Consider the following 230,686-nt stretch of genomic DNA (forward strand, 5'->3'; position numbering starts at 1 on the left):
GATACGTTTAATATTATAATAAAGCATATAACATAAATAGCAATAAAAATTATATAGCTACCTGCAGCTCCAAATAGTGTATGCAATGGTACATCAATTGAATAACTAATAATCCCACCATGTAATACACTTTCTGAATTATATATCTTATTTACTCCGAGCAAAAAATCTCCTTTAGTGTAATACTTATTTAAAGATAACATTTGTATAAATAATAGTGTATTTATTATAAAAAGTATTATTCCACAAAACTTCTTACTAAAATTTATCTTACCTTTCTTAACAATTTTGCAAATGCCAATAAATACTATAAGGAACGGCGAAAGATATGCACCTACTCCTAAAATTGCAAAAAGCATGTGATTAATTAGATTACCTATCGTACCTGATATGGAATTAGAATTAGAACCCCTAGTTGAGAAAATACTTAATAAAATTAATATACCTATTGTTATTAAAATAATTCCATAAATCTCACTATTAGCATCTACATTACTTGCAACTTTAGATTTAGTTTTAGTTTTTTTTCTAGTCAAAGTATCACCTCTATCCTTATTATTTCTACAAAATTTAGAAATCTCCTCTAACTTTCAATATATTTATATATCAATTTTAAACTAGTTATATAAAAAAATTATTAGATTATATTCGTCATAGTAACAAATCATTAAAAATAGACATAAATAGGCCATTTTAACCTGTTTATATCTAATTTATTTTTAACCTATCATTTCGTTTAATTTTGATAATGCCTCACTAATGCCACCAACCTCATCTATTAATCCATTATCAACTGCTTGTTTTCCTATAAGTATAGTACCCATATCATTTAAAAGCTCATCAGTTTGAAGCATTAATCTATTTACCGTTTCCTTATCAATCTTAGAGGTTCTAATAATAAATTCTGTTATTCTTTCTTGCATTTTATTGAAGTATTCAAAAGTTTGAGGCACCCCTATTATTAGACCATTCATTCTTATAGGATGAATTATCATAGTTGCAGATGGGGAAATGAATGAATACTTAGCTGCTGTTGCCAGTGGTATACCTATTGAATGCCCTCCACCTACTACAAGTGATACAGTTGGTTTGCTAAGACTTCTAATCATCTCTGCTATTGCAAGCCCCGCTTCCACGTCTCCTCCTACAGTATTTAAAACTATAAGAATACCTTTTACTTTATCATCCCTCTCCATAGCAATTAGCTCTGGAATAACATGTTCATACTTAGTAGTTTTTGTTTGAGGTGACAACATCATATGTCCTTCTACTTGACCTATAATAGACAAAACTTGAATTTTAGCATCCTGAGTTGGGATATTAGTTGTACCCAGTTCTTTAATATTTTCAACCTGTTCATTTACATTTTTTTCAATGGTTTCTTTGTTTTTTTCACTTTTCAACATTTTCATTCCTCCTAATCCATTTTATTTTGTGCATTAAGAGAAACTATATACATTTATTATCCTAATTTAAATTCCCTGTGTAAAGCATTAATTGCTTTTTCAATATATCCCGTTTCTACAAGGCACCATATAGTCATATTAGAATCTGCTGTTTGCAGTACTTCAACATTTTCTCTAGTTAACGCCTTAAGTATTCTCGCCATAACGCCAGGCATACCTCTCATTTTTGAACCTATAATTGAAAGTTTACTACAATCCTTCACAAATGAATAGGACATATTAAGATCTCTTATTAAATCAGCAAATTTAGTAAAGTCTTTTTCATCAATAGTAAATATTTTTTCCTTAGGAAAAACATTTATAAGATCTATACTTATAAGATTCTCAGCTAAAATATCAAATATATCATCATAACTAGAACCTGAATTTTCACATATTTTTATTTGAATTCTATTATTCATATGCGTAATACCTGTAATTATATTTTCATAACCTTCATTTCCCAAATTACTAATTACTGTTCCATCACAATCATTCATAGTATTTTTTATTACTAATGGTATATTATACCTTCTACATATTTCAACTGCCCTTGGGTGTATAACATTTGCTCCTTGATCTGCAAATTGAAAGATTTCATCATAACTTATTTTTTTTATTAAAGTCGCTTCAGAAACTATTCTTGGATCCGCTGTCATAATTCCATCTACATCAGTGTATATTTGAGTCTGAGAGGCCTTAAGCGCTGCCCCTAGTATTGCAGCAGTAACGTCACTGCCACCTCTCCCAATAGTCGTGACATAGCCCTTTTCATCCATACCTTGAAATCCTGCTACTACTGGTGTTTTCCCTTTTTGTAAAATATCCAATATTTTTTTTGTCTCCACATTAAGTATTGCTGCATTGTTATAATTGGAATCTGTGATTATACCTGCTTGTCCACCAGTTAAAGGCACTGCATCAATTCCACAATTATTTAGTTCACCACACATTATTACAGTGCTTATAGTTTCACCACAACTCATTAGCAAATCTATTGCTAATGGATTAGCTACTTTGAAATTATCATCTACCAAAGATAACAATGTGTCTGTAGCGTAAGGCTCACCTTTTCTTCCCATTGCAGATACTACTACCACAGGAAAATATCCTTGAACCTTTGCATTTAAAACCTTGTTTACTACAAGCTTCCGTTTTTCCTCTGTTGAAACAGATGTACCTCCAAACTTTTGCACTAATATCTTCATTTCTGTCCTCCAAAATTATATATGAGATTTTTTTAAAAATTCATTATCAACATCAATTATTATAGTTCTGGAACCAATTTTTTTAACATACTCCCAAGGCACTTCGATAATATCGTTATTTTTTAAAAAACTAAATTTAGAACTTCCTTCATTTATAATTAAAAATTTTAAAAGCCCATTCTCATCAATAACTACATCATTATTACCTAGATTGCTATATTTGTCACCATCATTGATATTAATAATTTCATATCTTTCCATTTCACTATACAGTTTTATATTATCTTCCATATTATCATCTCCTTAACAACTCTCATAAAATACTATGAAATCTGTTAAGGATTTATGCATAATTTCTATATTTTTATAGATAAATCTACTTATTGATAGAAATAATATTACCTTTAAAAACTTTTTTAAGCATCTCTTTTTCTTTTCCTACATATGCAGAATTTATTATACCTTTTTCAAAAGTTTTTTCCATGACAGAATTTACCCTTTCCATATCTATTTCATTTATTTTTCGCAATACGTCTTCTGGCGTATTAATTTTGTTCATAAACATTACTGATCTCCCATTACTAAACATTCTACTACTTGTGCTTTCAAGCCCTAGGATATAACTACCCTTTAACTGTTCTTTAGCTTTACTTAACGTTTCATTGTCAATTCCGAGTTTAGCGAATATACTAACCTCTTCCTTTATTGCATTAATGGCAACTTCCACGTTCATTGGACTGAGTCCCGCATAAACGCTTACAACTCCTGTGTTTTTAAACGTAGATATATAACAATAGATTGAATAGCATAAACCTAGCTCTTCACGGATTTTTTGAAATAGCCTTGAGGATGCTCCTCCGCCTAATATATTGCTTAGTAAGATTAACGTGTATGTATCATCATTTCCAAGACCTACACCAGGTATTCCAAGACTCACATGGAATTGCTCAATATCTTTTTTTCTGAAATAATGTTGATTTAATATTTGAGGGCTACTATATTTAGTAATATTTTTGTCTTTACAATGCCATTTACCAAAATACTTTTCAACAAGACTTTCTATCATTTTCATGTCAAATTTACCTGAAATAGATATTACTGAGTTTTCGGGTATATAATGCGAGTCTATATAATCTACTAACATTTTTCTACTAAAAGATTTTACAGTATCAATCGTTCCTAAAATCGGTAACGAAATAGAATCTGTACCCCAGATTGCTTTTGTGTGTAAATCTGCTAAAACATCTTCTGGTGAATCTTCACTCATATTTATTTCTTCAACAATTACGCCTTTTTCCTTCTCAATATCATCTTCTGATAAATTACTATTGAAAATCATATCTGAAAGAATATCTAAGGATAGTTCTAAATGAGTGTCTAATGCTTTTATATAAAAACATGTAGCTTCCCTACCTGTAAAGGCATTTATTTGACCACCAACATCTTCAATCGCTTCAGCAATTTGTTTTGCAGTTCTACCACACGTTCCTTTAAAGAGCATATGCTCAATAAAATGTGATATCCCACTGCTAGTTATATTTTCATTTCTTGATCCATTTTCTACCCATAAGCCTACACTAACCGAATTTACATACTCAATATTTTCCACTACAACTCTTAACCCATTATTTAACTTAAACAAATTATACATATGCGCCTCTCCTTAATGAGAATTTATATTTACTATGTGCATATTAGGGCAATATTATTAAAAAAAAATAAAAAGGCATCTAAGCCCTTCTATTATTATTCTTTATCTTTGTTTTCATTTTCATTTTCGCTATCTTTCATAGCATCTCTTCTCGAAAGATTTACTCTTCCTTGATTATCTATTTCCATTACTTTTACTAATATTTCATCACCAACTGAAACTATATCTTCTACTTTATTTACTCTTGTAAAATCAAGTTTAGAAATATGCACTAGGCCTTCTTTATTAGGAAGTATTTCAACAAAAGCTCCAAAAGCAGCAATTTTTGTTACTTTCCCTAAATATATTTCTCCTACTTTAACAGATTTAGTTAGTTCTTCGATAATTTTTACTGCTTTATTGGCACTAACGCTGTCGCTTGACATAATTACGATTTGTCCATCGTCATTAGTATCTATTTTAACGCCGGTTTCTGCTATAATTTTCTTTATAGTTGCTCCGCCTTTACCTATTACGTCCCTAATCTTGTCTGGTGCTACATTTAGCACATACATTCTAGGAGCATAAAGTGACATTTCACTTCTTGGTTGCGGTATACATTCGTTCATTTTTTCTATTATATGAAGTCTAGCTTTTTTGGCATCTATAATTGCAGTTTTAATGCAATTATTAGATAATCCATGAAGCTTTGTATCAACTTGTATAGCTGTAATACCTTTAACAGTTCCAGCTACTTTAAAGTCCATATCTCCAAAGAAATCTTCTATACCTTGAATATCCGTTAATACTTTTTCTTTAGATAAGTCAGCATTTGTAATTAGTCCCATTGCGATACCCGCAGCAGGTCTTTTAATAGGAACCCCTGCATCTAATAGTGCTAAAATACTTGCACTTACACTAGCTTGAGATGTTGAACCATTAGAACTTAATACTTCTGACACTACACGAATAGCATATGGGAATTCTTCTATAGATGGTAAAAGTGGTTCTACTGCTTTTTCTGATAGTGCCCCATGACCAATTTCGCGTCTTCCAGGTCCACGCATTGGCTTAGTTTCTCCTACGCTATAAGCTGGAAAATTGTAATGATGCATATATCTTTTAGTATCTTCAGTACTTATTCCGTCTAGTATCTGGGCTTCTTTTAATGCTCCGAGCGTTGCAACTCCCATTACTTGGGTAAGTCCTCTTGTAAATAAACCAGTACCATGAGTTCTTGGAAGTATTCCTACTTCACAACTTATTTGTCTAACTTCATCAAAAGCTCTTCCATCTGGTCTTCTATTTTCATTTAACATCATATTTCTAACTATTTCTTTTTGAATATTATAGAAAACTTCACCGATATCTGATTTTTTATCTGCGTATTTTTCATTAAATTCAACACTTATTTTTTCTTTAATTTCGTCCACTTTTGTGTTTCTCTCATCTTTATCCATTATGTACATTGCTGTTTTTGTCATATCAACTGAAAATTCTCTTACTTCACTTTCGAGAGTTTCATCTATTTTATTTAATAAAGGTATAACTTTTTTCTTTCCAAACTTAGCTACAGCTTCTTCTTGGAAAGCTACAATTTTTTTACATGCTTCAAAAGCAAAGTCAATTGCATCTATCATTACATCTTCAGGTATTTCGTCTCCGTTTGCTTCTATCATTGTTACATTATCTTTTGTTGCACAAACTGTAAGTTTCATAGAACTAGCACTTTGCTCTTCTACAGTAGGACTCAATATAAATTTACCATCAATTAAACCCACTGAAACAGTTGCAACAGCATCCGTAAAAGGTATACTTGATAAACATAATGCCAGTGATGCTCCGTTCATAGCAAGTATCTCAGGTGAATTATCTTGTTCAACTGACATTACTGTACAAACAATTTGTACATCATTTTTATAGCCTTTAGGGAATAATGGTCTTAATGGCCTATCAATACCTCTTGCTGTTAAAATTGCTCTTTCTGACGGTCTTGCTTCCCTCTTTATGAATCCCCCTGGAATTTTACCAACAGCATAAAGTCTTTCTTCATATTCTACACTTAGTGGGAAGAAATCAATACCATCCCTTGGTTTTTCTGATGCATTTGCATTAATTAAAACTACTGTTTCTCCATAACTCATGACTATTGCACAGTTTGATAGCATTCCAACTTTACCATATTCAACTTTAAGATTTCTGCCTGCTACAGTAGTTTCTATAATATGAATCATATATTTGCCTCCCTTCAATTTGCTCTAATAATATTAGCTAACTGTATATATTTCCCCTAATCTAAAATAATAGAGCGGCTAAGCCGCTCTGAATTATTTTCTTAGTCCGAGTTCTGCAAGAATTGCACGATATCTTTCGATATCTTGGTTCTTTAAGTAACCGATCATACCTTTTCTTTGTCCAACCATCATTAAAAGACCTCTTCTTGAATGGTGATCTTTTTTATGAATTTTCAAATGTTCATTCAACTCTTGAATTCTTTCAGTAAGTAGTGCGATTTGCACTTCTGGAGAACCTGTATCTCCTTCATGTCTTGCATGTTTTAACATTACTTCTTGTTTTTTAGCTTTTTGCATTTAACAACACCTCCGAATATAATCCCCATATTCCAAGTACACCGTTGGTGATTCGGTGAACTTAGCATAAGGTTCAAATCAATTATAACAAACTAAGATTAAATTGTAAATTAATTTTTACATTTTAGCACTTATTTTTCTATTTTTTGATTTATTGCATATTCCTTATCCTTTAAAAGTTGCTTTTTTAATTCATCAATAGAATTAAATTTAACCTCATCTCTTATTCTGTTTATAAAATAAATTTTAACTATTTCATTATAAATTTTTTTATCAAAGTTTAAAATATGCGTTTCTACTGATAGCTTGCCACCTTCTACAGTAGGATTGTAACCTATGTTGGTTATAGCTCTGTAAAAGTTATTATCGTACTCCGCTAAAGTATAGTACACCCCTCCCTTAGGAATGATATACTCTTTATTGTAATTTAAATTTACAGTTGGAAATCCAATAGTTCTCCCAAATTGTTTTCCCTTAATTACTTTCCCACTAATAGTGTGTGGTCGTCCTAAAAGCTCATCTGCTTTTGTGATATTACCCTCCGCTATTAGATGGCGTATTTTTGAACTACTTACAATTTCATGGTTAATACTAACGGCTTCACAAACATATAGTTTATATCCTAAAATCGTACTATATGTTTTAAGCATTTCTACATCACCTAAATTTTTATATCCAAATCTATAATTAAAACCAACAACTATTCCCTTTGCATTATAAAACTTCACCATATTTTTTATGAACTCTTCCGGAGTTATCTTCATAAAATCTTTATTAAAATTAACTAAGTTAACAATATCAATACCAGTATTTTCTAATAAATTTATTTTGGTGTCATTATCCATTATTAACTTTGGACAAATTTCCTTGTTAATAACAGACAATGGATGATTTTTAAAGGTACAAATCATACTTTTAGCATTATTTTCTTTTGCTAATACTACTGTTCTATTTACAAGAGACATATGCCCTAAATGGATGCCGTCAAAACTTCCTAAAGCAATGTACGTTGGTTCTTTAAGTTTTGTTTTAAAATTATCTTTTATAACTAACATTTTAATATACTCCTATATAAATGATTTTATTAGCTTAACACTATCATTACTTCTATGTGCAATTCCAATAAAGTCATTATCTTTATTATATATATTATATATTATATCAACTTCAAATTTGCGAGTTAGTGCTTTATCTTTTACTACAACACCATTTAATAAGAATTTAACAAATCTATCTTCTATGGTAATTTTACTATTGTTTTGAAAAATCTTTTCTATAGGCATAACATGTTTGTTTATGTTTTCCTCGTTTAAATCTTCAATATTTATAGCATCTTCAATATGAAATGGCCCTGTAGCAATTCTTTGTAAATTCCACATCATACCACCACATTTTAATAATTGTCCAATATCATAACACAGACTTCTAATATATGTACCCTTAGAGCATTTAACCCTAAACTTTACGTAAGGTGTTTTTATATCAATAATATCTATATCATAAATTACTAAAGTCCTTGCTTCTCTCTCTATTTCTATTCCAGACCTTGCCAATTCATAAAGTTTTTTCCCATTAACCTTTAGAGCTGAGTACATAGGAGGAATTTGTTTTATTTCACCTATAAATGAATTAATAGCGCGAATAATTTCTTCTTCGGTTGCATTAACTTCACTTTCACTAAGAATTTTACCTTCTCTATCATAAGTATCTGTAATAACTCCCAACTTTAATTCAGCTTCATAAATTTTAAAGTCACCCATTATATAGTCAATAGCCTTCGTTGCTTTTCCTATACAAACAGGTAAAACCCCGCTAGCCTCAGGATCTAGAGTGCCAGCGTGGCCTACTTTTTTTACATTGCTGATTTTTCTTATTTTACGTACTACATCAAAAGAAGTAATTCCGGTAGGTTTAAATACATTTAATATACCATTCATTTCATCAACTCTTTTTCTAAAATTTCTATTAATTTAACTTTAGTATCATCAAAATTTGCTTCTGCATAAAAACCTGAAGCTCTAATATGACCTCCACCACTAAAACCTTCTGCAATTTTACTAACATCTACTAAAGACTTAGATCTTAAACTTACTTTAACACCTTTCTCAGCTTCTATTATAAGAATAGTAACTTCAACGGTATCTATTGAATCACCAAAAGTAATAACATCTGATGTATCCGTGGATGCCAAATTGAATTTTCCAAGTACATTTTTAGATATATGCATAATACAGACTTTACCATTGAGTTCTACTGTCATATCACTAATAATTTCTCCATAAAACTTTATCTTTTCAAATTTCTTATTTTCAAAAATTTTTCTATGGATGTTACTGAAATCTATACCTGTATTAATAAGTTCACCAGCGATACCATGAGTTACTGCTGTGGTATTCGAATGTCTAAAGCAGCCTGTATCAGTAAGTAAGGAAGTATACAAACATGCAGCTATTCCTTTGTCTAATTCTATATGAAGAAGTCTAAGAACTTCGTATACAATTTCTCCCACTGCAGAAGATTTTGTATCGACAAAATTTAAATCTCCATATAAATCATTAGATAAATGGTGATCTATATTTATTAATTCATTTTTTTTGTTTTGCATACATAAATCAGCATTAATTCTTTTAAAATCACCACAATCTAACACTATTACACATTGCGTATCTTTCAACGGCTGACTTGTTTTACCATTAATTTCATCAGAGCAAGGCAAAAATGAAAAAGTTTGCGGAATTACTTCTTTTGAAATTATATATACTTCCTTGTTTAATTTTCTAAGACCAATAAGCAGCGCTAATGCGCTACCAATTGAATCACCATCTGGCGAAGTATGAAAAGTTATAGCAATTTTTTTGAATAACTTAATTCTGGTAACAACATCATTAATCTTCATTGTTATCTTTTTCGTTGCCATCTTCCTCATTTATCTCTTCATTATTCTGAGTTTTTTCTTTTATTTGATTAAAAATGCCTTCTAAATGTATTGCACGATCTATAGTTTCATCTACCTCTATAATAACCTGAGGAACATGTCTTAACTTAACATGACTCCCTATTTCTTTTCTAATGAGGCTAGTTGAACTTTTAAGTGCTTGAAGTGTTTCTTTCTTAGCATTTTTGTCACCAAATATACTAACATAAATTTTTGTATAGCTTAGGTCTTTTGTTGTGTCTACTTTTGTTACACTTACCATAGCACTTAATCTTGGATCCTTTATTTTGTTTTGAATTGTATTGCTTACATCTTTTTTAATTTCTTCATTTATTCTACCATTTCTATAACTAACCATACAATTCACTACTCCTTATACTTATATTAATTTTGGTTTAACTTCTTCCATTATGAATGCTTCAATAATGTCGCCTTCTTTAATATCATTGAATTTTTCTACACTTAACCCACATTCAAATCCAGCAGCGACCTCTTTTGCATCATCTTTAAATCTTTTTAAGGAAGCTAAAGTTGATTCAGTAATTACTATTCCATTTCTAAGTACTCGTACACTACTGTTTCTCGTGATTTTACCGTTCAATACATAAGACCCTGCTATTGTTCCTACACTTGAAACTTTATATATTTGTCTTATTTCAACTCTACCTAAGACTACTTCTTTATATACAGGATCGAGCATTCCAACCATTGCATCCTTTATATCATCAAGAGCGTCATAAATTATTCTATAGGTTTTAATTTCTACATTTTCTTTCTCACCAATTAAAGAAGCATTATTATCTGGTCTTACATTAAACCCTATAATTATTGCGTTTGAAGCTGCTGCAAGTACAACATCTGTTTCTGTAATAGCGCCAACTCCAGAATGGATAACCCTTACTTTAACATTATCAGTAGATAATTTTTCGAGAGATTGTCTTACAGCTTCTACAGATCCTTGAACATCAGCTTTAACAATTACGCCAAGTTCTTTTACAGATCCTTCTTGTATTTGGCTATATAGATTTTCCATGGAAACTCTATTACTAGATTCAAAATGTTCTTCTCTTAAATTTGTTTTTCTAGTTTCAGCCATGTTTCTTGCAGTTTTCTCATCTTTAACTACATTAAATCTATCTCCAGCTGCTGGAACTTCAGATAATCCAAGTATTTCTACTGGTATAGAAGGTCCTGCTGTCTTTATTTTGTTACCCTTATCATCAAACATTGCTCTTATTCTTCCATAAGTTGAACCAACTATTATAGAATCTCCAGCTTTTAGTGTACCATTTTGCACGAGTAAAGTAGCAAGTGGTCCGCGACCTTTGTCAAGTTTAGCTTCTACTACAGTCCCTTTTGCAAGTCTACTAGGATTTGCTTTTAGCTCTAACATTTCTGCTGTAATCACTACCATTTCAAGCAAAGTATCTATACCCTCTTTAGTATGAGCTGATACTGGAACACAAATTGTGTCTCCGCCCCAATCTTCTGCTACAAGTCCATGCTCTGTTAATTCTTGCTTAACTTTATCAACATTAGCTCCTGGCCTATCTATCTTGTTTATAGCTACTATCATTGGTACTTTAGCCGCTTTACAGTGATTTATGGCTTCTTGAGTTTGCGGCATAATACCATCATCTGCAGCTACGACAAGTATAACTATATCTGTTATTTGGGCACCTCTTGCTCTCATTGCTGTGAAAGCTTCGTGACCAGGTGTATCTAAAAATGTAATTTTTTCACCATTAATATCGACAGTATATGCACCTATATGCTGTGTTATTCCGCCCGCTTCTGTTTCTGTAACTTTAGCTTTCCTAATACAGTCAAGTAGCGATGTCTTGCCGTGATCAACATGACCCATAACTGTAACAACTGCTGGTTTTTTGTCTGTATCTATTTCAACTTCAACATTTCCGAAGTCTTCTTCATCAGCAATTTTTCCTTCTTCTTCATCTTTTAGTACAGCAAGTGCACCATATTTTTCTATTACTTTTTCAGCTGTAGCGAAATCAATTTCTTGATTCATTCCAGCCATAACACCTATAAAAATAAGTTGTTTTATTACTTCTACATAGGGTCTTTTTAACGTATCAGCTAAGTCTTTAACTGTAATAGTACTTTTGATTACTACAACTTCATCATCTATTGCTTCAACAGCATTGTTTCCGCTTCCTAATTCGTCTCTACCTTTTCTACCTCTTTTTCTAATAACAACTTTATTAGCATCTTCATTAGCTAAGTTTTCATAGTGTTCCACTGTTTCATTTTTATTATCCTTAAGTCCTGAATTTTCATCACTATAAAGTTCCTTTATTAACTCAGCATCTTCTTCCTCAATCACACTCATATGATTTTTGGCCTTTATACTAAACTCTTCTAATAGTACATTAATTAATTCTTTACTTGACACTTCTAACTCTTTTGCTAATTCATATATTCTGACTTTTGCCAAATCATTCACCCCCGAAATTTAATTTATTCATCATTTTCATTCCATAAGCTTAATAGCTTATTACTCATTTTTTTGTCATTTACGCACAAAACATTGATCTCTGCTCTACCTAAGCACTTGCCTAAAGTCTCATTGGATATTCCTTCTATAAGAGGTATAACCCTTTTAATAGCTAATCTTCTAAATTTATCTTTAGTATTGGTAGCACTTTCTTCTGACAAAATTATGAGGGTCCCTCTCCCGTGCGATAGTGCATCCTCACATTGATTGTAACCTTCAATAAGTTTGCCTGCCTTTTTAGTTAAACCCAAAAATTGGAAAAATTTATTGTTCATGATTTACCTCATCCTCGTAATTTATCTTATCCCTTAGTTTACCATAAATTTCTTCACTTATTTTTCCACCTAAGTTTCGCTCTAATCTTTTTGTTTTAAAAGATTTTTCAAAGCATTCCATATTCTTACAAACATATGCGCCTCTACCTGGCTTTTTTCCTGTTAAGTCTATAGAAATTTCACCTTCTTTGCTCTGAACTATGCGTAATAATTCTTTTTTGCATTTCATTTCCATACAACCTGTGCACATGCGCTGAGGTATTTTTTTTACTTTCATAAAGCTATCACCTACTCTTCAGTAATGGTTTCAATTACTTTATTTTCATTTTCAATAATTTCAATATCTTCCATGTTATATTGAGCTTGTGTTCTACTTTTTATATCAATTTTCCAACCCGTCAATCTCGCTGCCAATCTAACATTTTGACCTTCTTTTCCAATAGCTAATGATAATTGATTATCTTCAACTATAACTTTTGCAGATTTAGAAACTTCTTCAACTACTACATTCAATACTTTTGCAGGGCTTAGCGCATTTGAAATGTACTCTTCAGATTTCTTGCTCCACTTAATAATATCAATTTTTTCATTTCTTAATTCATTAACTATGTTTTGAACTCTGATACCTTTTGGCCCAACACAAGCTCCCATAGCATCAACATTCTCATCATTTGAATATACCGCAATCTTAGTTCTTGATCCTGCTTCTCTTGAAATACTTTTTATTTCAACCACTCCACCAAAAACTTCTGGCACCTCTAATTCAAATAATCGTTTTACAAGACCTGGATGCGTTCTTGATACTCCTACTTGAGCACCTTTAGTAGTATTTTTAACCTCAACAATATATAGTTTCAACTTTTCATTAAAATTATATTCCTCGCCAGGCATTTGTTCGTTAGCTCCAAGCACAGCTTCAATTTTACCTAAATCTATAAATACATTTCCTCTATCTTTTCTTATAACACTTCCTGTAATAATATCAAATTCTTTGGTTATAAATTCATTATAAATTATATTTCTTTCAGCCTCTTTAATTCTTTGAATAACTACTTGTTTTGCAGCTTGTGCAGCTATTCTTCCAAATTTTCTTGGAGTAACCTCAATATCAACAGTATCATCAATTTGATATTTAGGGCTATATTCTTTAGCTCCTTCTAGTGATATTTCAGTGGCATCCTCAAATACTTCTTCTACAACTGTTTTTTGACCATAAATATGTATTTCACCTGTTTCTCTATTCATTGACACTTTTACACTTTGGTTACTATTAGATAGAGTAGCGAAATTCTTCTTATATGCTGCAACTAATGCATCCTCAATAGTTTCAAAAAGTAAATCTTCACTGATTCCTTTTTGTTCTACAATTTCTCTCAATGCTTCAATAAATTCCTGATTCATTTTAACTTCCTCCTTACAGCACCGGTTTCAAACTCACAATGGAAATCTTTTCTTTCGGAATAGATATATTATTCCCATCATATTCAATTTCTATTTGCACATCCGAAAATCCTAATAAATTGCCTTCAAATTTTTTTGTTCCCTCATATAGACTATTTAAATTAATTAATACGTTCTGGCCTATATATTTTTTCAGATGATTATCATCATATAAAATCCTCTCAATTCCTGGAGAGGAGACTTCTAAACAGTAACTATCAGTTATTAGATCTTCTACATCTAATATATCACTTACAGCTCTACTTGTTTTTTCACAATCTTCTAAAGATATCCCATTAGACCTATCTATATAAATCCTCAAGAAATTTTCTCCTGATTCTTTTACATACTCCAAATGATATAATTCGCAACTATTTTTTTCTGCTATTGGTTGAATTATTTTTCTAAGTTTTTGCAACAAGGCATTTTTCATTTTAACACCCTCCTTTTATTAAAATTTTCTACAATTATTACATAATTAATCGTAATTTTATAATTAAAACGCAACCATGAGTTGCGTTTCAATAAATAGAGAGTAGGACGAGCCTACTCTCTTGAGATAAAATTACCAACGGTAACTAATATATATTATTCTATCATATAAAATTTGCTATTTCAAGGGTTAATTACATTTAGCTAAAAAAACGACAACTGATTTGTATCAGGTAGTTCTTTTAAACACCCATGGTTATCTAAGGATTCAATAACTGTTTTGGAAACCTTGCAACGAATTCTCAAATCTTCTTTTGATATAAACTCCCCTTCAGGTCTTTCCAAAACTATGCTTTTAGCGGCATTTTCACCTACACCTTCAAGCCCGCTTAGTGGAGGCCTTATTGCGTCATCTTCAATTATAAATTTAACTGCCTCAGACTTATAAAGATCTACATTTAATAATTTTATCCCTCTTTTATACATTTCAAAAGATAACTCAAGAGCTGTAAGAAGCCCTTTTTCTTTCATACCTATGTCCTTACCCAGAGCTGTTAGTTCATGCATTTTAGCACTTATAGCACTCTCACCTTTTACAATCAAATTAGCATCAAAGTCATCTGCTCTTATAGTAAAGAAAGTAGCATAGTATTCCTTTGGGTAATAAACCTTATAATATGCTATTCTTACCGCCATCATTACATATGCAACTGCATGTCCTTTAGGAAACATGTACTTTATCTTTTTACATGATCCTATATACCAATCTGGCACGTCATGCTCTCTCATTACTTGCTCATCGTCTTCCGTAAGCCCTTTACCTTTTCGTACTTTCTCCATGATAGTAAAAGCCGTCTTAGGTTCAAGATTTTTCTGCATTAGATAAACCATTATATCATCTCTTGTAGAAATACAATCTTTAAGTGTAGTAAATCCTTCTTTAATATAATATTGTGCATTATTAATCCATACGTCAGTACCATGAGAGAGTCCAGAAATTCTAACCAAGTCTGAAAAAGATTTAGGTTGTGTATCTAAAAGCATTTGTCTAACAAACTTTGTACCAAATTCTGGAACACCGTAACTTCCTACTTCACAGCCCAATTCTTTAATGGTGAGCCCCAGTGCCGCAGGAGATGTAAATAAACTTATTACACTCGGATCCGATAGTGGAATAGTTATAGGGTCGAGTCCAGTTAAATCTTGAAGCATTTTAAGCATTGTAGGATCATCATGTCCAAGAATATCCAGCTTTAATAGCCTTCCACTTATGGAATGATAATCAAAATGTGTTGTAATGATATCTGAATTTGGATCGTCAGCAGGGTGTTGTACTGGGCAAAAATTATATATATCATTGTCACTTGGAACAACCATTATTCCACCTGGATGTTGCCCTGAGGTTCTCTTAACACCAGTACATCCTAGCACAAGTCGTTCTATTTCAGCTTGAGGGACCATAGCGTTTTTTTCAACTAAATATTTTTTCACATAACCATAAGCAGTCTTGTCAGCAATTGTTCCAATTGTCCCAGCCTTAAAGGTATGCCCCTTTCCAAACAACACCTCTGTATACCTATGTATATCTGCTTGATTTTCACCTGAGAAATTCAAATCTATATCTGGCTCTTTATCTCCTTCAAACCCTAAAAAAGTTTCAAATGGAATATCATGACCATCTTTTTTATATAGTGCACCACAATTTGGGCACTCTTTATCAGGTAAATCAGCACCCGAACCAATAGATCCATCTAAAAAGAACTCGCTCTTTTTACAATCAGGACATACATAATGAGGTGGAAGCCCATTTACTTCAGTTATATTAGACATATTAGCTGCAAAAGAAGATCCAACTGAGCCTCGCGACCCTACTAAATAACCGTCAGCAAGTGATTTAGCTACTAATTTTTCAGCTATTAAGTAAAGTACAGCATATCCATTATTTATAATAGAGTTTAATTCCTTCTCCAACCTTTTTTCAACTACCTCTGGTAAGGGATCCCCATATATTGAATGAACTTTATCTGATGTCATCTTGCGGATGTCCTCTTCTGCACCTTCTATTTTAGGGGTATAAGTTCCATCTGGTATTGGTTTTATAACTTCTACCATTTCAGCAATTTTATTAGGATTACCAATTACAACTTCTCTGCATTTTTTTTCACCTAAATATGAAAATTCTTTTAACATTTCATTAGTAGTTTTAAAATATAGTGGCGGTTGATCATCTGCATCTGAAAAACCTTTGCCAGCCATTAAAATTTTTCTGAAAACTTCATCAGAAGCTTCTAAAAAATGTACATCACCTGTAGCAACTACAGGCAAATTATTTTTTTCTCCTATAGCACATATTTTTCTATTAATATCCATTAATTCACTTTCATCTTTTACTGTGCCATTTTTAATCATGAATTTATTATTTAGTAGAGGTTGTATTTCTAAATAATCATAGAACTTCACAATCTTCCTAATATCTTCTTCCGATTTTCCATGTAGAACCTCCTTATACACTTGCCCAGCTTCGCAGGCTGATCCTACTATAAGACCATCTCTATACTTCTCAATTAAAGTTTTAGGAAGCCTAGGTCTTCTATGAAAATGTTCTAAATTCGAAGCTGAAATAAGCTTGTAAAGATTTTTAAGACCTACTTGATTTTTTGCCAAAATAATCACATGATAAGTATTTGCCTTTTTTATATTAAAGTCACCTAAAAACTGTTTGTTTAAAGTATCTAAGTCAAAAATGTTATTTTCTTTAAGTAAACCAAAACAATGTAATAATATTTGTGCTGTGGCTTTAGCATCATCTACAGCTCTATGATGGTTCTCCAGGGAGATGCCCAAATGCTTAGCTACTACATTTAGCTTAAATGTTTTAAGGTCTGGAAGTAAATATTTAGCTAAAGGAATTGTATCCATAATTGCATTTTCAAACTTCAAATTCAACCTCTCTGAATTTTTTTTGATAAAAGATGTATCGAAGTCAGCATTATGGGCTACCACTACGCTACCACATGTAAACTGTAAAAAATTAGGAAGCACTTCTTCAATAGAAGCAGATCCTGCAACCATATCATTTGTGATCCCAGTTAGTTCAGTAATTTTATAAGGTATGTCTATCCCCGGATTTACAAATTCATTAAATCTATCTACTATTTTCCCATTTTCAACTTTAACTGCACCAATTTCAGTAATTCTATCATTTTCACTAGAAAGCCCTGTTGTTTCTAAATCAAAAACTACAAAACAATCATCTATATTTTCATTTTTACTATTAATAACAATTGGCACTCCATCGTCTACTAAATAGCCCTCTACACCATATATAACCTTTATTTTATTCTTTTTAGCTGCATCCATAGCTTCTGGAAAAGCTTGTACTACACCATGGTCAGTTATCGCTACTGCGCAGTGCCCCCATTTAGCCGCTCTTTCCACAAGTTTAGACGCAGGGCTTATCCCATCCATTGCACTCATTTGTGTATGCAAATGAAGTTCAACTCTTTTCTCCTGAGCCGTATCCATTCTTTCTATTTTCTTAAGTTTAATTATATCCCTAGCCATTACAACAACTTCTTTTGCGTAAGTATCATAACTTGCTTCTCCTCGCACCTTACAGAAAAGTCCCACTTTAATTTCGTCCATTATCTTTTCTACATCTTTAGGCTTTGGAAAACATTTCACTGTAATTGAACTTGAATAATCTGTAATATAGAATGTAATGATTATCCTACCCGTTTTTGTTTCAATTATTTTTATTTTAAAGATATCTCCACAGACACAGACTATTCCTGAGGCTTCATCTATCTCTTCCATTGCTATGCTCTCACTTTTTATATTTCTTCCCATTATAGTGTTTGCATCCGCTGCTTCATCTTTTCTGTAGCCCGGTTTGCTAAACTTATTTGTTTTGTCATTATTTTGATTATTACTTTGAGGTTTATCCTTCTTTTCTATATTAATATTTTTAATAATTTCTTTTATAATAACTTCATTTTCTTTTTCCTTTTTACCAAAATAATCTTCTTTAGAAAGTTTGCTGTTATGTTCCAATTTCACTAATGAACTAACTCCAAACATATCGTTTATAGTATCTTTTATAAGAATCTCTATGTTCTTATCTCTTAAAATTTTGCACATAAAATCATTCCCACACTGAATCTTTAGAGTGCCGTTTTCAATTATTCTAGAAGATTTAAGTAAACTATCCTTACTTGACGGCTGTGATGTAGCTATTACATTTACAACATCTACCCAAAACTTATCTTTTATATCTTCTATAGTGGCATTTGACACATCTTTGTAGCAAATTAACTGTATATCCTCAAAACTACCTACTCGTTTTGAAATAATATTTTTGATTAGTAGCTTTTTATTATCATCTATATCCTCTAAAGATTTGATTAGCACCCTTAATTTATTGCTTTTTTTAAGGTATTGAACTCTCAATACCTTAATATCATCTGCTAATGTTTCTTTATTTAAATCAAAATCATTTTTCAGCATTTCAGCTAAATTTACATTCATTAATATTCCTCCTGATAAGACATTTTAGGCACATGAAACTATCTCCTGGGTCGTTAAAATAAATTTGAATGTGCCTATAATTTATCTATCTCGCGAATAAGTTCTTCCACTAACTCTTCTTCTTTAACGGTTTTAATTATTTCACCTTTTTTAAATATGAGACCAACTCCGTTACCTCCAGCTATGCCAATATCAGCTTCTCTTGCTTCACCGGGGCCATTAACGATACATCCCATTATTGCAATCTTTATGTTCTTATTGCAACATTCTAATCTTTTTTCTACTTCATTTGCAATTTTAATAAGATTAATTTGAGTTCTACCACACGTCGGGCATGATACAAATTTAATTCCATCATCTATATAACCTAAGGATTTCAGGATTTCTATGCCGACTTTAACCTCGTCTACTACATCCCCGGTTAGTGACACCCTTATAGTATCTCCAATCCCCTCAGCTAAAAGCGCCCCGATACCTATACTTGATTTTATTGTCCCTCTCCATGTAGTTCCAGCCTCAGTAACACCGAGGTGTAGTGGATAATCTACTTTATCTGATAATAATTTGTAACTTTCAATCATCATGACCACATCTGAGGATTTTATAGAAATAACTATGTCATAAAAATTAAAACTTTCAAGTATTTTAACATGTCTTAACGCACTTTCAACTAGTGCCTGCGCGCATACATGACCATACTTTTCAAGAATATCTTTTTCTAGTGATCCTGAATTCACACCAATTCTAATGGGAATGCCTTTCTCTTTAGCTGCTTCTGCGACTAATTTTATTTTATCGCGGCTTCCAATATTACCTGGATTAATTCTTAATTTGGATATCCCGTTCTCAATAGATTTTAAAGCTAGCCTATAGTCAAAATGAATATCTGCCACAAGTGGTATGTGAATTCTTTTCACTATGTTCTTAACAGCCTCAGCCGCTTGCATATCTGGCACTGCGCATCTTACAATGTCACACCCTACCTTTTCTAGCTGAAGAATTTGATTTACTGTAGCTTCTACATCTCTTGTGTCTGTATTGGTCATTGACTGTACTGCTATCAATGAATCTCCACCTATATATACATTTCCAACCCTAATCTTCTTCGTTTTGCGCTCTCTCATAGTCTTCATCTCCTAGAATTTTAGCGGACTAACTATATCCTTAATAACTACTAACACCATAAATGCCATTAAAAACATAAATCCAATGTAGTTTATAGTTGCAACTTTATTATCATCTAATTTTTTACCTGATATTATTTCAAATAACAACATAAAAATCCATCCTCCATCTAGTGCTGGAAAAGGTATTATATTGAATATTCCTAATTGTACACTCATTAATGCAGTAAAATACATTAAGGTTGTAATTCCAGCTTGCGCCGCTTTTCCAGAAAATCTTATTACGCTTATCGGTCCTCCAACATCATTTGCTGAAATTTTCCCGTGGAATACGTTACCGAAAAATTCAAAAATTTGTTTTACAGTATTACCAATTTGATCAAATCCATAAACCACAGCTTTGCCGGGGTTCATTTTTTTCTCAACCATAGAAGGAGAGACCCCTACAAAAAATAATTTTTCTTTCACGCTCTTAATGGGTTTAAGTGTGATTTTTTCTACTTTTGAATTTCTGACTATTTCAATATCCATACTTTCACCTTTAGAAACAAAAATCTCATTTTGAACTTGATCCCATCTATCTATTTTAGTCTTATTAATCTTAGTAATTTCATCTCCAACTTGTATCCCAGCTTTCACGGCTGGACTATTAGGTACCAGCTCCCCAATTATTGGTAATATATATCCTTTAGACGCACCTACCATAGCAAATAAAACTACTGCCAATATTATATTCATAATTGCACCAGCAGAAACTATACTTAGTTTTTGCAGAGGAGTTTTATTTGTGAAAGATCTCGGATCATTACTTTCTCCATCTTCCCCTTCCATTTTAACATATCCTCCAACAGGAAATGCTTTAATCAAATACTCCGTTTCTTTTCCTTTAATTCCAAAAATTTTCGGTCCCATCCCTAAAGAAAATTCGCTTACTTTTACTCCATTTAGCTTGCATAGAGTAAAATGGCCTAATTCATGTATTATAATCAAAAGACTAAATGCTAATATAGCCATAATAAAGTATGGTATGTTTGCTATAATATTACTCATAATAATTTCCCTCCCTAATCTTTATCATAATAATTTCTTACATATTCTCTTACCTTTAAGTCAACTTCTAAAATTTCTTCTAAATCCGGATTAATATTATGCTCAAATTTATTCATGCATTTTTCTATAATATCTTCTATTATAAGATACTTAATTTTATAATCCAAAAATAATTCAACAGCTACTTCATTAGCAGCATTCATAATAGCTGGCATATTTCCACCCATTTTACCTGCTTTATAGGCTAATTTAAGACATTTGAACGTATCAATATCTGGTTTTTCAAAAGTTAAATTACCCATATTATAAAAGTCTAATTTATCGATAACAGCATTATTTCTTTCAGGATAGTTTATAGCATATTGAATAGGAAGTCTCATGTCAGCAGAACTCATTTGTGCTATTACACTTGCATCTATGTATTCTACCATGGAATGTATTATACTTTGAGGATGAACTACCACTTGTATATTTTCGTAATCTACACCAAATAACCAGTGTGCCTCTATAACCTCTAGCCCTTTGTTCATAAGCGTTGAGGAGTCAATGGATATTTTTTTACCCATTTTCCATTTAGGATGTTTAAGCGCCTCTTCCGGTTTTATTTCTATTAATTGTTGCTTATTTTTGCCTCTAAACGGACCACCTGATGCGGTTATTATTATTTTGTTAACAGATTCCGACTTATTACCCTGTAAACATTGAAAAATAGCACCATGTTCTGAATCAACTGGTAAAATATTGACATGATTTTTTTTAGCAGCCTCCATTACTAGTCCCCCTGCTGCAACTAGTGTCTCTTTATTAGCTAAGGCAATATCCTTACCAGCATTAATTGCTTTCATAGTGGGAACTAAGCCTATCATACCTACAACTGCGGTTACTACAATATTAACTTCGGGTAGTGTACTTATATAATTTAGTCCTTCCAGTCCCTGCAATATTTTTGTTGAATATTTTTTTAGCATGCAATGTTTTTTAAGTTTTAATGAAGCCGCCTCGTCCATCATGGTAACATATTTAGGCTTAAATTCTTCTATGATGGGTATAATCTTCTCATAATTGGTGTTAGCAGAAATTCCCACAATAGTGAAATTATCAATATCATTTCGAATAACATCTAAAGTTTGAGTTCCTATCGACCCAGTAACTCCTAAAATAGTAATCTTCTTCATGTAACTCTCTCCATTCACGTAATTCTGTTATTTATACTTCAAAATCTTATTTTTTCCTTTAACTTCACACTTATAAATTTACCTGTTTTTTTTAGTAAGCAATTCTTCTACAGCATATAATATAACATATTTATGTTCTAAAATAAAGTAACTAGTAATATTTACAAATACATGAGTAATTATTTCGCATATATTATATAGTACTCCTTTTGATTATATTCATTAATCAACGCAGATATTAATACAAAATATAACCCAATTATTATTTTAAAATTTTGCATAATAATAAAATCATATATTGCCAGCAATGCCAATTTACAACTAATTGTTTATTTGCATTCTGTTCAATATATGATTTTATTAATCACTAAAGTATATTAAATCATCTCCTGCGGAGGTGCACTATTAATTTCTTGTACCTTTAGTATATATGAATTTAAATTACTAATATAAATGTAATATAATAAAATGCTACCACAGACACAAATAGAATACTATCAAACCGATCTAAAACTCCACCATGTCCTGGAATAAGGTTACTGTAATCTTTGGCTCCTACAAATCTTTTTATAGATGACGCAATTAAATCTCCAAGTTGTCCAAAACTGCCACAAAGAACACCAATTATAGCGTAATGATATAACTGAATAGGTACACCATATTTTGAAATAACATAGCCATAAATTGTACACCCTATAGTGCTGCCTAAAAGGCCTCCTATTGAGCCCTCAATTGTTTTATTAGGGCTAACTTTAGGGCAGAGCTTATGTTTGCCACCTTTACCTAAAAATCTTCCACAATAATAGGCTGACGTATCACAGACCCACGAGCAAATAAATATAATCCAAACTAAATATTGACCGTAGGTTTTATTGTTTATAAACACTATAAAACTAAAAAATACTGCCACATATAAAAATCCGAATATAGTGAGAGCCACATCAACAAAATTATACTTTATATAAATCACCGGAATACATAATAGTAAAAGAATTGTTACTATTAAAATATATACATTAAAACTTGCTGAAAAGTCCTTGCTCATATTCAAGTAATATACTATACATAAAATATATCCTATAATTCCAATTGGCTTATAGTGTTTTTTTCTAGAAACTTTATAGAACTCATACATTCCAAAAAGCGAAAGTACCATTACACTATATTTTAAGTACTCTCCACCTAAAATTAAAAATATTATTAACGGAGCTAACATCAGTGCTCCTATATATCTATTATTCATAATTTTCTCCTCTATTTAACCTTTCCAAATCTTCTGTCTCTTTTTTGATAATTTAATATTGCACACTTCAATTGCTTCTCATGAAAATCTGGCCAATTAACATCTGAAAACCAAAGTTCTGAGTATGCACTCTGCCATAGTAAAAAATTACTTAATCTTAACTCCCCACTAGGTCTTATTATAAGGTCTGGGTCGGGCATTTCTTTTGTATACAAATACTTTGAAAATAAGCCCTCAGTTATTTCATCTTCATATATTTTTTTATTCGTCAAATCTAAACAAATTTCTTTTACAGCATCTACTATTTCGTTTCTTCCTCCATAATTTAAAGCTAGATTTAAAATTAACCCCTTATTATTTTTTGTCCTTTCATAAGCAGAGTTTAATTCTGTTATGCAAATCTGTGGTAATTTTGATATGTTACCAATAGAATTGATAACAACATCATTGGCGTTCAATTCCTCGAACTCATTTTTTAAATATTCTACTAATAATTTCATTAGAGCGTCTACTTCTTGTAAAGGCCTATTCCAATTTTCAGTTGAAAATGCGTATAATGTTAAATATTTAACCCCTAATTTGTTGCACTCTTTTACAATTCTTCTTATTGCTTCTACTCCAGCCTTATGTCCAAGTGCTCTCGGCAAATTACGCTCCTTAGCCCATCTACCATTCCCGTCCATTATAATTGCAATATGTTCAGGTATTCTCGACATATCTAACTCAATATTATTACTTATATTTTTATTTTTTTTAAAAAAAGCGAATAATTTTTTCAATAAAATTCCCTCCTTTTTATTAGTTATATTATAATCTTAAATAGAACCTGCATAACTGCAGGTTCTATTTAAAATTATATATTAAACGGCCATTACTTCTTTTTCTTTAACCTCTATTAATGTATCTATTTCTTTAATAAATTTATCTGTTTCTTTTTGGATGATATCTTCTGATTTTTTAGCTTCATCCTCAGTAATTTCGGTGTTTTTTTTCAAAGCCTTAATTTTATCATTAGCATCTCGCCTGATAGATCTTATAGCTACTTTAGCATCTTCTCCTGTTTTCTTTACAGTTTTAATTAAAACTTTTCTTGTTTCTTCTGTAAGTTCAGGAATAATTAATCTAATTGCTGATCCATCACTTGATGGGTTTAATCCTAAATCGGATTTCAATATAGCTCTTTCTATATCTTTCATAGAAGATTTATCCCATGGCTGGATAAGTAATACTCTAGGTTCCGGTGCTGAAATGTTTGCTATTTGATTTAATGGCATAAGACTTCCATAACATTCAACATGAATCCTATCTAGCATTGTAGCATTTGCTCTCCCTGCTTTCATACCTGAAATCTCATGTTTAAAAACAGCAATAGTTTTATTCATTTTTTCATCAGCAATACTAATAATTTGTTTAATCATAGAATTCCCTCCATTTTATATTGATTCTTTAGTACAATCTGATACTAAAGTACCAATTTCTTCTCCTAAAATTGCTCTTTTTATATTTTCTGGATTATCTAGTCCAAAAACTAATATAGGTATATTATTGTCCATACATAATGATGTAGCCGTAGAATCCATAACTTGTAGCCCTCTTTCAAGAACATTTAGATATGTAAGATTATCAAACTTCTTTGCATCCTTATATTTATGAGGATCCTTATCGTAAACTCCATCTACTTTTTTAGCAAGCAAAATTACTTCAGCTTCTATTTCTGCCGCCCTAAGTGCCGCTGTTGTATCTGTTGAAAAATATGGATTGCCTGTACCAGCTGCAAATATAACAACTCTACCTTTTTCTAAATGCCTCATAGCTCTTCTTCTTATAAATGGTTCTGCTACCGCCTTCATTTCAATGGCAGTTTGTACTCTAGTATTTACGCCTATATTCTCCAAAGAGTCTTGAAGTGCTAATGCATTAATGCAAGTTGCCATCATTCCCATATAATCTGCAGTAGTCCTGTCCATGCCTTCACCACTTCTACCACGCCATATGTTTCCGCCTCCAACAACTATGCCTATCTCAACACCTAACTCAACCAATTCTTTTATTTGAAGTGCTATCTCATTTGTAATTTCAAAGTCTATTCCAAATCCTTTTTCACCAGCTAAAGCTTCTCCTGAAACTTTTAACATAACTCTTTTATATTTAGCAACCTCCATAAACATTATACCTCCAATTTATAGTATTACTTATTTTAAAAAAGAGAACACGTAGTGTTCTCTTTAATTGTTATTTACCCTGTACTTGTCTTTGAACTTCTTCAGCAAAGTTTTCTTCCTTCTTTTCTATGCCTTCTCCTCTTTCAAATCTCACATATCTTGTTATAGTTATGTCAGCACCAAGTTTTTTAGATTCTTCTTGAAGATATTTTTTAATAGTATAGTCAGCATTTTTAACCCAGACTTGCTCAAGCAAGCAAACTTCTTTATAATATTTATTTACCCTACCCATAACCATTTTTTCAATGATTTTTTCTGGTTTTCCTTCGTTTATTGCTTGTACTCTGTATATTTCTTTTTCTTTTTCTAAAGTTTCACTATCAACACAAGTGTTATCTAAGAATAACGGACTAGTAGCTGCAATTTGCATTGCAACATCTTTTGCAATCGTAATTAATACATCGTCTTGTTTTGCGCAAGCGAGTTCTACTAAAACACCTATTCTTCCGCCACCGTGAATATAGCTTTGAACTATACCATTTTCAATAGAAAACTTTTGAAATCTTCTTACAGACATGTTCTCGCCCAATTTTGCTATTAAAGCTGTTACGGCATCCGTAACAGTAATTGCTTCATCAGCTATGTATTTTTCAGAAACTAATTCATCAATAGTAGTTGAATTAGTTTGTACTGCTTGCATTGTTATGTTTTTCGCTAAAGTAACAAAATCTTCATTATCAGCAACAAAATCCGTTTCGCAATTAACCTCTACAACAGATCCAACTTTCATGTCATCTGAAATATATGAGTTTACTAATCCTTCTGCAGCTATTCTTCCAGATTTCTTTGCAGCTGCTGCTAAACCTTTTTCTCTTAAAAGTTCAACCGCTTTTTCTATATCACCCTCTGTTTCACTTAGAGCCCTTTTACAGTCCATCATACCGGCTCCAGTTTTTTCTCTTAACTCTTTAACCATACTTGCACTAATCATTATTATTTCCTCCTACTCCTATCTAATTTAAAAGGTAAATGAAAGAATTAACTTTCACCTACCCCCAACTGTTATATCAATAATTATATTATTAGATAAATCTAGTTACTATTATTCAGCTAATTGTTCACCTTGTCTGCCTTCTATAATAGCATCAGCTAATCTTTCAGTTATTAATTTAACTGCTCTTATAGCATCATCATTACCTGGAATTACATAATCAACTTCATCTGGATCACAGTTTGTGTCAACTATTGCAACTACAGGAATTCCAAGAATTTTAGCTTCAGAAATCGCATTCTTTTCTTTTCTTGGATCTACAACAAATAGAGCTCCAATTTTATTTGCATCCATGCTTCTGATTCCGCCTAAATTCTTTTCTAGTTTTTCTCTTTCATTTAGAAGGTGACTAACTTCTTTTTTGGGAAGAACTTCAAATATTCCATCTTCTTCCATTTTGAATAATTCTTCTAATCTTTGTATTCTTGTTTTAATTGTTTTAAAGTTTGTTAACATTCCACCTAACCATCTATTGTTTACAAAATGCATTCCTGCTCTTACTGATTCAAATTTAATAGCTTCTTGAGCTTGTTTTTTTGTTCCTACAAATAAAACATCCTTACCTTCTTCAGATACAGATTTTATGAAATCATATGCATCATCGATTTTTCTAACTGTTTTTTGTAAATCGATAATGTATATACCATTTCTTTCTGTAAATATGTATGGTGCCATTTTAGGATTCCATCTTCTAGTTTGATGTCCGAAGTGAACACCTGCCTCTAATAATTGTTTCATTGAAATAACTGCCATTAATAATAACCTCCTTGGTTTTTACCTCCATCACCATCATCTTATTGAAGTCCAAATATCGGAACCCTTCCATAATCAAGCAATGTGTGTATTTTCTTACCTACATAGTATATCACAATGTGATAATGTATTCAATATTTTTTTTAATAAAATTGAAATACTTTTTTCATATATATTTATATTTTAATAATTGAAAACAATTTAAGGCAGAACAAAATTGCTCTGCCTCAAATTATTTTATTTTTTTAAGCTCGTCAATTAGCTTCTCATTTAATATTTTAATATGAGTGCCCTTCATTCCAAGCGATCTTGATTCTATTACTCCTGCACTTTCAAATTTTCTGAGTGCATTAACAATAACAGATCTTGTTATTCCAACTTTGTCTGCTATTCTAGATGCTACTAACAAGCCTTCAATTCCGTCTAATTCATTGAAAATATGTTGTACAGCTTCTAGTTCAGAATAAGATAGTGTTCCAATAGCAAGTTGCACTACTGCTTTTTTCCTTTCTTCTTCTTCTATCAAATCATTTTTAGCTCTCAAAATCTCAAGTCCAACTATAGTAGCACTATATTCAACTAAAACTAAATCATCATCTGTAAACTCTTTATCAAATCTTGCAAGTAAAAGAGTACCTAATCTCTCTCTGTTACCATTTATCGGCACTATGGTGGATAATTTATTTTCTATTGAGCATTCCCTATCATCTTGGAATACACAAATATTTTTATTCGTAAGATTAGCCCTTGTTTCGTTGACATTAAGCAAACTGTCATTGTAATTTTCCGGAAATCTCATATTTTTTATAATTTCATCCTTTACGATTTCACATTCAAATCCGCTTGATAAATTATAACCCAATATTTTTCCTTTTCTGCTAATAATATATACATTACATTGCAATACATCGCTTAACAGATTACAAATATCATCAAAAACTACTGGCTCCGTTCCTGATTTTTGCAATATTTTATTTAACATTCTTGTTTTAGCTAATAGTGACACAATATTCCTCCTCATTTATGTTATAAACACAATCTATATTATTTAATCCAATTCATAAATCTATCTTGCTTTAGCATAAGTAAAGTTCAAAATATTTCAAATTTTTAGAATCGTTCCTTGTCCACTTAATACTATCACAACATTCATGCTATATCAACAGTGTTTTTTAAATTTCGACATTATATTTATTAAGTTCTAGTAATTTTTAACTTATTGTATAAATTTTACTTTTCCTCGCTGCTCTCTTCCCTATTTTCTTCGACTTTGTATTCCTTATGTTTACATTCTTTATTAGAACATTCCATATAATCGCCTTTGGTTTTACTATATCTTTTTAACATATATGTACCACACTCAGAACATTTTATTTCGGTAGGCTCAAACCAGCTTACAAAATCACATTCTGGATAATTACTGCATCCGAAAAATCTAGTTCCTTTCTTACTTCTTCTTTCTAAAATTTTCCCGCCACATTTAGGGCATGGAAGTTCTAGTTCTTTAGTAATTGCTTTTGTGTTTTTGCATTCTGGGTAGCCAGGACATGCCATGAAATCACCAAATCTCCCATGTTTTATTACCATTAACTTGCCACATTTATCACATTCTACGTCTGTAACTTCATCTTCTATTGTGATTTTAGCTATCTCTTTTTCAGCAATTTCAATATCTTCTTTTAATGGTGTAAAAAATTCACTAACTATATTTTGCCACTTTTCCTGTCCTTGTTCTATATAATCTAAATTATCCTCCATTTGTGCTGTAAATTCAATATCCACTATCTGTTTAAAGTATTCACTTAAAATGTCATTCACAATATTTCCTATTTCTGTAACTTCTAAAATCTTTTGGTCTTTTTCTACATACTTTCTATTTAGAAGAGTTGTAATAATAGGTGCATAAGTACTAGGTCTTCCTATGCCATTTTCTTCTAATGTTTTTACAAGAGATGCCTCAGAAAATTTAGCAGGTGGCTGAGTAAAATGCTGCTTTCCTTCGGTTTTTTCACATTGTAGAATGTCTCCTTCATTCAATTCTGGAATTTTCAAAGTATTTTCTTCTTCATCTGGCTCTTCATCATAAATTTTTCTGAATCCATCGAAGGATACTTTAGACCCCGATGCCTTAAACACATAGTCTCCATTTACTATATCAATAGATATGGTATTTAGTAAACATGATTCCATTTGGCTTGCTACATATCTATTCCAAATCAATTTATATAGTTTGTATTGTGGGGCTTTAAGAGTTTTTTTTGCTATCTCTGGCGTTATTTCAACATAAGAAGGTCTAACAGCTTCATGAGCATCTTGTATGTTTTTTTTACTTTTGTATATTCTAGGGGTACTCGGATAGTACTGCTCCCCATACTTACTCTCAATAAATTCTTTCGCATTTATTTGAGCTTCTTCAGCTATTCTAGTAGAATCAGTTCTCATATATGTAATTAATCCCACTGTTCCATGTCCTTCTATCTCCATACCTTCATATAATTGTTGCGCAATAGACATAGTTCTTTTAGTTGCAAAATTAAGTTTTCTATATGCATCTTGCTGCAATGTACTTGTTATGAATGGTGGTAATGGTTTTCTAGTCTTCGATGATTTCTTTATTTTGCTTATAATGAATTCTTTTTCCTTAAGTTCATTAATGACATTATCACTTTCTTCTTTAGAATTCATTTCAACTTTTTCTTTACCCTTAGAAGCTAATTTAACATTTAATTTCTGAGAATCTCCGTCTTTGTACAACTCGCATTCTATAGTCCAATACTCTTTGCTTATAAATTTTTCTATTTCCTTTTGTCTATCACAGATTATTTTAAGTGTAACTGATTGAACTCGACCTGCACTAAGTCCCCATTTAACTTTTCTCCAAAGTATAGGACTAATTTCATATCCAACCAATCTATCAAGTATACGCCTTGCTTGTTGGGCATCCACAAGCGTCGCATTTATTACCCTTGGCGACTTTATAGCGTTTTTAACCGCTGTTTTGGTTATCTCATTGAATTCTATCCGACACTTATCTTTTTCATCTATTTTTAAGGCTTTTGCTAAATGCCAAGCTATAGCTTCACCCTCCCTATCAGGATCTGTTGCCAAATAAATCTTGTCGCTTTTTTTTGCTTCTTTTCTTAGTTTCGAAAGAAGTTCTCCCTTACCGCGGATAGTTATATATTTAGGTTCATAATTATTTTCTATGTCAACCCCCAATTGGCTTTTTGGCAAATCTCTAACATGCCCCATGGACGCCTCAACTACATAACTACTTCCTAAATATTTTTTTATAGTTTTAGCTTTAGCCGGCGACTCAACTATAACAAGTTTTTGTCCCATCTTATCCCCTCCATCAATGTATTCTAATATAGTTAATATATATTTACTTATATTTTGTCATTTACTTTTACATAATAGTTTCCTGATAGACATAATATTTCATTTTTAATCTGCATTTCAAATAATACCTCATATAATTGTTTTATGTCAATGTTAGTTATTCTAATAATATCGTTTATATGCAGTGGACTATCATTTATAATGCTATATATCTTTTTGTTAATTTGACTATTAAAAGACCGCACAGTGGTTTTTTTTTGATTCTTCATCTCTATTCCCATTAGATTAAATATATCATCAGAACAAGTCATAGGGTATGCTCCATCCTTAATTAATTTATTGGTTCCTTTGCTTTCATATGAAAATATAGAGCCTGGCACAGCCATAACATCTTTACCTTGTTCGAGTGCTAAATTTGCAGTAATTAAAGATCCACTTTTTTCACCAGCCTCTATTACAATAATAATATCACCGAGAGCGCTTATTATTCTATTCCTTTGGGGAAAATTGTAAGCATGTGGTGGTGTTCCTGGTAAAAACTCTGAAATAACAGCACCTTTTTCAATTATCTCATTGAAAATTTTAAGATTTTCTTTTGGGTATACTATATCGAGTCCCGAACCTAAAACTGCACAAGTATAGCCTTCGCCTTCTAAACAACTTTCATGGGCAAAAGTGTCAATGCCCTTAGCCATTCCGCTAATAATATTAATATTATTAGCACATAAATCCGAGCATATAATTTTAGTAACATCCTTACCATAATTTGAATACTTCCTCGAACCAACTATAGAAATATTGTATCCATCCTCTAATGGCAATATGTTTCCTTTATAAAATAACGCAAATGGTGCATCATCATAATTTTTTAATTTATTAGGATATTCCGCTTCTAAATAAGTAACTGATTTTATTTCATTAACCTCTAATTTTCTTTTTACCTTATCAATTTCACTTTCATTCCAAGCATCTGTAAGTACGTCAATTAAATTATTTTTAAAATATTCTGTTTTTTTATTATGTACACCATAATACCATATTTTTTCTATATTATGAAAATCATTTATTAATTTCAGTTTATTTTTAGGGGATAATTTAACTAAAGAAAACCATATATCATAGTCATTCATTCTTTTTACTCTACCTCCACTAAATCAAATTTATTTATTAATATTACCAGTTATACCATCTCTTGCGGAGCTGAAACATCTTCACAGAAGATGCATTGACGACTTCAGAAGGAGATTTATACTCACACTTATAGAAGTGGGAGACTTCCCTTCTGAAATGTCGTTAAACTATCTTTTCATCTATAAATTTTCTATATTGAATAGCTTCAATTATATGTTTATCTAAGATATTCTCACTTTCATCTAAATCTGCAATAGTCCTTGCCACCTTAAGAATTCTAGAATAAGCTCTTGTACTTAGAGAAAATTTATTGTACATTAATTCCATGATTTTACTAGCTTTATTATCTAGATTACAGTACCTTTTAATTAGCTTTTGACTCATCTCTGCATTACAGTGAATTTCTTCCGATCTAAATCTCTTTTCTTGAATATCTCTTGCTACTTCTACCCTTTTTTTAATAACATTAGATTTTTCACTACTTTTCCCACTAGCTATTTTATTATAAGGCAGAGCATTTACTGCTGTAAATATATCAATGCGGTCTAGAAGTGGGCCTGATAGTTTACTCAAATACCTTCTTCTTTCATAATCACTACAACTGCATCGCTTCTCATAAGATCCGTAATATCCACAAGGACATGGATTTAAAGCACTTACAAACATAAAGTTAGATGGATATTCTACTGTTCCATTTATTCTTGAAATATTAATTTTTCTATCCTCTAAAGGCTGTCTTAGTATTTCTATTACATTTTTTTTAAATTCTAATATTTCATCTAAAAACAATACTCCTTTATGTGCTAAAGAGATTTCTCCAGGTATTAACTTATTTCCACCACCAACCAAAGCAATTCGTGATATAGTATGATGCGGACTCCTAAAAGGTCTTTGCAGAATAATCCCTCCATTATCTCCAAGGTTTCCAGAAACACTATAAATTTTAGTAACCTCAAGCGATTCCTCTTGACTTAAAGACGGTAGTATAGTAGGAATTCTCTTAGCCATCATGGATTTACCTGAGCCAGGCGGACCATACATAAGTAAATTATGATTCCCCGCCGCCGCTACTTCAATAGCACGTTTTGAGCTTTCTTGCCCCATAACATCTTCATAATCTAACTCTTCGTTTATTAATATTTCTAAATCATTGCACTGCTTATATGGCAATAAGTCCTTATAAGTTAAAAAACTTACTACTTGATTTAAATTATCTAAAGGAAATATCTTTGCAGATTTAACAAGACTACATTCTTTTGCGTTGTTACTAGGAACAATAAATTTTCCAATGCCTTTTTCTATCCCTTCCATAACCACAGGTAATGAGCCTCTTATTTTCCTCAACTTTCCAGATAAAGATAATTCTCCAATAAAAAGATAATCGTTAATATCATTAACAATGATTTGTTTAGTTGCCAGAAGTATCCCTATAGCTATAGGCAAATCAAATAGAGACCCTTCTTTTTTCAAATCTGCTGGTGCTAAATTTATAGTTATTCTATTTACTGGAAAATCAAACCCTGAGTTTAGTATTGCAGAACGTACTCGCTCCTTTGATTCTTTAACTGCAATATCTGCAAGTCCAACAATGTTTAAAGCTGGTAACCCTCGGGTGATATCAATTTCAACAGTAACTATAACCCCTTTAATTCCTGTAAAAGCAGCAGACATAATTTGTATCGCCATATTATCACCTTAACCTTTATTATTTCTTATATTTCATAATTATTGACAAAATAATTTTCTGTAGACTCATTATTCATATAATTTAGTTCATTAAAGCTTTTTATTTTAAACAAAAAACAAAAAACACAGGCATAATAACTTTACCTGTGCTATAAGTTGGGTTAAATCTGACCTTAGACAACTCATAAATTATCAAAGAAATAGTAGCCTATGATCCTGATATCTTATGGATACAGTGTAATTGACTAAAGCAAATTGACATCCAGTTAAGTTTTAATTATTTATATGCTGATATCTCTAAAAGCTTATCAACAGTAACGAAGCTGTATCCCATTTCTTTAAGCTTTGAAATAATTTGTGGCAGTGCCTCGGTAGTGACTTTTTTATCTTCATTACAATGCATTAAGATTATTTCTCCAGGACGTACGTTTTCAACTACATTTTTAACAATATTATCAACTTCACGTTGCTCCCAATCTAAGGTATCGGTGGACCAAATTATGTTTTTGCAATTTAATGATGTTAAAGAATTCTGAACATCATCATTTGTATCACCATAGGGTACTCTTATTAATGCAGGCCTTTTTCCTATTACCTTATTGATTTCATTTTCGGCTGAAATTACTTCATTACTAATTTCAGCTGCATTAATAGTGGCGAAGTCTTTATGAGCCCAACTATGATTTGCTATTACATTTCCATCTGCATAGGCCTCTTTAATTATGGATTTGCATGCTTCAATTTGTTTACCAATACAGAAAAAAGTGCCTTGAATATTATTCTCCCGTAATACTTTAATAATTTTAGGAGTATTTACGGGGTCTGGACCATCATCAAATGTAAGTGCTACTACTTTGTTTTCATTTTGGCCATTAATATATAAGTCAGAAGGATATTTTTTAGCTAAGTTCACAACATTTTTTCTCCATTTTGTCATTGCTGCATCGGGATAGATCGTAGGTCTACTACTTGTACCTAAAATATCATAAATGACTTGAGCTTTTTTCGTAGTTGTGTCCGAGGAAGTTTGAGGTAGCGCGGGCTTACTCGCAGTAGGTTGAATTATGTTTTCTTTATCTGTAGTCTTATCTACAGAGGATTGTGTCGCTGTTATTTTAATCGGAGCATGTATTTTATAAGTAATAAATACTGAACCTATAAGTAATACTAAGAGGCCAAATACGCTAAATAATTTTTTCATAAAATAATCAAACCTTTCTTAAATTATGAAGTTTTCATAATTTTTCTATTATATAAAATGAGTTAGAATTCCAGTAATACAATTCATAAAATTCTTTATATCCCTCAAAGCATTTACATCCACACCCTCACTTCCCACTCTTTTAACTTCTATAAAAGAATGTAAAACCCTTTAATTTGCTGTAAAACCATTAGGCATAATTTGAAAATAAATGAGAGTTATACTATAAATGACAGTTGGTATTAAATTGTAATGGGATAAATCGCTAGCTAATTTGCTTATTTATAGTAATAATAATTATTATTTAACTAGTATGAGTCTAAATTTATTAATATGTTTTCTTTATTTTATATTTACATATATTATTTATAATATTATGATAGTCTTAACACTATATGTTAGTGACAACATAATTTATGGTTATTTTATATTCTAGATAACTACGATAATAAATATAAGGAGGTAACCGATAATGATGAAATTATTAGAAATAATCAACATGGCAAAAACAGAGCATAAATTATGCAAAGAAGAAATCATTGCTCTTTTAAGTTGCAATGATATAGACCAAGAACTATTTAATGCAGCTGATGAAGTTCGAAAAAAATATTTAGGTGATGAAGTTCATCTTAGAGGCCTTATTGAATTTACTAATATATGCAAAAGAAATTGTCATTACTGCGGACTAAGAAGGGATAATAAAAATTTAGTTAGATATAGATTAACGCAAGAACAAATTTTAGACTTTGCCACTAAAGCTAAGTCATTTGGCTATAAAACTATAGTACTTCAAGGTGGTGAAGATGATTATTACACAAGAGATAGAATTATCAAAATAATAAAGGGAATAAAGGCTTTAGATTTAGCTCTAACTTTAAGTATAGGTGAAAAAACTTATGATGAATATAAAGCTTTTAGAGACGCTGGTGCTGATAGATACCTTCTAAGAATTGAAACAACAGACAAAAACCTATATGAAGAATTAGATCCAGGCATGAGCCACGAAACCAGACTGAATTGCTTAACGATTTTAAAACAATTAGGCTATGAAGTTGGGACTGGTGTTATGGTTGGTCTCCCGAACCAAACTATAGAGTCCTATGCGGATGATATATTATTATTCAAAGAAATAAATGTTGACATGTTAGGCATAGGTCCTTTTATTCCAAATGAAGACACACCACTTGCAAATGCCAAGGGTAAGGAGCTAACTATGGCCCTTAAAGTTATGGCTATAACACGTTTACTCCTACCAGACATTAACATACCTGCGACTACTGCTATGGAGTCCTTAAACAAAAACGGAAGACTAATGGCTCTGCAAAGTGGTGCCAATGTAGTTATGCCTAATGTTACAGAAGGCGAATACAGAAAGCATTATGCACTGTACCCAGGTAAAATATGTACTGGGGATACTCCCGCTCATTGTCGTGGATGCATAACCGGTAAGGTTAATAGTATCGGAAGAACAATTTCAACTAATTATGGTTTTAGAGGAGATCAATCTACTAAGTAATTTAACAATGCAAAAGAGCCCTAAGGCTCTTTTTTAACGAAATGTTTTTTTAGCTTCTTTTATTGGTTTATTATTAACCGGTTCGCCTTCTGCATCCACAATTCCAGGCTTATTATGTTTTTTATTTAAATCATGCTGTATATTCATTTTTGTAGCTTTATTTGGCATTAAAAACTCCCCTTTCTAAGATTATATTATCCTAGAAAGGTAGTTTTTATTCTATACTTTTAATATTTAAAATTTCAATATGTTAGATTATGAACTTCTGTACTATTTCATCTAATTTAGCTACAATCTTCTCAAGATTTTCAGCAGTATTTGATATTTCTTCCATAGAACTAGTCTGCTCTTCCATCGACGCAGATATTTCCTCCGTTGAAGCGGCAGATTGTTCTGATATTGCTGACATTCCTTCTATAGATTGTAAAACTCTATCTTTATTTTTATCAACATTATTAATATTAGAACCCAATGTGTCAATTTGAGCAATCATATTAGTAATAGCTTCTTCTATGATATTAAAAGATTTTTGAGATAGCGTCATAGCCAAATTTGCTTCTTTATTAACAATTGCCCCCTTATTTATATTCATCGTTACTTTAGTGATTTCTCCTTGAATTTCACCAATCATATTTGTAATTTCATTAGTTGCTTCTTCGGTTTTTTCTGCAAGTTTCCTTACTTCCTCAGCTACTACTGCAAATCCTTTTCCAGCTTCCCCAGCTCTAGCTGCCTCTATAGCAGCGTTTAACGCCAAAAGGTTTGTTTGTTCTGCTACCGACCGTATAGTGATTATGATCTTTCCGATAGAATTTGATTTATTCTCGAGCAAAGATATGTTTTCAACTACTTCTTCATTTGACTTGTTACTTTCCTTAAATCTTTCAGTAAGTACCTTCATAGATTGTAATCCTTCTGTATTTACTAATTTAGTTTCATTAGAATAATCTTTTAACAGTGCTGAACTATTTACGGCAGTATTAATCCCTTCTGCAAGATTTGACAATTCACTAGCACCATTTAGCGCGTCTTGTACTTGATTTGTTGCACCCTTTGCTAGCTCCTCAATTGCTACAGATACCGCTTCTATAGATTGCACAGTTTCATCCGTAGCGACAGCCATATCTTTTGAAGACTTAAAGACCTCCTGAGAATTTTCTTGCAAATTAATAGTTATCTCCCTCAATGAACTTCTTAAATCAACAACTGATTGTGCAATAACCCCTGTTTCATCTTTATATTTTAAAATTCTTTCATAATCCTTATCATATGTTAAATCAAGTTTTGCTGTTTTATCCAATAGTTTACTTATAATTAAAATAGGATTAGAAATTTTTTTGCTAAAATAAAATGCAACAATTACAGATAATGCAATAACTGCAGCAGCTAAAATTATAAAATTAATTACACTTTCGGAAAAAGCTTTGCTCGAAACAGTTTTTTCATTTGCAACAAATTTGTCTATATCATCAATATAATTTCCTGTGCCAATAACCCAACCAAAATCTTTAAATTCCTTACTATATGATCTCTTTGGTAATGGTTTTCCTTTCCCGTCTTTAGGAAACCAATAATCTGAATATCCCCCGTCTTCCTTTAATCCATTTGCAATAATTTCTTTTATTAAGTATTTTCCCTTTACATCCTTTGAATCATATCTACTTTTACCTTCAATCTCACCACCAAGGAGTACCACATTTACTCCTTCAACAGTGTCTATCCAAAAATAACCATCTTCACCATATTTCATTTCACGTGTTAAGTCAGATCCAAGTTTCTTAGCCTGCTCTAAAGTCATCTCTCCACCTTTATATTTTTTACTAATGCCCTCGAGCATAGTTATAACATTTTCTACTTGATTTTTAATTTTTTCATCATAACCTGTTCTAACGGTGGTATCAATTGTTATAATATCATTGTTACTAAGCACTGACATTCTATACATTGCCATGCCTCCAATTAATAGAGCTGTCAATAGTACAACTAAAACATTTAAAACTATTATTTTTGTACTTATTTTTTTCAATGAACATCACTCCCTTATCTTTAATTTATTTTTAATTTGTTCATGTCTTTTCATAATTGTAATGGTTACATTAATTATCGTAATTCTTTTGCAACTCTTTAGGTATATTATTTGCAACCTTGAGCTACCTTAAATCATCACCTACGAAGATGCAACAGCTTCGTAGCATCTTCATTAACAACTTCAGAATTAGTAAATGAAGTAATAGATGTAATTCTACAAAAAAATGTAAAATAACTGCTCAACTTAAATTAAGCAGTTATTTTACATCTTATACGATACCCTATTAACGAATAAAATTGTTTAAAAATATGAGAATGGATATAGATACTGTAACTTTTAAAATTTTCTTCATTTAAATCCCACCCTACCTCAACTTAAGCATTGTTTATTACCTGTGCAAATTTATTAATATTTTCCTTTGAAAGCGTTGATGTATCCTTATTAGTTTTACTAATCTTCTTAATAATAAATCTTTCAAAGACATTCATTTTTTTAAATATGAACTCTCCTCCGAAGTATTGTGTTGCAATTGCATCTGTTAACAATTCTTCGGGAAAAGATGTGTGTATCTGTTTTTCTGCAATCTCATTTTCACTCATACAACAAATAAAAAATCCAAGTTTCTTCTTTTTTAATTCACTGATATTTTTTAAACAAAACGCATTTACTTCCTTTTGAATTCTTCCCATGTAGATTGACCCGCCTATAATAATGTTATCAAACAAAATCATTTCCGGCATACTTCCCTTTTTTATATCTACAATTTTCACTTCACCGTGTAGCTTATCCTTTAAAATATTGCTACATTTTTCTGTGCAACCATGTTTAGATGCATAAATAATAACTGTTTTCATACTTGAATCCCCCCTTTATTTTAATAATCCATTAATAAGAATTTCAAAATGATGATTTATAAGTCTCTCTTTTTGTTGCTTAGTAACATTCTTTTCTAATATTAATCTAGAAACAAGCCCATGAGTCGATGTCCATATTATTTGTGCAGTAAGCTCAATATCCATTTTTCTGAAAATGTTTTTTTTGATCGCCAATTCTACTAACTTACAAAGCCCTTGTATACTTTTTCGTTCCTTTGAAATACCTTCCTGCAGCATATTTACCTTCTCTTGTATAGTTTCAATATCATTCATTAAAATAACCCTAAATTGCTGTGGATTTTCTAGCATAAGTTCAATATAAGACCTCATCCCATTTACTATTGTCTTATCTGGGTTTTCAGTATCTATAGGAATCTCACTTATAATTTTCAATATGTTTCCATACCCTTGCGCTACAACGAAAGACACTATTTCAGCCTTATCCTTAAAGTAGTGATAAATAATACCTGGAGAATACTCTATCCTACTTGCAATCTTACGAACAGATAAATTTTCATAGCCTTCTTCCACTAATATATCATTTGTGGCATCTATTATTTTTTTTCTTATGATCTCTTTTTCTAATTGTCTTCTTTCTGTTATTCCCATAATCCCTCCAATAAGTTAACGTTTTATTAATCACTGTAATTATATTAAACATCGTTTAATATAATTTTACCATTGTCTTGATTATAAGTAAATAGATTGAAACATATAATTTTTGCGTAATGACGATCCAAGGAGATTTCTAGAACTTCAACGAATAACTTACAGAGTCAGCCAAAAATAGCCTCTCCCATTATTAGGAAAGGCTATACTTTGTTTTAAATTCATTAACTAATTGTATAAAAAGCATTTATTTCTACAAAGAAGCTATCACATTATAAACTCCATCTTCATTATTGCTTCCTGCAATAAAGTTAGCATGTTTTTTCACATCTTCTGGAGCATTCTTCATTGCATAACTATAATGTGCTGCTTTAAACATAGTCAAATCATTATAATAATCCCCAAAAACCATTGTGCTTTTTTGATTTATTTTAAATCCTTCTTGAATCATATTTATAGCCTTTCCTTTGCTTATACCTTTGTTCATTATATCTATCCACTTGTCGCCGGATACAACAAATTCAAGCTTATCACTCAAATTCCCCTTTATATAATCCACTATAGATGGTTTAACTCCACCCGCCATATAATAAGTAATCTTATATATTGGATCTTTTATTTCGCTAAAAGATTTTAATATTACCACAGGCACCTCAAAAGATGTAAAGTTATTCAACATATCTTCTGATGGATTTACTATATATGCCTCATTTTCTCCAGCTAAAAATAATTCCTCTCCTAACTTTGGATTTAAATTCACCACAGAGTCTATTTCTTCTTTATCAATACTGCTTGAATACAACGTCTTACCCTTATTATTATACTTAACGAGGGCTCCATTATGAGCAATAAATATCATATCTGTATTGACCTTTTCAAAATTTTTGCTTAGTTGAGAATAAAACCTGCCACTTGCTGCTGCAAATTTTATATCCTTTTTATTAAACATATGTATTAAATCAAATATTTTTTCATTTATATTTCCATTGTCATTTAATAAGGTACCATCCATATCTGTTGCGATGAGTTTTACCATAAGTATTTTCTCCTTTGTAATCTTTAATAGGGACAGTTATTAATTAATTTTCAACTTAAAAATGAGCTATAAACGAACTACTATCCGTTTATAGCTCATAAATATGCTTAATGTTTCATTAAAAGCGTATTTTTCTTATATCATTACTTTACATATGTTGTTTGTGAACTCTACCGGATCGTTAATCGGTAATCCTTCAATAAGTAGCGCCTGATTATATAATATATTAGTATATAAATCTAACTTAACTTTATCTTTTTCGAAAGATTCCTTAAGTACTTTAAACATATCATTATTTATATTTATTTCTAAAACCTTATCTGCTTTTATGTTTTCATTGTTAGGCATAGAATTTAATGTTTTTTCCATTTCTATTGTAAGGTCACCATCATTTGATAAACATACTGGATAGTTCTTAAGTCTTTTTGATGCCCTAACATCCTTAACTCTACCTGCTAAAACACTTTTCATATGTTCAAATAATTCTTTATTGTCTTTTTCATCAGTGCTAGAAGGATTTTCTTTTTCATCTACTTCTATACCTAAGTCACCACTTGATACAGATTTAAATTCCTTTTCTTTGTACTTCATTATCATTTTCACAGCGAATTCGTCTACCTCATCCGTGAAATATAAAATTTCGAATCCTTTATCTGATACCATTTCAATTTGTGGTAATTTTTCAATTCGCGCGTTTGATTCTCCTGAAGCATAATAAATATATTTTTGATCTTCTGGCATTCTAGAAACATATTCATCTAAAGTAACATTCTTTTTCTCCTTTGATGAATAAAACAACAATAAATCTTGCAAAACATCTTTATTACTTCCAAAATCGCTATAAATGCCATACTTCAATTGTCTTCCAAATGCTTCATAAAATTCTTCATATTTTTCTCTTTCATTTTTAAGTAAACTATCTAACTCATTTTTAATTTTAGTTTTAATGTTTTTAGCTATAAGTTTAAGTTGTCTATCATGTTGCAGTACTTCTCTAGATATGTTAAGCGACAGGTCTTCTGAATCAACTATTCCTTTTACAAAACTAAAATAGTCAGGCAATAAATCTGCACACTTATCCATGATTAAAACACCACTTGAATATAATTCTAAGCCTTTTTCATATTCTTTTGTATAGAAATCATAAGGCGTTTTTTCTGGAATATATAAAATTGAATTATAACTTATAACACCATCAACACTAATATGGATATGCCTTGCTGGTTTGTCAAAGCCATAGTGCTTTTCAGCGTAGAAATTATTATAATCTTCATCAGTAAGTTCACTTTTATTTTTTCTCCATATAGGAACCATACTGTTTACAATCTTTTCCTCGACGAAGTACTCGTACTCTGTTTCACTACCCTCTTTAAGTCTTGACTGACTTATATCCATTTTAATTGGATACCTAATGAAATCGGAGTATTTCTTTACAATAGATTTTAGTCCATGTTCATCAAGATATTCATCAAAATTATTATCTTCTGTATTCTCTTTTATTTTAAGTATAATATCTGTACCAACAGTATCTTTTACGCAAGGTTCTATTGTATAACCCTCTGCACCATTAGATTCCCACTTGTAAGCTTCATCACTGCCAAATACTCTACTTATAACAGTAATATTATCCGCTACCATAAATGCAGAATAGAATCCAACTCCAAATTGTCCAATTATATCATATCCATCTTTTATTTCATTTTCTTTTTTAAATGCCAAAGAGCCACTTTTAGCTATAACTCCAAGGTTATCACTAAGTTCAGCTTCTGTCATTCCAATTCCTGTATCAGAAATTTTTATTGTCCTAGCTTCCTTATCACTGGCTATTCTAATATAGTAGTTACTTTTATCAAAAGCCAATGAATCATCTGCTAGTGTCTTATAATAAATTTTATCAATAGCATCACTAGCATTAGAGATAAGTTCCCTTAAAAAAATATCCCTATGAGTATATATTGAATTTACCATCATATCCAGGATTCTCTTAGACTCTGTTTTAAACTGCTTTTTTTCCAATTAAAATTTCCCCTTTCGTACCAACTTTTTTTATTTTGTTAGCACTCTATGTTATCGAGTGCTAACGCTATTTATAAACTACACCTTTTTTTATAATTTGTCAACGTACACAATATATTTTTATACATGTTAGTTTATTGTCTCAAGTGCTGAATCTAGTATTCTTCTCACCTGTACTTATAATTGTGGTATAAGTATGTCCTTCTCTAATATATGATTAATGAGCCAATCATTTAAAAAAACCAATATTCCCATTATAGCTTCATCTTGATTTTCATCAATTTTATTTAAATTTACTTCCTCTATTTTTTTAATAAAAAATGCATGGTCGATTTTTTGGGTAAATAATCTTTTATAATTTATGCTTATCATATATTCTTCTTCATCGTTAAAATGATAAATTGTATACTCTTTTAATTCTTCAATTACTTCAACTATTTTATCATATTTATCCGTACCATATTTATCTATCAGTAACTGATAAGCCTTTTCTCCTATTTCAAAAAGTTTTTCATGCTCTACATCAATATGCTCAATACCTGTTTTATATTTTTCTTTCATCTCAAACATTTATTAATTTCCTCCTAATTTGACCCTCCATTTTAAATATAGATAATTTGTTGTTTTGAATTTAATCTTATATATCTATATTACTTTATTTGAATTCATTTCACAATAATAATTTCCATATTACTAAATGCTAAATAATAAAATACTTGTTTACAATTATTATTTAACAATTATGCATATACTGAGAAGTATATCAAAAAAGCTGTTTAGTAATCAACGGCTTTTTTTCTGTGTTAAGTTATTTAATTAACGACATCTCATTTATATATATTTCTATGATATTATTCACTACAACGTAAATATCACTAGTATTCATAACCTCATAGTCACAATATTGTTTGTACAAGTGACCTCTCTCCTCAAACAATCTATAAAGCTTAGATGGATCTTTTGCTAGTAAGGGGCGAGTCTCAACATCTATATCCGCTACTATATTTTCAATAGGACGGTTTATGTAAATTATAATACCATTTTTCTTTAAATTTAAAATATTTTCATGTTTTTTAATCACTCCACCGCCAGTTGAAATAATTACTCGATTTTTTTTAGATAATTTCTCAACTACTATAGATTCTATGTCTCTAAATCCAGCCTCACCATTTTTAAACATTTCAGTAATCGTAAGATTTGTACTAGCTTCAATATATGCATCTATGTCTATAAATGCCATTTCTATCTTTTCTGCGATTATTTCTCCAATGACACTTTTACCACAACCGGGCATCCCAATTAAAACTATATTTTTCATCTTTTAATTTTCTACTCCCTTTTCTAGCTCATCATAAATTTCATCAATTATTATCTTTGGGATCTTAATATCATTCCAGATTTCCTGAGCAGCAATTGCCTGGCCAACTAGCATATAAAGACCATTAACTGCTTTTAAACCCGTCTCCTTCGCATACTTTAAAAATAGGGTTTCCTTAGGATTGTAGATCATATCCACAGCGGCGCCAAATTTACCAATATGTTTCTTTTCAATTGGAGAATTGTCCAAATTAGGATACATTCCAAGTGGTGTACAGTTTACCACTATATCTGACTCTTTAAGCCCTTGAATTTCATTATAAGAAATCAATTTACAACCATTAAATTTGCTGTTTTCCTTAATCCTTGAGATATCTCTTGTAACTACAGTAATTTCAGTTATTCCCTTATTTAATAAATATTGAACCACAGTAACTGCTACTCCACCGTTGCCAAGTATTGTTGCTTTTTTATTTTTCACTTCAATACCATACTTATTGAAAAGCATTCCAATTCCAAAGTAATCTGTGTTGTATCCAATAGTTTTGTTTTCCTCAAACTTTAGGGTGTTTACAGCTCCTATCGCTTTTGCTTCTATGCTAACCTCATCAAGTAATTCCATAACCTTAATTTTATAAGGAATAGTTACATTAATACCTCTTGGTTTAATAACATTAAATCCGGCCATTGCCGCTTTCAGATCTTTGCTTTTAAATTCGAAGAGATGATAATAACCCTTCATATTCAATTTATTAAATACCATTGAATGTATTTGCGGCGAAACACTATGTGATAGTTTTTCTCCAAGTAAACCATATAACTCTGACATAACTCCCCCTCATTTCTTAAGTAAAACTTACTAATATCATTTATTCATTGTCAATCATTTCACTTTTATAATTGCCCAATATTTTAAAATAACGGCTATTCTTTTTAATTAACTTAATTGAAGATATAATTTTATCTTCATCTATGTTTCCGTGGAAATCTATGTAAAAGAAATATTCCCATGGCTTATCCTTTATTGGTCTAGATTCAATTTTCATAAGGTTTATACCATTTTCTTCAAAATGCTTTAAAACATGATAGAGCGAACCTGCCTTGTGGGTAGTTGATAAAACTAAGCTTGTTTTATTGTTTCCGCTAGTTGACTCCATCTCTTTACCAATAACAACAAACCTAGTCATATTTGTTGCATTTGAATTTACATTTTTCTGCAAAATCTCAAGGTTGTATATTTCCGCTGCCTTAGCGCTAGCTATGGCTACCAAGGTTTTGTCCTGTCTATCTTTAACTAACTGCGCACTTTTTGCAGTACTGTTATAGGGAACTAACTTCCACTGCTTGTAGCCTTTTAAAAATTCCATACTTTGCTCTAATCCCTGTGGATGAGAGTAAACCTCTTTGATATCATCTAATGTTGATCCTCTAATTCCCATTAAGTTTTGGCTTATTTTAAGATATTTTTCCCCTGTTATATAAAAATTATATTTATTTAGAAGGTCATAAACCGCGGATATTGTTCCTGTGGAAGAATTTTCTATAGGGATAACACCATAATTTATCTTCCCATATTTCAATTGCAAAAATATATCTTCAAACTCACTTATTGCTTTTGAGTCCACATTTTCACCGAAATATCCCTTTAAGGCTTGTTCGCTAAAGGAACCTGTTACGCCATAAAACCCAACTGTAAGCTTTTTCTCAGTAGCAAAAGCCCCCTCCCGATTTAAATTTTTGTTTTGAAACCCTCTACTTATTTCCATAACGGATTTGAAAAATTCTTCTACCTCTGAAAACAAATTTTTATTTTTAACTAAGTCTAAATTCTTCTTTATAACTATTTCTTCTCTAGCCTTATTTAAAACTTCTATATGATTATTTTTTTTATATTCAGCTACCTTTAAAACTACTTCCATACGCTTTTCAAATAATGATACAAGGCTTGAGTCAATTTTATCAATTTCACTTCTTAAATTATCTATATTAAAATCATCTAATTTACTCATTAAAGCACATCCTTCAAATAAAATCTAAAATACTCATTGCAGCGCAAGCTTCTATCACTGCTAGCGCTCTTAAAACTATGCAAGGGTCATGCCTTCCTGCAACAGATACTTCCGAATTTTCACAAGTCACCATATCAATGGTATCTTGAGTTTTTGCAATAGAAGGTGTTGGTTTCATAGCTACCCTAAAAACTATCGGCATTCCATTAGAAATACCACCATTAATTCCACCATTATTGTTAGTTTTCGTCAATACACTCCCATTTTTAATGCACGGTACATCATTTGATGCGCTTCCCCGAAGTTTTGTTATTTGAAAGCCCATTCCAAATTCTACACCCTTAACTGCAGGCACAGAAAATAGTAATTGAGCTAAATTGCTCTCTATAGAATCAAAGAATGGTTCCCCCAGTCCACAAGGCACATTTAATATAGTAGCTTCAATTATACCTCCAGCCGAATCTGTTTCTTCCTTCGCCTTTAATATAATGTTCTTCATTTCTTTTCCCTTTGAATCATCAATTACAGGAAAATCTTTCTTTAGAATATCTGCTAATATCTGTTTCTTTAAATTGACTCCATCAAAATAACTATCAAACACATTCCCAATACTTAAAATGTGACTTCCTATTTCGATTCCCTTATCAAAAAGTATCTGTTTCGCAACAGCACCTGCAAAAACAAGTGGTGCTGTAATTCTTCCTGAGAAATGGCCGCCACCTCTATAATCGTTAAAGCCTGAATATTTAACCTTTCCTGTAAAATCAGCATGACCCGGTCTTACTAAATCCTTTAACTTATCGTAATCCTTCGAATTTTGATTTTCATTAAAAATAACGCTACAAAGAGGTGTCCCTGTGGTATATCCATTAAAATATCCACTTAGTATTTCAAATTTATCACCTTCTTTTCTTTTAGTTGAAAATTCATCTCGTCCTGGAGCGCGTCTTTGCATTTCACTATTAATAAAATCCATATCAAGCTTTATACCTGGCGGTAACCCATCAATAATTATTCCTATTCCTCTTCCATGCGATTCTCCAAATATGGAATACTTTACTTTTTTACCCCATTGTCCGCTCATTAACTTTTCCTCCTAACCCCTTAAAATCCTCATAAAACTCTGGATAGGATTTTTTCACTGCCCCACTATCCTCAATTGTGAGCTTCTGCGTGCATCTAATTGAAGCAATTGCCATAGCCATAGCTATTCTATGATCATTCCAACTGCTTACAATTCCGCCCTTAAGCCATGGTTTACCATGAATTAGAAGTGAATCCTCTCTTTCAATAACCTCTGCTCCAATTTTATTTAGCTCTGTTGCTATAGCTTTTAATCTATCAGATTCTTTTATTCTAACTCTAGCAGCATTAATGATCTCTGTTGTTCCATCGCTTAAAGCACCAAGCACCGCAGCAATTGGTACAAGGTCAGGACATTGTGATGCATCAATAACGGTACCTTTTAAATCTGATTTTGAAGCTCTTATAATACCATCTTCAATAGTAATCTTTCCGCCCATATTTTTAATTATGTCCAATATTACTTTGTCTCCTTGAAGTGATTCCATATTTAAATCAATGCATTCAATTTCTCCACCTAAAACACCAGCAGCAAGGTAAAATGCAGCTTGAGAAAAATCGCCTTCAACTGTATAATCTCTTTTCATGAAATGTTGATTTCCTTTTATTTTAAATTCTCTATAATTATTATTTTCTACCTTTATCCCAAACTTAGAAAGCACATTTAGGGTTAAATCTATGTACCCAATAGATTCTATGCAACTAGTAATTTTAATCGTTGACTCTCCATTTAATAGAGGCAGCGCATAAATAAGACCGGTAATGAACTGAGAGCTTACATCTCCTCTTAGTTCAAAAATCCCAGGTTTAAGGCTCCCGTGTATTGTTAAAGGAAGACACCCATTGTTAGTAGTGTACTTTATATTCTGCTTATCAAAAATTTCATAATAAGGTTTAAGTGTTCTTTGTACTAGTTTGGACTTCCCTTTAAAGATTATTTTTTCTCCAGTTAAAATTGCTATAGGAATTAAAAAACGTAGTGTTGATCCACTTTCATTGCATTGTAGCTCGCTTCTCAAAGTTCCACCGCATGCAAGCTGAAGCTTACCTTTTCCACATACCACAAGATTGTTTGGGAATTGTTTAATCTTAACTCCAAGTTTCTCCATTATTTCACAAGTAGCTATTATATCCTCAGACATACTAATATTATTAATGGCACATTCCCCATTACTTAATCCTGCAGCTATAACCGCTCTATGGGATAATGATTTTGAAGGCGGAATTTTGACTTTTCCATTCAAAGAAAAAGGTTGAATTATAACTGACTTCATCGACGAACACCTCAATTCAATATAATAATTATTTAAGAATTTTTTGCAGATAACCCTTAATATTAGCTTCATTAATTTTTTCAATAAAACTATTTCCAATGGATTCTATTAATATGAAATTCATGGATTCCCCAATGTTTTTCTTATCATGACTAATAGTCTTAATTATATTCTCACTTTTTATTTCAGGTAACATCCAAGGCAAATTATACTTAATTAAAATGTCTTTTATAGCACTTGCTGTTCCAGTTTTAGTCATTCCTAGTTCTTCTCCTAGTTTTGTTATAGAATACATCCCCATTGACACTGCTTCTCCATGGGAATACACCTCAAAATTAAAGAATTGCTCAATTGCGTGACCGATGGTATGACCATAGTTTAATAACATTCTGCCCCCAGTATCCAACTCATCATCTTCAACAATAGCGGCCTTAATACTAAGGCAAGTATAAATGATTTTATCTATCTCTTTTAAAAGGGCTTCTTTGTTTTCATAATTCATTAATGTATAAAATAGCTCACTATCTTTTATTGCTCCATATTTTATAACTTCACCCATTCCATCACTAAAAAACTTGTCATTAAGTGTTCCAAGCAGTAATGGATCAATAAAAACTGCTGTAGGGCTATAAAAACTTCCCACGAGGTTCTTTCCACGAGGCAAATCTACTGCAACCTTACCACCTACACTACTATCCACCTGTGCTAGTAATGTAGTTGGAATTTGTATGAGTGGAATCCCTCTTAAAAAAGTTGCGGCTGCAAAACCAGTCATATCTCCAACAACTCCACCACCTAAGGCAATTATAATATCTCCTCTGTTTATCTTAAAATCTAAAAGTTTATCATACACCTCTAAAAGAGTTTCGAATGACTTGCTTTCTTCACCAGCTTTTACAACAATTTTAAAAGTTTCAAATCCTGACCCTTTTAATGACCTAATAAGCTTTTGCCCATAAATTCCATTAACATTAGAATCTGTTACTACAGCTATTTTTCTTCCTTTATATATCTTCTTAACCTCTGCTCCAATTCCCTCTAGTAATCCATTCTTAATGTATATTGGATAGCTTCTGCTAGAAGCTCTAACTTCTATACTATACACCCTTACTTATCTCCTTTCTCTTATTAGTTGCATTCTCAAACCTTTTCTTTAGAAAAGCTTTATCATGATTTACTATTGTATCTTTTATTTCCTTTATATTGTTTTCAAAGTCTTCGATTTTGCTAAGGATAAACCGCAAGTATCACAATATTTGAATTACTAAGTGGTATTTCTGGACTTGTATATCCTTTATCAATAATACTCATTTTCTCAGCTATATCTAAAACATCTTTATCAATGTCAATAGCCTAGATTTTTTTAGGTCTTAATTCTTTTAGTGCCATAGCAAGGAATCCACCTATAAGTCCTAATCCTACAATTGTAAAATTAAATTCAGTACAATCCAAATTTACCACCTCTTAAACTATTCTATTTTGCGTTTTTGCAATTACTCTTATGGAATTTACAAGATCCTCAAATTTCTCCGGTTTTAATGATTGTTGTCCATCACTCAATGCATTAGTAGGATCGTTATGAACCTCAATTTCAAGGCCATCTGCTCCAACTGCTATAGCTGCTTTTGCAAGTGACTCTACTATCCACCATTTACCAGCGGCATGACTTGGATCAACTATAACCGGCAAGTGACTAAGCCTCTTAATCACTGGAATTGCACTTAAATCTAAGGTGTTTCTTGTGAAAGTTTCAAAGGTTCTAATTCCTCTTTCACATAAAACTACATTTTGATTTCCTTCAGACATTATATACTCCGCAGACATAAGAAGTTCTTCAATTGTTGCACTCATACCTCTCTTTAAAAGTATTGTCTTATTACATCTCCCTACTTCCTTTAAAAGGTCGAAGTTTTGCATATTTCTAGCTCCAATTTGAAGTACATCAGCATATTGCGATATTTTCTCAACTAGCTCAACACTCATAACTTCAGTTACTATTGGAAGCCCCGTTATTTTTTTTGCTTCTAATAATATCCTTAGACCTTCTTCCTCCATTCCTTGAAAACTGTATGGAGAAGTTCTAGGTTTATAAGCTCCTCCCCTTAGGAAATTAGCTCCTGCTAGCTTTACATCTTTTGCAATAGTTATCAATTGCTCTTCACTTTCAACAGCGCAAGGCCCTGCAATTATTGCTAGTTCTTTTCCTCCTATTGTTCTGTTATCTACCTTTATTAATGAATCATCAGGATGGAAAAGTCTATTAGCCCTTTTGTAAGGAGCTTGAACTCTCATAACATTATCAACACATTCCTCCGCTTCAATCTGGCCTGCGTTTATTGCACTTGTATCTCCAACGAGTCCTAAAACACAATTGTTTTCTCCCTTAGAGAAATGAACGGCACAACCTAACCCCTCAATCTTTTTCTTAATATTCATAATCTGATCTTGTTTTGCATTTGATTTCATTACGATTACCATTTAAATTCCTCCTTATTTTGATTTTAGTCTTAATAAATAATTCAACTTATAAATGATTATAAAAAAAGGAAGACCCCTTATAATGGGTCTTCCCTAAAAAAAGAAGAACCCTTATAATGAGTCCTCCTTGCGTACAGACTTAGTTTACTTTCTATAAATCAGCATACGCTGGTATCATAGTTTTATTACTAAACTCATTATTAAAAAAAACCATATATATTTTTTTGCACAAAAAGTAACTAACGCTAAAATAACGATAGCCCCAGCTAAAATAAAAATATACTTTTTTATTGATTTCCTTAATAATGATATTTTTCATAATAATAACACCTCACAAAGTTTAAATTAATATCTTCAAATTCTTTAATGTTTAAATGATATAACATGTTAACATGTTTGTCAATGGTCTATTTCTCAAAAATTATAGGAACATAAGTTGATAACTAATTACCAACTTATGTTCCTATAAAAAAATCTCATCTTTACTATTCTTCAGATAAGCTCCATAATTCTTGTTTTGATGTTGAAATAGCCATTGCTCCTGCGCTAATTGATTCCATTATATCCTTCTTATTTTGAATCAATCCCCCTGCTATAATTGGAACTCTCACTGCATTTCCTATGTTTTTAATAATCTTACTTGCAACCCCGGGCATAACCTCTACAGCATCTGGAATTACAGATTGTATATTTCTTATTCCCGTTTCTAAAGCCAAAGAATCTACTGCAAATATTCTCTGTATAGCGCAGAATCCTAGTTTTCTCCCATTTTTTATATTTGTTGCCCTTGTAGTTATAATTCCATAAGGTTCTCCACATTGTTTTAGAAAAAGCAGTCCTGCATAATCTGCCTTTAATCCTTCTATTAAGTCCACATGAACAAATACTACTTTGCCCGCCTCTTTAAGGTCCTCACATGTTTTCTTTAGATTTATTATGCTCCCATATAAGACAAACACAATGTGAACATTACTAAGAATCACTTTTTTTAAATCCTGCTCATTTCGTATGGCTGCAATAACTGGGTTCTCTATTAATAATTGTTCTAGGTTTTCCAATGATGTACCCTCCAAAAATTTATTTAGGTTTATAAGATATAATTAATTAAATACTATCACATTCTCATTTCTCATTCAAGCAAATTCACATCATTCTGTTGTTGTTTCGAAATTATGTATGTTTTTAATTGGGACTTGTACTTCTTTAATTATTATGTTAGTATGTACTTAAATAAGTAAAGGCGGAGAAAAGAGAGCCTTGATGTATGGGTATTTTATACCTATTAATCAAGGTTCTCTTTTTATTTGCATTTAGGAGGTAAGATAATGTTTGACGTAACTATTATTGGTGCTGGCGTTATTGGCTGCTCAGTATCAAGAGAGCTATCTAAATATAATTTAAAAACATGTGTTATTGAAAAATCTAGTGATGTTGCTTCTGGTACAACAAAAGCAAATAGTGCAATAGTACATGCAGGGTATGATGCTAATCCAAGTACTATTAAGGGAAAATTAAACGCAAAAGGTAATGAAATGTATACAAAGCTTGCAAAGGAATTAGATTTCCCATTTAAGAGGAATGGATCATTGGTTCTGTGCTTTGACGAGAAACACATGAATGATCTTAAAAAATTACTTGAACAAGGTGAAAAAAATGGAGTACCTAATTTAGCTATTCTTGATGGAGATCAAGTTAGAGAAATGGAACCTAATGTAACATTGAGCTGTGTCGGTGCATTATATGCTCCAACAGGAGGAATTGTTTGCCCATATGAAATGACTATTGCTATGGCTGAAAACGCATACACCAATGGCGTCGAATTTGAATTTGGAACTGAGGTCCTTAATATAGAAAAAAAACAAAGTTGTTACGTTATAAAAACTAATAAAGGCGACATTGAAACAAAAGTAGTAATAAATGCAGCCGGTTTATTTTCGGATGAAATTAATAATATGGTAAGCAATAACAAATTTGAAATACTTCCCACGCTAGGAGAATATGTCTTATTTGATAAAGCTTGCAGAGATTTAGTTACAAAAACTATTTTTCAACTTCCAACTAAACTTGGAAAAGGAGTTTTAGTTACCCCTACTGTTGATGGTAACCTTCTAATTGGACCTAATGCTGTAGATCAAGATAACAAAACTGATCTTAGTACAACTCGCGAAGGCATCGATGATATCGTTTTAAATGCTCAATTAAGTATCCAAATGCCACTTCCTATGAATATGGTTATAACTTCTTTTGCAGGGAATAGATCAAAATGCGCGGGAAATGATTTTATAATTGAGGAAGCAGAAGACGCTAAGAACTTTATTAATGTAGCAGCAATTGATTCTCCAGGTTTAACTAGTGCTCCAAGTATTGCTGTAATGGTAGCTGATATAGTAACAGAAAAATTAGCACCGCAGGAAAATGTGAAATTCAACCCTATACGAAAAGGTACAAGAAAATTTAGAGAAATGTCAAACGATGAGCGAAAAAAAATAATCAAGGAAATACCTGAATATGGAACAATTGTTTGTAGGTGTGAAACTGTAACAGAAGGTGAAATTATAGACTCTATAAGAAGACCTCTTGGAGCAAAAACACTTGATGGAGTTAAACGAAGGACAAGAGCTGGAATGGGGAGATGCCAATCGGGCTTTTGTGCAACAAAAGTTGTAGATATTCTTTCAAGAGAACTTAATATACCACGATGCGCCATTACAAAATCAGGCGAAAATTCTATACTGCTCACTGGCAAAAATAAACAATCTTTATAAATTGGAGGAATATATATGCAAGAATATGATTTAATCATAATTGGTGGAGGTCCAGCAGGCCTTGCAGCTGCAGTTTCTGCAAAGGATCAAGGGATAAACAGCATTTTAATTATAGAAAGAGATAATCAATTAGGTGGTATTCTCAATCAATGTATTCATAATGGTTTTGGTCTTCACACATTTAAAGAAGAACTTACTGGTCCTGAGTATTCTCAACGATTTATTGATAAGGTTATTGCACTTAATATCGAGTATAAACTAAATACCATGGTTCTAGATGTAAATGATAGTAAACAAGTTACTGCTGTAAATACAGAAGATGGTATCTTGGAGCTCCAGGCAAAAGCAATTATACTTGCAATGGGATGCAGAGAAAGACCAAGAGGAGCTTTAAACATACCAGGTGCAAGATGCGCAGGTATTTATACAGCTGGAACAGCTCAAAAATATGTTAATGTTGAGGGTCTAATGCCAGGAAAAGAAGTAGTAATACTTGGTTCTGGAGATATCGGACTTATAATGGCAAGACGAATGACCCTCGAAGGTGCAAAGGTAAAGGCTTGTGTAGAACTAATGCCTCATTCAAGTGGACTTAAGAGAAATATTGTACAATGCTTAGATGATTTTAATATTCCTTTAAAATTAAGCCACACTATAACAGATATACATGGGCATGATAGACTTTGCGGAGTTACTATAGCTAAAGTTGATGACCATAGAAAACCAATTAAGGGAACTGAGGAATACATAGCTTGTGATACATTACTCTTATCTGTTGGTCTTCTACCCGAAAATGAACTTTCTAGAAAAGCTAATGTTAAACTTTCCAGAGTTACTGGGGGTCCTGAGGTAGATGAAAGCATGCAGACGAGCATTTCTGGAATATTTACCTGTGGCAATGTGCTTCACGTTCATGATTTAGTAGATAATGTAACCACTGAAAGCTACACTGCTGGTAGAAATGCTTCTGATTATATAAAAGGAATTTACCATGCAGGAAATAGTATTGAGATTTTCGCGACAGATGGAGTTAGGTATACAGTACCAAGTACTATCAATCCTGAAAATATCGATAACATAATAGATGTTAGATTTAGGGTTGGTGAGGTACATAAATCTGCTTATATATCTGTTTATTTTGATGATGTGCGCGAAATGCATTTAAAGAAAAAGATTCTTACACCAGGCGAAATGGAAAGCGTTAAATTAACTAAAGCAGTTTTTGATAAATATAGTAACTGTAAAAAGATTACCATAAAGGTAGAAAAGGAGTAGTTAACTATGAGTACAAGGGAATTAACATGTATAGGCTGTCCAATAGGTTGTGCTCTTGTGGTAGCGCTTGAGGGCAAAGAAGTTATTAGCGTTAAGGGAAATACCTGTAAGATTGGAGAAACCTACGGCAAGAAAGAATGCACTAATCCAACAAGAGTCGTTACATCCTCTGTTTTAGTTTCAGGTGGAGAAAATGAGATACTTCCTGTTAAAACTGAGAGAGATATTCCAAAGGATATGATTTATGACTGCGTAAGATCATTAAAAAATGTTATAGTAAAAGCTCCTATTTCTATAGGTGATGTGATTATAGAAAACGTACTTGACACGGGCGTAAATATTATAGCAACTAAGAACGTTAAAGTGATATAATATTACTTAGAACAACTAAATTAAGAATTCACGATATTATATTAATATAATATCGTGTTTCCATAAATTATCAAGTAAACGATTACTATTAAATCGAAAAAGGAGCGTACAAATTATGGCTAAGTATGTAATGGCACTAGACCAAGGAACAACAAGTTCAAGATGCATTTTATTTAACAAAGAAGGACTTATTGCAAGTGTAGCTCAAAAAGAGTTTACACAAATATTTCCGAGTCCAGGTTGGGTTGAGCATGATCCTATGGAAATTTGGGCTACTCAATTAGGTATGGCACAAGAAGCTATGGCTAAAATTGGTGCCACAGCAAAAGATATCTCCGCTATTGGTATTACTAATCAAAGAGAAACTACAGTGGTTTGGAATAAAAACACTGGAATTCCTGTATACAATGCAATTGTTTGGCAATGTAGAAGAACTGCTGGCATGTGTGATGAATTAAAGACTGTAGGCTTTGATAAAGTAGTACGCGATAAAACTGGACTTATACTCGATGCTTATTTTTCTGGAACAAAAGTTAAATGGATACTTGATAATGTTTCTGGTGCTAGAGACGAGGCTGAAAAAGGTAATTTAATATTTGGTACTATTGATTCATGGTTAATTTGGAAATTAACAAATGGAAAGGTTCATGTAACAGATTATACAAATGCTTCAAGAACACTTCTATACAACATTCATGAATTGAAATGGGACGATGAAATACTTAGTACTTTAGATATACCAAAATCAATGCTTGCAGAAGTAAAACCATCAAGCTGTGTTTATGGATACACCGATAATTCAATATTTGGTTCTCCAATTGCAATAGCTGGCGCAGCCGGTGATCAGCAAGCTGCCCTATTTGGACAAACTTGTTATCAAGCTGGAACGGCTAAAAATACTTATGGTACTGGTTGCTTCTTATTAATGAACACTGGTGAAAAAGCAGTTGATTCCCACAATGGTTTACTTACAACTATAGCTTACGGCATTAATGGCAAAGTTAACTACGCTCTTGAAGGCAGTGTATTTGTTGCAGGTGCAACTATTCAATGGCTAAGAGATGAATTAAGAATGATAAAGACCGCACCTGAATCAGAAGAGTATGCCTGTGCTGTTGAAGATACAGCTGGCGTATATATGGTGCCAGCATTCGTTGGACTTGGTGCTCCATATTGGGATCCATATGCAAGAGGAACAATAGTTGGTTTAACTCGCGGAACTAAGAAAGAACACTTTATACGAGCAGCACTTGAATCCTTAGCTTATCAGACAAATGATGTATTAAAAGCTATGCAAGAAGATTCAGGTATTACACTTAAATCATTAAAGGTGGATGGTGGTGCATGTGCTAATAACTTCTTAATGCAATTTCAGTCAGATATATTAGATGTTCAAGTTGACAGACCAAAAGTAATTGAAACAACAGCTTTAGGTGCTGCCTATTTAGCAGGACTGGCAGTTGGATATTGGAAAGATCAAGAGGAAATTGCGAAAAATTGGGCACTATCAAGATCCTTTGAACCAAAAATGGGAGAAGAAAAGAGAGTAGAACTTTTAAAAGGATGGCATAAAGCTATTGGAAGATCAAGAAATTGGTCAAAATAAGGAAAATAAAGCTATAATATGATATGATATGAAATGTATTCAAATATAGATGCAATACAATACATTTCATTATAAAGATATTCGAAAATTAGGGGGAAAATAAAATGTCATCAAAACTATTAGCTGAATTTTTTGGTACTATGATACTTATTCTTTTAGGAGACGGTGTAGTTGCAGGCAGTGTATTAAACAAAAGTAAGTCTCAAAATAGCGGATGGATTGTAATTGCATCTGGTTGGGCAATGGCCGTTATGTTGCCAGCGTTCATTTTTGGTGCAATAAGCGGTGCTCACTTTAACCCAGCGCTTACTATTGCTTTAGCTGTTGCTGGAAAATTTTCCTGGGCGCAAGTGCCTGGTTATGTTATAGCCCAAATGTTAGGAGCTATGGCTGGAGCTACACTAGTATGGCTTACATACTTAGAACACTGGAAGGCAACAGATGACCAGGCTGGAAAACTCGCAGTATTTTGTACAGGACCAGCAATTAGAAAGTATTCTTCAAATTTTTTAACCGAAGTAATCGGAACATTTGTATTGGTTTTTGTTATATTAGGTATAGGTGGTGTTACAGCTGCTGCAGGTTTACCAACATTTGTTGTTGGAGGATTAATTTTGGGTTTAGGACTTTCTTTAGGAGGACCAACGGGATATGCAATAAATCCAGCAAGAGATTTAGGACCAAGAATTGCTCATGCAATATTACCAATAGCCGGTAAAGGAGACTCTGATTGGGAGTATTCATGGATTCCAGTACTTGCCCCAATAGTTGGAGCAGTACTTGCAGCATTAGTTTGGGTAGCTGTATTTTAGTAAATCAAGTAGTCGTTAAATTGGAACACATAAATCCTCAATAAACTAATAAAAAAGTTTACATGTAAGCCGTAAGTATTTTCATCTTATGACTTCCATGTAAACTTTTTTATTTGTAAAATATATTAACTTTGTAGGTATAAATTATTTTAGAATAGCTTATTTATCAAACTTTTTTAAATAAGCAGATAGCTCTTTTAATCCATTTATTAATATATTTGAATGCGAACAATATCCTAACCTAGCATGACCCGGAACATCAAAACGATTGCCTGGAACTAAAAGAACTCCTTTTTCTTTTAAAATATCTATGCAGAATTGTTCAACATCAACAGGTATATCTAATTTTATAAATGATGTAGAAACATATTTCGGAAACACTAATGAAACGCGAGGTTCATTTTCGATCCATTTCTTAACAATTTCTAAATTCGCATGGATAATTTTTTTATTTCTATCTAGGACTAATTCTTTATTTTTTAATACATGAACAGCTAGATAATCATCAAAAACACCTGCGCAAATCATAGTGTAATCACGATACTTCCTAAATGAATCTGCTAATTCTTTATTGCTAGCAATCCAACCAACACGTATTCCTGGAACTGAATATGTTTTTGATAGACTATTTGTAGAAATCCCTTTATCATATAGGTCTACTATTGATGAAACAGAAATGTCAGAATCTAAAGGTTTATATACTTCATCAACTAAAATGTAAGCACCCACAGCATCCGCAATCTTAACTATTTCTTTTAGAAAGTTATCATCAAAAATAGTTCCAGTAGGATTATTTGCATTATTCAAACAAATTAATTTTGTATTTGGACGCATTAATTTTTTTAATTCGTCTAACTTAGGTAGCCAGTCATTATCCTCATAAATTTCCCAAAACTCCACTTCAGCACCAAAAGACCTTGGAATCTCATATAATTGTTGATAGCTAGGATGCATGGCAATCACATGATCATTTGGCTCAATTAATGAATATAAAGCTAATAAATTTGCGCCAGTTGCTCCATTAGTTTGTAGAATATTTTCAGCTGGAACATTTTTATATAATTTACTAACCTCTTTTTTAAACTCTGGGGACCCTTCTATCCATCCATAGTTCATTTTTGTATTTAATAGTCCATGGAAAAATTCCTCTGGGGTTGTCCCATCTATAGATATTATTTCTTCTAATGAAAATGAAGCTATTGAGCTTCCTGCTATATCATAGATAGCATCATTTTCCCAAACATTTAACCATTCTTCAACGCCAAAATTTGCAATTTTCATATTAAAAACCTCTTTTCAACAATTTAAATAGTAATTTTACTTATTGCTAATAGATAAATAACATATATTGATCCAATAACGATCAAAGAAGTTAATACAAATTGTTTTTTTGTTAGTAATTTCTTTTCACCATTTTCTTTTCTAGCCATTACAAAAAACGCAATCCCAGGAATATAAGCCAAAAGACAAAGCAGAGTATAGTTTATTCCTGAAGCTAAAATTCCCCAAATTTCAAAAATCACTGTAATTAAACCTATGATTATTTGTTTTATTTCACCTTTTTTATGTCTGTCGATATAAGATATTTTAAATTGATACATTCCAACGAATAAATAACATATTAATATTGCAGCAGTACCCATTGAATAAGCAAACTGATATGCTTTATCTGTAAATAATAAAGTGAAAATAAATAATTGAGTTAAAGCCGCCGTGATAATTAAGGAAAAAGTAGGCGCACCGGCTTTATTTACTTCACCAAATTTTTTCGGCAGTAGGTTTGCACGTGCCATTAAAAGAGTGGTTTCAGCGGGTAACATTGTCCACGATAACCATGAACCTAAAATAGATATTATTAAACCTATGTTTATGAATGTAGCTCCCCATGGCCCAACAATATCTTTTAAGATATACGCCATTGTAGGAGTTGGTAAATTTACTAGTTGCTCTTTACTCATAAGACCATAAGGAATCATAGAAGCTAAAACATAAATAATTAATAAACCTAATAGTCCTAGTACAGTTGCCCTGCCTGCTTCAGATTTCTTATTAGCACGAGAAGATAACATTGAGGCCCCTTCTATACCGACAAAAACCCACATCATTACCATCATACAACTTTTAACTTGCACGAATATATCTGATATTTTAAAATTAGTAGATATGTTTCCCCAAAAATGATATGTAAATAAATCCACCTTAAAAGCTATAATACCTATTACTATGAATAAAAAGATTGGTATTAATTTAAATAAGGTAACTAGTGTATTTATAACAGCGGCTTCTTCAACTCCTCTATTAACTATGTAAGTAAGTAACCATATAAAAACGCTTGCACCGATAATTGATGGTATATTATGACCATTTCCAAAGACAGGAAAGAAGTAGGAAAGTATACTCATAAGCATTGTGGCAAAGGCTACATTGCCAAGCCAAGATGATAACCAGTATCCCCATCCACTAATAAAACCTCCAAATTTTCCAAAACCATCTTCTGCATAGCTGAATATGCCATTTAATTCAGGCTTTTTTAATAATAAATTGTTAAAAGATAACGATAACATTAAAACACCAAAACCAACAATTATCCATGCAATAATTGCAGGTCCTGCTGCAGCACCAGATACTAAATCACTAGATATACTAAATATACCAGCACCTATTGAGGACGTAATAACTAATGCTGTTAGTGAAAACAACCCTAGTTTTTTTGATCTATCTGACATTTTATAATCTCCTTTTGATTAATGTATAAGCAATATTTTAAATTGGTGAGAGCAATAATATTGCCCTCACCAATTAATTTTATAATTATTTTAGGCTAGTTTCCAAGTGTAGCAACCATAATTGCTTTGATTGTATGCATTCTGTTTTCTGCTTCATCAAATACTATAGAATGTGTACTTTCAAATACCTCATCTGTAACTTCTAAACCTTCAAGACCATATTTTTCAAATATATCTTTACCTACAAGTGTCTTTAAATCATGAAAAGCTGGTAGGCAGTGCATGAATTTAACGTTTTTATTACCTGTCTTATTAAGCATTTCCATATTAACTTGGTATGGTCTTAATAGTTCTATTCTTGATGCCCATACTTCGTCTGCTTCGCCCATAGAAACCCATACGTCTGTGTAGATTACATCTGCATTTTTAACTCCTGCAGCCACGCTATCTGTAATAGTAATTTTTCCTCCTGTTTCTTTAGCAATTTCATTACATTTTGAAACTAATGCTGTTTCTGGGAACAAGCTCTTTGGTGATACGATTCTAAAGTCCATACCCATTTTAGCAGCACCTATCATCAATGCATTTGCCATGTTGTTTCTTCCATCTCCTGCATATACAAACACAATGTCGCTTAATGGTTTGTCAAAGTGTTCTTTTATAGTTAAAAAATCTGCAAGAATTTGTGTTGGGTGGTCTTCAGTTGTTAATCCGTTCCATACAGGAACTCCTGCATATTTTGCTAGTTCTTCAACTATTTCTTGACCATATCCTCTATATTCTATTCCATCATACATTCTTCCAAGAACTCTAGCTGTATCTGCTACAGATTCCTTTTTACCAATTTGAGTTCCTGTAGGTCCAAGGTAAGTTACATGAGCTCCTTGGTCTAGTGCTCCTACTTCAAAAGCACATCTTGTTCTTGTAGAGCTCTTTTCAAATATTAGCGCAATATTTTTACCTTTTAATTTCTGTTGTTCTGTACCTGCATACTTAGCTCTTTTTAAATCTCTAGCTAAATCTAAAAAGTAGTTTATTTCATTTGGAGTAAAGTCCATCAAAGTTAAAAAGTTTCTGTTTCTTAAGTTAAACATAATAAATTCCTCCTAATATTGTTGTTATTATATTGTTTTTATAAGTTATCTCTATTTAGTGGCATACTCATACATCTTGGGCCGCCTCTTCCTCTAGAAAGTTCAGCACTTGGCATTGTGAGTACTGTTACACCATGTTTTGATAAAATTTCATTAGTAACATAATTTCGTTCATAAGTTATAACTTTTCCTGGTGCAATAGCTAGAGTGTTTGATCCATCGTTCCATTGCTCTCTTGCTGCTACAATAGCGTCACCACCGCCACATCTTATTAAATCAACAGAGGTCACTTTTAATGCAGATTTTAATACATTTTGCAATATATCTTTTTCTTGCTTAATATTTAATTGTCCATTGACACCTTTTGTAATTTCGAAAACATTAAGTGGTCCTTCTATCTCTGGGTGTATTGTAAATTTATCATAATCAACCATAGTAAATACAGTATCAAGATGCATAAATGCTCTACTAGATGGAATTTCTAATACTAATACTTTTTCAAAAGTAGTATGTTTTTCAAACAAGTTTCTTGCTACAACTTCTATAGCTTCAGGGGAAGTTCTTTGACTACATCCTATTGCAAGGGTTGTGGCAGATAATATAAGTTCGTCCCCACCTTCGATATTACTTGGAAGGCTTCTATCATACCAAAGGGGCACTTCATTTTGTTTGAAGGATCTATGATATTCATGAATAAATTCTAGGAACAAAGTCTCACGTCTTCGAGCTTCAGTTTGCATAGTATTTATAGTAATACCATTTCCAATTGAAGCACCTGGATCGCGAGTAAAGTAAAGATTAGGCATAGGATCTAAGTAGAATGGATACTGAGTTCCTATTAATCCTCTTAGAGAATGAATCTCCTTAACAGCTATTTCGTTTTTTCTAACTCCAGCCATAAGTATATCAATCATTTCTCTTGTAGGCTTTGACATTAAATAATCATAAAGAGATTTATATATTTCTTTATTACTAATGTGGCTTTCATATAAAAACTGTTGTAAAAATATTTTTTTTGTTTGATCCTCATTCAAAGCCTCTGTTACAAGTTCTTCTAAATAGAGAACTTCCACATCGTTTTCTTTTAATATTTTTGCAAATATGTCATGTTCTTTTCGCGCTACTTCTAAATAAGGAATATCATCGAAAAGTAATCTTTCAAGAAGATTTGGTACTAAATTTTCTATTTCTCTACCGGGTCTATGTAGCATTACTTTATTAAGTTTTCCTATTTCAGAAGTTACATTTATAAATGATTCCATTTAACTTGGCCTCCTATTCATTTTTATTTATACTATCATTATAAAGTGTACGATTTTATAAGGGAACCCCATTATTTCACTGTAATTGCATATATATCTTGATCATTAGCTTTGCTCCTGAATTATCACTATATGGTTATGAAAATCTCTATTTTGCGCAATAATACTACATACATCTCCCCTTGATAAATTAAAACGTCAGATTGTTTGTATATATATTCGCATTTATCTAATTTACAATGCATAACAATAAAACTAAAGCATAAATATTCATTCAACTTATTTTTGGTTATTTATACTTATAAATGTGTTTAATGATTTCCGTTAATAATTTGTTCATAATTCTGTTAAGATTTTACCATCTTTGTATATGGAAGTCAACCGCCATTTTTTTATAAATTAAAAGCTTAGGATTGTTTTCACAATCCTAAGCTTCAGGTTGTTTACAAACCCAGTATAATTTTTTTATTATACTGGGCTTTTTGCATGCAATTATGCGATAGCATTTTGAGTTATGGATAAATTTAAAATAACAACTATCTTCTTAGTTAGAAAATCAAAAAACAGTAAAGATAGCAGGCTAGCTATCTTTTTCATATTCTGCACTGCTGCTGTAAGCAGACACTGCTCTTGCACATTTTCTAATCCACGCATATGGCAATAGCGAAGCCCATGCAGTTGTTTTGAATCTGCGAAGCTTCGCTCTATAGTTTCTTTTCTTCTTCTATATATATTTCTGCCTTTATCTGTTCTGGTGAACTTTACAACATCTTCTTTATACGTTTCCCAAACATGTCTTCTAATAGTTTTAAACTTGCTTTTTGCAGAAAAGCATTGAGCTCTATTTGGACATATCTCGCAATATTTTGCATTACCAACATATTCTTTATATCCTTCTCTTGTTGTCGTTTTATAATGTAAAGCCCTTAAGTCAGGGCATACGTAAATGTCCTGCTCTTTAACATATTGGAATTTATTTTTTGTGTACATTCCTTTTGTATGTGGAGACCTACGGTATCCCATTACAGATTTTAATTCCCTCTCATATAGTTCTTTACATATAAGATTTGTAGCATAACCAGCATCTGCACCAACATATTTTGTGTTAAAATTAAACTTTTTTATTTGCACATCTAATCTATCGATATAAGGATCAACATCATTTATGTTTCCAGGAGTAACATACACATCAGTAATTATGTTATGTCTGCTATCGACAGTTCTGTGATCTAAATATGAGAAGCCTTCCGGCTTGCCATCTCTCATCATATATCCACTGTCGGGGTCGGTTGTGCTAACTTTAGTTTCTTTTATTTTGGTAACAGGTTCTTTTTCTTTTAAAGGTTTTTTACCATGGTTTATTCTATCTTCTTCCACTGCTTTATTAAGTTCAGCTACATATTCTTTCGGCGTTTTTTCAACTTCAATTTTCACAAGCTTTCGCTTATTAACATTTGCTTTTAGGTGTGTAGAATCTGTGTAAAGTATTTTACCGGTTACCATCTTAAGATTTATAGCCTTAAATACTACTTCGTCAAATATTTTTTGAAACACATCTGTACCTTTAAACCGTCTACGTCTATTTTGGCTAATTGTTGAATGATCTGGAATAGGATCAGTAAGACTTAGTCCTAGAAACCATCTATAAGCCACATTTACTTCAATGTCCTTTACAAGTTGTCGTTCAGATTTTATTCCAAATAAGTACCCAATAAACAGCATTTTAAAAAGTATAATAGGATCTACGCCAGGTCTTCCATTATCTAAGCAGTAATATTTTTTAGTCAGTTCTCTTATAAAAGAGAAATCCATGTATTTATCTATATTTCTCAGAATATGGTCTTTAGGAACTAAATCTTCTAAATACACCATTTCTAGTTTTTGTTGTGTGAAGTTCTTTTCATTAATCATAATAATGCCCTCCGAATTATAAAGTTTGTATACTATATATATTCGACATTGATGTCCTAAAATCCTTTTTGAATATGAAAAAACACTCCAATTTTAAATTAGAGTGTTTTACATTTTATGTTTGTCAACGGTCTGAAGCTTAGGATTGTTTTCACAATCCTAAGCTTTATTATCATTTATATGTGTACTTATAATTCACTATCTCATTGTAAACAAACGAGGTTCCTGCAAGTAATCTTGAACAATCCTAAGAGATTCACCAAACCTTTGATAGTGAACAATTTCTCTTTCTCGTAGAAACTTCAATGGATCTAATACATCAGGGTCATCTGCCATGTTTATTAGATACTCATAAGTTGCCCTTGCTTTTTGCTCTGCTGCTAAGTTTTCAGTAAGATCTACAATTGGATCCCCTTTTGATTGAAGATAAGAAGCATTAAAGGGTACTCCTGAAGCACTTACAGGGTATACTCCTCTACCGTGATCTACATAATAGCCACTCATACCTCCTTTTTCAATTTCTTCAAGACTGGCACCTTTCATTAGCTGCCTAACCATAGCACCTACCATTTCTAAATGAGCCAATTCTTCCGTACCAATATCAGTACATGTTGTTATAGCTTGAGGCGTAATCATAGAAAAGCGCTGACTCAGATATCTTAATGAGGCACCTAATTCACCATCCGGTCCGCCATATTGAGTAATAATAATTTTCGCCATTGCAGGATTTGGATTTTTAATTTTCACTGGATACTGTAAAAACTTATCGTATGTCCACATAAATTACATATCCCCCCTTTCAAGTTTGAAATTAGCATCAGTTTCCCAAGGCCATGGATTATTTATCCACTGCCATGGATAAGGGCTCAGCGAGTTGTCAGACAACATTCCGTAATTCATCTCATAGCTTTCTCTTAATCCTCTTGATTCCATCACATAAAAATTATATTTTGCAAGAGCCTCTTGATCCATTGGATGGGTATTAAGAAACAAACCTAGGTCATCTTTCATAAATTCTGAAGCAACAATTAGTTTTAAAAGTTCCATTTTAGTCTTCATAAGTACTCCCCTTTTTACTTGATGCAAATGGACTATTTTTTTTGTTTTCCCCCTCAAACGGACTATAAAGTTCTGGGAAAGCAGTTCCTCTTTTAAGTGCTTCTAAAGGCGCAAAAATCGTGCAAAGTTTTTGGTACGGAACGTAAGCTGCAGCTAATCTAACATTTTCTATTATAGTTTCTTGTGGAATACAATTACTCATTGTTGGGCAGTTTGTTTTTTTTCTCATTTCATTCTGTTCCAATTTAATCCTCCATATAATATTGTTGAGTACATAATATTATATTCAGGTATTTAAAAATGTGATAGTTTTCTTTTAATAAATTATTGACTTTTATTGAAATTGTGTATACTATTTATAATGAATATAAAAACTTCTAACCACCTTAAAATCGGTTAGAAGTTTTTTTAAAGTATACTAATATCAAGTAAGGCAAATAAATGCATTTGCCATGGAGGTAAAAATGGGTAAGAATCAAAGTGTTAAAGGTAATTTTATTTACAACAACATAGAGAAAATAGGTAAGAATTTTATGTATAAAAATCTTGAGAGAAGCAATTGCTATAATAGTGATTTTTCAAACTCTAATTTTAATTTTGTAAATTTTAGAGGTGCGCATTTTAAATCATGTGTGTTTTTTGAGTGTACCTTTAAGTGGGCCGAATTTATTGGAACAAATCTAAAAGGCAGTGATTTCAAAAATACTATATTTGAAAATACTATATTTGATTCTGTGAATCTAGACGGTGTTGATTTTAAAGATGCGGAATTTAAAAATACTATATTTTTGTCAACTGATGTTACAAAAGCTAAGAATCTTAGCATTAAAAACACAGACATCAAAATCTTTGATGAAATGCCACAATTTGAAATTAGTGAGGACCTTAGAATAGCTATTCTAGATGCAATGAAAAATAAATATGTAAAGGCTGCAAGGGTTCTAGATACAAAAGATGGTGGCATTAACATGATAAATTTAACAATATTATTAGATAACTTTGATGAGGACACCTTAATTAAAGGATTAAATATCATTAAATCCGATTTAAATTGTGATTTTCACACATTAAGTTATATAATTAAGTTTTTAAAAAACAATATGTAATGTAATTTATAAAAAAATTTACAATGACATCAACGGACGTAAGGAGTACATAAGATGAATGGGCGATCACATCAAAAAATAGCGATATTATCATATGCTATAGTAGCAACAATACCTTTAATTAATTCAATGCCAATATTCAACAATAAATATATACATGTTCCAATGGGAATAAGCATTATTGGCCTTGGAACTGCCTCTCTGGCGGGATTACTTGTTGATGCAGATAGTCATAATAGTAAAATAAACCAAATGAACCCACTTACAGGCACAAGTTCTAAAGTAATAAATAATATGGAAAAATCATTAAAGTTATTATTAAAATTATTATTAAGTATTGGACTTGGGGCACTGATTTTGTGGTATTCAAAAACTATTGTACAAGAGTTAACAATGATAAAATATATAGGTAAATATGCTGAGATATTCACATATTTTATGTCTTTCCTTTTTATAGTTTTAGGAATCACCAATGATAGGTATTATAAAAGGATTCCTATCATTGGTTTAGTTTATAAGAAATTATCATCTACAATAAGTAAAGGAACAAATAATTTCAAAAGGTCGACCATGCTTATAACTTATATTGGTTCGAGTGCAATTTTAGCAATGTATAACGTTACTAATTTAAACGATGCATTTATTTATCTTATTTGTATTTTATTAATTTGTATAGCAATATTCCCCCACAGAACATTTTTGCACTCAATAGAAGGCGTTACTATTTTTACTATTTCAGCTTCATATGTATTTAATAAATTAGGCTATGAATATTTAACGGGATGTTTTTTCGTTGGATATATAAGTCATATTTATTGGGCTGATATATTTACTAAAGAAGGAGTACCGATACTTTCAATACCCAGGTTTATTGCGCAGTTATTGAAAAAATTAGGTATTCATAATAAATTTGTTAATATATTAGAAAAAATAGGTAAGTTTAAACTTAAATTCCCACCACATATTACCACAGGCTCTGATACTGGAAATTTATTTGAAGTAATATATATTGTAGTATTATTTGTAGTAGTCGTGATAGGTTTCAATGTTTATGGTGGAGAATTCAGAGTAATATAAGTAAAATATATCCCTTTTTTAAGCACTAGCATGGATTTTGGGATACAATTAAATATATACAGATGGAAAAGTGAGAGGAGAGATTTTATGAAGTTTATTGCTGATTTACATACCCATACTATAGTTAGTGGCCATGCATATAGTACTTTAATGGAGAATGCGAAATATGCTAGTGAGAAAGGTCTTGAGATATTAGGAGTTACAGATCACGGTCCTAATATGCCAGGGGCTCCCGACCCTTGGTATTTTGAAAATTTTAAAGTTCTGCCAAGAGAATTATACGGTGTTAAAATGCTTTACGGATGTGAAGCTAATATAATTGATTATGAAGGTAATATTGATATACCAGTAAAGCTACAAAATGTTCTTGACATAATGATAGCAAGCATGCATGAACCTCTAATGGAAGGTGAAAAGAGTGCAGACTTAAATACAGCTACTATTTTAAAAGCTATGGATAACCCTTATGTGAATATTTTAGGACATATGGGAAATCCTAAATTCCCTATACATGCGGAAGAAATCGTAAAAAAAGCAAAAGAAAAAAATATACTAATCGAAATAAATAATAGCTCTTTTGTAACTTCAAGAAAAGGCAGTGACAAAAACTGTCTTAAAATTCTAAAACTTTGCAAAGAATTTGGAGTAAGGATTATTGTAAACAGTGATGCTCATTTCTGCTATTCTATAGGAAATTTTAGTGTTGTAGAAAAACTACTTAGAGATATAAATATGCCTGAAGAACTTATTATTAATACTAATAAAGAAATGTTATTATCATTTCTTAAAGAAAAAGGTAAAAATATATAATACAGTAGCTAAAATCATTAAACAGACATAAATAAGACTGTTCAAAAAGTTCTTACCATTTACAGAGATTGGAAGCTTCTAGAAGCTTCCAATCTCTGTTGTTTTTAATCCTCTTTCTTAACTATTAGCATATAATCATTTTTTATAACTCAAAGTTTAACGACATTTCAGAAGGAAAGTCTCCTACTTCTGAAGTCGTAAATCATCTTCTTCGATGCTGTGCAGCTCCGCAGGAGATGATTTAATATATACATATTATTTTATAACCTCATCCTTGCTTTGTTTCTCATCTTCCAAGTCTTCAAAGGCCCTCTCCATTGCAATTCCTACGTCACCTACAGATTCATCAAGTGCTTTATCCAATGTTTGCTTAATTTCATCCCTTTTAGTATTTGTATCTTGTTCAATATCTTGTTCAATATCTTGTTCAATATCTTCTTCAATATCTTTTGCATTACTAATAATAATATTTTTTATTTCGCCACAACAACTTCGAACGAACAAACCTGCAATAGCTCCTCCAATTGCGACACCTACAACTGCTAAACTGTTAATAGGGCAAACCCTTTGTTTTCTATTTTTAAATTTATTTTTTTTTGGTTTGTCTAAAGAATTCATACAACAGCCCTCCTTAATATAATAAATATTTTTGAAATATTTATTATATTATTTCCCCATTATTATAAAAAAATTCAGTTAATGAATAAGAATAAATATGTAAATATATACACACACTAAAGAAAATGAGGTGCTATAATGAATAAAAAACTAAGTCTTATAATGTTTAGTGGAGAATATGACAAAGCTTTAGCTGGATTAATACTAGCAAATTCAGCTAAAGAATTAGGAATGGAAGTGTCTATGTTTTTCGCCTTTTGGGGTCTGCTTTTATTGAGAGATCCAAATATAAATACAAGTGAAGGTAAGTCTTCGCTTGAGAAACTTATGGGTGCAATGACTCCAAAAGGTCCAGATGAATTACCCCTTTCCACCATGAATTTTAGTGGTTTCGGAAAAAAAATGCTTGAAGCTATGATGAAGGAAGACGGAACCCCTACCCTTTCTAAATTTCTAGAAGGTGCTGTAAAAAAAGGTGTTAAGTTTTATGGATGTAAGCTTTCAATGGAAGTTATGGGCCTTAAAAAGGAAGAACTCATTCCAGAACTTGAGGTAATTGAGGCTAAGGACTATCTAAAGGATGCTCTCGAATCAGATATACAATTATTCATATAAGGGTAAGTGCATAAATAAACTGGCACCTATAGGGTAAGCACATAAAAAAGTGTTTACTCTATAGGTGCCAGCTTACTTAGGATTTACTTCCTTATTGCTAGAATAAAACTCCACTAAAGCCATTCTCATGACTGCCCCTGTTTATTTAGAACTTTGGGCTTTGGGCCAATCTAAGAATATTGAAAGTAATCCGCAAACTATCATTAAATAAGAATATATTGAAAAAGGAATAATTTGAATAGGTGATATCTTCCCAATTGTTGCTGCTAATAGCATTTGCCCTGCATAAGGACTTACGCCTTGAAACCCAGCCGAAAATATATCTAAAATACTTGCTGCTCTTATTGGACTAACCCCATATTTCTCTGACAAATCCTTTGCGAGTGGTCCTGCCGTAATAATAGATATTGTATTATTTGTTGTAGTTATATCTAGCACGCTTACTAGTGCAGCTATTCCTATTTCTGCTCCTTTTTTTGTTTTAACTTTAGATGCTAAATTTTCTAGTAGATACTCAATCCCCCCATAATAATGCATAAGGCCAACCAATCCGCCTACTATAATAGATATCAGTGCTAAATCTTCCATCCAGCCCATCCCTCTTTGCAATATTGCAAACATCTCAACTAAATTAAAACTACCCATTGCAAGTCCTATTATTGATCCAGTAGCTATACCTATTCCTAAAACAACCATAACATTTAGGCCGATTGCCGCACTAGCAATAATTGATATATATGGAATTATTCTAACTAACGAGTATTCAAGTGCTTGCAACTGAACATTTCCACCAGATAGAAAAGTCAATATTATTACAGTAATAACAAAAGCGGGTAAAATAATTAAACCGTTTGATTTAAATTTATCTCTCATTTTTACTCCTTGCGTTCTTGTAGCTGCAATTGTTGTATCTGAAATAAAAGATAGATTATCCCCAAACATTGCACCACCGACTACAGTTCCTAATACCAAAGGTAATCCCATACCCGTTTGCGATGCTATACCAACTCCTATTGGCGCTAAAGCTGTTATAGTTCCCATTGAAGTGCCCATAGAAAATGATAAAATAGAACAAACTATAAATAAACCTGGTAACATCATATTGGCTGGTAAAACACTTAATCCCATATTTACTATGGAAGTAACAGCACCCATTGCATCTGCAATTGAATAAAAAGCTCCTGCCAATATGAATATAACTACCATTAACATAATAGTAGGTTCTCCAGCCGCTTTCGCAAATATATCAATCTTGTCGGACAAGCATGTTTTCTCTCCTTTTTTATCCAATAATAAAGCAAAAGCAGTAGCAAAAACAAATGCTAGCAATAATGGCATACTAGAGAAGTTTCCCGTTAAAATACCAACCCCCATAAACAATATTAAGAAAAATACCAAAGGTAATAATCCTATAAAATTAGTTCTTTTTTCCATTTAATTTTCCTCCTAAGTATAATAATAATTATTCTTTCATGTTAAATCATCGCCTTAGTCTGTTCTAAAGCTTTTGTTTAGATATAACCATTTATTTTGTATATCTTTTACTATTCTATCATTTAATTTCGTTTATTTCGATGTATTTTGATATATTTCGGTATTTTTTTATGTTTTGTTTAAATAAACACAGCCCTTAATAACTTTTACTATATTAAATATTCATATATTGTTATTATATAGGTATCTATACCATATACTTGTCAAAAGCGAACAAAATCATATGGCGTAATATTAAAGTTTAAGTTTAAGTCTAAAATATTATAGTAAAGGAATCGGTGGAAAATATGAAATCACAATCATTTAAATTTAGGGTAATAATGTTTGCTATTCTTTCTGCTATAGTGATAGGTATAATGGTTAATGCTACAATGAAAAATAACAGTGTGATTGTATCGAGCAATAAAAACGAAGAAATAAAAAAGCAACAATTAAAAGAAAAAGAAAAAGAAATAAAAAAACAGCAACAGATAAATCAAAAACAAGAAAACTTAGAAAAGGTATGGAAGAAAGGGTATGATGAATTTTTTGATAAAAAATATAAGCAAGCCATTGAAACGGAAAGACAAGTCATAAAAGAAGATCCTACTTTTTATAAAGCATATGCTGTAGAAGGAATTGCCTTAGCTTATAGTGGAAATTTTGAAAAAGGTATGCAGCAAATCAATCAATCATTAAAACTTAACCCTAATTACGGATATGCAAGATTTAATAAAGCACTAGCTAATGAATTATACGAACATTATGATGAAGCTATAACATGGTATAAAAAAGATTTAGAAGTGGAAAAGTTTGAATGGAGCTATTATGGTATAGCTAGTATCTATGGAAGAAAAGGTGATGTTAATAATACCGTAAAATACTTAAAACTAGCTATTGATATTAATCCAAGTGTAAAAAATAATGCAAAGAATGAGGAAGATTTTGATAATGTACGTAACCATATGGAATTTAAGGAATTAATAGAATAACTTTTCTTTGCCATAATACTAATAATAACCACCGATTAAGATGCTGTTTGCATCTTAGCCGATGGTTATTATTAGTATTTTACAGTCGACTTTGTAATATCTATAACATTGAGAACTTCAAAATAAATGCTGCAAATACTATTGATACCATTGAAAGTAATTTAATCAATATGTTTATGGATGGACCTGAGGTATCCTTAAATGGATCTCCTACAGTGTCACCAACAACGGCAGCTTTATGACAATCTGATCCTTTTCCACCTAAGTTCCCGGCTTCAATATGCTTTTTAGCATTATCCCAAGCTCCACCTGAATTTGCCATCATAATAGCAAGTACAAAACCCGTTACAGTTGCTCCTGCTAATAATCCTACTACTCCATTTACACCTAAAAGTAAACCAACTACTATTGGAATAGTAATAGCGAGTAGTGCTGGCATAATCATTTCCCTTTGAGCTGATTTTGTACAGATATCAACACACCTTGCATAGTCAGCTTCTGATTTACCTTCCATGAGACCCACTATCTCTTTAAATTGTCTTCTAACTTCTACCACTATAAGTTGTGCTGCCGTGCCGACTGCATCCATGGTGAGTGCTGCAAATATGAAAGGCACCATTCCACCTATAAATAACCCTATAAGAACCTGGGGATTTAATACTGACAAATTAAAAACAAAATCCAAATTTTCTTTTTTTATAATAATTTCTACTTGATCTCTATATGCTGCGATAAGCGCAAGAGCTGTTAGTGCTGCAGAACCTATAGCAAAACCTTTGCCTGTAGCTGCAGTAGTATTGCCTAAAGAATCAAGAGCATCTGTTCTTTCTCGTACTATAGGATCTTGATGAGTCATTTCTGCAATACCACCAGCGTTATCTGCCACAGGACCATACGCATCCGTAGCAAGTGTTATACCTAGTGTGCTAAGCATACCTACTGCGGCTATTCCTACGCCATATAACCCCATATTATAATCTACTGCTCCTCCAGCAAAATAAAAACTAGTTGCTATAGCCACAGCTACTATTACAACTGGAAGAAAAGTAGACATCATTCCAAGTGAAAGACCACCTATTATAACTGTTGCTGCACCGGTTTTTGTTGTTTGTGCTAGTTTTTGGGTAGGCTTGTATGTGTCTGAAGTAAAGTACTCTGTACAAAACCCAATTAAATTACCTGCTATAAGACCACTTAATATTGCAAAGTAAACTCCAATATGATCCCATCCAAGTACATTCCAGACTAGGAAGAATGTAGCTATCCCAATTATTGCAGAACTAACGTAAACACCTCGTCTAAGAGCTGATAAAAGACTTTTTTGCTCAGCCTTCTCCCCTGATTTAACAAAGAAGGTTCCAATAATAGATGCAACTATACCTATAGCTGCTATGATCATAGGAATTGTAACACCTGAAACTCCAAGTCCAGCTGCTACGGCAAGAGCAGCAGTAGCTACTATTGACCCAACATAGGATTCATATAAATCTGCACCCATACCAGCTACATCTCCAACATTGTCTCCAACGTTATCCGCTATAACTGCAGGGTTTCTTGGATCATCCTCAGGAATTCCTGCTTCAAGCTTACCAACAAGGTCTGCACCTACATCTGCTGCTTTAGTAAATATACCGCCACCAACACGTGCAAATAATGCCATTGCACTAGCTCCCATTCCACATGTAATCAGTGCACTTGTTATATTTTGAATTCTTATACCCGCTTCTAAATCTCTATAGAAAAAATCCAATAAGTAATAAAATATACTAACATGAAGAAGTCCAAGACCTACAACGGTAAGTCCCATTACTGCACCGCTTGAAAAAGCAACGTTTAAAGCACTATTAAGACTTTTCCCAGCTGCATGTGTAGTTCTAACATTTGCATGGGTAGCAATTTTCATTCCTATAAAGCCTGAGAGACCTGAGAAGAATCCCCCACTTATAAATGCAAAAGGTGCAAATGGGGTAATAAACCCAAATGATGCAAGTATTCCTAGTATTACAAACATAGCTGCAAAGAAAATAATCACTCCTGTATACTGTCTTTTTAAATATGCATCTGCACCATTTCTAATAGCAGTCGCAATTTTTTTCATCTGCTCGGTTCCTTCATCTTTTTTTAGTACTTTAGCTGCAAGATAACCGGCAAAAGCAAGGGCTAATATGGAACAAGCTGGGGCTAAAATCAATAAATTCATAATAATTCCCTCCCAAGTATTTTAGTAATAGTGTTTCATTATCTTTACAATATTGTCTTATTATACCACAAATTAAACTTAGTTGAAAGCTTTAAGCTATCATCAATTTTTTTATACTACTTTCCACCAACATTAAATACTCTAGCAGCTTACTTCTCATAAATCGATTTTTGAAAATCATTCGTACACCTAATTATCATTATAAATAAAAACCCTCAAATCCTTATTTAACAAGTTTTTGAGGGTTGCGAACCTTGAGTATTAATTCCACTTATATAGTTCACTTATTTTAACAAATATACTCTTGCTTCATAAGGTTTAAGGTTAATTTCATCTATGGACTCAGTCTCTACAATATAATTTGAAATTAGAAGATCCTTATGCTCATATTTTATATTGTTGGAAAGAGCAAATTTAGCAATGTTCTCACAGAAATTACATATTACTAAAAGAGTCTCATTTTTTAATTCTCTTTTATATGCATAGATATCTTTGTGGTCCCCCAAAATTAAAGTATATTTTCCATATACTATTATTTCATTGTTCTTTCTAAGTCTTATTAGTTTTTTATAATAATTAAAAATAGAGTTTTCATCTTCTAATTGCGATTGCGTATTAATATATTTATAATTTGGATTTACCTTGATCCAAGGAGTTCCATCGGTAAAACCTGCATTCTTTTTATTGTTCCACTGAAATGGCGTTCTTGCGTTATCTCTACCCCTTTTATAAATAGAATCCATAATCTCATCATGACCTTTTTTACCACTTTCAGTAAAATCTCTATATGCATTTAGGGTTTCAATATCTTTGTAATCATTAATGTTATCAAATTTCACATTTGTCATACCTATTTCCTCACCTTGATAAATGTAGGGAGTACCTTGCATCATATGAAGAAAGGTTGCTAACATTTTTGCAGATTCAATTCTATATTTATTATCATTTCCAAAACGTGAAACCATTCTTGGCTGATCATGGTTATTTAAATAAAGACTATTCCATCCTTTAGCTTCAAGTTCATTTTGCCATTTTGACATAATAGTTTTAAATTCACTCAGCTCAAATTTTGTTTTGCCCCATTTCCCTTCTGGTCCATCGCCTACACTCATATGTTCAAATTGAAACACCATATTTAATTCATTTCTATCTTCACCTACGTATTCGATAGCTTGCTCAGGTGTTACATCTGGCGTTTCGCCAACAGTTATAATATCATACTTACTTAATACTTCTTTATTCATTTCTTGTAAATAATCATGAACCTTTGGATGATTTTTGCTGAAATTACCTGGATCTGCATAGTTATTATCTCCATTAAGAATACCGTCAGGATAGCTTTGATCTTTTCCAATCATATTAATAACGTCCATACGGAAACCATCAATTCCTTTTTCTAGCCACCACTCCATCATACCAAAGATTTCTTTTCTTAAATTTTCGTTTTCCCAATTTAAATCTGGTTGTTTTTTCGAAAATAAGTGTAAATAATACATTTGTGATTGAGGGTCTAATTCCCAAGCAGAACCACTAAAGCACGATCCCCAATTATTGGGAGGCAAGCTATCTTTTGCGTCCCTCCAAATGTAATAATCCCTATATTTATTTGTTTTAGATTTCTTACTCTCAATAAACCATTTATGCTCATCAGAACTATGATTTACAACAAGATCCATCATTATCTTAATCTTTCTATCATGAGCTCGTGATAGCAATAAATCAAAATCCTCTATGGTTCCAAATTCTTTCATTATCCCCTGGTAATTACTTATATCATATCCATTATCATCATTAGGTGATTCATAAACAGGCGACAACCATATTACATCAATTCCAAGTTCCTCAAGATAATCAAGTTTTTCTATTATTCCCCTTAAGTCCCCGATTCCGTCTCCATTACTATCTTTAAAACTTCTTGGGTAAATCTGGTAAACTACACTTTCTTTCCACCAATATTTATTCATAAACTCTCCTTCTTTCTATTGTTTTATAACTTCCTTAACATTTGGTAACAATACCTCTGTAATATGGCTAGTTTTTGTCTTTAAGTTCCTACCAATTGCAGTTAGTCTATATTCAATTTCCTCTACCACATTTTACCTTATAAACGTAAATTAGTATATAATTTTTACTTGCTATAAAAAATATTTCATGAAAATTAAATTTAGTTAGATAAAACAATCTTTGATATAGTAGCAACTATTAATAAAAAAGCTCTTGATTTTAATCAAGAGCTTTTACTGAATTTCTTTCTGCTACGCTAAGTACTTCGTTCATACTTCCAGTTCTATAGCCTAACAAATCAAGAGTTACATATTTAAAACCAATACTTTTCAATTTGTTTCCAACTTTATCCATCATTTCAATATTGAAAAATTTATTTCTTTCTTCAACATTAACCTCTACCCTTGCTATATCTCCGTGGTGCCTTACCCTTATCTGTTTGAACCCTAAATCCAATAAAAACTGTTCGGCTTTTTCAACCATACTTAGTTTTTTCACCGTTATCTCATTGCCATATGGAAATCTTGAGGATAGGCATGCAAATGCTGGCTTGTCCCAAGTAGGTACACCCAATCTCTTTGACAGTACTCTTATATCATTTTTCGTAAAGCCAGCATCCTTTAATGGGCTAATAACTTTTAATTCCTTAGCTGCCTTCATTCCCGGTCTGTAATCGGAAGCATCATCAACATTCGAACCATCTAAAACTGCATTAATGTTATTATCATCAGCAACTTTTCTAATCTTTGAGAAAAGTTCTTTTTTACAAAAATAGCACCTATTAACAGGATTTTTAGCAAATCCTTCAATTTCTAATTCTTCCGAAATTATGACTATATGCTTTGCCCCGATACCTTCAATATATTTAACAGCTTCCTTAAATTCTCTTTCCGGGTATGTTGATGACTTTGCCGTTATTGCTATAACCCTATTCCCCAAAACATCAGCTGCTACCTTTAAAAGAAACGTGCTATCAACACCCCCTGAATACGCTACCGCTACACTTTCTAAATCTTGAAGAATCTCCTTTAACTTTTGAAATTTCAAATCTAATTCCATATTTCGTCCTCCTATTATTATAAGGCTATTACTATTTACACTAAAAATATATCACTATATTTAATTTACCATAATATCTAAGCAATAGCATCTTTTTCTTTTGGAGTTTCAAGTTTATGTCCTGAGATTTTATTTATTATAACAGCAATTGCTCCATCTCCAGTTATGTTGCAAGCAGTACCAAAACTATCTTGGGCTACATATAGAGCTATCATAAGCGATGTCAATGTTTCATTGAATCCGAGCATACTTTGAAGCAGTCCAAGTGATGCCATAACCGCTCCGCCAGGAACTCCGGGAGCCGCTACCATTGTAACTCCTAATGCTAAAATAAATCCAAAGAAAGTTCCAAAACCATAATTCATACCATTTAACATCATTATTGCAAGAGAACAACTTACCAAAGTTATTGTACTACCTGAAAGATGTATAGTTGCACAAAGTGGAATTACAAAGTCAGCTACTCCATCACTTACCCCATTTTTTTTAGTTTGAGCAAGAGTAACAGGAATAGTTGCTGCAGATGATTGAGTTCCTATAGCTGTTAAATATGCAGGAATCATTTTCTTAATTAATCTGAATGGATTAGCACCTGCTATGCTTCCGGCAACTACATATTGAAGAACAATTACTATAATGTGAAGTAAAATAACTAAAATGAATACTTTTGAGAATACCTTTAATATAGATTCAACTTGACCAGCATAAGTCATATTTGCGAAAGTACCCATAATGTATATAGGTAGTAGTGGAATTATTATTCCAGAAATCAGTTTACTTATAATTTCTTGGAATTCCTTCATAACACTCTTTATGGCAGTAGATTTTATTGCAGCAATTCCTATACCTATTGTAAAGGCAAGAACTAAAGCAGTCATTACATCCATTAAAGGCAGTATCTTAAATTCAATAAAGGCTTTAGCAACCCCACTCTCACTACTACCAAAATTTGCTCCTAGTGCTCCAGGTTTTAAAAACATTGGAAGAATAGTAATATTTGCAAAGTATGCTATCGATCCGGCAATTATAGTAGAGCCATACGCTATTCCTGCAGTTAAAGCTAGAATTTTACCAGCCCCACTACCAAGATCACCTATACCAGGTACTATAAATCCTATAATTATAAGCGGTATAGCAAAACCTAAAAATTGACCGAATAGTCCATTGAATGTTGCAAAAATCCTAATCCCTGTTCCTGGAAGTATTTTTCCTAAAATGATACCTAATATGATAGCGATGATAAGTCTAGGAAGTAATCCTATTTTTTTCTTTTTTACTGTTTTTTTCATTTATATTCCTCCTTATAAATAAACGCCTTAATTTGACGTTTAAATTTTACTTTTAATAATTACTTTCATAAATAATGCATTGTTGTTATACCTTCATTATAGTTCTTCTAAGGTTATCGCACAACCATTATTTTACTTTTCTTCCTGTTTTTTAAGTTTATATTCATAAGAAAGATAAAGTTCTTCTAGTTTAGTATCCAAATATTTAGGAGCTATTTTAACTTGTGTTATATTCCCAAGCTTATTTAAATCCTCAAAGAATTTTTTGATTCTATTTTCTATCATCTCTATATTACTAAATTTAACCTTTTCAATTATAGAATCACACTCATCATTAAAAATCCTAATGACCAATTTAATCATATCCTCTGTCATATCTCCAACTAGTTGATTGCCTTCTTTTATACTTCCATTAACAATCCACTGCTTAAATTCTATAGCTTCCTTAGATTTTATCATCTCAATTTGCTTTTCTCTTATATCCTGAAGCATTGTAGAACATTTTTCTAAATTCATTAAATTATATTCAGATTTATAAACTCCAAAACTTTGCATTAAAATATCATCATCTAAATTTATTATTTGAGACTTTAAGCTATCCACACATGTTTTTATATCGTTATACTCTGCATTAAGTTCCTCAATGGATTTTGTTTTAGTTTCAATTAAAACTTCATATTCATTTGATTTCTGTTCAATTTCATTAGCTTTTAGTTTGAACATATCCTCATATTCTTTACTTTTCATTTCAATAAAGTCATCATACTCTGTTGATTTATCTTCAAGTTCTTTATCTTTTAACTGGATTAAATTATCATACTCTTTACCTTTGTTTTCAATTAATCCATCGTATTCTGCTGATTTATCTTCAAGTTCTTTACCTTTTAGCTGAATTAGATCATCATATTCTTTACTCTTGTTTTCAATTATGCAATCGTATTCTGCTGATTTATCTTCAAGCTCTTTACATTTCAGCTTAATTAAATCATCATATTCATTCGATTTTTGTTCAAACTCTCTAGACTGATACACAGCTTGATCATTATATTCTGTTTTAAGTTCTTGTATGTCTTTTGCTTTTGTTTTAATTATATTATCATATCCTTCGAGCTCTGCTTCAAGTTCTTTAGTTTTAGATAAAATTTGACTCATTCCCATTTGAGTTGGAGTTAATTTTATATATTTTAAATTTTTATTTTCCTCGATTAGTTTTTCAACCTCAGATTTATATTGCTTCGCATTTAAAGCATCTTTAATAGACGTAAGTATTGCCATTGAAAACCCTCCTATTTCTTTATTAATTTACATTATACCACAAAAAATTCACTCGTAAATATAGTAATAAGTCAAAAATTAGCTCAATAATTACCAAACTATTAATATTCTTCTAATTTTATCCTTATGTATACTGTAGCTCACTACCCTAAATATAAAAATGCACCTATATCTAGGTGCATCATCTTGTTATACAATCTCTTACTTGTCTATAAAAAACCATAGATAAAATTATCATCCTTTGACAGCACCGTCAGTAAGACCCCCTACCAGATACTTTTGGATAACACCAAACATAATGAATATAGGTATTAAAGCAATAACAGAACCTGCTGTCATCATTCCCCAGTCTATATCATATTTCCCTATAAAAGCATTAATCCCTGTTGGCAGAGTTTTAAGGCCTTCACGGCTTATAAACAGAGTGTTGAAGAATAATTCATTCCATGCTCCCATAAAAGCAAAAACAAAAGTTGCAATAATACCTGGTTTCATTACAGGAAGTATTATTTTTATCAATGCTTGTATTCTTGAACATCCATCAATCATTGCAGCCTCTTCCAAAGTATAAGGTATTTTTTCGAAAAATCCCCTTATCATCATAGTGCAAAACGGGATGTTCAAAACTATATAAATTATTATTAGTCCCAGCAAATTATTTATAAGGCCTAATTTTGAAAAAAGCATAAATATAGGCACTATAATCGCTGCCACAGGAACCATCTGAGTTGCAAGGAATAGAAAGAGGGTAAGTTTTTTACCTGCAAATTTAAACCTTGCCAGAGAATATCCTGCAAATAGTGATATAATCAAAGTCCCTATTGAAGCCACAGTACCTACAATCACACTATTTTTAAAGTATACTGGAAAGTTTGTAGTTTTTAATATACTTTCATAATTTTTTAAAGTAAAGTGTTTTGGAAAGTATGTTATAGGTATGGTCACTATCTCCTTAACTGACTTTACTGATGTAATAAATATCCAGATGATAGGGAAAGTCATAAAAATAAAGAATGCTACCATTAAAAAGTATGTCAATGCTCTGCTTAATTTATTTTCCTTGTTCATTAAAAATCACCCGCTTTATCAAATTTCGTAATTGCTAGATAAAGTACAGTATATATGAGTAGTATTACTAAAAATATGACACTTATAGCTGACGCCTGCCCAAAATCAAGGACTTTATATGCTTTAAAAATAATATAAGAAGCCAAATTATTTGATGAATTCAAAGGCCCACCATTTGTCATTATATATATAATATCTGCAAAACTAAATATCCATATGACTCTAAGCAGCAAAGTTGTAATGATAGTGGGTTTTATGTATGGCAAAGTTATTTTGAAAAATTTTGCTACTTTTCCTGCACCATCTATTTCTGCAGATTCATATAAAGTTAACGGTATCGACTGAAGTGCAGCCAAAATCATTATGGCGAAAAACGGTATACCATACCAAATATTTGCTACTATTGTGCTTGGAAGTGCAGTATTTAATTGTGCCAAGAATGAAATAGGCTCTTTTATTAAATGCAATTTAATAAGTATATCATTTATAACTCCATATTGCCCATTAAGTAGCCATTTCCATATAAGCCCTATTAAAAATCCAGGTACTGCCCAAGGCGCAAGAACTAAGGCTTGATATAAGCTCCTAAATTTAAATCTTCTATTTAGTAGCAGCGCCAAAATTAACCCAAATGTAAACTGGAAACTTATTGAACCTGCAACCCACCAGAATGAATTTTTTAAAATCTTCCAAAAATCTTTTTCTGCAAGTATTGCTTTGTAATTTTCAAGACCATTAAAGTAAATATTTGGATCATTTAGCCTATAATGATAGAAGGAGGTTTCTATCCCCTTTGCAATTGGATACCCAATAAAAACAAACATTAATACTAATCCCGGCATTATATATAAATAAGGCTCAATATTCTTTTTCTTAACACTGTTTATAACCCGTTTTTTTTGTGCTAATGATTTTTTACTGTCCAAACTACTACCTCCTATCAAGAGGAATGGATAATTTCTCCATTCCTCTTTATTTAATACCACTATTTTTTATTGTATTTTGCATTTGCATTTTCTAAATACGTAGATATATTATTCATAGTTTTTTCTGCAGTTTGCTTTTTCAAGAGATATGACTGAAGTTCTTGCCCAGCAATCTTCCCTGTAAATTCTCCCCATTCTGGCAAATATTCAGGAGCGCTGAACAATACTGTATTAGAATCTTCTAAAGTATTTGTATATGCAGAAATATAACCTTTTTTAAACTCAGCGCTATCATTAGGTACTTTTGTCGCAGGAATTACAGAGTTTTTAACACCCCATTTAAGGTTAACTTCAGGGCTCATCATATAAGAAATGAATTTCCAAGAGGCTTCTTTCTTATATGAAGCAGATGGCATTGAGAACCCAATGTATCCTCCTTGTAAATATCTCTTGCCATCTGGGCCTACTGGACATAATCCTGTTTCAAATGTTCCTTTGTCCATTTTTGTTTCACATGATTTTATTACTTCAGAGTCCTGTATGATTAGGGCTGTATTACTTGATGTGAATGCATCAACTGTTTCCGCATATCCCCAGTTAAGAGCATCCTTTGGAGCAGCCTTTAGATACATATCAGTGAATTTCTTAAATGTTTCAACGGATTCAGGTTTTCTAAACACACATTTACCATTTTCATCAAAGTAATTTGTAAATCCTCCATTAGTCATAATGAAGTTCGACATAAGGGTCCAGCTTCCCGCTCCTCCTCTGAATGAATATCCATACCTGTTTTTTGATTTATCCGTGATTTTTTCTGCAGTATTAAAGAAATCCTCTGTTGTTTTTGGAACATCAACACCTGCAGCTTTTAACCAATCGTTCCTATAATACATTGCCTGGAAATATAAACTATGAGGAACGACATACAATGTGTCTTTGTATGCTTTACCAAGCTTAAGGCTTTTCTCTGTCAATGTATCCTTTTTGTCCCATTTATTATAATATGGCCCTAAATCTTCAAGCTTTCCGGTTGCACCGATTTCAGAAGCCCAATTTGCAGCCATTTCCATTACATCTGGCAGTTGATTTGCAGCTGACATTGTAATGATTTTATCATGGGCTTGTTCCCATGGCTCAGAGATTAGTTCCACTTTTACATCTTTATTCTTTAATTCAAAATCAGATATAAGCTCTTTTACAAATTTAGTCCTCTCAGGACTGGTTAGAGTCTCCATAAACTGAATAGTTGTTACTTTTGGCTCAGTAGATTTACTGCATCCGATAAAAGACATGGAAGCAATCATAACAAACGCTAAGGTTATTGATAACTTTTTCATTATTCTTCATCCTCTCTTTTCATAAATTTTGATTTCTCCCTCATCATATAAACTTCATGTCTTATAATTTATATTCGAACGCAATAACCAATATAATCTTTTTATATAAATATTTTCTTAAAAATTCATAAATTAGTTTCAAACGTGCATTAAACCTTAATTAACAAAAAAATAAGAGTAAAAAACACTAAAGCTTAAAAACTTTAGTGTTTTTTTTACTCTTATTTGAGTTTTATTTGCTAATTTTCTAAGCTATTTTAAATTTATTAAAAGTTCTCCAGCCTTTACCTGTTGTCCTTCAATAACATTAATTGACTCAACCACTCCTGTTACACTGGCACTTACCCTTGTCTCCATTTTCATAGCCTCCACTGTCATCAATGGTTGATTTTCAGTTATTGTATCTCCTTCTGCTACAAGAATGGCTAAAATAGTTCCTGGTATAGGTGCTCCGATTTCTAAAGGATTTGATGAATCTGCCATTTCTGGTCCTTGGAAATCTTGCAACGCTTTATTGTTTCTATCTTTTATTTTTATTTCGCGTCTATTTCCATCCACCTCGAAAACAAGAACTTTGTTACCCTCTAAATCCAATCTACCAATGTGAAGCAACTTTATCATATAGGTTTTTCCTTCAGCAATTTCGACTTCGCAGGTTTCACCCTCATTGAGCCCGTGGAAATACACATCGCTTCCGATTCTACTTAAATCTCCAAACTCCTTAACATATTTTATATAGCCATCAAATACCTCAGGGTATAATGAATAGCTTAGTACGTCTTTTTTATTTGGAGCAATATTAAATTTCTCTATTAGGTGTTTCTCTATCTTGCTAAAATCCTCATCAGGGAGTAATTCACCCGGTCTACATGTAATTGGCTTCTCACCCTTTAAAACTAATATCTGAAGTTTTTCTGGAAATCCTCCCATTGGTTGACCCATCATGCCTTTAAAGTATGCTACAACGGAATCTGGGAAAGACATATTAGTAGCTTTTTCGTATATATTTTCTGGTGTAAGGTCATTTTGAAGCATAAATATTGCAAAGTCTCCAACCATCTTAGAGGATGGAGTTACCTTTACAATATCCCCTACCATTTCATTTACTTCTTTATACAGTTCTTTAATTTCATTAAATTTATGTGAAAGTCCGAAACTTTCTACTTGTGGTTTGAGATTAGAGTATTGGCCTCCTGGAATTTCATATCGATAAATTTCAGCGGAACCAGAATTCAAATCTGATTTAAATTGGTCATAAACTGGTCTTACTGCATCCCAATAATCTGAAATTTCCTGAATTCCTTTGGGTTCTATCCCAGTATCCCTGTCAGTATTCTTAAGTGCTGCAACAACTGAATTTAAAGCTGGTTGACTTGTAAGCCCTGACATACTGTTAAAAGCAGTGTCTACAATGTCAACGCCTGCTTGAGCCGCCATCAAAACTGTAGCAACTCCATTTCCTGTAGTATCATGGGTATGAAGATGAATAGGCATTCCTACTTCTTGCTTTAGTGCATTTATTAACTTAAACGCAGCATGAGGTTTAAGCAGTGCTGACATATCTTTTATTCCTAAAATATGAGCTCCTGTTTTCTCAATTTCCTTTGCTAGCTTAATATAATAATCCAAATTATATTTATCTTTTTTATCATTTAAGATGTCTCCTGTGTAACAAATACAAGCTTCTGCAACTTTACCACTTTTAATAACTTCATCTATTGAAACTTCCATTCCTTTTAGCCAGTTTAGAGAATCAAAAATTCTGAAAACATCAATGCCTGTATCTGCAGATTCTTTAATAAATTCACGGATTACATTATCAGGATAATTTTTATAGCCTACTGCATTTGCTCCACGTAGTAGCATCTGGAAAAGCACATTAGGAATTTTCGATCGTAGCTGCGATAATCTTTCCCAGGGCGATTCGTTTAAAAAGCGGTATGCTACATCAAAAGTAGCTCCTCCCCACATCTCAAGGGAAAACAAATCTCCTCCATAAACAGAGGTAGCACTTGCTATTTTTAACATATCCTTCGTTCGCATTCTAGTTGCCATTAAAGATTGATGAGCATCTCTCATTGTGGTGTCTGTTAACAGTAATTTATTTTGATTTTTAATCCAGTTTAAAAGACCTTCCGTACCCTGCATATCTAAAATCTGTTTTGTCCCACTAAGTTTATTTGGCATTATAATTTTAGGAACTACCGGCACATCATAAAGCTTTTTAATTCCACTTACTTCATTTACCATTTTGTCTCCAATGAATTTTAACACTCTGCCTTCCTCATCTTCCTTAGGTGCAATGGAAATTAATTCTGGACTTTCTTCAATAAAACTTGTATTACATTCGCCCTTCAAAAAAGTAGGATGATTTAATACATTAATTAGAAAACCTATATTAGTCTTTACTCCTGTAATTCTAGTTTCCTCAACAGCTCTTATAGATTTTCTTATAGCATCTTGAAAAGTTCTAGACCATGATATATTTTTTACCAAAAGGCTATCATAGTAAGGGCTAATTACCGCCCCTGCAAAACCATTACCGCCATCAAGCCTTATTCCAAAGCCAGAACCTGTTCTATATTCTTCTATTTTTCCAGTATCCGGTGCAAACTTATTAGAAGGATCCTCTGTTGTTATCCTGCACTGAATAGAATATCCGCAAAGCACAACATCTTCTTGAGACGAAATTCCTATTTTAGAGGAATTTAAAGCATAATCTTCTGCTATAAGTATTTGGCTTTGAACTATATCAATACCTGTTACCATTTCTGTAACGGTGTGTTCAACTTGAATTCTAGGGTTCATTTCTATAAAATAATGATTCCCATAAGTATCTACTAAGAACTCCAAAGTTCCAGCACTTCTATAATTTACTGATTTAGCTATTTTTAATGCATCATTGCAGATTTCATTTCTTTTTTCTTCTGATATTGAAAAAGCAGGACTGTACTCTACTACCTTTTGATGTCTTCTTTGAATAGAGCAATCTCTTTCAAATAAATGAACAATATTACCAAACTTGTCTCCAATAACCTGTACTTCTATATGTTTAGACTTTTCAAAATATTTTTCTATAAATAAATGGTCGATACCGAACGCTTTCTTTGCTTCACTTTTAGCACTTTTATAAGCAGAGGCTAATTCGCCTTCATTTCTTACAATTCTCATGCCTCGTCCGCCGCCGCCAGCAACTGCCTTTAACATAATAGGATATCCACATTCCCCTGCGAGTTTCTTTGCAATGTCTACTGTTTCAATTTCTTTTTCATAACCAGGTATCGTAGGAACTCCTAATGATTTTGCCACAATTTTGCATTTAATCTTGTCTCCAAGTTTATCCATCATTTCAGCTGTAGGCCCGATAAATTCAATACCTGCTTTTGCACACTTTTTCGCGAATTCAGGGTTCTCTGATAAGAATCCATACCCTGGATGAATTGCATCTACACCTTTTTTAAGCGCAATACTGATTATCTCCTCAATATTTAGATATGCCTCAACAGGACTTCTGCTTTTTCCAATTAAATAAGCTTCGTCTGCCTTAGTTTTAAAAAGTGAATACTTATCTTCATTGGAATAAATCGCCACCGTACGAATCCCAAGTTCATTACAAGCTCTAAAAATTCTTATAGCAATTTCGCCTCTGTTTGCTACTAGTACTCGTTTAAATTTTTTCACATTTGTTACCCCCTGTTTTAGCCTTTAATCTACTTCATTATTCATAAGAATACAGGATTTTTAAAAAAAATGCAATAAATAAAAATGTCATTGATTTATTTTTATTCCAAATTGTAGTTATATCTTTTTATATTTTTAGGTTTCTGTACCTATTATATACTGCCATTATTTCTTGCTTTCGCGGCATGGCTAAATCTCCACTTCCACCTTTTAATTTATCCATGGATATTAACCCATTTTTCTTTATTTTACAAATTATATCATCAACCATACTTTCAAATCTTAAGCCCTTATTCATAATATTTACCTCTGCCCATTTCATAATTGCGCCTATAGCATTTACTTGTTCACTATCAACTATTTGCTCTACAGCTCTTAAATCTATGTCATCTCTGTTTATACACAATATATTGAGCCCCATTGTTTTGATTTTAACTCCCCTTTCTCCTTGTGAAATAGTTCCGGCTTTAACTACTCTGTTAAATGAGATATCTATTTTTAAATTTCTTTCGTTAATTCTTTTTGTAATATGACCACTACTTAGTTTTTTAGCCTTTTTTGTGACGTCCTTGGCCTCATAATTATCAAGCTGCACTACAGAATCCGCTACATCAAAAAAATCTCCAGAGCTTCCTACTACCATTATTGTTGAAATACCTTTCTGGTTATATAAAGATCCCACTATTTCAATAAACGGTGTGATTGGTTCCTTTTCTGTGCAAACTAATTTTTGCATTAAATCATCTCTCATCATGAAATTAGTAGCTGAAGTATCTTCATCTATTAAAAATACCTTAGCGCTGCTTTCTATCCCCTCAATAATACTCGCCGCTTGTGATGTACTCCCACTTGCGTTCTGCGTAGAGAATTCTACAGTGTCTTTCCCGTTAGGTAAGTTACTAATAAATAGTGATATATCCGTTTTAGTAACGCATCTACTATCTTCTGCCCTTACTTTTAAAGCTGATTCATCTGTTATAACAAACTCTCTACCATCACCTTCAATATGATTATAAACTCCAAGCTCTATTGCTTTTAATAATGTTGATTTACCATGATATCCTCCACCTACTATAAGCGTTATACCTTTTTTCATTCCCATTCCGCAAATTTTGCCACGGCTCTTTGTATTAAACTCTACTTCTAATTCCTTTGGTGAGGCAAATACCATGCCAGCTTTTAATGCTTTTGTAGATATTCCACTTTCTCTCGGCAGCATTGATCCATTGGCTACAAATGCAACTAGCCCTCTACTTGCAAGCGACCTTCTTATATGCTCTTGATCTTCTACTAAATTTACTCTGCTTATTAATTTTTCACTATTAATATTTTTATATATTAAAGTTCTCTCTACAATATTTGGTATAACATTATACAAAATTTTCTCAAGCTCTCTTGATAAAACGCTTCTTCCTCTCGCTGGAAATCCAACATAAAACCTTGCTTCTATTTTATCCTCATCTATAATTATTGAAGTTCTATTTAGTATCTCTTGTGGACATTTGCTTATAGCTATTAATCCACTCTTCCCAGATCCAAAAACTTTTACGCAGCACTTATTTATATTAGAATGAAATTCTCTTGTTAAATAATCAGCTACTGCAATATTTTTTATTTTATTATCAAAAGTCTCCTTTGGAAATTTAGCAACCCTCTGATTTACTATTACCCTAATTCTTGATGGTGATGCAAAAGGATCACCTTGAACATGATCTATGCAAAGTGCAAAACCCCCAAAATCATACTCTCCCTCTAACTCCTTGTACAACCTATAACTTTTCCCATCAATTCTAGCTAGTTCTTTTTTTAACAACTCCAAACTTTTCATTAAACTCTCCTCTTATTCTTTATAAAATAAATTTCACTTTCTTATAATATAAAAAAGCTACTAAACTATGGATTTTTTGTTTAGTAACTTATAATCTAAAATACAATGTCTTATTATTTAATACACCTATATTAATTATACACATCTTTATTTGTTGCATCAATAATCATGTAAAATTCGATAAAAATAGTTATTTTTTTCATAAATTAAAAGGAGGATTATACCCCTCCTTTCTGATTTAAATCTCGTATTCTACTATTTCTTCTATAATATCTCTAAACTTTATAGTTCTATATTCAGTGAAATTAAGCCATTTATTTGCAAAAATATTATATCATAATAATATTCATCAAAATAATTTATTGGAATCTTAATTTCATCTTTAATAAAGCTAGTCACCGTTACTTCATCAGGATCAATAGCCCCCGAAATAATTCCACCACCACATGCTTCATAACCATCCACTATTACAAATCTACCAGTGTTTTGGTTATCTGAAAATTTATCAAAGCATATATTCTCCTTTGTTTTTATAGTAACTTCAGCTACATCATTAGTTTTTGCCTAATTTTATCTCTAAAGCGTTTGCCACCGTAGACTTACCAGAACCTGATAACCCAGTAAACCATAATAACTTAGATTTTTGTGTACTCCTATTACTACTGAAATAATGTAGTGCCTTCTCGTATCTAACTTCCTTAGTCACACCTGCCATTTTCATTCCAAACTCTACGTTATCAATTACCTTAAGCCATGGGAATAATGCGGCTTCCTGAAATATCACTGTCCTATCTGGTCCCGGCCCAGCTATCTCATTACCATTAAGTATAACCACGCCCTTAGTGGCCTTTTCAAGTCCTGCCAAAATATTTAGCAGTGTTGATTTCCCACAACCAGACGGTCCTAGTATACATACAAAGTCGCCCTTTTTTATCTCTTAATTAAAATTTTCAAGTGTGCTTGTTTTTTTATGTTTTGAAACAAATTCTTTGCTTACGCCCTTAACAATAAGACTCAAATTTATCACCTCTTTTATTTGATTTGATCTTGCCCTTTTTCTTTTAAAACTTTATTCAAAATACTAAGATTAAACAATCCCTTAGTATCTGGCTCTAATTTTAAGAAGCCTGCATGAATTGAATATTTAACAAAATCAATTACAATACAATTAAGATACATACTATAACAAATAAGATGCATACTATTACAAATAGAAAACTTCAGTTGGAATATAAATCTCCTCCTGAAGTTGTTAAACCCTTCGAAGCTGCGCTAGTTATATTTAATTGATAGAAAGGTTTTTTATTCAATACGTAGTTTCAATAACTACGTATTGAATTATTTATATTCATATGATATATTATTAATATATATAAATTAGCTCAATCAATTTATACGATTATAATTTAATTTCATGGAGGTATATTATGGAAATAAAAGATAGTTATATTTTTATAGCATTTGGTGATTCTATTACAAAGGGAATCATTTATGATGATGAAAGATCTAAATACGCAACTTTAAAAGAAAACTTTACGAGCATCATTGAAAATAAAATAAAAGGACCAGTATATAATGCTGGTAAATTTGGTAGTACCATTATGAGAGGCGCACGTAAGATGTATAATGATGTCATCAAAAAATCGCCTGATATAGTGTTAATAGAATTTGGTGGTAATGACTGTGACTATAACTGGAATGACATCGCTAAAAATCCTGATATGGAATACAGACCTAATACTGATATTTCTATCTTTCGTGAAACACTACTTACAATGATAGACACATTGAAAACTAATCACATATTCCCTATACTTATGACGTTGCCACCACTAGATCCTTTAAAGTATTTCAAATGGATTACAAAAGATGATTCTACTTCAGAAAAAAATATCTTACAGTGGTTAGGCACAAAGGATAGACTCTTTAACTGGCATAACTCATATAGTAAAATGATTACTGAGATAGCCGCTGAAACTAGCACTGTTCTTATTGATGTACGCACAGAGTTTCTAAAGTACAGCGACTATAGTCAGTTTTTATGTAAAGATGGAATACATCCCAATATTGAAGGTCAATCATTAATAGCAAATGTTATATTAAAATTTTTAAAAGAAAACTACAACTTTTTATTACAACATTAAAATACGTCGAAACGCTCATAGAACATATATTCAGACGTATCATATAATTCACTAGCAACAGAGATTGGAAATTAATTTCAATTTTTGTTGCTTTTGTTATTTTTTAAATACAATTCATTAAGTATAATTTGTTAAATATGATTTTTTTTAAAATGAAACTTGCATTTTCATAAAATCATGGTACAATTTATATAATTCATTTATAAAATTCATTTATAAAATGAAAAAGGGGGTAATATCATGAGTAATAGCATTGGTTATCCTGAAAAGCAAGGATTGTATGATCCGGCCTTTGAAAAAGATAATTGTGGCGTTGGCTTTGTAGCAAATATCAGAGGTGAGAAAACCAACGGTATTATAAAAAAAGGGTTAAAAGTTCTTGTGAATTTAACTCATAGAGGTGCAGTGGGTGCAGATCCTAAAACTGGAGATGGTGCAGGGATTTTGGTACAAATTCCTGATGAATTTCTTAGGATTAGCTGTGACAATTTAGGCCTAGAGTTACCAATGGCAGGCAGCTATGCCGTAGGAATGATTTTTTTGCCAAAGGAACCTGCATTAAGATTTCAATGTGAAGGAATACTTGAAAGAATTGCCGAAGAAGAAGGACAAAAAATATTAGGTTGGAGATCTGTTCCTATAGATAATAGAAACATTGGAGACACAGCAAAAGGAACAGAGCCAATAATTAGACAGATTTTTTTAGGATCAAATTTTAAAGATCCGGCGCTAACAGATGAGCAACTTCAAGAAGAATTTGAAAGAAGACTTTATATTATAAGAAAAAGAGCAGAAAGAGAAGTAATCAAATTGGTTAATAGAAGCACAGAATATTTCTATATCTGCAGTCTTTCTAGCAGAACAATTGTTTACAAGGGCCTTTTACTTGCCGACCAAATAAAAGGATTTTACATTGATTTACAAGACATAAATTTTAAGAGTGCGATTTGCCTTGTTCATCAAAGATATAGTACAAACACCTTTCCAACTTGGGATTTAGCACAACCCTTTCGATATTTGGCTCATAATGGCGAAATAAATACAATTAGAGGAAATAGAAACTGGATGAATGCTCGCGAAGGAGTTTTAAAGTCCAAGGTGTATGGAAAGAACATAAAGAAATTATTCCCAATTATTAGCCCTAATGGTAGCGATTCAGCTTCCCTGGATAATATGTTAGAACTTTTAAAAATGGATGGAAGATCTCTACCTCATAGCATAATGATGTTGATTCCTGAAGTTTGGATGTCAAATAATGATATGGAAGATTATAAAAAATCTTTTTATGAGTATCATGGTTCGTTAATTGAACCTTGGGACGGTCCTGCTGTTGTTGCATTTACAGATGGTATTCGAATAGGTGCAACACTCGATAGAAATGGACTTAGGCCCGCAAGATATATAATAACAAAGGATGGCTTTGCTGTTCTTGCATCTGAAGCTGGAGTACTTAAGTTTAAACCAGAGAATATCAAAGAAAAAGGCAAGCTTCAACCAGGAAAGATGTTTTTGATTGATACAAATGAAGGCAGAATAATTGAAGATGAAGAAGTAAAAAAAACAGTTTGCACAAACAAGCCTTATGGTGAAATGATTTTAAAAAATAAGCTTTATCTAGAAGATTTTGATGCTGTAATTAATGACGTTAAAATAGACAAAGATATTTTAAAGGAAAGGCAACAAGCCTTTGGATATTCTCTAGAAGATTTAAGGATTATACTATCTCCTATGGCAAGAGATGGTAAGGAACCCATTGGCTCTATGGGAAATGATACACCACTGGCTGTATTATCTAATAGGCCTCAACTCTTATTTGCTTATTTCAAGCAACTTTTTGCTCAGGTTACCAATCCACCAATAGATCCAATTAGAGAAAAAATGGTAATGTCACTTATGAACTATTTGGGGTCTCAAGATAATGTTTTAAATCAAGATCTTACTGATAACCCATTTATAGAAATAAAGAGCCCTATCTTAACTAATTTAGAAGTAGCTAAGATTAAAAATTTAAAAGATAACGCTTTTAAAACTACAACAATTCCCATAACTTTTAAAGCAGATACTGGAATTGAAGGGTTTAAAGATGCCCTAGACAAGCTATGCAAAAGAACATCTGCAAGAATTGAAGAAGGCTATAATATTATCGTTCTTAGTGATAAATCAGTAGATTCTTATGATGCTGCAATCCCAAGCTTACTTGCATTATCTGCCGTTCAGCAGCACTTAACTCGCAAAAAGACCAGAACCTCTGTTTCTATTATAGTCGAAACAGGAGAAGCTAGAGAAACAATGCATTTTGCCTTATTAATTGGATATGGGGCAACAGGTGTTAATCCATATCTTGCATTTAAGTCTATTGATAATATTATAAATGATGGCGATATAGAAAATGTTTCTATAGAAAAAGCCCATGAAAACTATATACATGCAATATCACAAGGGCTTCTGAAAATATTATCAAAAATGGGAATTTCAACTATACAGAGTTATCATGGAGCACAAATTTTTGACGCAGTTGGCTTAAGTTCTGATTTACTGCAAAAATATTTTGGTGGAACTTCTTCTAGAATTGGTGGAATTGGTGTAGATACCGTAGCAAGAGAAGTATTAATTAGGCATAAAAATGCCTTCAACAAATTAAGAAAACCTATAGCTGAACTTGATGTTGGAGGGGCATATTCTTGGAGAAAAGGTGGAGAACACCACTTATTTAACCCGGATACAATCTTTAAACTTCAAGTTGCTACAAAATCAAATGATTATAATTTATATAAAGAATATGCAAAAGTGATAAATGAGCAGGACAAGAACTTATGTACAATTAGAGGATTATTTGAACTTAATTATGGGAACGGAATTCCAATAGAAAGTGTTGAACCAATTAGTGAAATAGTAAAACGCTTTTGCTCAGGTGCAATGTCCTTTGGGTCCATCAGCAAGGAAGCCCATGAAACTATGGCTATAGCTATGAATAGGCTTGGTGGGAAAAGCAACACTGGTGAAGGTGGAGAGGATGCCGAAAGATTCAAAGTTGATGAAAATGGTGATTTAAGAAGAAGTGCAATTAAACAAATAGCTTCCGGTAGATTTGGTGTAACTGCTGAATATCTTGTAAATGCAGACGAATTACAAATAAAAATAGCTCAAGGAGCAAAACCTGGTGAAGGTGGTCAACTCCCAGGCAAAAAAGTTGATGCAAATATAGCTAGGCTAAGGCATTCAACCCCTGGGATTGATTTAATTTCCCCACCACCTCATCACGATATATATTCTATTGAAGATTTAGCTCAGCTTATTCATGATCTAAAGAGTGTAAACCCTAGGGCCAGAATAAGTACAAAATTGGTTTCAGAGTTAGGTGTTGGAACCATAGCCGCCGGAGTTGTTAAGGCACATTCAGACGCTATAGTAATAAGTGGTCATGATGGAGGAACAGGTGCTTCCCCACTTTCCTCAATAAAACATGCGGGGCTACCTTGGGAGCTTGGACTTGCTGAAACCCAGCAGGTATTGCTTTTAAATAATTTAAGAAGCAGAGTAACCGTTCAAACTGATGGTCAGCTTAAAACAGGACGTGATGTTGTTATTGCAGCACTTCTTGGAGCAGAAGAATTTGGGTTTGCAACTACAGCTCTTGTAGTGCTCGGTTGTACTATGCTAAGAAATTGTCACTTGAATACTTGTGATATGGGCATAGCTACGCAAGATCCAGAACTTCGTAAGAATTTTAAGGGAAAACCTGAATACGTGGTGAATTTCTTTACATTTATTGCCAAGGAAATAAGAGAGCATATGGCGAGACTTGGTTTTAGAACTATGAATGAAATGATAGGTAGAGTAGATAAAATTAATCAGAAAAAGGCTATAGACCACTGGAAAGCAAAGGAACTAGATTTATCAAATATTCTATATAAACCTGATATGCCCAAAAGGATTAAGCGGTACTGTGTAATATCACAAGATCACGGGTTAGATACTTCTTTAGATTTCAAGCTTATTGAAATGGCAAAAACATCCCTAGAAAATGGAATGAAAAGCACCTCTAATTTAGAAATTGAAAATGTTAATCGTTCTGTTGGTGCAATGTTAAGTGGAAGAATTGCTATGAAATATGGCGCCGCTGGACTTCCTGACGATACAATAACATTAAATTTTGTTGGGGCAGCAGGTCAGAGTTTTGGAGCCTTTGGTGCTAATGGATTAACATTAAACTTAGTAGGAGATGCAAATGATTATGTTGGCAAAGGGTTATCAGGTGCTAAAATAATTGTAAAGACACCAGAAAATTGCAGTTTTATTCAAGACGAAAACTTCATCGCGGGTAATACAATTCTTTATGGAGCGACTTCTGGTAAGTTGTTTATAAACGGATTAGTAGGCGAACGCTTTGCAGTAAGAAATTCAGGAGCCCAGGCTGTAGTTGAAGGAATTGGAGACCACGGTTGTGAGTATATGACAGGTGGAATTGTAGTTATTATCGGAAGAACAGGAAGAAACTTTGCAGCCGGAATGAGCGGTGGTATAGCATACGTTATCGACGAAGATGAAACATTAAAATCAAACTGTAATATGGAAATGATAGAGGTAGAATTAATAACTTCACAACCAGATTTATTACAACTCCATTCGATAATAAAAGAACATTTTGAAGCAACTAACAGCCATAAAGCAAGTAAAATTCTAAATAACTGGAAAGAATACAAGTTAAAGTTCAAAAAAGTAATACCAACCGCTTACAAAGCAATATTAGAAGGTAAATAGAAGCTATAGAACTGTCTCTCTTTAGGGACGGTTCTCAGTTTTCAATTTTTGGAGGTGTTAAATTTGGGAAAATTGCATGGTTTCAAAGAATTCAAAAGAGAAACTGCAAATAAACGCCCTGTAAAAGATAGAATTAAGGACTCTAAAGAATTATTCATAGAATTTCCAGTTGAAAAACTGCGTCAGCAAGGTGCAAGATGCATGGAATGTGGTGTTCCTTTTTGTAACTGGAGTTGCCCTCTAGGAAACTTAATTCCAGATTGGAATGACATGGTATATAAAGACAAATGGGAAAAAGCATATAACAGATTAACCCTTACAAATAATTTCCCAGAGTTTACTGGCAGGATTTGTCCCGCCCCTTGTGAAGGTTCATGTACATTAGGAGTTAATGGAGACCCTGTTGCAATAAGGGAAATAGAATTAAATATTATAGAAAAAGCATTTTCAAAAGGATGGACAAACCTTTTAGAGCCTAGAGTTCGGACTGGTAAAAAGGTCGCTATTGTTGGTTCGGGTCCATCGGGCCTTGCGGCAGCTGATGAACTTAATTCTGTAGGCCATGATGTAACTGTTTTTGAAAGGGACGATGAAATAGGCGGGCTTTTAAGATATGGCATACCAGATTTTAAATTAGATAAAAGTATAGTTAAAAGAAGAGTGGATTTTATGATTGAGGCAGGAGTTAGCTTTAAAACTAATGTAAATGTCGGAGTTGATTATTCTGTAGACACTCTTTTATCTGAATTTGATGCAGTAGCTTTAACTGGTGGTAGTACAATTCCTAGAGATTTATTAGTTGAAGGCAGAGAATTAAAAGGTGTACATTTTGCTATGGATTATCTAAAACAACAAAATAGAAGGGTTTCAGGCAAAACAATAGAAGCTAGCGAAATAAATGCTAAAGGCAAAGTTGTACTGGTACTCGGAGGCGGAGATACTGGCTCAGATTGTATTGGAACTGCAATAAGGCAAGGAGCTAAGAGCGTATATCAATATGAAATTATGCCAAAGCCCCCTGTAGATAGAGACGACACAATGCCATGGCCTTCATACCCTAGAACACTAAAAACTACTACTTCTCATGAAGAAGGTTGCAACCGCGATTGGAATATTACTACAAGAAAATTCACTGGTGAAGATGGCAAAGTTACTACGCTCCATGCATCTAAAGTTGAGTGGACACGTAATGAAAAAGGCATGCAACAAATGAGTGAAATACCAGGTTCAGAATTTGAGCTCAAAGTTGACTTGGTTATTTTAGCTATGGGTTTCTTGCATCCACAACATGAAGGTATGCTTACGGACTTAGCTTTAGACTTTGATAACCGCGGAAACGTTATTGTAGATGATAATTATATGACTAATTTACAAGGCGTTTTTGCAGCTGGAGATATGAAAAAGGGCCAATCATTAGTTGTTTGGGCAATATATGAAGGTCGCGCAGTTACTAAAAATATTGACAAGTATTTAATGGGGGAAACTTCATTAAGGGGGTAAGAGCAAATAGTACAATCAGTATGAAATCTCTCCTGCGTGATTCGAAATAAGAGCTTGAAACGTGAAATTCCATCAAATAATTCTAATCTTTTGCCAATATAAATTTCTCTAACGCTCACATTCGGCTTACAGCCGGTTCCCTAGCCTTCCTTACAGGAGGCTCACGAGAATTTTATATTGCCAAAAGAAGAATTACTAAATGAATTTTCAATGTTTCTGCTCTTCTTATTTGAAGTCACTTTCGGAGAAAGTTCATACTATATAGTAATTAGCACATCATATGGTATGTATTTTAATAATATAAAAGATAAGCCGAAAGTTTAAACACAGCCTTCTGCTTATCTTTTATATTTTTCAGTCTTTAAGAAAATCCATAAATGTTGACTTAACTTTGTATCTTGCGAAAAATGTAAATAACGAGAAAGCCTCTCCAGTTTTATTTTCAACGTTAGCATAGGACGTAAAAGGTAATATAGATATAGCTGTATGTAAATATGCAGATGCCTCCATATAGTAAGATATTTTATCTTCCTCATCAACTTTACTGTACCCAATCCCAAAGCAACCTACAAGTTCATAAATGCAATGTATAAATACCTCATTTGCTTTTTTTCTTTGCATTTTTTGATTAATGAAAGTGTAAGTTCCAACAGAAAACTGATTATCAAAATATTCCAAAATGTCAATATAGAATATAAATGAGAATGAGTATATTTCCAATTATGTTTTAACAATACCTCTTCTATAAGCTACTTTCAAATCTTTCAAAATAAAAACACCTAGAAGAATTTCTTCTAGGTGTTTTTATTTTGTCATATATTACATATCATTACTTTTAGGAATTCATGATTTTCTACCCTTCCATTGCCGGGCAGGGGTCACTCATTTGAATAACTTTCTTTAGAACTAGCACAGTTCTACTAGGTGAATACACTATAATCCCAGGTTTATTCCCCTTATTTCGTAATGTTTTCGCGCTGTATATATAATCTGTTGCAATTCTGTGTTGGCCACCAAATATCGTTTCATCACTATTAAAGATAATCTTATATTCACCCATCTCGCCAGTAGGTAGTTCATATTCTGAGAAAGAAGCAGATGGATTAAAATTAAATAAAAATACTAATTCACCTTTTCTGAAAGCAATCATATTTTGCTTATCATCAGTCCAAAGATTTTGGAGGTCTGTTGCACTTAAAACATTATATCTTTTTAATAAAACTAACATTTCTTTATCAAAATTTGACAAATATTCATACTTAAGATCTTTATTTTCCATTAGACTCCATTGTCTTCTTGCGTAATTATAACTCCAATTATTACCTTCTCTTGGGAAGTCAATCCATTCCGGGTGACCAAATTCATTCCCCATGAAATTTAAATAGCCTTCACCAGCTAAAGTTATAGTAATAAATCTAATAAGTTTATGAAGTTCTACTGCTCTATTTATTATTAAATTATCATCACTTTTTAGCATGTGAGAATACATTTCCTTTCCACCTAAACGGAACATTAAGGTCTTGTCACCTACAAGTGCTTGATCATGTGATTCAGAATACCCTATATTCTTTTCCTTAGGCCGTCTATTAGTTAACTCGTGCCACAACTGACACATGCTCCATTTTTCATCTGGCAGTTCTTTTAACAATTTCACCCAAAGATCAGGCACTCCCATAGACAAACGATAATCGAAGCCAATGCCACCAAAATCAACTGGCAGACACATTCCAGGCATTCCGCTCATATCCTCTGCAATAGTTACTGCATTAGGTTTTACTTCTCTTACTAAGTCATTAGCAAATTGAAGGTAAGTAATTGCTTCTATATCCGTATCCATACTAAAGTATTTACTGTAATCCGAGAACACTACTCCAAGCCCTTGGTGGTGATATAACATCGATGACACACCATCAAATCGATAACCATCAAAATGGTATTCCTCTAGCCAAAACTTAATATTCGACAAAAGGAAATGAAGAACTTCTGGCTTCCCATAATTAAAAAGTTTTGTACCCCATGCTGGATGATTCCCCTTAACTCCAGTATGGAAGAATTGATAATCAGTTCCGTCAAACTCATTAATCCCCTCAGCTATATTCTTAATTGAATGAGAGTGTACTAAATCAAGTAATACCGCAATTCCCATAAGGTGGGCAGCATTAACTAATGCTTTAAGCTCTTCAGGGGTTCCAAACCAAGATGAAACAGCAAAAAAATTAGATACTTGATAACCAAAAGAGGCATAATATGGATGTTGCATTACCGCCATAAGCTGCACAGTATTATAACCAGCAGCCTTTATCCTTGGAAGAATATTTTCTGTAAACTCGCTAAAAGTACCCATTCCTTCTTTTTCCTGGGACATACCTACATGAGCCTCATATATAAACAATGGCAATTCGCTATCAACATGAAATTCACTATCCCGCCACTTAAATTCAAAGTCTGGTTGCCAAATTTGTCCTACAAAATCATTAGTAATAGGATCCTGCATCGTCCGCTTAATATAAAGAGGAATTCTATCTCTTGATACACCTTTAGCCACTACCCTTACCTTAACATAGGATAAATGTTTTAGGGCTTGTACCCCTGGCAAAAAAATCTCCCAATTTCCACTTTCTTTTCTTATCAATGGATGTGTTTGAGGATTCCAAGAGTTAAAATCGCCAATTAAATAAAGAGCATCAGCCATAGGGGCCCATTCTCTATAAACCCATCCCCCCTTAATTAAATGGAACCCGTAAAATAAGTCGCCACTCGCAAAAGAGTCAAAGCTTTTATTATTACCAAGTAATTCTTTTTTACAAGATGTATAACGGTCCACTCTAAACCTAATATCACTTTCAAACGGCTTGAGATATGGATCAATCTCTATTATTTTGATGTTTTTATTTTTATAATCCTCCATTTAAAAATTCCTTTCGTATTTGAAATTATTGCAAGCCAAAATATTTATTACTAATATATCTAATTCGACTAAATATTATCAATTCCTTTGTTCTTCAAATAAATAAATAAATAATAAACTCAAAAATAATATAACGACTTAAATTTAGTCTATTAATAATGAAATTATTATATCTATTATAATTTTCTCACTTGATATTATCTTGTTTTATAAGGGCGTTTATTATAGCTGAACTAGCTATAAATAATAACCCAGCTTGTGGTGCAATCATTGTAAAGTCAACCAGTCCATGCCCAATTATTACAGCTTGAATACCCGCCAGCATTGGAACTAATCTACAATTTTGTGCATGAAGTATCTTTAAATTTCGGAATAAATTAATTTTCATATAGGTATATATGAGAAGCCCAACAGCTCCAAGTGTTGTCATAATAGTAATCCAGATATTGTGACCGTGGTATAAGGTTGCATAATAATACCCTTTCATGAAGCTTTCTCCATGGTCAGTTATCCCCATAATACCCCAACCCGTAAAAGGCTTAAGTTTTATCATTTTTAAACATCCATCCCATATTCCAAAACGACTATTGAATGAGGTATCGAAATCATGTCCGGTTAAATTTTTAAGCATTTCTGGTGGTACAAAAGTAATTACAGCCGTAATTATAAATATTGTGATAAACAGCCATATATCTTTTTTATTACCTTTAAGTAGATAAAATATAAAAACGCCAAATAATAGCCCCATAAAAGCACCCCGCGATCCCGTTAAACACAATGCAATAACAAAGAGGATTGTCGCTGTCTCATAAAATAATTTTGCAGTTTTAGATTTAATGCTACAAAAATAGATACCTACAAGAATCATTATAGCAAACCAGTTCCCCGCTACATTAGGATTTCCAAAGGTGCTATATATTCTACCATTAACTGCTGGCTGAGCTGTGCTTTGAAGAAATCCACCCCAAATATTAAAATTAAAATACTCATATAACACTCTCTCAATAATTCCAAAAATTGCTGAGAAGAGAGAAAAAAACACTAAATGCATATATATCTTTTCCACCATATTTTCATTTTTACAATAATTTTGCAAAAAAATACTAACACATAGATATATAAAGAGAGCAAACGATGCAACAATTGATGTAAAACTATAATTTATAACTCCTACTATTAAAGACCAAATAAATAGTAAGCAAAGTCCTATATTCCAATAATTTTTATCTATCTTAATTTTTTTAAATAACACCATATATATCATATATAATAATGGTATTATGGTCGTATAAGGAGAAATGATTGTTAATAAAACTAAAATACCCATAATAAAGCCACCTTCATCTCTAGTAAATTTTTTCCGTAAGCATAATGATAAGTGCCCAAGAGAATACCTTATCATTTTGTAAACTGCAATTCCATTAAGTACTAATATTAACCTTGTCACCTCTTTCTATTATATACTAGCCTTGGTATTATTGTTTACTTTATTAAAAGGGTATATTATTATTCTACAACATATAAGCCCTAAAGCTACACCGACTAAAATATCTGTAGGATATCATTTTTATTATCCCCTTCCTCCATTATATCTCTTTTCCCATATTGTTTCAAAAAAATAAATGTAGCAAAGGATTACCCTTGCTACTAAAATGGCATAATAAAAGTTTTACCCGTTTTAGGATTTTTAGTTATATATACATCTAATCCGTAAACCTCTTTAATTATATCTTCTGTTAATACTTCCTCTGGAGTTCCATCTTTGTAAACTAAGCAATCATGCATTAGTATCATATGATTGCTATATGCAGCCGCTATGTTCAAATCATGTAGCACAGCAATTATTGTTATGTTTTTATTTTCATTTAATTGTTTTAATTGATTCATCATTTCAATTTGATGATGAATATCTAGGTGAGAAATAGGCTCATCTAAAAGAATTATTCCTGTTTCTTGGGCAATTGCTCTTGCCACTACCACTCGTTGTCTTTCTCCGCCACTTAATGCATTTATGCTTTTATTTCTAAGACTCCAAGTGTTTGTCATTTTCATAGCTTTTATAGCTATTTCCATATCTTTTTCACTTTCTGAGCAGAATCTAGAAATATGAGGCGTTCTTCCCATAAGAACTATATCTTGTACTGAAATATCGAATTCGATTTCTGTGCTTTGCGGTACCACTGCTATTTTCTTTGCTAAAAACTTTGATTTCATTTGGGCTAAGTCCTTTTCATCAATAAAAACTTTACCTTTTTCAGGTTGCAGTGATTTTGATAATATCCTTAGAAGGGTAGTTTTACCTGAACCATTTGGACCTAGAATAGTGTGAAATTTTCCTCTTTCTATGTTTATACTAATATCCTTTAATACTTCCTGTTCAAAGGAAAAACTTACGTTATTTATTTCTATCAATTACATCGCCTTCTTTTTTGTTCTATATAATAAATATATAAAAAATGGAACTCCAAAAATTGAAGTAATAATTCCAACTGGTATTTCTGATGGAGGCACTACTGCCCTTGCAAGCGTATCGCAAATTATTAAAAATATAGCTCCACCAAGCGCAGAAAATGGTATAACCACCCTATTATCTGGTCCAAAAATCATTCTAATAGAGTGCGGCACTATAAGGCCTACAAATCCGATTATTCCACTTACAGATACGACTGCTGCCACCATCAAAGTACTTATTAAAAGTATATACTTTTTTAATCCATTTACATCTACACCAAGACTTCTAGCACTCTCTTCTCCAAGAACCATAATATTCAGATCTCTTGAAAATGTAAAAATAAATAAAATTGAGGGAACTACTATTATAAACAGTAAAATTACCTCGTGATATCCAGCCGTTGAAAAACTTCCCATCGTCCACATAACTATTTTTTCAATATTATCTCTATTAAAGGTCATCATTAATGAAATAATGGATGATAATAAATAATTTATGGCAACACCCGATAGTAAAAGTGTGGTAACTGGAACTTTAGTACCGACTCTCGCAATATTATAAACCAAAAAAGTAGTTATTATAGCACCTACAAAAGCATTGAATGCCACCATGCTCATCCCTAAAAAATTGATTTCATTAAGAAAAACCATGGTTATAGTGGCCCCAAGTGCAGCCCCTGATGAAACTCCGAGAATAAATGGATCTGCCATTGGATTTTTGAAAATACCCTGAAAAGAAGTACCAACCACTGAAAGTGCTGCTCCTACTAAACAGGATAAAATGATTCTAGGAAGTCTTAACTTTACCAATATGATTGCAGATGTAGGATTAATTCCATCTAAGGATACACTGTTATTTAATATTGGAATTTTGCTTATAATAATTAGGGCTGTCTGTTTTAAAGAAATATCTGCTACCCCAAAATTTGTTGCTACAATCATTACAATTAGGAGTAAAAATACCCCTACTGCAAAAACTCGTCGATAATAACTCTTATTTTCTATAAACGTCATGGTTATTTAACCCCTTTTATTTGAAAAGTTCAGGATGAACTAATTTAGCAATTGCTTCAAGTCCTTCTGCAAGTCTCGGTCCCTGCCTAACAATAATGTTTTCATCAATCTCCAATAATTTGCCATTCTTAACTGCATTCAAATCTTTGTAACCATTGGTAGCTTCTATACCTTTTTTTGAATCATAGAGCTTTGAACAAATTAGCACATCAGGATTCTTTTCTACAAGCTTTTCTACACTGTAGTTCCAACCAACTACGTCGCCCGCAGCATTTTTTCCGCCAGCAATGTCTATCATACTACCTATAAATGTATCTTTTCCTGCTGTAAAATCACCACTCTTGCCAAATCCTGCTACATAGTACACTGTTGGCTTCTTAGCATCCTTAACCTTATCAGTTATTTCTGCAACTTTCCTTTTCATATCTGATACTATTGTCTGGGCTTCCCCACTAGCATTTACAACCTGACCAAGTTTTGACATTGTGTCATACACACCATTAAAATTTTCTTCACCACCAAGCGCTACAACCTTTATATTAAGAGCCTCTAATTTTTTAATAATAGCCTTATCAAAAAGAGCTGATACAATAACTACATCAGGTTTTAATTCAACAATTTTCTCTACACTTGGTTGCAATAAGTCACCAACAGATGTAACCTTAAGGGCCTGAGCTGGGTAATCATCGTAATCACTTCTACCAACTACACTGCTTCCTTTACCAAGTGCATATATTCCCTCTGTTATATTTGGTGCAATTGTAATAATTCTTTTAGGTTCTTTTTCAATGATGACCGTTCTATCATATGAGTCAACTACCTTTAGCGGATATACTACAGCGTTAGTTTCCTTTTTAGTAGTATTAAGCGACCCTTTATTCTCACCCTTGCTACCACACGCGCTAAATACAACACAAACAAAAACAGCTAAAACTAGACTTATTATACTTTTTCTTTTAAACATAAGTTACCTCCATAAATTTTAATTTCTTAATTACTTATTTAATTTTAATTGGAATACCACAAACCACCATATGAACTTCCTGAGCCCTTGATGCAATATACTGATTAACTCTACCCGCAATATCTCTAAAAACCCTTGCCATCTTGTATTCTGGTACAATTCCAGAGCCAATTTCGTTAGTTACAAGAATTATTGTTTTTAAGTTTTTTTCTGCTTCGTCAAGAAATACTGCTACCTCTTGTAAAATCCCTTTTTCCATTGCACTTATAGCTTGATTATTAAGATCATCGAAATTATCCCCCCCTTTTTCAAACATAAGATTTGTAGTCATTATTGTAATACAATCTAATAAAATCGTATCAAACTGCATTTCTTCGTTATAGAATACCTGTTTTAAATTCTTATAGCCTTCAAAAGTATACCAAGAAGCTGGTCTTCTTTCTTTATGTTTTTTTACCCTGTCCTTCATTTCATCATCAAACGGAATTGAAGTTGCAATATAAAGTACGTTGCCCTTCTCTTCTTTAGCTAGCTTCTCAGCATATGTACTTTTCCCACTCCTTGCGCCACCTGTTATAAGTATAATTTTTTTCATAGTGTGCTCCTTATTATTTTAATAATATACCCTTATATAAAAAAATCACCAAACAAAAAAACCACATCTCAAGGATGTGGAATAATGCAATTGAATTTTTCACATATTGGATAACCCAATATTATTGTTAAATTACGCATTTTTCATCCTCCCTCCGAAGACTAAAATTTCAAGCAATAGGCAGGTTTACTGGCTTTAGCATCATCTTACTCTCCAACCTTCTCAGTTTCCCAATGGTTCTTTGGATTTCATCCTCTAATACAGTAGCGGTGGGCTGCAGTGGTTTTATAATCACTTTCCCTTTTAACCCCTGTTACAGGGCACCTAAAACAATATTCAATTTTTATTAAGTTGACTATTTTTATTGTAACATCAAAAAAATATTAAAGCAATGTAAATCATTCTACCTACTTTCTAACGCTATTTCAGTGTTTTATTTAAGTAATATTCCATTACTCCTTTTACAATAGGTACCACATGGTGACTTCCACCTTTCTCTTTAACGTTTTCCATTAACATTGATACTACTATTTTATGATTAGCTGTATCCATACATATAAACCATCCATTTTCTTCTGCAGCTTTATCCTTGTCATCTTTCTTAAGTTCCGCTGTTCCAGTTTTACCCGCGAGAGCTTGCCCATCAACTTTTGCCGCATGACCTGTACCATTTGGGTTATCGATAACTCCAGTGAGACCATCTTTTACAAATTTTATATTATCCGCGGAAATTGCATTAGCTTTCCATACCTTAGCCTTTACCTTTTCATTCAAACTTTCTAAAGTTGGAGACATAATATTTCCATCATTAACAACTGCGCTATACGATAGTGCAAGGTGAAGTGGGCTCATAAGGACCTCCCCTTGACCATAACCAGTATCTGCTAATGCTACATCATTCTTAATGTTGTTACCATTGGCTACTTGTGAATTTGCTATTGGATAATCTATTGGAAGCTTTTGACCTATTCCAAAACTGTTGCATCCTTTTATAAATTCCTCTTTACCTATATTAAGAGCTGCCTTTGCGAAATATATGTTATCAGAGTATACAAATGCATCCTGTAAATTCACTGACTCTCTCGGTTCACCAACCCTAGTAACCTTATTGAGTCCCCATGATTTATCTGGTTGCCATTCGTTTCCCGGTATGTTAATAAGTTCACTAGGTTTTATCTTCCCTTGCTCTAACCCAACTGCAGCCGTTATCAGTTTAAATGTAGACCCTGGAGAATATACAGCCTTAAATCTATTTTTAAATGGATCCCCTGCTTTTTCCCATTCTGCCTTTTGGGTATTAGAAACATAAGTAGTAATTGCATTTGAATCATATGACGGCGAGCTTACTAAAGCCAATACCTCTCCAGTTTTTGGATTTATTGCTGCACTGGCTCCCGGCTCTTTATTCATCCCTTCATATATTTTCTTCTGTAGTTCACTATCTACTGATAATGTTATATTTTCACCTGCTTTTGATTCTTTTTTAAGAATTACAACCTTATTATTATTATTATTTTGTTTTGATATATATATTGTTGCCCCATTTTCACCCTTAAGCTTGTCTTCATAAACCTGTTCAAGACCTGCCTTTCCTATTAAACTAAATGAGTTATACCCTTTACTAGAATTCTTTTGTAGTTCTTCCGCAGTTATCGGCTTTATGTATCCTATAAGCGACCCCAAAGCTTCCCCACCTGGATATACTCTACCTTTAGGCTTGTTCTGGATTACGCCGTCAAGCTTCATAACTCCATCTATTTTTACTTTTTCACTACGCAATATGTTAATAATCGGTATAAATTGATCAGAATTTTCATTATCCTTTAGTTTGTTTTCTATAACTGAAGCATCAATATCTAGTATCTTAGCCATCTGCGATATATTAGCATCCTTATTTTTAATAAATGTAATAGGTTTTATTCCAATCGTAACAATTAAATCATTTATTGCAAGTGGTTTTTTATTCCTATCATAAATTTCTCCGCGTATAGCCACTTCTGGCTCTATCCTAACCTTATCTCCCGCTTCCATACTAGGAAATATCATTTTCTCATTCCAAACCAATGTCCACTGATTTTTGTTGTTAATTTCTTCCTTCACCATAGTTGCCTGGTAGCCTGGCATTTCTAATTGCCCTGCTGCAGTATCCATAACTATAGAAAATGGTATATTTATAGCTTTTTTATTTCCTTCCTTAATTTTATCTTCATTCTCCACATTAATAGATATACTTTTAGCCTCTATTCCACTATAAATAGCATTGTATTTGTCTACAAATTCCTTTTCAGTTATTGTTTCCTTAGTTTTAACTGAAAGCATGCTATACATTGTTTTGAAATCCTGCTTTACCCACTTATTCTTATATGTATCAAATGTTTTTGTTGCACTATCTACTTTTGTAAAAAAATTAAACATAAATACTGCCATTACTATTAATATAATCCCTATCGTTGTAAAAAGAATTACTTTTAAATTTTTTTTCGACATTTTATTACCACCCCTTACTTATTATAACACTTGAACAGTATAATTAAATAGTGCGATTTTTAAAAGTTTATTCTTTTACATATTAACCAAATATATTAAAAATAAATTATATTAACTAGAGAATTAATACCCTCAGGATACTATTTTCAAAACATCTTTACCCCTGTTGCTTATAATGTATTTAGTATATAATAACTATTAATTGGTGCAATAAATATTATACTCATTATTAAGGAGGCATTATTATGGATAATAAAGTTTATACTAAAAAAAGTAAAGAAGAACTAAAGAAGATCTTAACTCCAATTCAGTTTGAAGTAAGTCAGGAAAGCAGCACAGAAAAATCTTTTGAAAATGAATTTTGGAATAATAAAGAAGAAGGCATTTATGTAGATATTAATAGTGGAGAGCCCTTATTTACATCTCTTGATAAATTTGATTCAGGTTGTGGGTGGCCTAGTTTTACAAAGCCTGTTGAGGATGCTAACGTTAAAGAAAATAAGGATGCAACCCATGGTATGATGAGAACTGAAGTAAGGAGCAAATATGGTGACAGTCATTTAGGACATTTATTCAACGATGGTCCGATTTCCCAGGGTGGATTAAGATATTGCATAAATAGTGCTTCACTAAAATTTATACCAATTCATAAGCTCTGCGATGAAGGGTATGGAGATTACTTAGAATTATTCAAAAAATAAGGAGAGCGTTTCTCGCTCTCCTCCAAAACTGTCGTTACAAGTATACCTATACTTGTAATCCATTAATAGCTACTTGCTGATTATCCAAAGCAAATATCTTATCTTTCCATTTTAAAGTATTTAAAACATATCCTAAGGAGTCTGCATGGTATCTTCCAGCTATTTTTTGATAACCCAATAGCTCATATACTTTATCTGAATCAAAATCCACAGGATATAAGCCGCTTATAGGATCAACGAATCCGTTGATTGGATTCTTTAGCTTTCCGTTTTCGTCGTATATTTCATTTAAATAATCGGCGTCCTTGTTGGATATATCTATAATGTATTTTTGATTATTTTTCTTACTGATAACTTCAACCTTGTAATCGTCTTTATAAGTAACCTCGTATTTATATTGCTCATTATATACATTAAAGTCAAATAGTAATTTTGCTTCATTGTTAATAAACGAATAAATGTAATAGTACATTATTCCACCACTACCACCTGTTGCAATACTTATTAAAATATCCTCTACACCATCTCCTGTAAAATCCCCCAAAAATAGTGTAGGATTGTATCCTGCATTTTCACTAAGTGGTATACTAGCAAACCCACCTGTTATTCCATCTTGAATTACAAGGTTGATACTTTGAATATATGGACTATCTGGTGTCTTTATACCTGTTAAGTACACAGCATCTGTTATTCCATCACCATTTACATCTCCACTTGCATAACTAACAATGCTCGGATTTATCCTATTATATCTATTATACATAACTGCTCCTTTGCATTATAAGATTTATAAAATATCTTATGAGCCAAGCAATAAATTGTTCCATCTATTGATTTTTATATGCCTTATAATTGGGCGAATCTTCGCCAACTAGTTTATCTAATTTCCAATTATATCCCTTGTCAGCATCGTAAACAAGAAAATATAGTGCTACAAAAGAAACGTTTTTGTTTTCATTCTTTTTATCATCTTTATAAGTAATACTTCCATAAACATATTTTATATTATCTAATCCCTTTTTAGACAATATTTCATTAGATTTAAAGGTCTTCGCTTCTTCCGTTGTTATTTTATGGTTATTAGACCACCAGAAAAGAAGATTACTCCCCTCAATTTCAGCATTTGTAATAGAGGGTACTATTACCTCTGTAGAGACATTGTTTGTTGTCCCACTATTAACGGTAGTTTTTGACCTATTTAAAAAAGATATATTGGCGAAAGATATTGAGAAAGTATAATTAGTTGATAATTCCAACTTTATTTCTCCTACTATACTTTCCCTATTCGCAGTAACAATTAATGTTCCATTTTGTACATCAAACTTTTTATCAGATATATTAATGTTTTTAGTAAATCTATCATTTATAGCAAACTCTTTACCACCAAAAAAACTTGAATAGGATACTGTTTCTCCCACTCCTTGTTCTTTTATAGTTTCAATAACCTTTTCATCAGAAAAAGTTGGTGATAAGACTAATTTAGAGCCTTCTGCGCTGTTTTCTTCAATGGTATCAATTCTCCAAGTTTCATTATCAAAAATAAGCTTACACTTTATCTTTCCTGTAGAAACCAGAAGTCCACTGTCTATAGAAGCTGTCACCAAAATTTCTTCTTTTTTGTTTTCTAAATCCGGTGTTCTTGAAACCATGCCAAGATTTGTAACATCTTGCCCACCTAATGCTTTTGGTATATCTGCAATATTAATACTTAATTTTTTTAATCCAGCCCAAAACTTCTTTTCATTCATACCTACCAACGGTTTCAATGAATTAACGCTCTCAACTATAATTTTAGGGCTAATCTTCCATTGATTTTTTCCTTCATCATTATATACTAGAGCCAAAGAAGTCTTTGCCTCAATAGCGCCATTGTTTAAAGTTAAATCTACTTTTATGTCATCCTTGCCCTTATATGTATTCCTACTATTTATCTTAAAGCTTTTCATATCATTTTTGCTTATTTTTATTACTGTTCCTTTAGGAAGAGTTACTACTTTTCCTAGCAAGTCGTCTTTTATTTTCACTTCATCCACTGGTTTAACAATAAAAACTGTGTATGCAAAGACTGCGACCGAGGTAACAACTAATAATGATATTATAGGTATAATTACTTTCTTATGCACAAATGTTTTTTTTAAATAAGCAAAAAACTTATCCCTTTTATCCTTTTTTATATTTTCCTCAGTTATTGCAGGCATCGCTATCGTCTCCTGATGTTTTTCCTCTTTTTTGTCCACACCAACTGTCTTTTCTTTATCCCTGTTATTATTTTTATTAGTAAGCTGTTCATCTTCTAAATCTATTTTTTCTTCTATTTTCTCTCCACAATATGGGCAAAATTTTAATCCATTAATATTAGTAAATTCATTCTTACAGCTGTTGCAAACCATTTTCTCCCTCCAAACATTTATATAAAATAAACAATATGTTGTATTTAATATATTATAGCCTGTTTGCATACTATGTTCAAACATATTCACATCACTGACTGTAGATAATATTAAAAACTAATATAAATAGCAAAATAAAAAAATAATTTTGACTTACTAATTTTCTTCATATGAAACTGGCACGTTATTTATTCCAAGTTCTTGCGCTGCTGCATATTGATCATGGCCCGATACAATTACAAAGCTTCCTTTTTTAATAACAATAGGTTTGTTAAACTTTTTATTATTCTTCATATAATTTATTGCTTTGTTTTTTGAACGTTTTATCGACAAATCTTCATTTTCATTTACTAACTTTGAAATATCCATTATTTCGTCTGTTCCAATTGGCATTTCGTAATTTAAATCTATTTGACCATTCGCATCTTTTAACAGATTGAATATTTTAATTGATGATGCTTCAACTGAAATAAAAGGGGTTCCCTTGCTATTTACGCACGCTTTTAATTCACCTTTAATTACAAAATAATTTACATCCTTCATACCTATTACTGCATCTCTCCAATAATCTTTTTTGACAATTACTCTATAAATTGAACTCATATCATCATAAGTTCCTATTTTAAATAATAAATTAACATCTCCATTCTCTAACCTATTTGTTTTTACAGGCAATCCCTTAATTATAATCTCACTCTTATTCATATTTAAACTCTCCTTTTAATTGTACATATTTTAGCTCTTGAATTCCAAAAATAAAACACCTAGAAAGCTCATATCCCTTTCTAGGTGTTTTTAACTATATTATAATTTAACTTCATATTAGTTTTCACGCAAGTAAATTTACCTATGACTATGTTAGACGTTTTTAGATATTTTTTAACTGCAAAAATATTTTCATTATAAGCTAACACAGACTTCACCCCATTCATAAATTTAAAAATTTTATTTGTAAATCTTAACTATTATTTATCACTATTCTTACCTATATATTTATTATATCATTGTATGCATAAAGTTACAATTCAAACCCTACAATTGCAGGAAATAGCATACTTTTGGGCTTTGAACTATTTTTTGGTACAAATTATTTGCCACTTACTTAACGAAACTTTCCAGTACTTAAATATATTAAAGTACTGGTATTCCCAACTTAAATCATCTCCTGCAAAGCTAGACCTCTTCTGAAATGTCGTTAAAATACAGTTCTAAACTGTTCAATATGAGTTATTGTATACTCCATACACCCCATACCCATGGCAAAGAATGATACCATTATTATCAGTATTATTGCGCCGAAATCGTATTTCATTATTTCTTCTTTGTTTATTAAATAGGCTACAATAATTTCAATTCCTAGTAGAACTAAAACTAGGGGCCACATTGATGCTATAAGTGAATATTTAATACTTGGATTTATTAATCGTAGTAAAAACATTATTCCAAATATAACTAAAACTATTCCGGTAGTAAAGGTTCCTACTCTACGTCCCTTAATCATTCATATCACACTCTTTTTTCTTACCTATAATAAGCTTTGCACCCACAACAATTATTACAATACCTATTATTATCTGAGGGGCCATTCTTGTTACATCATTAATAAGATTATATAGTTCGCCCGACATATTCATACGTCCAAGTAAGGTGTTTATGATGTTATTCCATATTAAATAAATGCCTAGAAACACTAGTAATATCCCTGCAATCAAGCTGTGTTTCTTAAACATTCCTTTATCTATTTTCACTAATTCATCAAGAGAAAATAAATAATTATCCTCTAAAAGTAAAAACTCCTCATCCGTTGAATAACGTTTATTCATACAATCGAAAAACGAATAAAACCAAATCAATGGTAAAACGAATAGTAGTGGCCCTATCGAAAGCCAGCTAGAAAGAAATATTAAAAAGAAGAATGCTGCCATAAGTGATAAACCCATCTTCATAAATCCCATATACATGTGACCTGCACCAGGTAACATTGAAAAACTAAAGGTTAAAAATTTACTTTTTTCCTTTTTCATTATTAAAAACCTCCAAGTTAATTATTTTTTGCGAGAAATTATTGAGACTTTCATTAATTGCGTTTATAGTACTTAAACTCATAGGGGTTACCTCCAGTGTTTCACTTTTAGCATTGGCCACAAAATTTAATGGATTTGAAAAAACAAACATTAATGCTATACTTGCTGCCATTACTACCCTAAGAGAATAAAAGATAAATTGAGTATTGCTTTCTTTTTTCTTTTTTATTTTGTTTAGTATTTCCTGCTCAAATCCTAAAGGAGCATCAGTAAGTTCATTATCATCGAAACTATTAGCTAAAGCATCAGCACAGCCTTCACAATGGCAAATATGTTCTGATAATAAAATTAGTTCATTATCACTTAGAGATCCCTCTTTAAGCCCTTTTATTGATATTTTAGTTAAGTGTCCATTTTCTTTAAATAATGTACCACTCACATAAACTCCTCCTTCCATAAAACTTTCAACATCTTTTTGGATCTATAAAGATGTGTTTGCAATGTTTTCAAACTTTGACCTGTGTCTTTTGCCATATCAGATAGTTTAATATCTTCACAAAAATAGTTTACTGACACAGCCCTATAAGGCTCTTTTAATTTCTTACATAAACTATATATTTTTTCGCTACTATGCTTTTTTAAAAGCGACTCCTCAGGTGTTTCCCCCTTATCCTTTATACCCTCAAAATCTTCATCAGGTATGCTGCGAATTTTTCTTGCAGGACTTTTAAGAAAATCTTTACATTTATTTACTGCAATTGTTGTAAGCCAAGCTTTAAAATTTACCCCATCAAATTTACCAAAGTTTGTATAGGCAGACAAAAAAGTTTGTTGTGCCAAATCTTCTGCATCAAAGTAATTTTTTGTAAATGATAGACAAATAGTAATGATTAAACGTTCATATTGTTTTATATAGTTTGCAAACTGTTCTTTTTGAACAACCATCACCCCCTTTTTTGTCCTTACACTTAATATAACGATTGAGAAACAAAAAACACTTCAATTATAACATTTAAAATGTAATGTTATTAAAATTAATGTTACAATTACCATATAAATAAAGTACAATTTAACGACATTTCTGAAGGAACGTCTCCCACTTCTATAAGTGGGAGTACCTACTATAAGTAGGCGTTACTTACCCTAACAAATAGAAAACTTCAGTGAGAGTATAAATCCCCTTCTGAAGTCGTTAATATACAGCTCCGCAGGAGATGATTTAATAAGCAATAGCTCTGTCAGGCTATCGCAAATGTATTTATATGATGGGAGGTAACAGTATGTTTAAATTAGCACTGAGTTCACTTATAATAGTTCTAGGAATAACACTCATTTTATTAGGAATTTATAATACCAAAAAAAAAATACTAGAAATGAACATTCAAGACAAGAATGTACTAAATAAATATCTAAAACAACAAAAAGTTTCAACTGTTATAGCGGGATTTAGTTTTCTACTATTAGGTATATTATCTATATTAAATTTACTAACTGGTGAACAGATCGGGTTTTTGGGCAGTTCTATTTATCTATTAAGTAGAGTAACCGATTTTGCATTTGAAAAAAAATACCCAACAACAAATTTGTAGTTAATACTAATATAGGTTGTTCCCTATCCTATCTGCTTCTAATTGATTACTTATGCACTTTTTAATAATTACCTTTAAAGTAGTACCACGTCCAAGGCAATATTCGATACAAAGTGTGCACTAATTATAATAACCCTCATATTATATCAGTAGATATTAATACTATAGGAGTTAGTAATAATGAGTAAAAAAGTATCAATTAACCTGCCAGATCATGTGTATAAATTAGCACTGCGAAAATCTAAATTAACTCATGGAGAAAATAATTTTTCAGGTTATTTACGTGAGTTAGTATGCAAGGAATTTACAGATAATGAACTAGAACATGAACTTTTAAAACTTAATGAACCCCTATGGTTAGGGATTACAAAGACAGCTGAGTATAACTCTACTTGTCAGGTATGTACTAATTCCATTTCTCCTGGAGAATTAATTTGTTATACTGACTTAGGATTTCAAGAAGACTATAAAAATTGGGTTCACAAGAATTGCTGCAGAAAAGATTAATAAGTAGAACTAGAGATGACAATTTAACCTCACTCTAACTTGCTACATACACTGAATCTAATAACGTAAAAAAATAGGCCTTTTGAAGGCCTATTTCAGACCGTTGACAAACATAAAATGTAAAACACTCTAATTTAAAATTGGAGTGTTTTTTTCATATTCAAAAAGGATTTTAGGACATCAATGTCGAATATATATAGTATACAAACTTTATAATTCGGAGGGCATTATTATGATTAATGAAAAGAACTTCACACAACAAAAACTAGAAATGGTGTATTTAGAAGATTTAGTTCCTAAAGACCATATTCTGAGAAATATAGATAAATACATGGATTTCTCTTTTATAAGAGAACTGACTAAAAAATATTACTGCTTAGATAATGGAAGACCTGGCGTAGATCCTATTATACTTTTTAAAATGCTGTTTATTGGGTACTTATTTGGAATAAAATCTGAACGACAACTTGTAAAGGACATTGAAGTAAATGTGGCTTATAGATGGTTTCTAGGACTAAGTCTTACTGATCCTATTCCAGATCATTCAACAATTAGCCAAAATAGACGTAGACGGTTTAAAGGTACAGATGTGTTTCAAAAAATATTTGACGAAGTAGTATTTAAGGCTATAAATCTTAAGATGGTAACCGGTAAAATACTTTACACAGATTCTACACACCTAAAAGCAAATGTTAATAAGCGAAAGCTTGTGAAAATTGAAGTTGAAAAAACGCCGAAAGAATATGTAGCTGAACTTAATAAAGCAGTGGAAGAAGATAGAATAAACCATGGTAAAAAACCTTTAAAAGAAAAAGAACCTGTTACCAAAATAAAAGAAACTAAAGTTAGCACAACCGACCCCGACAGTGGATATATGATGAGAGATGGCAAGCCGGAAGGCTTCTCATATTTAGATCACAGAACTGTCGATAGCAGACATAACATAATTACTGATGTGTATGTTACTCCTGGAAACATAAATGATGTTGATCCTTATATCGATAGATTAGATGTGCAAATAAAAAAGTTTAATTTTAACACAAAATATGTTGGTGCAGATGCTGGTTATGCTACAAATCTTATATGTAAAGAACTATATGAGAGGGAATTAAAATCTGTAATGGGATACCGTAGGTCTCCACATACAAAAGGAATGTACACAAAAAATAAATTCCAATATGTTAAAGAGCAGGACATTTACGTATGCCCTGACTTAAGGGCTTTACATTATAAAACGACAACAAGAGAAGGATATAAAGAATATGTTGGTAATGCAAAATATTGCGAGATATGTCCAAATAGAGCTCAATGCTTTTCTGCAAAAAGCAAGTTTAAAACTATTAGAAGACATGTTTGGGAAACGTATAAAGAAGATGTTGTAAAGTTCACCAGAACAGATAAAGGCAGAAATATATATAGAAGAAGAAAAGAAACTATAGAGCGAAGCTTCGCAGATTCAAAACAACTGCATGGGCTTCGCTATTGCCATATGCGTGGATTAGAAAATGTGAAAGAGCAGTGTCTGCTTACAGCAGCAGTGCAGAATATGAAAAAGATAGCTAGCCTGCTATCTTTACTGTTTTTTGATTTTCTAACTAAGAAGATAGTTGTTATTTTAAATTTATCCATAACTCAAAGCGCTATCGCATAATTGCATGTAAAAACCCCAGTATAATAAAAAAATTATACTGGGTTTGTAAACAACCTGAAATAGGCCTTTTGAAGGCCTATTTTTAATAAATAATCTATTTAGCTAAATCTTCTATAGAATTAATGTTCATATATTTAGGAACAACTAACCCTATTTTAGCTCCCTCTAGGTTTGGACCTAGATCTTCAACTTTACCTTTGTAGTCAGCCATATATTTAGCGTGTGTTCCTGGTAACCATGCTGCAACAATAGCATCTACATCTCCAGTAGCTACAGCCGCCCACATAGGACCTGATTCTACTTGCGTAAGTCTAACTTTGTATCCCATATCTTCAAGTACTAATGCAATTACATTAGTAGATGCAATTTCTGTATCCCAAGAAACATAAGCAAGCTTGACTTCCTTACCATCCACTTTTTTTGCACCCGCTGTCCACTTACTTACTTTATCTTTATTGTCAGTAATCCATTGTCTTGCAACTTTCTTTACAACTTCACCCTCGTTAACTTTAAGCATAACAGCTTCCATATCATCAGCTGTCCATGAAAATTGGTCTAAAATTTTATAAGCATCTGGCTTATCTTTTTTTAATCCTAAGCGTGCAATTGTATTTATATTTTCAGCACCACCGAAAGATCCTTTAGGGTCCTTTAAGTATTTCAAATCATATTTACTAAACATCCAGTGAGGTGACCAACCAGTTATTATAATTGGCTCCTTATTTTTAATTGCATCTGAAAGTGCTTGTGTCATAGCAGCACCTGAGCTAGTTTGCACTTTATAATCTAATTTATAGTCTTTAACAGCTTTTTCAGCAGCTTGCACTACGCCCGCGCCCGCATCTATACCTGTAATCTTATAATTTAATTGTTTTTCAATACTTGAATTATCAGTCTTTTTTACTTCGCCACTTTTACTACTACATCCTACAAAAGTCAGAGCTATTAGACTAAATGTTACTATTCCAAATTGTTTCCAATTATTTTTAATCATTAATTTACTTACTCCTTTTATTTTATTTTGAAATGTCGTTAAATCATCTTCTTCGAAGCTGCAATATTAACAACTTCAGAAGGAGATTTACACTCCCAATTATAGAAGTGGAGACTTTCCTTCTGAAATGTCGTTAAAACCTTATGTAGTGTGTTTTTTATTTAGCGCTTGAGTAATACGATCCAATATCATCGCTAATATAACAATAGCTAAACCTGAAGCAAATCCTTGTCCGGCTTCATTTCTTGTAACCGCTCTAAAGACTTCAACACCTAACCCGTCAGCACCAATCATAGAAGCTATAACAACCATAGATAGTGCTAACATAATTGTTTGGTTAACCCCTGCCATAATTGTATTTTTCGCAATCGGAAGTTGAACCTTAAATAATTTTTGTGCAGGAGTTGACCCAAAGGCATCTGCTGCCTCAATAAGTTCTGTTGAAACTTGGCGAATACCAAAATTAGTTAACCTTACAACTGGAGGCATTGCAAATATAACAGATGCAATAATTCCAGGTACCATTCCTATCCCAAAGAAAGAAACAGCTGGTATTAAATAAACAAAAGCAGGCATAGTCTGCATAATGTCTAATATAGGCGTTACTATATCTTGCACCATTCTGCTTTTTGACATCCAAACTCCAAGAGGAATACCAATCAAAATTGATATTGAACTAGATGTCAAAATCAATGAAAGGGTAAGCATGGTTTGTTCCCAATATCCAAGATTTAGGATTAATAGCAACCCCAATAATGCAAATATAGATAAACCCCATTTTTTCTTAGTTATAAATATAGTTAATGCTACGATAATCAGTATAAAAACCACTGGAGGGATAGCTATTAATGCGTCACTTAACCCATTTACAACAGCATTTAGAATATCTTTAATTGGTTCAAAAAACCACTGAGCGTTATCTCTTAACCATGCTACAAGCATGTCAGCCCATTTAACTATTGGTATCGTTGGTATTTGTTTCATCGTTATTCACCTCATTTCCTGCAAGAGCCGCTAATACTGCACCTCGAACTATAATTCCTTTTAATATTTTTTCTTCAACAACAGCTACTGGTACAGGAGAATCGTGTATTATCTCAAACAAATCATTTAATGACAAATCTGGAAGAACTACAGGAACATCCGTAATCATAACATCATAAATATCTTTAGTTCCATTTTTCACTGCTTCAGCTGCCGCATCTGCAGTTACAACTCCTAAGAACTCTTTGTTTTTATTAATAACATAGATACTTGAAATTCCAGCCTGTCTCATACGTTTTAATGCAACTCGTGGACCATGTTTTTCTACATCTATGGTCTCTGGGCGTTTCATAACATGTTGTGCAGAAAAAACCTTGGATCTATCTACATCCTCAACAAACTTTCTAACATATTCATCAGCAGGATTTGTCATAATTTCTTCTGGAGTACCAACCTGCACTATTAATCCATTTTTCATAATTGCTATTCTGTCTCCAATTTTAAGTGCTTCATCTAAGTCATGCGTAATAAATATAATTGTTTTATGCATGGTTGCTTGTAAATCTATAAGCTCATCTTGCATCTCTTTACGGTTTAAAGGATCTAGTGCTGAAAAGGCTTCATCCATTAATAAAATATCTGGATTATTAGCTAGAGCCCTTGCAAGACCTACTCTTTGCTTCATCCCTCCTGATAATTGACTAGGATATTGATCCTCGTATCCTTTAAGCCCTACCAATTGTAATGATTCGAGGGCTTTTTCCTCAATTTCTTTTTTATCCATACCTTGTATTTCTAATCCGAATCCGGCATTCTCCAAAATAGTACGATGGGGAAATAATCCAAATCCTTGAAAAACCATGCTTAGTTTCTTTCTTCTAGTTTCTCTTAATTCATGTTTATCCATTTTCGCCAAATCCTCACCATCCACTAACACACTACCTGCATTTGGCTCGATTAGACGATTAATCAATCTAACAAGGGTGGACTTCCCACTTCCTGACAATCCCATAATGACAAAAATTTCTCCAGAGTGTACTTCAAACGATACCCTATTTACACCTACAGTCATTCCTGTTTCTTTTAAGATATCTGGTTTTGTTTTTCCTTCTTGTAAAAGCTTTATTCCTTGTTTAGGGTTTTTACCAAAAATCTTGGTCAAACCTTTAACTTCAATTTTCAACATTTATTCACCTCTTTGATTATTTAATCTATGTATTATTTGTAAACACATCCCTTTAGATTTAAGCGATATTCTTACATTGTACTAGACCTCGACAGTAAATACAAGTTTTCGACAATCGCATTTCTCCTATTATATTACATATATGCTATTAATAAGGTATTTGCATACTTATTCAACCTCCTGAATTATTAAAAATAATTAACATAAAAAGGTGTTCTTTATAAACACCTTTTTTTGTTGGATCTATTTTGTTATTGTGTTACATTTGTTGTTTTTCTATACAATGTTTTTACATTTAAGTTTTTTAATACTTTTCCATAAGAAGAATGCGGTTAGTGCAGTTGCGATCAAATCTGCACAAGGTTGTGAAAGCCATAATCCATCCAATTTAAAAAATAATGGAAGTATAAGAATAAGTGGAATTAGTACTATGACTTGTCTTAATATGCTTAAAATCATTGAGGTTTTTGCCTCATTTATTGCTTGAAAATAGCTTGCCCCTAAAATTTGAAACCCTAATATAGGTAAAAAGATTAAGTCTATTCTAATTCCACGTGCACCTAGATTTATTAGGTCAGTATTATTACCTACAAATACGCCAATAAGCTGCTTCGCAAATACTTGTACTCCTATAAATCCAATTATAGCAATGCAAGTGCCAAAAGTTATGGCAAGCTTTAAAACCTTTAAAACCCTTGGATACAATTTAGCCCCATAATTATATCCTATTATAGGCTGAATCCCTTGACTTATACCAAATATAGGCATAAAAATAAGCATTGATATACTATTTAATATTCCCATTGCAGCTATTGCAAGATCCCCTCCGTAAGAATAAAGACCTTTATTATATAAAATAATTACAAAACTTGATGCAATTTGCATAGAAAAAGGAGCCATGCCAATAGCAAAAATATCTTTTATAATATGTTTATGCAGCTTTAAATTGGCTTTCTTTATTTTTAGCACGCTTCCACTGCTTTTAGATGTAAAATATTTCAATACTAATATAGTATTAAAAGCTTGAGAAATTATGGTTGCTATTGCAGCACCTTGAATTCCCATATCAAAAACGAATATGAATATTGGATCTAATATAATATTAATAATTGCACCAAATACCATTGTAAGCATTGCCATTTTAGGATTACCCTCTGCTCTAATTATATTATTAATACCAAATCCTATATTTTGAAAAACAGCTCCCATAAGTATGATTTGTATATATGCTTTTGCATAGGGGATACTATTTTCACTTGCTCCAAATAAGATTAGGAGTTTATTTAAAAACAAAACTCCAAGTATACTAATCACTAATGATATTATCGTTATAAGTATAAAGGCATTTCCCAAAATATTATCTGCCGCTTCCTTGTTTTTTTCTCCTAGTTTTATTGATATAACTGCACTAGCACCTATCCCAATAAGCATTCCAAAAGCCATTATAATAACTGATATGGGGAACGTTATAGCAAGTCCTGAAAGTGCATAGGATCCTACCCCTTTAATATGCCCTATATACATTCGATCTACAATGTTATATAACGCATTTACAATCATCCCTGTTATAGCTGGCACCGAAAACTTAACCAGTAGTTTTCCTATACTTTCTGTTCCTAATTCTTTTGTTTGATTCATAAAAACATTCCTCCATACTAAAAATATAAATTTAAAATGTCAGTAAGAAACTTTTACAATTTCCAGTAATTTTATATTATTCTATTTGAGTCACATATGTTTAGATATGCGGCATTAACCATTGATATACCTATTTTCTAGTATAACACATGTTCTACATTTTTTCTTATTCTGCAAGCCTAAATTATTCAATCTACTTCAGGGCTCATTAACAACAAAATATATTGCAGTTTTTATAAATATAGTTTGTAATGTTTATTAGAATACATTTAAATAAACATTAACTTCAAAATTACATTTAATATATTGTCCAAAAATGTGATATAATAATTCTTTATTGTCTTCTCTATATTTAAAAAAATTTGATATGTCTAATTTATTTTAAAATAGAAGACAGAATCATATACGCAAAATTGTTAGGAGTGACAAAACTATGAAAAATACAATATTAACACCTAGTGGAGTAATAAAATTAGAGGAAGAATTATCCTTTCGCACAGGAGAAAAAAGAAGAGAAATAACCGCCGCAATTAAAGAAGCAAAGGGCCATGGCGATTTAAGTGAGAATGCAGAGTATGATGCAGCTAAAGATGAGGAAGCAACCAATAATGATAGAATAATTGCAGTTCAAGAGTTACTTAGGAACTCTACAGTCGTAGATGATTACAGTAGTGACGACCAATTAGGTCTTGGAGGTCAGGCTGATATTAAATTTCTTGACACAGGTGATATTGAGAACATACACCTGGTATCAACAGTAGAGACCAACCCTGATTTAATGAACATAAGTATTGAATCCCCTCTTGGAATGGCAATATATAAAAAGGCACTTGGAGAAAAGTGCTCTGTTATATCTCCTGAAGGCAATTATGAAGTAAGTATAGAAAAAATTTACGAGTAAAAAAATTTAAGCAGAGATCACTCTCTGCTTAAATTTTTTTTATTAATTCTTGTTTTGTAAATTTAAAATTACCCCTTATCATTGCTTTTATGAATTCACATTTCAAACCCTTATTTCAAGGCACGGCGGAGAAACTTCATACGGATGCACGACACCCTTTACTTATTATCCACCATATTTTTTTCTGCTGCCTCTACCATTCTCTTTACCATTTCTCCGCCGACATTACCTGAATTTTTTATTTTATTTACAATATTACTTGGCACATCGCCCATATCTACATTTCTGCTTTCAATATTATCTACTGCCATATCTTGTGCTACTTCCATCTTAAATTTTTGAAGTTTTCCCGCTGCTTCTGGTACTAATGTTCTTTTAGTCATTTTACTACCTCCATATAATTTTAGATAGTGTAAACACTATCTTTACTTTTTTTATATAAATCCTTGAATTTGCAAGGATTTAAGTTGTTTTTAAAATAAAAAAACAATGCCCCCCTCTATTTGATATAATTGTTGTATCTGAACTCAACAAAATACCAAAAGGAAGGTGTCATTGTGAGTACAATTATATCAATGTTAGTTACCTATAATCAAGTATTACTTTCTCAAATTAAACAATTACTTATTTTTATTGCTAAAAATATACCGCTAAAAGTTCCAAAATACGATATGACAAGTCCTAAATATAAAAAACTTACTGTAGACAAATTGCCTACTATCAAAACTTTTGAAAAGCTTAATTATAATCAACTATTAGATGAGTATAAAACCTCTCATGGTAAGGATAAAAAACCTGTCAATTCTCGTGGTAAATATCCAGTATCCCCAGAGACCATCTGCCCTCAATGTGGCGCTCCGCACATCTATATCTACGATAACGCTGGAGGCCGTGGGCAGCTTTGGTGCAAAGTTTGTGATCTGCATTTCAACAAAAATAAGGTTAATTTTAAAACTGAGAGCTTCCTTTGCCCATTTTGTGGACACTCTTTAAGTAAGAAGAAGGACCGTAAAAACTTTTATATCCATAAATGTGTTAATAAAAAATGTAATTATTACCTGAATTCTCTTTCAAGGCTTTCTCTTGAAGATATTAAAGAATACAAGAAAGATAAGCACAGATTTAAACTGCATTACATTTATCGTGAGTTTACAACGAATTATTTTGATGTAGATTTATCTTCTATGCCAAAAGGTGCTACTAGCCTAAATTTCAGAAATTTTTCGTCTCATGTAATGGGCCTATGTCTAACATATAACATTAATTTAGGATTATCTACACGCCGTACGGCGCTTGCTCTTTGGGAAATACATGGAGTTAAAATATCTCATGTCATGGTTAGCAGATACGCCGTCACAGCTGCCGCTTTAGTTAAACCCTTTGTCGATAATTATGACTATAAGCCTACTGATTACCTCGCTGCTGATGAAACTTATACTAAAGTCAAAGGAGTCCATCAATATGTTTGGCTTGTTATGGACGCTATCAAGAAATCAATTTTAGGATACCAAGCGTCTTTTAGCCGTGATACTGGCCCTTGCATTTTGACTATGCGTATGGCTTTCGATAAGTTCAAAGAGTTTCCCGGCAAGTCACTTAAATTCGTTGCTGATGGCTATACTGCATATAAGCTTGCTGAGCAACAGTTTAAACTTAACGGCATGGACTTCGATGTAATCCAAGTAATTGGTCTTACTAACTCTGATCCTATTTCAACCGAATATCGTTGGCTTAAACAAATAATAGAGCGTCTCAACAGAACATTTAAATTTTCCTATAGGGTTACAAATGGCTTTGGTAGTGAAGAAGGTTCCAACACGCACTTGGCGTTGTTTGTAGCATATTACAACTTTCTCCGCCCACATAGCTACGCTTATTGGGGACCATTGAACTCAATCCCTGAACTTGAAAAGATTTCTACTATGCCAGCAAAATGGCAAAAGTTAATCGAACTTTCACAGCAACTTATAATAGAAAAACAGGTTGTATAAGTGAATTTACCTTTTAATATAGTTTGAATTTTCTTACCCGGCAGGGTTCCGTAAAAAAGGAACAATCTGATTAGGTATATTTTTGCTGACTTTTTTTATTTACCAAAAAAATTACAAGGTTTTGATGAAGACAAAACTAATATTTCATTCCTTTAAGGTATATTTTCACTTTTCAAGGTGCAATTTAAATTCCAAAATTTTTAATCTTGTTTTTTCATAGATTAGTTAACACTATCTAATTTTATATTGTAAATACCCAAGATATATTGTAATAATTTTGATCTCAACCTTGTATATCTACAACTAGTATTTTTTAAAACGAACTTTTTATTCATTAATTCATCTTTAAAATTTTTATTTAGGTTTATTAATTTTGATTGTGTTTGAAATAAAATAAAGAAGATAACTTTAATTATCTCCTTTTTCTATTATATTTATTTATAATGGTTATCTATTTTTTTATGCGGCTTATCAACTCTACCATTAATGATTTTTATCAGTAGAAGATGTCTTGAAACTTTTTTCAAGCCTATCCACAACTTTAGTATACTTGTCCTTTTCATTTGCTGGAAATTTAAAAATAAAAGTATTTGTTGAAGCTTTTCCTACTACTTTTTTTTGATATACTATTTCGTCACCTTCAGTATAAGATATTACAAACCAACTACCACCTTTAGCTTTATAATACATATTATTATTTTTAATTGCTTTATTGTATATTGAATCAATAGTATCATTTGGTGCATTATTAGTTCCATATATCTGCAAATAAACCTTTCCATCGTCAGATTTAAGTATATTACCATTTGCAGTATCATTAACTACTTTAAGATCATTAGGATACATAATTGAATATGAAAATTTTTCATTACTATAACTTTTATATTCATCTTCCTTAAGTTGATTCCCCTGAGACTTTGCCTCTAATATTTTTTTAGTCTCGATTGCTTTTAAATCCGATGTTTTTTTTGCCTCCGCCGCTTTTGCATCTTCTATTATTTTATCTGCTACTATTTTTGCATCTGCTATTTTTTTATCCTCTACTATTTTCGCATCTGAAATCCTTTTATCCGCTATTTGCTCTGGTGTTCCTGTTGCAGCTTCTGATGATACTTGTGATGGTGGTGTTGAGACTATTCTGTATATACTTACTACTATAACTAATAGTACTATGAGTGATAAGATTACAAGTGCTTTTACTGACTTTTTCATTTGTTTTTTCTCCTCGCATATGCTTTTGTAGTGATAACTTTATAATCATAATTATTTAAAAGTTATTTGTTTTTTTTAATAAAAATGCTAAATACAATTGCTATAATAAACCCAATTAAAAACGACACCCAGATTGGCATAATTTAAACCCTCCTTAACCATCACATTAAAAAGGATACAGACTTCATGTCTATACCCTAATCAATTGTAGTCTCTAAACTTTTAAGCTCAGCTTTTTCTATTTTAGATCACTTATGAAATTTGGAAGATCAAAGCAAGATTTTGCAATCTCCTTTGTTAAATAACGAGTTTCAAGAGGCAATTTATTTACGTCCATGTTACTAGGATCATAAACATCTGAAGCCATTGTAAAACTCCATAATCCACCTGGGTAAGTTGGAACAAACGCTATATAGGTTTTTACAATTTTAAAGTTATTCTTTAATATCCTTCTTGTATTCTCAATTATATTACGATGAAGCATTGGAGATTCACTTTGACATACCATTACCCCATCAGTTTTTAATGTTCTTTTTACATTTTTATAAAATTCTTCTCCAAACAAATCCTTAGCAGGACCCTCAGGATCTGGTGAATCGACCATTACTATATCATACTTAATATCGGTGCGCTTTACGTATTCAACTCCATCTCCGAATTTAAAATTGATTCTTTTATCAAAACCTGCGCCTCCGCTTATTTCCGGAAGAAATTTTATGCTTTCTTTTGTTACTACTTCGTCGAGCTCAACCATGTCAATTGTCTCAAGTTCTTTATACTTTGATAATTCTCGTACCGCTCCACAGTCTCCTCCACCAATAACCAATACGTTTTGTGGGTTTTTATGTGTGATTACTGGAATATGAGTAATCATTTCATTATATATAAATCCATCTGCTGAAGTAGTCTGCATTGACCCATCAAGCACAAGACATGGACCAAATGCCACAGTATCTATCAAAGCTACCTCTTGATAGGGCGATTTGCTATAGGAAAAACATTTATTAATTTTGTAAGTAATTTTCAAACTTTTTTTCTCAACTTCAACTTCCTCAAACCACAGTTCATTATCAATTTTTTTAAAATATTTTGGCAATTCATCCATTTTCATAATAATTCCTCCATTATAATAAATTTAAGCTTGTAAAGATGCAACTCTATTATAGTTAATTCAACAATTACAGCTTCAATGTTTTCTTTTGTATCTCCGAAAGTCACCACTTCAAGTATATCATAGATATTCGAAAGTTCAACTTGGATATGCTAATGATAACCTAACACCACTATATCTTATTCTATTTAAATCTCCATCAACCCATAATAGGTAACTGAAAGTTATCCAATGGTCACTCAAGAAAAAAGGCTTAACATTATAATTGGGTTAATAATATTAATATCATGTTATTTTTTTCTAAATCCTTTTTAAAACAAAATTAAGAAAAAAGAATAATAGAAAATAATTATAATGTTTTGCGCAAACTAGAGGATCTACATGTTGCTACAGTGGAGACGAAAATAAATAAAAATCATAAACTAAATGATGTAAAAGGCAGTGATAACTCAAAAGAAACAAAAGCCACCTGCATAAAGGTGGCTTTTTATAATATAAATATTAATTATTTATAACATTCTCACATTTCAACAATTGAAGTAGCATCTTCTTTCGATTTTATTAAAATGTTGGAAATTACAAAAGCTAGTAAAGAAGGTATAAGCCATGAAAATCCTGCACTTGCTAGCGGAATAAATTTAACAAATGCAATGTTATTCCCACATAAACCATTTACTGTATCTAAAATAGTTATTATTAAAGCTGTGTATACAGTTATAGCAACAACCTTATCATTTTTCACTTTATCACCAAGAAAGGTAATAGCTATTAGAATAATTACAATTGGATATAAAATTTGTAAAATTGGAACTGCCAATATAACTATACTATCAACGCCTTTTGTAGCTATTACTCCACTTACTAAAGCCATAGAAATAGCATTAGTCGTGTAAGATACTTTACCATTTGAGAGTTTGGCAAAGTATTTTGCTCCACTTGAAAGTAATCCTATAGAAGTTGTTAAGCATGCAAGACTCACAGATAAACTAAGAATAACGCTACCAATACTGCCTAAGTCTAGTTTTACAATTTGTGTAACTAGATTAGTTCTTGCTATATCTTCAGAGAACAATGTAGATGTTTGGGATCCAAGATACATAAGTCCAGAATATACAAAGGCTAAACCCACTACAGCCACCATAGATGCCTTTATAGTCATCTTCATTATATCTTTAGGATTTTCATAACCCTTTGCTCTAACAGCTGAAAGAATTATTGATGCCAATATAACAGAACCCATACCGTCCATTGTTTGATAACCTTCTAATAAAGATTTTGAAAATGCACCTTGGTAATGTGTATTTACAATTGGTCCAATAGGAAATATTATCCCTTTAAATATAATTATAGCGAGCATTAATAAAAGTGCTGGTGTAAGTATTTTACCTATATTATCAATTATTGAAGAAGGTTTAAGCACGAATGCAAGTGTTATTGCAAAATACAATATAATAGTTATGTTTTGCCCCATAAATGGGAATAAAGGCTGTATTCCAAGTTCGAAAGTTGTTGCAGCTGTTCTTGGAACTGCAAATAAAGGTCCTATAACAAGAATTAAAGCTACACCTGTTATTATTGCAAATTTTGAACCTACTCTATTTGCCATTTTATCGAAAGAACCATTAATTTTAGCACAGGCAATTATTCCAATTAGAGGAAGACCAACTCCTGTAAGGAGGAACCCTATAATAGCTATAATAAACTTGCTTCCTACCGCTTTCCCTAAGTATGGTGGAAAAATTAGGTTTCCTGCACCGAAAAACATTGCAAATAGTGCAAACCCTATAACCAAGGAATGTTTTGTTGAAGTTTTCATTTGTGTATACCTCCAGATGGATGAATTTATGTAATTTTAAAAAATAATTAAATCCATACTATTATTTTAAGAATAAGGCTTACCTTATCTTTTTAATTTCTAATTGAGCCATAATGCATGGTAATGCTAGGTTGAACAATAGTTTTCCTATTTTACCGTTTTCAAAATCTGAATTCATGAGAAAATCTCCTTATTAAATTATTTGAATAATAGCATTGTATAACAATGCGTGAATAATAACAACTATGAAAAGTATACCAATAAGCTAACTTCCGTATCACTGCGATGCAATCAATACATTTTTTTGCTGTTGCAATTCCCCTAGGCAATTACCATAACTGCGCATATTTTTTTATTTACAAACAAGCCTTTAAATGCTAAAATTAGTCCATAATTGTTATAAATTGTGAAGTAACAACATTTTTTTACACCTAGTATTAGTTACTGTAAACCTTATAGCATGATAAATTGTAGAATCTAATAAATTAAAAGTAAAAACTTGAAAATTTACATTAGTCAAGTTTATCATTATTTGAGTATGTTTTTTTATCATCTAAGGAGAAGTGATTCAATGTATGAGTATTAAAATTAAAATAATTATTAGTTACCTAATATTAATTATACTTACATCAAGTTTTTTAGGTATTTTAATTGGTAAAATATCAAAGGATGCAGTATTTAAAGAAGTTAAAGAAAAAAGTCAAACTGTAACAGAATTAATTAATACTACAATAAGCGTAAGAAATGATTCCATTATAGAAAAGTCTTATAGTAATTTAGATTCTGCTGAGAAGTTATTATATAGTTTTGGTAATATACATGTAGATAATACCCAAAGTATAAAAGTAGGGGATTATTATTTACCAGTTTTATATGCCGGAACACACAAGCTATCATTAGATACTAAGCTTGTTGATGATATACATAAATCTATAGGTAGCACAGCTTCTATATTTTTATTAAGTAATAATAAATTAATAAGGGTATCTACAACCCGTATTAAAGGCAACCAAAGACTTGAAGGAACATACTACCCTGCTGACTCAGATATTTACAATACAATAATTAATAATCATGAGTATTGGGGCGTAAATTTATCTGAAAATCAAAGTTATTTGTCAAGAATTAAACCATTACTTAATAAAGATAAAAAGGTTGTAGGAGCAATAGCTGTAGGGAATACATTACTTAATGATTATTTAGAAAAAACATTAAATAACTTTAAAATTGGAAAAACAGGTTATGTATACATAATGGATTCTAATGGAAAAGCGATTGTCCATCCTACTGATAAGGGAAAGAATCTAAGCAACTATGAATCAAGTAAAAAAATAATTTCAAATAGAGATGGATTAATTGAATACACATATAAAGGTGTGCATAAATTAGCTTACTCTATCTATTTCGAACCTTGGGATTGGTATATTGTTACCACAGCTAACTATGATGACTTAGCATCGTCAAGTAAATCAATTTTGAATACCACATTATTAAGTGGGTTATTAATGATTTTATTAGGTGGGATTATAGCTGTGTTTATGGCTAACAATTTGGTTAAACCCATTAATAAATTAAAGTCATATATGGAGATTGCGGGCTCAGGCGATTTAACAGTACATTCTGACATAAAAAACAAAGATGAAATAGGGGTATTATCCGATAGTTTTAATAATATGATAACTGAAAATAAACATTTGATAGAAGAATTGGTACAATATGATAAATTGAAAACTGAATTTATTGCCAATATGTCTCATGAATTAAAGACACCGTTAAATATAATTTTTTCTACAGCACAATTATTTTCTGTATATATAAGCAAAGATGTAAATTCAAATAACATGGATAAGTTAAACGAATATACAAATTATATAAAACAAAATTGTTATAGACTGTTACGACTCGTAAATAATATAATTGATATTAGTAAAATTGATTCTAAATTTATGGAGTTAAATTTAAAGAATCAAAATATAATACAAGTTGTTGAGGAAATAACCCTATCGACTATTCCGTATGTGCAAGGCATGTCAAGAATAATTATTTTTGATACGGATATAGAAGAAAAAATTATGGCTTTTGATGAAGAAAAGATGGAGAGGATTTTACTTAATTTAATTTCTAATGCAACTAAATTTACTAGGCCTGGAGATAAAATCGAAGTTTGCGTTTACGATAAAGATAGTCACGTTATACTTTCTGTAAAGGATAATGGCATAGGAATCCCAGAAGATAAGTTATCACAAATTTTTGAAAGGTTTAAGCAAGTGGATCCTTTACTAAGTAGAGCACATGAAGGTAGTGGTATAGGACTTGCTCTAGTTAAATCTTTAGTTGAAATGCATGGTGGTAAAATTAATGTACAAAGTAAGTATCAAGAAGGTACAGAATTTACAATAAGCTTGCCTGTTAATATAGTTGACGGTAATGATAATCCGAATTCAAAAATAGGTTTAATGAATCAAACAAACAGTGAAAAAATACAAATTGAATTTTCCGATATATATAAATAAAAAAGCTGCATTGAATGCAGCTTTTTTATTATACCCTTTACTTTTTCTTTAATATTTGAATTTGTCCTAAAGATCTTTCCTCCCCATCATTCCCAACTCTAGTCATTATGTATATTTCATAAAAATCTCCGCTTACCTCAATATTATTTCTATCAATATACTCAATAAGGCTTTTATAATACTTGCTAGTATCATTATAATCATCATCAAAATTTAATGTTATATATTCCCCCTTTGGCAAAGTTATTAAATTATCATCATTTGTAACACACTCGAAAACATTAATTAGCATATTATTATATATTAGTTCATTATATTTTTTTATATCTTCATATGATACAGCAAAAGCAAGCTCATTAATTGAACTACTATACTTCTGCTCCATCGATACTAATATTTCACTTAGATTTATTTCAAATTCTTCTGTATATCTCTTTGTATTATTATATTTTTTAAATTTTCTTTCCTTGTTATATTTAATAAAAACATCATTAATACCTTCTTTTAAAGAATTTTTTATACGCTTCTCAAGAAAACTAATATTATTTTTTACTGTGTTTAAATCTTTTATTTTGGTATCTATCATTTCCTTTTGCTTACTTATTATATTAAGTATGGAATCAAATGAAGTATAATTTTCTATTAATTCCTTTATTTCATCTAAAGATAAGCCCATAGCCTTACATTGTTTTATTGAATTAAGTATTACAAAGTGTTTTGCGCAGTAATATCTGTATCTGCTCTTCTCGTCTATATATGACGGTTTTAGTAGTCCAATTTTATCATAATATCGTAATGTCTGAACTGATATATTTTGTAACTTTGACATTTCTCCTATTGAAAAGTTTGTCCCCATATTCTAACCTCATTTGTATTTAATACTTCCAAATAATAAAGCTATTTTTTATTTTTAATGCATCCTCAAACTATTATTTTCCTTTAAGTTCCACATTTAAATCGGTTAAAACCGCTTGTGTAGAAGTTTTTATGTTTGCAATTAATTTTATAGTTATAAATGTTAAACTTTCGGATACTATTGCACTTACCCATATTCCATTTATTCCAAATATACTTCCAAATAAAGTTAAACATATTGGCAAGAAAATAACTGATCTACATACACAACTTATATTTGCATACTTTGGTTTTTCTATAGCTTGATAATACACAAGAGTATTTAAATTTATTCCTACTACAAAATAGCTAAAACTTGCTATTCGAAGGGCCTTATATGCTAATTGCGCTATGTATGCATCTGTTGTGAATATTCCTATAATCTTCTGTCCAAAGCTAAAACTTGTTATAACAAAAAAGACACTTATTAAAATTGATGCTACGCATGTTATTTTAAAGAATCCTATCAATTTCTCAACATCTTTTCTTCCATAGCTATAACTTAAAAGTGGTTGTACTCCGAGTGTTATTCCATAAAGAACCATATAAATATTTGTAGTTAAATAATTTATTATACTATATGCAGAAATTCCTACCTCCCCTACATATTTTGCTAAAGCTATATTATGCAATAACACAATTATTGAATAACTTGCTTGTGCAAAGAATGATGGGAATCCTATAAGTGAAAACTCTTTAATAAGTTCCTTACTAATTTTTACATTCCCAAAAGTTAATTGACCTTCTCCTTTTAAGAAATGAGGTAATAGCATACATACCGTAACTATTTGACCAAGGCCTGTAGCTATAGCTGCTCCTTTTATTCCAAAACCAAGTTGAAATATAAATATATAATCTAATATTACATTAGTTATTGCACCACTTATTGTAGATACCATTGCAAGTTTTGGTCTTCCATCGTTTCTAACAAAACTACTAAGAACTATTCCCGTTAAATTAGGAATACAAAATAGTGCATAAAACCTTAAATACTCTACTGACAAACCCTGTAGCCTCTCTGTTGCTCCTAATAACTTTACTATTGGTTCTGTAAATATAACACCAGTTACACTTATTACAACACTAATTATTAGCAGAAATTTAAATACTTGTCTAAATATATTTACTGCTTTTTCAGTATTATTTGCTCCAAAATTTTTAGAGACTAGAGCCCCTCCACCTATTGCAAACATAGAAGCTAATCCAAATAGTATAACTGTAAATGGTAGCACTATGTTAACTGCTGCTAATGCTGAATCACCAACACCTTGTCCTACGAACATTCCATCAACAACTGTATATAAAGATGAAATAAACATAGCAAGTGCTGATGGAATAGCATATTTCAAAAATCTCTTTGTCATATATATCCACCTTTTTTCATTATTTTCACACTTTCTTATTATAAACTGTATTGTTACTATAGAGTCAACTTCTTTCTAAATAAGCAAAAGTATTACTAAAAAATAGAGCCATTAGATAAATTTTTATCCGCGACTCTATTTTTTTATTTTATTGAATACTACAGAAATAACGTTAAAATGTCTAATTTATTATTCCCTATCCATTTAGAAAAACGTGCTTAAATAAATTTCTCAGCACTCTTCCAATGTTTTGAAGCTAAATCATACTTTTTAAAGTCTGGTATAGTTCCACCTGTTTCAACTAAAGCTTTTGCTACTTTTTTAAAATCCCTTCTTGTTTCACATTTAAAAGAATTTGATTCCTCTATTGATTCCATTACTTCTTCAATTTTTTGCTGAAAGCTATTCATTCCTAAACCTCCTTCTATTTTGATGTGATAGATAATAACCTTGAATTTTATCTACTGGAGCGTCATTTGATAAACTCTAATGCCTTGATTGTGTAGAACTATCACTTGATTTTATTTTTTCTTCTAAAGTAACATCAGTAATGTCACTAGTAATATTAGATATGTTATACATAATAGACATCTCAGTGTTTGAAACGCCACTACTTCCTTTATTAGCGTCTAATTGATTAATTGATTTTTTTGCTTTCCCTAACTTGTTTTTATTCATTAGTATACCGTATCTCCCTTCCAATACTGAAATCAAATTATATATTACTTACACAATATAGTTTAACCATTTTGTTATAAAGTATAACAGAAAACTAATGAACTCTATTTTAATAGGTTATTAAGTATGAGTCATATATATAAATCAGTTATAAGCAAATATGTTTCAGCAATAAGTATATATAGTTTTTTTACACATACTATATTTATAGTAAAATTGGCGGTGAAGGATAAATGAAAATTTTATTTATGGCAGTTACCCTAAGAGCATCATGGTCTCATTCATTAAAAGAAAAAAGAATTGTTGTAAAAAGCATAGTTCAAAAACTAAAAAACAAGTTTAATATATCAGTAGCAGAAGTCGCTGAGCAGGATATTCATCAAACAATAGTTATCGGTATCGTAGGAATATGTGGAACTTCATCTCAGCTAGATTCTACAATGGAGCATATTATAACTTTTATAGAATCTAATACTGATGCAGAAATAATTGATATTCAGAAAGAGGATATCCAAGGTATGTAGACTTTCTATTGATGCTATAATTAGCCTTGTTGCAAAAAAACTGCATAACATATTCAATGTGAAGAGTTGTTGAATATGTTATGCAAGTGTTTTTTGTATGTGGGTAAAAATCTTTTTCCTTACATTTCTATATCCTTCCAGTTAACATTGAAACTAGTTTTCCAAAGAATTACATTAAATATCAAAAGCGCGACCGCATAAACACCAATATATATCATATTATTTCTAATAGCTACATGGATTCCGGCAAATACTAAAAGCAGCATAATTGTAATTACTGATGGCTTTATAAGCTTACCACTATCCGATGTAGCAAACTTTACACTAAAGGGCATTGCCTTATTTGATGCTTTAAAATACACCAATAATAATATTAAAAGAACTAGAAACATTACTATTAAGTCTAAAATTATTGACGGTCCTTTAAAAATTGTGAACACTATAGATTCTAATATATATAGCGGTAGTATTAGTTTGAATATAGTTCCTTTTACTGCCCCTTTTAATATTACTCCTGGATTTTCTATTGGCAATACCTTGTATATAAATGCCCCTTTATAATTATCACTATTATTTATAAACGCTGTACAAAAGCAAAGCAAGAATATAGTTATATACATTAACAAATGAATTTTCCCACCATATCCTGTTTTAATATTAACCATGAATGATTTATCTTGTCCATTACCCATAAACATAAATAGAACCGGCATAAACACTGCCATTGCAAGTGTTGGATACACCTTAAGCTTCAAGTTTCTCTCTGTAGCTATCATATTTTGAGTAAATTTAAACATACCCTTTTCAACTCTGCCTCTGCAAACAATTCCTGCTATAAATTCTTTTCTAGTTTCACTTTTACGACTTACGGCTCCCCCTCTATCATTTAATTTTTGAAGGTTCTTTTCAAAATAAGGTACTACGCTTTTAATATAAAGCGTCATTAACATAATCGGTCCTGCTATTGCAAGTGCACATAAAAACATTAGAAAAGGTTGTTTATTCCCATCTATTAGTATACCAAATGGAGATGCAAGCCACATAGATGGAAGTAATGCATGCCACAACTTAGGTATATATTCACTATTCATATTGGTAGCATCAAAGACTCTTGCAACCAGTTGATATCCAAAAGCAAATACAAATGCTAATAATATTTGAAAATAGTTTATAATATCCTTTAATTTTTCTCCATCAAAAAAATTTAAGACTAAAGTATATAATAAAGATGTTAAAGCTATAACTAAGAACACTACAAGTATATTTTCTATAAAAAATATCACAGAAAATAAAGCTCCATATTTTACGCTACCAATAACTAGTGGAATCAAATTTAATGACAGTGATAAACCTATTAAATATATACATATATGAGTAGTCTTTGCTGCATTAAATGTCTTACTATCGATTGGCTTAGGTAGTAATATATTTTTCTCTTTTACATCTAGTAATACTGCTGAAAAATCAGATATCATAAGTGAAATCATCATAAATAGATTTATACCTATTACAACATTTGCAGATTGCATAGATGACATACCACCCGACATTATTAATCCAATAAAAATGCTCATAACTGCATTGAACATCAATAATGATAGATAATTATTCTTGTCCTTACTTTCATCTCTCTTTTTATTATTCCCCATAACAGTACTTACTCTACGACCATCTGTGGTTAATTTTATCTGAAGAATCATTCTCATAGTATTATAGTTAACGCCTAATTTTTCATATAAAGATTGAAATTTATCCAATATCGCAAGTACGGTGAAATTCTTCATATTTTACACCTCGCAAACCAAAGAAACAAATTCTTTAGCAACCTCTGCATGCTCATTAAATCCTGTTAGCTGATTGAATATTTCTTCAAGTGTTCCTTCCCTCTTATTATTCTTAAGCTCTTCAAAACTTCCATCAGCAACTATTCGTCCCTCATTTAACAGTAATATTCTATCACTTACCTTCTCTACAACATCCATTATATGTGAAGAGTAAAATATGGTTTTTCCGCTCTTTGCAAGACTCTTCATAACCTCTTTAAACACCATTACACTATTAGCATCTAGTCCCCCTAGAGGCTCATCAAAAAATAAAATATCCGGATTATGAATTAAACTACATATTATAATTAACTTTTGCTTCATACCTTTTGAATATGAGGATATTCTAGAATCTATAGCATCCTCAATTCCAAATAAGCTCATTAGCTTCGTTACTCTCTCGATAAGCTTTTTCTCTTCTAATTCATATATTCCGCCTAAAAAGCTTATATACTCATAAGCAGTTAAGTTTTCATATATATCTGCAAACTCTGGTACATACCCTATTTTCTTTTTATACTCTACGCTTCCATTACTTATATCTTGTCCTAATATTTCTACCTTTCCCGAGTATCCTTCTAATATCCCAAGCATTATCTTTATAGTTGTACTTTTACCAGCGCCATTAGTCCCTATATATCCGATTATTTGACCTCTAGGAATTTCTAAATTTATTCCGTTAAGCACCTTTTTACTCCCATAGCTCATTTGTAAATCTTTAATTGATATTATACTTTCTAAATTTCCCATCGTACCCTCCCCTTGGATGTATTTTTTATCTGTTTATGTAATTTATTATACTGCTTAATTGGGTAATTTCAACAAGTTTTCACTTGTTGACTGTATGTAAACCTTTTAATCCCTGTTTTTATAAATCTCTTTAACATAAGCTTTCCACCTAAAAAAAATAGCACCAGCCTAAGCTGATGCCAACTCTTATAAATAATCTTGATTTCACAAGGTGCTTTCTAATGTTAATGGTTACTTACCTGTTATGTCGCTCACCGAACAATTACTACATACTTTTTATTATTACCAGTTAATATATTCCTTAACCTCTGCTTTCTCCCCTAAAGTCACGTCTTTTAAAACCCATTCCTTAAACACTGGATATCCTGTTCTATCAACAATATACCCAATGTGTTCTTTTCCTCCTGGAGCATTTCCATCAATATACTTATCGATATATGAATATGTGTTTTTTATTATTTTGATTATATTTTCCTCATCCACCCAAGTTATAAAATCTTGAGCCAGCCTAGGATTTTTCTTGCCAGTTCTACCCATTATCACAAGTTTATAATATTTCTCATAACTTCTGCTCCAGCAACTAGTCGGGCATTTGCCTATGCATTCTCCACATCCAATACACTTTTCATTGTCGCGTACTACTTTAAAGTTCTCCATTTTAAGTGCACCAGCAACTCTTTTTTTACAGTTAGTTACGCAAGATTTACAACTGATGCATCTATAAGATTCATATTGGGGCTCTGTCATTCCTATGATCCCAAAATCTTGTATTCTAGCCTTTATACAATCATTAGGACAACCTGTTAAAGCTACTTTCACATGATAATCATTGGGGAATATTTCCCTTTCAATTTTTTTTGCAAAATCTGTTGTATTGTAATTTGCAAAAGGACAGACATTTGCCCCTATACAGGCTGACACATTTCTAGTACCTGCTGACAAGTATCCTGTATTTTCTGAAATCTGATTTATATCAAGGCCTTCTATAACTGATTGAATCATCTTATTAACTTCTGGTATTTTATCTATATCAATATTAGGTATTTCAAAACCCTGTCTTATAGTTATATGAATATTTCCATCTCCGTAAGTTTCTGCTACCCTTTGCAAAACTTCTAAATGTTTGGCTTCTATATGGCCACCAGGCACCCTTATTCTTATAGCTGTTTTACCTCTTTTTTTAGTTATTCTGTATGCATTTTTCTTGATCAACTTTGTATTTATATCCATTAAATTTTCCCCCTTAATCTACTAGATGAACTGCATCTAAATAGTTAAAAACAGGCCCATCTAAACATATATATGTATCATCAATTTTGCAGTGCCCACATTTCCCAACTCCACAACACATTTTTCGCTCATAAGATACCCATATATTTTTTTCTTTTACTCCTTTTTTTATAAATCCAGCTACTGTAAACTTAAGCATCATTGGTGGTCCTACTACAATAACCTGTACTTCATCCATATTCAGAACTTGAATATCTGCAATATATTTTGTTATGAGTCCTACAGTTCCAGTGTAGCCGTCATCAGCACTGTCTACAGTTAACGTTACACTGATACTCTTTTCCCAAACTTTGAAATTTTCTTTAAATAAGATGTCACTAGGCGACTTAAAACCTGCCATTAAATTAAAGCCCGTACATTCCTTTGGATTTTTCGCAAAATAATCTACTATCCCTTTTACTGGTGCCAGTCCAGTTCCCCCAGCAGCTACAATAACTTCTTTATTTTTATAAAGGTTAACATCAAATCCATTTCCATAAGGCCCTCTTAAAAACAAGGTTCCTCCTACAAAAAAGCTATGAATTACATCCGTAACAGTGCCGACACGTCTAATTGTAAAATCTACGTAACCCTCACCTATCTCACTAACGGATATAGGTGATTCTCCAAATTTCGGTATGGATACTTCAAAAAATTGACCCGGCTTTACAACACCTTCGAATTCCATTCTAAATGTATAATCCGTTTCTGTATGCTTAATTATATTAAGTATCTTAGATTTAAAAGGCATGTATATATTTTTCATTTATTCCACCTCATCCATTGCTTTATTTAATTTGTTTACACAATTTGAGAAAGATATATATTCAGGGCATATATCATCACATCTACCACAACCTATACACATATGATATCCGGCTCTCTTTTTAAAATCATATACCTTGTGCATAATTTTGAATCTCATTCTGTCTTTTTTATCCTGTCTAAATCCATGTCCGCCTGCCATATCACTGTATCCGTCTACATGACAAGATGCCCAAACACGCCTTCTTTCTCCCACGTTTTTATTTTCTTTATAGAAAATGTCCTGCGTAGTAAAACAAGAACAAGTACCGCAGACAAAATTGCACCTGCCACAAGCAATGCATCTTGAAGAATATTCATCCCACATCTTTGATTTAAAAATTCTTTGATCTAAGTTTTCAGGTATATTAACCTTTACTTCATTAGTCAAAACAAATTCAGGCTCTACCACGACGTTACTAGGTTTATCTATGTTAAAGTACTTCATCAGTTCCTCGGATTTACAATTCACAAAGACCTCATCATCTTGAATTTTAGTGTACATATCATAATCTTCTATCATATTCGATCCCATACTTACGCAAAAACAATTTTCAAAACTTTCACTACAACCCATAAGTACAAATTTAATTTTATCTCTTAAAACCTTATAATAATAATCTTCATTTCCATTTTTAAGGTAAATTTCATCTAATCTCTTTATAGCATGAATATCACAACTTCTTAAGAAAATTAATATTTTCTTCTCATCGCATTTTGGCTCTACGCAATCATTTTCAGTAAAGTAAAATAATGTTTGAGTAATTGGCAATGTTATTTCTTTAGGAGAAAAACTAGATTTTAAATCAAACTCTACTTCCCTTATACTCTTTATTTCCTTATACCTAACAGTATCTGTATCCGCAAAAGTTCCTTTTCCCTTGAGCACTACTGGTGCATACACCTTATATTCATGTCGCAATGTTTCAAGATACTCATCAAACTTCTCTATTTCCAACTTAAAGCCCATAAATGCACACCTTCCATTATAATAAATTTTACCTAATCGCTAAATATTGTTAATTAATTAACTTTGTTAGATAGTTCCTATAAAAATTAAATTTATAACTAACTATGCATATTGTATTTTAAACCAAAAAAAAAGTATGTGATTTTCATCACACACCTTTAAAGTATTCGCTTAATTTTTCTCTATTAACTATAAATTTTCTATGTTTTATCCTAACCATATCCATGTTTTCAAGCTCTTTTACTGCCCTTGAAATAGTTTCGCGAGAGCTACCTAACATATCTGCTAAATAAGTTATGTTTATTTTAATATCTATTAAAACGCCATCTTCTGTTTCTACACCATAATCTTTAGATAGCTTCCAAAGCTTTGCGGCTACCCTTTTGTCCATTTTAGTAGGAACCGTGTTCTTAATTTGTCTATACACTCTTCTTATTTTTTTGCTCATAGAGTTTAATATAATCTCTGTAATCTTAAAATCCTGTTTCATAATATTTAATAAGTCTACTTTTGATATGCTTATAATTTCACTATCTTCAAACCCTTCACAATTAATAGATGTCGTAAAATTGTCAAAATTGACCTCGTTTATAATCTCACCTTTGTTTAGGATATAGATAACCCTCTTTTGACCCTTTTCCGATACTCTGTACATAGTTACCTTTCCCTCTAGCACTATATATATATTATTTGTGATTTCTCTTTCAGCATACAATATTTGCGATTTTTTCAATTTTTTTACTACAACACTCTCTCTTATTAAATCCAAAGTTTTATCCTCAACACATTTAAATAAAGGAAGGTCTTTTAATTGCCTAAGCGTTATTTGTGTCATATTAACTTCTCCTTATGATTTCATTTTATAATCTCATTATAATAAAAATACTAATATTCTTATTATATAGCAATAAATTTTAAAATAAAACAAAAAAGAAGTTATACATTACTTGCCTTTATTAATCCTAGCTTTAATAATATATATTATTATTGTTTTATTTCTCTTTTGAGACGTACCAATATGCTGCTCCAATAAATACAGCTCCACCTACAAAGTTCCCTAGGGTAACCCAAATTAAGTTGTGCGCTAATCCTCCTATAGAAATCGCTGCGGTGTGAGGAATCATTAGTGCCGTTGTAAGCAAAGTCATATTTGCAACACTATGTTCGAACCCTGTAGTTATAAATGCAAATAGGCACCAAAAAATCATTATAAGTTTTGCCGTTTCTTCCTTTAATTTAATAGCACACCATACGGCTAAACAGACTAACATATTACAAAGTAACCCTTTTAAAAATAATTCTATGCTTGGCGTTGCCATTTTCCCTTGTGATGTTTTTAAAATAAAAGTTGCTGTGCTACCCTTTGCAAGCCCAGAACCTACAAATATTGCAGCTAGCACTGCTGAACCTATAAAGTTTCCTATAAAACTGTATATCCAAATATTTATTGAATCAAGTAAAGGAACTTTCTTTTCTAGAGACCCTATGGTCATAATCATGTTATTTCCTGTAAAAAGTTCGGAGCCCGCCATTATTACAAGACTTAAGGCAATCCCAAAGGAAGCTCCCATAATAGTTTTTGTTGCCGGTGACTCAGCTGCTGCAAATGATCCTCCAATAGTAAATATCAATAAAATTCCAAATCCCACATAAGCACCAGCTAGGGCCGCTGCAGTGAGGTACCTCATTTTACTTTTCTTTAAAAGTTCAGATTTTTTTACCGCCGATATAGAAACTTTGTTAATTTCTTCACTAAACAAGATATACCACTTCCTTCTATAAAAGATACCCACATTTTATCATTACAGAAAAAGAAAATATGTGACTAATATCACATATCTTCTAAAATTATTTTTCACCACCAATTTAACTCCCAATTATCACCTACGCGACCTCATCAATCACAAAAACTAAAACTGTATTGCAAAACTTATCCATATATTTCAAATCATGTCCATATAATAAACCTCCATTTTTCTCTATTGTAACTACTGTTTGTGCCTGTTCTATCTAATTATTATACTGATATATAATCATGTTGAGGGTAACATATGTTACTATATTAGTTTTTCACTTATATTAGAGTTGTAATAATAAATACAACTGCTAATACAAAGAAGCAAATGTATTCCTACATTTACTCCTTCACGCTTACATTAATTAATTTTAAATTTATTTATTTCAGTACCTAATAGCTCCGCTAATATTTGAAGCTCACTTGAATGCTTTGTTAACTCTTCCATAGTAGCTGTTATTTCTTCCGTTGAAGCGGTAACTTCCTCTGAAGATGAGGCTGTTTCTTCCGATATAGATGAAATATTTTCAATCTCTGATACTGTAGATTGTTTTTTCTCATTTATATCAATAATAGATATTTTTACTTCGCAAACTTTAGTAATCATTATTTCAATTGATTTTAAGATTTCGCTAAATATCTCCTTAGTTTGACCTACCGCTAAGTCCTGTTCATTCACTATAATTTCCGTAGATCTAATAGCCTTTACTGCCGTATTTGATTCTTCCTGTATACTTGCTATAATTGCCTTTATTTCTTCTGTTGAAGTTTTTGACTGGTCAGCAAGTTTTCTTATCTCCTCTGCAACTACAGCAAATCCTTTACCTGCTTCACCCGCACGTGCAGATTCTATACTTGCATTTAATGACAAAAGATTAGTTTGTGCTGTTATATTAGCTATTGTTTCGGAGATTGCATTTATTTGCTTAGTACTTTCATTCATATCTTTAACTATCTTGTTAACCTCTGTAGTAGCTGTCTTAGTTTTATTAGATTTCTCAATTAAGGTATTTATCATAGATAGTCCTTTTGAGCCTAAATCTTTAGTATCACTCGAAATTTTATCCATATCATTGGAATTAACACTAATTTTATCTAATCTATTTGACAAGTCATCCATTTGAGAAGCACCATTTTGAGCATTTTGAGATTGCTCAGTTGCTCCTATTGAAACTTGTTCTATTGCACCTGCCACTTCATTTATAGAAGTTGTTACCTCTTCTGACATACTAAAAAGACTTGTTGATGTTTCGAGTACCGTATTAGATGACCTCATAACACTATTCATAAGTTCTGCTATGCTTTTTATCATTGAATTAAATGATATAGCTAAATCGTTAAATTCATCCTTTGTTGAAGCGGTCATAGACACGGTTAGGTCTCCATTTGAAGCCTTAGAAAATACTTGTTTTAATTTTTTAATATTATAATCTATTCCCTTACTTAATAATAATGACACAACTATTGAAATTAATACCATTACTAGTATTATTGAGAAAGTTATTTGTAATATAGAGTTTGTATCGCTGGTCAGTTCACTTTCACTTAACGTAGCCACTAATTTCCAACCGGTTAATTCATTTGTTTGATAAACTCCAATCTTTTTAGCACCTTCATCTTTATAATTAACAAAGCCACTATTCTCTAATTTAGCTTTATCCCAAAATGATAACTTGGAAGCTTTATTTGTGTTAATAAGCTCCTTTTCTGGGTGAGCCAAAATATTACCTGATATATCCGAAATAAACACATATCCTGTATTCCCCACCTTCTTTGTAGCTATTCGTGTTGCAAGTGTAGCTAGTGTGCAATCCATTTCCACAACACCAACTACATTTCCGTTTTTTTCTACTGTTTGTGCAAGTGTAACAACATTATTTCCCGTTCCAGCATCTTTATATGCTGGAGTTATTACAACTTCACCTTTATGTTCTAAAGCCTGTTTATACCAGGAAGTTGTAGTTGGGTCATATCCCTTAGGCATTTCATCATTTGGATATGTAATAAATTTTTTAGAGGCAGTCCCATAAGACATACAAAGTATATCTTTGTTAGTTTCATTTTCTACTTTTAATATATCCATAACAATTCCAGGTTTATTAGATGTATCAAAGTTTACAATATCAAGGTCCTTTGAGGTAATAGAAACTATATCTGATAATCCATTAAAGTAATCTGATAATCCATTGTTTATTTCCACAAGTGTTTGTGTACTTGTAAGTGTTAACTTATCACTAAGGATTGACTTCGATTTATTATATGAGCTCACTCCCATTATAATTAGTGGAATCACACAAATTGCTACCATTCCAGTGACTAATTTATTACGAATACTGTTTAATTTAAATTTTTTAAGTCCCATTTTTTCTCTCCCTTTCACTTTATCTAGTGTACTTGATATTAACCTAATCAATTTTTCTTACTTGTCTAAACTACTTTTCAAAATATGCCACTTTTTTCAGCTTATAATATTTATAATTCTACATTAATTCCAAATTTCCTCTTTTATGCTATTAAAAAACAATACACTTTTATTGCATTTAATATTAATCTTGTACTTATATAACAACAGATATTTTTTTAAAAAAGTTTGAAAGAAGAATTAAAAAAGAGCACTCAAGGTAATCACTCCTTATGTGCTCTCATTTTAATATAAAATTATTTTTTAGGTCCTTTTTCTAATATTTTTATTCCAAAATCAGGAAAATCAGTAAATAAACCATCTACATCAGCTTCAAAGTAGAATTTTTGCATTAACTCTTCTACACTAGTTACATATTTAGGGATTTCATCTTTTCTAAATGTATATGGATGAACAACAAGATTATGTTTATGTGCATCTTTTACTAAATTAGGATTAATAACTGGTTCTTTATCGTTCTTCCCATTTTCATCTATTATTTGTTGGTACCAAGGTCCAATACCATTTGCATATTCAGCTACTTTTGCTAGTCCTTCATCCGACATCATTTTTTTATAATTTGCCCCTGGACAATCTGCTTCTTCACCAATTAGCTGGACCATTTTCATTTTTGCGCCCATTTCTGTCCTAACTTTTCTTAAGTAAGTTGGATCAAAACATTGTAAATAAATTTTTGATTCAGGCGTATCATATCCATATTTTCTAAGAACTTTTAATACCACAGATCCAATATCTTGTCCATTATCTGTATGAAATTTAGGCTCTTTTAATTCAGGGTAAATTCCTTTTTCTTGACCTGTACTTTTATTCAGCCCTTGTACAAGTTGTATCATTTCTTCTAATGTTGGAACTTCAAAATGAGCACTATTTAAAGGAAATCTATCAGGGAAAACAGGATCCTTAGACCCTTCTTTTGTACGTTCGTGCACGTTAAGTGTTTTAATTTCTCCTAGCGTAAAATCAATTACATAGTAATGTCCATCGCTTCGTTTTCTATTTGGGTAACGCTTTGCTACATCTGTTGTCGTATCTAACATATTATCATGCATTATTACTGGAACACCATCTTTAGATAAACAAACATCACTCTCTATGTAATCTGCCCCTAGTCCATAAGCTAAAGCATAGGACTCCAAAGTATGTTCAGGTAAATATCCAGAAGCACCCCTATGTCCAATCACTATTTTATTGCTTTTATTTTTTGTTGAAACAGTTGTGGTATTACTTGCTACTGGAGGAGACTGTTTAGACTTCTGTCTACATCCTGCGAATAATCCTGCTGTTATGGTAAGTGTACATGCTAGAGCAATTAGTTTTTTTTCGTTCTTCATGTTATATCCCCCTTGTATAATCTAGTTATACGTTTTCAAATCTTGTAGATGTGATAACGTTTTCTGTTAGCTACCAAATTGATTATAACTAAACCAAACGAAGAATTCAAGAAAAAACACAGAAAATTTTTCTAGTATTTTCATATTTTATCACTAACTTTAAATTAACAGCGTATTTTACATAAATGTAAAAACAAGTTACGCAGCAAACATTTACGAGGGAGGAATAACTGAATTCACTACATCATCCATTATTTTGCTTTGCATTAATTTGGTTATTATGGTAATATAAAATTAAATAATTAAGGGCGGAGAAAAGAGAGCCTTAATGCATGGGTATTTTATACCTATTGATTAAGGTTCTCTTTTTATTCGCATTTAGGAGGTAAGATAATGTTTGACGTAACTATTATTGGCGCTGGTATTGTGGGATGCTCAGTATCAAGAGAACTATCTAAATATAATTTAAAAACATGTGTTATTGAAAAATCTAGTGATGTTGCTTCTGGTACAACAAAAGCAAATAGTGCAATAGTACATGCAGGGTATGATGCTAATCCAAGTACTATTAAGGGAAAATTAAACGCAAAAGGTAATGAAATGTATACAAAGCTTGCAAAGGAATTAGATTTCCCATTTAAGAGGAATGGATCATTGGTTCTGTGCTTTGACGAGAAACACATGAATGATCTTAAAAAATTACTTGAACAAGGTGAAAAAAATGGAGTACCTAATTTAGCTATTCTTGATGGAGATCAAGTTAGAGAAATGGAACCTAATGTAACATTGAGCTGTGTCGGTGCATTATATGCTCCAACAGGAGGAATTGTTTGCCCATATGAAATGACTATTGCTATGGCTGAAAACGCATACACCAATGGCGTCGAATTTGAATTTGGAACTGAGGTCCTTAATATAGAAAAAAAACAAAGTTGTTACGTTATAAAAACTAATAAAGGCGACATTGAAACAAAAGTAGTAATAAATGCAGCCGGTTTATTTTCGGATGAAATTAATAATATGGTAAGCAATAACAAATTTGAAATACTTCCCACGCTAGGAGAATATGTCTTATTTGATAAAGCTTGCAGAGATTTAGTTACAAAAACTATTTTTCAACTTCCAACTAAACTTGGAAAAGGAGTTTTAGTTACCCCTACTGTTGATGGTAACCTTCTAATTGGACCTAATGCTGTAGATCAAGATAACAAAACTGATCTTAGTACAACTCGCGAAGGCATCGATGATATCGTTTTAAATGCTCAATTAAGTATCCAAATGCCACTTCCTATGAATATGGTTATAACTTCTTTTGCAGGGAATAGATCAAAATGCGCGGGAAATGATTTTATAATTGAGGAAGCAGAAGACGCTAAGAACTTTATTAATGTAGCAGCAATTGATTCTCCAGGTTTAACTAGTGCTCCAAGTATTGCTGTAATGGTAGCTGATATAGTAACAGAAAAATTAGCACCGCAGGAAAATGTGAAATTCAACCCTATACGAAAAGGTACAAGAAAATTTAGAGAAATGTCAAACGATGAGCGAAAAAAAATAATCAAGGAAATACCTGAATATGGAACAATTGTTTGTAGGTGTGAAACTGTAACAGAAGGTGAAATTATAGACTCTATAAGAAGACCTCTTGGAGCAAAAACACTTGATGGAGTTAAACGAAGGACAAGAGCTGGAATGGGGAGATGCCAATCGGGCTTTTGTGCAACAAAAGTTGTAGATATTCTTTCAAGAGAACTTAATATACCACGATGCGCCATTACAAAATCAGGCGAAAATTCTATACTGCTCACTGGCAAAAATAAACAATCTTTATAAATTGGAGGAATATATATGCAAGAATATGATTTAATCATAATTGGTGGAGGTCCAGCAGGCCTTGCAGCTGCAGTTTCTGCAAAGGATCAAGGGATAAACAGCATTTTAATTATAGAAAGAGATAATCAATTAGGTGGTATTCTCAATCAATGTATTCATAATGGTTTTGGTCTTCACACATTTAAAGAAGAACTTACTGGTCCTGAGTATTCTCAACGATTTATTGATAAGGTTATTGCACTTAATATCGAGTATAAACTAAATACCATGGTTCTAGATGTAAATGATAGTAAACAAGTTACTGCTGTAAATACAGAAGATGGTATCTTGGAGCTCCAGGCAAAAGCAATTATACTTGCAATGGGATGCAGAGAAAGACCAAGAGGAGCTTTAAACATACCAGGTGCAAGATGCGCAGGTATTTATACAGCTGGAACAGCTCAAAAATATGTTAATGTTGAGGGTCTAATGCCAGGAAAAGAAGTAGTAATACTTGGTTCTGGAGATATCGGACTTATAATGGCAAGACGAATGACCCTCGAAGGTGCAAAGGTAAAGGCTTGTGTAGAACTAATGCCTCATTCAAGTGGACTTAAGAGAAATATTGTACAATGCTTAGATGATTTTAATATTCCTTTAAAATTAAGCCACACTATAACAGATATACATGGGCATGATAGACTTTGCGGAGTTACTATAGCTAAAGTTGATGACCATAGAAAACCAATTAAGGGAACTGAGGAATACATAGCTTGTGATACATTACTCTTATCTGTTGGTCTTCTACCCGAAAATGAACTTTCTAGAAAAGCTAATGTTAAACTTTCCAGAGTTACTGGGGGTCCTGAGGTAGATGAAAGCATGCAGACGAGCATTTCTGGAATATTTACCTGTGGCAATGTGCTTCACGTTCATGATTTAGTAGATAATGTAACCACTGAAAGCTACACTGCTGGTAGAAATGCTTCTGATTATATAAAAGGAATTTACCATGCAGGAAATAGTATTGAGATTTTCGCGACAGATGGAGTTAGGTATACAGTACCAAGTACTATCAATCCTGAAAATATCGATAACATAATAGATGTTAGATTTAGGGTTGGTGAGGTACATAAATCTGCTTATATATCTGTTTATTTTGATGATGTGCGCGAAATGCATTTAAAGAAAAAGATTCTTACACCAGGCGAAATGGAAAGCGTTAAATTAACTAAAGCAGTTTTTGATAAATATAGTAACTGTAAAAAGATTACCATAAAGGTAGAAAAGGAGTAGTTAACTATGAGTACAAGGGAATTAACATGTATAGGCTGTCCAATAGGTTGTGCTCTTGTGGTAGCGCTTGAGGGCAAAGAAGTTATTAGCGTTAAGGGAAATACCTGTAAGATTGGAGAAACCTACGGCAAGAAAGAATGCACTAATCCAACAAGAGTCGTTACATCCTCTGTTTTAGTTTCAGGTGGAGAAAATGAGATACTTCCTGTTAAAACTGAGAGAGATATTCCAAAGGATATGATTTATGACTGCGTAAGATCATTAAAAAATGTTATAGTAAAATCTCCTATTTCTATAGGTGATGTGATTATAGAAAACGTACTTGACACGGGCGTAAATATTATAGCAACTAAGGATATTGGAGCTGCATAGTGGTATTAACTCAAGGCAGTTAGATGGAGGAAATTCACGGTATTAATAAATGTAATACCGTGTTTCTATAAAATTCAAGTAACAGATTACTAATAAAATTAAAAACGAAAGGATGATGAAAACGTGTGGAATTTATTTAATTTTTTAAAACCTGCTGCACCTATCGAGAGATTACCAAAAGAAAAAATTGACCCCGCTTACAAAAAATATCGGTTACAAGTATTTATAAGTATATATATCGGTTATATGGGTTATTACTTTGTTAGAAGTAACTTTTCATTAGCTAAGATGTATCTCATTCAAGAGGGCTTTACAAAAACACAACTTGGTTTTGTTGCATCTGCGCTAGGAATGGCTTATGGTGTCAGTAAATTTGTTATGGGTAACGTATCAGATCGATCCAATGCGAGGTATTTTTTAGGTATTGGTTTAATTTTGTCTGGTATTACAAATTTATTTTTCCCAATTACCTCAAGTCTTACAATAATGTTTATGTTGATGCTTGTGAATGGTTGGGTTCAAGGTATGGGTTGGCCACCATGTGGAAGAATCATGACCCACTGGTTTTCTGATAAAGAACGTGGCGTTAAAATGTCTATTTGGAATACCGCACATAATGTTGGTGGTGGATTTATAGCTACCATTGCTCTTATTGGTGTTCATATGTTCGGAGGCTGGACAGGAATTTTCTATTTGCCAGGTATTATTGCAATCGTAATTGGAACACTGTATATGGTTTTTGCAAAAGATACACCTCAATCTGTAGGACTTCCTCCTATAGAAGAATATAAAAATGATTACCCTGCTGTAAAAGTAGAAAATAGAGAAAAAGAAATGACTGGAAAAGAAATACTATTTAAATATGTACTCAATAATAAATATATATGGTTTATTGCTCTTGCAAATGTGTTTGTATATTTAGTACGATATGGTGTCATTAATTGGGCTCCATTATACTTACAAGAAGTAAAGGGTTTTAATATTAAAGAATCAGCGCTTGCATTTTCTTTATTTGAATATGCCGCAATTCCTGGCACTATACTCATCGGATGGATCAGTGATAAAATATTCCATGGTCGTCGTGCACCAGTAGGCGTAGCTTGCATGATAGGTGTTACGGTTGGTGTGTTCGTTTATTGGCAATCTTCAAGTATTTTAGCAATAAATATTACCTTAGCTTTAATAGGTGCCTTAATATATGGACCGGTTATGCTTATTGGAGTAAGTGCCTTAGATCTAGTTCCTAAAAAAGCCGCTGGAACTGCTGCTGGATTTACAGGACTCTTTGGATATCTTGGTGGGCAAGTTGCAGCTGAAATTGTACTAGGAATGATTGTAGATAAATACAACTGGGATGGGGGATTCATGCTTCTTATGATTTCTGCTGTACTTGCTATTGTATTTTTATCTCTTACTTGGAACGTACATGATAGGTCAAAACCAGAATCTGAAGATATTACGGCGGTTTAAAATTAATATTGCTTTGCTATAAACATTTGAGCAATAGCAAATAAAATTAAATCTTACATAAAAAAACTATTGATTTAATTTATTTCTTGTATTATGTAATTAAGACTGCATTTGATTAAACTGATATCAGTTAAATTAAATGCAGTCTTTTGTTATGTAATCTTGCATTAACAAAATACGAATACCATACTCATGTCGAAATAGGCAATTTTCCATAAGGGTATGAAAGTAAAATTTATTTAATAAAAGACGAAAAGTTATTATCTCTATAGATAATAACTTTTCTTATAATAATGTGGAGGAATAAATGAGGAACAAATATCCTTAAGGATGTAGATATGTTCTTTATAATTATATTAACAGTCACTGCTATTTTATGCATAAAAATATCTAAAACTAAATATATTTAATTTAAAGTTTTTATGTTTTGCCATTCGGCTAATTTCAATACAAAATCTGAGTTCAGAACTTCTTTTTATATTGTAAATATAAGAATTAACACTATTTATATTGAGGCTCTTGTTTTTGAATATATTTCTGTCTTCCCTTTAAAATGTCCATTGCAGAATCAAGTTGCTCTGCGATTTGTGTAAAATCATTTTTTGCTTGTTGATCCTCTGTTTCTAGAGAAAAAGTCTTCATTGTAGCAGAAGCGCTTTGCATTCCTGCAATTGCTTGTTGCATTTGAGTTCCTACAGTCATAGTTTTCACCTCCCTTCTAATATGTATTTAACCTTTGGGTTTAAATAGTATAGCGCCAATAAATCCAAAAACTATCGCAGCAGAAATCCCCGAACTTCCTGTCTTGAAAATGCCAGTAAATATCCCTATAAGTCCTGTTTTTTCAGCATCAATTAGGGCCCCTGTTACTAGAGTATTTCCAAAGCTGCTTATAGGTACAAATGCCCCTGCACCGGCAAGTTTTACTAAAGGATCATATAAACCTAGTCCTCCTAAAATTGCTCCAATTACAACTAGTGTACATGTAGTATGTGCAGGCGTAATCTTTAAAATATCCATTATAAGTTGGCCAATAACGCAAATTAGACCGCCTATTACAAATGCATAAATAAATTTTTCCATAAATAAACTCACACCTCTTTTTTACATTTCAATAGAAACTGCATGAGCAATGCAAGGTATGCTTTCCTTTTGTTGATAGGATATTGGAGACATTAGAGCACCAGTTGCAACTATTAATATTCTCTTTAATTCCCCTCTTCGCATACGGTTAAGAAAATGCCCATAAGTTACAGTAGCAGAACAGCCACAGCCACTACCTCCAGAAAAAACTGGTTGGTCCTTTTTATATATTAAAAGTCCACAGTCTGTAAATATATCTGATGGCATTTCTATACCATGGCTCTTTAATAAACTAATAGCGAGTTTATGCCCTACCTTGCCTAAATCACCAGTAGCAATAAGGTCATAATAGGAGGCATCAACATTTAAATCTCTAAAGTGTGCTTCAATTGTATCTACAGCCGCGGGTGCCATAGCTGCCCCCATGTTAAATGGATCTGAAATTCCCATATCTATTACTCTTCCTATTGTAGTCGAAGTAATCTTAGGTCCAAATCCTTCTTTGCCAAGCACCGCAGCTCCAGCCCCCGTTACTGTCCATTGAGCAGTAGGTGGTTTTTGTCCACCATACTCTGTAGGATATCTATATTGTTTTTCTGCAGCCGCATTATGGCTACTTGCAGATGCTATAACATATTTAGCTGACTTACTTTCTATCAATTGAGCGGCCATGGCTAAACCTTCCATGGAACTAGAACAAGCGCCAAAGATTCCTAAAAAAGGTATTCCTAATGTTCGCGCAGTAAAACTACTGGAAGTAATCTGATTCATCAAGTCTCCACTTATAAAAAAATTTATATCTTCTTTTTTTATACTTGATTTCTTTATCGCTCTTTCACAAGCATGTTCAAGAAGAACTCTTTCCGCCTTTTCATAACTATCCTGTCCAATCCATAAATCTTCATGAATTATATCAAAGTCATCAGCTAAGGCCCCATTACCTTCAAAAGGACCACCAACTGCCGCAGAACCTAATATTGTAGGTTTAGAATTGAAAATCCATGATTGATGTCCTTTAAGCATCTACATCACTCCCAACCATTTTATTGTGATTTTTATCGTAGCAACCACAAAAGCAGAAAAAACTCCATAAACAATGATTGCTCCAGCAAGCCTAAACATATTTCCAGCGACTCCAAGTACATATCCTTCGCTTCTATGCTCAATTGCAGCAGAAGCTATCGAATTAGCAAAACCTGTAATTGGAACAGCAGATCCAGCTCCAGCCCATTGGCCAATGCGGTCGTAAATCCCAAGTCCAGTAAGTAACGCTGAAACAAAGATTAAAACTACTGAAGTCGGACTAACTGCTGTTTTTTCATTAAAATTAAAGTAGGTGATAAAGAACACCTGTAAGCATTGACCAATGGTGCATATGATACCACCTACAAGGAATGCTTTAATACAATTTTTAAAAATAGGTCTTTTAGGTTCTATGCTTTTCACCACTTCACCATATTGCAGTTGAGTTGGCGTTAGTTTTTTCTTTTTCATATTAGACATTAATTCACCCTCTAACGTAATAAATATGGTTTTATTTTTTTCATAACCTTTTCTAGATTTTCAGCATTTTTTAAGTACATAGATTTTGCTTCTTCAGTTTCTGTTTCTAAAGCAAAAGACATAAGGTCTGCCTGACTTTTTTGAATACTGGCATATAGCATTTCTTTAATTTGTGATTTTGGGACTTGAATCAAATCATCAAAAAGATCCAGATATAAATCTCCAGAAGAATCTACTTGACCAATAAAAACATTCTCAAGTGCTACTCCTTTGTTTTCTAACTCAGTCTTAAGCCACCCTTTACTCAATCCAATATTGGTAAGACCTTCATTTAACATATTCCCGTCTAAAATAACTGTTTGTGATTCAGCCTTAGACGCAACTTTTATTCCTAAATCATATGAGGTAACAGGCTTTTTATCAGCTTTTAAACTAACATTGATATCTCCTGTTGTTTCCATAACGGCAAATTCAACATCGGCTAAATCAAATGCTTTTTTTGAACGTAATTCTTGTAGAAACTCTTGCCCAGTCATCCTTTCTTTAGCTAGATTATCTTCCATAATTTTACCATTTTTAATTAATACCCTTTCCTTACCCTTTATTACATTGTAAATCCATTTACTTTTCATGGAGGAATAATCTAAGATAATAGGCATCAGTACCCAAACAGCTAGTGCAGTTAGTCCAAAATAAATATTCGTAATTATACCCAATGAAATTAAAGTAACTATAAGAGCAATAATTACATAAGAAATAAACTCAAAAGGCGTAACCTTAAATAAGTTTCTTTTTTTCATAAATCTTGTTAAAACCAATGTTAAAAAATATAAAATTATCGTGTTGAATAATATTGTTAACCAATTACTCATCATTTCACCTCACTTAGTCACCTTTGTATTGAGGCTCCTGAAACTCTATAGAGCCTACTCTTTTTTCCAAATCTATTTTAATTTTACCTATCTCTTCAGATGCCTCAGTATAAATAGCCCTAGCTTCTTTATTTCGTTCTTGCAATGAATATAATCTTAAAGTAGCTTCAGAGCCTTTTAAAGTGGCTAATGTTTGCTTTACCTTAGAGCCAACAGTCATATGAACCTCCTTAATGCTTATCAATTCTTTTTCTCACGCAGTATAACTAATATGCTTTTATTGAAGTTTTTGTCTTTTCTTATTATTCATATATCTTCTCCTATCTTCAATATTTTACTCATTAAACTTTAAATAGTTATATATTATTACTTAGTTTTATTGAATTGACTATCTTTATGTTATTATGGCCAAAGTTTTCTTTGAAAGATGAAAACAATTGGTATTTGAGATAGTAGAAGAGACAAGGTGGAAAAGAAGTTAAAAATGAATTGAACAAGTATATTATGTCTTTAAAATACTTAAATAATATTATAGAAGATATTATATATATAGATAATATTATTTCTAAAGCTATAATCTACAATAAATTATGTGAAGCGAATAGATTAAATATATGTGAAGAAGAAAATTCTAATATTGTAGAAGTTAAAAATAGCGGAATAACAGTAAAGTTTGATAATATAGAAAAAATATTTGAAAGAGGTCTTTCTACTAAAGAAGGGGTTAATACAGGCTATGGACTTTACAATATAAAAGAAATAGCTGAAAAAAAGGCAGTGATGTTCAGCTATTCTTTGAAGACAATTATACTGTTTTTAAAATATTGTTCAAACAAATTATTAGGGGGGAGTAAGTTTTCAAAAAAAATCAAAGCAAGTAGCTGAGTTATGTAGAGTCATAGAAGTTAATTTTGTTACATATCTTCTATGGAAATAGCTCTGACTGGTGAACCATCAGCATTTTTATTTTTAAGTGGCATAATACTTAAAATAAAATACTCACTGCTGATGGAATCTAAATTTACTAGGTTCTCAATAATTATAATGTTCTTTGGCATTAATATTTTATGAACTGCAAATGTGGTTGAGTTTATATCATCAATTGAAATTGCATCAATACCAATACCCTTTAAATTAAATTTTGACAACCAATTGGCTGATTCTTCACTTAAAGAAGGAAAATCCTCAAAGTATTTTTTATCACCCCAGTATTTACTCCATCCTGTTTTTATTATAATGAACTCAACATTTTTTATCTTTTCCTCATAGGACCTTAGGCTATCAACATCTATTAGTTTCATATTTCTATTTGAAAAATCAAGAATAGTAGCATTTCCAATAAAGTGTTCTATATCTAAATCATTTAAATAAGGACCATCACTGAGCATATGTGCAGGTGAATCTATATGTGTGCCTGTATGTGAGTGAATAGTGATTTTAGCCTCTTGAAACCCATCCTTTTCCAAAGTATTTGACTTTTCAAAAATCGGTTTCTCAGTTCCTGGAAAAACTGGCATGTCGGAACAAATAATATGTGTTAAATCAGTGACTTTCATAATAGCCCTCCCATAATATCTATGTCGTTAAATCAGCTTCGAAGCTGTTAAACCCTTTTAACCACAGCTTTTCTAACAAGCAAATAAACAAAAACCATTGTTATTATAAATAAACATATGAATGTTAATACAGCCATATAAGAGTTTCTCGTGCTTATCCCAAGTATCTTATCAATAAAAATCATTTCCTTTTCTCCAAAGTTAGGATTATTGCATGAAGCTCTTCCATATATAGTAATAGGTATTAAAGAAACTAAAATTTTCATTATTTTATTACACTTATAATATATCATAGTTATTAATAATCCTATTGCAAACGCTACAATGTAAACAGCAAATAAAAATATAACTGTCTCACATAGTGTTTGCATGCTATTGCTTTGTATCCATATTGTGCCTACACTATAAGACTCGTTATAGACCATATCATACATTGTTGGACTTACCATAAATATATTATACACTCTATTTATTATGACATCCAATATTGACATAGCGAGTCCTATTGATAAAATAGCTATTGCTGCAGCTTTAAAATAATCTACCCTAGTAATATTATTAGCTTGGGCAAAATGAAAATTTTCTTTAAAAAAGTTTAACCCTATCACAAATAAAAATACTACAGATGAAAATTCTAATCCTTTTGTATAACCACTTCCTCCATTTGAAAATTTGTTTGTCATTTCTATACATGTTAATGCACCTATGAAAATAGTGTAATAAATTATTATTGGTTTTAGGCTGCTTTTAATATTGTATTTAGCAAGTTTAAAACTTGTCATTATTTTATCCTCCCGTCACTAGTCAAATGAATAAATAGTTTCTGTAGTTCAACCCTTGAAACTTCTAAATCTAGTTTTTTCTGTTGCCTTTTTTCACCATCTGCATTTTTCCCTGTTATAATAGCTGATTTAAAAGATGCCATTCCATCTACACTTACACAATTTTTATCTTTAATATAATCATCTATATTTTTATTTAATCCAGAAACGCAGTAGCACCCTTTTAATAGTTCTTCTACACTTTCGTCCTTAATTAATTTCCCATCTTTAATAATAACTACCCGCTCTATTAATTGTGCAACTTCTTCTATAATATGAGTAGATAATATAATAGTCTTAGGATTTTCTATATAACTTTCCATAAGTTCTTTATAAAACATCTCTCTATGATTAGCATCTAATCCTAAAACTGGCTCATCGAATATTAATATTTCGGCACCTGATGCCATGGTATTTATAATTTTACATATGGAGGAATACCCAGTTGAAAGTTCCTTAATCCTTTTATTTATATTTAGTTCAAACTTTTTACAAAGCTCTAATGCATAAGACCTATCAAAGTTTGGATAAAATTCTTTAGTCCAATTAAATAGCTCTTTTACTTTCATAGACTGTGGATATAAGTTTTGCTCTGTCATAAAATGAATTTTCCCTAGACCATTTCCATCCGAGGGCGAGCTATTATTATCTATAGAAATAGTCCCCTCATTCAAGAAAATTCTTTTGTTTATAACGTTTAAAAGAGTTGTCTTACCTGCACCATTTCTTCCTAATAATCCATAAATTTTATTTTCTTCTAATGTTAATGTAATATTATCTAATGCAAAGGTATCCCCATATTTCTTACTTGCATTTAAAACCTTTATTGTGCCCATATTAAATCCCCCCATCAATCATTTTAATAATATCAGTACTTGAAATATCTAATTTTTTAGCTTCCTCTATTAAGACTAATATATAGCTTTCATAAAAATTTTCCTTTCTTTTTTTCATTAACTTTTCTTTACTTCCAGTTACAACAAACATACCAACGCCCCTTTTTTTATATATAATGCCTTCATCTACAAGTAGATTAAATCCTTTTGCTACTGTAGCTGGATTTATTTTATACTTAACAGATATTTCTGTTGTAGATGGAATTGCAGTTTCTTCCTCAAATACCCCCTTAAGAACATTGTTCTCAATAGCTTTAGCAATCTGCATATATATAGGTAGCTCATTATTAAAATCTAATTTCATATTATCACCTTCTTCACTTACTTGGTTAATTACTTATGTAACTAACTATATAACCAAACGACTCCATTGTCAATAGTAAATTGGTTTATTTTAGGTTGAAACTAATAAGCTCACTTAGAAGATCCCCGGGGATATTAATAAATTACGAATATAATTTGTTTTGCTAATAATACATAAAAGACACAACAATACAGTTTTGTATTATTGTGTCTTTTATGTATTATTCATTTTCTAAATTCTTAAAAGTATCACTATTACAGCAAATACCACAACTACATCTAGTATCACCAAATTGTAGAGAATAAGCTTGTGAAAGTTCGATATTTGATTTAACTACTCCTTTAGCGAAATCCTCATTACTTTGTGATACCATTGCTAGAGCATTGGCTTTTTCTTGGGTATTTATTATGGCACCAGCAGGAACATATCTATTAGCAGGAATTCTTACCCCATCTGTAACAACAGCTGCCAAATCAATGTAACAGCTATCTTCCACAATAGAATTAAAAACAATAGCGTTAAATCCAACAAAAGTATTATTTCCAATAATACATGGACCATGAACTAAAGCTCCATGAGCAATACTAACTTCATTTCCTATATAAATAGAATATTCTTTTTTATTTACAGAGACTTTCATGTTTTTCAACCCATGTAATATTACTCCATCTTGAATATTAGTTTTAGTTCCAATATAAAATGGTGTTCCTTCATCCGCTCTAAGAGTTGTATTACATCCAATTAATACTTTTGCGTCGATTCTTATATCGCCTATAATGCTCGCGAAAGGGCCTATGAAAGCAGTTTTATCAATACTGGGATACATACTAATAGGATTAAAAGACGTAGGTGGATTACTACTAACAAAATATGAATATACATTAGTTTGGCCTACAGGATTATATCTAACAATTTTATATTTACTCATAATATTTCTCCTAAATATTTGATACTATATTATACGTATCCTTTAGAATAATTGTGATAAAGTATTTTATGATGTAATTAGATATATTTATTTTAACCAAATAAAAAACACTAAGTTAAACTGAGGCCACTGAAAAACTATATAAAAAAATCGTCATCTAATTAAAGATGGCGATTTTTTTATATAAAAGACTAAAAAACAAAAAGGAATTTTAAAAGATATGTCGAATTAGTATAGTAGAATAAAATAAAAGGGGCTAAACTATTATGCTAAAAGGACAATTGGAAATAAAAATAAATACATACCATAGCTTATATTCGTTAATTATTCCGAAAGATAACATTTTAAAGCAAATTAATGACCTTGTTGACTTTTCATTTGTTTATGACGAATTGATGATTAACTATAGTTCATCTATGGGTAGAGGTGCTATTAACCCCATAATGCTATTTAAATATTTACTTTTGAAAGTAATATATGAATTGTCTGATGAAGATGTTGTTGAAAGAACTCTTTATGACATGTCCTTTAAATATTTTCTAAATTTAGCCCCAGAAGAAACAAATTTAATAAACTCAAGTACACTAACTAAATTTAGAAAGCTTCGCCTTAAAGACATGAATTTATTGGATTTATTAATAAACAAGACTGTAGAACTTGCTATAAAAGAGGGAGTTTTAAAAAGTAAAGCAATAATAGTTGATGCTACGCATACCAAGTCACGTTATAACCAAAAGTCAGCAAGCGAGGAATTATTGAAACGTGCAAAAAACTTAAGAAAAACATTGTACGGAGTACATCCTGGTATTAAAGAAGAGTTACCTAATAAAGTTACAACTGGAGTACTTGAAGATATTCTTGAGTACTGCAAATTATTAATTGATACCATAAACGAGAAGCCAGAAACTGCAGCAAATCCAGCTGTGAAAACTAAATTAAACTACTTAATTGAAGCTATTAATGATGACTTAGAAAATCTAAAAATATCAAAAGATGAGGATGCAAAAGTGGGGCATAAAACTGAGGATAGTTCTTTTTTTGGATATAAATCACACCTTGCTATGAGTGAAGAACGTTTAATTACAGCAGCTGTTATTACAACTGGCGAAAAAAGTGATGGAAAGGAGCTCATAACCTTAATAGAAAAAAGCCGTGAGGCTGGTATAGATGTAAATGAAGTAATTGGAGATACAGCTTATTCTGAAAAGAAAAACCTAGAATATACAAAAGAAAATAAAATTGCATTAATTTCAAGACTAAATCCTGTAATTTCACAAGGAATGCGAAAAAAAGAAGATGAATTTGAGTTTAATAAAGATGCTGGTTTATTTGTATGTCCGGCAGGTCATATGGCTATTAAAAAAGCAAAACAGGGAAAGAAGAATGTTGGTAAAAATCAAGTGCTAACCTACTATTTTAATGTAGAAAAGTGTAAAAATTGTGTTCATAAAGATGGGTGTTATAAAGAAGGCGCTAAATCTAAAACTTATTCAGTTTCAATAAAGTCAAATACTCACAAAGATCAAATAGAGTTCGAAAAAAGTGAATATTTTAAAAAACGAGCTAGGGAACGTTATATGATAGAGGCTAAAAACAGTGAACTTAAGCACCAACATAGCTATGATGTAGCAATATCGTCAGGCTTAATTAGCATGCAAATGCAAGGTGCATTATCAATCTTCACTGTGAATCTAAAGAGAATAATTAAGTTGAAAAGCATGAAATAGGGCTTTTAAAACTTAATTATAAAATAAAAAGCATGAGATATCCAAAATATGGACATCTCATGCTTTTTCTATTCAAGCTTGAAAACTCTACTAAATAAAGAGTGCTTTTTTCAGCGGCCTCGTTAAACTTAGTGTTTTTTTCTTACCTGGCGACAACCTACTCTTCCACAAGGTCACCCCTGCAGTACCATCGGCGCATTGAAGCTTAACCTTCGTGTTCGGTATGGGAACGGGTGTTACCTTCATGCCATAATCACCAGATTGAGAATATAAATATTCTCTGAAAATTGCACAGTGAATTAGTCTTTTCGCTCACGCTCAAAGCCTCGCTTCTTTCTTACGAAAGAAGTATATCGCATTACTTTTAATTATTTATTTAGGTCAAGCCCTCGACTTATTAGTATTAGTCAGCTGAACATGTTACCATGCTTACACCTCTAACCTATCAACCTGGTGGTCTTCCAGGAGTCTTACTAACTTGTGTTAAAAACACGCATTATGGGAAATCTCATCTCAGGGTGGGCTTCACGCTTAGATGCTTTCAGCGTTTATCCCTTCCAAACATAGCTACCCAGCGATGCCACTGGCGTGACAACTGGTGCACCAGAGGTTTGTCCATCCCGGTCCTCTCGTACTAAGGACAGCTCCCTTCAAATTTCCTACGCCCGCGACGGATAGGGACCGAACTGTCTCACGACGTTCTGAACCCAGCTCGCGTGCCGCTTTAATGGGCGAACAGCCCAACCCTTGGGACCTACTTCAGCCCCAGGATGCGACGAGCCGACATCGAGGTGCCAAACCTCCCCGTCGATGTGGACTCTTGGGGGAGATCAGCCTGTTATCCCCGAGGTAGCTTTTATCCGTTGAGCGATGGCCCTCCCACGAGGTACCACCGGATCACTAAGCCCGACTTTCGTCCCTGCTCCACTTGTAAGTGTCGCAGTCAGGCTCCCTTCTGCCTTTGCACTCTTCGCGCGATTTCCAACCGCGCTGAGGGAACCTTTGGGCGCCTCCGTTACTTTTTTGGAGGCGACCGCCCCAGTCAAACTGCCCACCTAACAATGTCCTGTGACCAGATTCATGGCCTCCAGTTAGAACCTCAGTACTGTCAGGGTGGTATCCCAAGGATGACTCCACACAGGCTGACGCCCATGTTTCTCAGTCTCCCACCTATCCTGTACAGACAATACCGAAATTCAATGCTAAGCTACAGTAAAGCTCTACGGGGTCTTTCCGTCCAATCGCGGGTAGCAAGCATCTTCACTTGCACTACAATTTCGCCGGATGTGTTGTTGAGACAGTGCCCAAATCATTACGCCATTCGTGCGGGTCGGAACTTACCCGACAAGGAATTTCGCTACCTTAGGACCGTTATAGTTACGGCCGCCGTTTACTGGGGCTTAAGTTCATAGCCTCGCTTGCGCTAACTAATCCCCTTAACCTTCCAGCACCGGGCAGGCGTCAGCCCCTATACATCAGCTTTCGCTTTAGCAGAGACCTGTGTTTTTGCTAAACAGTTGCTTGGGCCTATTCTCTGCGACCTACTTTCGTAGGCACCCCTTCTCCCGAAGTTACGGGGTCAATTTGCCGAGTTCCTTAACAACAATTCTTCCGATGGTCTTAGGATTCTCTCCTCACCTACCTGTGTCGGTTTGCGGTACGGGCACCAATATCCTCGATAGAGACTTTTCTTGGCAGCGTGGAATCAGATACTTCAGGAATAAATTCCCTTCCCCATCACATCTCAGCGTTAAGAGCAAACGGATTTGCCTGCTTGCTCCGCCTAAATGCTTAGACACACATCCAATAGTGTGCACATCTTATCCTCCTGCGTCATCCCATTTCTAATAACGTCCATTGGTGGTATCGGAATATCAACCGATTGTCCATCACCTACGCCTTTCGGCCTCGGCTTAGGTCCCGACTAACCCTGAGAGGACGAGCCTTCCTCAGGAAACCTTAGGTTTTCGACCGTTAAGATTCTCACTTAACTCTCGCTACTCATGCCAACATTCTCACTTCTGTACCGTCCACCACTCCTTACGGTATGACTTCAGCCAGTACAGAAAGCTCCTCTACCGCGTACACAATTGTGTACACCCATAGCTTCGGTGGTAAGTTTTAGCCCCGGACATCTTCGGCGCAGGATCTCTTGACTAGTGAGCTATTACGCACTCTTTAAATGAGTGGCTGCTTCTGAGCCAACATCCTAGTTGTCTTAGAAATCCCACATCCTTTTCCACTTAACTTACACTTTGGGACCTTAGCTGATGGTCTGGGCTGTTTCCCTTTTGACTACGGATCTTATCATTCGCAGTCTGACTGCCGAAATAAAAGTATATGGCATTCGGAGTTTGATAGGGTTCAGTAACTGTTGTCAGCCCCTAGCCCATTCAGTGCTCTACCTCCATTACTCAATTAATCGACGCTAGCCCTAAAGCTATTTCGAGGAGAACCAGCTATCTCCGAGTTCGATTGGAATTTCTCCGCTATCCACAGCTCATCCCATGGTTTTTCAACACCAACGTGGTTCGGACCTCCACGGAATTTTACTTCCGCTTCATCCTGGCCATGGATAGGTCACCCGGTTTCGGGTCTACGACATGCAACTATGCGCCCTATTCAGACTTGGTTTCCCTTCGGCTCCGTACCTTAAGTACTTAACCTTGCTACATATCGTAACTCGTTGGCTCGTTCTACAAAAAGCACGCCGTCACACATATAAAGTGCTTCGACCGGTTGTAGGCACACGGTTTCAGGTTCTATTTCACTCCCCTTCCGGGGTTCTTTTCACCTTTCCCTCACGGTACTTCTTCACTATCGGTCACTAGGTAGTATTTAGCCTTGGGAGGTGGTCCTCCCAGCTTCCCACAAGGTTTCACGTGTCTCGTGGTACTCTGGATTAGATCTGACTGTTTTTCCTTTTCATTTACAGGCCTATTACCTTCTGCGGAGCAGCTTTCCAGCTATCTTCAATTAAGGAATTGCAGTATTTATGATCTATCCTCAACCCCCAGGTCAAAGACCTGGGTTTGGGCTCTTTCCCTTTCGCTCGCCGCTACTTAGGAAATCGATATTTCTTTCTCTTCCTCCGGGTACTTAGATGTTTCAGTTCCCCGGGTCTACCTCTGCATACCTATTTATTCAGTATGCAGTACATAGTTGTTACTATGTGGGTTCCCCCATTCGGAAATCTTTGGATCACAGGCTATTTGCGCCTACCCAAAGCTTATCGCAGCTTAACGCGTCCTTCTTCGGCTCCTAGTGCCAAGGCATTCGCCATGCGCCCTTTGTAGCTTGACCTTGATTCTGTCTATTTACATAGACGATTATATTAATTTTGCGAAATTGTATTAAATTAATTTATAAACTACTTGCGTAGTTTTAATTTTTTTAAAACAACTTTTTTCACTGTGCAATTTTCAAAGAACATTTTAAGAAAAACTATTCATTATCTAACTCCTAAGAGTTAGATAAAATTAGTCTCTCAAAATTAAACAGAGAACTAGGTACGATTAATTACAATAGATATTTTTGAAGAACAAATTAATATTCTTCTATTGCATCGACCGAAGTCAATACATCTACTCCCTAGAAAGGAGGTGATCCAGCCGCAGGTTCTCCTACGGCTACCTTGTTACGACTTCACCCCAATCATCAATCCCACCTTCGGCCGCTGGCTCCTTACGGTTACCTCACGGACTTCGGGTGTTACCAACTCTCATGGTGTGACGGGCGGTGTGTACAAGGCCCGGGAACGTATTCACCGCGACATGCTGATTCGCGATTACTAGCAACTCCGGCTTCATGTAGGCGAGTTGCAGCCTACAATCCGAACTGGGATGAGTTTTTGAGTTTGGCTCCACCTTGCGGTCTTGCATCTCTTTGTACTCACCATTGTAGCACGTGTGTAGCCCTAGACATAAGGGGCATGATGATTTGACGTCATCCCCACCTTCCTCCCGGTTAACCCGGGCAGTCTCACTAGAGTGCTCAACTTAATGGTAGCAACTAATGATAAGGGTTGCGCTCGTTGCGGGACTTAACCCAACATCTCACGACACGAGCTGACGACAACCATGCACCACCTGTCACCCTGTCCCGAAGGACTTCGCCCATCTCTGGGTTATGCAGGGGATGTCAAGTCTAGGTAAGGTTCTTCGCGTTGCTTCGAATTAAACCACATGCTCCGCTGCTTGTGCGGGCCCCCGTCAATTCCTTTGAGTTTTAATCTTGCGATCGTACTCCCCAGGCGGAATACTTAATGTGTTAACGGCGGCACCGAGGTTCGACCCCCGACACCTAGTATTCATCGTTTACGGCGTGGACTACCAGGGTATCTAATCCTGTTTGCTCCCCACGCTTTCATGCCTCAGCGTCAGTTACAGTCCAGTAAGTCGCCTTCGCCACTGGTGTTCTTCCTAATCTCTACGCATTTCACCGCTACACTAGGAATTCCACTTACCTCTCCTGCACTCTAGACACCCAGTTTCAAATGCAGCACCCAAGTTAAGCTCGGGTATTTCACATCTGACTTAAATGTCCGCCTACGCATCCTTTACGCCCAGTAAATCCGGACAACGCTTGCCACCTACGTATTACCGCGGCTGCTGGCACGTAGTTAGCCGTGGCTTCCTCCTCTGGTACCGTCATTATCGTCCCAGAAGACAGAACTTTACAACCCGAAGGCCTTCATCATTCACGCGGCGTTGCTGCGTCAGGGTTTCCCCCATTGCGCAATATTCCCCACTGCTGCCTCCCGTAGGAGTCTGGACCGTGTCTCAGTTCCAATGTGGCCGATCACCCTCTCAGGTCGGCTACGCATCGTCGCCTTGGTGAGCCGTTACCTCACCAACTAGCTAATGCGCCGCGGGTCCATCTCAAAGTGGAATTTTCTAAAAGAAAAATCCTTTGATGTTTCGATCATGCGACCAAAACATATTATGCGGTATTAATCTCCCTTTCGGGAGGCTATTCCCCTCTTTGAGGCAGGTTACCCACGTGTTACTCACCCGTCCGCCGCTAATCAACGTCTCCCGAAGGAGACGAATCATCGCTCGACTTGCATGTGTTAGGCACGCCGCCAGCGTTCGTCCTGAGCCAGGATCAAACTCTCAATTTAAAAGTTTACACTTTTTTAGTTGAAATGATTAATCTGCGACAACTGTTAAGTTGATTCGCAAGCTCATTACATACTTTTAGTCTTACGACTAAATTTTACTTTATACTAAAGTAATTAACTGGTTTAACGAAATATTATTTCGCTATCTTTACCTATTTCTCTGTTTAATTTTCAAAGACCAATTCGCTTTGTCATCATGTGACGACTTCTACTATATTACTAGGTATTTCTTGTTTTGTCAACAACTTTTTAAAACTTATTTTCATTTGAAAACATATTAAATAGTTATCAACAGTTAGCTTATCGTGCCACTCGTTTGTGACGACAAGGAGTATTCTATCACATAAATAAGAGCATAATTTCACAACATAGGTACTCTAGCTAGATTATACTCATATTACTACAAATTAGTCTAAATAATTCAATATTTCGCATCCTGATACGCATGGCTAAATGCTAGAACTACCTCTTTATCTACCATAAAAAAACTTACGTCATTTGTAGTACTAGCTAAAAAAACCACTACTCCTATTAGTAGTGGTTACATTAAGAAATATTTTTTCTAATCTTTAAAAGACATACTCCGTACAATTCTATCAAAGCCAATAATAGTGTTTTTAAAAATGCCTTCTGCTCTATCTTTATACTCTTCCGGATTAATCATTGAAGGGCTAAAATGCGTTAATAAAAGTTCTTGTACATCTCCACTTAAAGCAAGTTCTGCCGCCTCACTAAATGTCATATGTTTGTTCCTTATGGCTTTTTCAATATCATTTTCATTACCATAAGTACCTTCACAAATGAACAAGTCACTTCCTTTAATAAAAGTTGTTATTTTAGGAGTTGGCCTTGTATCTGTTATAAAACTAATCTTTATCCCTGTTCTTTCTTTTCCCATCACCATGCTTGGAAAATATGTTTTATCATGTTCATTTATAATCTCATTTTTTTGCAATCTACTCCAAAATCTCTTTGGTATTTCATTTTTAGCTGCACTTCCTACATCAAATTTTGGTTTTCTATTAAAATAGAGGCTATAACCCAAACAATTAGTTGAGTGCTCAAGTTCTAGTGTTGAAATTATTAAATCATTAAATTCTCCTACTGAAGTATTAATACATTTTAATGAAGCTTGTATTCTCACGGGTTCTTGAGGATTTTCTAAGATATTAAGTTCGTAAGGAAGGTAAGGTGCTGCAACCCTTAGCCCTTTCACAATATCAGTAATACCTTTAGGCCCAATTATAGTAATGGGATCAGTTCTACCACTGTTACCAATCGTTGCAAGAATACCTGGAAGTCCTACAATGTGGTCCGCATGTCCATGAGTTATACAAATCACATCTATCGACTTAAACCCCCAGCCAAGTATTTTCATGGATACCTGGGTACCTTCTCCGCAGTCAATAAGTATTTTTCTTCCTTTATAGTTTATGAGAAGTGAAGATAAATATCTTTCGGGAATTGGCATTCCCCCTCCACATCCTAGCAGTGCTAAATCAACCAATTAAATCACCTCATCTATTGTTTCAACATGAAAAATATGCAAAATTCTATGCTAAAGTCTCCAAGTTGAATCCTATTATTCCTCTTTACAACTTAATAAGAATATCAATTTCGAACTTAAAATCCACAAAAAATATAGGGTATTCCTTATATAATTATATACTATCATAGTCTTCTCATATTCACGAACCTTCATCCAAACTCTTTTATTCTAAACTTATTTAGAGGTGCTATATATGAAGGAATTAATAAAAGTTGTAAGAACCATTATGAAAAATAATAAGAAAATTTATCAAGAAAGGTGTTCATATATAATACAAAAACACATCCAAGCTGTAGAATTACAAAACTACAATTGGATGTGTTTTTGTGGTATTGAATAACCAAATACAGATGTTCAATACCCCGAGGAAACTATAGGAGACTTTCCTTCTGAAATGTCGTTAAACTTCTTTAACTATCTCATCGTAGCCTCTTCTATATGCCCTTGGATAAAGTGTCTTACTTTCATCTAAGTATCCAAGTGAGATTAGCATTACTACTGTCTTATTCTCATCAAGTCCAAATTCCTTTCTCACACCCTCAAAATCCATGCCACTCATTGGATGAGAATCTACTCCAAGGTTCTTAGCTGCATACATTATAGACATTGCTAGAAGTCCTGCATTACTCTCAGCGAACTTTAATTTATTTTCCTCTGATGTACCATATAAACTATGTGCAAACCCTTGTGTACCTGCTAATTTTTCTTTATCACCACCAAATAGCTTTAACATATCCTTCCATGTAGGATTTGTTTCATCATATCCAGTTTTATTACCTACAATTATTAGGGTCACTGGAGCCTCTAATATCTTAGGCTGACTACTTGAAAGTTTATACAATTTCTCTTTAGCTTCTTTAGATTTCACTGCTATAATTTCCCAAGGTTGAAGGTTAAATGCTGATGGAGCTAATACCGCAAGATTAATTATATCCTTTAGTGTTCCCTCTTCAAGACCTTTATTTACATCAAAAAAATTGATAGCTCTTCTATTTTTAAAAACTTCTTTTAAATTCATTTAAATACACTCCTTAATTTCCTTTTTTAAGATTATTCGTTACTAATAATTATTACTTAATTTATATTATTATACCGATAGTTTACTGATTATGTCAAGCATATATTGAAATTATTAATTTCTTTAATACTAAAAAATCGTTGAAATTTGATATTATGCTCGCATTCTATTCATATATCCTTTGAGTCCATAAAAAGTACCTATAGCTATTTCGCTATAGGTACCAGTTTATTTAATCTACTTAGGCATCTTTGACTTGTTATTTTGTTTCGGGAGCCTTAAATATATTCAATACTGAGCTAAGTGATTCACGGAGATTATCATCCCTTAGCATAGTCATAGCTGAATCAATTACTACACGGGTATCATATTGGCCCTTGTAAATAGGAGTAACCTCTTTATCTAATTTGAGAAGAGAATAAACTGCTGTTTGTGCTGATCTAACCGAGTAATCAACTGTAAAAACAACATCGTCAGGCATTTCACAGAACTGTCCAATAAATGCCAAATTAGTTGATCCTTTTGGTACAACCGCAGGCCTATCTCCCATTGATCTAGGTAAAAATTGACTTGTTATAAAAGGCATTATACATGGTATACATGTAGATGTTTTAAGAATTAAAGGCATTTCTTCTTTCAAAGCAAGATGGCAACATAATTCTGTTAATATCTCTTCACCAGTACATTCAGACATCTTTTTTTGCACATAGTTACCTTTTTTATTTGGAGACAAGCAATAGCCCCAACATATATTAACATTTTCAGGTTGATTATTATAATATGGTTGATGAGGTAAAACAACTGACATAAGCCAATTGGAGTCCTTGAAAGTAAATACAGAATTTTCATTAAAACTCTCCATTAATCTGAAAAATGTTGGATCTCTAAAAGTAACTGTGAATGATTCCCATAGCGATTCATCTATATGATCATCAAAAACGGATGGCTTACCAAACTCAGGTCTATTTTTCGCTATATTTTCCCAAAGTTTCCACGAGCCTCCTAAGCTCTTAGCTTCAACCTTAGGTACAGTTGACATTGATCCAAGGCTTGATCCTGCCGTCATAGATCCAATGGTTGCAAGAACATAGTCCCCGTTTTCAATGTGAATACTTTTTGGTTTTCCATTACTAGTATAATGAATACGTTCTACAGTTTTTTCATTTTCAGAAGTTTTAAAATCTAGATTAGTGACTTCACAATTCATTTCAAAGTGGACGCCTTGTTCTTTTAGCCATTTAACTATTGGCAAAACCATAGAATCATATTGATTGTACGGCGTGCGACGGACACCAGATAAAGTGTTAATACGAGGCAACTCATGAATAAATCTATGAAGATATCTCTTAAATTCTACTGCACTATGCCATGGTTGAAACGCAAAAGTTGTGCACCACATAAACCAAAATTTACTTTTGAAAAATGAATCTCCAAAACAATCTTTTACCCTACTTGTTCCAAGTGATTCCTCAGATTGAGCCATAATTTTAATTAAATCCAATCTATTCTGTTGATTAAATCCAAGAGAAGATACATCAATTACCTCTTTATTTTCACCAACTAATCTAGCTTTAGCGCTGGACTTAAATTTCTTATTGAATTCAACAAATTCATCATATAATGTTTTTTCTGAATCAGTTAATGACGGAATGCTTGATAAAAGATCAAAAGTGGCGGTGTAGGCTTCTTCATCGAACATTCTTCCACCACGATAGACATACCCATTTTCAGCTGAACCTTGGGCATCTAGACTACCACCTGTTATATTAGACTCTTCAAATATTGATATATTCTTTCCAGAAACATGTCCATCTCTAATAAAATAAACAGCACTAGCAAGGGATGCAATTCCACCTCCAACAAGATAAGCTTTTATTTTATAATTATCACCATTAGAAAATTCATTTATATTTTTATAGTTTTGTTCCATTTTCGCCTCCTATTTTTTGGTTTATTCACTAATCCTTTATCATATACTGTATTAAAATCACTTAACGCCTCTTATTACATTCATAGATGGACTTCCACCTTCAAACATGTTTTTTACTCTCAGACCTATAAGTGGATTTAACTCTTCATGTGTTAAGATATAAAATTTTTCTTCTTCAATTGCCTTGAATATAGTTGCCCCAATTGTGTCAATTGGTATACCGCCTTTGATAACCTTATGTTTCTTTTGCTCTTCTTCTTTATATAAATCACTTTGATAATAAGGCTGGCTCATATCATTTTTATAAATATTTGGTCTGTGCCTCTCACAATTATCAAGGTCTGTTTGAATAAATCCTGGACAGAATACTGACATTTTTATTTTGTCCGTTTCGCATTGAAGATCTAAGTAGGTAGATTCAGAAAGACCAACCGCTGCAAATTTCGAAGTATGGTAAGCTGACATTCCATTCAAATCCAAAAGCCCAGCTACAGAAGAAGTATTAACAATATGGCACTCAGTATCCTGTTTTAACATTATTGGAATGAACACTTTTTCGCCATGGATAATGCCCCAGACATTAGCTTTCATAACCCATTCCCAATCATTTAAAGATAGTAACCAAGCTGGCCCTGCAACTACGACTCCTGCATTATTAAACAATAAATCTATGTGTTGAAATTTTTCAAGGGCAATCTTCGCTAGCATCTCCATGTCCTCAAATTTCATGACATCCATTTCAACAGCTAATACTTCAGCTCCCTCTGCCTTAAGTTGTTCTTCCGCTCTTTTTAAGTCCCTTCCATCAATATCTGCTATAACTATTTTAATCTCTCTTCGTGCACATTCCTTAGCTATTGCAAATCCTATTCCATTTGCAGCCCCTGTAATAACTGCTACCTTACCTTTAAACTCTTTCATAATATAACTCCTCCTTTTTATACTGTTTTATAGAGTATCTTCCCACCAATCCCATTTTGAATTTGAATATGGTAAATACGCAATTGGATCTACTTCTGCCAAAACTTTACCCCTTAAAAGTACTGAAGTTCCTACAGTGTAAGTGCAACCTAGCATCTTTACAACTTCTAATTCTGCCCAAGGGTCATGTGGTGAGTCTTTCAGATTCATCTCAAATTCTCCAGTTTTAAACACTTTATTATCCATAGTTGCACCTTGCTCTATAAGTAGTGGGCTTAAGTCGAATCCACTGCCATCTGGTGACTTAGAATATTTGAAATTAAATATAGGTAATCCCTCTCCATAATTATCAGCAATTATTTTCTGTCCATCTTCAGCATTACATTTTCCATTAAGATTTGCTTTTACACTAAAGAAGTTTATTCCATTTCGAGATACACTTCCGTAAACAGAGTCTCCATCTTTCTTAAGTTCGATTTCTGCCATCTTCTTTGGAAAACCATAAATTTCTCTGCCAAGCCCCATAGCCATGCCATCACTTATAGGCATTGAAAGACAATACATTCCAATTCGACCATTAAAATCTGCTGGTATAAATAAAGCTGCTTCCTTGTATGGAGGGCAAAAATTTGTTCTAGGATAATTAGCTACAAAAGCATGTACCAAAGGTACTTTTAGAGGCTTTAGAGGTGCTGGAAGTATACGTGCAATAATCTCAGGCTTTGTTTCCCAATAAGCTGTGAGCATCTGAGCATCGTAAAAAGTTGTAGGTTTACTAATATATTTTTTAATATCATTTGGATTTTTTACAAAACTATTCATTAATGATACCTCCCTATATTTTATATTTCAGGTTTATTTTACTAATATTATATCATCGCCATCCTTTCTTTAAACTTATATTTTTATAGAAGAATTCTACATTTATAATATAACGCTAATAAAAAAGGTGTTAAACAATCAATTTCCTTAATTTGTATGAAAAACATACACTGTACTCAAAGTGTATGTTTTTTGGCATTAGCGGAAACTAAAAGTTAATTATTCCTTGCTTTATTAAGAAAAATAGCTATAATAGAACTAATTTAATTTTTAAATTACATATATTAATTAATTTGGAGGTATGCATTAATGAAAGATTCAACAAAACATTCCGTGATTATAGGTTTTGCACTATTTGCAATGTTTTTCGGTGCAGGAAACCTAATTTTTCCACCATTCTTAGGAAAAACTGCAGGAAGCGCATTTTTTGCATCCATAATAGGATTTCTCATTACAGGCGTTGGTCTTCCACTAACTGGAGTAATTGCCTGTGCCAAAATTAATGGTACTTACGACAAAATGGCCAATAGAGTAGGTGAAAAATTTGCTATAATAACTGGTGTAGCTTTAATTCTTGTTATCGGTCCGTTATTTGCAATTCCAAGAACCGCTGCATCAACTTTCGAGCTTGGAATACATCCAATATTTCCATCTGTGCCACAAAACATAGTAGTTATATTGTATTTTGCAATAACACTTGCCTTTGTGCTTAAACCTTCTTCAATAATTGATAATATAGGTAAAATACTTACCCCCGCACTTTTATTAATGCTAGCTATAATTATATTTAAAGGAATAATAGATCCTATTGGACCAGTTGTAGCTACATCTTATAAAGGTGGATTCTCAAAAGCTTTAATAGAAGGTTATCAAACAATGGATGCTATGGCTTCTGTTATATTTGCAGGAATAATTATTTCATCTGTTAGAGCAAAAGGTTATAAAAATACAAAAGATATAATGAATATGACTATAAAATCAGCACTAGTTGCTGTAGCGGGTTTAACCTTTGTATATGCTGGACTTATGTATCTCGGAACACAAACAAGTACTTTGTTCCCCGCAGATATATCTAGAACTAAGCTAGTTACAGAGCTTGTTAAGTTAGACCTAGGTAGCGTTGGTGCAGTTATTCTTAGTTTATGTGTTGCTCTTGCATGCTTAACAACCGCTATAGGGTTACTCGCAAGTGGAGCAACATTCTTTGCTAATCTTTCAAATAATAAAGTATCTTACAAGACTGCTGCTGTTATTATGGCTGTAGTAAGTGGATTAATAGCTACGAAAGACGTTGATAGTATAATTACATTGGCAGGGCCTGTTTTACAAATTTTATATCCAATTGTAATTGTTCTAATAGTTATTACATTGCTTGGAGATATTGTGAAGAGTAATACGGCTGTTGCTATAACTACATACACAGCGCTAATTATAAGTATTTTAGATACTATAAATAGTATCTACGCAAATAGCATTGGATTTATTAAATTTATTCCTCTATCAAGTGTTGGATTCTCATGGCTTATACCTGCTTTAATAGCTTTTGTAATTTCTAATATTTTAATAAAACCAAAAGAAGTTATAAATGAAGATGAAGCTGATTCAATTCTTGAGGGTGAGATAATGTAACACTGTTGATTAAGAATTAATATGGTTACATAGAGAAAATTTATTTTCTCTAAAGTGGGCTCCATCAAATATACAAGCTGTAAATCAGCTTCTATCAGAAAAGGTATAGCAAAATTAAATCTTGCTATACCTTTTTTTCATTTTATATTACCGTTACTCCACTTTGAATTACAACTGTGCACTAAACCCCAATTAATGATTTGTATACTTCCTTGCCTTCATTAGGAAGAGCGAATAGTTAATTTTATTACCTTCTATAATTTTTTCACCATAAAAAAATGAATTCGATTCTATGTCGTTAAACCCAGCACTAAGTGAACTACTCACCACCTAATAGGTGGGAGCTTCTTGGTCAATATTCCCAACGGAATAAGTTTATCCAAGCTAATAAGACAATTCCTGCCTCTCTAGTCAATATATCTTTTATTACATTGCTAGTTTTAATAAATTTTTACTTGCATTTATGTCTCTGTCCATTATCATTCCACATACTGGACATATATAAGTTCTGCAAGATAAATCTTTTGTTTGGCTTGATTTATTACCACATTTAGAACATAATTGACTACTTGCATACCTTACTGGTGCTATTATTATTTCTCTACCATACCATTCAGCCTTATATTCTAACATTCTTCTAAATTCAAACCAACTAACATCGGCTATACTCTTAGCCAATTTATGATTTTTTATCATATTACTTACTTTTAAGTCCTCAATAACTATAACTTGGTTTTCGTTAATTAATTGAGTGCTCACTTTGTGAAGAAAATCTTTTCTTTGATTAGCTATTTTCTCATGGATTTTAGCAACTTTCAATCTTGATTTTATTCTATTATTACTACCCTTTTGTTTCCTTGATAAGTTTTTTTGAAGTTCAGCTAATCTCTTTTCTGATTTTTTTAAGTGTTTAGGATTATGAAAAAGATTTCCATCACTTGTTATAGCAACTTCTTTGATACCTAAGTCTATGCCTATTTTAGTATCTATTTTAGATAACTGAATATTTTCAGCATCAACTAATATTGATATAAAATACTTACCACTTGATACTTGTGATACTGTACATGATTTAATTAATCCAGTGAATTCTCTATGTTGTTTAATATTAATCATAGATTTTAATTTAGGAATTTTTATTTTATTATCTTTAATAAATACTGTTCCATTTGGAATACTTTTACTTATTTGATTGTTAGTTGTATAGGCTTTATTATTGTTTCTTTTACTTTTGAACTTAGGAAATCCAATTGAGTTATCCCTAAAGAAATTAGCATAAGCTCTCTGCAAATTCATTTGAGCATTTGCTAACGCTAAACTGTCAACTTCTTTTAACCATTCAAATTCTTTTTTATATTTTGCAGGTGTTGGAAGTTTTTGTTTCTTTAGTTCCTCTTTGTTATCTTTATATTGCTCATATATAAGTTTTCTTTCTGCCAACATTTGATTATAAACAAATCTAGTGCATCCAAATGTTTTAGCTAAATATACTTGTTGCTCGTTATTTGGATATAGTCTGAATTTATATGCTTTTAACATTTTCTCACCTCATTTCATGCCTTGATTTTCGATATATTTTCTAACTATATCTATTGGATCACCACCAGTTGTTATAAGACAATAACTTCTACTCCAAAAATACTCTTTCCATAATTGGTTTCTTATTGATGGGAACTCTTTTTTTATAAGCCTACTACTAGCACTTTTATAAGCATTTAGAAATTTTGATATATCTGTATTCGGTGAGCCTCTAAATAGAAGATGTATATGGTCTTCATCATGATTCCATTCACCTAAATTCATATTATATTTTGGACATATATATTCAAATATTTCTTTTAGCCTATTTGATATTTCATCATTTATTACTTTACGTCTATACTTTATAACCAATACTAAATGATAATTAAGCAAGAATACTGAATGATTATTAGTATCTAAAATCAATGTGTCACACCCTTTGTATATTTACTACTGATTATAGATTACGTTATTTGTTGACTATCGTCAAGGGCTATTCATCTCCCACCTAAGAGGTGGGAGAATTCCGCCCGTTCTGTTAAATCAGTTTTATCACCATTCACCTTTATCATAATTCCATCTACTATTTCTATAGTCACATTCCCTATAGTATACTCTTTCACTTTATCTTTCTTAGCATCCTTGTCTTTATCTATTTTTTTAATTTTAACATCCTTCTCTTTAGCTACCTTCTTTAGTATTTTATATACCTCAAGTTCTAAGCTGCTTCCTACTTTTAGCTCCTGGGTGTTTTCTACGTTTTTCAGGAGATATAAAGTTGTGTAAGTTATAAGTCTAGTTCCTGTTTGAATTGGAACTATGTTGTCTACTTTTTTTATAGATTCTAAGTTAATTCTTATGTATATATCATTTTCAGTACCAGCTCTTACTTTAATCTCAGTACAATCTTTTCGCTTATATTCTATGCATTCTTTTATCTTGCCAAAATATTTTACTCCACCCTCTTCTTTAAATTTTTTTTTATTGATAGGATGCTAAATACTCAACCGAATCTCTAACCTCTTTTAGTTTCACTATTGGAATATTATAAAAGAGATTTTCTTTATACTCTTATAAAAGACATGCTCTTTAAACTTCTCTTCATCTCCATAAGGAAACATAACATAAGCCCCAAAGGTATCATATTTAAATTGAACCTCGTTATTAAGTTTTGATACTATCGCATCCCTATATCTATGCATTACATTTATATCATCCTCAACTGGACCTATATTTATTCTATACTTAGCATCGAATATATAAATTCTATTGTCATCTTTATTATTTAAATTCCTAATATTAAGTACAGTATCTGGTCTTTGATTAGTTGTTGGAGACGACTATGACTTGTTATACCATAGCTCTAACCTATTCTTTTTATTAGAATAAATCATCTTAGCCTGCGAGTCCTGGGATAATGTTAGATAGAACCCATTGTCCTTATACTTTAATATTCCATATTCCTCAACCTGATAACCTAAATCACTGAGGATATGATGTATTTTCATATAACACCACATCTCGTATAATACATATAGTTCTTTAGGAGTCATCTGGTAAATTCCATCTCCTAAAGCTAGCCCCTTACTTAGCATAATATATTTTTTATAAACTTCTCTATAACCGGGTGCCATTTGAAAAACTAAACTCATAGTCTTTTTGCCTGTAAGATTGCTAACATTACTAAATCCATTTTTTATATGTTTTTCTAATATAGATAACTACTGAAAATCCATATAATTGTATGGGTTTTTATTTTTCATCTTAAAATTTTCAATTTGATCTTCCCATACTGTTATAAATGTAGTATACTTTATAGGTTGAACAAAGGAGGGTCATATTGTGAATAAAACTATATGTGAATTATTTGCTGGTGTAGGTGGCTTTAGAGTGGGCTTTGAAAATGCCTGCGAAGACTGGATTACTGTGTGGGCAAACCAATGGGAACCAAATAAAAAAACTCAACATGCCTTTGAATGTTATAAATCTCACTTCGAAGAACAAGGTGGAATTAATGAATATAGCAACACTGATATTTCTGAGGTTCCAACTGCCATGATACCTGAACATTCCGTTCTTGTAGGCGGATTTCCCTGTCAAGATTACTCAGTTGCCTCTACTGGCGCTTTAGGCATTCATGGCAAAAAAGGTGTTCTCTGGTGGGAAATTGAAAGAATACTAAAAGAAAAAACGCCTCCATTTGTTTTACTTGAAAATGTTGATAGGCTTTTAAAATCGCCAACTTCTCAACGTGGTCGTGATTTTGGTATAATACTCGCTTGCTTAAATAATTTAGGATATTATGTTGAGTGGAGAGTAATAAATGCTGCTGAATACGGATTACAACAGCGTAGAAGACGTACTTTTATATTTGCAGCTCATAAAAGCACTAAATATTATCTTGAAATAAAAACAGATGTTAAATCTATATTGCAGTCTGAGGGCTTCTTTAGCTCAACATTTAATGTTGGTGATTTTACTGAAGGAGAAATTTCTCATACAGAGATGAATTGTTTATATCCTTTAGATATTTTAGATGTATCTAATAATTTTGAGTTTGAGTTTAGAAACTCAGGTGTTTGCTTTGGTGGTAAAATATTCACAGTTCAAACTACACCAAATAAATTAATAAAAGATCCACCTCTAACATTATTTAATTTACTTGAAAAATCAGTTGATGAAAAATACTCTCTTTCAGAAGACGATTTTGAAAAATGGAACTTCATGAAAGGTGCAAAAGCGATAGAAAGAACCTCTAAAACAGGGCATAAATATATTTTTAGAGAGGGTGCTTTATCCTTCCCTGATTCTATTGATAAGCCTGCAAGAACTATGCTTACTAGCGAAGCAAGCAAAAATCGTAGTACCCATGTTGTAGCAGATTTAACTACTAAAAAATTACGTCTGTTAACGCCTATTGAATGTGAAAGAATTAATGGATTCCCTGATGATTGGACCAATACAGGCATGACTCATTCATTTAGATATTTCTGTATGGGTAACGCTTTAGTTGTTAATATAGTTACCTTAATGGCTAAAACTCTGCATAATATTATAGAAAAAGAAGACTAGAGTTTAATTTCTAGCCTTCTTTTTCTATTTGTTCTTTTATATAACTTGCATTTAGCCAAAAACATTTTTTTCTTTCATATGTGCCTTGAGGAGTTAACATAACATCATTACTATCTTTTCCTTTTGGTCTTATATGTGCAATTTTCTTATCACTTATTTTAATAAAACTGTTATATTCTCCTGCTGATATTTTATCTACAGTATTTTCCCATACATAGTGCATACTCCCTTCTAAATCTGCTATTGGCATATTCCAAAACATAACCTTATCTACTACTATTTCATCTAAACTTAATTCTGATTGTTTCTCAAAGTTTCTTGTGGCTTTAAATATAATCCATAAATGCTTTTTATTCTCGAATTTATCTCTTATAGATGATTCTTCCCATGTTTCAGCATTAATATCACAGTAATCTATTTGCTCAAATGACATAGATTCCTTAGGCATTCCACTCGGTTTAAGAAGTATTGTTTTAACTTCAATATTAGCCTTTTTGAATTCTTCTAAGTTACCTAATTTGTCGCCAAAAGTTTTTTTACAAATATCATCTACAATTAGCTTATTAAAACTTTTAGCTTTTCTTTCTCTTGTAATATCATATTTAGTAATAATTTTTGCTAGCGAATATTCTTGTAACTCTTTAAATAAATTAAGTATAACTTCATCAAAAGATATACCTTTAAATGTAGCACTTATAGCTTTTTCCTTTTCTTTTGTAAAATATACTTCCCTTTGTAAAAGTTCTTCTATAATAGAATCAGCATATGATCTTTTTAATGAAAATGCTCTTTGCGGTGCTAATACTACTGAAAATGGCTGATGTCTTTTACTTTTTGCTGCTGTACTCCCCTTAGTACATGCTCCTAAGTACATTGTATCTCCCTCAGAAATTTCATGAGCCTTTCCATCATTAATTTTATTGACAATTGTTTCCCAATCTTTTTTAATTACTATAAAATCTTCTTCTGAAGGACTCCAAACATTAATTATCTTAAATATTAATTTCTCAATAGGTTTGTCCTTTTCATTAAGGTAAAACATAAGTAATAATTGTCCACATTTTTCAAATAATGAATTACTATCCCATTTTTCTTTATGAATCTCCATAAAATTTATTATTGATAAAACAATTCTTTCCTTAGCTGAAAGGCCTTGTTTCTCCCTTAAATAACCAGATTTTTCTTTATGTTTTATCTCCTTTAATGGTACAACCTTAAGTTCTATCCCCGCTTCTTTAAAATCAGCTTCCTTTCTAGAATTAACCTTATATCCAAAATACTCTTCTTCTACAACTTGTCCTAATCTCCCCTTTGATGCTTTATTATTGAATCTATGAATAAAATTAGCACCTAAAACATTGGATAAGTTTTTATCTAATAATAATCTTGCATACTCCTCAATAGATTCTTTATTACTTTCATTGTAAGCCATTGTAACACCTCTACCTTATATTTTTCTAATATATAAATACATATTTTTTTAAAATAATTTAGTATCGCCTGATACTTTAATATTTTCTTACTGTAAACAAAATCAAATACTATATAATTTCAACAAATTATTTTAAATAATTCTACTAATGTCTAATTTACTTATAATATTTAAGATTTTTATTAAAGATTATAATTATTACTATATAGAAGGTAACACTATATTGGAATGAAACGACTTGATTCCTATTATACTTCATTTTTTTATTATTTAAGTAATTATAACATTTAATCCCAAAATTCTCAAAAATTTTAGAATTTAGCCATAATAAAAAGCACTCAACCAAAAATCGAATGCCCTTTACTATGCTTAAAATCCACTGCTTATTATTTACAATTACATTTAATTACTTTAGTATTTATCATCAAAAACTCCACTACGTAAGCAACCCTTTACTACATTCACATAAGTATCTCATCCTAGATGCTTTATGCATAAAATAAATCTTATGTTTTATGCCAAGCACTATGACCCCTATAAGATTTGGTTATACTTAGTTTAATATGAGCGAAGTGAATTTACCATTACCTCTAGCGAAACAACTCACCAAATATCAAATACAAATCCTCATCAGAAGTAGTAACCCGTTCCAACTCATTATTACTAATTGCATCCAACATTATTTTTTCTTTCTCCATTAACCTATTATATACTAATTCATCTATTGAAAATTCTTTTCCATCATATTGAAACAAATCTTGCATATAGTAGTATTGTGTATACTGATTTTCTGGCAACCCTAATCTATGAATACGATCTTTAGATTGAAGTAAATGCACTAAATTATAACTATACTCAAAATACACCGCATCATGACAAGCAGAATGCAACGATACTGATTCTGCAAGTGTGTGCGGATTTGTAATTAAAACTTCAAAATTTCCTTTTTTAAATCTATTAATAATGGAAATTCTATCATTTAATTCTATTTCACCATATATGCATTGCGTTTTAATTCCGCAATCTTCCAAAAGCAATTGCATACGTCTTATAGAATCCTTAAATATACACCATGTAATTACTTTTTTACCCTGTGCAACAAGTTTTTTTATCTGTTTAATACAAGACCTCATCTTTGAGGTTACTTTAATAGAATTTATCAACCTTTCAACCTCTGCTGAATAATCAACAAAATCGATATCATCAATATCATTCGTTATATCCAATATATTTTCAAATTCACTTATATCTAAAGACTGTAGTAGCATTTTAGGATTTGACTCAAGCTGTAATAATCGGATGAGTAATACCAACCTATTTTTTCGATATTTGGATATAATTATTTCGAATAACTTTTGTTCTTCTTTAGTAGTTTGTATTATAAGCAATTCATCCGGATTAGCCTGTGGAACCATTAACTCCTGCTTTGTCGTTCTGCAAAAAAAAGGCTGAATCTTTTCATTAATCATCTTTCGTTCTAAATCAGATGGATTCTTTAACATCTGTATAGGAAATCCAAAGAATTCCCTATACTCATCATTATATAAAATATGCAACATATTATATAAATCTGTATATGAATTAGGAATTGGTGTGCCCGTCATAACAACCGTATATGTTGAATCCTTTGAAATTTCTAATGCATGTCCTGCATACGTTCCCGGATTTTCTCCCTCTACTCTTTTTACTTTATGCACTTCATCAAATACTAATAAAGTACTATCATCAATCAGTTCAGTAATTTCATTTTTATAAGTGCCTAAAGATTCATAATTAAACAAAATCAAATTGACGTTTCCAGTATCATATGTTAATGCACGTTTCTTATCAGCAGTATTTTTATAAATCATATTGTGAATATTAAATACTTTTAATTTTTCCTTGCCTTCAAAACAAATATTAAACTCATCAATCCAAGAACCAAATGCATTCTTAGGACCAATCATTACTATTCTTTTAACTAACCCTTTTGACTTTAAAAAGGCATATAACCCTAAAACAGATGATGTTTTTCCAGAACCTGGTACAGAGAAATTACTAGACTTGTTCATAGCAAACATAAAGAACGAATCCCATAACTGTTTTTCGCGTAATTTTCTAGTCATATTTTCATTTACTATCCTACAGTACTCTTCAAATCGACTTCTTAATTTTTCATCCTGTCGCTTTATTTCTACCCCTAAATTTGCTCTCTTATCAATGTATAAATTTCTTGCCTCAATATAATCCAATAGCCTCTTTGTTGCAAAGTATCTTACACCTATTGAGTCTGCTTTATTCTTTATAATCCTATGAATATTTTGATAATCAATGTAAGACAGTGTCTCTTTAAAAAACATACACTTCCCGTTAAAGCTATCAATGTGTCGCTTCAATTTAAGTTTATAAAATGCACTTTTAGTTATCCAATCATCGTCTTCCATATTTATTCTCAATATAAGACGATTAACATAATCTAAAATGACGCAATTTTGTTGCAATAATGTTTTCTCAACTAATATTTCACCTTTATTATGTCTTAATATCTCCTTCATAATTACATCCTCTGCCTCTAAAACAATGATTTCATCATGTTCATTGTTCCACAATTTATTAAATTCAGCTATGCTTTTTGTTATTATTTTTTCATAAAACCCATAAGAATCCAATATCCAACTACAAGTAACAGTAAATCCTTCATAATTATTATGAAGAGCTGCTGCCGTTTCGTTGTTTGATCCCCTAAAGCAAACTACATCTTCATTTTCATCATAAAAAATTCCACATTTATCATGAAACATACCTAGCTTTACAAATGCAATTTTAATTTCGACTATTCCTATTGATATTAAATAAGCCAAATTTGATATATTTTTTTCTTCTTCTAACGATAATTTCTCGTTTAAATTATCCAGTATGCTACTTTTTATATTTTCTTTAAGTTTATATCCTTGCTTGATTATTTCATAATCTTCAACAGTTATTTCTTCTGAAATAATAAGCCTATACTTATGCCCTTGTCTTACAAAACATTCAAGTCCTCTTGCATATAATGCCAATGTTTTTGCTGAAAAATACGCACTAATTCTATCAAATTTAACTGCACTTTTAAACATTGGATTATAAAATTCTTCAACCAAGTCATAATCATATGATGAATAAATTGGATTTAAAGATAGATTTCTAAACATTAGTTGCAAGTCTTATTACATCTAATAATTCTTGTAAATTATCAAGTTGTGTTGTAATTGCAGATATTTGTTCTTCGTTAAGTTTACTAAAAATATTAGTATCTATTGTTTCCAATGAATCTCCTACTTTTTCTAATGTATACAACGGTCTATTTCTATTTTCTGAAGATTTTGCCTTTTCCACTGCCTTTTCGAGCGATCTCTTAAGTTTTTCCTTGGTATCTACATCACTTCTGAAAACTTCATTAATTACCTTATTTGTTACCTTTCCGACATCCGGTAGCTTGTCTATAACCTTTTCAGCGATTTCCATCTGTTCCCCTAAATATTCACTTAAATATTTTGAACTAGCAATTGTCTTAATTTTACGAATAAATCTTGTCATATCCCCAAGAGGTTTAATTAAAAAATTGGTAAATACAGCACTCTTGACCTCATCCTTTTCATCTTTGCCTTTAACTTTCTTTAAAATTCCGTGTAATTCAACTAAAGGACCATTTAAATCCATATCCCTTGCTATATAAAATTGTTTCGGTGCATTAATCATTTCTAGGAATTCAACTAAAAGCATTGCTAATTCAACCTGCTTTATTAATGCTTCCTCAGTTACATTTGTATACCTAGCATATTCTTTTTGTGTTAAAAGTTCATTCTCTATAATATCATTATAAATGCCGACAAGCCTATCAATAGGGTTATAGTCTACTTTGCTTTCTTCTCCATGTTGAATCATAAGTTCCAGCATTTTGATTTGCTTAGCATTGTTTTTAAGATTCATTTGAAGAATTACTGTTTCAAAATAGTTAAATCTTGCATCATCCTTTGCTAGATTACCTAAACAAGTAACTCTTCTATTCCCATCAATAATTCTTCCATCTAAAAGAACAACTCCCGGTTCACGTTGATATACTAGCCCAATATTGGCTTGTGTCTTTTTAATAGCATCTGGATTACTTTTACATATAAACTCTTGAATGATATCATTGTATGCTTTTATATCAGACATATCCAATTCAGTAACATTATTATCGGCCTTATATTGACTAATCCATGTAGCAATACGATCATTTTGATTATTAAAAAATAGATAATCTAATTTCACCTTATATACTGGATAATTCTCCGTAATTCCATCAATTATAAGTTTTCTAGATAAATCTGTTTTTATAACGAATCCTTTTTCAATTCCTTCACTTATTAAATTCATATTATACCTCCTCAAAATACTCATCATAATCAATATAAATTTTTTCCATTATTGCATTATAATACAATTCTTTTTCTTTAGCTATATTGGGTATTTTATATCTTTCTATTGTAATACCATACACACTACTAATATTTTCTATCAAATCGAAAATATCTATACTTCTGTATTTGCATACAACCTGCTCTACCAAATCATTTAAATTTACTCTATCAGCGCCCTTTCTAAATATAAAATTTCCATCAATTTTTCTATACTTAAATCGTGTATCACACCTTAACAACGCACTATAGAACCAATTATCAAATCCTAGCTCGTCTAACCTATGTTCAAATCCTTTTTTTCTTAATGATTTAATCGTAAACAATTCTTCAACAACAAATTCATACACATCATCTATAAACTCTTGCAGTTTTTCTTTACCAATACCCTTTTGCTCAAGTCTCCTAATATTAACAAATTCATTTGGCAAAAACTCCACTATTTCAAACTGCCCTTTGAGCATCTGCAAAGAATTATAATAGGCTTGCCAACATGTAAACCGTGAATCCAATAAAGTTGCATCAAAAATATCATTATTTAACATTATGGTTCTAAAATACTGTTCAAGATTTGTAAATTTATCCGAATAAATTATGCCTGTATTTACTTTAAATCCTAATCTCTTTAGGTTATATGGGTTAATAAGTTTTGGATTCCCCATAGGAAATAACTTAATGTATATTTCTCTAACATCCTTAATTAGATAAATATCATCTTCTAATTTTTCTTTCACTCTAATAAACTCATTGCCTAACAAGCCTTCAGAATCAATCGTATATAACCCATTATGATAAAATCCATCAATGCTTTTGAAATAATTAGCTACTGCCGTTTCTGTTTTTACTCCATATTCTTTTTCATATGCTTTTGCTAGCTCGTAACTTTCAATTGGAGCAGTTTCTAATAATATATCCATCACTTGCATATCTCTGTCTGGTTTTCCGAACTCTATATTAGGCATTCTAGATAATATAATATTGAAATTGTTATTATCAAGAAATACTTTTTTCATTAAATTATGTAATTCATACTCATCCCTAATATCCCACTCCTCCATAATTTCAATATAATCATTAAAAAATTTCAAAGTAGAATATTCTACATTTTCAAATTGGCTTAGATTAAGAGCATCTACTATCCTTTGTGCATTCATTTCAGTAAAATCATACTTGCGTAACTTCTTACCGTACTTCCATAATACCTTTTTACTATTAGCAAGTGTACTTTCAAAATATCTCTTCGGATACATAAATTTATTTATTTCATGCAAGCTATAATCTTCCAAGAACATATAATATAAATCAGATAGATCCTGAGATGTCACTTCATCTTTACAGTAAGTTCTTAATATATACTCTAATATCTCTTGCCGGTCCTTTTTTATCCAAGAACTACCAACCATTATGTAGTCCTTGAATATTATTTTTTCTGCTCTTAAACGAATCTGAATAGTAATATCATAATCTTCTAATATATCCTCTGGACTTTTATTCCCTCTATTATATTTATATTTTAAATATCCATATACCAAATCAGATTCATTATATGCATATCTAAACAGTTCTGATGTCCACTCATACTTTTCAAAACTTTCTTTATAATCATCCTCTCTTACCCTTGGAATTTTTTTTACAACCTTTTTTTCTAATTGGCGTACTCTCTCCCTTGTAACTTTAAGTATAATTCCAGTTTCTTCTAACGTTTTCCCTCTAAATCGCTCATATAACATTGTTTTTTCTCTTTCAATTTCTAATGAATTTATATACTCGCTAAGAATCGGATATGAAATTCTATAATTCCCTTCATATTGTTCTATTCTTTTTGTTTCAATTAACTCATTTATTATATTTTTTATAATATCACTATTCTTTAAATGATTTGGTATATTCCTCATAATTTCTGGTAAATTAATTAAACCCTCCATCTTCTTTACAAATCTAAAGATATGCTTTTTCAATAAATCTCTCAGAATATTATTGTCATAAACAATATCCAAAAACTCTTTATTATTTATTAATTCTTCACTTCTTACACAAACAACATCTATAATAACAGAACTTGTTTTTATTTTCATATATATAATTGATTTTAATGTTCTTTTATCATATTCCACTAAACTCTGCTCATACTCTTTTAACAATACGTTGATAATTTCTTGAATAGCATCGTTTTCTTTTATATTTTCTTGATCATAAATTATATGAACAACTGATTTTAGAGTATCAATTATCTCATTTCTACACTTTTCCCCAAGATTCTTTATTTCATTTAGTGACTCCACCCTTAATTCTACTAATTGAGATGCATATTGATATCCATTTAGTTTAAGTGCGTTTAGAGATCTTACCGACAGCTTCATATCTTTAATTTTAATATCATCGCCATATTCTTCACTTTCATAATAGAATAATATCTTTGAAATTTTTTTTTCACTATCAGCAAGTATATCCAACACAGTAAATTCTTTATCTTCAAAAACAAAATCACTAGATTTTAATTTTAATATTACATTATTAATTTCTTCTAATGATTTCGCCCCTAAATTTCTGAATTTTTCCAACTCATATACTGGAACTTCTAACAACTCCTTAACAGTATTTATATTGTTTCTTTTCAAACAATTATACGATCTCACAGAAAAATTTAATTTTTCAATATACAATTCATTTTCTTTAATATTTTTCATACTTTTCCACCCTCACCAAACTACTAATTATTAAATTATTTATTGAAATTTTAAAATTAGCAAATTCACTTTGCTAAAAAAATCCCCGGCGGAAATGAACCAATTGTACCCACAATTGGTTTTGCTATTAGTTAAAGGTTAATGCCTTCTTATATATAAACCTATATTTTGCTTTGACTTTTTTAGTCTTATTCTGCTAATGTCTCAACTTAAATTTTAGTTTTTGAAACATTACTAAAATCGCCTGTTGACATAGCAGTATATGTCTTAGTTGCACCCCGCTCCAAATTTATTCATTTCACCAGCAGCATCAATTAGTTTGCTGTTTTTATCATAAAAACCACTCACTATAGTAAAAGTATGTTCCTTAGTATCCGTGTTCTTAACTTCACTCTCTACGGTAGTAGTTCCTGATTCACCCTTAGATACTAAATTTGAGAATGTACGCACAGAAGCTTTATCTTGTGCCGAAGATTCAGCCATAGTATCTACTTCTACTTTATAACTATCTGATTTACTAAAATCTTCAGTATCCATTGCTGTAAAACTCTTAGTGTCCGTAGGCTATAAATCATTTATTGAATCCATAGCTGTTCCAAGAAATTTTTTAGTTTAATCATAGAAACATACTTTAAGGGTAAAAGTATGTTTTTGACCATCATTACTTTTTGCCTCACCATTTACAGTGGCAATTTCACTAGCTGAAGTAACAAGTATTTTGGAAAAATTTATATCATCTTTTTTAGGAGTAATTGAAGCTGTAGTCGTAGTTCCACTTGTACTCCCATTACTACCCATAGCTTTAGTTAATCCTACTACAACAATAATTGCTAATATAAGAGTTAATAATTTATGTTGCCTAAAGAAATTTCTCTAGTCTTTGCCAAAATGTACACACTTCTTTACCCCTTTAGCAATCTAAGTTTATTGATAAACAATACATAATTCATTTAACCCACACTCCATCCACTTATTATAGTTATATTATACCATAAACATACAAATATTGATGGTTTTTGTTCAACCTACCGGGGAATTTTTGAAGGAGCTTGAGACTGAGATTGCTACCACCATAATAATACTAAAAGCAAGCAATACTTTACAATTATTGCTACGAGTAGAGTAAGTCAGAGGCTTTCGCCTCCTTCTCCTCATCAAACCGTGCTTGCGGTTTTCCCGCACACGGCTTTCAGATATTCATCTTCCTAAGGCATTCAGTTTTAGTAAGATAAGTGTCCTAACCCTAATCTTTTCAATTTCACAATTAACTCTCCTGTGTATCTACATCTATACTTTAATTGTTTCTTATTTCTATACCATATAGCAAATATAAACTTCCAGTTTATGTAACGACCTCCGAGGTCATAGTAACAACTGGAAGTTTTCACTTTCTACAAGAAACCGTCCATATGGTAAGCTGACTTTACCATCTGCAAACCTCTTTCTTGTATATGTTAATCTAAAACTGGTTCTTTCCAATGTTAGTTGATTTTACGTCTTTTTTCAAGCCATAATATTTTTTTATACAACATATCAAAGCTATTACGACCATACATAATTCTTTTTATAACTTTTAATTTATTCACACTGCCTTCTGCTAACCCATTATTATAATCATATATAATTGCATTTTTAACTGCTGAAATGTCTCTGGTTATTCCATTTATAAATGAATTAATATATTTATTGTTTAAAGAAGATGCTTGTTCCATCCACTTACTAATTTTAGTTATTTCTTTGTTCTTTAGAATTTTTCTAAATTCACCTACTAAATCGATTATCTCTTTATATAATGGATATTTTTCATTTACTTTATTTACATAGTCAATAGACAATCGTTTTACTTTAATTAGTGGTTTATACAATAATTTTAGTAATTGACCTCGGTCAACCAAATCTGTTGTAGCAGGCGAAGTTTTACTATTTTTATAAGTTTCATGAATTGATTTTTTTAAGCGAGCTCTATAATTACGAATAGTACTGTCAGAGCCATTATAACCTTTTTGACGAATTACATTTTCTATGTCAGATGAAGTATGTCCTTTATCTATTAATTTATTAATCTCTTCTAAAAAAGGATCTAAAATACTTTTTCTTTTAACATTATAATTCCCATTTATAGCAGACACATTATCATCTAAGTATTTAGTAATTGTCTTTCGTGACATTCCAAGTTCTATAGCAATTGATCTTACTGAATGATTATTGTTGTGCATATCTCTTGCAATATTTATTATTTCATTTTTTTTTGTTACTTTACCTTCATGGGATATTTGTAATGGACTTTTTAAATAGAATGAACGCTCATTATCATTCATAGCCAATAATTTATTAAATACTCTGATGTCCATATTTAATTGCTTGCAAATTTGGCTTTTGCCAATACCATGATGCAATAATTGAATCGCTTTCATTATTTTTTCTTCTAGTGTTACTTTTTTATTTTGAATGGGTGTTTTCGTAGTCACATTGCTTGATTCCATTTTGACTACATCAATTATTACCTTGGGTTTTAAATATTTCATCAGATAATCTTTGCAATAGGAGGTTAGATTTTTTAAAATATGAAATCTATCACTTACTTGAATCGCTTTGGGGTGTGCTAAAGTAATAGCCTTTTTATATGTAATAGAACCATCTCTAGAAACAACTTGAAGATTAGGATATGATTTTAACCACTTTACTACTTCTTCACAATCTCGTGAAGAAATTAAATCTATAACTCGATGCGTTTCAATATCTATCATGATGGTCCCATATGATTCTCTTTTTTTAATAGCAAAATCATCGATACATATTTTTGTAATTTTCCACTTATCAATAATCGGGGTATCTTTTTTTTAAAAGATTGCAAATCGTACTTTTACCTACGTCAGCAACACTATTTCTTAAAAGCTCTGTAGCTGTAAGTGAACTAACGTTCATTGATATATTTATAATTTCACTCTCTAATCTTTTTGTTTTTTTTGCTTTAAATTCAAGGAAATCAAAGCCTTCCGCAAAAGTAGTATGGTTACAATCGGGGTTATTACAAAACATTTTTCTATTGCCTAAAATGACCCTAACCTTTTTTTCTTGTATAGGTAAGTCTTGAAAACTTTTTTTATAATGAGAATGTGTTTTTGAAGAAGGTTTTCCACAATGAGGACATGTAACTTCTTTGCGATTAGATACTACATTTATGAAAATCGTATCATCTATAATTTTATGACTTATGTAATCTAAATTTTCATCTAATAATTTTATAATTTCATCCATAAAATAGCTTCCTTTTTAGTATTCTGATCATACTATTATATTACATTTTACGAGGCATTTCAACTAACTTTGGAAAGAACCAGTTTTCACTTGACAAATACACTTTCTCTTGCCCCATGTAATATTCTCACTTATAGACCTACTTTCTTCCTGCTGTGACGTCTGCTGGAGCATATCGACCATCTACTCACCATCAATTTCTACAATGAGTGTATCGTTAATCATATCCTCAATTCTGTTTGCCTCCTTGATATGATTAACAAAATCGTAATTTAGCATTTCCTCATTCCATATGCGAACAATACTTTTTTCAGCAACATACTGCAGGCTTTTAATTATTCTTGAAATCTTATACAGGTAGCTGCCTTCATCATACATGGAACTTTCATCTTCCCATTCTTTCAACTGGCTAGAGTACTGTAGGGCAGGCATATTTAAACTCAGTTCCTTTTCATGTCTTGTGTAATTATCTTTCAGCAATTTACAATACTCCTGTGATTCCAGTAACGCCTTGAAATCCTTGTAAATAATTCTGGATTTCACATCATAAGCAAAGTAAGGTGTGACCTTTCCATCTATTGGATTAACAAACAAGTGGCAATAAGAATATAATTCAAAATTTTCCAGTTTATTCACATCCACTATGCGGCCATGAATCTTTCCAGATCCTCCAAGTCCTTTTACGAACTCGGAAATTTTCTTCTGCCCACCCGTGTATCGGTCTAATAGCTGGTGAATATTTTCCGTATAGATATCAAGAGTAGCATAATAATATTGTAAATCCTCCAGGCTATTCCGTAGCAACTTGCCCTTATTGAAATCTGAATACTGACTCTTTGTTATTTCATGAATGCCATCTTCTAAATATGCAAAAATATCATATTCATTATCAATATAGAAGTATTTTAGTCCTATCGTTTCTGTTTTATAACCAATTTGATTATCTGCATAAACCACCTTTTTACTGCTAATATCAAAGTAATTATGGTGGTTATGTCCGTTTACGTAAATCCAGTTCGGATTATGTGAGTCTGCATTCCAGTCCCATTTCTGCATATGTGGAAGCACTATAACCTTATTATGAGGAAGAGCCTGTAGCAATTTTCGATATATGGTATCAAATCTACGAGTTTCAGAAATATCTCTTTTCAGTGCCTCTTCCGCAGATTCCGATTCCTCAAAAGATTTTCCATAACGCATGTTCACAGCATTATATTTATCATTTAAGCCGCTAAATCCAATGCCTCCAAACACTGCTATTGAACACTCCTGAAGCAAACATAAACTTACAGTTTATGTAACGACCTCTGAGGTCGTAGTATTGGGCGTAGAAGCGGAAATCTTCCATTTTTATCTTCTACATCTTCATAATATATTCCCATAATTTCACTCTCTACCATAGCATCAGTCTGTTCTCTGTGGGCATTTGAATGTATATATGTGAAGTCTAAATAGGTATTTTAGCTTTAAGTGCATAACAAAGAACATAACAACAGTTAACTTCATAATATATATAATGTATTTATATTATGGAGGGAAGGCTTTGAGCAAATTCCACACGGAAATGTTACACGTTAATTTTGGCATGGGAACAGGTGAAACAAACCCAATTATTCCTAGAAAATATACCCTTACTCATTCAGACGTTACCGGAGAATTATTTTTGACTATTGCAGCAAAGTATGATTATGATAAAATCACTGACATGAGGGATGAAGTGCTGGCAGAATGGATCATGGTTAATAGTGAGTACGCACTGATGGTTAATGTTATGGTAGATAAAGAAAAGAACCCAATAATGTCAGCGGTACGTAATAGCATTTTCACAAAAGAATTACCGCTAGCATTGCAAGCACTTAGATATGGAGATAGAGAATTTTTTAGAGAAAATCCCTCTTTAGATAAAGCACCTATTTATGTGAAATTTAATTCTGTTTATCCTATCTTTAATCGTTTAGAACTATGGGGAACGCCTTCAGATTATAAATAACAAATTCACTCTTTTCATAAAAACCCCCGGGGTACGTAAACAAATTGTGAACACAATTTGTTTTACTAAATTAAAACGTAAGAAAACCCACAACTAATTAAATAGTTGTGGGTTTTACTGTATAATAAATACGATTTTAATACACTTTAGCTATAATTAATTCTGACAAAAAATCAAAAAATTTAGTCCAATGCTTTTTTTTTAAGAATATATACATTATTATATAAATATTTATTTCCAATGGCACAAAAATAAAAAAATAAATAATATTTTCTATTCTTCCTCTAGATTTTTCCATCTAACAAGTAAAGTTTATCAGCATATTTAGACTCATCTGAAATCTTCAGCTCAGAATTTTTAGCCGCTTGTTTAACCTGAGCACCAGCCATGTTAGGTTTGACAATACACCCAGCTCCAGCCACACAGCCACCCGGACACGCCATTCCTTCAATGAGATATCCATCATACTTTCCTTTTATGGCATCATTACACATCTCCCTACATTCTCTCAGTCCATTCGCAGCTTTAATCTTTACTTCTCGCCCTGGATGTTCTTTTTTTATCAAATCAGCTACAGCCTTAGCGACTCCACCTGCAACCGCAAAGCCTCTTCCTGAACCAGTTGCTTCATTACTCAAGCTCATATCTGTACCAATTATTTCTACTTCTTTGGCTGTAAGCATTCCAGATAACTCCTCATATGTAATTACAAAATCAACTTCACTTTTTACGCTTTTTCTGGAAGCTTCTAATTTTTTCGCACTACATGGCCCAACAAAAACAATCATTGCATCTTTATGTTTTTCTCTCACAAGTCGAGCAGCAAAAACCATTGGAGTCAAAGTCATTGAAATATTTTCAGCATATTCAGGATATAATTTTTTAGCCATAATAGACCATGAAGGGCAGCATGAAGTAGCCATAAAGGAAAGTTTTTCAGGTACATTTTCTATAAAATCTTTTGCCTCATCAATTGTACAAATATCTGCACCAATCGCAACTTCAACAACATCTTTAAATCCAATTGTAATCATCGCTCTTTTAAAATCATTAAATCCAACATTTTTACCAAACTGCCCCACATATGATGGAGCTACAATTGCAATTACTTCTTTCTTTTGATTAATTGCCTGAATTAGTTGAAATATTTGGCTTTTATCAGATATTGCTCCAAAAGGACAATTTACCAAACACATTCCACAGCTAACACATTTATCATAATCTATTGATGCTCTGCCATATTCATCCGTATATATTGCATCCACTCCGCATGCCATGGCACATGGGCGCCCATGTTTTATTATTGCTGAATACGGACACACTTTAGCACATAAACCACACTTTATACATTTTTCCTGATCAATAACACTTTTCCCATTAGCTATACTAACTGCGCCTTTAGGACAAACTTCTACACAAGGGTGTGCTAGGCAGCCACGGCACATATTTGTAACTTCATAGCTATTTGTTGGACAAGAATTACAAGCAAATTTTATAATATTTACAAGTGGCGGTTCATAATATTTTGAAGGTTTGGTTGCCCCCTCTAATCCCTCCGTAATTGATCTTGGTTTATCACTTGGTCTTAAATTTAGTCCCATTGCCAAACGGATTCGCTCACTAACTATTGCTCTTTCAAGAAATGTACTTTCTCTATACTTACCCACCTCTCCACGAATGATCTCATATGGAATATTCTCTATATCTTTTAAATTGTCTTCAAAGGCCATCTTACTTACGGCCGTAAAAACTTTGTGTCTAATATCAGTAAGTGTTTTATATTCGTATTTCATTTTTACTCCTTTTATGCTTTGATATTTATAAAAACTACATATATATATTCTTCGTTAGAATATCATATAGTATAATTCAGTCAATTTTGTTTGTGTATTTATTTTACTTATAGCTTTTTATATTATAACTGGTTAATTATCATGAATTTTTCTTTAATTGCTGTGATTGCACCTTGAACAGCGCTCTTACCTTTTTTCTATATGACTATCCCATCACAATGGTCTACTTCATGTTGAATAATTTGAGCAATCCATCCTGAGTATTTTCCCCTTCGCTTCTTAAATCCCGAATCAAAATACTCTACTTCTATCTCTTTGAATCTATTAGTTTTTCTAACACCTATAAGTGAAAGACATCCTTCTTCTGTTTCATATTGACCCGATTTATTCGCTATCACAGGATTAATCATCGGAACGTTCATATCACCCATACTGATCACAATAATTCTTTTTTTGACACCAATCATATTAGCTGCCATTCCTACACACCCTTCTTTATTTGCTTTAAGCGTATCAAGCAAATCCTGTATCACCTGAGCATCTGCTTTTGTAGCAAGTTCTGATTTTTGATTAAGAAAAAATATGTCTTTCATAATTGATCTAACCATATGTTATACTCCTTCTTTAGTCTTATTTATATTTTTAAATGATTCCTCTATTGTACAAATACATTATGGAGCTTGTATTAGAAAATGCATAGCAAAATTTGATTTTACTATACACTTTCTATGAATTCAATATAATTTCTTAATTAATAATGGTAACTTATCTAATTTTTCACTATATCTTTCTTCATTAAATAACTCCTCGTTTTTCAAAACATAATATAGCTCTTCCACTAAAACTGCTCCAATCATTTTCTTTGCCATATCTTGTGCATATCCACAAGCTACTAATTTTTCAAAAACTTCAGTTGTACATTTAGGATTGTTATCCTTTATTTGATTTTCAACAGTTTCCATAATATGGTCTTTTAATTTATCCTTTACCAAGATTGCATTTCTCCTTTATTTAGTTATTGTTTATCGCAAACATTGTTCTCTAAATACTAAACATCTATATCAATGATAACATAGCTGATAAGAAATATTAATACATTCATCCCTTTTATACTATCTTCTTTTATTCTGAAACTCCCACGCTTAAAATCATGTGGTTCTTAGGTACTAAATAACTTTCTTTAATATCACGAATGATATTAACACTAATTATTTTCCCCAAAAATTTCACCATCAAGGATTGCAACAACCCATTAGCGATAGCATAATGCCCGTTTCAAGACATTTTTTTATTCTAAACTCCCATACTACTTAAATTATCTAATCCTTGCAATCTTTTAATTTCTTTACTATGCAATACTAAAAACTTTTCAAAATCTTTATTACATGCATCAAAATTTATACTGCATAAATCATCATTAACATTTTTAATTAGGTATGCCGAATATATATCCCTTTGGACTTTGATTTGTTTGCCATTATATTCAAAATCATTCCACCTTTGAGATAATTTCTTTTTACTATATTGTTGATTTAAGTGGTTATACTGTGAAGCTTTCACTTGCCACGTATTAATTTCAAAGTATTTTCCGCCTTTAGATTTTAGCTTATTTTCTAGCATTGTTAAAAATTTACTAGGTGCTTTATTTGCTAATGATTTACCAAATCTCTTTTTCTTGTTAATCCTTCCAGTCTTATCATTAGTAGTTGCATTTTTAACACGTTTTTGCAATCCTTTAAAATTCATTTCTTCAACATAGACTACATTGCAATTTTTTACTATTTCATTAATCATTATATTATGATCTTGTTCTCTTATATCCCTTTGTTTCCTATATATATCTTTAAGTTTATTCTTAGCTTTTACGTATCTCTTTGAATATTTCCATTCTAATTTAACACCTTTTTTTATACTGCAATTTTCATCGAAATTATTAGGATTAGTTTTTCTCTTACTTCTATCCATATATCTTTGAATTCTACGTTTTTCATTTTCAATATTTTGTACATGTGGAGCCAATTCATATAGCTTAACATCAGATTCACAAGTATAAGCGATTGTCTGTGTGCCTATGTCAATTCCGCAATCTCCAAGGCCGATTTTCTAATTTCTCCTGTCTCTTGGTTAAACTTAGTAGGAGCTACTCCATCCAAAACTATTTGAAGTATATATTTATAACGCCCTCGTACAAATTTCCTTTTAATTCTACAGAAACATATTTTATTCCTTAAAGCATCTATCTCATATTGGTTATTTATATTAAGCATTGTTTCAATCTTTAACCCATTCCATTTAAGCGTATTTGTTTCAATATCATATTTTATTCCAGTGCCATTAGATTTACCTTCTAATGAATTTAACGGATTGTTTCTACCTTTAAAGTGAACTTGTTCACCTTTGCCAAATAAATTATTTTCTAAAGATTCCCATACTCTTGATGCAATCTTCTGAGCAGTGAAGCTGTCTAAATTATGTTTAAATGTATGTTGCGTTGATCTTACATCTTCATGAAGTGAATATTCGGTTAGCCTAAATTCTTTAAGCATTGCATTTTTAATATCAAAATACGGAGTGCAAAGCTTGTTCAATTCTTTCTTGTCCAATTTATTTTTATAAATATTTGATAATTCAGATTGATTTTTCCTCCAGTTTTTAGTCTTGCTCATTTCATTATACCTACTTAAAGCTTTACCTAAAACTGAATTATAGATCTTCCTTCCAATCTCAAATCTTTTATCCAATATCTTTTCTTCAAATTTTTCAAGTTTAAGATTTAGGTTCAATACGAACCGTTGTTTAGCTTCTTTTTTTGCCACTGAATATTCACCTCACTTTCTATAGTTGAAGTTTCAATTTTAACGACATTTCAGAAGGAAGTCTCCCACTTCTATAAGCTGGAGTTACATACCCTAACAAACAGAAAACTTCAGTGGAAGTATAAATCTCCTTCTGAAGTCGTTAATACTTCAGCTCCGCAGGAGATGATTTAATCCCCTTAGTTATGTATTTAAGTCTTCTTCTACACTATGTATTAATAATATTTTCTCCTATCCCTTGGACAATATACAAAAATGATAATTAATTATAGTGTTATATTTGTTCCTTTATTATTTTTTTTATAATTCTTTTATTGCCTATCGACAAGTGCTATCCATCCCACACCTTAAGGAGTGGGCTTTCCGCACAAATTCATTGTAAATTCAAAACTGTAATTAGTTTTGAAAAATATATTGACTTCAACTTGAATAGTAGTTTGTAAATGTTACAATAAGCCTGCGAATTTTTCAGTGAGACAATAAAATCCAAAGAATAAAAAGACATTTAGGTGTGCAGTGGTTTATATTAATAAGCTTAGGGAGAAGAATGCTTATGTAGATTTTATTGCAGATGATAACATGGTGGATTGATTATACGAATATATTAAAAGGAAATTCATTTGAATTCCCTTTTAACTTGTTAAAGACTAGAAATGCAGTAAAAATAAAATAAACATTATCTACTCTGCATCAACATGATTTGATTAAGCCACTCAAATGTTGCAGTATATATAATTAAAATATCCTCTTTAGATTCTCTAAAATTCACATTAAATCTTGGCTCTGATACCCATCTAATAATTTCAAATTTCCTTTCGACTATTATATTCGGCACCTGTGTCCCTTTAGGAAGAGACGAAATTAAATAACTTATATTATGTGTCTTATACTTTCTGTCAGTCAAATCATTCCCATTAAGCTCTAAAAGTGCTTTAATTATTTTTTCTATTGCTTGATTTACATGATAAGCCGCATAATTAATTTCCACTTCGTCTGTGCAATTTGTAAGACCAAAATTCGCATACTTCAAATCACTCTTAGCAAGATGCAGATAATTGCTCATATATTCTTACCCCTTTCGCCCAAGCGTTCCTATAAAAATTATTATTTTCCATATCACTAAGGAATAGTTTTTTATTATATCCAAATAAATCAATTTCTCCAAACTCGTGTAAATCTACAGTTGGATAAAACTCAGAAAAATCACCTAAAACGATTATATCAATATCACTAAAGCTACTACAGAAAAGCGTTGTGGCACTACCAAACAATATAATATCAGTGATGTGCTTACCAACATTATCTTTTAATAATAGATTAGCAATTTCATAAACTTTCCTTTGTTTGACTGGATGTATACATTCATAATTATCCAACCCAATTAAATTTTCAAATTTATAATTGGTATTATTACTTGTATTAAAAATATTATCTAATGCATAGAAATCTTTTAAACATTCTATCATAATATTTCACCTTCCTATTCTTATATTGTATCACTACATAAATTGAGTGTAAATAACAAAGGATGACTGTCACTTGTCGAAAGGTGTAAAGTTAGTTGTTTTAAATTAAATTATCTATACCATTAACCGTAGTTTGTTCATTGTCATTAATAGGAATAACTATGCATTTTTGGCCATTAATTATTTGAGATTTTATTTGAGATACTTTTTCGGGTTTTACTTGTAGTATAACATCATACTGAGGGGTACCATTATTATCTTCTGAATATGCATCTGGAACTTTCTCTAAATTAGTTTCTAAAGCTTCTTCTAAAACCACATTATCATCATTAACTTCTGTAGACAGGTGAGTTTCATTATCTATAGTATTCTCTTGTTTAACTTGATCAAGTCTAGCTTGAAGTATTTCTACTTGTTTGTAAAGGCGTTCTTCCTTTTTTCTTTGCACATTTGCCTTAAGAGCCTTTGCGTCAATTAAATTCTTTGCTAAAGTGATATCATCACCAAAGTTCTCTACATAGGAATTTTCAATCTCAGTAGTAATTTCCTGGGGAACTTCACTTTCTATTAAAAGTTTTTGTATATCCTTCTTTGTTAAGCTTATAGGTTCACAATCTGCATCATCGTTTAAATCATTGTATTCTTCTACCATAGTGCTTAGGTTTTCTTGTATATCCATAAAAATTTTATCAGCTTTATTTTCATCAGAACTAAAAGAATCTTTAATAATTGATTGGAATGTTTCCTTTTGCACCGTAGCCGTTTGTTTTGAAGGACAACCTAGAACATTTTCCATTAATTCAGTATGTGTATCCTTTGCATTTTTTGTATAATACATAATAGAGTTAACATCGCAGCTACGATCAATAAAAGCAGGAAACACAAAGCCATTAATCGGGGACTCGACTACCCAATCTCTAATACGTGCTTTTATTTCGTTTTGCTGCTCAAAGTATCCAAGACCAGGCTTTGAAAGTGAAACTGGACATATTGCACATAACACATATTCATATACTTCTTCAGATTCATCTATCCGTGCATTATCTTTGGTTTTGCTAATAACATCATAAGCATCATGAAAAAAGAGTATTAAAAAATTACCAGTGTAATCATAATTGTCTATAATCAAATCATAAAGGTTATCTACAAGAGCATCATCTTTCAATTGACTGTTTTTAAGCTGCATAAGCGAAATTTGTCTTTCATTTGTAAAATCTTCATTAACTTCAAAGTTAAGTTCTAAAATATTATTCCCAATAGTTCCAGACATTACTTTTTTAGCAATTTCTAAATATTTAAAGTATTCATCCTCATCTAAATTTAGAAAGCTTTCTCTAAATTTTAAAATAGTATGTTTTTCTCCATTAACATAGCAGCCACACATTTTAGTGAAGGTGCATTGTTCTTTTTTAAAACGTCTTTTTAACTCAAGCATATCTTTTTTTCTCATGTATAAGCTCCTCAATTTATAGACAAACCTTACGTAAATTTATAGTTGAAGTGGTTTGTCTTTAGTATTTTTTATTTGTAGCTATAATTAATATATTATCGTTATTAATTATAGTATTTTTTTTACAGAAAATAAAGGATTTATATATCAGTTTTTTTAATGATTTCTATTGAGAATAGAATAGCAACATAGTTTGTCCGTTTCACTTCCAATTTATATAAGGCGCCAGGCTCTTGCCAGAAACTGGAACAGTATTTGTTCTAATTTGGAAGAGATATCAATTAAAACTCTTATTTTTAAATTTTTTTTAATTTATGGTATTTGTTTTTCTAACCCTACAGTATGAATTATTGGTAATTAATCTTTGCAATCTCACCAATAGACTGTGCGAAAACACAACATCATGGTATAATTTCATATAGTATAAAATTTTATAATAAAAAAAACAATATGAAGGAGCAAAAAAATGAATGGATTAATGATACTTATTGCTATTTTATTTATTTGCTTGTATGGAAGCATAAATTATTATATAGGTTTAAGGATGTGGCAGAACCTATTTCGCCATATTCCTTTTATAAATCCCAAAATATATTGGATACTGTTTTCAATAATAGCATCATCATATATTGTAACAACGCTTATACCTTCTTTCATACCAGCAATAATATCAACTAAATTAAATATTATAGGATCATATTGGATGGCAATAATGTTTTATCTTATTTTAATATTGCCTATAATAGATTTAATAAGAGTTATAAATAGAAAAATTATAATTCTCCCAAGAAGTTTATCTGGCGATACTAATGTTTCGTTAATAGTAATGGTTCTAGTAGTTGCATTTATATTTGGTGTAATGATATATGGTACTTGGAGTGCTCGTAGCGTAAGAGTAACAAAGTATGATCTAAATGTTGATAAAGTTGCGGGTAATCTAGAGACCTTGAAGGTTATTATGGTCTCGGACATTCATCTTGGGATTATGGTAGATAATAATAGGCTTACAGGTATGGTAAATAAAATCAATGATTTAAAACCTGACATTGTGTTAATACCTGGAGACATTATTGATAGTAGCATTGACCCTTTTGTAAAAGAAAACATGAGTGATAACTTTAGGCGAATTAAAAGCAAATATGGAGTGTATGCCTCCCTTGGTAATCATGATGGAATGGGAAGTAATGTAGATGATGTAGTTAAAAATTTTGAGAATGCAGGTATAACTGTGCTGCGTGATACTTCAGTTTTGGTAAGTGATAGCTTTTATGTTATAGGTAGACAAGACCCATCCTTAGAGCGTGTTACAAAAATTAAAAGAAAAGATTTGTCATCCTTAGTAAAGGATTTAGATAAGTCAAAACCATTTTTGCTTATGGATCATCAGCCAGTAAATTTAAGTGAACCTGAAAACCAGGGGATTGATTTACAACTATCAGGTCACACCCATAGAGGTCAGATATTTCCTGCAAATATTATAACCAATGGAATTTTTGAAATAGACTATGGGTATTTAAAAAAGAACAATTCTCAATTTATTATATCTTCAGGTTATGGAACATGGGGACCTCCAATTAGGATAGGTAGCCGCTCGGAAATTGTTGAAATAAATCTTAAACTCAAATAATAAATAGTTATTTATTATGTAGACGAAGCTACTATATTTCTTAGTTTAAAGTAATGTAGTAGCTTTTCCTTAATGGTTTATGGTTTATAGTTTAATTAGTAAGTGGGTCCAGCAAAGCGTGTCCCCACAACAGGGTCAGACCCTCGGCAATAAAAATACATCTGACAGACTTAAAATACTATAGTAAAATAAATATGAAACAGAAAACTTGAAATAATTTATATACAAAGGAAGTATACAATGGAAAAAAATATAAAAATGAGATATCCGAGCTATCTTAAAGAATTTAAATGTATAGGTGGAAAATGTACAGATAGCTGTTGTATTGGATGGGATATAGATATCGATAAGGTTACCTTTAGGCAATATTATAAGGTTCAAGACAAAGAAATGAAGCGAATGATTCAAAAAAATGTACATAATAATGATGAATACCTAAGTCCTGATATAGATTATGGAAAAATAGAATTAAAAACTGGAAAAAGATGTGCTTTTTTAGATGACGAAAATTATTGTATTATTTATTCCAAAATTGGAGAAGAGTATCTTTCAAATGTTTGCACATCTTTTCCTAGGATAATTAATAAAGTAGATACATGTTATGAAATATCACTTGATATTGCCTGTCCGGAAGCTGCAAGAATTATTTTACTAAAAGAAGAAGGAATTGGATTTAAAGAAAGTGAAGAAACTTTAGGCAAACATATACTATCAGGTGATATTGAAACCAGCTCTAAAGAATATGATAATTCAGCTTTTAAGTATTTTAAAGAAATTAGAAATCTAAGTGTTGAAATAATACAAAACAGAAAGTTCGACTTAAGTAAAAGACTTTATATATTAGGTGATTTTATAAAAACATTAGAAGAAGAACTTAAATACAAGTATGGTAATGTACCTAAATTTATTAGGGAATATGATATGAACTTAGTTAGTGATTGTTATGAAAGAGATCAATTAAGTTATATTGTTCAGATAGATTTTTTCAAAAAGATGATAGGCTTCTTAAATGTATCTAAAGAAGTGGATAGTCTTTATTTTAAGGAATATACTAAGCAAATTATAGCTGGATTCAAGTTTGATGAAGGTGGCGACATTAGTAAACATTCAGAAATGTACATAAACGCATTTGAAGATTATACTGAAAATTTTATGAATAATAATAGCTATATTTTCGAAAATTATTTGGTGAATTTTATGTATAACTATATGTTTCCATTTTCTGAATCAGAATCAATATTCGATGGATATATTATGCTTTTAGTAAGATATTCATTTATTAGATTTTATTTAGTTGGTAACTATCTATATAATAAACAGGATAACAAAGAAAATATAGTTGAATTTATTCAATCTTTATCGAAGACCATAGAACATCACAGAACTTTTTTAATTGATTCAATAAATTATATGAAAGAAAATAAACTTGATAATATACAATTTTCTAAAACACTTTTATAAAAATAAAAAATATTGAGTTCTCAATGTATATACAAGAGAGCTCAATATTTCCACTTAAACTTTGCTAAATTTAGAGTAACTTAATCAGCTCTTCTAACTCCTGCGATAAAACTTTTGCAAGCGTAAAATCAGTATCTTTTAAAGCCAATTCTATTTTTGTTTCAACTAATTTTTTCTTTTGTTCAATTTCTAAATAGTCTTTGTCAAAATGATTAGCATAAATCATCTTTCTAAATTTTCGCATACTCATTTTTCTAATTGTCTTATCTTCAATGATTAAAACAAAATCCATACAGTTTACTATAGAATAGAAATCATGAGAAATCATAAGAATCGCACCTTTATAGTTTTCTATGGCTTTTTCCAGTGCTATTTGTGAATATGTGTCTAAATGACTTGTCGGTTCATCAAGAAGCAAAATGTTTGCTTTACTAGCAGAAACTTTGGCCAGTTGAAGCATATTTTTTTCTCCACCAGATAAAGCCCCTATCTTTTGATTAATGGCTTCTTCTTCGAAACCATAACCAGAAATATATGCTCTAACCTCTTGATTAGTTTTAAAACCAGCATCTAAGAACTCTTCAAGTATCGTATTAGACTCATTTAGTGTTTTGCCTTGAAGTTGAGACAAATAAGCCACTTCAACATCTTCATTTATCTCAATAGAATCATGATTGTTTTTAAATATTTCTCGAAGTAACGTCGTTTTCCCGGCACCATTTGAACCGATAAGAGCTACTTTATCAGTAGATTTAATCTCAAAGTTAACATTTTCTAGAAGCATATTATCAAAGGCAACACTGTAATCATTAACTTTTAAAACAATGGTTTCTTCGATTTCATTATCTGTAACTAAACTGATATTCGGTTGTTTAATATCTACAAATGGCGATTTAATTCTACTTTTTTCTAATCTTTCTTGAATTTTAACTCTAGCATTTAGAGCTTTCCCTTTAGAAGATTGATTATACTCAGTTGCGAGAAATCTTAACTTCTTTATTAAGATCTCGTTTCTCTCAAATTCTTCATTATCAGTAGCAGCTAGTTCTTGTAACTCAATTTTCGTTTGAAGTAATGAGAAGTTATACTCAATATAGTTTCCATCAAACTCTTGGATCTCCATGTTTTCAAGTTGTAGAATTTTATTAAAACAATGATTCAATATATATCTGTTGTGCGTAATAATTAACATTGTTCCAATGTGCGAATTAATTAGATCTTTAAGCGAATTAAGGTTTTCAAAGTCTAAAAACACATCGGGTTCATCCATAATCATTAAGTCTGGACTATTTAGCATTTCCTTAATTACTTGAATAAGCTTGAATTCCCCACCACTAAGTTCAGATATCATTAGATCTTTATACTTGCTTAAGTTTGCAAGATTTAAGTTTTTATTAATGATGTTTTCGAAATCATCCCCATTAATTGCATCAAATGCGTCTAAAGTTTGTTGATACTTTTCTAGTAAAGAATCAATATCCGAAGATGTTTCCATTTCACTGCAAATAGATGTTATTTCATTTTGTAGTTTAATAAATTTTTCCCCTATATATTCGAAAACTGTAATTTCTTTCATTTCGCCCTGTTGCGAGAATTGACTTACATACCCAATTCTACAATTTGGGTCAATCTCGAGCTTTCCATCGAACATATATTTTTCTGGATCCATAATTATATCTATCAGTGTACTTTTTCCACTGCCATTTGTTCCTATAAAAGCACAATGTTGACCATCTTCTAATGTAAATGAAATATTATTATATAGATCCTTTTGCGGAAACGAGTAGGACAAGTTATCAATTTTTATCATATTATTACCTCTCTTTATCACTAAAAAAGAGCCTATAAAAATAAGCTCTTCAATATATTGTATTTTTGTATTTTCAATTGCAATTTTACACTTGATTTTTATGTAGTAAAGACATTCTACTGAGTTTACCATTGTTAGCATAACATTTTTTACGACTAAATTCAATCATTTCATATTAAAGCTTCTCGTGATATCCGTTAATTCTAAAAAGTCTTTGCGAGCCGGGTACCCACTAACATGTTGACAAAAACAGAACCTAAGTCCATTTGTAGTACTAAACAAATGCAAAACTCAATATATTATTGTATAATGGGAATACATGGTTAAGTTTACTGTAAACATAAGGGGGATTATTTTTTATGAATGCTAAAAATAAAGTGCTAATGTCTTCAGAAATTATTTTAGTTATTATATTAGTAGTAGGTTCTTCTTTTTATTTAAACAAAATTAGACCATATAATCAGCTTTTTAATAATGCAAACCAAGCTATGGCTAAAGAAGAATATGATAAAGCTGTAACTTTGTACGGTGAAGCTCTAAGTTACAAAAACGACCCAGATGTAAATAAAAAAATAGATTTTGCTAAACTCTTAAAGAATTCAAAAGAAACATATTCTATTGCGGTAAAGCAAATGGAGAATAATGATTATTTAGCGGCAATTGATAGCTTTACAAAAATAGACAAGCAGGATACTAGAAGGTACTTTGATTCACAAAATAGTATTAGTGAGTGTAAGAAGTTATATATAGCTGATAATTTAAAGAATGCAAAAGATACTATGGCAGGTAAGAAATTTGATGAAGCTAATAAGTATATAGGCAATATAGTAAAGCTTGATGCTAAAAATACAGACGTTAAGAAATTAAAGGCAGATATTGTTACCGCTTTGCAAAAACAGAAGGATGATTCTGCTAAATTAAAAAACGATATTGCAATAGCTGCGCAGAAACAAAAGGATGATGCTCAGTCGTCGGCAAAAGTTAACGCAAGTAAACAAACACAAAATTTAACATTTCAACAGGCAATGGATTTAGTTAAATCAAAAGTAAAATTAGATACTAACGAAACTTTTAATACAACTAATCAAAGATTCCAGAGTACAGGTATTTATAATGGTGATGATTATTACGCGATAGGAAAATCTTACAAAGATCCTGTTAATCCAGAACAAGAATATTCCTTATGTTTATATTTAGTAAACATTAATACTGGCGCAATTACGCAATTTACACAAGGAATATGTACACCAATAAATTAACTTTTGTATTAATTCACTATCTTGTAAATATATATATATAACACAGTAGAGAAAGTATAACTCTACTGTGTTTTCACATTTTAAGATTTCCAAGTAAATTAATTCATCTAGTTTTTATTTCTAGTTCCTTGATTAGCAGCTTGTACGCTAGCATTTCCATTAACCTTATATCCATTTTTAGCATTTTCACTATCTAAACTATTAGCCATAAGGCTTTGATCTTTTTGTTTCATGGTCATATTTTGACTCAGACTATTTTCACTATTAGGTATAATATTTTGATTGTTTTCAGCTATGGTTTTATTTTGACTCATAAAAAGCATCTCCTTTACTAATTATTTTATATTATAATGCCCATAAATTAATGATAATATTATATTTAAAATATTTCATTATTTTTTATACAAATTATGTATTAAAAATTATGTATTAAAAATTATAAATATATATTGAATTATCAACACAGCTTGTAAATTTCACTTTCAATTTCTGTAATGGTCGCCTCTTGGGTACTTATGTGAGTTGAATTTGAGAGTTGCTAATCAATAAAAAAAAGCCTACCCCTAGATTTCTCTATGAAATAAACTTTTAGAGTTACATATATTTTATTTATAACAAGGGAATTTATTCATTGACCCCTGTTATTTTTACCAACTAAACCTCCCCCATTACCTGATGATGCGCTTTGTGATCCATAGATTGATGCTCTCTTATTATTTTTTTGCGTGGAAGATTTTGCTTTTCTTTCTTCAATAATTTTTTTCATTATTTCCATGTTTTTGTTTATATCATTTTTCATATTTTTACCCTCTTTTTTTTATTTTTTACGGCTTAAAAAAACTTCATAACTAATACCTTCTAAATTAATATTCACGATAAATATTTTCAAGGTAGGTCTTGTTATTTTACTAATTTATTATACCCTACAAACAGCCTTTTGAGCAACACTGCTTGTCTGTTTTATCTCTGTAATGGGCCAGACCCTTGGGAAATTATACAAGTTAAAAAAGCTCTTCAAAGATATTTATGCTATGACATACAGTTGTCAATTTTAAAATGCTATCCTACTATTTTTCATATAATTCTATAGGTAAATCATCTGGATCACTAAAAAAAGTAAATTTTTTCCCCGTAATCTCATCAATTCTAATATGCTCAGCAATTACATTCTTATCAGCCAGTTCTTTTATCGCCTCATCAATGTTATCTACCTCAAAAGCAAGATGCCTTAGTCCTCTTGCTTCAGGATAACTCGCCCTTTTAGGTGATTGCGGAAAAGAAAATAATTCTATTTGATAATTCTCTCCAACACCTAAGTCGAGCTTATATGATTCTCTATCTTTTCTATATGTTTCTTTAATGATTTTCAAATCTAAAACATTAACGTAAAACTCTTTAGATCTTTCATAATTTGAACAAATAATAGCTATATGATGAATCTTATTTAACTTCATTTTTTTATCTCCTTCTTTATATTACGTACGCAATTTCTTTCGACTGCACCACAGTTTGAATAGGTTTGGATTCAGATGTTGAGCCGCTAAAAACTATCACCATAAGTATATGCTTAAATGATGATAGCCACTAAAGTTGCTCAATTTCTGAAACAAGCTAAAGAACGATGCCGCGTTTCCACTACTATGGAGATTCAATCTTTTCCCTCTTTCTGAAATTTTCTTTAACACTAAGAGTATTAACTTTAATTTCCACAAATGCATCTTAAATCATTCTAAGCCTTGATTATTTTCTAAAAATAGACGTAATTTCCCCCTCCCCTAAATAAAAACTTTATGCTATTTTATTTATTCCTCCTGGTGGCGAATAATTTTGGCGATTTAATTTCTCTTTTGTAATCATTTTACCTTTACCACAGCAAGAACAGATATTTATATCTATCCCTGTCAGCTTTAAAAGAAGCTCCGCTGCACTTAACTTAACTTCTAAATTTTTATTTTCTATTGTTCCTGTAAGTTCTTTGCATTTTTGAAGCTTAGTTGACCTATTTCTATTGCTTAATATTCCATAATGTCTAATTTTAACAAACTTTCTTGGTAAAACATGCATGAGAAATCTTCTAATAAATTCATCTACTGTAAGTGTCATAAACTTTTCTTTATTATGGTCTTTATAATCTCTCCATTTAAATGTTACATATCCATTTTCTAAATTTACAATTCGATGATTAGATATCGCTACTCTATGAGTATATCTACCAAGGTATTCAAGTACGTACTCCGCACTCCCAAAAGGAGGTCTACAATATACAATCCATTCTTTTTTATATAACTTATCTATGAAGCTCTGAAATATATGTTTCTTTGTTAATTCCTCAATTCCTGTAGTATATTTAAGTGCATTACTATAATAAGCTCTTTTAAGGTAAAATAAAAATTTACCTCTAAATTTTCTTGAAAGCACTTTCACTGGGATAAAGAAATCTTTTTTTGAATTTATCCATCGGTTACCATCTAAAGTTAATCCGCCACTAGGAACTATGCAATGTACGTGTGGATGATTCATTAAATTTTGACCCCACGTATGCAAAATTGCCATAAATCCAATTTCTGCTCCTAAATGTTTTTTATCACTTGAAAGTTCAAGTAGTGTTTCAGAAACAGATTTAAATAGAATAGAATACATTTCCTTTTGATTTGTTAATGTTATATAGTTAAGCTCTTCAGGAATAGTGAAAACTACATGAAAATACCCTACGGATAATAAATCCTCTTTTCTTTTTTCAAGCCATCTTTCCTTGGCTAAAGTTTGGCATTTAGGACAATGCCTGTTTCGGCAGGAATTATAAGAAACCCTAACATGCCCACATTCATCACATTCGTCTACATGACCACCAAGCTCTGCTGTTCTACAAGCTTCAATATCTATCATAGTTTTTAAAATATTCAGCGGAAGCTGATGAGTTCTCCTATATTCATCACCATGTTGATTGAATATATCTTGAATCTCAATCATCGTTCTCTCCTAAGAGGATATCCAACGGACTCTTTATATTAAGTAAATCCATCCTTCTAAGATGTAAATAGATAGTGGTAGTAGTAATTCGGGTATGTCCTAAAAGTCTTTGAATATAGCAGATATCCGTGCCAGCATCCAATAAGTGAGTTGCAAAGCTATGGCGAAGCGTATGGACAGTTGCATGCTTAGTGATTTTAGTTTTTTTTATAGATTTCTCGAGCATTTTCTGAACACTACGTGGACTTATAGAATCTGTACGACACTTTCCAGAAAATAAATATTCCGTAGGATGATATCTGCTCCAATACTCTCTGAGGATTTCTAAATTTGCTTTAGATAACAATGAATATCTATCTTTTTTACCTTTGCCCTCTCTAATTAATATTTGCATGTTTTTACTATCAATATCTGTTATTTTTAGGTTACAAACTTCACTAACTCTTAATCCTGCGGAGTAGACCGTCATGAGAATTGCTTTATGCTTAAGGTTTTCAGTAACATCAAAGATAGATTTAACCTCATCTGGAGATAATACAGAAGGTAATTTTGATGGTTCTTTCATCCTTGCGATTTTGTCCGAATTCCAATATCTATTTAGAGTTTTAGTATAAAAAAATTTAAGACTTGAATTAATATAATTAACTGTTCCTTCACTTAATTTTTTTTTAATGATACAATAATGTAGATAGTCACAAATTTCTTTTTCACCTAAATACTTTGGTGATTTGTTGTAAAATTTAGCAAAGTTACTAACGTGATTGATATAGCTTTTTATAGTCATTGGACTATAACCCCTTAGTTCCATATTCATTTTCATTTTTTCTCTTAATTCTGACATAAATAATAACACTTCCTTATTTTTTATTTCGACAATAAAAGTTTATAGGAAGTGTGTATTATAATAAAGAAGTATCTTAGTCAAATAGGATACTTCTTTCTATTTTATTTAAGTAAAAATTAAATTAATATGATTAGCACTTGTCTGCCACCGTTTTTAGCGGTTTAGTTCTATAAGAATACTGCGAAGCATTTAGTTTTCTATTAATATATATGATATTTTAATAATAACATATGTCCTCTACTTAAATCACTAGTTTGCAACTTTTTCACACCAGCGTATTATTAATATAGGAGATGTAAATGCATATATTTTTTACTCATACTCATCATTATTATTTATATATCCATCAATATATATAAGGGAGTTCACAAAGTGAACTCCCTTATTCATAATAATTCTCTGTACCATCCCAGTAAGAATATTTGAGTTTAAGATGATTAATAATTATGTAGTCCTAAGCAATAAATATATATGATTGTATTAAAATTAAATCTTTAGTTAAGAAGTTATCAAAAATACTCTATAGTCAGTCTTTTAGCATTTTAATAAATGTTAAATCGTCTATTCTTAATGAAACTGGTTGTGGTAAAGTCAAGCCCTTAGGTGCACTACCACTATAAAAAAACAGTGCATTATTTGTTGGATCATTTCCACTGAGTGCTTCATTTGCAGCCTTAACAGCACTTGCCTGTGCAGGTCTGTTAATGTTACCATTTAGTATTGGAGTAAATTGATAAAAACCATTAGTTTTTTCATTAATAACAGCACTGATTGAATTTGGAAAACTGCTGCTCTTAACTCTGTTTAAAACTACAGCGCCTACAGCAACTTGAGCTTTATAAGATGCTCCTCCTGCTTCGGCAGTTATTAATCTTGATAGCAAGTCCAAATCACTTGAGTCATTTTTGATTGCTATAGGTTTAGTTTGCACTGAAGTATAACTAGCTATTTCTGGAGTTTTTACAACTTGTTTAGGAGATTCATTCCGTTTGTTATTAGCTTTTCTTGAATCAATTAATGCTTGTTTTTCTTCTGTTGCTTGTCTTGCTTCATTAGCTTGATCTATTACCAGTTGTGCGCCATATTGATTTTCTAGGGCATTCAATTTTAATGCTAATACATCTTGGTCTGATTTTTGTTCTGTTAAAATCGCTAAATTCTTTTTATTCTCAACTCTTAAAGATAGCAACTTTGTATTCTCTGAATCTAGCGCTACCTTCTTTAAATTAATTGCTGCTTCTTTTGTTTTCATATTATTCATAACCTTTTGATCAAATGTTACTACCCTTTTAATATTTTCTACTCTGGATATAAAATCATCCATACCATTTGAGCTTAGCATAATGTTTAGATAGCTTGATGACCCATTCATATACATTACTCTCATTCTTTTATTAAAAATAATCTGTTCTGCTTTGATATCAGCCTTTGCTTTTTCAATATTTATTTTTGTTTGCTTAATATTCTTTTGTGTTATAGCTATACTGCTTTCATTACTATCGATATTAGACATAATTGTTTCACGCTTATTGTTCATAATCTCAACTTTGCTTTCAAGGTCGTTTCTTTGAGTTTGAACCTGACGAATTTTTGCCTTATCTGATGCAGAATCTGCATATACGCTAGTAGAACTAACGCTTATAATTACACCAAGTGCCATTACGGCTGAAATTATTTTTTTGTTCAATTCTCCATCCCCCCTACATAATATTTTATTTTTAAATATATTATGTTTAAAAGTTTTTATCATCTGAACATAATAACATACAGAGATATGTATAGCAAATATTGGTCTTTTAATTATTTGTAATATAGCGCCCAGTTATCAAATTGTCTATCATATATATTCTGTTCATTTTGAGGCTTTTCTGTTAATAGCTTTTCAAGCTTTTATCTTCCAATATAAGTAATAAAAAGACTATAATTAGCTTTATAAATCAAATCTAATCACAGTCTTATTTATTATATTTTTAGATTGTTTGGTCTATTTTAGATTTTTTCGAGATTTTATCCTCAAGAAAAAGAAATTTAAAGTATCTTGCTAAAACATAAATAACGATTAAAACAGCTAGTACTTCTTGGAATTTAACCAAATATTTTAACATATATATTGGTTCTTTAATATTAACTAGATACCCATTAAGTTGCTTCATAGCAACTGCGCTTATCACCATCGGAAAAGTAAAAGCAGAATAACTTGGGTAAAATTTAGTTTTAAGTAGCTTTGGTAAATACAAAATCACCACTAAGAACATTATAAATGCTAGACCTCCTAAAAAGCCTAATAAAAAATTATTTTTCACTGTAAAACATGCTAAATATCCAGCTAAACATAAGCTAGCTGGAGCCGCGAATATTGAAATAGTTGGTAGTGCCGGCTCTTGAATTCCCTTAATAAATAATGTCCTATAAATCACAATAGGCAATAATAATAAATATGATATAAGGCCAAACCAGAAAATACCTTTTCCAAGACTAATTAAATTATAGGTAGGTGCAGTCATACTTGCTACCACAATACCAACATAAACTACAAAATAGCTTGGAAAAACCTTTTTTATATCAAAGTTAAAAATAAATTTTGCCGTAAAACAAATTATTAAAATACAATGCAGTAATAAACCAAAAGACCACACACCAAAGGATATTGAATGAGCATACGGAACTATGTAAGTTGCCAAAATCATTAAACCCATAGTAAAAGTAATCATTACGCTGGCAACAACTGGGTTTTTGAAAGAATCTACTACACTTTTTGTATCAAATAATATCTTAAATACAAGGAGTACTAATATTAATGAAGCTCCAACTCCAAAGATCTTCCTGTATATATCACCATAAGATAATAATAGATTGCCAGTTGCTGCTAAAGCTAACATTAACCCTGCAATTGGTACAGGAGTTTTTTCTATCAGGCTTTTCATTTTTTTACCACCTTATTCATCAATATTTACAAGGCCGAGCTCTCTAACTATAATTTGCGCAGCTTTTTCAGCTATTTCCCCAGTAAAGGAAATGCATTGTGCTTGATGTTCTCCAGAAGTCATGTCCATTCCGTGAGTAAGGACTTTACAACATAACACCTTATGGTTATTTTTAAAGCTCTCTTGCAATTCATTAGCAAACTTAAGCGCATTTTGCACCTTAGGATCTCCAGCAATTGTTCTCCCAAAGAAATAACCTATGCACATTACTCCACCTGATACAGCACCGCAAACACATTTTGATTTTCCTATTCCAAGAGGAAATCCTGAAGACATTGCAATCATCTCATCTGGCATTGGAATTTCAAAGTTGTTTTTTATTGAGCTAACAATAGCTTCGGAACAAAAAAAATCACCTTTTCTGAATGACTCTTCTGCATCTCTTCTTATTTTTTTAATACTAACTTCATTTCTCATAAATTGCCCCCTTTTAATAAAATATTCCACATACTATTATATATGTAATATTACAGCAAGTCCACTAGTTAATTGAAACACATGAACACCTACAAGGGCCGCAAACAAATTGTGAACACAATTTGTTTTGCTAAGGGTAACTTTTTAAAATTAAATCAAAAAATAAAAGGTGTATTCTATACCATAATTAGGTATAAAATACACCTTTTATTAAATCATCACCTTCGGTGCTGCAATATTAATATACTTATAAGTTTAAGAATTCTCTCATAATATTACTTATTTCATTGGCCATAGCTTCATTTTCCATTTCAGAAAATACTCTTAAAAGCGGTTCTGTGCCAGAGAATCTTGCTATAATCCAGCCACCATTTCTAAAATATACCTTTAAGCCATCTTCGTAGTTTGTTTTTTCTACTTTATAACCAAAATTTGGGATTAACTTATTTACGAAAAGTTTTGTCCTAATCTGTTCCTTGTCTTCTATGCTGAATTTATAATCAGATTCTGTCATGTAGAAATATCCATATTGCTTATGAATTTCTTCAAGTAATTCTGATAAGCTTTTTCCTGTTACACTAAGCAATTCGATTAGAAGGCTAGCAGCAAATATTCCGTCTTTTCCCTTAATATGCCCACGAATAGTTAATCCACCACTGCTTTCTCCTCCGATTAATGCATTCTTTTCTTCCATTTTTGAGCTTATGTTCTTGAAACCAACTGGAACCTCGTAGCATTCCTCACCAAAGCTCGCTGCTATTTTATCTAGGAGGTGAGTGGTTGCAAGGTTTCTTACAGCTCCACCTTTCCATCCCTTGTACTTTAATAGATAGTAATATAACACAGAAAGAATATCGTTTGGATGAATAAAGTTACCTTTTTCATCTATGATTCCAAGTCTATCAGCATCCCCATCTGTTCCTATCCCGATATCATATCCTTTTTCAACTACCAAATCCTTTAAACGATGTAGTGTGTGTGTGCTTGGGGAAGGTAATCTTCCACCAAATAAGGTATCGTGTCTATTATTTATTATTTCAACCTCACATCTTGCAGTTAAAAGTATAGTTTGAAGGCAAGTCTTTGAAACTCCAAACATTGGGTCAAGAGCTACCTTTAGTTTGCTATTCCTTATAGACTCTATATCTATCATGCTGATAATTGAATCTATAAATTCATTAAACGGATCTATAATTTCAATTAAACCATCTGCTATTCCTTTCTCAAAGATAACAAGCTTAACATCATCTATAGTAATATTGTTTATAATTTCTTCAAGACTTCTTGTAACGTCTTCTTTAGCATCTCTTCCACCCCTTGTGAATATTTTGAGTCCATTGTAATCAGCTGGGTTATGGCTTGCTGTTACAGCTGCACCATAGTATGCGTCTAAAGAATTCACAGTGAACATTATTAGAGGGGTAGGTGCGGATTTTGCTACTAAAAAAACCTTTATTCCATTTCCAGCCATTACTTCTGAAACCCATTTTGCTGATTTGTCAGATAAAAATCTATTATCATAACCTATTACAAAACCACTGCTCTCACATTTTTCATTCTTCATAAGGTTTGCAAGAGCTTGAGAAAGAAGTTGTACATTTTTTTTTGTAAAATCTTCGCCTATAAAAGCTCTCCATCCACCAGTACCAAATTTAATCATATTTTTAACTCCTTTACTAATTTTAATATACTTACTTTTATTAGCCCATTATAGCAACTATAATATTTTGTGAACCAGCTTTTTGTGGCTTAATAGCACCTTCCACTGCCGTTCCATTTAAAATTATTTCTTTAATACCCTTTTGTACTCCATTTGGATTTTGTATGGTTATATTATAAGTTGCTCCACGCCATAGACGAGTAACTTCAAATTCTGTCCAATCTCCAGGTATACATGGATCTATAATCATGCCATCAAAGTTAAGACGAACTCCTAGCATGTAGTGAGTTGCTGCATAGTATGCCCAGCCAGCACTTCCTGTAAGCCATGAGTGCCTTGCTCTACCGTAAGCTGTATGATCTTTTCCCATCACGAATTGACAGTATGAGTATGGTTCGGCTTCACGAGTCTCTATCATATCATTTTGATTATAAGGTAATAAGGCGTCGTAGAACTTCATAGCACTATCACCACGTCCAATCATACATTCAGCAATCCAAGCCCAGGGATTAGGATGACTGAAGATAGCTCCATTTTCCTTAACTCCCTTGTATACACGAGTTACGAAACCTATTCCATCATTTGGTTTGGTATAGGATGGTGATGTTAAGTGTAGACCAAAGTCTGAATATAAATATTTATCTACCGCATCCATACAAGCCTTAGCCCTTTCTGGGCCCGCTACACCAGAAATAACAGCCCAAGTGTTTGACTCAAGGTGAACCTTTCCTTCTTCATTTTTTTGAGTTCCTATTTTTTCTCCATCTGCTGTAATTCCACGAATATACCATTTCCCATCCCAAAGCTCATTTTCACATATTTTTTTAACCTTACTCGCTATTGCGCTATATACCGCTACATCTTCTGTTCTACCTAAGAATTTAGCACATTCAACAAAGTTATTTAGTGCCCAAAAATGCAGGAAAGATACTAGAGCACTTTCCCCTCCTCCAAGGTTTAAGCAGTCGTTCCAGTCTGCTCTAAGACCTTTACATATCCCTTTAGCTCCAACCTGCGACCTTGAGAAATCAAGTATTTTCTTCATGTGATCATATACCGTGGCTTCTCCTCCATCAGCAAAAGTAACTATCGTATCAAACAACTGGGCTTCACCAGTCTCTTGTACATATTCACATATTGCTGCAATCAGCCATAATGCGTCATCTGAGCATGCATCCTTTAATCCATGTACTACATCTGACATGTTTGGAGTTGGTACAACTGTTGGTGATTTTGAAGGTGAGATTTTAGCAACCTCTGGATCAAACCATTCTGGTTGGAATAAATGTAATCCGTAACCTATGCTTGACTGTGCACGAAGAAGTTCAATTATACGTTGTTTGCACTTTTTAGGATTTGTATGAGGAACACACATAACATCTTGAGCAGTATCTCTATATCCAAGTCCTGTTCTTCCACCTACTTCTATAAATGAAGCAAATCTTGAGAACACAACGTTCGTTTCTGCTTGATAAAGGTTCCATGTATTTATCATGGTATTCATACCTTCATTTGGTGTCTTAATCTGAAATGCCGATAATTTCCTTTCCCAGTATTCGTTAAGTTCATCAAATGCTTTATCTACAGTAGCAACATTTGAATATTTAGCCTTCATTTTCATGCCTTTAGCTCTTGCACCAACACCAACCATAAATATAAGTCTAGTTTCTTCTCCTGGAGCTAAGATTACTTTTTTATGTAAAGCACCACAGTGATTTCCACCGAGTTCTGAACTCCCACTACAAATTCCCTTTTCTACAGCTATTGGATTGTCTTCAGTGTGGTAGTTTCCTAAGAATTTATCTCTTAAACAATCATAGCTCTCTGGTTCAAAACTCGATGCTATGTATTGATAACCTGTCTCACCATTATCATAAAAAAGATCATTTTCTATAACTCCATCTTCATAACTAGAACCTGATGCGTATAAGCTCATCTGGAAGTTTTCATTATCCATATCAATATTTTGGAATGAGAACTCTACGTAAGAAAACACACTTAATTTACGTGGAGTTGTTCCATTGTTCTTTATCTTGACATCCCATAATTCTACATCATCGTCTACTGGAATAAACAAAACCTGTTCTGCACTTATATCGCTATATTCACAGGAAAATTTGGAATAAGATAGCCCATGACGGCATTTATAATTTGCCTTTTTAAGGTCCTTGCCAACTGGCTGCCAAGAAATTGTCCAATAGTCGCTAGATTCATCATCACGAAGGTAAACATAGTGGCCAGGTCTATCTAGTGGTACGCCGTTTGGTCTAAAACGAGTTATTCTATTGTACTGTGGCTTTTTATGGAATAGGTACCCACCTGCATTTTGAGAAATTACAGCACACATATCCTTCACCCCAAGATAGTTCACCCAAGATACTGGCACATCAGGGCGTTCAATAACATATTCCCTGTTTACATTATCAAAATATCCATATTTCATTTTATCTTCTCCCTTTACTATAATTTAATTGTACTACTAACTTGATTTAGTTCTTCTTTAAATAACTCCTTAGCATTGCTGGATATTTCTATAGTACAAGCACAGTAATATTATCAAATCCTTTCAGTTAGGTTGATTTTCCTTATCCCTTAACAGCACCAGCCATCATACCCTTAATTACATATTTTTGAGAAATTACATAGAGTGCTATCACTGGAATTATTGTTATTGTGAGCGCTGCCATCATCGCACCATAATCCGTGTTAAACTGGCTTGAAATTTGTGTTAAAAGCACACTTATAGGTCTTAATTCCCCTGTAAGATATACAAGTGGAAGAAGTAAATCATTATAAGACCATAAAAAAATCATTATACCTGAGGTTGCGAGTATTGGAGTAGACAATGGGATTATTATTCTCATAAATATTTTTGGTATACTACACCCATCTATTATCGCAGCTTCTTCAAGCTCAACAGGAAGAGACTTCATAAATCCCGTCATCATAATTATAGCAAAATTTAAAAACCCGGCAGTATGTGGTACTATTACAGCTAAATAAGTGTTATTAAAATGAAAAAACTGCAATATTTTAATATTAGGAATAATAACTGCAAACTGTGGAACAAGCATACTAGCAACTAAAAGTATCATTATTGGCCCATTTAAAAAGAACTTAAATCTTGCTAGTACAAATGCAGCCATTGCTCCAAGAATTAATACTAATACAACAACAGTACCAGAAATAACAATACTATTAAAAAACCCCCTAGGAATGTCTATTTGAGAATATTTTCCAAGCGACTTGAAGTTATCTAAATTAAATTTAGTTGGAAAACTAAGAGCGCTAGAAATTATTTCAGATGAACTCTTAAAGCTATTCATAATAACCCATGCTATTGGTGCAATGGTTGTTATACCCCATGCTATTAATATAAAATGTGTAATAATCTTCGACATCTTAACTTTTGAATTAATATGCTTTTTTTCTATATAAATATCTTTTGAAACTTTTGAATTCAACATACTCTAACACCCCTCCATAAAACTAATAACTTATTGGATCTTTCCTTGATATTAATGTAGTAATAATAGTCAAACCAATTCCTATAACAACCATAAGAATAGATAGTGCAGACCCATAGCCTTGATTCATAGATTGGAATGTAGTTTGATATATATATGTGCTCAAAACCTGACTTGAATTCATAGGACCACCCTGCGTTATTGTAAATATAATATCAAAAACCTTTATAGCTGATGTAATTACCAAAGCAATAGTTGTAATTATTACATCCCTTATAAGTGGAAGTGTTATATATATTGATTTGGTTAATCCCGTTGCACCATCCAAAGATGCTGATTCATATATCTCACTTGGTATTTTTGTAAGTGCGGTCATAAATATTACAAAATAAAAACCTGTCATTTGCCAAATATACGGCATCATAGAAAGTAATGCTGAAGATTTTTCAGTTAGCCATATTGTCTTTGACATACCAAATACACCTAAAATGTTGTTCAAAAGACCTGCATCATACTGATATGTAAGTGAGAACAAAAGTCCTATTGCGGAACCTGATACTACAACAGGAAAAAAGAAAACTGTTCTATAAATCTTAAAACCCCTCTTGACTCCATCCATTAACATAGCAAGGAGTAGAGCGAATCCAATTTCAAATATAATACATAATACTATTAATAATAGTGTGTTTTTAATTGCTATCCCAACTACTGGGTCCTGTAGAAGTCTCCGATAATTTTCTAAACCAATAAAAGACTTTTTCATTGAAAAATAATGCCAATCAGTTAAACTAAAATATAATGTTTGGATTAGCGGATTGAATAGAAAAACCGTAATTAAAGTAAGAGCTGGCGCTAAAAATAAAAAAGCATATTTTTTATCCTTTAAAATCATATTCATTACTCCCCGAAACATTATTTTAAAATACACAATGATCAATAGAATTTATTATATATTGAGCATTGTGTATTATTAATTAGAGATATTATTAATTAGAGATATTACTACTGAGTCTTGACTATTTTACTAATTTTTGTGCCTCATCAAGTACTTGTTGTGATGTCTTCTTTCCAGAAGCTATATATTGCATACCTTTCCATATAGCTGTAAAGGCTTCCTGATTCATATTATCTCCAGCAGGACCAGTCATGCTAGTAGCTTTAGACGTAAATTCACCGATATTTTTTGCTAGTGCACCACCTGTAGTTGAAGCTGGTACATTTTCAAGCGGAACCCCTCCTTTTTCAGCAAACTTAGCGAGTTGTTCTGGCTCTGTCATAAACTTAACAAATTTAATACCAGCTCCATTTTTCTCATCATTAAGAGCTTTAGTTACATACCAACCTGTGCCTGTCCCACCAATGATGTCATTATCATTAGCTTTTGCACCTGGTACTAGTGGGAACGGTATTACACTAACATTTTCCATATTATGAAATGCTCCACCTGACCAAGAACCTGAAATAAACATTGCAGCTTTCTTATCAGCAAAAGCCTGAGAACAAGCAGCTTGTTTAATTGTTAAGGCATCTTTTGTAAATGCTTTTTTATCATAAAGGTCTTTAGTTAATGCAAGTGCTGGAGCCCAACTCGCATCAAATAATTTACTATGACCGGAAGCTCCACCTTGTGAAAGTAATAATGTCTCGATTAAATAATGTGGTTCTTCAGCAAACGAACAAGCGATTGGGGTTATGTTCTTTGCATTAAGTACTGGAATAGCCTTTATAATATCTTCATAAGTCTTAGGAATTTCAAGACCGTTATTCTTAAATAAATCGGTATTTATCCATACTCCTTCAAAAAAACCAATGTAAGGAAGTGCATAAAGCTTACCATTATACTTTGCAGCATCGAGTCCTGCTTTCTTAAAGTTTGCAGCCCAAGTAGCATCCTTAGCTAATTCATCTTCCCAAGAAATTACCTTACCGGAGTCAACAAGCGGTTTTCCAGATGCGCCATTAAATCCGTATGTTACATCTGGTTCATTACCTGAAGCGAAATCAGTATTTATTTTTGTTTTAAACGCCTCACTTGCAGCAGAAGTAGCTTCATCTATAACTTTAATTTTCGGATTTTTAGCTTGGAAATCTTTTATAGCCTGTTGCCATACTTCGGTGTATGGGTCTGCACCAGTAAAAGTTGTTTCTACTCTAATTGTTACTTCCGTCTCCTCTGCAACTGTTGTACTTGTAGCTGAATTCTTGCTACCGCATCCAGCTAAAGCTGAAGTTAAAACAGCAGTTGTCATGAGCAAACAAAATAATTTTTTGGATTTCTTCATTTTGATATCCCCCTATTTTTATTTCTACAATATTATTAAAATATTAAATTATGAGCATTGTGCTTATTAATAATATTGATTGAATCTTTTCAAATTAGCAAGTAAATGATTACATGCTACTTCTTACTTACAATCATATTATAACATTCATATCAAAAACTTAAATCTGTCCATATTGGTATTTATTTGTTTATTTTGGCATGTCACCAAAATATGGTAATTTACACCTATGGATCAATGCTTTTTTATAATAATTTCTTTTTAATATATAATTAGTTTCGGAATTTATTCAGCCTAATATAAGGTATACTTATAGAAAACATATTAAAATTAGCTTATGAAAGGACTTTTATTATGACAAAACATTCTATGAAATCCAAGCTTATTATTATTGCAATTCTATTTATTCTTTATCCTACAATAATTATTGGCTATTTAGGATATGTGAATTATTCAAAAACGATTAAAGAAAAAGCTATAGTGGACTATCAAAGTGCAGCCCAACAACTAACCCATTCGCTTTCAGACAGAATGGATAAGCTTAACCTTTACTCAATACAGCTTTTTTATGATAGTAAAATAATAGATACAAACACTTTAATTAATACTAATAATTTAGATTTTATATATGAAAACAGTTTCCAACGGTATTTACAATCTTTACTTTTCGCTAAATATGAGCTAAACGAAATTCTCATTAAATACTCTGAGAGTGGAAAGGTTTTTCAAGCAAATAGAGCTTTTGTTGCTACTACGGATTGTTACGCTAATATGGATAAGTTAAATGAGATAGCCATAAAAGGAAAAGGCTCTCCAGTATGGTATGTAGCAAGTAAAAACGGGAAAATAGATGGTATATACTTAGCAAAATCCATATACGATTCATTAAATGTGAATAAGGTAGTGGGTCTTTTAGCCCTTAAAATAGATAATCAATGTTTTATGGAAATATTTAACAATACTATGATTAACTCAAGGCAAACTTTGGGTCTCTATAGTAGCGATGGCCAATTAATATTTATAAATGATAGTTTTGATGTAAATACTAATAAATCCATACAATCTTTTCTTAATTCTAATTTAGACAAAGGTGAAGGAGAGATAAAGACTAAAAGTGACTCTCTATATATGATATATGACACAATTAAACCAACCAATTGGAAACTTGTTGTTGGAATTTCAGGAAACGTATTGTTTAAAGAGATACGAAAGGTAGCCAAATTTAGTATAATTCTATGTATAGCTACTCTTCCCATTTGCTTATTACTTATAAATTACTTATATAATACAATGATACATCCACTGAAGGTATTAATAAAAAGAATGAAGGAAATAGAAAATGGTAACATGGGTGTAATAATAGAAAGTGATCGCAAGGATGAATTTGGTTTCGTATTTCGTACCTTTAATAAAATGTCGAAAAATATAAAGACCCTAATTGATACAGTATATAAAGAACAAATTGTAATGAAGCAAGCTGAAATTAATGCATTGCAAGCTCAGATTAATCCCCATTTTTTATATAATACACTTGAGTCCATTAACTGGAAAGCAAAAATCCACGGTGATGATGAGGTCAGTGAAATGATTTCTGCTTTTTCGTACATTATAGAAGCAAACCTAAATAGGAGCAACGAGAAATTTATTCCTGTTTATAAAGAAATCGAATATATTAAAAGCTATAAATTCTTAATCCAGAAACGATTTGGAAAGAAAATAGGATTTAATTTAAATATTGATGAAGACACCCTTAATAACAGGCTTCCTAAGCTTTTAATTCAACCTATAATTGAAAACACAATATACCATGGACTTGAAATGAAAAAGGGTGGAGGAACAGTAGATATTAAAATAAAGAAGGAAAACAATCAACTAATTATTACTGTGGCAGATGACGGGTTAGGTATTGAAAAAAGCAAATTACTAGCCCTAATTGAAGACATGAGTGATGATAAATTTCCAGAGTCGCAAAATTTCTTGGATAATTCTAAGATAGGTGTAATTAATGTGCATCGCAGAATTAGACTACTTTATGGTAAAGATTACGGACTAAAAATAGAAAGTCAAGAGGGTATGTGTACGATTGTTACAATTAAAGTACCCGCCGACATATAAAAGGGAGTGTATATTAAATGTTTAAAGTACTTATAATTGATGACGAAGAAATCATAAGAGAAGGCCTAAAAACCGTTATTGATTGGGATTCATTAGGGTGCAGCGTTATAGGTGAAGCCTCAGACGGGGATGAAGGACTAGAAATGCTTTCCTCAATGCAACCTGACATTGTCTTCACTGACATCAGGATGCCAGGTTTAAATGGTTTAGAAATGATTTCTAAACTAGAAAAACATAAGCATGAGTGTAAAATAATAATATTATCTGGCTTTAGAGATTTTGAGTATGCCCAACAAGCTGTTAAACTTGGAGCCTTTAGATTTCTTCTTAAACCCACAAATACTAAGGAAATAATCCTCTCCATTAAAGAAGCTATTATTGAACTTAAAAAAGTAAAATCAAATGAAGAAATCTTTAATAATTTGAAAAGAAAAGTTAAAGAAGATTACAATTTAAGTGATGACGTTACAATCATGGAAGATAAATCACTTAATACTAATGAAAAAAGTTCTAAGTTTCTTGTAGTTAAAGCCCTGTCTTTTATGAAGGAGAATGTAGCTATGGGCTTAACCTTAAAAGATGTATCAGCCTATTTATATATCAGTACCTGGTACCTTAGTAAGCTGATAAAAAAAGAGACTGGTAGTAACTTTATTGATATCTTAAGTGAAATACGTATTGATGAGGCTAAAAAACTATTACTTCAACCCCAATATAAAATTTATGAGGTTTCAGCAATGATAGGTTTTACAGACGTAACTTATTTCAATAAACTCTTTAAAAATATTACTGGTTTAAAACCTATGGAGTATCGAAATAAGATTTTTAATAATTTCATTTGATTTCACTAACTTGTTAGAAATTACAAAAGCAAGTATAGCTATAAATAAATCAGTACTTCTTTTAAAAATAATTTATATATATTAAATTCATATTCATATAAGTAGCAACGGAACTTGTTCGTAAATTGGAATCCTGTTAATCACAATGATTTTTTTCTCCTTAAATACAAACAATTCCCTGTATTCGTAAAAAATCATATAATTTTCCTTTCAACTTTAGAGCCAATATTCTCTTGCTCAAAATTATCATTAACACCCACTCTTACCATTTTTTTAGTTGGCTATCAATACGCCCTTAGCAATGGTATTAGATTACAAAAAAAAATTAAACGGTCTTAGCCCCATGAAATTTAGGGCTTTAGCCGTTTAAGTCAATTTTTATTATTTCCCCTTAGATCTCAAGATATACTCTAAGATTTTTTTGTAACATTTGGTTTATTTATGGTAATTCGTTTATTTGATATTTTTACAATTAGAGGCAATATTAATCCTAAGCATAAAAGTATAAATGGTGTTAATAAATTAAGCACAAGTTGGAAAGTATACTCTGATGAGCTTGGTTTTACTTTTGGGAACATTCCCATAATGCATGCAAATGCAGTAAATGCAAAACACCATGAACCTATTATGAATGCTATCTTATCATTTTTTATAAATTTATAGTCAGAAGAGAATTTCTTTTTAGCAAAGCCTCTTAAAGCCATGTATGCTAAGAATACCCACAAATATCTTATTGGCATAACAATTGAATTTAGATCTAATAACCAGTTGTACAGGGTATTCATATCTCCAATACCTAAGGCTGGTACAATTATTAAAATTCCAACTAAAACAGCAGTCATTTTGTATCCATTAATTGGAGCTCCATATTTATTTGTTTTCATTAGACTAGCAGGAATATATTTTTTATCTCCTTCTGCAAATAATATTTTTAAAGGAGCATCAATGGAGAAAGCTAATGCCGAAATTTGAGCAAGCATATTCGCAATTGCATATAAAATTAAAAATAAATTTCCTACGCCATAGTAATTACCCAATGTTTTAAATGCGTAGTACTGTCCATTCATTTTTAAATCTACTGGAATGTTATTTCCATCAAACATCATTCCCATTGCAACTGAACCTAATAATGCTGACATTGCTACCATTATTGCAAGTACAATCATTCCCTTTGGGAAATTTTTTGATGGCTCTTTTGTATCGTTAACATAGGGTGCTATTTTTTCACAGCCACCTATCGCAAACACCAGCATAGATATTGTAGTAAAGTATGCAAAGTTAAAATCCGGAATAAAAGATTTTAATGTTATGTGTGCTGTTGCAATTTTCACTCCTGTAATTGAAGGTGCTGCAATCATCATCACTATGTATAACATTGACATTACAAATACTGATGTTCCTGCTATGGTTCCAATTTTTTTCAATGAATTAACACCTCTTGAAGCAAACCATAGGAAAAATAAAAATAGTATTAATGTTACTGATTGTAACACTAATGGGCTAAAACCATTAATGAATTTTCCATTTTGTGTTACTACCCATCCTAATGCTATTAAAATTGACTGGGGTTTTTGTGCTAAATATGGTACATGCACTACCCAATAAGTCCAACCTGCTAAGTAAGCTAATTTTGTACCCATTGTAGATTTTATCCATGTACTAACTCCTGCTTTTCCATCCTTAAATGTAGAACCTAATTCCCCTACCATTAATGCATAAGGTATAAAATATAATGAAATAATAATTATCCATGATCCAACAACTTTTAACCCTTGATTTGCAAAGTTATTAACAACATTCCCAAATCCCCATACCATAACAAAAGCCATCAGCGCTAGATTTTTCCATGTAAGTTTTTTAACCCCTGTCCCATTCATATTATGAACCCCCTCCAATTAATTAATATCCTAGGAATCGTTTACAAATCTTTCATTTCCTAAAATTTTCTATAAATCCTTTTCATATTAACACCATCCACACTTTTTTGCAATATTTTACATTGTTTTATATATTATTTGAACTACAATATATTATTATTAAATTCACTTAACTCATAAACACCCTGGATATTAGCTATCAAATTGTGAACACAATTTGCTTTTCTACTACAATCCCCTAAAATTAAGAATAACAAAACCTATAAGTAATCATATACTGTATTGTAAATACTTTAAGGAGTTAGTTAAATGTATATTGATGAAGATACTATTAGATTTTATAATCCAACGTATAACTATGAACTAGAAACTCAAGATTTCCCTTTAATGTATCCATACAGACAAATGGATGATTTTACATCCTTCGCACAAGGACCTCAAGGTGGACCCTCTTCTGCACCTCCAAACTTTACACCATCGCAGCCTCAATCACAACAATTTGGTGCAACCCCTCTAGCTATAGACCCAGGTGCAATTAGACCTTGCCTTTATAGATTTGTATATATATGGCCAAGGAGAGAAAGAGGCTTCTGGGCATGGCTTACATTTGTTGGTCCTAGATCTATATCCGGTTTCCGCTGGAATAGAAATAGATGGAGATTTTTCGGAATGGATTTGAGAAATATTAGTAGTTTCCAATGTTTTTAAAATATTAATTAAAGAATCGAGGAATAAAGATGGAAAAATTCCAACCTTTCCATGGTATGATTACCATGATTAATGACTTTTGGATAGGGGCAAATGAAGAAGGCGTGGGATGTTATAAATTAATGTCTGTAGAAAACGGATATGGAGCTTTAGTTAATTTCGTGGTGACGCCGACTACTTACTTTGTAGACCATGTAATGGTGATACCCGGAGATATGGTAACTGGCTTTTATGATGCAAATGCACCTGTTCCTCTCATTTTTCCGCCACAATTTAGAGCAATTGTTATGGCAAGAGATACACAATATCAAAATGTGAAAGTAGACTATTTTAACGATAAGTTGGTTAGTAGCGATAATAATTTAAAATTAAACATTGCCCCCACTACTCAGATAGTTTTAGAAAATGGGCAGTCATTTAGCAATAACCCTGCAAATCGAAATCTAATTATTGTCTATGGCGCTACCACAAAAAGTATACCGGCTCAGACCACACCATATAAAATTATTGTTATGTGTTAGATGAGTCTTTTGCATTTTTAATGTGGTTGAAAAATCCACTTTGGCTCCCATAACTATATTAACATAGATTGTTCGTTTCATTTCCATTCTTTCTCTCTAAAAGATTGGTGATGTGACGGGCAATTTTTTATAGTTATTATCAACACAGCTTATCTGAATCAATTCCAATCTCTGCAAGGGAAATAAGCCATTCCTTTTGTGTTTATTTATATTATTTAATAATCAATGAAATAATTTATCACCTAAAAGCATATAGATATTCTGTATGAATTAAATTTAGATGTAAAACAGGCATAAGTCTTAAATTAACATTTGATTTGGAACTAAAACTAAAAAAACTAACTCACAAATAAAAATCCGAGTTAGTTTTTTTAATCCTACTCTATTAAATTATCACAATCAGCATCAAATAGTCCATTCTTTACTTTACTCCTACTGCATCCCAAGCTGCATTTACCGCAGCAACTTCTGCTCCATTTGCACCGTAAAGATCTGTTGCGGATTGAACAAGTGCAACTCTTGCATCATGGAAGTTAGAAGTCGCAATTAAATAATTAGATAAAGCACTGTAATAAATTTGTTCTGCTTTAGCTATTCCTACGTTAGCATTAGAAGCTATAAGATAACAAGCTTTGTTTGGAATTCCACTGTTTGTATGAACTCCACCCCAATCTCCCTCTTGCGTATTAGGAGTAACTACAAATTTACTCATATTATCTGGATCACCATATTTAGTTGGATTGGATATATCTCTTAATGCATCACCCTCTACTTTAGGTGTCCAAACATCTTCACCCATTAACCAGTCAAATTTATCAGCTTGTTCATAATTTTCGATGAATGCACCAAAGGCATCTGACATAGATTCATTTAATGCCCCCGATTGAAATTCATAATCAAGATTTGCTGTTTTTTCATCTACTGCATGTGTCATTTCGTGACCCACTACATCTAAAGCTCCAGATAACTCGATAGCATCAATACCATCCCCATCTCCATAAATCATTCGTGTTCCATTCCAAAAAGCATTAACATAATTATTAGCGTAGTGAACTGTAGATTTAATTTCCATATCTTTTCCATCAAGACCATTTCTATTGAATTTAGATTTATAATAATCATATACAACTCCTGCATAGTAATGTGCATCTACAGCAGCTTTATCATTAATTACGTTTGTAGTTGAATAGACGATAGAACCAATTTTGTTAGTAGTATTAGCCGCTGAATAAGTAGTTATGCCCTTACCTCTTGTGGTATCTCTTAATTGATATTGAACCTTGTTACGTACAGTAACCTTATCAAGATTTAATGATTTAGAATCGTTGAGTACACCTAAACCTGTTCCTGTAGCAGCAACCTTAGATATTTTATTGCCTTTTTTTACTATATCTCCATTTTCAGCATTTACAAAGAACTTCCAATTTCCTGGTGTTGGTGATAGAAAGCTTAATGAAACAACATAAACTGGAACATATTTATCATTTATATTGTATAGGTAAAGTTTAGTAGTTGGATCTGCCTCAAGCTTATCAAATTTGACTTGCGTTTTTGCAATTTCAAGAGCTTTGTTTTCACCTATTAACTGTTCTTTATTTATTTTTGCATTTTTTGCGTTAGCATCATATTTACCATTTACAGCATATACTTCACCCTTTTGATTAAAATGAACGATATATTCATTACCATAAACCGGAATATCATTTACCATTTGTTGAGTTTTGATATGTTTAAAACCCAATTTATCATCATTTGATTTTACTTCTTCCAACTTATTCACTGAATCCTCAACTACGGTTTTATTTTCTTTAAAGAATTTATGCACACCTTTCATGTCTTTTGACAATTTTTCTGATGATTGTACCTTTACAAAATTTGCCGGCTTTCCTTGTGATGCATTTGCATTAACTGGATTAATTAATACCACCATTGCCATTGCAGTTAAGATTGAAATTGCTTTTTTCATATAATTTCCCCCTCCATAATTTGTATATACAGTATTTTTATGTATATAACTACTTATATAATAAAGAGAATAGTCTTTATAGTCAACTAATTTCACAACATAATATATGACATTTTTTTTATTATTTTGAGTTAAACAGCAAAAACCAGCAGTCAAAATAAAACTGCTGGTTCTTGCTTATTCGTATGATTTTGCCCAAAGCTCTTCTTCCTTAACTTCACTACAGAACTCGACCTCACATTCTTCTATAATAATTTTTTAAGTCTATCTCCCTCATTACTAAATAATATTGCGTCGTCTAAACACTCAATATCTTTATTATTTAATTTATACAATTCAACTCCTAATTCAGATAATATGTCATTTTTATATATTTCAAGTTTTATTTCATCAATTGTATTCATAAATAATTTGTGCCTCCTTTATCATTTACATTTATTATTTAATTTACCTGACTTAGTTCTCAATACAGTGTAATTACATATCTTTATTATTTTCTATCAATCCTTGTATTTTTATACCCTTATTTTTATATTTAGAATACGAGAAATGAAATCTCCCTATTAGGTTGCACTCGAAAATTTACTGTAACAAATAAAAAAATATTGAGCTCTCAATGTATATACAAGAGAACTCAATATTTTTACTTAAACTTTGCTAATATTTCTTCCATTTTTTTAAATTCCTTATTTATAGACTCTTCCGGTTTTTCAGTTATAACGCTAACAATTATAACAGCTATGAGCGATAATATAAATCCTGGAACCATTTCATACATATAAGTAGATAATCCAGAAACAATCCATACAATAACTGTTAAGCCTCCTACAACCATACCTGATAGAGCGCCCCATTTAGTCATTCTCTTCCAATAAAGACTTAGTAAAAGAGCAGGTCCAAAGGATGAACCAAAACCAGCCCATGCTTGCCCAACTATATTAAGAATAGTTTTGTTTGGCAAATATGCAAAGAATGTGGCAACAGCTGAAACTATAAGTATAGATATTTTCCCTATCTTCATTTGCTGCTTGTCTGATGCCTCTTTGTTTAAGAATGTTAAATAAAAGTCCCTTGTTATAGAACTTGAACAAACTAATAGTTGAGAAGAAATAGTACTCATAATAGCTGATAGCACTGCTGCTAATATAATACCCGTAATAAATGGATGGAATAAAATATCTCCAAGACGAAGGAAAACTGTTTCTGGATCCGTAAGCGGGATGTTGTTTTTTGTAAAGTATACAAGTCCTATAAGTCCACTTGATACAGCACCTAAAAGACCTATGGTCATCCAGGTAATCCCAATTCTTCTTGCTGACTTTAATTCACCTGCAGATTTAATTGCCATAAAACGGACAATAATATGTGGTTGTCCGAAGTATCCAAGTCCCCATGCCAAAAGTCCAATAATAGTTGCAACACTTGTTCCTCTAAACATATCAAATAAAGCTGGGTCAATAACTTTTATTTTATTGACAAATGTACCAGCATTTACCCCTATATTCATATATGCTACAATTGGCACTACAACTAGTACAACAAACATCAGGGATCCTTGGAAAAAGTCTGTAAGACTTACCGCTAAAAACCCCCCAAAATATGTATATAGTACAACTACCGATAATGTAACAACTACACCCGCTGTATATGTGGAGTTAAATATACTTTCAAATAATTTCCCCCCTGCTACAATTCCAGATGAAACATATAGCACAAAGAACACAAGTATTATTATCCCAGATACAAGTCTAAGAATATTAGACTTATCTTTAAAGCGGTTTTCTAAGTAATCTGGAACAGTTAATGAATCATTCGAAACCTCTGTATAAATTCTAAATCTTGGAGCAAGCAGAAGGTAATTTAAGTAAGCTCCTATTGTTAAACCGATTCCAAGCCAAATGCTAGATATTCCTTTTGTATAAACTGCACCTGGAAGTCCCATTAGCATCCAGCCACTCATATCGCTTGCACCAGCAGATAGTGCTGTTACCATAGGTCCAAGCCCTCTGCCACCTATCATGTAGTCTGAAATGTCATTTGTTTTTCTATAGGAATAATAGCCTATTAAAAGTAAAATAAGTATATATACCCCCATAGCAGCAACTGATTCTATTTCCATATTAATTCTCCTTTCAATACTATAATGTCATTCGTCAATTTCATAAAGTTTGTAGTATAGCATTTTACAAGACAATTGAAAATATGAGCTTTTAACAGATAATATTTGAGCGTACAAAACAATATTATACCACATATGTTTATTAGCCCATTGCCATTTTAATCTGGTT

Annotated in this window: 197 protein-coding genes, 3 rRNA genes, 3 pseudogenes and 1 riboswitch (1 of these 204 only partly in view); of the genes and pseudogenes, 39 read left to right on the top strand and 164 right to left on the bottom strand. The window is 31.9% G+C overall.

The features are described 5' to 3' along the window. The 31 genes from ACWJJT_RS03665 to ACWJJT_RS03815 form a co-directional block, all read right to left on the bottom strand. A protein-coding gene (locus ACWJJT_RS03665; protein ID WP_462956087.1) for an FtsK/SpoIIIE family DNA translocase crosses the window boundary here: on the bottom strand, positions 1–536 show its 5' portion. Its footprint begins 1,780 nt before the window's first position; the window shows 536 of its 2,316 coding nt (coding positions 1–536); its start codon is at positions 534–536; the stop codon falls past the left edge of the window. A 183-nt stretch (positions 537–719) separates the two neighbouring features. Then, a complete protein-coding gene (locus ACWJJT_RS03670; protein WP_462956088.1) occupies positions 720–1,406 on the bottom strand; it encodes a ClpP family protease in 687 nt (228 codons plus the stop codon). A gap of 56 nt (positions 1,407–1,462) precedes the next feature. Next, positions 1,463–2,653 carry an aspartate kinase gene (gene dapG / locus ACWJJT_RS03675; protein ID WP_462956089.1) on the bottom strand — a complete coding sequence of 397 codons (1,191 nt, stop codon included), beginning with the start codon at positions 2,651–2,653 and terminating at the stop codon, positions 1,463–1,465. A 15-nt stretch (positions 2,654–2,668) separates the two neighbouring features. Further along, positions 2,669–2,944: a YlmC/YmxH family sporulation protein gene (locus ACWJJT_RS03680; protein WP_165412185.1), complete on the bottom strand. Its 276-nt coding sequence runs from the start codon at positions 2,942–2,944 to the stop codon at positions 2,669–2,671. A gap of 85 nt (positions 2,945–3,029) precedes the next feature. Continuing rightward, entirely contained in the window at positions 3,030–4,304 is a 1,275-nt protein-coding gene (locus tag ACWJJT_RS03685; RefSeq protein WP_462956090.1) for a M16 family metallopeptidase, read from the bottom strand. A 95-nt stretch (positions 4,305–4,399) separates the two neighbouring features. Then, positions 4,400–6,517, bottom strand: coding sequence for a polyribonucleotide nucleotidyltransferase (locus tag ACWJJT_RS03690; RefSeq protein ID WP_462956091.1), 2,118 nt, complete (start codon positions 6,515–6,517; stop codon positions 4,400–4,402). A gap of 93 nt (positions 6,518–6,610) precedes the next feature. Further along, positions 6,611–6,874, bottom strand: a complete 264-nt coding sequence (gene rpsO, locus ACWJJT_RS03695) for a 30S ribosomal protein S15 (RefSeq protein ID WP_165412182.1) — start codon at positions 6,872–6,874, stop codon at positions 6,611–6,613. Between the two features lie 131 nt (positions 6,875–7,005). Further along, positions 7,006–7,929, bottom strand: a complete 924-nt coding sequence (locus ACWJJT_RS03700) for a bifunctional riboflavin kinase/FAD synthetase (protein ID WP_462956092.1) — start codon at positions 7,927–7,929, stop codon at positions 7,006–7,008. Between the two features lie 12 nt (positions 7,930–7,941). Continuing rightward, positions 7,942–8,811, bottom strand: coding sequence for a tRNA pseudouridine(55) synthase TruB (gene truB, locus ACWJJT_RS03705; protein WP_462956093.1), 870 nt, complete (start codon positions 8,809–8,811; stop codon positions 7,942–7,944). Continuing rightward, positions 8,808–9,770, bottom strand: coding sequence for a DHH family phosphoesterase (locus ACWJJT_RS03710; RefSeq protein ID WP_462956734.1), 963 nt, complete (start codon positions 9,768–9,770; stop codon positions 8,808–8,810). Before ACWJJT_RS03710 ends, truB begins: the two co-directional genes overlap by 4 nt. Continuing rightward, on the bottom strand, positions 9,760–10,167 hold the full coding sequence (gene rbfA, locus ACWJJT_RS03715) for a 30S ribosome-binding factor RbfA (protein WP_462956094.1): 408 nt from the start codon (positions 10,165–10,167) through the stop codon (positions 9,760–9,762). The genes ACWJJT_RS03710 and rbfA overlap by 11 nt, the downstream gene beginning before the upstream one ends. 21 nt (positions 10,168–10,188) lie before the next feature. Beyond that, complete coding sequence (infB, locus tag ACWJJT_RS03720) at positions 10,189–12,264, bottom strand: translation initiation factor IF-2 (RefSeq protein ID WP_462956095.1); 2,076 nt, start codon at positions 12,262–12,264, stop codon at positions 10,189–10,191. 23 nt (positions 12,265–12,287) lie between these two features. Then, a complete protein-coding gene (locus tag ACWJJT_RS03725; RefSeq protein WP_187351404.1) occupies positions 12,288–12,602 on the bottom strand; it encodes a ribosomal L7Ae/L30e/S12e/Gadd45 family protein in 315 nt (104 codons plus the stop codon). Next, positions 12,589–12,876, bottom strand: coding sequence for an RNase P modulator RnpM (rnpM, locus tag ACWJJT_RS03730; protein WP_462956096.1), 288 nt, complete (start codon positions 12,874–12,876; stop codon positions 12,589–12,591). The genes ACWJJT_RS03725 and rnpM overlap by 14 nt, the downstream gene beginning before the upstream one ends. 11 nt (positions 12,877–12,887) lie before the next feature. Beyond that, the gene (gene nusA, locus ACWJJT_RS03735; protein ID WP_462956097.1) at positions 12,888–14,000 is read right to left on the bottom strand and encodes a transcription termination factor NusA; all 1,113 of its coding nucleotides are present in this window, start codon (positions 13,998–14,000) and stop codon (positions 12,888–12,890) included. 13 nt (positions 14,001–14,013) lie between these two features. Then, entirely contained in the window at positions 14,014–14,472 is a 459-nt protein-coding gene (rimP, locus tag ACWJJT_RS03740; protein ID WP_462956098.1) for a ribosome maturation factor RimP, read from the bottom strand. Between the two features lie 203 nt (positions 14,473–14,675). After that, positions 14,676–18,998 carry a PolC-type DNA polymerase III gene (locus ACWJJT_RS03745; RefSeq protein ID WP_462956099.1) on the bottom strand — a complete coding sequence of 1,441 codons (4,323 nt, stop codon included), beginning with the start codon at positions 18,996–18,998 and terminating at the stop codon, positions 14,676–14,678. Positions 18,999–19,072: 74 nt separating this feature from the next. Further along, positions 19,073–20,122, bottom strand: a complete 1,050-nt coding sequence (gene ispG, locus ACWJJT_RS03750) for a flavodoxin-dependent (E)-4-hydroxy-3-methylbut-2-enyl-diphosphate synthase (RefSeq protein WP_462956100.1) — start codon at positions 20,120–20,122, stop codon at positions 19,073–19,075. A 12-nt stretch (positions 20,123–20,134) separates the two neighbouring features. Beyond that, positions 20,135–21,172 (bottom strand): RIP metalloprotease RseP, encoded by a 1,038-nt coding sequence (gene rseP, locus ACWJJT_RS03755; protein WP_462956101.1) that lies wholly within the window; start codon positions 21,170–21,172, stop codon positions 20,135–20,137. Between the two features lie 14 nt (positions 21,173–21,186). Beyond that, positions 21,187–22,347, bottom strand: a complete 1,161-nt coding sequence (gene dxr, locus ACWJJT_RS03760; protein WP_462956102.1) for a 1-deoxy-D-xylulose-5-phosphate reductoisomerase — start codon at positions 22,345–22,347, stop codon at positions 21,187–21,189. A gap of 436 nt (positions 22,348–22,783) precedes the next feature. Continuing rightward, a complete protein-coding gene (locus tag ACWJJT_RS03765) occupies positions 22,784–23,590 on the bottom strand; it encodes a phosphatidate cytidylyltransferase (protein ID WP_462956103.1) in 807 nt (268 codons plus the stop codon). Positions 23,591–23,601: 11 nt separating this feature from the next. Further along, positions 23,602–24,306 (bottom strand): isoprenyl transferase, encoded by a 705-nt coding sequence (locus tag ACWJJT_RS03770; protein WP_462956735.1) that lies wholly within the window; start codon positions 24,304–24,306, stop codon positions 23,602–23,604. A 144-nt stretch (positions 24,307–24,450) separates the two neighbouring features. Next, the gene (frr, locus tag ACWJJT_RS03775) at positions 24,451–25,008 is read right to left on the bottom strand and encodes a ribosome recycling factor (protein WP_165412167.1); all 558 of its coding nucleotides are present in this window, start codon (positions 25,006–25,008) and stop codon (positions 24,451–24,453) included. Between the two features lie 15 nt (positions 25,009–25,023). Continuing rightward, positions 25,024–25,752 carry a UMP kinase gene (gene pyrH, locus ACWJJT_RS03780; protein ID WP_462956104.1) on the bottom strand — a complete coding sequence of 243 codons (729 nt, stop codon included), beginning with the start codon at positions 25,750–25,752 and terminating at the stop codon, positions 25,024–25,026. A 70-nt stretch (positions 25,753–25,822) separates the two neighbouring features. Next, positions 25,823–26,743, bottom strand: a complete 921-nt coding sequence (gene tsf, locus ACWJJT_RS03785; protein WP_462956105.1) for a translation elongation factor Ts — start codon at positions 26,741–26,743, stop codon at positions 25,823–25,825. Between the two features lie 111 nt (positions 26,744–26,854). Continuing rightward, positions 26,855–27,556 (bottom strand): 30S ribosomal protein S2, encoded by a 702-nt coding sequence (rpsB, locus tag ACWJJT_RS03790; RefSeq protein WP_462956106.1) that lies wholly within the window; start codon positions 27,554–27,556, stop codon positions 26,855–26,857. A 232-nt stretch (positions 27,557–27,788) separates the two neighbouring features. Next, positions 27,789–28,565: a GTP-sensing pleiotropic transcriptional regulator CodY gene (codY, locus tag ACWJJT_RS03795; protein ID WP_462956736.1), complete on the bottom strand. Its 777-nt coding sequence runs from the start codon at positions 28,563–28,565 to the stop codon at positions 27,789–27,791. A 221-nt stretch (positions 28,566–28,786) separates the two neighbouring features. Next, on the bottom strand, positions 28,787–30,898 hold the full coding sequence (topA, locus tag ACWJJT_RS03800; RefSeq protein ID WP_462956107.1) for a type I DNA topoisomerase: 2,112 nt from the start codon (positions 30,896–30,898) through the stop codon (positions 28,787–28,789). A gap of 47 nt (positions 30,899–30,945) precedes the next feature. Continuing rightward, positions 30,946–32,028, bottom strand: a complete 1,083-nt coding sequence (dprA, locus tag ACWJJT_RS03805) for a DNA-processing protein DprA (protein WP_462956108.1) — start codon at positions 32,026–32,028, stop codon at positions 30,946–30,948. Positions 32,029–32,191: 163 nt separating this feature from the next. Next, the gene (locus ACWJJT_RS03810; protein WP_462956109.1) at positions 32,192–33,715 is read right to left on the bottom strand and encodes a YifB family Mg chelatase-like AAA ATPase; all 1,524 of its coding nucleotides are present in this window, start codon (positions 33,713–33,715) and stop codon (positions 32,192–32,194) included. A gap of 277 nt (positions 33,716–33,992) precedes the next feature. Then, positions 33,993–34,916, bottom strand: coding sequence for a polysaccharide deacetylase family protein (locus tag ACWJJT_RS03815; protein ID WP_462956110.1), 924 nt, complete (start codon positions 34,914–34,916; stop codon positions 33,993–33,995). Between the two features lie 472 nt (positions 34,917–35,388). Between ACWJJT_RS03815 and hydE the strand changes: the two genes are divergently transcribed. Next, positions 35,389–36,432, top strand: a complete 1,044-nt coding sequence (gene hydE / locus ACWJJT_RS03820; protein WP_462956111.1) for a [FeFe] hydrogenase H-cluster radical SAM maturase HydE — start codon at positions 35,389–35,391, stop codon at positions 36,430–36,432. A gap of 33 nt (positions 36,433–36,465) precedes the next feature. Here hydE and ACWJJT_RS03825 read toward each other — a convergent pair whose 3' ends face one another. The 15 genes from ACWJJT_RS03825 to ACWJJT_RS03895 form a co-directional block, all read right to left on the bottom strand. After that, the gene (locus ACWJJT_RS03825) at positions 36,466–36,600 is read right to left on the bottom strand and encodes a hypothetical protein (RefSeq protein WP_258280693.1); all 135 of its coding nucleotides are present in this window, start codon (positions 36,598–36,600) and stop codon (positions 36,466–36,468) included. Between the two features lie 82 nt (positions 36,601–36,682). Continuing rightward, positions 36,683–38,458: a methyl-accepting chemotaxis protein gene (locus ACWJJT_RS03830; protein ID WP_462956112.1), complete on the bottom strand. Its 1,776-nt coding sequence runs from the start codon at positions 38,456–38,458 to the stop codon at positions 36,683–36,685. Between the two features lie 377 nt (positions 38,459–38,835). Further along, positions 38,836–39,315, bottom strand: coding sequence for a flavodoxin domain-containing protein (locus tag ACWJJT_RS03835; protein WP_462956113.1), 480 nt, complete (start codon positions 39,313–39,315; stop codon positions 38,836–38,838). Between the two features lie 15 nt (positions 39,316–39,330). After that, on the bottom strand, positions 39,331–39,945 hold the full coding sequence (locus ACWJJT_RS03840; RefSeq protein WP_462956114.1) for a TetR/AcrR family transcriptional regulator: 615 nt from the start codon (positions 39,943–39,945) through the stop codon (positions 39,331–39,333). A 253-nt stretch (positions 39,946–40,198) separates the two neighbouring features. Then, the gene (locus ACWJJT_RS03845; protein WP_462956115.1) at positions 40,199–40,981 is read right to left on the bottom strand and encodes an HAD family hydrolase; all 783 of its coding nucleotides are present in this window, start codon (positions 40,979–40,981) and stop codon (positions 40,199–40,201) included. Positions 40,982–41,116: 135 nt separating this feature from the next. Then, positions 41,117–42,997 (bottom strand): molecular chaperone HtpG, encoded by a 1,881-nt coding sequence (gene htpG / locus ACWJJT_RS03850; protein ID WP_462956116.1) that lies wholly within the window; start codon positions 42,995–42,997, stop codon positions 41,117–41,119. A gap of 177 nt (positions 42,998–43,174) precedes the next feature. Then, positions 43,175–43,567: a bacteriohemerythrin gene (locus tag ACWJJT_RS03855; RefSeq protein WP_462956117.1), complete on the bottom strand. Its 393-nt coding sequence runs from the start codon at positions 43,565–43,567 to the stop codon at positions 43,175–43,177. A gap of 238 nt (positions 43,568–43,805) precedes the next feature. Then, complete coding sequence (locus tag ACWJJT_RS03860; protein WP_462956118.1) at positions 43,806–44,315, bottom strand: shikimate kinase; 510 nt, start codon at positions 44,313–44,315, stop codon at positions 43,806–43,808. Between the two features lie 3 nt (positions 44,316–44,318). Next, a complete protein-coding gene (aroE, locus tag ACWJJT_RS03865; protein WP_462956119.1) occupies positions 44,319–45,143 on the bottom strand; it encodes a shikimate dehydrogenase in 825 nt (274 codons plus the stop codon). Positions 45,144–45,183: 40 nt separating this feature from the next. Further along, positions 45,184–46,323 carry a prephenate dehydratase gene (pheA, locus tag ACWJJT_RS03870; protein WP_462956120.1) on the bottom strand — a complete coding sequence of 380 codons (1,140 nt, stop codon included), beginning with the start codon at positions 46,321–46,323 and terminating at the stop codon, positions 45,184–45,186. A 13-nt stretch (positions 46,324–46,336) separates the two neighbouring features. Next, a complete protein-coding gene (gene aroC, locus ACWJJT_RS03875) occupies positions 46,337–47,407 on the bottom strand; it encodes a chorismate synthase (RefSeq protein ID WP_462956121.1) in 1,071 nt (356 codons plus the stop codon). After that, positions 47,388–48,680: a 3-phosphoshikimate 1-carboxyvinyltransferase gene (gene aroA / locus ACWJJT_RS03880; RefSeq protein ID WP_462956122.1), complete on the bottom strand. Its 1,293-nt coding sequence runs from the start codon at positions 48,678–48,680 to the stop codon at positions 47,388–47,390. Before aroA ends, aroC begins: the two co-directional genes overlap by 20 nt. Before the next feature lie 28 nt (positions 48,681–48,708). Then, positions 48,709–49,785, bottom strand: a complete 1,077-nt coding sequence (aroB, locus tag ACWJJT_RS03885; RefSeq protein WP_462956123.1) for a 3-dehydroquinate synthase — start codon at positions 49,783–49,785, stop codon at positions 48,709–48,711. Between the two features lie 359 nt (positions 49,786–50,144). Beyond that, the gene (gene aroF / locus ACWJJT_RS03890) at positions 50,145–51,158 is read right to left on the bottom strand and encodes a 3-deoxy-7-phosphoheptulonate synthase (RefSeq protein WP_462956124.1); all 1,014 of its coding nucleotides are present in this window, start codon (positions 51,156–51,158) and stop codon (positions 50,145–50,147) included. 485 nt (positions 51,159–51,643) lie between these two features. Then, on the bottom strand, positions 51,644–52,216 hold the full coding sequence (locus ACWJJT_RS03895; protein WP_462956125.1) for a glycerol-3-phosphate responsive antiterminator: 573 nt from the start codon (positions 52,214–52,216) through the stop codon (positions 51,644–51,646). Positions 52,217–52,483: 267 nt separating this feature from the next. On the opposite strand from ACWJJT_RS03895, the gene ACWJJT_RS03900 reads away from it, so the two are divergent. The 5 genes from ACWJJT_RS03900 to ACWJJT_RS03920 all read left to right on the top strand — a co-directional run bounded on the left by ACWJJT_RS03900 (position 52,484) and on the right by ACWJJT_RS03920 (position 57,988). Then, positions 52,484–53,923, top strand: a complete 1,440-nt coding sequence (locus tag ACWJJT_RS03900; protein WP_462956126.1) for an FAD-dependent oxidoreductase — start codon at positions 52,484–52,486, stop codon at positions 53,921–53,923. Between the two features lie 15 nt (positions 53,924–53,938). Beyond that, the gene (locus tag ACWJJT_RS03905) at positions 53,939–55,198 is read left to right on the top strand and encodes an NAD(P)/FAD-dependent oxidoreductase (RefSeq protein ID WP_462956127.1); all 1,260 of its coding nucleotides are present in this window, start codon (positions 53,939–53,941) and stop codon (positions 55,196–55,198) included. A 6-nt stretch (positions 55,199–55,204) separates the two neighbouring features. Continuing rightward, complete coding sequence (locus ACWJJT_RS03910; protein WP_462956128.1) at positions 55,205–55,570, top strand: DUF1667 domain-containing protein; 366 nt, start codon at positions 55,205–55,207, stop codon at positions 55,568–55,570. A gap of 115 nt (positions 55,571–55,685) precedes the next feature. Beyond that, positions 55,686–57,176, top strand: a complete 1,491-nt coding sequence (gene glpK / locus ACWJJT_RS03915; protein ID WP_462956129.1) for a glycerol kinase GlpK — start codon at positions 55,686–55,688, stop codon at positions 57,174–57,176. A gap of 104 nt (positions 57,177–57,280) precedes the next feature. Beyond that, positions 57,281–57,988 (top strand): MIP/aquaporin family protein, encoded by a 708-nt coding sequence (locus tag ACWJJT_RS03920; protein WP_462956130.1) that lies wholly within the window; start codon positions 57,281–57,283, stop codon positions 57,986–57,988. Between the two features lie 159 nt (positions 57,989–58,147). Here ACWJJT_RS03920 and ACWJJT_RS03925 read toward each other — a convergent pair whose 3' ends face one another. The 8 genes from ACWJJT_RS03925 to ACWJJT_RS03960 all read right to left on the bottom strand — a co-directional run bounded on the left by ACWJJT_RS03925 (position 58,148) and on the right by ACWJJT_RS03960 (position 66,284). Further along, complete coding sequence (locus tag ACWJJT_RS03925; protein ID WP_462956131.1) at positions 58,148–59,269, bottom strand: aminotransferase; 1,122 nt, start codon at positions 59,267–59,269, stop codon at positions 58,148–58,150. A gap of 23 nt (positions 59,270–59,292) precedes the next feature. After that, positions 59,293–60,714, bottom strand: coding sequence for an arginine-ornithine antiporter (arcD, locus tag ACWJJT_RS03930; RefSeq protein ID WP_462956132.1), 1,422 nt, complete (start codon positions 60,712–60,714; stop codon positions 59,293–59,295). Positions 60,715–60,809: 95 nt separating this feature from the next. After that, positions 60,810–61,808, bottom strand: a complete 999-nt coding sequence (gene argF, locus ACWJJT_RS03935; protein ID WP_462954559.1) for an ornithine carbamoyltransferase — start codon at positions 61,806–61,808, stop codon at positions 60,810–60,812. Positions 61,809–61,846: 38 nt separating this feature from the next. Continuing rightward, the gene (arcA, locus tag ACWJJT_RS03940) at positions 61,847–63,070 is read right to left on the bottom strand and encodes an arginine deiminase (protein ID WP_462956133.1); all 1,224 of its coding nucleotides are present in this window, start codon (positions 63,068–63,070) and stop codon (positions 61,847–61,849) included. Positions 63,071–63,562: 492 nt separating this feature from the next. Further along, positions 63,563–64,981, bottom strand: coding sequence for an IS1182 family transposase (locus tag ACWJJT_RS03945; RefSeq protein ID WP_462956134.1), 1,419 nt, complete (start codon positions 64,979–64,981; stop codon positions 63,563–63,565). 198 nt (positions 64,982–65,179) lie between these two features. Next, a complete protein-coding gene (locus tag ACWJJT_RS03950; RefSeq protein WP_165414511.1) occupies positions 65,180–65,761 on the bottom strand; it encodes a manganese catalase family protein in 582 nt (193 codons plus the stop codon). Between the two features lie 3 nt (positions 65,762–65,764). After that, entirely contained in the window at positions 65,765–66,040 is a 276-nt protein-coding gene (locus tag ACWJJT_RS03955; RefSeq protein WP_165414510.1) for a spore coat protein CotJB, read from the bottom strand. After that, positions 66,030–66,284 carry a spore coat associated protein CotJA gene (locus ACWJJT_RS03960; protein ID WP_462956135.1) on the bottom strand — a complete coding sequence of 85 codons (255 nt, stop codon included), beginning with the start codon at positions 66,282–66,284 and terminating at the stop codon, positions 66,030–66,032. The genes ACWJJT_RS03955 and ACWJJT_RS03960 overlap by 11 nt, the downstream gene beginning before the upstream one ends. A gap of 220 nt (positions 66,285–66,504) precedes the next feature. Here ACWJJT_RS03960 and ACWJJT_RS03965 point away from each other — a divergent pair, with 220 nt between their 5' ends. The 3 genes from ACWJJT_RS03965 to ACWJJT_RS03975 all read left to right on the top strand — a co-directional run bounded on the left by ACWJJT_RS03965 (position 66,505) and on the right by ACWJJT_RS03975 (position 69,033). Next, positions 66,505–67,146, top strand: coding sequence for a pentapeptide repeat-containing protein (locus ACWJJT_RS03965; RefSeq protein WP_462956136.1), 642 nt, complete (start codon positions 66,505–66,507; stop codon positions 67,144–67,146). A gap of 54 nt (positions 67,147–67,200) precedes the next feature. Further along, positions 67,201–68,223 (top strand): metal-dependent hydrolase, encoded by a 1,023-nt coding sequence (locus ACWJJT_RS03970; RefSeq protein WP_462956137.1) that lies wholly within the window; start codon positions 67,201–67,203, stop codon positions 68,221–68,223. A gap of 87 nt (positions 68,224–68,310) precedes the next feature. After that, a complete protein-coding gene (locus tag ACWJJT_RS03975; protein ID WP_462956138.1) occupies positions 68,311–69,033 on the top strand; it encodes a phosphatase in 723 nt (240 codons plus the stop codon). Positions 69,034–69,288: 255 nt separating this feature from the next. Here ACWJJT_RS03975 and ACWJJT_RS03980 read toward each other — a convergent pair whose 3' ends face one another. Next, positions 69,289–69,651 carry a hypothetical protein gene (locus ACWJJT_RS03980; RefSeq protein ID WP_462956139.1) on the bottom strand — a complete coding sequence of 121 codons (363 nt, stop codon included), beginning with the start codon at positions 69,649–69,651 and terminating at the stop codon, positions 69,289–69,291. A 138-nt stretch (positions 69,652–69,789) separates the two neighbouring features. On the opposite strand from ACWJJT_RS03980, the gene ACWJJT_RS03985 reads away from it, so the two are divergent. Beyond that, complete coding sequence (locus tag ACWJJT_RS03985) at positions 69,790–70,266, top strand: DsrE/DsrF/DrsH-like family protein (RefSeq protein WP_165414505.1); 477 nt, start codon at positions 69,790–69,792, stop codon at positions 70,264–70,266. Positions 70,267–70,407: 141 nt separating this feature from the next. Here the strand turns inward: ACWJJT_RS03985 and ACWJJT_RS03990 are convergent, their stop codons facing one another. Further along, a complete protein-coding gene (locus ACWJJT_RS03990) occupies positions 70,408–71,700 on the bottom strand; it encodes a Na+/H+ antiporter NhaC family protein (protein WP_462956140.1) in 1,293 nt (430 codons plus the stop codon). Between the two features lie 347 nt (positions 71,701–72,047). Between ACWJJT_RS03990 and ACWJJT_RS03995 the strand changes: the two genes are divergently transcribed. Next, entirely contained in the window at positions 72,048–72,731 is a 684-nt protein-coding gene (locus tag ACWJJT_RS03995; protein ID WP_462956141.1) for a tetratricopeptide repeat protein, read from the top strand. A 100-nt stretch (positions 72,732–72,831) separates the two neighbouring features. Here ACWJJT_RS03995 and ACWJJT_RS04000 read toward each other — a convergent pair whose 3' ends face one another. From ACWJJT_RS04000 to ACWJJT_RS04060, 13 genes and pseudogenes are all read right to left on the bottom strand, one after another. Next, positions 72,832–74,931: a sodium-translocating pyrophosphatase gene (locus ACWJJT_RS04000; RefSeq protein ID WP_462956142.1), complete on the bottom strand. Its 2,100-nt coding sequence runs from the start codon at positions 74,929–74,931 to the stop codon at positions 72,832–72,834. Between the two features lie 284 nt (positions 74,932–75,215). Continuing rightward, entirely contained in the window at positions 75,216–76,895 is a 1,680-nt protein-coding gene (locus tag ACWJJT_RS04005) for a glycoside hydrolase family 13 protein (RefSeq protein ID WP_462956143.1), read from the bottom strand. Positions 76,896–77,154: 259 nt separating this feature from the next. Then, on the bottom strand, positions 77,155–77,994 hold the full coding sequence (larE, locus tag ACWJJT_RS04010; RefSeq protein ID WP_462956144.1) for an ATP-dependent sacrificial sulfur transferase LarE: 840 nt from the start codon (positions 77,992–77,994) through the stop codon (positions 77,155–77,157). 77 nt (positions 77,995–78,071) lie between these two features. Continuing rightward, entirely contained in the window at positions 78,072–79,283 is a 1,212-nt protein-coding gene (locus tag ACWJJT_RS04015) for a dicarboxylate/amino acid:cation symporter (protein ID WP_462956145.1), read from the bottom strand. A 132-nt stretch (positions 79,284–79,415) separates the two neighbouring features. Then, on the bottom strand, positions 79,416–80,558 hold the full coding sequence (locus ACWJJT_RS04020) for an SNIPE associated domain-containing protein (RefSeq protein WP_462956146.1): 1,143 nt from the start codon (positions 80,556–80,558) through the stop codon (positions 79,416–79,418). 234 nt (positions 80,559–80,792) lie between these two features. Then, complete coding sequence (locus ACWJJT_RS04025) at positions 80,793–81,626, bottom strand: carbohydrate ABC transporter permease (protein WP_462956147.1); 834 nt, start codon at positions 81,624–81,626, stop codon at positions 80,793–80,795. Then, on the bottom strand, positions 81,626–82,552 hold the full coding sequence (locus tag ACWJJT_RS04030) for a carbohydrate ABC transporter permease (RefSeq protein ID WP_462956148.1): 927 nt from the start codon (positions 82,550–82,552) through the stop codon (positions 81,626–81,628). The genes ACWJJT_RS04025 and ACWJJT_RS04030 overlap by 1 nt, the downstream gene beginning before the upstream one ends. Positions 82,553–82,611: 59 nt before the next feature. Beyond that, positions 82,612–83,889 carry an ABC transporter substrate-binding protein gene (locus ACWJJT_RS04035; RefSeq protein WP_462956149.1) on the bottom strand — a complete coding sequence of 426 codons (1,278 nt, stop codon included), beginning with the start codon at positions 83,887–83,889 and terminating at the stop codon, positions 82,612–82,614. 252 nt (positions 83,890–84,141) lie between these two features. After that, a complete protein-coding gene (locus tag ACWJJT_RS04040; protein ID WP_462956150.1) occupies positions 84,142–87,570 on the bottom strand; it encodes a pyruvate carboxylase in 3,429 nt (1,142 codons plus the stop codon). A gap of 127 nt (positions 87,571–87,697) precedes the next feature. Beyond that, positions 87,698–89,398 (bottom strand): ABC-ATPase domain-containing protein, encoded by a 1,701-nt coding sequence (locus ACWJJT_RS04045; RefSeq protein WP_462956151.1) that lies wholly within the window; start codon positions 89,396–89,398, stop codon positions 87,698–87,700. Between the two features lie 282 nt (positions 89,399–89,680). Next, complete coding sequence (locus tag ACWJJT_RS04050) at positions 89,681–89,863, bottom strand: hypothetical protein (protein ID WP_462956152.1); 183 nt, start codon at positions 89,861–89,863, stop codon at positions 89,681–89,683. 24 nt (positions 89,864–89,887) lie between these two features. Beyond that, positions 89,888–89,932, bottom strand: a pseudogene (locus ACWJJT_RS04055) (hypothetical protein); the annotation flags it as partial. Positions 89,933–89,951: 19 nt separating this feature from the next. Next, positions 89,952–90,332, bottom strand: a complete 381-nt coding sequence (locus ACWJJT_RS04060; RefSeq protein ID WP_462956737.1) for an ATP-binding cassette domain-containing protein — start codon at positions 90,330–90,332, stop codon at positions 89,952–89,954. A 493-nt stretch (positions 90,333–90,825) separates the two neighbouring features. Between ACWJJT_RS04060 and ACWJJT_RS04065 the strand changes: the two genes are divergently transcribed. From ACWJJT_RS04065 to ACWJJT_RS04075, 3 genes are all read left to right on the top strand, one after another. Then, entirely contained in the window at positions 90,826–91,542 is a 717-nt protein-coding gene (locus ACWJJT_RS04065) for an SGNH/GDSL hydrolase family protein (protein WP_462956153.1), read from the top strand. Between the two features lie 240 nt (positions 91,543–91,782). Beyond that, complete coding sequence (gltB, locus tag ACWJJT_RS04070) at positions 91,783–96,303, top strand: glutamate synthase large subunit (RefSeq protein ID WP_462956154.1); 4,521 nt, start codon at positions 91,783–91,785, stop codon at positions 96,301–96,303. Positions 96,304–96,366: 63 nt separating this feature from the next. Then, on the top strand, positions 96,367–97,803 hold the full coding sequence (locus ACWJJT_RS04075; protein WP_462956155.1) for a glutamate synthase subunit beta: 1,437 nt from the start codon (positions 96,367–96,369) through the stop codon (positions 97,801–97,803). Between the two features lie 354 nt (positions 97,804–98,157). Here the strand turns inward: ACWJJT_RS04075 and ACWJJT_RS04080 are convergent, their stop codons facing one another. From ACWJJT_RS04080 to ACWJJT_RS04120, 9 genes and pseudogenes are all read right to left on the bottom strand, one after another. Next, complete coding sequence (locus tag ACWJJT_RS04080) at positions 98,158–98,523, bottom strand: hypothetical protein (protein WP_462956156.1); 366 nt, start codon at positions 98,521–98,523, stop codon at positions 98,158–98,160. Positions 98,524–98,656: 133 nt separating this feature from the next. Then, a complete protein-coding gene (locus ACWJJT_RS04085) occupies positions 98,657–100,711 on the bottom strand; it encodes an alpha-amylase family glycosyl hydrolase (RefSeq protein ID WP_462956157.1) in 2,055 nt (684 codons plus the stop codon). A 187-nt stretch (positions 100,712–100,898) separates the two neighbouring features. Beyond that, positions 100,899–102,038, bottom strand: a complete 1,140-nt coding sequence (locus ACWJJT_RS04090) for an O-antigen ligase family protein (RefSeq protein ID WP_462956158.1) — start codon at positions 102,036–102,038, stop codon at positions 100,899–100,901. Positions 102,039–102,358: 320 nt separating this feature from the next. Continuing rightward, complete coding sequence (locus ACWJJT_RS04095) at positions 102,359–103,123, bottom strand: heme ABC transporter ATP-binding protein (RefSeq protein ID WP_462956159.1); 765 nt, start codon at positions 103,121–103,123, stop codon at positions 102,359–102,361. Next, on the bottom strand, positions 103,124–104,176 hold the full coding sequence (locus tag ACWJJT_RS04100) for a FecCD family ABC transporter permease (protein WP_165414031.1): 1,053 nt from the start codon (positions 104,174–104,176) through the stop codon (positions 103,124–103,126). 16 nt (positions 104,177–104,192) lie between these two features. Further along, positions 104,193–105,140, bottom strand: coding sequence for an ABC transporter substrate-binding protein (locus ACWJJT_RS04105; protein WP_462956160.1), 948 nt, complete (start codon positions 105,138–105,140; stop codon positions 104,193–104,195). A gap of 34 nt (positions 105,141–105,174) precedes the next feature. Next, a complete protein-coding gene (cobU, locus tag ACWJJT_RS04110) occupies positions 105,175–105,735 on the bottom strand; it encodes a bifunctional adenosylcobinamide kinase/adenosylcobinamide-phosphate guanylyltransferase (RefSeq protein WP_462956161.1) in 561 nt (186 codons plus the stop codon). Positions 105,736–105,897: 162 nt separating this feature from the next. Then, a riboswitch (cobalamin riboswitch) is annotated at positions 105,898–106,078 on the bottom strand. Continuing rightward, positions 106,038–106,100, bottom strand: a pseudogene (locus ACWJJT_RS04115) (hypothetical protein); the annotation flags it as partial. It overlaps the preceding riboswitch by 41 nt. A gap of 55 nt (positions 106,101–106,155) precedes the next feature. Next, a complete protein-coding gene (locus tag ACWJJT_RS04120; protein WP_462956162.1) occupies positions 106,156–108,222 on the bottom strand; it encodes a penicillin-binding transpeptidase domain-containing protein in 2,067 nt (688 codons plus the stop codon). 245 nt (positions 108,223–108,467) lie between these two features. Between ACWJJT_RS04120 and msrB the strand changes: the two genes are divergently transcribed. Further along, positions 108,468–108,923, top strand: coding sequence for a peptide-methionine (R)-S-oxide reductase MsrB (msrB, locus tag ACWJJT_RS04125; protein WP_216303676.1), 456 nt, complete (start codon positions 108,468–108,470; stop codon positions 108,921–108,923). A 46-nt stretch (positions 108,924–108,969) separates the two neighbouring features. Here the strand turns inward: msrB and ACWJJT_RS04130 are convergent, their stop codons facing one another. From ACWJJT_RS04130 to ACWJJT_RS04165, 8 genes are all read right to left on the bottom strand, one after another. Next, complete coding sequence (locus tag ACWJJT_RS04130; RefSeq protein ID WP_462956163.1) at positions 108,970–109,686, bottom strand: VCBS repeat-containing protein; 717 nt, start codon at positions 109,684–109,686, stop codon at positions 108,970–108,972. 64 nt (positions 109,687–109,750) lie between these two features. After that, positions 109,751–111,313, bottom strand: a complete 1,563-nt coding sequence (locus ACWJJT_RS04135; protein WP_462956164.1) for a hypothetical protein — start codon at positions 111,311–111,313, stop codon at positions 109,751–109,753. Positions 111,314–111,469: 156 nt separating this feature from the next. Beyond that, positions 111,470–112,018, bottom strand: a complete 549-nt coding sequence (locus ACWJJT_RS04140) for a ParB N-terminal domain-containing protein (RefSeq protein ID WP_462956165.1) — start codon at positions 112,016–112,018, stop codon at positions 111,470–111,472. Positions 112,019–112,098: 80 nt separating this feature from the next. Next, entirely contained in the window at positions 112,099–112,227 is a 129-nt protein-coding gene (locus ACWJJT_RS04145) for a hypothetical protein (RefSeq protein WP_462956166.1), read from the bottom strand. Between the two features lie 281 nt (positions 112,228–112,508). Continuing rightward, on the bottom strand, positions 112,509–112,814 hold the full coding sequence (locus ACWJJT_RS04150; RefSeq protein WP_462956167.1) for a LiaI-LiaF-like domain-containing protein: 306 nt from the start codon (positions 112,812–112,814) through the stop codon (positions 112,509–112,511). Further along, complete coding sequence (locus tag ACWJJT_RS04155; protein WP_462956168.1) at positions 112,807–113,337, bottom strand: hypothetical protein; 531 nt, start codon at positions 113,335–113,337, stop codon at positions 112,807–112,809. The genes ACWJJT_RS04150 and ACWJJT_RS04155 overlap by 8 nt, the downstream gene beginning before the upstream one ends. Continuing rightward, positions 113,318–113,776 (bottom strand): hypothetical protein, encoded by a 459-nt coding sequence (locus ACWJJT_RS04160; protein ID WP_462956169.1) that lies wholly within the window; start codon positions 113,774–113,776, stop codon positions 113,318–113,320. The genes ACWJJT_RS04155 and ACWJJT_RS04160 overlap by 20 nt, the downstream gene beginning before the upstream one ends. Continuing rightward, positions 113,773–114,285, bottom strand: a complete 513-nt coding sequence (locus ACWJJT_RS04165) for an RNA polymerase sigma factor (protein ID WP_462956170.1) — start codon at positions 114,283–114,285, stop codon at positions 113,773–113,775. Before ACWJJT_RS04165 ends, ACWJJT_RS04160 begins: the two co-directional genes overlap by 4 nt. A 332-nt stretch (positions 114,286–114,617) precedes the next feature. On the opposite strand from ACWJJT_RS04165, the gene ACWJJT_RS04170 reads away from it, so the two are divergent. The 3 genes from ACWJJT_RS04170 (at position 114,618) to ACWJJT_RS04180 (ending at position 117,084) form a co-directional block, all read left to right on the top strand. Then, positions 114,618–114,926 carry a hypothetical protein gene (locus tag ACWJJT_RS04170; RefSeq protein WP_462953949.1) on the top strand — a complete coding sequence of 103 codons (309 nt, stop codon included), beginning with the start codon at positions 114,618–114,620 and terminating at the stop codon, positions 114,924–114,926. Positions 114,927–115,106: 180 nt separating this feature from the next. After that, positions 115,107–115,433 (top strand): hypothetical protein, encoded by a 327-nt coding sequence (locus ACWJJT_RS04175; RefSeq protein WP_216303683.1) that lies wholly within the window; start codon positions 115,107–115,109, stop codon positions 115,431–115,433. 232 nt (positions 115,434–115,665) lie between these two features. Beyond that, positions 115,666–117,084 carry an IS1182 family transposase gene (locus ACWJJT_RS04180; RefSeq protein ID WP_462956171.1) on the top strand — a complete coding sequence of 473 codons (1,419 nt, stop codon included), beginning with the start codon at positions 115,666–115,668 and terminating at the stop codon, positions 117,082–117,084. 94 nt (positions 117,085–117,178) lie between these two features. On the opposite strand, the gene ACWJJT_RS04185 is transcribed toward ACWJJT_RS04180, so the two are convergent. From ACWJJT_RS04185 to ACWJJT_RS04200, 4 genes are all read right to left on the bottom strand, one after another. Further along, complete coding sequence (locus ACWJJT_RS04185) at positions 117,179–118,078, bottom strand: glycine betaine ABC transporter substrate-binding protein (protein WP_216303684.1); 900 nt, start codon at positions 118,076–118,078, stop codon at positions 117,179–117,181. A 141-nt stretch (positions 118,079–118,219) separates the two neighbouring features. Next, positions 118,220–119,062 carry an ABC transporter permease gene (locus tag ACWJJT_RS04190; protein ID WP_216303685.1) on the bottom strand — a complete coding sequence of 281 codons (843 nt, stop codon included), beginning with the start codon at positions 119,060–119,062 and terminating at the stop codon, positions 118,220–118,222. Then, positions 119,031–120,248, bottom strand: a complete 1,218-nt coding sequence (locus tag ACWJJT_RS04195; RefSeq protein WP_462956172.1) for a quaternary amine ABC transporter ATP-binding protein — start codon at positions 120,246–120,248, stop codon at positions 119,031–119,033. Before ACWJJT_RS04195 ends, ACWJJT_RS04190 begins: the two co-directional genes overlap by 32 nt. 276 nt (positions 120,249–120,524) lie before the next feature. Continuing rightward, a complete protein-coding gene (locus ACWJJT_RS04200) occupies positions 120,525–121,886 on the bottom strand; it encodes an MATE family efflux transporter (protein ID WP_216303687.1) in 1,362 nt (453 codons plus the stop codon). A 433-nt stretch (positions 121,887–122,319) separates the two neighbouring features. Here ACWJJT_RS04200 and ACWJJT_RS04205 point away from each other — a divergent pair, with 433 nt between their 5' ends. After that, positions 122,320–122,787 (top strand): GreA/GreB family elongation factor, encoded by a 468-nt coding sequence (locus tag ACWJJT_RS04205; protein WP_216303688.1) that lies wholly within the window; start codon positions 122,320–122,322, stop codon positions 122,785–122,787. 158 nt (positions 122,788–122,945) lie between these two features. Here the strand turns inward: ACWJJT_RS04205 and ACWJJT_RS04210 are convergent, their stop codons facing one another. Then, positions 122,946–123,170: an alpha/beta-type small acid-soluble spore protein gene (locus ACWJJT_RS04210; RefSeq protein WP_165414532.1), complete on the bottom strand. Its 225-nt coding sequence runs from the start codon at positions 123,168–123,170 to the stop codon at positions 122,946–122,948. 174 nt (positions 123,171–123,344) lie between these two features. Between ACWJJT_RS04210 and ACWJJT_RS04215 the strand changes: the two genes are divergently transcribed. Next, positions 123,345–124,778, top strand: a complete 1,434-nt coding sequence (locus tag ACWJJT_RS04215; RefSeq protein ID WP_258280699.1) for a DDE-type integrase/transposase/recombinase — start codon at positions 123,345–123,347, stop codon at positions 124,776–124,778. 483 nt (positions 124,779–125,261) lie between these two features. On the opposite strand, the gene ACWJJT_RS04220 is transcribed toward ACWJJT_RS04215, so the two are convergent. The 3 genes from ACWJJT_RS04220 to brnQ (ACWJJT_RS04230) form a co-directional block, all read right to left on the bottom strand. Then, positions 125,262–125,990: a hypothetical protein gene (locus tag ACWJJT_RS04220; RefSeq protein ID WP_462953007.1), complete on the bottom strand. Its 729-nt coding sequence runs from the start codon at positions 125,988–125,990 to the stop codon at positions 125,262–125,264. 238 nt (positions 125,991–126,228) lie between these two features. After that, positions 126,229–127,101 (bottom strand): polyamine aminopropyltransferase, encoded by an 873-nt coding sequence (gene speE / locus ACWJJT_RS04225; RefSeq protein WP_462953008.1) that lies wholly within the window; start codon positions 127,099–127,101, stop codon positions 126,229–126,231. 520 nt (positions 127,102–127,621) lie between these two features. Next, on the bottom strand, positions 127,622–128,917 hold the full coding sequence (gene brnQ / locus ACWJJT_RS04230) for a branched-chain amino acid transport system II carrier protein (RefSeq protein WP_462953009.1): 1,296 nt from the start codon (positions 128,915–128,917) through the stop codon (positions 127,622–127,624). A gap of 575 nt (positions 128,918–129,492) precedes the next feature. Between brnQ (ACWJJT_RS04230) and ACWJJT_RS04235 the strand changes: the two genes are divergently transcribed. Then, positions 129,493–131,430 (top strand): Cache 3/Cache 2 fusion domain-containing protein, encoded by a 1,938-nt coding sequence (locus ACWJJT_RS04235; RefSeq protein WP_462953010.1) that lies wholly within the window; start codon positions 129,493–129,495, stop codon positions 131,428–131,430. Between the two features lie 37 nt (positions 131,431–131,467). On the opposite strand, the gene ACWJJT_RS04240 is transcribed toward ACWJJT_RS04235, so the two are convergent. The 4 genes from ACWJJT_RS04240 to ACWJJT_RS04255 all read right to left on the bottom strand — a co-directional run bounded on the left by ACWJJT_RS04240 (position 131,468) and on the right by ACWJJT_RS04255 (position 134,366). Then, positions 131,468–132,286, bottom strand: a complete 819-nt coding sequence (locus ACWJJT_RS04240) for a MerR family transcriptional regulator (RefSeq protein ID WP_462953011.1) — start codon at positions 132,284–132,286, stop codon at positions 131,468–131,470. Positions 132,287–132,359: 73 nt separating this feature from the next. Then, complete coding sequence (locus ACWJJT_RS04245; protein WP_462953012.1) at positions 132,360–133,688, bottom strand: MATE family efflux transporter; 1,329 nt, start codon at positions 133,686–133,688, stop codon at positions 132,360–132,362. Between the two features lie 218 nt (positions 133,689–133,906). Then, positions 133,907–134,098: a hypothetical protein gene (locus ACWJJT_RS04250; protein WP_462953013.1), complete on the bottom strand. Its 192-nt coding sequence runs from the start codon at positions 134,096–134,098 to the stop codon at positions 133,907–133,909. Between the two features lie 76 nt (positions 134,099–134,174). Beyond that, the gene (locus ACWJJT_RS04255) at positions 134,175–134,366 is read right to left on the bottom strand and encodes a hypothetical protein (RefSeq protein ID WP_462953014.1); all 192 of its coding nucleotides are present in this window, start codon (positions 134,364–134,366) and stop codon (positions 134,175–134,177) included. 233 nt (positions 134,367–134,599) lie between these two features. On the opposite strand from ACWJJT_RS04255, the gene ACWJJT_RS04260 reads away from it, so the two are divergent. Then, positions 134,600–134,890: a DUF503 domain-containing protein gene (locus tag ACWJJT_RS04260; protein WP_462956173.1), complete on the top strand. Its 291-nt coding sequence runs from the start codon at positions 134,600–134,602 to the stop codon at positions 134,888–134,890. 119 nt (positions 134,891–135,009) lie between these two features. On the opposite strand, the gene ACWJJT_RS04265 is transcribed toward ACWJJT_RS04260, so the two are convergent. The 9 genes from ACWJJT_RS04265 to glpQ form a co-directional block, all read right to left on the bottom strand. Further along, positions 135,010–136,674 (bottom strand): hypothetical protein, encoded by a 1,665-nt coding sequence (locus ACWJJT_RS04265; protein ID WP_462953016.1) that lies wholly within the window; start codon positions 136,672–136,674, stop codon positions 135,010–135,012. A 3-nt stretch (positions 136,675–136,677) separates the two neighbouring features. Further along, positions 136,678–137,463, bottom strand: coding sequence for an ABC transporter ATP-binding protein (locus ACWJJT_RS04270; protein WP_462953017.1), 786 nt, complete (start codon positions 137,461–137,463; stop codon positions 136,678–136,680). Between the two features lie 282 nt (positions 137,464–137,745). Then, a complete protein-coding gene (gene asrC / locus ACWJJT_RS04275) occupies positions 137,746–138,693 on the bottom strand; it encodes a sulfite reductase subunit C (RefSeq protein ID WP_462953018.1) in 948 nt (315 codons plus the stop codon). Between the two features lie 13 nt (positions 138,694–138,706). After that, a complete protein-coding gene (gene asrB, locus ACWJJT_RS04280) occupies positions 138,707–139,498 on the bottom strand; it encodes an anaerobic sulfite reductase subunit AsrB (protein WP_462953019.1) in 792 nt (263 codons plus the stop codon). Further along, on the bottom strand, positions 139,499–140,506 hold the full coding sequence (gene asrA / locus ACWJJT_RS04285) for an anaerobic sulfite reductase subunit AsrA (RefSeq protein ID WP_462953020.1): 1,008 nt from the start codon (positions 140,504–140,506) through the stop codon (positions 139,499–139,501). It lies immediately after the preceding gene. Between the two features lie 148 nt (positions 140,507–140,654). Then, positions 140,655–141,341 carry a Crp/Fnr family transcriptional regulator gene (locus ACWJJT_RS04290; RefSeq protein ID WP_462953021.1) on the bottom strand — a complete coding sequence of 229 codons (687 nt, stop codon included), beginning with the start codon at positions 141,339–141,341 and terminating at the stop codon, positions 140,655–140,657. A gap of 157 nt (positions 141,342–141,498) precedes the next feature. Beyond that, the gene (locus ACWJJT_RS04295) at positions 141,499–142,266 is read right to left on the bottom strand and encodes a formate/nitrite transporter family protein (protein ID WP_462953022.1); all 768 of its coding nucleotides are present in this window, start codon (positions 142,264–142,266) and stop codon (positions 141,499–141,501) included. 396 nt (positions 142,267–142,662) lie between these two features. Then, on the bottom strand, positions 142,663–144,663 hold the full coding sequence (locus ACWJJT_RS04300; RefSeq protein ID WP_462956174.1) for a methyl-accepting chemotaxis protein: 2,001 nt from the start codon (positions 144,661–144,663) through the stop codon (positions 142,663–142,665). A gap of 296 nt (positions 144,664–144,959) precedes the next feature. Continuing rightward, positions 144,960–146,054, bottom strand: a complete 1,095-nt coding sequence (glpQ, locus tag ACWJJT_RS04305; RefSeq protein ID WP_165414443.1) for a glycerophosphodiester phosphodiesterase — start codon at positions 146,052–146,054, stop codon at positions 144,960–144,962. Between the two features lie 393 nt (positions 146,055–146,447). On the opposite strand from glpQ, the gene ACWJJT_RS04310 reads away from it, so the two are divergent. The 4 genes from ACWJJT_RS04310 (at position 146,448) to glpT (ending at position 151,004) form a co-directional block, all read left to right on the top strand. After that, positions 146,448–147,887 carry an FAD-dependent oxidoreductase gene (locus ACWJJT_RS04310; RefSeq protein WP_462956175.1) on the top strand — a complete coding sequence of 480 codons (1,440 nt, stop codon included), beginning with the start codon at positions 146,448–146,450 and terminating at the stop codon, positions 147,885–147,887. Positions 147,888–147,902: 15 nt separating this feature from the next. After that, entirely contained in the window at positions 147,903–149,162 is a 1,260-nt protein-coding gene (locus ACWJJT_RS04315; protein ID WP_462956127.1) for an NAD(P)/FAD-dependent oxidoreductase, read from the top strand. 6 nt (positions 149,163–149,168) lie between these two features. Next, positions 149,169–149,534, top strand: a complete 366-nt coding sequence (locus ACWJJT_RS04320; RefSeq protein WP_462956176.1) for a DUF1667 domain-containing protein — start codon at positions 149,169–149,171, stop codon at positions 149,532–149,534. A 123-nt stretch (positions 149,535–149,657) separates the two neighbouring features. After that, positions 149,658–151,004 carry a glycerol-3-phosphate transporter gene (glpT, locus tag ACWJJT_RS04325; RefSeq protein WP_462956177.1) on the top strand — a complete coding sequence of 449 codons (1,347 nt, stop codon included), beginning with the start codon at positions 149,658–149,660 and terminating at the stop codon, positions 151,002–151,004. 501 nt (positions 151,005–151,505) lie between these two features. On the opposite strand, the gene ACWJJT_RS04330 is transcribed toward glpT, so the two are convergent. The 6 genes from ACWJJT_RS04330 to ACWJJT_RS04355 are packed head-to-tail and all read right to left on the bottom strand — an operon-like array spanning position 151,506 to position 154,682. Continuing rightward, on the bottom strand, positions 151,506–151,706 hold the full coding sequence (locus ACWJJT_RS04330; protein WP_165414803.1) for a DUF1657 domain-containing protein: 201 nt from the start codon (positions 151,704–151,706) through the stop codon (positions 151,506–151,508). Positions 151,707–151,733: 27 nt separating this feature from the next. Continuing rightward, positions 151,734–152,087, bottom strand: coding sequence for a stage V sporulation protein AE (gene spoVAE / locus ACWJJT_RS04335; protein ID WP_462956178.1), 354 nt, complete (start codon positions 152,085–152,087; stop codon positions 151,734–151,736). A gap of 21 nt (positions 152,088–152,108) precedes the next feature. Then, positions 152,109–153,110 (bottom strand): stage V sporulation protein AD, encoded by a 1,002-nt coding sequence (gene spoVAD, locus ACWJJT_RS04340; RefSeq protein ID WP_220287833.1) that lies wholly within the window; start codon positions 153,108–153,110, stop codon positions 152,109–152,111. Beyond that, positions 153,111–153,590, bottom strand: a complete 480-nt coding sequence (spoVAC, locus tag ACWJJT_RS04345) for a stage V sporulation protein AC (protein ID WP_220320553.1) — start codon at positions 153,588–153,590, stop codon at positions 153,111–153,113. Between the two features lie 11 nt (positions 153,591–153,601). Then, positions 153,602–154,462 (bottom strand): DUF421 domain-containing protein, encoded by an 861-nt coding sequence (locus tag ACWJJT_RS04350; RefSeq protein ID WP_462956738.1) that lies wholly within the window; start codon positions 154,460–154,462, stop codon positions 153,602–153,604. Between the two features lie 13 nt (positions 154,463–154,475). Further along, positions 154,476–154,682: a DUF1657 domain-containing protein gene (locus ACWJJT_RS04355; RefSeq protein WP_165414807.1), complete on the bottom strand. Its 207-nt coding sequence runs from the start codon at positions 154,680–154,682 to the stop codon at positions 154,476–154,478. A 269-nt stretch (positions 154,683–154,951) separates the two neighbouring features. Between ACWJJT_RS04355 and ACWJJT_RS04360 the strand changes: the two genes are divergently transcribed. Then, a complete protein-coding gene (locus ACWJJT_RS04360; protein WP_462956179.1) occupies positions 154,952–155,347 on the top strand; it encodes an ATP-binding protein in 396 nt (131 codons plus the stop codon). Positions 155,348–155,376: 29 nt separating this feature from the next. Here ACWJJT_RS04360 and ACWJJT_RS04365 read toward each other — a convergent pair whose 3' ends face one another. The 5 genes from ACWJJT_RS04365 to ACWJJT_RS04385 all read right to left on the bottom strand — a co-directional run bounded on the left by ACWJJT_RS04365 (position 155,377) and on the right by ACWJJT_RS04385 (position 158,967). Beyond that, positions 155,377–156,018 (bottom strand): cyclase family protein, encoded by a 642-nt coding sequence (locus tag ACWJJT_RS04365; RefSeq protein ID WP_462956180.1) that lies wholly within the window; start codon positions 156,016–156,018, stop codon positions 155,377–155,379. Between the two features lie 47 nt (positions 156,019–156,065). Then, positions 156,066–156,800, bottom strand: a complete 735-nt coding sequence (locus ACWJJT_RS04370) for a hypothetical protein (RefSeq protein WP_462956181.1) — start codon at positions 156,798–156,800, stop codon at positions 156,066–156,068. After that, on the bottom strand, positions 156,800–157,675 hold the full coding sequence (locus ACWJJT_RS04375) for an ATP-binding cassette domain-containing protein (RefSeq protein ID WP_462956182.1): 876 nt from the start codon (positions 157,673–157,675) through the stop codon (positions 156,800–156,802). The genes ACWJJT_RS04370 and ACWJJT_RS04375 overlap by 1 nt, the downstream gene beginning before the upstream one ends. 1 nt (position 157,676) lies before the next feature. After that, positions 157,677–158,039 (bottom strand): GntR family transcriptional regulator, encoded by a 363-nt coding sequence (locus tag ACWJJT_RS04380; RefSeq protein WP_216304564.1) that lies wholly within the window; start codon positions 158,037–158,039, stop codon positions 157,677–157,679. 220 nt (positions 158,040–158,259) lie between these two features. After that, the gene (locus ACWJJT_RS04385; protein WP_462956183.1) at positions 158,260–158,967 is read right to left on the bottom strand and encodes an LbetaH domain-containing protein; all 708 of its coding nucleotides are present in this window, start codon (positions 158,965–158,967) and stop codon (positions 158,260–158,262) included. A gap of 266 nt (positions 158,968–159,233) precedes the next feature. Here ACWJJT_RS04385 and ACWJJT_RS04390 point away from each other — a divergent pair, with 266 nt between their 5' ends. After that, on the top strand, positions 159,234–160,694 hold the full coding sequence (locus ACWJJT_RS04390; protein WP_268064022.1) for an IS1182 family transposase: 1,461 nt from the start codon (positions 159,234–159,236) through the stop codon (positions 160,692–160,694). A gap of 144 nt (positions 160,695–160,838) precedes the next feature. On the opposite strand, the gene rrf is transcribed toward ACWJJT_RS04390, so the two are convergent. From rrf to ACWJJT_RS04410, 4 genes are all read right to left on the bottom strand, one after another. Beyond that, positions 160,839–160,955 (bottom strand): 5S ribosomal RNA (rrf, locus tag ACWJJT_RS04395). A gap of 116 nt (positions 160,956–161,071) precedes the next feature. Then, positions 161,072–163,997, bottom strand: a 23S ribosomal RNA gene (locus ACWJJT_RS04400). 292 nt (positions 163,998–164,289) lie between these two features. After that, a 16S ribosomal RNA gene (locus tag ACWJJT_RS04405) occupies positions 164,290–165,816 on the bottom strand. The 16S, 23S and 5S rRNA genes sit together here, the layout of an rRNA operon. A 562-nt stretch (positions 165,817–166,378) precedes the next feature. Then, positions 166,379–167,323 (bottom strand): ribonuclease Z, encoded by a 945-nt coding sequence (locus ACWJJT_RS04410; RefSeq protein ID WP_462953955.1) that lies wholly within the window; start codon positions 167,321–167,323, stop codon positions 166,379–166,381. Positions 167,324–167,558: 235 nt separating this feature from the next. On the opposite strand from ACWJJT_RS04410, the gene ACWJJT_RS04415 reads away from it, so the two are divergent. Next, on the top strand, positions 167,559–167,705 hold the full coding sequence (locus ACWJJT_RS04415; protein WP_462953956.1) for a hypothetical protein: 147 nt from the start codon (positions 167,559–167,561) through the stop codon (positions 167,703–167,705). Between the two features lie 60 nt (positions 167,706–167,765). Here the strand turns inward: ACWJJT_RS04415 and ACWJJT_RS04420 are convergent, their stop codons facing one another. The 4 genes from ACWJJT_RS04420 to ACWJJT_RS04435 all read right to left on the bottom strand — a co-directional run bounded on the left by ACWJJT_RS04420 (position 167,766) and on the right by ACWJJT_RS04435 (position 172,056). Beyond that, positions 167,766–168,383, bottom strand: a complete 618-nt coding sequence (locus tag ACWJJT_RS04420) for a nitroreductase family protein (RefSeq protein ID WP_220287451.1) — start codon at positions 168,381–168,383, stop codon at positions 167,766–167,768. 259 nt (positions 168,384–168,642) lie between these two features. Then, positions 168,643–170,313 (bottom strand): oleate hydratase, encoded by a 1,671-nt coding sequence (locus ACWJJT_RS04425; protein WP_462953957.1) that lies wholly within the window; start codon positions 170,311–170,313, stop codon positions 168,643–168,645. 57 nt (positions 170,314–170,370) lie between these two features. Then, a complete protein-coding gene (locus ACWJJT_RS04430) occupies positions 170,371–171,234 on the bottom strand; it encodes an SDR family NAD(P)-dependent oxidoreductase (protein WP_220287455.1) in 864 nt (287 codons plus the stop codon). Between the two features lie 27 nt (positions 171,235–171,261). Next, a complete protein-coding gene (locus tag ACWJJT_RS04435; protein ID WP_216304089.1) occupies positions 171,262–172,056 on the bottom strand; it encodes an acetoacetate decarboxylase family protein in 795 nt (264 codons plus the stop codon). Positions 172,057–172,365: 309 nt separating this feature from the next. Here ACWJJT_RS04435 and brnQ (ACWJJT_RS04440) point away from each other — a divergent pair, with 309 nt between their 5' ends. After that, entirely contained in the window at positions 172,366–173,685 is a 1,320-nt protein-coding gene (gene brnQ / locus ACWJJT_RS04440; RefSeq protein ID WP_462956184.1) for a branched-chain amino acid transport system II carrier protein, read from the top strand. Positions 173,686–174,111: 426 nt separating this feature from the next. On the opposite strand, the gene tnpB is transcribed toward brnQ (ACWJJT_RS04440), so the two are convergent. From tnpB to ACWJJT_RS04455, 3 genes and pseudogenes are all read right to left on the bottom strand, one after another. After that, positions 174,112–175,224: an IS200/IS605 family element RNA-guided endonuclease TnpB gene (gene tnpB, locus ACWJJT_RS04445; RefSeq protein WP_462956185.1), complete on the bottom strand. Its 1,113-nt coding sequence runs from the start codon at positions 175,222–175,224 to the stop codon at positions 174,112–174,114. 9 nt (positions 175,225–175,233) lie between these two features. Continuing rightward, positions 175,234–175,632 carry an IS200/IS605 family transposase gene (gene tnpA / locus ACWJJT_RS04450; RefSeq protein WP_220287461.1) on the bottom strand — a complete coding sequence of 133 codons (399 nt, stop codon included), beginning with the start codon at positions 175,630–175,632 and terminating at the stop codon, positions 175,234–175,236. 608 nt (positions 175,633–176,240) lie between these two features. Then, positions 176,241–176,921: pseudogene (locus tag ACWJJT_RS04455) on the bottom strand (DUF2357 domain-containing protein). A 127-nt stretch (positions 176,922–177,048) separates the two neighbouring features. Here ACWJJT_RS04455 and dcm point away from each other — a divergent pair. Further along, positions 177,049–178,278, top strand: coding sequence for a DNA (cytosine-5-)-methyltransferase (dcm, locus tag ACWJJT_RS04460; protein WP_220287466.1), 1,230 nt, complete (start codon positions 177,049–177,051; stop codon positions 178,276–178,278). Between the two features lie 10 nt (positions 178,279–178,288). Here the strand turns inward: dcm and ACWJJT_RS04465 are convergent, their stop codons facing one another. The 9 genes from ACWJJT_RS04465 to ACWJJT_RS04505 all read right to left on the bottom strand — a co-directional run bounded on the left by ACWJJT_RS04465 (position 178,289) and on the right by ACWJJT_RS04505 (position 191,327). Then, on the bottom strand, positions 178,289–179,710 hold the full coding sequence (locus ACWJJT_RS04465) for a Sau3AI family type II restriction endonuclease (RefSeq protein WP_220287468.1): 1,422 nt from the start codon (positions 179,708–179,710) through the stop codon (positions 178,289–178,291). Between the two features lie 590 nt (positions 179,711–180,300). Next, complete coding sequence (locus ACWJJT_RS04470) at positions 180,301–182,880, bottom strand: SNF2-related protein (RefSeq protein ID WP_220287470.1); 2,580 nt, start codon at positions 182,878–182,880, stop codon at positions 180,301–180,303. After that, entirely contained in the window at positions 182,873–184,087 is a 1,215-nt protein-coding gene (locus tag ACWJJT_RS04475; RefSeq protein WP_216304098.1) for a hypothetical protein, read from the bottom strand. Before ACWJJT_RS04475 ends, ACWJJT_RS04470 begins: the two co-directional genes overlap by 8 nt. A 1-nt stretch (position 184,088) precedes the next feature. After that, a complete protein-coding gene (locus ACWJJT_RS04480; RefSeq protein ID WP_220287472.1) occupies positions 184,089–186,815 on the bottom strand; it encodes a DNA-directed RNA polymerase subunit alpha C-terminal domain-containing protein in 2,727 nt (908 codons plus the stop codon). A gap of 267 nt (positions 186,816–187,082) precedes the next feature. Then, positions 187,083–187,352 carry a hypothetical protein gene (locus tag ACWJJT_RS04485; RefSeq protein ID WP_220287474.1) on the bottom strand — a complete coding sequence of 90 codons (270 nt, stop codon included), beginning with the start codon at positions 187,350–187,352 and terminating at the stop codon, positions 187,083–187,085. A 75-nt stretch (positions 187,353–187,427) separates the two neighbouring features. Continuing rightward, positions 187,428–187,613 (bottom strand): hypothetical protein, encoded by a 186-nt coding sequence (locus tag ACWJJT_RS04490; protein ID WP_216304101.1) that lies wholly within the window; start codon positions 187,611–187,613, stop codon positions 187,428–187,430. Positions 187,614–188,296: 683 nt separating this feature from the next. Beyond that, entirely contained in the window at positions 188,297–189,640 is a 1,344-nt protein-coding gene (locus ACWJJT_RS04495) for an ISL3 family transposase (RefSeq protein WP_462956739.1), read from the bottom strand. After that, a complete protein-coding gene (locus tag ACWJJT_RS04500; RefSeq protein WP_462956186.1) occupies positions 189,633–190,073 on the bottom strand; it encodes a transposase family protein in 441 nt (146 codons plus the stop codon). The genes ACWJJT_RS04495 and ACWJJT_RS04500 overlap by 8 nt, the downstream gene beginning before the upstream one ends. A gap of 183 nt (positions 190,074–190,256) precedes the next feature. Continuing rightward, a complete protein-coding gene (locus ACWJJT_RS04505; RefSeq protein WP_220287476.1) occupies positions 190,257–191,327 on the bottom strand; it encodes a hypothetical protein in 1,071 nt (356 codons plus the stop codon). A 289-nt stretch (positions 191,328–191,616) separates the two neighbouring features. Between ACWJJT_RS04505 and ACWJJT_RS04510 the strand changes: the two genes are divergently transcribed. Then, entirely contained in the window at positions 191,617–192,063 is a 447-nt protein-coding gene (locus ACWJJT_RS04510) for a staygreen family protein (protein ID WP_258280702.1), read from the top strand. A gap of 284 nt (positions 192,064–192,347) precedes the next feature. On the opposite strand, the gene ACWJJT_RS04515 is transcribed toward ACWJJT_RS04510, so the two are convergent. From ACWJJT_RS04515 to ACWJJT_RS04550, 8 genes are all read right to left on the bottom strand, one after another. Beyond that, complete coding sequence (locus ACWJJT_RS04515; RefSeq protein WP_462956187.1) at positions 192,348–193,856, bottom strand: 4Fe-4S dicluster domain-containing protein; 1,509 nt, start codon at positions 193,854–193,856, stop codon at positions 192,348–192,350. Between the two features lie 197 nt (positions 193,857–194,053). Then, the gene (locus ACWJJT_RS04520; RefSeq protein WP_216304104.1) at positions 194,054–194,464 is read right to left on the bottom strand and encodes a peptide deformylase; all 411 of its coding nucleotides are present in this window, start codon (positions 194,462–194,464) and stop codon (positions 194,054–194,056) included. 126 nt (positions 194,465–194,590) lie between these two features. Then, on the bottom strand, positions 194,591–194,848 hold the full coding sequence (locus tag ACWJJT_RS04525; protein WP_216304105.1) for a hypothetical protein: 258 nt from the start codon (positions 194,846–194,848) through the stop codon (positions 194,591–194,593). A gap of 301 nt (positions 194,849–195,149) precedes the next feature. Continuing rightward, positions 195,150–195,821 carry a nuclease/transposase family protein gene (locus ACWJJT_RS04530; protein WP_462956188.1) on the bottom strand — a complete coding sequence of 224 codons (672 nt, stop codon included), beginning with the start codon at positions 195,819–195,821 and terminating at the stop codon, positions 195,150–195,152. A 104-nt stretch (positions 195,822–195,925) separates the two neighbouring features. Next, on the bottom strand, positions 195,926–196,672 hold the full coding sequence (locus ACWJJT_RS04535; protein WP_462956189.1) for a hypothetical protein: 747 nt from the start codon (positions 196,670–196,672) through the stop codon (positions 195,926–195,928). 676 nt (positions 196,673–197,348) lie between these two features. Beyond that, a complete protein-coding gene (locus ACWJJT_RS04540) occupies positions 197,349–197,735 on the bottom strand; it encodes a HEPN domain-containing protein (protein WP_462956190.1) in 387 nt (128 codons plus the stop codon). Next, positions 197,710–198,138 carry a hypothetical protein gene (locus ACWJJT_RS04545; RefSeq protein ID WP_462956191.1) on the bottom strand — a complete coding sequence of 143 codons (429 nt, stop codon included), beginning with the start codon at positions 198,136–198,138 and terminating at the stop codon, positions 197,710–197,712. Before ACWJJT_RS04545 ends, ACWJJT_RS04540 begins: the two co-directional genes overlap by 26 nt. A gap of 100 nt (positions 198,139–198,238) precedes the next feature. After that, positions 198,239–199,588: a DUF4317 domain-containing protein gene (locus ACWJJT_RS04550; protein WP_462956192.1), complete on the bottom strand. Its 1,350-nt coding sequence runs from the start codon at positions 199,586–199,588 to the stop codon at positions 198,239–198,241. Between the two features lie 466 nt (positions 199,589–200,054). Between ACWJJT_RS04550 and ACWJJT_RS04555 the strand changes: the two genes are divergently transcribed. Further along, positions 200,055–201,215 (top strand): metallophosphoesterase, encoded by a 1,161-nt coding sequence (locus tag ACWJJT_RS04555; RefSeq protein ID WP_462956193.1) that lies wholly within the window; start codon positions 200,055–200,057, stop codon positions 201,213–201,215. Between the two features lie 240 nt (positions 201,216–201,455). Further along, positions 201,456–202,676 carry a flagellin lysine-N-methylase gene (gene fliB / locus ACWJJT_RS04560; RefSeq protein ID WP_462956194.1) on the top strand — a complete coding sequence of 407 codons (1,221 nt, stop codon included), beginning with the start codon at positions 201,456–201,458 and terminating at the stop codon, positions 202,674–202,676. 70 nt (positions 202,677–202,746) lie between these two features. Here the strand turns inward: fliB and ACWJJT_RS04565 are convergent, their stop codons facing one another. After that, on the bottom strand, positions 202,747–204,486 hold the full coding sequence (locus ACWJJT_RS04565; protein WP_462956195.1) for an ABC-F family ATP-binding cassette domain-containing protein: 1,740 nt from the start codon (positions 204,484–204,486) through the stop codon (positions 202,747–202,749). Positions 204,487–204,845: 359 nt separating this feature from the next. Here ACWJJT_RS04565 and ACWJJT_RS04570 point away from each other — a divergent pair, with 359 nt between their 5' ends. Next, positions 204,846–205,745 carry a tetratricopeptide repeat protein gene (locus tag ACWJJT_RS04570; RefSeq protein WP_462956196.1) on the top strand — a complete coding sequence of 300 codons (900 nt, stop codon included), beginning with the start codon at positions 204,846–204,848 and terminating at the stop codon, positions 205,743–205,745. A gap of 107 nt (positions 205,746–205,852) precedes the next feature. On the opposite strand, the gene ACWJJT_RS04575 is transcribed toward ACWJJT_RS04570, so the two are convergent. The 13 genes from ACWJJT_RS04575 to ACWJJT_RS04635 form a co-directional block, all read right to left on the bottom strand. Next, positions 205,853–206,059 carry a hypothetical protein gene (locus ACWJJT_RS04575; protein WP_165412277.1) on the bottom strand — a complete coding sequence of 69 codons (207 nt, stop codon included), beginning with the start codon at positions 206,057–206,059 and terminating at the stop codon, positions 205,853–205,855. 314 nt (positions 206,060–206,373) lie between these two features. Next, on the bottom strand, positions 206,374–206,544 hold the full coding sequence (locus tag ACWJJT_RS04580) for a hypothetical protein (protein ID WP_165412276.1): 171 nt from the start codon (positions 206,542–206,544) through the stop codon (positions 206,374–206,376). 268 nt (positions 206,545–206,812) lie between these two features. Beyond that, entirely contained in the window at positions 206,813–207,199 is a 387-nt protein-coding gene (gene gloA2 / locus ACWJJT_RS04585; RefSeq protein ID WP_216303738.1) for an SMU1112c/YaeR family gloxylase I-like metalloprotein, read from the bottom strand. Between the two features lie 334 nt (positions 207,200–207,533). Next, positions 207,534–208,715 carry an IS91 family transposase gene (locus ACWJJT_RS04590; RefSeq protein ID WP_462955275.1) on the bottom strand — a complete coding sequence of 394 codons (1,182 nt, stop codon included), beginning with the start codon at positions 208,713–208,715 and terminating at the stop codon, positions 207,534–207,536. Further along, positions 208,708–209,556, bottom strand: a complete 849-nt coding sequence (gene xerA / locus ACWJJT_RS04595; RefSeq protein ID WP_462955276.1) for a site-specific tyrosine recombinase/integron integrase — start codon at positions 209,554–209,556, stop codon at positions 208,708–208,710. Before xerA ends, ACWJJT_RS04590 begins: the two co-directional genes overlap by 8 nt. 529 nt (positions 209,557–210,085) lie before the next feature. After that, positions 210,086–211,246, bottom strand: a complete 1,161-nt coding sequence (locus tag ACWJJT_RS04600) for a cell wall hydrolase (protein ID WP_462956197.1) — start codon at positions 211,244–211,246, stop codon at positions 210,086–210,088. A gap of 283 nt (positions 211,247–211,529) precedes the next feature. After that, on the bottom strand, positions 211,530–212,483 hold the full coding sequence (locus ACWJJT_RS04605) for a TDT family transporter (RefSeq protein ID WP_462956198.1): 954 nt from the start codon (positions 212,481–212,483) through the stop codon (positions 211,530–211,532). Positions 212,484–212,495: 12 nt separating this feature from the next. Beyond that, a complete protein-coding gene (locus ACWJJT_RS04610) occupies positions 212,496–212,960 on the bottom strand; it encodes a C-GCAxxG-C-C family (seleno)protein (protein WP_462956199.1) in 465 nt (154 codons plus the stop codon). Positions 212,961–213,207: 247 nt separating this feature from the next. Next, a complete protein-coding gene (locus ACWJJT_RS04615; protein ID WP_462956200.1) occupies positions 213,208–214,620 on the bottom strand; it encodes a phosphoglucomutase/phosphomannomutase family protein in 1,413 nt (470 codons plus the stop codon). A 40-nt stretch (positions 214,621–214,660) separates the two neighbouring features. Further along, positions 214,661–217,063 carry a GH36-type glycosyl hydrolase domain-containing protein gene (locus ACWJJT_RS04620; protein WP_462956201.1) on the bottom strand — a complete coding sequence of 801 codons (2,403 nt, stop codon included), beginning with the start codon at positions 217,061–217,063 and terminating at the stop codon, positions 214,661–214,663. Positions 217,064–217,205: 142 nt separating this feature from the next. Beyond that, the gene (locus tag ACWJJT_RS04625; RefSeq protein ID WP_462956202.1) at positions 217,206–218,087 is read right to left on the bottom strand and encodes a carbohydrate ABC transporter permease; all 882 of its coding nucleotides are present in this window, start codon (positions 218,085–218,087) and stop codon (positions 217,206–217,208) included. A 22-nt stretch (positions 218,088–218,109) separates the two neighbouring features. Beyond that, positions 218,110–218,979 carry a carbohydrate ABC transporter permease gene (locus ACWJJT_RS04630; protein ID WP_462956203.1) on the bottom strand — a complete coding sequence of 290 codons (870 nt, stop codon included), beginning with the start codon at positions 218,977–218,979 and terminating at the stop codon, positions 218,110–218,112. Positions 218,980–219,103: 124 nt separating this feature from the next. After that, on the bottom strand, positions 219,104–220,369 hold the full coding sequence (locus tag ACWJJT_RS04635) for an ABC transporter substrate-binding protein (protein ID WP_462956204.1): 1,266 nt from the start codon (positions 220,367–220,369) through the stop codon (positions 219,104–219,106). A 354-nt stretch (positions 220,370–220,723) separates the two neighbouring features. Between ACWJJT_RS04635 and ACWJJT_RS04640 the strand changes: the two genes are divergently transcribed. Further along, the gene (locus ACWJJT_RS04640; RefSeq protein WP_462956205.1) at positions 220,724–222,484 is read left to right on the top strand and encodes a cache domain-containing sensor histidine kinase; all 1,761 of its coding nucleotides are present in this window, start codon (positions 220,724–220,726) and stop codon (positions 222,482–222,484) included. 17 nt (positions 222,485–222,501) lie between these two features. Next, positions 222,502–223,326: a response regulator transcription factor gene (locus tag ACWJJT_RS04645; RefSeq protein ID WP_462956206.1), complete on the top strand. Its 825-nt coding sequence runs from the start codon at positions 222,502–222,504 to the stop codon at positions 223,324–223,326. Between the two features lie 410 nt (positions 223,327–223,736). Here ACWJJT_RS04645 and ACWJJT_RS04650 read toward each other — a convergent pair whose 3' ends face one another. Further along, complete coding sequence (locus ACWJJT_RS04650; protein ID WP_462956207.1) at positions 223,737–225,203, bottom strand: amino acid permease; 1,467 nt, start codon at positions 225,201–225,203, stop codon at positions 223,737–223,739. Between the two features lie 309 nt (positions 225,204–225,512). On the opposite strand from ACWJJT_RS04650, the gene ACWJJT_RS04655 reads away from it, so the two are divergent. After that, a complete protein-coding gene (locus ACWJJT_RS04655) occupies positions 225,513–225,911 on the top strand; it encodes a hypothetical protein (RefSeq protein ID WP_462956208.1) in 399 nt (132 codons plus the stop codon). Between the two features lie 29 nt (positions 225,912–225,940). Next, complete coding sequence (locus ACWJJT_RS04660) at positions 225,941–226,432, top strand: hypothetical protein (protein WP_462956209.1); 492 nt, start codon at positions 225,941–225,943, stop codon at positions 226,430–226,432. A 421-nt stretch (positions 226,433–226,853) separates the two neighbouring features. Here the strand turns inward: ACWJJT_RS04660 and ACWJJT_RS04665 are convergent, their stop codons facing one another. From ACWJJT_RS04665 to putP, 3 genes are all read right to left on the bottom strand, one after another. Then, the gene (locus ACWJJT_RS04665) at positions 226,854–228,398 is read right to left on the bottom strand and encodes a M4 family metallopeptidase (protein WP_462956210.1); all 1,545 of its coding nucleotides are present in this window, start codon (positions 228,396–228,398) and stop codon (positions 226,854–226,856) included. 245 nt (positions 228,399–228,643) lie between these two features. After that, complete coding sequence (locus tag ACWJJT_RS04670; protein ID WP_462956211.1) at positions 228,644–228,802, bottom strand: hypothetical protein; 159 nt, start codon at positions 228,800–228,802, stop codon at positions 228,644–228,646. Positions 228,803–229,041: 239 nt separating this feature from the next. Continuing rightward, the gene (putP, locus tag ACWJJT_RS04675; RefSeq protein ID WP_462956212.1) at positions 229,042–230,517 is read right to left on the bottom strand and encodes a sodium/proline symporter PutP; all 1,476 of its coding nucleotides are present in this window, start codon (positions 230,515–230,517) and stop codon (positions 229,042–229,044) included. Between the last annotated feature and the right edge of the window lie 169 nt (positions 230,518–230,686).

The sequence above is a fragment of the Clostridium sp. CM041 genome, from assembly GCF_055081035.1.

Coding starts and splice junctions, on each gene's coding strand:
- dprA (WP_462956108.1), bottom strand. CDS start 32,028: ATGAATGACTATGATATATGGTTTTCTTTAGTTAAATTATCCCCTAAA.
- ACWJJT_RS03745 (WP_462956099.1), bottom strand. CDS start 18,998: ATGAATGTAAATTTAGCTGAAATGCTGAAAAATGATTTTGATTTAAAT.
- ACWJJT_RS04320 (WP_462956176.1), top strand. CDS start 149,169: ATGAGTACAAGGGAATTAACATGTATAGGCTGTCCAATAGGTTGTGCT.
- ACWJJT_RS04150 (WP_462956167.1), bottom strand. CDS start 112,814: ATGATTAAGGGACGTAGAGTAGGAACCTTTACTACCGGAATAGTTTTA.
- ACWJJT_RS04615 (WP_462956200.1), bottom strand. CDS start 214,620: ATGATTAAATTTGGTACTGGTGGATGGAGAGCTTTTATAGGCGAAGAT.
- ACWJJT_RS04435 (WP_216304089.1), bottom strand. CDS start 172,056: ATGAATAGTTTTGTAAAAAATCCAAATGATATTAAAAAATATATTAGT.
- ACWJJT_RS04290 (WP_462953021.1), bottom strand. CDS start 141,341: ATGACACAAATAACGCTTAGGCAATTAAAAGACCTTCCTTTATTTAAA.
- ACWJJT_RS04000 (WP_462956142.1), bottom strand. CDS start 74,931: ATGAATTTATTGATTTTAGCCCCAGCTTGTTCCATATTAGCCCTTGCT.
- ACWJJT_RS04065 (WP_462956153.1), top strand. CDS start 90,826: ATGGAAATAAAAGATAGTTATATTTTTATAGCATTTGGTGATTCTATT.
- ACWJJT_RS04475 (WP_216304098.1), bottom strand. CDS start 184,087: ATGAATTTAATAAGTGAAGGAATTGAAAAAGGATTCGTTATAAAAACA.
- ACWJJT_RS03845 (WP_462956115.1), bottom strand. CDS start 40,981: ATGGTAAAACTCATCGCAACAGATATGGATGGTACCTTATTAAATGAC.
- dxr (WP_462956102.1), bottom strand. CDS start 22,347: ATGAAGAAGATTACTATTTTAGGAGTTACTGGGTCGATAGGAACTCAA.
- nusA (WP_462956097.1), bottom strand. CDS start 14,000: ATGAATCAGGAATTTATTGAAGCATTGAGAGAAATTGTAGAACAAAAA.
- ACWJJT_RS03810 (WP_462956109.1), bottom strand. CDS start 33,715: ATGGCGATACAAATTATGTCTGCTGCTTTTACAGGAATTAAAGGGGTT.
- ACWJJT_RS03965 (WP_462956136.1), top strand. CDS start 66,505: ATGGGTAAGAATCAAAGTGTTAAAGGTAATTTTATTTACAACAACATA.
- ACWJJT_RS04605 (WP_462956198.1), bottom strand. CDS start 212,483: ATGAAAAGCCTGATAGAAAAAACTCCTGTACCAATTGCAGGGTTAATG.
- ACWJJT_RS03995 (WP_462956141.1), top strand. CDS start 72,048: ATGAAATCACAATCATTTAAATTTAGGGTAATAATGTTTGCTATTCTT.
- ACWJJT_RS04260 (WP_462956173.1), top strand. CDS start 134,600: ATGAAAATTTTATTTATGGCAGTTACCCTAAGAGCATCATGGTCTCAT.
- ACWJJT_RS04470 (WP_220287470.1), bottom strand. CDS start 182,880: ATGTTTAGAAATCTATCTTTAAATCCAATTTATTCATCATATGATTAT.
- ACWJJT_RS04565 (WP_462956195.1), bottom strand. CDS start 204,486: ATGATAAAAATTGATAACTTGTCCTACTCGTTTCCGCAAAAGGATCTA.
- ACWJJT_RS04350 (WP_462956738.1), bottom strand. CDS start 154,462: ATGAGTAATTGGTTAACAATATTATTCAACACGATAATTTTATATTTT.
- cobU (WP_462956161.1), bottom strand. CDS start 105,735: ATGAAAAAAATTATACTTATAACAGGTGGCGCAAGGAGTGGGAAAAGT.
- asrC (WP_462953018.1), bottom strand. CDS start 138,693: ATGGATATAAATACAAAGTTGATCAAGAAAAATGCATACAGAATAACT.
- ACWJJT_RS04425 (WP_462953957.1), bottom strand. CDS start 170,313: ATGGAACAAAACTATAAAAATATAAATGAATTTTCTAATGGTGATAAT.
- ACWJJT_RS04140 (WP_462956165.1), bottom strand. CDS start 112,018: ATGAATAAGAGTGAGATTATAATTAAGGGATTGCCTGTAAAAACAAAT.
- ACWJJT_RS04185 (WP_216303684.1), bottom strand. CDS start 118,078: ATGATTAAAAATAATTGGAAACAATTTGGAATAGTAACATTTAGTCTA.
- ACWJJT_RS03970 (WP_462956137.1), top strand. CDS start 67,201: ATGAATGGGCGATCACATCAAAAAATAGCGATATTATCATATGCTATA.
- ACWJJT_RS04235 (WP_462953010.1), top strand. CDS start 129,493: ATGAGTATTAAAATTAAAATAATTATTAGTTACCTAATATTAATTATA.
- ACWJJT_RS03770 (WP_462956735.1), bottom strand. CDS start 24,306: ATGTCGAGAATACCTGAACATATTGCAATTATAATGGACGGGAATGGT.
- ACWJJT_RS03975 (WP_462956138.1), top strand. CDS start 68,311: ATGAAGTTTATTGCTGATTTACATACCCATACTATAGTTAGTGGCCAT.
- ACWJJT_RS04190 (WP_216303685.1), bottom strand. CDS start 119,062: ATGAAACAAATACCAACGATACCAATAGTTAAATGGGCTGACATGCTT.
- ACWJJT_RS04180 (WP_462956171.1), top strand. CDS start 115,666: ATGATTAATGAAAAGAACTTCACACAACAAAAACTAGAAATGGTGTAT.
- ACWJJT_RS04430 (WP_220287455.1), bottom strand. CDS start 171,234: ATGAAAGAGTTTAAAGGTAAGGTAGCAGTTATTACAGGGGCTGCAAAT.
- ACWJJT_RS03945 (WP_462956134.1), bottom strand. CDS start 64,981: ATGATTAATGAAAAGAACTTCACACAACAAAAACTAGAAATGGTGTAT.
- ACWJJT_RS04530 (WP_462956188.1), bottom strand. CDS start 195,821: ATGGATAGAAGTAAGAGAAAAACTAATCCTAATAATTTCGATGAAAAT.
- pheA (WP_462956120.1), bottom strand. CDS start 46,323: ATGAGTAAATTAGATGATTTTAATATAGATAATTTAAGAAGTGAAATT.
- ACWJJT_RS03840 (WP_462956114.1), bottom strand. CDS start 39,945: ATGGGAATAACAGAAAGAAGACAATTAGAAAAAGAGATCATAAGAAAA.
- ACWJJT_RS04385 (WP_462956183.1), bottom strand. CDS start 158,967: ATGAGTAAATATAAAATTGTTAGATATAATCCTGTAGGCCAAACTAAT.
- ispG (WP_462956100.1), bottom strand. CDS start 20,122: ATGAGAGAGCGCAAAACGAAGAAGATTAGGGTTGGAAATGTATATATA.
- ACWJJT_RS04575 (WP_165412277.1), bottom strand. CDS start 206,059: ATGAGTCAAAATAAAACCATAGCTGAAAACAATCAAAATATTATACCT.
- ACWJJT_RS03860 (WP_462956118.1), bottom strand. CDS start 44,315: ATGAAAAATATAGTTTTAATTGGGATGCCCGGTTGTGGTAAAAGTGTC.
- ACWJJT_RS04550 (WP_462956192.1), bottom strand. CDS start 199,588: ATGAGAAAAAAAGATATGCTTGAGTTAAAAAGACGTTTTAAAAAAGAA.
- speE (WP_462953008.1), bottom strand. CDS start 127,101: ATGAAAATGGATGAATTGCCAAAATATTTTAAAAAAATTGATAATGAA.
- aroE (WP_462956119.1), bottom strand. CDS start 45,143: ATGTCAGAGTTATATGGTTTACTTGGAGAAAAACTATCACATAGTGTT.
- rbfA (WP_462956094.1), bottom strand. CDS start 10,167: ATGGTTAGTTATAGAAATGGTAGAATAAATGAAGAAATTAAAAAAGAT.
- ACWJJT_RS04200 (WP_216303687.1), bottom strand. CDS start 121,886: ATGAATCAAACAAAAGAATTAGGAACAGAAAGTATAGGAAAACTACTG.
- rpsO (WP_165412182.1), bottom strand. CDS start 6,874: ATGCAAAAAGCTAAAAAACAAGAAGTAATGTTAAAACATGCAAGACAT.
- fliB (WP_462956194.1), top strand. CDS start 201,456: ATGGAAAAAAATATAAAAATGAGATATCCGAGCTATCTTAAAGAATTT.
- ACWJJT_RS03925 (WP_462956131.1), bottom strand. CDS start 59,269: ATGAAAATTGCAAATTTTGGCGTTGAAGAATGGTTAAATGTTTGGGAA.
- ACWJJT_RS04270 (WP_462953017.1), bottom strand. CDS start 137,463: ATGGGAAATTTAGAAAGTATAATATCAATTAAAGATTTACAAATGAGC.
- ACWJJT_RS04545 (WP_462956191.1), bottom strand. CDS start 198,138: ATGATAGAATGTTTAAAAGATTTCTATGCATTAGATAATATTTTTAAT.
- glpQ (WP_165414443.1), bottom strand. CDS start 146,054: ATGAAGAACGAAAAAAAACTAATTGCTCTAGCATGTACACTTACCATA.
- rseP (WP_462956101.1), bottom strand. CDS start 21,172: ATGAGTAATATTATAGCAAACATACCATACTTTATTATGGCTATATTA.
- ACWJJT_RS04490 (WP_216304101.1), bottom strand. CDS start 187,613: ATGGGTAGTAATGGGAGTACAAGTGGAACTACGACTACAGCTTCAATT.
- ACWJJT_RS04045 (WP_462956151.1), bottom strand. CDS start 89,398: ATGAAAAGTTTGGAGTTGTTAAAAAAAGAACTAGCTAGAATTGATGGG.
- ACWJJT_RS04155 (WP_462956168.1), bottom strand. CDS start 113,337: ATGAAAAAGGAAAAAAGTAAATTTTTAACCTTTAGTTTTTCAATGTTA.
- ACWJJT_RS03685 (WP_462956090.1), bottom strand. CDS start 4,304: ATGTATAATTTGTTTAAGTTAAATAATGGGTTAAGAGTTGTAGTGGAA.
- pyrH (WP_462956104.1), bottom strand. CDS start 25,752: ATGGAGGTTGCTAAATATAAAAGAGTTATGTTAAAAGTTTCAGGAGAA.
- ACWJJT_RS04175 (WP_216303683.1), top strand. CDS start 115,107: ATGAGTAAAAAAGTATCAATTAACCTGCCAGATCATGTGTATAAATTA.
- spoVAD (WP_220287833.1), bottom strand. CDS start 153,110: ATGCTTAAAGGACATCAATCATGGATTTTCAATTCTAAACCTACAATA.
- ACWJJT_RS04020 (WP_462956146.1), bottom strand. CDS start 80,558: ATGGCAATACTTACGTCTATTAAAGATGCTTTAAATGCGAAGCAATAT.
- ACWJJT_RS04520 (WP_216304104.1), bottom strand. CDS start 194,464: ATGGTTAGATCAATTATGAAAGACATATTTTTTCTTAATCAAAAATCA.
- ACWJJT_RS04330 (WP_165414803.1), bottom strand. CDS start 151,706: ATGACTGTAGGAACTCAAATGCAACAAGCAATTGCAGGAATGCAAAGC.
- ACWJJT_RS04170 (WP_462953949.1), top strand. CDS start 114,618: ATGTTTAAATTAGCACTGAGTTCACTTATAATAGTTCTAGGAATAACA.
- ACWJJT_RS04500 (WP_462956186.1), bottom strand. CDS start 190,073: ATGGATGAAATTATAAAATTATTAGATGAAAATTTAGATTACATAAGT.
- ACWJJT_RS04300 (WP_462956174.1), bottom strand. CDS start 144,663: ATGGGACTTAAAAAATTTAAATTAAACAGTATTCGTAATAAATTAGTC.
- spoVAC (WP_220320553.1), bottom strand. CDS start 153,590: ATGTCTAATATGAAAAAGAAAAAACTAACGCCAACTCAACTGCAATAT.
- ACWJJT_RS04120 (WP_462956162.1), bottom strand. CDS start 108,222: ATGTCGAAAAAAAATTTAAAAGTAATTCTTTTTACAACGATAGGGATT.
- ACWJJT_RS04625 (WP_462956202.1), bottom strand. CDS start 218,087: ATGTTGAATTCAAAAGTTTCAAAAGATATTTATATAGAAAAAAAGCAT.
- ACWJJT_RS03825 (WP_258280693.1), bottom strand. CDS start 36,600: ATGCCAAATAAAGCTACAAAAATGAATATACAGCATGATTTAAATAAA.
- brnQ (WP_462953009.1), bottom strand. CDS start 128,917: ATGAAAACTTCAACAAAACATTCCTTGGTTATAGGGTTTGCACTATTT.
- frr (WP_165412167.1), bottom strand. CDS start 25,008: ATGATTAAACAAATTATTAGTATTGCTGATGAAAAAATGAATAAAACT.
- ACWJJT_RS04025 (WP_462956147.1), bottom strand. CDS start 81,626: ATGAACAAGGAAAATAAATTAAGCAGAGCATTGACATACTTTTTAATG.
- topA (WP_462956107.1), bottom strand. CDS start 30,898: ATGGGACAAAAACTTGTTATAGTTGAGTCGCCGGCTAAAGCTAAAACT.
- ACWJJT_RS04130 (WP_462956163.1), bottom strand. CDS start 109,686: ATGTATAATAGATATAATAGGATAAATCCGAGCATTGTTAGTTATGCA.
- ACWJJT_RS03920 (WP_462956130.1), top strand. CDS start 57,281: ATGTCATCAAAACTATTAGCTGAATTTTTTGGTACTATGATACTTATT.
- spoVAE (WP_462956178.1), bottom strand. CDS start 152,087: ATGGAAAAATTTATTTATGCATTTGTAATAGGCGGTCTAATTTGCGTT.
- ACWJJT_RS04570 (WP_462956196.1), top strand. CDS start 204,846: ATGAATGCTAAAAATAAAGTGCTAATGTCTTCAGAAATTATTTTAGTT.
- ACWJJT_RS03815 (WP_462956110.1), bottom strand. CDS start 34,916: ATGAAAAAATTATTTAGCGTATTTGGCCTCTTAGTATTACTTATAGGT.
- ACWJJT_RS04210 (WP_165414532.1), bottom strand. CDS start 123,170: ATGACTAAAAGAACATTAGTACCAGAAGCAGCGGGAAAACTTCAAAAA.
- ACWJJT_RS04265 (WP_462953016.1), bottom strand. CDS start 136,674: ATGAAGAATTTCACCGTACTTGCGATATTGGATAAATTTCAATCTTTA.
- gloA2 (WP_216303738.1), bottom strand. CDS start 207,199: ATGAAGTTAAATAAGATTCATCATATAGCTATTATTTGTTCAAATTAT.
- asrA (WP_462953020.1), bottom strand. CDS start 140,506: ATGGGCTTTAAGTTGGAAATAGAGAAGTTTGATGAGTATCTTGAAACA.
- ACWJJT_RS04085 (WP_462956157.1), bottom strand. CDS start 100,711: ATGGAGGATTATAAAAATAAAAACATCAAAATAATAGAGATTGATCCA.
- ACWJJT_RS04090 (WP_462956158.1), bottom strand. CDS start 102,038: ATGGGTATTTTAGTTTTATTAACAATCATTTCTCCTTATACGACCATA.
- ACWJJT_RS03690 (WP_462956091.1), bottom strand. CDS start 6,517: ATGATTCATATTATAGAAACTACTGTAGCAGGCAGAAATCTTAAAGTT.
- ACWJJT_RS04220 (WP_462953007.1), bottom strand. CDS start 125,990: ATGAAAAAGTCAGTAAAAGCACTTGTAATCTTATCACTCATAGTACTA.
- brnQ (WP_462956184.1), top strand. CDS start 172,366: ATGAAAGATTCAACAAAACATTCCGTGATTATAGGTTTTGCACTATTT.
- ACWJJT_RS04105 (WP_462956160.1), bottom strand. CDS start 105,140: ATGTTTAAAAGAAAAAGTATAATAAGTCTAGTTTTAGCTGTTTTTGTT.
- ACWJJT_RS03990 (WP_462956140.1), bottom strand. CDS start 71,700: ATGGAAAAAAGAACTAATTTTATAGGATTATTACCTTTGGTATTTTTC.
- tsf (WP_462956105.1), bottom strand. CDS start 26,743: ATGATTAGTGCAAGTATGGTTAAAGAGTTAAGAGAAAAAACTGGAGCC.
- ACWJJT_RS04390 (WP_268064022.1), top strand. CDS start 159,234: ATGCTAAAAGGACAATTGGAAATAAAAATAAATACATACCATAGCTTA.
- ACWJJT_RS04205 (WP_216303688.1), top strand. CDS start 122,320: ATGAAAAATACAATATTAACACCTAGTGGAGTAATAAAATTAGAGGAA.
- hydE (WP_462956111.1), top strand. CDS start 35,389: ATGATGAAATTATTAGAAATAATCAACATGGCAAAAACAGAGCATAAA.
- ACWJJT_RS04620 (WP_462956201.1), bottom strand. CDS start 217,063: ATGAAATATGGATATTTTGATAATGTAAACAGGGAATATGTTATTGAA.
- ACWJJT_RS03765 (WP_462956103.1), bottom strand. CDS start 23,590: ATGAATAATAGATATATAGGAGCACTGATGTTAGCTCCGTTAATAATA.
- ACWJJT_RS04315 (WP_462956127.1), top strand. CDS start 147,903: ATGCAAGAATATGATTTAATCATAATTGGTGGAGGTCCAGCAGGCCTT.
- ACWJJT_RS04645 (WP_462956206.1), top strand. CDS start 222,502: ATGTTTAAAGTACTTATAATTGATGACGAAGAAATCATAAGAGAAGGC.
- ACWJJT_RS03700 (WP_462956092.1), bottom strand. CDS start 7,929: ATGTTAGTTATAAAAGATAATTTTAAAACAAAACTTAAAGAACCAACG.
- tnpB (WP_462956185.1), bottom strand. CDS start 175,224: ATGTTAAAAGCATATAAATTCAGACTATATCCAAATAACGAGCAACAA.
- ACWJJT_RS04310 (WP_462956175.1), top strand. CDS start 146,448: ATGTTTGACGTAACTATTATTGGCGCTGGTATTGTGGGATGCTCAGTA.
- putP (WP_462956212.1), bottom strand. CDS start 230,517: ATGGAAATAGAATCAGTTGCTGCTATGGGGGTATATATACTTATTTTA.
- ACWJJT_RS04630 (WP_462956203.1), bottom strand. CDS start 218,979: ATGATTTTAAAGGATAAAAAATATGCTTTTTTATTTTTAGCGCCAGCT.
- ACWJJT_RS03980 (WP_462956139.1), bottom strand. CDS start 69,651: ATGAATTCTTTAGACAAACCAAAAAAAAATAAATTTAAAAATAGAAAA.
- ACWJJT_RS04135 (WP_462956164.1), bottom strand. CDS start 111,313: ATGGTTTGCAACAGCTGTAAGAATGAATTTACTAATATTAATGGATTA.
- rpsB (WP_462956106.1), bottom strand. CDS start 27,556: ATGGCAGTTATTTCAATGAAACAATTATTAGAGGCAGGTGTTCACTTC.
- ACWJJT_RS03855 (WP_462956117.1), bottom strand. CDS start 43,567: ATGTTTGAGATGAAAGAAAAATATAAAACAGGTATTGAGCATATTGAT.
- ACWJJT_RS04015 (WP_462956145.1), bottom strand. CDS start 79,283: ATGAAAAAAACAGTAAAAAAGAAAAAAATAGGATTACTTCCTAGACTT.
- xerA (WP_462955276.1), bottom strand. CDS start 209,556: ATGTCAGAATTAAGAGAAAAAATGAAAATGAATATGGAACTAAGGGGT.
- ACWJJT_RS04485 (WP_220287474.1), bottom strand. CDS start 187,352: ATGGATACTGAAGATTTTAGTAAATCAGATAGTTATAAAGTAGAAGTA.
- ACWJJT_RS04195 (WP_462956172.1), bottom strand. CDS start 120,248: ATGTTGAAAATTGAAGTTAAAGGTTTGACCAAGATTTTTGGTAAAAAC.
- ACWJJT_RS04590 (WP_462955275.1), bottom strand. CDS start 208,715: ATGATTGAGATTCAAGATATATTCAATCAACATGGTGATGAATATAGG.
- ACWJJT_RS04670 (WP_462956211.1), bottom strand. CDS start 228,802: ATGAATACAATTGATGAAATAAAACTTGAAATATATAAAAATGACATA.
- ACWJJT_RS04250 (WP_462953013.1), bottom strand. CDS start 134,098: ATGAATAGCTTTCAGCAAAAAATTGAAGAAGTAATGGAATCAATAGAG.
- aroC (WP_462956121.1), bottom strand. CDS start 47,407: ATGAGCGGACAATGGGGTAAAAAAGTAAAGTATTCCATATTTGGAGAA.
- ACWJJT_RS03835 (WP_462956113.1), bottom strand. CDS start 39,315: ATGAAAACAGTTATTATTTATGCATCTAAACATGGTTGCACAGAAAAA.
- ACWJJT_RS04240 (WP_462953011.1), bottom strand. CDS start 132,286: ATGGGGACAAACTTTTCAATAGGAGAAATGTCAAAGTTACAAAATATA.
- ACWJJT_RS03910 (WP_462956128.1), top strand. CDS start 55,205: ATGAGTACAAGGGAATTAACATGTATAGGCTGTCCAATAGGTTGTGCT.
- argF (WP_462954559.1), bottom strand. CDS start 61,808: ATGTTTAACTTAAGAAACAGAAACTTTTTAACTTTGATGGACTTTACT.
- ACWJJT_RS04415 (WP_462953956.1), top strand. CDS start 167,559: ATGAAGGAATTAATAAAAGTTGTAAGAACCATTATGAAAAATAATAAG.
- ACWJJT_RS04005 (WP_462956143.1), bottom strand. CDS start 76,895: ATGAATAAATATTGGTGGAAAGAAAGTGTAGTTTACCAGATTTACCCA.
- larE (WP_462956144.1), bottom strand. CDS start 77,994: ATGGAATTAGATTTGAAATTTCAAAAGTTAAAGGAGATTCTTCAAGAT.
- ACWJJT_RS04655 (WP_462956208.1), top strand. CDS start 225,513: ATGTATATTGATGAAGATACTATTAGATTTTATAATCCAACGTATAAC.
- ACWJJT_RS04665 (WP_462956210.1), bottom strand. CDS start 228,398: ATGAAAAAAGCAATTTCAATCTTAACTGCAATGGCAATGGTGGTATTA.
- ACWJJT_RS03985 (WP_165414505.1), top strand. CDS start 69,790: ATGAATAAAAAACTAAGTCTTATAATGTTTAGTGGAGAATATGACAAA.
- ACWJJT_RS04610 (WP_462956199.1), bottom strand. CDS start 212,960: ATGAGAAATGAAGTTAGTATTAAAAAAATAAGAAGAGATGCAGAAGAG.
- ACWJJT_RS04100 (WP_165414031.1), bottom strand. CDS start 104,176: ATGACGTTTATAGAAAATAAGAGTTATTATCGACGAGTTTTTGCAGTA.
- aroA (WP_462956122.1), bottom strand. CDS start 48,680: ATGAAGTCAGTTATAATTCAACCTTTTTCTTTGAATGGAAAAGTCAAA.
- ACWJJT_RS04245 (WP_462953012.1), bottom strand. CDS start 133,688: ATGACAAAGAGATTTTTGAAATATGCTATTCCATCAGCACTTGCTATG.
- ACWJJT_RS03710 (WP_462956734.1), bottom strand. CDS start 9,770: ATGAAGATTAATGATGTTGTTACCAGAATTAAGTTATTCAAAAAAATT.
- ACWJJT_RS04365 (WP_462956180.1), bottom strand. CDS start 156,018: ATGAAAGTCACTGATTTAACACATATTATTTGTTCCGACATGCCAGTT.
- truB (WP_462956093.1), bottom strand. CDS start 8,811: ATGAATGGTATATTAAATGTATTTAAACCTACCGGAATTACTTCTTTT.
- ACWJJT_RS04635 (WP_462956204.1), bottom strand. CDS start 220,369: ATGAAGAAATCCAAAAAATTATTTTGTTTGCTCATGACAACTGCTGTT.
- ACWJJT_RS04515 (WP_462956187.1), bottom strand. CDS start 193,856: ATGAAATACGAATATAAAACACTTACTGATATTAGACACAAAGTTTTT.
- ACWJJT_RS03905 (WP_462956127.1), top strand. CDS start 53,939: ATGCAAGAATATGATTTAATCATAATTGGTGGAGGTCCAGCAGGCCTT.
- ACWJJT_RS04660 (WP_462956209.1), top strand. CDS start 225,941: ATGGAAAAATTCCAACCTTTCCATGGTATGATTACCATGATTAATGAC.
- ACWJJT_RS03670 (WP_462956088.1), bottom strand. CDS start 1,406: ATGTTGAAAAGTGAAAAAAACAAAGAAACCATTGAAAAAAATGTAAAT.
- ACWJJT_RS04580 (WP_165412276.1), bottom strand. CDS start 206,544: ATGAAAAATGATATAAACAAAAACATGGAAATAATGAAAAAAATTATT.
- ACWJJT_RS04555 (WP_462956193.1), top strand. CDS start 200,055: ATGAATGGATTAATGATACTTATTGCTATTTTATTTATTTGCTTGTAT.
- ACWJJT_RS03900 (WP_462956126.1), top strand. CDS start 52,484: ATGTTTGACGTAACTATTATTGGTGCTGGCGTTATTGGCTGCTCAGTA.
- msrB (WP_216303676.1), top strand. CDS start 108,468: ATGGATAATAAAGTTTATACTAAAAAAAGTAAAGAAGAACTAAAGAAG.
- asrB (WP_462953019.1), bottom strand. CDS start 139,498: ATGAAAAATATATACATGCCTTTTAAATCTAAGATACTTAATATAATT.
- aroF (WP_462956124.1), bottom strand. CDS start 51,158: ATGGTAATCGTAATGAAATCAAATGCAAAACAAGATCAGATTATGAAT.
- rnpM (WP_462956096.1), bottom strand. CDS start 12,876: ATGAAAGTAAAAAAAATACCTCAGCGCATGTGCACAGGTTGTATGGAA.
- arcA (WP_462956133.1), bottom strand. CDS start 63,070: ATGGAATCATTTATAAATGTAACTTCTGAAATAGGAAAACTTAATAAA.
- ACWJJT_RS04420 (WP_220287451.1), bottom strand. CDS start 168,383: ATGAATTTAAAAGAAGTTTTTAAAAATAGAAGAGCTATCAATTTTTTT.
- ACWJJT_RS04370 (WP_462956181.1), bottom strand. CDS start 156,800: ATGACAAGTTTTAAACTTGCTAAATACAATATTAAAAGCAGCCTAAAA.
- ACWJJT_RS03680 (WP_165412185.1), bottom strand. CDS start 2,944: ATGGAAGATAATATAAAACTGTATAGTGAAATGGAAAGATATGAAATT.
- ACWJJT_RS04640 (WP_462956205.1), top strand. CDS start 220,724: ATGACAAAACATTCTATGAAATCCAAGCTTATTATTATTGCAATTCTA.
- ACWJJT_RS03955 (WP_165414510.1), bottom strand. CDS start 66,040: ATGAAGACTAAAATGGAACTTTTAAAACTAATTGTTGCTTCAGAATTT.
- ACWJJT_RS03950 (WP_165414511.1), bottom strand. CDS start 65,761: ATGTGGACATACGATAAGTTTTTACAGTATCCAGTGAAAATTAAAAAT.
- rimP (WP_462956098.1), bottom strand. CDS start 14,472: ATGAAAAATGCCTTGTTGCAAAAACTTAGAAAAATAATTCAACCAATA.
- gltB (WP_462956154.1), top strand. CDS start 91,783: ATGAGTAATAGCATTGGTTATCCTGAAAAGCAAGGATTGTATGATCCG.
- ACWJJT_RS04540 (WP_462956190.1), bottom strand. CDS start 197,735: ATGAGCAATTATCTGCATCTTGCTAAGAGTGATTTGAAGTATGCGAAT.
- dapG (WP_462956089.1), bottom strand. CDS start 2,653: ATGAAGATATTAGTGCAAAAGTTTGGAGGTACATCTGTTTCAACAGAG.
- ACWJJT_RS04650 (WP_462956207.1), bottom strand. CDS start 225,203: ATGAATGGGACAGGGGTTAAAAAACTTACATGGAAAAATCTAGCGCTG.
- ACWJJT_RS04035 (WP_462956149.1), bottom strand. CDS start 83,889: ATGAAAAAGTTATCAATAACCTTAGCGTTTGTTATGATTGCTTCCATG.
- ACWJJT_RS04255 (WP_462953014.1), bottom strand. CDS start 134,366: ATGAATAAAAACAAGTTAGGGAAAGCAAAAAAATCAATTAATCAATTA.
- ACWJJT_RS04380 (WP_216304564.1), bottom strand. CDS start 158,039: ATGAAATTAGATTTTAATAATGAGCTACCTATATATATGCAGATTGCT.
- glpK (WP_462956129.1), top strand. CDS start 55,686: ATGGCTAAGTATGTAATGGCACTAGACCAAGGAACAACAAGTTCAAGA.
- ACWJJT_RS04355 (WP_165414807.1), bottom strand. CDS start 154,682: ATGACTGTTGGCTCTAAGGTAAAGCAAACATTAGCCACTTTAAAAGGC.
- ACWJJT_RS04375 (WP_462956182.1), bottom strand. CDS start 157,675: ATGGGCACAATAAAGGTTTTAAATGCAAGTAAGAAATATGGGGATACC.
- ACWJJT_RS04465 (WP_220287468.1), bottom strand. CDS start 179,710: ATGGCTTACAATGAAAGTAATAAAGAATCTATTGAGGAGTATGCAAGA.
- ACWJJT_RS04480 (WP_220287472.1), bottom strand. CDS start 186,815: ATGAAAAATATTAAAGAAAATGAATTGTATATTGAAAAATTAAATTTT.
- arcD (WP_462956132.1), bottom strand. CDS start 60,714: ATGTCAGATAGATCAAAAAAACTAGGGTTGTTTTCACTAACAGCATTA.